212 protein-coding genes, 7 tRNA genes, 1 pseudogene and 1 riboswitch (1 of these 221 only partly in view) are annotated in these 228,303 nt (G+C 71.9%); of the genes and pseudogenes, 171 read left to right on the forward strand and 49 right to left on the reverse strand.

Annotation, left to right across the window (positions count from 1 at the left end; genetic code table 11):
* Positions 1-16: 16 nt before the first annotated feature.
* The 3 genes and pseudogenes from DN051_RS30425 to prcA form a co-directional block, all read left to right on the forward strand.
* Positions 17-214, forward strand: a pseudogene (locus DN051_RS30425) (endonuclease domain-containing protein); the annotation flags it as partial.
* Positions 166-1,011 carry a proteasome subunit beta gene (prcB, locus tag DN051_RS30430; RefSeq protein ID WP_053762367.1) on the forward strand — a complete coding sequence of 282 codons (846 nt, stop codon included), beginning with the start codon at positions 166-168 and terminating at the stop codon, positions 1,009-1,011. The pseudogene DN051_RS30425 and the gene prcB, both read left to right, overlap by 49 nt.
* 60 nt (positions 1,012-1,071) lie before the next feature.
* On the forward strand, positions 1,072-1,815 hold the full coding sequence (prcA, locus tag DN051_RS30435; RefSeq protein ID WP_053762368.1) for a proteasome subunit alpha: 744 nt from the start codon (positions 1,072-1,074) through the stop codon (positions 1,813-1,815).
* Positions 1,816-1,891: 76 nt separating this feature from the next.
* On the opposite strand, the gene DN051_RS30440 is transcribed toward prcA, so the two are convergent.
* Complete coding sequence (locus DN051_RS30440; protein ID WP_420709217.1) at positions 1,892-2,965, reverse strand: LacI family DNA-binding transcriptional regulator; 1,074 nt, start codon at positions 2,963-2,965, stop codon at positions 1,892-1,894.
* 54 nt (positions 2,966-3,019) lie between these two features.
* On the opposite strand from DN051_RS30440, the gene DN051_RS30445 reads away from it, so the two are divergent.
* The 17 genes from DN051_RS30445 to DN051_RS30525 all read left to right on the forward strand — a co-directional run bounded on the left by DN051_RS30445 (position 3,020) and on the right by DN051_RS30525 (position 20,671).
* Positions 3,020-4,279, forward strand: a complete 1,260-nt coding sequence (locus DN051_RS30445) for an MFS transporter (protein ID WP_053762370.1) — start codon at positions 3,020-3,022, stop codon at positions 4,277-4,279.
* A 9-nt stretch (positions 4,280-4,288) separates the two neighbouring features.
* Positions 4,289-5,650 (forward strand): Pup--protein ligase, encoded by a 1,362-nt coding sequence (pafA, locus tag DN051_RS30450; RefSeq protein ID WP_053762371.1) that lies wholly within the window; start codon positions 4,289-4,291, stop codon positions 5,648-5,650.
* Between the two features lie 164 nt (positions 5,651-5,814).
* Positions 5,815-6,816, forward strand: a complete 1,002-nt coding sequence (locus DN051_RS30455) for an FKBP-type peptidyl-prolyl cis-trans isomerase (protein ID WP_053762372.1) — start codon at positions 5,815-5,817, stop codon at positions 6,814-6,816.
* A 102-nt stretch (positions 6,817-6,918) separates the two neighbouring features.
* Entirely contained in the window at positions 6,919-7,293 is a 375-nt protein-coding gene (locus tag DN051_RS30460; RefSeq protein ID WP_053762373.1) for an FKBP-type peptidyl-prolyl cis-trans isomerase, read from the forward strand.
* A 186-nt stretch (positions 7,294-7,479) separates the two neighbouring features.
* Positions 7,480-8,457 (forward strand): helix-turn-helix transcriptional regulator, encoded by a 978-nt coding sequence (locus DN051_RS30465; protein ID WP_053762374.1) that lies wholly within the window; start codon positions 7,480-7,482, stop codon positions 8,455-8,457.
* 17 nt (positions 8,458-8,474) lie between these two features.
* Positions 8,475-9,527: a helix-turn-helix transcriptional regulator gene (locus tag DN051_RS30470; RefSeq protein ID WP_053762375.1), complete on the forward strand. Its 1,053-nt coding sequence runs from the start codon at positions 8,475-8,477 to the stop codon at positions 9,525-9,527.
* Complete coding sequence (locus DN051_RS30475) at positions 9,524-9,820, forward strand: hypothetical protein (protein WP_053762376.1); 297 nt, start codon at positions 9,524-9,526, stop codon at positions 9,818-9,820. The genes DN051_RS30470 and DN051_RS30475 overlap by 4 nt, the downstream gene beginning before the upstream one ends.
* A gap of 54 nt (positions 9,821-9,874) precedes the next feature.
* Positions 9,875-10,069, forward strand: a complete 195-nt coding sequence (locus DN051_RS30480; RefSeq protein ID WP_053762377.1) for a hypothetical protein — start codon at positions 9,875-9,877, stop codon at positions 10,067-10,069.
* A gap of 262 nt (positions 10,070-10,331) precedes the next feature.
* A complete protein-coding gene (tatA, locus tag DN051_RS30485) occupies positions 10,332-10,619 on the forward strand; it encodes a Sec-independent protein translocase subunit TatA (protein WP_053762378.1) in 288 nt (95 codons plus the stop codon).
* Positions 10,620-10,666: 47 nt separating this feature from the next.
* Entirely contained in the window at positions 10,667-11,620 is a 954-nt protein-coding gene (gene tatC, locus DN051_RS30490) for a twin-arginine translocase subunit TatC (RefSeq protein ID WP_053762379.1), read from the forward strand.
* A 31-nt stretch (positions 11,621-11,651) separates the two neighbouring features.
* On the forward strand, positions 11,652-12,542 hold the full coding sequence (locus DN051_RS30495) for a diacylglycerol kinase (protein WP_053762380.1): 891 nt from the start codon (positions 11,652-11,654) through the stop codon (positions 12,540-12,542).
* Positions 12,543-12,582: 40 nt separating this feature from the next.
* The gene (locus tag DN051_RS30500; RefSeq protein ID WP_053762381.1) at positions 12,583-15,432 is read left to right on the forward strand and encodes a DEAD/DEAH box helicase; all 2,850 of its coding nucleotides are present in this window, start codon (positions 12,583-12,585) and stop codon (positions 15,430-15,432) included.
* Between the two features lie 685 nt (positions 15,433-16,117).
* Complete coding sequence (locus DN051_RS30505) at positions 16,118-17,758, forward strand: sensor histidine kinase (RefSeq protein WP_079001651.1); 1,641 nt, start codon at positions 16,118-16,120, stop codon at positions 17,756-17,758.
* Entirely contained in the window at positions 17,755-18,165 is a 411-nt protein-coding gene (locus DN051_RS30510; protein WP_053762383.1) for a roadblock/LC7 domain-containing protein, read from the forward strand. The genes DN051_RS30505 and DN051_RS30510 overlap by 4 nt, the downstream gene beginning before the upstream one ends.
* On the forward strand, positions 18,162-18,560 hold the full coding sequence (locus DN051_RS30515; RefSeq protein WP_053762384.1) for a DUF742 domain-containing protein: 399 nt from the start codon (positions 18,162-18,164) through the stop codon (positions 18,558-18,560). Before DN051_RS30510 ends, DN051_RS30515 begins: the two co-directional genes overlap by 4 nt.
* Complete coding sequence (locus DN051_RS30520; RefSeq protein WP_053762385.1) at positions 18,541-19,161, forward strand: GTP-binding protein; 621 nt, start codon at positions 18,541-18,543, stop codon at positions 19,159-19,161. The genes DN051_RS30515 and DN051_RS30520 overlap by 20 nt, the downstream gene beginning before the upstream one ends.
* A gap of 34 nt (positions 19,162-19,195) precedes the next feature.
* Positions 19,196-20,671: a cytochrome P450 gene (locus DN051_RS30525; RefSeq protein WP_053762386.1), complete on the forward strand. Its 1,476-nt coding sequence runs from the start codon at positions 19,196-19,198 to the stop codon at positions 20,669-20,671.
* A 2-nt stretch (positions 20,672-20,673) separates the two neighbouring features.
* On the opposite strand, the gene DN051_RS30530 is transcribed toward DN051_RS30525, so the two are convergent.
* From DN051_RS30530 to DN051_RS30540, 3 genes are all read right to left on the reverse strand, one after another.
* Entirely contained in the window at positions 20,674-21,621 is a 948-nt protein-coding gene (locus tag DN051_RS30530; RefSeq protein WP_112442513.1) for an RluA family pseudouridine synthase, read from the reverse strand.
* A 106-nt stretch (positions 21,622-21,727) separates the two neighbouring features.
* Positions 21,728-22,576 (reverse strand): siderophore-interacting protein, encoded by an 849-nt coding sequence (locus DN051_RS30535; protein ID WP_112439986.1) that lies wholly within the window; start codon positions 22,574-22,576, stop codon positions 21,728-21,730.
* Between the two features lie 105 nt (positions 22,577-22,681).
* Entirely contained in the window at positions 22,682-23,611 is a 930-nt protein-coding gene (locus tag DN051_RS30540) for a 5'-3' exonuclease (RefSeq protein ID WP_246041133.1), read from the reverse strand.
* A 193-nt stretch (positions 23,612-23,804) separates the two neighbouring features.
* Between DN051_RS30540 and DN051_RS30545 the strand changes: the two genes are divergently transcribed.
* The 4 genes from DN051_RS30545 (at position 23,805) to DN051_RS30560 (ending at position 29,245) form a co-directional block, all read left to right on the forward strand.
* Positions 23,805-24,893, forward strand: coding sequence for a quaternary amine ABC transporter ATP-binding protein (locus DN051_RS30545; protein WP_053762389.1), 1,089 nt, complete (start codon positions 23,805-23,807; stop codon positions 24,891-24,893).
* The gene (locus tag DN051_RS30550; protein ID WP_112439990.1) at positions 24,886-27,498 is read left to right on the forward strand and encodes an ABC transporter permease/substrate binding protein; all 2,613 of its coding nucleotides are present in this window, start codon (positions 24,886-24,888) and stop codon (positions 27,496-27,498) included. Before DN051_RS30545 ends, DN051_RS30550 begins: the two co-directional genes overlap by 8 nt.
* A 461-nt stretch (positions 27,499-27,959) precedes the next feature.
* Positions 27,960-28,526, forward strand: coding sequence for a helix-turn-helix domain-containing protein (locus tag DN051_RS30555; RefSeq protein ID WP_053762391.1), 567 nt, complete (start codon positions 27,960-27,962; stop codon positions 28,524-28,526).
* Positions 28,526-29,245 carry a helical backbone metal receptor gene (locus DN051_RS30560; RefSeq protein ID WP_112439992.1) on the forward strand — a complete coding sequence of 240 codons (720 nt, stop codon included), beginning with the start codon at positions 28,526-28,528 and terminating at the stop codon, positions 29,243-29,245. Before DN051_RS30555 ends, DN051_RS30560 begins: the two co-directional genes overlap by 1 nt.
* Here DN051_RS30560 and DN051_RS30565 read toward each other — a convergent pair.
* Complete coding sequence (locus DN051_RS30565) at positions 29,172-30,329, reverse strand: TDT family transporter (RefSeq protein WP_112442515.1); 1,158 nt, start codon at positions 30,327-30,329, stop codon at positions 29,172-29,174. The genes DN051_RS30560 and DN051_RS30565 overlap by 74 nt on opposite strands.
* A gap of 70 nt (positions 30,330-30,399) precedes the next feature.
* Here DN051_RS30565 and DN051_RS30570 point away from each other — a divergent pair, with 70 nt between their 5' ends.
* Positions 30,400-31,368, forward strand: coding sequence for a LysR family transcriptional regulator (locus DN051_RS30570; protein ID WP_053762393.1), 969 nt, complete (start codon positions 30,400-30,402; stop codon positions 31,366-31,368).
* Positions 31,369-31,387: 19 nt separating this feature from the next.
* On the opposite strand, the gene DN051_RS30575 is transcribed toward DN051_RS30570, so the two are convergent.
* On the reverse strand, positions 31,388-32,083 hold the full coding sequence (locus DN051_RS30575; RefSeq protein WP_053762394.1) for a gamma-glutamyl-gamma-aminobutyrate hydrolase family protein: 696 nt from the start codon (positions 32,081-32,083) through the stop codon (positions 31,388-31,390).
* 108 nt (positions 32,084-32,191) lie between these two features.
* Positions 32,192-32,953 (reverse strand): FadR/GntR family transcriptional regulator, encoded by a 762-nt coding sequence (locus tag DN051_RS30580; protein ID WP_425471682.1) that lies wholly within the window; start codon positions 32,951-32,953, stop codon positions 32,192-32,194.
* Positions 32,954-33,050: 97 nt separating this feature from the next.
* On the opposite strand from DN051_RS30580, the gene DN051_RS30585 reads away from it, so the two are divergent.
* Genes DN051_RS30585 through DN051_RS30600 form a run of 4 tightly spaced genes read left to right on the forward strand, consistent with a single transcriptional unit; the run spans position 33,051 to position 37,530 of the window.
* Positions 33,051-34,421, forward strand: coding sequence for a glutamine synthetase family protein (locus DN051_RS30585; protein WP_112439994.1), 1,371 nt, complete (start codon positions 33,051-33,053; stop codon positions 34,419-34,421).
* A gap of 8 nt (positions 34,422-34,429) precedes the next feature.
* Positions 34,430-35,803, forward strand: a complete 1,374-nt coding sequence (locus DN051_RS30590; RefSeq protein ID WP_053762396.1) for an aldehyde dehydrogenase family protein — start codon at positions 34,430-34,432, stop codon at positions 35,801-35,803.
* The gene (locus DN051_RS30595) at positions 35,800-36,582 is read left to right on the forward strand and encodes a 3-oxoacyl-ACP reductase (RefSeq protein ID WP_112439996.1); all 783 of its coding nucleotides are present in this window, start codon (positions 35,800-35,802) and stop codon (positions 36,580-36,582) included. The genes DN051_RS30590 and DN051_RS30595 overlap by 4 nt, the downstream gene beginning before the upstream one ends.
* A 27-nt stretch (positions 36,583-36,609) precedes the next feature.
* Positions 36,610-37,530: a DUF2510 domain-containing protein gene (locus DN051_RS30600; RefSeq protein ID WP_112439998.1), complete on the forward strand. Its 921-nt coding sequence runs from the start codon at positions 36,610-36,612 to the stop codon at positions 37,528-37,530.
* A gap of 58 nt (positions 37,531-37,588) precedes the next feature.
* Here the strand turns inward: DN051_RS30600 and DN051_RS30605 are convergent, their stop codons facing one another.
* A complete protein-coding gene (locus DN051_RS30605) occupies positions 37,589-38,791 on the reverse strand; it encodes an amino acid deaminase/aldolase (RefSeq protein WP_112440002.1) in 1,203 nt (400 codons plus the stop codon).
* A 1,506-nt stretch (positions 38,792-40,297) separates the two neighbouring features.
* On the opposite strand from DN051_RS30605, the gene DN051_RS30610 reads away from it, so the two are divergent.
* Both DN051_RS30610 and mycP read left to right on the forward strand, forming a co-directional pair.
* Positions 40,298-41,422 (forward strand): hypothetical protein, encoded by a 1,125-nt coding sequence (locus DN051_RS30610; protein ID WP_246040674.1) that lies wholly within the window; start codon positions 40,298-40,300, stop codon positions 41,420-41,422.
* Positions 41,419-42,615, forward strand: coding sequence for a type VII secretion-associated serine protease mycosin (mycP, locus tag DN051_RS30615; RefSeq protein ID WP_112440004.1), 1,197 nt, complete (start codon positions 41,419-41,421; stop codon positions 42,613-42,615). The genes DN051_RS30610 and mycP overlap by 4 nt, the downstream gene beginning before the upstream one ends.
* Before the next feature lie 9 nt (positions 42,616-42,624).
* On the opposite strand, the gene DN051_RS30620 is transcribed toward mycP, so the two are convergent.
* Entirely contained in the window at positions 42,625-43,608 is a 984-nt protein-coding gene (locus DN051_RS30620; protein ID WP_112440006.1) for a serine hydrolase, read from the reverse strand.
* Positions 43,609-43,759: 151 nt separating this feature from the next.
* Between DN051_RS30620 and DN051_RS30625 the strand changes: the two genes are divergently transcribed.
* Positions 43,760-44,491, forward strand: coding sequence for an SseB family protein (locus DN051_RS30625; RefSeq protein WP_112442521.1), 732 nt, complete (start codon positions 43,760-43,762; stop codon positions 44,489-44,491).
* A gap of 51 nt (positions 44,492-44,542) precedes the next feature.
* Here the strand turns inward: DN051_RS30625 and DN051_RS30630 are convergent, their stop codons facing one another.
* A complete protein-coding gene (locus tag DN051_RS30630) occupies positions 44,543-44,899 on the reverse strand; it encodes a DUF1844 domain-containing protein (RefSeq protein ID WP_053756441.1) in 357 nt (118 codons plus the stop codon).
* Between the two features lie 385 nt (positions 44,900-45,284).
* Between DN051_RS30630 and infC the strand changes: the two genes are divergently transcribed.
* The 10 genes from infC to DN051_RS30685 all read left to right on the forward strand — a co-directional run bounded on the left by infC (position 45,285) and on the right by DN051_RS30685 (position 56,439).
* A complete protein-coding gene (infC, locus tag DN051_RS30635; protein ID WP_079000290.1) occupies positions 45,285-45,944 on the forward strand; it encodes a translation initiation factor IF-3 in 660 nt (219 codons plus the stop codon).
* Positions 45,945-46,057: 113 nt separating this feature from the next.
* Complete coding sequence (rpmI, locus tag DN051_RS30640; RefSeq protein WP_004933563.1) at positions 46,058-46,252, forward strand: 50S ribosomal protein L35; 195 nt, start codon at positions 46,058-46,060, stop codon at positions 46,250-46,252.
* Between the two features lie 97 nt (positions 46,253-46,349).
* Entirely contained in the window at positions 46,350-46,733 is a 384-nt protein-coding gene (gene rplT / locus DN051_RS30645; protein WP_004002577.1) for a 50S ribosomal protein L20, read from the forward strand.
* Positions 46,734-46,846: 113 nt separating this feature from the next.
* The gene (locus tag DN051_RS30650; RefSeq protein WP_053756444.1) at positions 46,847-47,695 is read left to right on the forward strand and encodes a TrmH family RNA methyltransferase; all 849 of its coding nucleotides are present in this window, start codon (positions 46,847-46,849) and stop codon (positions 47,693-47,695) included.
* Between the two features lie 50 nt (positions 47,696-47,745).
* Positions 47,746-48,885, forward strand: coding sequence for a sensor histidine kinase (locus DN051_RS30655; RefSeq protein WP_112440008.1), 1,140 nt, complete (start codon positions 47,746-47,748; stop codon positions 48,883-48,885).
* 129 nt (positions 48,886-49,014) lie between these two features.
* Positions 49,015-50,136 carry a phenylalanine--tRNA ligase subunit alpha gene (pheS, locus tag DN051_RS30660; protein ID WP_053756438.1) on the forward strand — a complete coding sequence of 374 codons (1,122 nt, stop codon included), beginning with the start codon at positions 49,015-49,017 and terminating at the stop codon, positions 50,134-50,136.
* Positions 50,136-52,679, forward strand: a complete 2,544-nt coding sequence (pheT, locus tag DN051_RS30665; RefSeq protein ID WP_112440010.1) for a phenylalanine--tRNA ligase subunit beta — start codon at positions 50,136-50,138, stop codon at positions 52,677-52,679. Before pheS ends, pheT begins: the two co-directional genes overlap by 1 nt.
* Before the next feature lie 221 nt (positions 52,680-52,900).
* The gene (locus DN051_RS30670; protein WP_053756436.1) at positions 52,901-53,980 is read left to right on the forward strand and encodes a PP2C family protein-serine/threonine phosphatase; all 1,080 of its coding nucleotides are present in this window, start codon (positions 52,901-52,903) and stop codon (positions 53,978-53,980) included.
* A gap of 457 nt (positions 53,981-54,437) precedes the next feature.
* On the forward strand, positions 54,438-55,778 hold the full coding sequence (locus DN051_RS30680; RefSeq protein ID WP_053759752.1) for an NsdA family TPR-like regulatory protein: 1,341 nt from the start codon (positions 54,438-54,440) through the stop codon (positions 55,776-55,778).
* A gap of 115 nt (positions 55,779-55,893) precedes the next feature.
* On the forward strand, positions 55,894-56,439 hold the full coding sequence (locus tag DN051_RS30685) for an NUDIX hydrolase (protein ID WP_053759753.1): 546 nt from the start codon (positions 55,894-55,896) through the stop codon (positions 56,437-56,439).
* Here DN051_RS30685 and DN051_RS30690 read toward each other — a convergent pair.
* Together DN051_RS30690 and DN051_RS30695 are read right to left on the reverse strand one after the other, a co-directional pair.
* Positions 56,436-56,693: a hypothetical protein gene (locus tag DN051_RS30690; RefSeq protein ID WP_053759754.1), complete on the reverse strand. Its 258-nt coding sequence runs from the start codon at positions 56,691-56,693 to the stop codon at positions 56,436-56,438. The genes DN051_RS30685 and DN051_RS30690 overlap by 4 nt on opposite strands.
* A 183-nt stretch (positions 56,694-56,876) precedes the next feature.
* Complete coding sequence (locus DN051_RS30695) at positions 56,877-57,752, reverse strand: 3-hydroxybutyryl-CoA dehydrogenase (RefSeq protein WP_162624990.1); 876 nt, start codon at positions 57,750-57,752, stop codon at positions 56,877-56,879.
* Positions 57,753-57,924: 172 nt separating this feature from the next.
* On the opposite strand from DN051_RS30695, the gene DN051_RS30700 reads away from it, so the two are divergent.
* Positions 57,925-59,145 (forward strand): glycoside hydrolase family 10-like protein, encoded by a 1,221-nt coding sequence (locus DN051_RS30700; RefSeq protein ID WP_112442525.1) that lies wholly within the window; start codon positions 57,925-57,927, stop codon positions 59,143-59,145.
* 1 nt (position 59,146) lies between these two features.
* Here the strand turns inward: DN051_RS30700 and DN051_RS30705 are convergent, their stop codons facing one another.
* Positions 59,147-59,344 carry a DUF1918 domain-containing protein gene (locus DN051_RS30705; RefSeq protein WP_053759755.1) on the reverse strand — a complete coding sequence of 66 codons (198 nt, stop codon included), beginning with the start codon at positions 59,342-59,344 and terminating at the stop codon, positions 59,147-59,149.
* A gap of 98 nt (positions 59,345-59,442) precedes the next feature.
* The gene (locus DN051_RS30710) at positions 59,443-60,357 is read right to left on the reverse strand and encodes a DMT family transporter (protein WP_112440012.1); all 915 of its coding nucleotides are present in this window, start codon (positions 60,355-60,357) and stop codon (positions 59,443-59,445) included.
* On the opposite strand from DN051_RS30710, the gene DN051_RS30715 reads away from it, so the two are divergent.
* From DN051_RS30715 to DN051_RS30725, 3 genes are all read left to right on the forward strand, one after another.
* A complete protein-coding gene (locus DN051_RS30715) occupies positions 60,356-61,789 on the forward strand; it encodes an aminotransferase-like domain-containing protein (RefSeq protein WP_053759757.1) in 1,434 nt (477 codons plus the stop codon). The genes DN051_RS30710 and DN051_RS30715 overlap by 2 nt on opposite strands.
* A gap of 51 nt (positions 61,790-61,840) precedes the next feature.
* Entirely contained in the window at positions 61,841-62,260 is a 420-nt protein-coding gene (locus tag DN051_RS30720; protein WP_112440014.1) for a GNAT family N-acetyltransferase, read from the forward strand.
* Between the two features lie 96 nt (positions 62,261-62,356).
* Entirely contained in the window at positions 62,357-62,950 is a 594-nt protein-coding gene (locus DN051_RS30725; protein ID WP_053759759.1) for a histidine phosphatase family protein, read from the forward strand.
* Here the strand turns inward: DN051_RS30725 and DN051_RS30730 are convergent.
* The 3 genes from DN051_RS30730 to DN051_RS45165 form a co-directional block, all read right to left on the reverse strand.
* Entirely contained in the window at positions 62,932-63,375 is a 444-nt protein-coding gene (locus tag DN051_RS30730; protein ID WP_112442527.1) for a DUF6314 family protein, read from the reverse strand. The two genes, DN051_RS30725 and DN051_RS30730, sit on opposite strands and share 19 nt — an antisense overlap.
* A 173-nt stretch (positions 63,376-63,548) precedes the next feature.
* Positions 63,549-65,825, reverse strand: a complete 2,277-nt coding sequence (locus DN051_RS30735) for a heavy metal translocating P-type ATPase (RefSeq protein WP_112440016.1) — start codon at positions 65,823-65,825, stop codon at positions 63,549-63,551.
* A 41-nt stretch (positions 65,826-65,866) separates the two neighbouring features.
* Entirely contained in the window at positions 65,867-66,025 is a 159-nt protein-coding gene (locus DN051_RS45165) for a hypothetical protein (RefSeq protein WP_159054097.1), read from the reverse strand.
* Between the two features lie 189 nt (positions 66,026-66,214).
* Here DN051_RS45165 and argC point away from each other — a divergent pair, with 189 nt between their 5' ends.
* The 6 genes from argC (at position 66,215) to DN051_RS30765 (ending at position 72,029) form a co-directional block, all read left to right on the forward strand.
* The gene (argC, locus tag DN051_RS30740; protein ID WP_053759761.1) at positions 66,215-67,243 is read left to right on the forward strand and encodes an N-acetyl-gamma-glutamyl-phosphate reductase; all 1,029 of its coding nucleotides are present in this window, start codon (positions 66,215-66,217) and stop codon (positions 67,241-67,243) included.
* Positions 67,240-68,391 (forward strand): bifunctional glutamate N-acetyltransferase/amino-acid acetyltransferase ArgJ, encoded by a 1,152-nt coding sequence (argJ, locus tag DN051_RS30745; protein WP_112440018.1) that lies wholly within the window; start codon positions 67,240-67,242, stop codon positions 68,389-68,391. Before argC ends, argJ begins: the two co-directional genes overlap by 4 nt.
* Entirely contained in the window at positions 68,388-69,293 is a 906-nt protein-coding gene (gene argB / locus DN051_RS30750; protein WP_053759763.1) for an acetylglutamate kinase, read from the forward strand. The genes argJ and argB overlap by 4 nt, the downstream gene beginning before the upstream one ends.
* Positions 69,290-70,486 carry an acetylornithine transaminase gene (locus tag DN051_RS30755; RefSeq protein ID WP_112440020.1) on the forward strand — a complete coding sequence of 399 codons (1,197 nt, stop codon included), beginning with the start codon at positions 69,290-69,292 and terminating at the stop codon, positions 70,484-70,486. The genes argB and DN051_RS30755 overlap by 4 nt, the downstream gene beginning before the upstream one ends.
* 7 nt (positions 70,487-70,493) lie before the next feature.
* The gene (locus DN051_RS30760) at positions 70,494-71,030 is read left to right on the forward strand and encodes an arginine repressor (RefSeq protein ID WP_053759765.1); all 537 of its coding nucleotides are present in this window, start codon (positions 70,494-70,496) and stop codon (positions 71,028-71,030) included.
* Positions 71,031-71,180: 150 nt separating this feature from the next.
* On the forward strand, positions 71,181-72,029 hold the full coding sequence (locus DN051_RS30765) for a class I SAM-dependent methyltransferase (RefSeq protein WP_112440022.1): 849 nt from the start codon (positions 71,181-71,183) through the stop codon (positions 72,027-72,029).
* Between the two features lie 261 nt (positions 72,030-72,290).
* Here the strand turns inward: DN051_RS30765 and DN051_RS30770 are convergent, their stop codons facing one another.
* The 6 genes from DN051_RS30770 to DN051_RS30795 all read right to left on the reverse strand — a co-directional run bounded on the left by DN051_RS30770 (position 72,291) and on the right by DN051_RS30795 (position 78,688).
* A complete protein-coding gene (locus tag DN051_RS30770; RefSeq protein WP_053759767.1) occupies positions 72,291-73,091 on the reverse strand; it encodes an FAD:protein FMN transferase in 801 nt (266 codons plus the stop codon).
* The gene (locus DN051_RS30775; RefSeq protein ID WP_112440024.1) at positions 73,084-73,965 is read right to left on the reverse strand and encodes an FMN-binding protein; all 882 of its coding nucleotides are present in this window, start codon (positions 73,963-73,965) and stop codon (positions 73,084-73,086) included. The genes DN051_RS30770 and DN051_RS30775 overlap by 8 nt, the downstream gene beginning before the upstream one ends.
* 28 nt (positions 73,966-73,993) lie before the next feature.
* Complete coding sequence (locus DN051_RS30780) at positions 73,994-75,376, reverse strand: ferredoxin reductase family protein (RefSeq protein WP_053759769.1); 1,383 nt, start codon at positions 75,374-75,376, stop codon at positions 73,994-73,996.
* Between the two features lie 81 nt (positions 75,377-75,457).
* Positions 75,458-76,159 (reverse strand): L,D-transpeptidase family protein, encoded by a 702-nt coding sequence (locus DN051_RS30785; protein WP_053759770.1) that lies wholly within the window; start codon positions 76,157-76,159, stop codon positions 75,458-75,460.
* A 108-nt stretch (positions 76,160-76,267) separates the two neighbouring features.
* Positions 76,268-77,947 (reverse strand): peroxidase family protein, encoded by a 1,680-nt coding sequence (locus tag DN051_RS30790; protein ID WP_112440026.1) that lies wholly within the window; start codon positions 77,945-77,947, stop codon positions 76,268-76,270.
* A gap of 150 nt (positions 77,948-78,097) precedes the next feature.
* On the reverse strand, positions 78,098-78,688 hold the full coding sequence (locus DN051_RS30795) for a pyridoxamine 5'-phosphate oxidase family protein (protein ID WP_112440028.1): 591 nt from the start codon (positions 78,686-78,688) through the stop codon (positions 78,098-78,100).
* A gap of 395 nt (positions 78,689-79,083) precedes the next feature.
* On the opposite strand from DN051_RS30795, the gene DN051_RS30800 reads away from it, so the two are divergent.
* The 7 genes from DN051_RS30800 to DN051_RS30835 all read left to right on the forward strand — a co-directional run bounded on the left by DN051_RS30800 (position 79,084) and on the right by DN051_RS30835 (position 87,256).
* Complete coding sequence (locus DN051_RS30800; protein ID WP_053759772.1) at positions 79,084-80,277, forward strand: argininosuccinate synthase; 1,194 nt, start codon at positions 79,084-79,086, stop codon at positions 80,275-80,277.
* A 262-nt stretch (positions 80,278-80,539) separates the two neighbouring features.
* Positions 80,540-81,967 carry an argininosuccinate lyase gene (argH, locus tag DN051_RS30810; protein WP_053759773.1) on the forward strand — a complete coding sequence of 476 codons (1,428 nt, stop codon included), beginning with the start codon at positions 80,540-80,542 and terminating at the stop codon, positions 81,965-81,967.
* Between the two features lie 314 nt (positions 81,968-82,281).
* Positions 82,282-83,253: an aldo/keto reductase gene (locus DN051_RS30815; RefSeq protein WP_112440032.1), complete on the forward strand. Its 972-nt coding sequence runs from the start codon at positions 82,282-82,284 to the stop codon at positions 83,251-83,253.
* Positions 83,254-83,338: 85 nt separating this feature from the next.
* Positions 83,339-83,890: a TetR/AcrR family transcriptional regulator gene (locus DN051_RS30820; RefSeq protein WP_053759775.1), complete on the forward strand. Its 552-nt coding sequence runs from the start codon at positions 83,339-83,341 to the stop codon at positions 83,888-83,890.
* On the forward strand, positions 83,887-85,419 hold the full coding sequence (locus tag DN051_RS30825) for an MFS transporter (RefSeq protein ID WP_053759776.1): 1,533 nt from the start codon (positions 83,887-83,889) through the stop codon (positions 85,417-85,419). The genes DN051_RS30820 and DN051_RS30825 overlap by 4 nt, the downstream gene beginning before the upstream one ends.
* A 60-nt stretch (positions 85,420-85,479) precedes the next feature.
* Positions 85,480-86,037, forward strand: a complete 558-nt coding sequence (locus DN051_RS30830; RefSeq protein ID WP_112440034.1) for a response regulator transcription factor — start codon at positions 85,480-85,482, stop codon at positions 86,035-86,037.
* Between the two features lie 40 nt (positions 86,038-86,077).
* The gene (locus tag DN051_RS30835; RefSeq protein WP_281289036.1) at positions 86,078-87,256 is read left to right on the forward strand and encodes a sensor histidine kinase; all 1,179 of its coding nucleotides are present in this window, start codon (positions 86,078-86,080) and stop codon (positions 87,254-87,256) included.
* Between the two features lie 16 nt (positions 87,257-87,272).
* On the opposite strand, the gene DN051_RS30840 is transcribed toward DN051_RS30835, so the two are convergent.
* A complete protein-coding gene (locus tag DN051_RS30840) occupies positions 87,273-87,947 on the reverse strand; it encodes a lysophospholipid acyltransferase family protein (protein WP_053759777.1) in 675 nt (224 codons plus the stop codon).
* Positions 87,948-88,389: 442 nt separating this feature from the next.
* Between DN051_RS30840 and DN051_RS30845 the strand changes: the two genes are divergently transcribed.
* The 3 genes from DN051_RS30845 (at position 88,390) to DN051_RS30855 (ending at position 90,689) form a co-directional block, all read left to right on the forward strand.
* Entirely contained in the window at positions 88,390-89,565 is a 1,176-nt protein-coding gene (locus DN051_RS30845; RefSeq protein WP_053759778.1) for a glycerophosphodiester phosphodiesterase, read from the forward strand.
* Between the two features lie 75 nt (positions 89,566-89,640).
* The gene (locus DN051_RS30850) at positions 89,641-90,147 is read left to right on the forward strand and encodes an RNA polymerase sigma factor (RefSeq protein ID WP_053759779.1); all 507 of its coding nucleotides are present in this window, start codon (positions 89,641-89,643) and stop codon (positions 90,145-90,147) included.
* Positions 90,148-90,191: 44 nt separating this feature from the next.
* Positions 90,192-90,689 (forward strand): GNAT family N-acetyltransferase, encoded by a 498-nt coding sequence (locus tag DN051_RS30855; protein WP_112440038.1) that lies wholly within the window; start codon positions 90,192-90,194, stop codon positions 90,687-90,689.
* A 52-nt stretch (positions 90,690-90,741) separates the two neighbouring features.
* Here the strand turns inward: DN051_RS30855 and DN051_RS30860 are convergent, their stop codons facing one another.
* The gene (locus DN051_RS30860; protein WP_053759781.1) at positions 90,742-91,176 is read right to left on the reverse strand and encodes a hypothetical protein; all 435 of its coding nucleotides are present in this window, start codon (positions 91,174-91,176) and stop codon (positions 90,742-90,744) included.
* Entirely contained in the window at positions 91,157-91,516 is a 360-nt protein-coding gene (locus tag DN051_RS30865; RefSeq protein WP_053759782.1) for a hypothetical protein, read from the reverse strand. The genes DN051_RS30860 and DN051_RS30865 overlap by 20 nt, the downstream gene beginning before the upstream one ends.
* A 69-nt stretch (positions 91,517-91,585) precedes the next feature.
* Here DN051_RS30865 and DN051_RS30870 point away from each other — a divergent pair, with 69 nt between their 5' ends.
* From DN051_RS30870 to DN051_RS30915, 10 genes are all read left to right on the forward strand, one after another.
* The gene (locus DN051_RS30870; RefSeq protein WP_053759783.1) at positions 91,586-92,236 is read left to right on the forward strand and encodes an HAD family hydrolase; all 651 of its coding nucleotides are present in this window, start codon (positions 91,586-91,588) and stop codon (positions 92,234-92,236) included.
* Positions 92,237-92,612: 376 nt separating this feature from the next.
* Complete coding sequence (locus DN051_RS30875) at positions 92,613-93,656, forward strand: methionine ABC transporter ATP-binding protein (protein ID WP_053759784.1); 1,044 nt, start codon at positions 92,613-92,615, stop codon at positions 93,654-93,656.
* Entirely contained in the window at positions 93,653-94,390 is a 738-nt protein-coding gene (locus DN051_RS30880) for a methionine ABC transporter permease (RefSeq protein ID WP_162624991.1), read from the forward strand. The genes DN051_RS30875 and DN051_RS30880 overlap by 4 nt, the downstream gene beginning before the upstream one ends.
* Before the next feature lie 65 nt (positions 94,391-94,455).
* Positions 94,456-95,283 (forward strand): MetQ/NlpA family ABC transporter substrate-binding protein, encoded by an 828-nt coding sequence (locus tag DN051_RS30885; RefSeq protein WP_053759786.1) that lies wholly within the window; start codon positions 94,456-94,458, stop codon positions 95,281-95,283.
* Positions 95,284-95,292: 9 nt separating this feature from the next.
* Positions 95,293-96,123 (forward strand): MetQ/NlpA family ABC transporter substrate-binding protein, encoded by an 831-nt coding sequence (locus tag DN051_RS30890; protein ID WP_053759787.1) that lies wholly within the window; start codon positions 95,293-95,295, stop codon positions 96,121-96,123.
* A gap of 127 nt (positions 96,124-96,250) precedes the next feature.
* Positions 96,251-96,886 carry a GNAT family N-acetyltransferase gene (locus DN051_RS30895; RefSeq protein WP_053759788.1) on the forward strand — a complete coding sequence of 212 codons (636 nt, stop codon included), beginning with the start codon at positions 96,251-96,253 and terminating at the stop codon, positions 96,884-96,886.
* A 114-nt stretch (positions 96,887-97,000) separates the two neighbouring features.
* Positions 97,001-98,212 (forward strand): precorrin-6y C5,15-methyltransferase (decarboxylating) subunit CbiE, encoded by a 1,212-nt coding sequence (cbiE, locus tag DN051_RS30900; RefSeq protein WP_053759789.1) that lies wholly within the window; start codon positions 97,001-97,003, stop codon positions 98,210-98,212.
* 345 nt (positions 98,213-98,557) lie between these two features.
* Positions 98,558-102,337: a nicotinate-nucleotide--dimethylbenzimidazole phosphoribosyltransferase gene (gene cobT, locus DN051_RS30905; RefSeq protein ID WP_112440040.1), complete on the forward strand. Its 3,780-nt coding sequence runs from the start codon at positions 98,558-98,560 to the stop codon at positions 102,335-102,337.
* Between the two features lie 143 nt (positions 102,338-102,480).
* On the forward strand, positions 102,481-103,713 hold the full coding sequence (gene cobA / locus DN051_RS30910) for a uroporphyrinogen-III C-methyltransferase (protein WP_053759791.1): 1,233 nt from the start codon (positions 102,481-102,483) through the stop codon (positions 103,711-103,713).
* A gap of 64 nt (positions 103,714-103,777) precedes the next feature.
* Positions 103,778-104,596, forward strand: coding sequence for a TrmH family RNA methyltransferase (locus DN051_RS30915; protein ID WP_053759792.1), 819 nt, complete (start codon positions 103,778-103,780; stop codon positions 104,594-104,596).
* Positions 104,597-104,600: 4 nt separating this feature from the next.
* Here the strand turns inward: DN051_RS30915 and DN051_RS30920 are convergent, their stop codons facing one another.
* Positions 104,601-106,055 carry a serine/threonine-protein kinase gene (locus DN051_RS30920; protein WP_246041135.1) on the reverse strand — a complete coding sequence of 485 codons (1,455 nt, stop codon included), beginning with the start codon at positions 106,053-106,055 and terminating at the stop codon, positions 104,601-104,603.
* A 705-nt stretch (positions 106,056-106,760) separates the two neighbouring features.
* Between DN051_RS30920 and DN051_RS30925 the strand changes: the two genes are divergently transcribed.
* From DN051_RS30925 to DN051_RS30935, 3 genes are all read left to right on the forward strand, one after another.
* Positions 106,761-106,967 carry a hypothetical protein gene (locus DN051_RS30925; protein ID WP_053759794.1) on the forward strand — a complete coding sequence of 69 codons (207 nt, stop codon included), beginning with the start codon at positions 106,761-106,763 and terminating at the stop codon, positions 106,965-106,967.
* Between the two features lie 336 nt (positions 106,968-107,303).
* The gene (locus DN051_RS30930) at positions 107,304-108,239 is read left to right on the forward strand and encodes a phosphotransferase family protein (RefSeq protein ID WP_053759795.1); all 936 of its coding nucleotides are present in this window, start codon (positions 107,304-107,306) and stop codon (positions 108,237-108,239) included.
* A gap of 80 nt (positions 108,240-108,319) precedes the next feature.
* Positions 108,320-108,601: a TFIIB-type zinc ribbon-containing protein gene (locus DN051_RS30935; protein WP_053759796.1), complete on the forward strand. Its 282-nt coding sequence runs from the start codon at positions 108,320-108,322 to the stop codon at positions 108,599-108,601.
* Between the two features lie 61 nt (positions 108,602-108,662).
* Here DN051_RS30935 and DN051_RS30940 read toward each other — a convergent pair.
* From DN051_RS30940 to DN051_RS30960, 5 genes are all read right to left on the reverse strand, one after another.
* Positions 108,663-108,734, reverse strand: a tRNA-Val gene (locus tag DN051_RS30940).
* Positions 108,735-108,777: 43 nt separating this feature from the next.
* A tRNA-Val gene (locus DN051_RS30945) sits at positions 108,778-108,849 on the reverse strand.
* Between the two features lie 35 nt (positions 108,850-108,884).
* Positions 108,885-108,956: transfer RNA gene (locus tag DN051_RS30950), tRNA-Val, on the reverse strand.
* A gap of 1 nt (position 108,957) precedes the next feature.
* Positions 108,958-109,031: transfer RNA gene (locus tag DN051_RS30955), tRNA-Cys, on the reverse strand.
* Between the two features lie 39 nt (positions 109,032-109,070).
* Positions 109,071-109,143 (reverse strand) — tRNA-Gly (locus DN051_RS30960).
* 178 nt (positions 109,144-109,321) lie between these two features.
* Here DN051_RS30960 and DN051_RS30965 point away from each other — a divergent pair.
* The 3 genes from DN051_RS30965 to DN051_RS30975 all read left to right on the forward strand — a co-directional run bounded on the left by DN051_RS30965 (position 109,322) and on the right by DN051_RS30975 (position 112,070).
* Positions 109,322-110,368: a chorismate-binding protein gene (locus DN051_RS30965; RefSeq protein ID WP_112440042.1), complete on the forward strand. Its 1,047-nt coding sequence runs from the start codon at positions 109,322-109,324 to the stop codon at positions 110,366-110,368.
* Entirely contained in the window at positions 110,365-111,186 is an 822-nt protein-coding gene (locus tag DN051_RS30970; RefSeq protein ID WP_053759798.1) for an aminotransferase class IV, read from the forward strand. Before DN051_RS30965 ends, DN051_RS30970 begins: the two co-directional genes overlap by 4 nt.
* A gap of 62 nt (positions 111,187-111,248) precedes the next feature.
* Positions 111,249-112,070 (forward strand): GNAT family N-acetyltransferase, encoded by an 822-nt coding sequence (locus DN051_RS30975; RefSeq protein ID WP_053759799.1) that lies wholly within the window; start codon positions 111,249-111,251, stop codon positions 112,068-112,070.
* A gap of 13 nt (positions 112,071-112,083) precedes the next feature.
* Here the strand turns inward: DN051_RS30975 and DN051_RS30980 are convergent, their stop codons facing one another.
* Entirely contained in the window at positions 112,084-112,602 is a 519-nt protein-coding gene (locus DN051_RS30980; protein WP_112440044.1) for a DsbA family protein, read from the reverse strand.
* 209 nt (positions 112,603-112,811) lie between these two features.
* Between DN051_RS30980 and DN051_RS30985 the strand changes: the two genes are divergently transcribed.
* Together DN051_RS30985 and DN051_RS45940 are read left to right on the forward strand one after the other, a co-directional pair.
* Positions 112,812-113,255, forward strand: a complete 444-nt coding sequence (locus tag DN051_RS30985; protein ID WP_053759945.1) for a hypothetical protein — start codon at positions 112,812-112,814, stop codon at positions 113,253-113,255.
* A gap of 165 nt (positions 113,256-113,420) precedes the next feature.
* Positions 113,421-113,573, forward strand: a complete 153-nt coding sequence (locus tag DN051_RS45940; RefSeq protein ID WP_199314715.1) for a hypothetical protein — start codon at positions 113,421-113,423, stop codon at positions 113,571-113,573.
* Between the two features lie 112 nt (positions 113,574-113,685).
* Here DN051_RS45940 and DN051_RS30990 read toward each other — a convergent pair whose 3' ends face one another.
* Entirely contained in the window at positions 113,686-114,246 is a 561-nt protein-coding gene (locus DN051_RS30990; RefSeq protein WP_053759801.1) for a CGNR zinc finger domain-containing protein, read from the reverse strand.
* Positions 114,247-115,109: 863 nt separating this feature from the next.
* A complete protein-coding gene (locus DN051_RS30995; RefSeq protein WP_004002642.1) occupies positions 115,110-115,523 on the reverse strand; it encodes an SsgA family sporulation/cell division regulator in 414 nt (137 codons plus the stop codon).
* 191 nt (positions 115,524-115,714) lie between these two features.
* Here DN051_RS30995 and DN051_RS31000 point away from each other — a divergent pair, with 191 nt between their 5' ends.
* From DN051_RS31000 to DN051_RS31035, 8 genes are all read left to right on the forward strand, one after another.
* Complete coding sequence (locus tag DN051_RS31000) at positions 115,715-116,167, forward strand: TIGR02611 family protein (protein ID WP_053759802.1); 453 nt, start codon at positions 115,715-115,717, stop codon at positions 116,165-116,167.
* Positions 116,168-116,264: 97 nt separating this feature from the next.
* Positions 116,265-116,336 (forward strand) — tRNA-Val (locus DN051_RS31005).
* Between the two features lie 465 nt (positions 116,337-116,801).
* On the forward strand, positions 116,802-118,106 hold the full coding sequence (locus tag DN051_RS31010) for an ABC transporter substrate-binding protein (protein ID WP_425471683.1): 1,305 nt from the start codon (positions 116,802-116,804) through the stop codon (positions 118,104-118,106).
* On the forward strand, positions 118,106-119,077 hold the full coding sequence (locus tag DN051_RS31015; protein ID WP_053759804.1) for a carbohydrate ABC transporter permease: 972 nt from the start codon (positions 118,106-118,108) through the stop codon (positions 119,075-119,077). Before DN051_RS31010 ends, DN051_RS31015 begins: the two co-directional genes overlap by 1 nt.
* Positions 119,074-119,949 carry a carbohydrate ABC transporter permease gene (locus DN051_RS31020; RefSeq protein WP_053759805.1) on the forward strand — a complete coding sequence of 292 codons (876 nt, stop codon included), beginning with the start codon at positions 119,074-119,076 and terminating at the stop codon, positions 119,947-119,949. Before DN051_RS31015 ends, DN051_RS31020 begins: the two co-directional genes overlap by 4 nt.
* Before the next feature lie 7 nt (positions 119,950-119,956).
* Positions 119,957-120,547: a hypothetical protein gene (locus DN051_RS31025; RefSeq protein WP_053759806.1), complete on the forward strand. Its 591-nt coding sequence runs from the start codon at positions 119,957-119,959 to the stop codon at positions 120,545-120,547.
* A gap of 199 nt (positions 120,548-120,746) precedes the next feature.
* Positions 120,747-121,193 (forward strand): SRPBCC family protein, encoded by a 447-nt coding sequence (locus tag DN051_RS31030; RefSeq protein WP_053759807.1) that lies wholly within the window; start codon positions 120,747-120,749, stop codon positions 121,191-121,193.
* Between the two features lie 39 nt (positions 121,194-121,232).
* Positions 121,233-121,304: transfer RNA gene (locus tag DN051_RS31035), tRNA-Val, on the forward strand.
* Positions 121,305-121,350: 46 nt separating this feature from the next.
* On the opposite strand, the gene DN051_RS31040 is transcribed toward DN051_RS31035, so the two are convergent.
* Positions 121,351-122,076: a 3'-5' exonuclease gene (locus tag DN051_RS31040; RefSeq protein ID WP_053759808.1), complete on the reverse strand. Its 726-nt coding sequence runs from the start codon at positions 122,074-122,076 to the stop codon at positions 121,351-121,353.
* 170 nt (positions 122,077-122,246) lie between these two features.
* On the opposite strand from DN051_RS31040, the gene DN051_RS31045 reads away from it, so the two are divergent.
* From DN051_RS31045 to thrS, 3 genes are all read left to right on the forward strand, one after another.
* Positions 122,247-122,813 (forward strand): DUF4365 domain-containing protein, encoded by a 567-nt coding sequence (locus DN051_RS31045; RefSeq protein ID WP_053759809.1) that lies wholly within the window; start codon positions 122,247-122,249, stop codon positions 122,811-122,813.
* Entirely contained in the window at positions 122,810-124,024 is a 1,215-nt protein-coding gene (locus DN051_RS31050) for a hypothetical protein (protein ID WP_112440046.1), read from the forward strand. The genes DN051_RS31045 and DN051_RS31050 overlap by 4 nt, the downstream gene beginning before the upstream one ends.
* A 90-nt stretch (positions 124,025-124,114) precedes the next feature.
* Positions 124,115-126,091, forward strand: coding sequence for a threonine--tRNA ligase (gene thrS, locus DN051_RS31055; RefSeq protein ID WP_053759811.1), 1,977 nt, complete (start codon positions 124,115-124,117; stop codon positions 126,089-126,091).
* Between the two features lie 35 nt (positions 126,092-126,126).
* Here thrS and DN051_RS31060 read toward each other — a convergent pair whose 3' ends face one another.
* The gene (locus DN051_RS31060; RefSeq protein ID WP_112440048.1) at positions 126,127-126,786 is read right to left on the reverse strand and encodes a potassium channel family protein; all 660 of its coding nucleotides are present in this window, start codon (positions 126,784-126,786) and stop codon (positions 126,127-126,129) included.
* A 67-nt stretch (positions 126,787-126,853) separates the two neighbouring features.
* Between DN051_RS31060 and DN051_RS31065 the strand changes: the two genes are divergently transcribed.
* Complete coding sequence (locus DN051_RS31065; protein ID WP_053759813.1) at positions 126,854-127,414, forward strand: HIT family protein; 561 nt, start codon at positions 126,854-126,856, stop codon at positions 127,412-127,414.
* A gap of 41 nt (positions 127,415-127,455) precedes the next feature.
* Here the strand turns inward: DN051_RS31065 and DN051_RS31070 are convergent, their stop codons facing one another.
* Together DN051_RS31070 and DN051_RS31075 are read right to left on the reverse strand one after the other, a co-directional pair.
* The gene (locus DN051_RS31070; RefSeq protein WP_112440049.1) at positions 127,456-129,117 is read right to left on the reverse strand and encodes a hypothetical protein; all 1,662 of its coding nucleotides are present in this window, start codon (positions 129,115-129,117) and stop codon (positions 127,456-127,458) included.
* A gap of 266 nt (positions 129,118-129,383) precedes the next feature.
* A complete protein-coding gene (locus tag DN051_RS31075) occupies positions 129,384-131,579 on the reverse strand; it encodes an elongation factor G-like protein EF-G2 (protein ID WP_053759815.1) in 2,196 nt (731 codons plus the stop codon).
* Positions 131,580-131,800: 221 nt separating this feature from the next.
* Here DN051_RS31075 and pgsA point away from each other — a divergent pair, with 221 nt between their 5' ends.
* The 17 genes from pgsA (at position 131,801) to relA (ending at position 148,787) form a co-directional block, all read left to right on the forward strand.
* Positions 131,801-132,598: a phosphatidylinositol phosphate synthase gene (gene pgsA / locus DN051_RS31080; protein WP_381282254.1), complete on the forward strand. Its 798-nt coding sequence runs from the start codon at positions 131,801-131,803 to the stop codon at positions 132,596-132,598.
* The gene (locus DN051_RS31085) at positions 132,595-133,533 is read left to right on the forward strand and encodes a phosphatidylinositol mannoside acyltransferase (RefSeq protein ID WP_053759817.1); all 939 of its coding nucleotides are present in this window, start codon (positions 132,595-132,597) and stop codon (positions 133,531-133,533) included. Before pgsA ends, DN051_RS31085 begins: the two co-directional genes overlap by 4 nt.
* A complete protein-coding gene (locus DN051_RS31090; RefSeq protein WP_053759818.1) occupies positions 133,530-134,690 on the forward strand; it encodes a glycosyltransferase family 4 protein in 1,161 nt (386 codons plus the stop codon). The genes DN051_RS31085 and DN051_RS31090 overlap by 4 nt, the downstream gene beginning before the upstream one ends.
* A gap of 217 nt (positions 134,691-134,907) precedes the next feature.
* Positions 134,908-135,273: a hypothetical protein gene (locus DN051_RS31095; RefSeq protein ID WP_079001034.1), complete on the forward strand. Its 366-nt coding sequence runs from the start codon at positions 134,908-134,910 to the stop codon at positions 135,271-135,273.
* Between the two features lie 320 nt (positions 135,274-135,593).
* Complete coding sequence (locus DN051_RS31100) at positions 135,594-136,283, forward strand: hypothetical protein (RefSeq protein ID WP_053759819.1); 690 nt, start codon at positions 135,594-135,596, stop codon at positions 136,281-136,283.
* Positions 136,284-136,412: 129 nt separating this feature from the next.
* A complete protein-coding gene (locus tag DN051_RS31105) occupies positions 136,413-136,955 on the forward strand; it encodes a LemA family protein (protein WP_053759946.1) in 543 nt (180 codons plus the stop codon).
* Positions 136,956-137,069: 114 nt separating this feature from the next.
* A complete protein-coding gene (gene pdxS, locus DN051_RS31110; protein WP_053759820.1) occupies positions 137,070-137,984 on the forward strand; it encodes a pyridoxal 5'-phosphate synthase lyase subunit PdxS in 915 nt (304 codons plus the stop codon).
* A gap of 20 nt (positions 137,985-138,004) precedes the next feature.
* The gene (gene pdxT / locus DN051_RS31115) at positions 138,005-138,610 is read left to right on the forward strand and encodes a pyridoxal 5'-phosphate synthase glutaminase subunit PdxT (protein WP_053759821.1); all 606 of its coding nucleotides are present in this window, start codon (positions 138,005-138,007) and stop codon (positions 138,608-138,610) included.
* Positions 138,611-138,659: 49 nt separating this feature from the next.
* Positions 138,660-139,412 (forward strand): YebC/PmpR family DNA-binding transcriptional regulator, encoded by a 753-nt coding sequence (locus tag DN051_RS31120; protein WP_053759822.1) that lies wholly within the window; start codon positions 138,660-138,662, stop codon positions 139,410-139,412.
* Between the two features lie 103 nt (positions 139,413-139,515).
* Complete coding sequence (ruvC, locus tag DN051_RS31125) at positions 139,516-140,046, forward strand: crossover junction endodeoxyribonuclease RuvC (RefSeq protein ID WP_053759823.1); 531 nt, start codon at positions 139,516-139,518, stop codon at positions 140,044-140,046.
* On the forward strand, positions 140,043-140,648 hold the full coding sequence (gene ruvA / locus DN051_RS31130) for a Holliday junction branch migration protein RuvA (RefSeq protein WP_053759824.1): 606 nt from the start codon (positions 140,043-140,045) through the stop codon (positions 140,646-140,648). Before ruvC ends, ruvA begins: the two co-directional genes overlap by 4 nt.
* Positions 140,649-140,776: 128 nt before the next feature.
* A complete protein-coding gene (gene ruvB, locus DN051_RS31135) occupies positions 140,777-141,847 on the forward strand; it encodes a Holliday junction branch migration DNA helicase RuvB (protein ID WP_053759825.1) in 1,071 nt (356 codons plus the stop codon).
* Between the two features lie 210 nt (positions 141,848-142,057).
* Positions 142,058-142,492 (forward strand): preprotein translocase subunit YajC, encoded by a 435-nt coding sequence (gene yajC / locus DN051_RS31140; RefSeq protein WP_053759947.1) that lies wholly within the window; start codon positions 142,058-142,060, stop codon positions 142,490-142,492.
* Between the two features lie 133 nt (positions 142,493-142,625).
* On the forward strand, positions 142,626-144,383 hold the full coding sequence (secD, locus tag DN051_RS31145; RefSeq protein ID WP_053759826.1) for a protein translocase subunit SecD: 1,758 nt from the start codon (positions 142,626-142,628) through the stop codon (positions 144,381-144,383).
* A gap of 1 nt (position 144,384) precedes the next feature.
* Positions 144,385-145,482, forward strand: a complete 1,098-nt coding sequence (secF, locus tag DN051_RS31150; protein ID WP_053759827.1) for a protein translocase subunit SecF — start codon at positions 144,385-144,387, stop codon at positions 145,480-145,482.
* On the forward strand, positions 145,479-146,018 hold the full coding sequence (locus DN051_RS31155; RefSeq protein WP_053759828.1) for an adenine phosphoribosyltransferase: 540 nt from the start codon (positions 145,479-145,481) through the stop codon (positions 146,016-146,018). The genes secF and DN051_RS31155 overlap by 4 nt, the downstream gene beginning before the upstream one ends.
* Before the next feature lie 240 nt (positions 146,019-146,258).
* Positions 146,259-148,787, forward strand: a complete 2,529-nt coding sequence (relA, locus tag DN051_RS31160; RefSeq protein ID WP_053759829.1) for a GTP pyrophosphokinase — start codon at positions 146,259-146,261, stop codon at positions 148,785-148,787.
* Between the two features lie 75 nt (positions 148,788-148,862).
* On the opposite strand, the gene DN051_RS31165 is transcribed toward relA, so the two are convergent.
* Positions 148,863-150,092 carry a DUF349 domain-containing protein gene (locus DN051_RS31165; RefSeq protein WP_053759830.1) on the reverse strand — a complete coding sequence of 410 codons (1,230 nt, stop codon included), beginning with the start codon at positions 150,090-150,092 and terminating at the stop codon, positions 148,863-148,865.
* Between the two features lie 135 nt (positions 150,093-150,227).
* Entirely contained in the window at positions 150,228-151,043 is an 816-nt protein-coding gene (locus DN051_RS31170) for a peptidylprolyl isomerase (protein WP_053759831.1), read from the reverse strand.
* Positions 151,044-151,222: 179 nt separating this feature from the next.
* Between DN051_RS31170 and DN051_RS31175 the strand changes: the two genes are divergently transcribed.
* The 18 genes from DN051_RS31175 (at position 151,223) to nusB (ending at position 170,340) form a co-directional block, all read left to right on the forward strand.
* Positions 151,223-151,942 (forward strand): MBL fold metallo-hydrolase, encoded by a 720-nt coding sequence (locus DN051_RS31175; RefSeq protein WP_053759832.1) that lies wholly within the window; start codon positions 151,223-151,225, stop codon positions 151,940-151,942.
* Between the two features lie 11 nt (positions 151,943-151,953).
* Complete coding sequence (gene hisS / locus DN051_RS31180; RefSeq protein WP_053759833.1) at positions 151,954-153,216, forward strand: histidine--tRNA ligase; 1,263 nt, start codon at positions 151,954-151,956, stop codon at positions 153,214-153,216.
* 174 nt (positions 153,217-153,390) lie between these two features.
* On the forward strand, positions 153,391-154,047 hold the full coding sequence (locus DN051_RS31185) for a vitamin K epoxide reductase family protein (RefSeq protein WP_053759834.1): 657 nt from the start codon (positions 153,391-153,393) through the stop codon (positions 154,045-154,047).
* A gap of 47 nt (positions 154,048-154,094) precedes the next feature.
* Positions 154,095-155,450: a replication-associated recombination protein A gene (locus tag DN051_RS31190; protein ID WP_053759835.1), complete on the forward strand. Its 1,356-nt coding sequence runs from the start codon at positions 154,095-154,097 to the stop codon at positions 155,448-155,450.
* 341 nt (positions 155,451-155,791) lie between these two features.
* Positions 155,792-156,406: a 30S ribosomal protein S4 gene (gene rpsD / locus DN051_RS31195; RefSeq protein WP_015661793.1), complete on the forward strand. Its 615-nt coding sequence runs from the start codon at positions 155,792-155,794 to the stop codon at positions 156,404-156,406.
* Between the two features lie 501 nt (positions 156,407-156,907).
* Entirely contained in the window at positions 156,908-157,354 is a 447-nt protein-coding gene (locus tag DN051_RS31200; RefSeq protein WP_234388833.1) for a DUF948 domain-containing protein, read from the forward strand.
* 7 nt (positions 157,355-157,361) lie between these two features.
* Positions 157,362-157,712, forward strand: coding sequence for a hypothetical protein (locus DN051_RS31205; RefSeq protein ID WP_053759837.1), 351 nt, complete (start codon positions 157,362-157,364; stop codon positions 157,710-157,712).
* On the forward strand, positions 157,712-160,384 hold the full coding sequence (alaS, locus tag DN051_RS31210; protein WP_112440053.1) for an alanine--tRNA ligase: 2,673 nt from the start codon (positions 157,712-157,714) through the stop codon (positions 160,382-160,384). The genes DN051_RS31205 and alaS overlap by 1 nt, the downstream gene beginning before the upstream one ends.
* Positions 160,384-160,848: a Holliday junction resolvase RuvX gene (gene ruvX / locus DN051_RS31215; RefSeq protein ID WP_053759839.1), complete on the forward strand. Its 465-nt coding sequence runs from the start codon at positions 160,384-160,386 to the stop codon at positions 160,846-160,848. The genes alaS and ruvX overlap by 1 nt, the downstream gene beginning before the upstream one ends.
* Positions 160,849-160,970: 122 nt before the next feature.
* The gene (mltG, locus tag DN051_RS31220) at positions 160,971-162,731 is read left to right on the forward strand and encodes an endolytic transglycosylase MltG (protein WP_112440055.1); all 1,761 of its coding nucleotides are present in this window, start codon (positions 160,971-160,973) and stop codon (positions 162,729-162,731) included.
* Positions 162,712-163,551 carry a shikimate dehydrogenase gene (locus tag DN051_RS31225; RefSeq protein WP_112440057.1) on the forward strand — a complete coding sequence of 280 codons (840 nt, stop codon included), beginning with the start codon at positions 162,712-162,714 and terminating at the stop codon, positions 163,549-163,551. Before mltG ends, DN051_RS31225 begins: the two co-directional genes overlap by 20 nt.
* Positions 163,552-163,922: 371 nt before the next feature.
* A complete protein-coding gene (gene aroC / locus DN051_RS31230) occupies positions 163,923-165,107 on the forward strand; it encodes a chorismate synthase (RefSeq protein WP_053759842.1) in 1,185 nt (394 codons plus the stop codon).
* Positions 165,104-165,619, forward strand: a complete 516-nt coding sequence (locus DN051_RS31235; protein ID WP_079001042.1) for a shikimate kinase — start codon at positions 165,104-165,106, stop codon at positions 165,617-165,619. Before aroC ends, DN051_RS31235 begins: the two co-directional genes overlap by 4 nt.
* Entirely contained in the window at positions 165,616-166,707 is a 1,092-nt protein-coding gene (gene aroB, locus DN051_RS31240; protein ID WP_053759844.1) for a 3-dehydroquinate synthase, read from the forward strand. Before DN051_RS31235 ends, aroB begins: the two co-directional genes overlap by 4 nt.
* A 193-nt stretch (positions 166,708-166,900) precedes the next feature.
* The gene (locus DN051_RS31245; protein WP_079001044.1) at positions 166,901-167,794 is read left to right on the forward strand and encodes a Pro-rich N-terminal domain-containing protein; all 894 of its coding nucleotides are present in this window, start codon (positions 166,901-166,903) and stop codon (positions 167,792-167,794) included.
* 386 nt (positions 167,795-168,180) lie between these two features.
* A complete protein-coding gene (locus tag DN051_RS31250; RefSeq protein ID WP_053759846.1) occupies positions 168,181-169,287 on the forward strand; it encodes an aminopeptidase P family protein in 1,107 nt (368 codons plus the stop codon).
* 46 nt (positions 169,288-169,333) lie between these two features.
* Complete coding sequence (gene efp / locus DN051_RS31255) at positions 169,334-169,900, forward strand: elongation factor P (RefSeq protein ID WP_053759847.1); 567 nt, start codon at positions 169,334-169,336, stop codon at positions 169,898-169,900.
* A gap of 2 nt (positions 169,901-169,902) precedes the next feature.
* Positions 169,903-170,340, forward strand: a complete 438-nt coding sequence (gene nusB, locus DN051_RS31260) for a transcription antitermination factor NusB (protein ID WP_053759848.1) — start codon at positions 169,903-169,905, stop codon at positions 170,338-170,340.
* 179 nt (positions 170,341-170,519) lie between these two features.
* Here the strand turns inward: nusB and bldD are convergent, their stop codons facing one another.
* Positions 170,520-171,020: a transcriptional regulator BldD gene (bldD, locus tag DN051_RS31265; protein WP_007829306.1), complete on the reverse strand. Its 501-nt coding sequence runs from the start codon at positions 171,018-171,020 to the stop codon at positions 170,520-170,522.
* A 276-nt stretch (positions 171,021-171,296) separates the two neighbouring features.
* On the opposite strand from bldD, the gene pyrR reads away from it, so the two are divergent.
* From pyrR to DN051_RS31335, 14 genes are all read left to right on the forward strand, one after another.
* Positions 171,297-171,869: a bifunctional pyr operon transcriptional regulator/uracil phosphoribosyltransferase PyrR gene (gene pyrR, locus DN051_RS31270; protein ID WP_112440059.1), complete on the forward strand. Its 573-nt coding sequence runs from the start codon at positions 171,297-171,299 to the stop codon at positions 171,867-171,869.
* Between the two features lie 96 nt (positions 171,870-171,965).
* Positions 171,966-172,943 (forward strand): aspartate carbamoyltransferase catalytic subunit, encoded by a 978-nt coding sequence (locus DN051_RS31275; protein WP_053759850.1) that lies wholly within the window; start codon positions 171,966-171,968, stop codon positions 172,941-172,943.
* Between the two features lie 5 nt (positions 172,944-172,948).
* On the forward strand, positions 172,949-174,235 hold the full coding sequence (locus DN051_RS31280; RefSeq protein WP_053759851.1) for a dihydroorotase: 1,287 nt from the start codon (positions 172,949-172,951) through the stop codon (positions 174,233-174,235).
* On the forward strand, positions 174,232-174,801 hold the full coding sequence (locus tag DN051_RS31285; protein ID WP_112440061.1) for a PH-like domain-containing protein: 570 nt from the start codon (positions 174,232-174,234) through the stop codon (positions 174,799-174,801). The genes DN051_RS31280 and DN051_RS31285 overlap by 4 nt, the downstream gene beginning before the upstream one ends.
* Entirely contained in the window at positions 174,798-175,955 is a 1,158-nt protein-coding gene (gene carA, locus DN051_RS31290) for a glutamine-hydrolyzing carbamoyl-phosphate synthase small subunit (RefSeq protein WP_053759853.1), read from the forward strand. Before DN051_RS31285 ends, carA begins: the two co-directional genes overlap by 4 nt.
* On the forward strand, positions 175,948-179,256 hold the full coding sequence (carB, locus tag DN051_RS31295) for a carbamoyl-phosphate synthase large subunit (RefSeq protein WP_053759854.1): 3,309 nt from the start codon (positions 175,948-175,950) through the stop codon (positions 179,254-179,256). Before carA ends, carB begins: the two co-directional genes overlap by 8 nt.
* Positions 179,257-179,312: 56 nt before the next feature.
* Complete coding sequence (locus DN051_RS31300) at positions 179,313-180,419, forward strand: quinone-dependent dihydroorotate dehydrogenase (protein WP_112440063.1); 1,107 nt, start codon at positions 179,313-179,315, stop codon at positions 180,417-180,419.
* Complete coding sequence (gene pyrF / locus DN051_RS31305; protein ID WP_053759856.1) at positions 180,416-181,261, forward strand: orotidine-5'-phosphate decarboxylase; 846 nt, start codon at positions 180,416-180,418, stop codon at positions 181,259-181,261. The genes DN051_RS31300 and pyrF overlap by 4 nt, the downstream gene beginning before the upstream one ends.
* A gap of 256 nt (positions 181,262-181,517) precedes the next feature.
* Complete coding sequence (locus DN051_RS31310) at positions 181,518-181,841, forward strand: integration host factor (RefSeq protein WP_003977346.1); 324 nt, start codon at positions 181,518-181,520, stop codon at positions 181,839-181,841.
* A gap of 59 nt (positions 181,842-181,900) precedes the next feature.
* Positions 181,901-182,458 (forward strand): guanylate kinase, encoded by a 558-nt coding sequence (gmk, locus tag DN051_RS31315; protein ID WP_053759857.1) that lies wholly within the window; start codon positions 181,901-181,903, stop codon positions 182,456-182,458.
* A 38-nt stretch (positions 182,459-182,496) separates the two neighbouring features.
* Positions 182,497-182,769 (forward strand): DNA-directed RNA polymerase subunit omega, encoded by a 273-nt coding sequence (gene rpoZ, locus DN051_RS31320; RefSeq protein ID WP_003988945.1) that lies wholly within the window; start codon positions 182,497-182,499, stop codon positions 182,767-182,769.
* Positions 182,770-182,873: 104 nt separating this feature from the next.
* Positions 182,874-184,076, forward strand: coding sequence for a bifunctional phosphopantothenoylcysteine decarboxylase/phosphopantothenate--cysteine ligase CoaBC (coaBC, locus tag DN051_RS31325; RefSeq protein WP_053759858.1), 1,203 nt, complete (start codon positions 182,874-182,876; stop codon positions 184,074-184,076).
* A 238-nt stretch (positions 184,077-184,314) separates the two neighbouring features.
* Positions 184,315-185,523 (forward strand): methionine adenosyltransferase, encoded by a 1,209-nt coding sequence (gene metK / locus DN051_RS31330; protein ID WP_053759859.1) that lies wholly within the window; start codon positions 184,315-184,317, stop codon positions 185,521-185,523.
* 174 nt (positions 185,524-185,697) lie between these two features.
* A complete protein-coding gene (locus tag DN051_RS31335; RefSeq protein WP_112440065.1) occupies positions 185,698-187,854 on the forward strand; it encodes a primosomal protein N' in 2,157 nt (718 codons plus the stop codon).
* Positions 187,855-188,080: 226 nt separating this feature from the next.
* Here DN051_RS31335 and DN051_RS31340 read toward each other — a convergent pair whose 3' ends face one another.
* On the reverse strand, positions 188,081-188,623 hold the full coding sequence (locus DN051_RS31340) for a hypothetical protein (RefSeq protein WP_053759948.1): 543 nt from the start codon (positions 188,621-188,623) through the stop codon (positions 188,081-188,083).
* A 265-nt stretch (positions 188,624-188,888) separates the two neighbouring features.
* On the opposite strand from DN051_RS31340, the gene fmt reads away from it, so the two are divergent.
* The 13 genes from fmt to DN051_RS31405 all read left to right on the forward strand — a co-directional run bounded on the left by fmt (position 188,889) and on the right by DN051_RS31405 (position 202,945).
* Positions 188,889-189,821, forward strand: a complete 933-nt coding sequence (gene fmt, locus DN051_RS31345; protein WP_053759861.1) for a methionyl-tRNA formyltransferase — start codon at positions 188,889-188,891, stop codon at positions 189,819-189,821.
* A gap of 68 nt (positions 189,822-189,889) precedes the next feature.
* A complete protein-coding gene (locus DN051_RS31350; RefSeq protein ID WP_053759862.1) occupies positions 189,890-191,308 on the forward strand; it encodes an RsmB/NOP family class I SAM-dependent RNA methyltransferase in 1,419 nt (472 codons plus the stop codon).
* A gap of 250 nt (positions 191,309-191,558) precedes the next feature.
* The gene (gene rpe, locus DN051_RS31355; protein ID WP_053759949.1) at positions 191,559-192,245 is read left to right on the forward strand and encodes a ribulose-phosphate 3-epimerase; all 687 of its coding nucleotides are present in this window, start codon (positions 191,559-191,561) and stop codon (positions 192,243-192,245) included.
* A gap of 89 nt (positions 192,246-192,334) precedes the next feature.
* Positions 192,335-193,378 carry a sugar-binding transcriptional regulator gene (locus tag DN051_RS31360; protein ID WP_079001046.1) on the forward strand — a complete coding sequence of 348 codons (1,044 nt, stop codon included), beginning with the start codon at positions 192,335-192,337 and terminating at the stop codon, positions 193,376-193,378.
* A gap of 40 nt (positions 193,379-193,418) precedes the next feature.
* Positions 193,419-193,790, forward strand: a complete 372-nt coding sequence (locus tag DN051_RS31365) for a guanyl-specific ribonuclease (protein WP_112440067.1) — start codon at positions 193,419-193,421, stop codon at positions 193,788-193,790.
* Complete coding sequence (locus tag DN051_RS31370) at positions 193,787-194,101, forward strand: barstar family protein (RefSeq protein WP_053759865.1); 315 nt, start codon at positions 193,787-193,789, stop codon at positions 194,099-194,101. The genes DN051_RS31365 and DN051_RS31370 overlap by 4 nt, the downstream gene beginning before the upstream one ends.
* A 131-nt stretch (positions 194,102-194,232) precedes the next feature.
* Positions 194,233-195,675, forward strand: a complete 1,443-nt coding sequence (locus tag DN051_RS31375) for a GuaB1 family IMP dehydrogenase-related protein (RefSeq protein WP_053759950.1) — start codon at positions 194,233-194,235, stop codon at positions 195,673-195,675.
* Between the two features lie 210 nt (positions 195,676-195,885).
* A complete protein-coding gene (locus tag DN051_RS31380) occupies positions 195,886-196,338 on the forward strand; it encodes an Lrp/AsnC family transcriptional regulator (protein ID WP_053759866.1) in 453 nt (150 codons plus the stop codon).
* 93 nt (positions 196,339-196,431) lie between these two features.
* On the forward strand, positions 196,432-197,583 hold the full coding sequence (locus DN051_RS31385; RefSeq protein WP_053759867.1) for an MFS transporter: 1,152 nt from the start codon (positions 196,432-196,434) through the stop codon (positions 197,581-197,583).
* 140 nt (positions 197,584-197,723) lie between these two features.
* Positions 197,724-199,727, forward strand: a complete 2,004-nt coding sequence (locus DN051_RS31390; RefSeq protein WP_112440069.1) for a sensor histidine kinase — start codon at positions 197,724-197,726, stop codon at positions 199,725-199,727.
* Positions 199,728-199,734: 7 nt separating this feature from the next.
* Positions 199,735-200,115 carry a DUF742 domain-containing protein gene (locus DN051_RS31395; protein WP_246040675.1) on the forward strand — a complete coding sequence of 127 codons (381 nt, stop codon included), beginning with the start codon at positions 199,735-199,737 and terminating at the stop codon, positions 200,113-200,115.
* 288 nt (positions 200,116-200,403) lie between these two features.
* Positions 200,404-201,192 carry a carbon-nitrogen hydrolase family protein gene (locus tag DN051_RS31400; RefSeq protein ID WP_053759868.1) on the forward strand — a complete coding sequence of 263 codons (789 nt, stop codon included), beginning with the start codon at positions 200,404-200,406 and terminating at the stop codon, positions 201,190-201,192.
* 40 nt (positions 201,193-201,232) lie between these two features.
* Positions 201,233-202,945: a flavin monoamine oxidase family protein gene (locus DN051_RS31405; RefSeq protein WP_053759869.1), complete on the forward strand. Its 1,713-nt coding sequence runs from the start codon at positions 201,233-201,235 to the stop codon at positions 202,943-202,945.
* Positions 202,946-202,981: 36 nt separating this feature from the next.
* Here the strand turns inward: DN051_RS31405 and DN051_RS31410 are convergent, their stop codons facing one another.
* Positions 202,982-203,668: a DUF5995 family protein gene (locus DN051_RS31410; protein ID WP_053759870.1), complete on the reverse strand. Its 687-nt coding sequence runs from the start codon at positions 203,666-203,668 to the stop codon at positions 202,982-202,984.
* A 103-nt stretch (positions 203,669-203,771) separates the two neighbouring features.
* Between DN051_RS31410 and DN051_RS31415 the strand changes: the two genes are divergently transcribed.
* Positions 203,772-204,974 (forward strand): glycoside hydrolase family 6 protein, encoded by a 1,203-nt coding sequence (locus DN051_RS31415; protein WP_420709189.1) that lies wholly within the window; start codon positions 203,772-203,774, stop codon positions 204,972-204,974.
* On the opposite strand, the gene DN051_RS31420 is transcribed toward DN051_RS31415, so the two are convergent.
* A complete protein-coding gene (locus tag DN051_RS31420; RefSeq protein ID WP_112440074.1) occupies positions 204,956-206,347 on the reverse strand; it encodes a uracil-xanthine permease family protein in 1,392 nt (463 codons plus the stop codon). The two genes, DN051_RS31415 and DN051_RS31420, sit on opposite strands and share 19 nt — an antisense overlap.
* Before the next feature lie 167 nt (positions 206,348-206,514).
* Entirely contained in the window at positions 206,515-207,726 is a 1,212-nt protein-coding gene (locus DN051_RS31425; RefSeq protein WP_053759873.1) for an MFS transporter, read from the reverse strand.
* A gap of 131 nt (positions 207,727-207,857) precedes the next feature.
* Here DN051_RS31425 and DN051_RS31430 point away from each other — a divergent pair, with 131 nt between their 5' ends.
* From DN051_RS31430 to DN051_RS31480, 10 genes are all read left to right on the forward strand, one after another.
* Complete coding sequence (locus DN051_RS31430) at positions 207,858-209,090, forward strand: ROK family transcriptional regulator (RefSeq protein WP_053759874.1); 1,233 nt, start codon at positions 207,858-207,860, stop codon at positions 209,088-209,090.
* An 821-nt stretch (positions 209,091-209,911) separates the two neighbouring features.
* Positions 209,912-210,042: riboswitch (FMN riboswitch) on the forward strand.
* 146 nt (positions 210,043-210,188) lie between these two features.
* The gene (locus DN051_RS31440) at positions 210,189-210,791 is read left to right on the forward strand and encodes a riboflavin synthase (protein ID WP_053759876.1); all 603 of its coding nucleotides are present in this window, start codon (positions 210,189-210,191) and stop codon (positions 210,789-210,791) included.
* Positions 210,788-211,429 (forward strand): nicotinamide mononucleotide transporter family protein, encoded by a 642-nt coding sequence (locus DN051_RS31445; RefSeq protein ID WP_053759877.1) that lies wholly within the window; start codon positions 210,788-210,790, stop codon positions 211,427-211,429. Before DN051_RS31440 ends, DN051_RS31445 begins: the two co-directional genes overlap by 4 nt.
* Positions 211,426-212,796 carry a bifunctional 3,4-dihydroxy-2-butanone-4-phosphate synthase/GTP cyclohydrolase II gene (locus tag DN051_RS31450; RefSeq protein ID WP_053759878.1) on the forward strand — a complete coding sequence of 457 codons (1,371 nt, stop codon included), beginning with the start codon at positions 211,426-211,428 and terminating at the stop codon, positions 212,794-212,796. Before DN051_RS31445 ends, DN051_RS31450 begins: the two co-directional genes overlap by 4 nt.
* A 25-nt stretch (positions 212,797-212,821) precedes the next feature.
* Entirely contained in the window at positions 212,822-213,307 is a 486-nt protein-coding gene (gene ribH / locus DN051_RS31455; protein WP_053759879.1) for a 6,7-dimethyl-8-ribityllumazine synthase, read from the forward strand.
* A gap of 34 nt (positions 213,308-213,341) precedes the next feature.
* Positions 213,342-213,614 carry a phosphoribosyl-ATP diphosphatase gene (locus DN051_RS31460; protein WP_053759952.1) on the forward strand — a complete coding sequence of 91 codons (273 nt, stop codon included), beginning with the start codon at positions 213,342-213,344 and terminating at the stop codon, positions 213,612-213,614.
* Positions 213,615-213,661: 47 nt separating this feature from the next.
* Positions 213,662-214,510: an ATP phosphoribosyltransferase gene (gene hisG, locus DN051_RS31465; RefSeq protein ID WP_053759880.1), complete on the forward strand. Its 849-nt coding sequence runs from the start codon at positions 213,662-213,664 to the stop codon at positions 214,508-214,510.
* 12 nt (positions 214,511-214,522) lie between these two features.
* Positions 214,523-214,993 carry a PH domain-containing protein gene (locus DN051_RS31470; RefSeq protein WP_053759881.1) on the forward strand — a complete coding sequence of 157 codons (471 nt, stop codon included), beginning with the start codon at positions 214,523-214,525 and terminating at the stop codon, positions 214,991-214,993.
* A gap of 220 nt (positions 214,994-215,213) precedes the next feature.
* Positions 215,214-216,566 carry a hemolysin family protein gene (locus DN051_RS31475; RefSeq protein WP_053759882.1) on the forward strand — a complete coding sequence of 451 codons (1,353 nt, stop codon included), beginning with the start codon at positions 215,214-215,216 and terminating at the stop codon, positions 216,564-216,566.
* Positions 216,563-217,633 (forward strand): hemolysin family protein, encoded by a 1,071-nt coding sequence (locus DN051_RS31480; RefSeq protein WP_053759883.1) that lies wholly within the window; start codon positions 216,563-216,565, stop codon positions 217,631-217,633. Before DN051_RS31475 ends, DN051_RS31480 begins: the two co-directional genes overlap by 4 nt.
* Before the next feature lie 86 nt (positions 217,634-217,719).
* On the opposite strand, the gene DN051_RS31485 is transcribed toward DN051_RS31480, so the two are convergent.
* Together DN051_RS31485 and DN051_RS31490 are read right to left on the reverse strand one after the other, a co-directional pair.
* The gene (locus DN051_RS31485; protein WP_053759884.1) at positions 217,720-219,582 is read right to left on the reverse strand and encodes an AAA family ATPase; all 1,863 of its coding nucleotides are present in this window, start codon (positions 219,580-219,582) and stop codon (positions 217,720-217,722) included.
* 468 nt (positions 219,583-220,050) lie between these two features.
* Positions 220,051-220,680 carry a uridine kinase family protein gene (locus tag DN051_RS31490; protein ID WP_246040676.1) on the reverse strand — a complete coding sequence of 210 codons (630 nt, stop codon included), beginning with the start codon at positions 220,678-220,680 and terminating at the stop codon, positions 220,051-220,053.
* Between the two features lie 182 nt (positions 220,681-220,862).
* Between DN051_RS31490 and DN051_RS31495 the strand changes: the two genes are divergently transcribed.
* From DN051_RS31495 to DN051_RS31505, 3 genes are all read left to right on the forward strand, one after another.
* A complete protein-coding gene (locus DN051_RS31495) occupies positions 220,863-222,248 on the forward strand; it encodes a peptidase C39 family protein (protein WP_112440078.1) in 1,386 nt (461 codons plus the stop codon).
* A 150-nt stretch (positions 222,249-222,398) separates the two neighbouring features.
* Positions 222,399-222,539 (forward strand): SCO1431 family membrane protein, encoded by a 141-nt coding sequence (locus DN051_RS31500; protein ID WP_107093961.1) that lies wholly within the window; start codon positions 222,399-222,401, stop codon positions 222,537-222,539.
* 66 nt (positions 222,540-222,605) lie between these two features.
* Entirely contained in the window at positions 222,606-223,265 is a 660-nt protein-coding gene (locus DN051_RS31505; protein WP_112440081.1) for a TetR/AcrR family transcriptional regulator, read from the forward strand.
* Between the two features lie 249 nt (positions 223,266-223,514).
* Here DN051_RS31505 and DN051_RS31510 read toward each other — a convergent pair whose 3' ends face one another.
* On the reverse strand, positions 223,515-224,750 hold the full coding sequence (locus DN051_RS31510; protein ID WP_053759887.1) for a glycoside hydrolase family 18 protein: 1,236 nt from the start codon (positions 224,748-224,750) through the stop codon (positions 223,515-223,517).
* A gap of 327 nt (positions 224,751-225,077) precedes the next feature.
* On the opposite strand from DN051_RS31510, the gene DN051_RS31515 reads away from it, so the two are divergent.
* From DN051_RS31515 to DN051_RS31530, 3 genes are all read left to right on the forward strand, one after another.
* On the forward strand, positions 225,078-226,250 hold the full coding sequence (locus DN051_RS31515; protein WP_053759888.1) for an acyl-CoA dehydrogenase family protein: 1,173 nt from the start codon (positions 225,078-225,080) through the stop codon (positions 226,248-226,250).
* A gap of 363 nt (positions 226,251-226,613) precedes the next feature.
* Complete coding sequence (locus DN051_RS31525) at positions 226,614-227,735, forward strand: Rv3169 family protein (protein ID WP_112440085.1); 1,122 nt, start codon at positions 226,614-226,616, stop codon at positions 227,733-227,735.
* Positions 227,736-227,748: 13 nt separating this feature from the next.
* On the forward strand, positions 227,749-228,303 hold the 5' portion of the coding sequence (locus DN051_RS31530; RefSeq protein WP_053759890.1) for a phosphotransferase family protein. It continues 540 nt past the right edge of the window; only the first 555 of its 1,095 coding nucleotides appear in the window; it begins with the start codon at positions 227,749-227,751; its stop codon lies beyond the right edge, outside the window.

The raw sequence follows: 228,303 nt of genomic DNA on the forward strand, positions 1-228,303 counted from the left end.
GCCTCTGCCGCACGGTCTCTCGGCCGTACCTGCACATGTGGATCACTGCCACGAGGCGGGTAGGGTCCGAGACGTACGCTGCTTCAGCTGCAACGCGGCACTGGGGCAGTTCAGGGATCGGCCCGACGCCACAAGGCGGGCTGCCGCACTTCTGGAAGGAATCGCGTGGAAGCCAACACTCGTAGCACCGGGCGTCTACCAGCTGCCTTCCTGACGCCTGGGTCCTCCTCGTTCATGGACTTCCTGTCCGAGCACCAGCCGGAGCTGCTGCCCGGCAAGCGGCAACTGCCGCCCACCCAGGGTGTGATCGAGGCACCGCACGGCACGACCATCGTCGCCGTCACCTTCCCGGGCGGCGTCGTGCTGGCCGGCGACCGGCGGGCGACCATGGGCAACATCATCGCGCAGCGGGACATCGAGAAGGTCTTCCCGGCGGACGAGTACTCGGCCGTCGGCATCGCCGGCACCGCGGGTCTGGCCGTGGAGATGGTCAAGCTCTTCCAGCTGGAACTGGAGCACTTCGAGAAGGTCGAGGGCGCCCAGCTGTCCCTGGAGGGCAAGGCGAACCGCCTGTCGACCATGATCCGGTCCAATCTGGGCATGGCGATGCAGGGCCTGGCCGTGGTCCCGCTGTTCGCCGGCTTCGACGTCGACCGCGGCAAGGGCCGGATCTTCTCCTACGACGTGACGGGCGGCCGCTCCGAGGAGCAGGGCTACGCGGCCACCGGCTCCGGCTCGATCTTCGCGCGCGGCGCCATGAAGAAGCTCTTCCGCGAGGATCTCACCGAGGACCAGGCCACGACCCTCGTGGTGCAGGCGCTGTACGACGCGGCAGACGACGACTCGGCGACCGGTGGTCCCGATGTCGCCCGCCGGATCTACCCGATCGTCACCGTGATCACCGAGGACGGCTTCCGCCGGCTCACCGAGGACGAGGCCTCGCAGATCGCCCGCTCGGTGCTGGAGCGGCGTCTGGAGCAGCCCGACGGCCCGCGGGCCGCGCTGCTGTAACCGGCGGCAGTGTTGTTTGAAGGTGATCCAGTGACTTCGACAGAAAGGGACGGATAACCGGTGTCGACGCCGTTCTATGTCTCACCCCAGCAGGCCATGGCCGACCGGGCGGAGTACGCCCGCAAGGGCATCGCCCGGGGCCGCAGCCTGGTCGTGCTCCAGTACGTCGACGGCATCGTGTTCGTCGGCGAGAACCCGTCCCGCGCGCTGCACAAGTTCAGCGAGATCTACGACCGGATCGGCTTCGCCGCCGCCGGCAAGTACAACGAGTACGAGAACCTCCGCATCGGCGGCGTCCGCTACGCCGACCTGCGCGGTTACACCTACGACCGGGACGACGTGACGGCCCGCGGCCTGGCCAACGTCTACGCCCAGACGCTGGGCACGATCTTCTCCAGCGCGGCCGAGAAGCCCTACGAGGTGGAACTGGTCGTCGCGGAGGTCGGCGAGACGCCCGACGGGGACCAGATCTACCGGCTGCCGCACGACGGCTCCATCGTGGACGAGCACGGCTCGGTCGCGGTCGGTGGCAACGCCGAGCAGATCAGCAGCTACCTGGACCAGCGCCACCAGGACGGCATGACCCTGGCCGAGGCGCTCAGCCTGGCCGTGCAGGCGCTGTCCCGCGACACCAACGGCACACAGCGGGAGATCCCCGCCGAGCGCCTCGAAGTGGCCGTACTGGACCGTACGCGCCCGCAGCAGCGCAAGTTCAAGCGGATCGTCGGCCGGCAGCTCGCGCGTCTGCTGGAGGCCGACGGGGCGTCGTCCGCCACGGAGGCGGAGGACGCCGAGGAGGAGTAGTCCTCCGCGTCCCTGATTCCCGATCCCTGAACACCCGCAGATGCCCCGGTCGGCGACGGCCGGGGCATCGGTCGTCTCAGGGGGCGGCGGGGGGAGCGGTGGACCCGCGTACGACCAGTTCCACGGGGATGTCCCCGGCCTGCGGCGTGCCGCCCTCAAGGACCGCCAGCAGGGCCCGCATGCCCCGCTCACCGAACAGCTCGGCGTCCAGCCGCACCGTGGTCAGCTCCGGATCGATCGCGGTGGCCAGGGCGAGATCGTCGATGCCGGTGACCGAGACGTCGTCGGGGACGCGCAGTCCGAGGCGCCGTACGGCCTTGTAGGCGCCTGCCGCCAGCTTGTCGTCGTCGCAGACGACGGCGGTGACGCGGTGGCGGCCGAGGGCCGCCTCGGCGGCGGCCAGGGCCCCGTCGATGGAGATGGGCGCGCGGGCCGAGTGCAGGGTCGTGCCGGGGACCGTGCGCAGGCGGGCGGCGAGTTCCCGGGCGCGGACCTCGAAGGTCCAGGAGGCGATGTCGGCACCCAGATGCAGGAACCGGCGGTGGCCGAGGCCCAGCAGATGGTCGGCCACCTGGCGGACACCGTCGGCGATGTCGAGATTGACGGTGGCGGCGCCCAGACTGCCCTCCGGGTCGCTGTCGAGCATCACCAGCGGCAGCTGGTCGCCGCGGATGGCGGTGAGGGCGTCCGCGGCCATCGAGGAGGCGATGACGCCGTCCAGCGCGGCCTGGGCGGACGCGAAGGGGTCCCGGACGGCCCCGATGCCCTCGGGGGAGGGGTACAGCACGACGCCGAAGCCGTGCTCGGCGGCGACGCGGGTGGCGCCGGTGTAGACGCCCGCGAAGAACTCCGTGGTCAGCGCCGGGACGACCAGCAGCACGGTGCGGGTGTGGCCGAGGCGCAGATTGCGGGCGGCCAGGTTGGGCCGGTACCCGAGGTCCCGGGCGGCCTGCCGGACCCGTTCGGCGGTGGCCGCCGACACCCGGCCGCGCCATTTGTCGCCCAGCACCAGGGACACGGCGGCCTGGGAGACGCCGGCGCTCCGGGCGACGTCCCGGCTCGTGGGACGGATGCCGGCTCGTGACACCTGGCCTGCTCCTTCGTCGGGACGTCGTCCTGGCCGTGACCTGGACGGGTGAACTGCGCACATGGTACGTATGACTGAGGAAGTTATACGTAAAACCCTGGCGGGAAGGGCGGGAACATGGCCGCGGGATACCTGGAGATCCTCAGGGCGAGGCACGCCACCCGGCTGCTGGTCGGCACGCTCGTGGGGCGCCTGCCGAACGCCACCGCCGCGATCGCGATCGTGCTGTTCGTCCGCGCGGAGGGCGGCTCCTACAGCCTCGCCGGAGCGCTGGCGGCCGTGTACGGCGTCGCCAACGCGGTGGGCCAGCCCCTGCTCGGCAGGCTGGTGGACCTGCACGGACAGCCGCGCGTCCAACTGCCCGCCGCGCTCCTGTCGGCCCTCGCGATGGCCGCCTTCACCGTCAGCGGCACCGACGCGCTGACGCCGTCGTACGTGGCCGTGGCTGCGGCCGGACTCTTCACCCCGCCCCTGGAGGGCGGCCTGCGCGCCCTGTGGACGTCCGTGCTGCGCAAGGAGGAGCAGGTGCACCGGGCGTACGCCATGGACGCGGTGGCCCAGGAGGTGATGTTCACCGTCGGCCCGTTGCTGGTGACCCTGTGCACGTCGCTGTGGTCCGCCCAGGTCGCCCTGCTCGCGCTGAACGCCCTCGGCGTCCTCGGCGCCCTCTCCGTGGTCGTCTCGCCGCCCTCGCGCGCCTGGCGGTCGGCGCCGCGCGAGGCGCACTGGCTCGGCGCGCTGCGCTCGCCCGGCCTCCTGGCGCTGCTGGCCGCGTTCCTCTTCGTCGGCGTGGCGCTCGGCTCCATCGCGGTCGCCGCCGTGTCGTACGCGGACGACCACGGCGGCGACGCGGTGTACGGCTGGCTCATGGCGGGCGTGGGATTCGGCGCGCTCGTCGGCGGCAGCCTGTACGGGGCGCGGCAGTGGAGCGGCGTACCCGAACGGCGACTGCGTGTGCTCGTCGCCCTTCTGGCGGTGTGTTACCTGCCGCTCGTGCTGATGCCCGGCCCGGTCGCCATGACGGCGCTCAGCGCGCTCGCCGGCGTCTTCCTGGCCCCCGCCATCGCCTGCGCCTTCGTCATCGTCGACCGGCACGCGCCGCGGGGCACCGTCACCGAGGCGTTCTCCTGGCTGGTGACCACGTTCACGGTGGGCGCGTCGGTCGGAACCGGTGTCGCCGGACCCGTGGTGGAGTGGGGCGGGGCGCTGTGGGGCTTCGCCGTACCGGGTGCCGCGGGAGCCGTGTCGCTGCTGGTTCTGCTGGCCACCGGGCGGGTACTCGCAGTTCCCGCCAGGACGGCGGTCGTTGCGGCCTCAATGGAAAATGATCCAAATCGTGCCGTCGAACCCCGTTTCAGTTCAGGGGATCGGGCGTAATGTTCAGTCATGGACCGCCGCATTTTCGGGCTGGAGAACGAGTACGGCGTCACGTGCACGTTCAGGGGACAGCGCCGTCTGTCGCCTGACGAGGTGGCGCGGTACCTCTTCCGCCGTGTCGTGTCATGGGGCCGCAGCAGCAATGTCTTTCTGCGGAACGGCGCCCGCCTCTACCTCGACGTGGGCTCGCATCCGGAATACGCGACACCCGAATGTGACAACGTGATCGAACTGGTCACCCACGACAAGGCCGGCGAGCGCATTCTCGAAGGTCTCCTCGTGGATGCGGAACGACGCCTGCACGAGGAGGGAATCGCGGGCGACGTCTACCTTTTCAAGAACAACACCGACTCCGCCGGCAACTCCTACGGATGCCACGAGAACTATCTGGTGGCCCGGCACGGGGAGTTCTCCCGGCTCGCGGACATCCTCATCCCCTTCCTGGTCACCCGGCAGCTGCTGTGCGGCGCCGGCAAGGTGCTCCAGACCCCGCGCGGCGCTGTGTACTGCGTCAGCCAGCGCGCCGAGCACATCTGGGAGGGCGTCTCGTCCGCCACGACGCGCTCCCGGCCCATCATCAACACCCGCGACGAACCCCACGCCGACGCCGAGCGCTACCGGCGGCTGCACGTCATCGTCGGCGACTCGAACATGTCCGAGACGACGATGCTGCTCAAGGTCGGCGCCACGGACCTGGTGCTGCGCATGATCGAGGCGGGCACCGTGATGCGCGACCTGACCCTGGAGAACCCCATCCGGGCGATCCGCGAGGTCAGCCACGACATCACCGGCCGCCGCAAGGTGCGCCTGGCCAGCGGCCGGGAGGCGTCGGCGCTGGAGGTGCAGCGGGAGTACTTCGAGAAGGCCGTGGACTTCTGCGAGCGGCGTGGCATCCGCACCGGCGTGGTCGAGCAGGTGCTGGAGCTGTGGGGCCGCACCCTGGACGCCATCGAGAACGAGGACCTCGACCGGATCGACACCGAGATCGACTGGGTCATGAAGTACAAGCTCATCGAGCGGTACCGGGCCAAGCACAACATGACCATGTCGCACCCGCGGGTCGCGCAGATAGACCTCGCCTACCACGACATCCACCGGCGTCGTGGCCTGTACTACCTCCTGGAGAAGAAGGGCCAAGCCACCCGGATCTGCAACGACTTGAAGATCTTCGAGGGCAAGTCCGTCCCGCCGCAGACCACTCGGGCCAGGCTGCGTGGCGACTTCATCCGGCGCGCGCAGGAGCAGCGCCGGGACTTCACCGTCGACTGGGTCCACCTCAAGCTCAACGACCAGGCACAGCGCACGGTGTTGTGCAAGGACCCGTTCCGATCGGTGGACGACCGGGTGGAGAAGCTCATCGCCGGTATGTGAGCGACGCGCACGGCCCGATTCCCCCGCACGGGTTCGCCCGACCGCGGAACGGGGGTCGGCCGGAACGCCACACGGGCGCCGTACGTTATCCGTACGGCGCCCTTCTCACGCCGTAGAGTTGCGCGCACGCCATCAACAAGATCGACGATTACGAGGCCCCCACCGTGCGCCGACGCTCCCTGCTCATCGCCGTCCCCGCTGGACTGGTCACGCTCGCCGCATGCGGCGACGACGGGTCCGCCTCGAGCGAGGCCACCACCAGTCCGTCGCCCTCGGCTCCCGAGACGTCGGGCGCGCCCGCGCCGAAGATCGTCGACGGACCGCTGCCGGCCATCACCGCGGGGACGAAGTTCGACGAGAAGCCCACCGTGGCCAAGGGCACCGGCGAGCCGTCGAAGGACCTCGCGGTGAAGACGGTCATCGCGGGCGGCGGCCAGACCGTCGCGGAGAACGACTACATCCAGGCGAACTACCTGGGCCAGATCTGGTCCACCGCCAAGGTGTTCGACAACTCCTACGACCGCGGCACGCCGCTGGTCATCCAGCTCGCCCCGGGCAGCATCATCGACGGCTGGCGCTACGCGCTGAGCGGCAAGAAGGCCGGCAGCCGCGTCCAGATGGCCGTCCCGCCCACCTGGGGCTACGGCGAGCAGGGCAACGCGCAGGCGGGCATCAAGGGCACCGACACGCTGGTCTTCGTGGTCGACATCCAGGCCAGCTTCAATTCGCGCAGCTCCGCCAAGGGCACGCAGGTCGATCAGGCCGACGCCGACCTGCCGCAGGTGGGCACCAACACCGACGGCAAGGCGCCGGCCATCGAGGTCCCCAAGGCCGACCCGCCGACCAAGCTCGTGGCCGAGTACGTCCTGGAGGGTGACGGAGCGGAGGTCGCCGCCGAGGACAGCCTGCTCGTGCAGTACCGCGGCGTGCTCTGGGACACGGGCAAGGAGTTCGACTCGACGTATTCCCGCAACGCGCTGGCCTCGTTCTCGCTCCAGCAGGTCGTCAAGGGCTGGGCCCAGGGCCTGACCGGCAAGAAGGTCGGCAGCCGGGTCCTGATCGTCATCCCGCCGGACCTGGGCTACGGCGACAACCCGCCCAGCGGCAGCGGCATCAAGAAGGACTCCACACTGGTCTTCTCCGTGGACATCCTGGCCAAGATGTGAGCGAGCCCATGATCGCGTCGGGCCCGCCCGGCGAGGCGTGATCGCCGATGGGATGCAAGACTGTCCGAGTTGCCTTGTCGTACATCAGCAGGAGCCAGTGAAGTGAGCATCGAGAAGCCCGAGATCGACTTCCCCGGTGGCGAGCCCCCGAAGGACCTCGAGATCAAGGACATCTGGGAGGGTGACGGGCCGGAGGCCAAGGCGGGCGACACCGTCTCCGTCCACTACGTGGGCGTGGCCTTCTCCACCGGTGAGGAGTTCGACGCCTCCTGGAACCGCGGCACGCCGCTCCAGTTCCAGCTCGGCATCGGCCAGGTCATCCCCGGATGGGACAAGGGCGTGCAGGGCATGAAGGTCGGCGGGCGCCGCCAGCTGATCATCCCCGCGCACCTCGCCTACGGCGACCGTGGCGCCGGTGGCGGCCGGATCGCCCCGGGCGAGACGCTGATCTTCGTCTGCGACCTGGTCGCGGTCTGAGCGGCGTACCCGCACCGGCGGACGCGGGCGCTGGTCGCCGTGGCGCCATCGTGCCTCGTTCGCGCTGATCCGATCGGATCCGATCAACGAGGGCCCATGCCTGTTCGGGCATGGGCCCTCGGCTTTTGCCCCGACACCGCGGAGCGGTACGGTCATCCGTCAGAAGCACCATAGGGAAGGGCGTCGATGGCCATTGCCAAGGCCGAGCGGCTGATGAACCTGGCGCTGTGTCTGCTGGGGACGAGGCGGCCGCTCAGCAAGCGCGAGCTTCGCGATTCCATCGAGGCGTACGTCGAGGCCGTGAAGCCGGAGAAGGGCGCGGCCGGGTCCGACGACTCCTTCAACCGGATGTTCGAGCGCGACAAGGACGACCTGCGCGAGCTGGGCCTGGTCATCGAGACCGTGGAGAACATCGACGGCGAGGTCGGCTACCTGGCCCGCCGCGACAGCAACCGGCTCCCGCCGATCACCCTCGACGCCGAGGAGGCCGCGGCCCTCGGGCTGGCCGCCAAGGTCTGGCAGCAGGCCAGGCTCGCGGGGGCGGCGAGCGGCGCCCTGCAGAAGCTGCGCGCGGCCGGACTCCCCGAGGACGTCGACCCGTACGAGGCCCACGGTGCCCTGGAGCCGCGCATCCCGGTGCACGAGGCCGCGTTCGAGCCCCTGATGCTGGCCTGCCGCGACCGCCGGCCCGTGGTCTTCGAGTACCGCAAGGCGACCGCCGCCCACCCCGAGACCCGGCACGTCGAGCCATGGGCGCTGGAGTGCTGGCGGGGGCACTGGTACCTGGCGGGCTGGGACCGCGACCGCGCGGCGGAGCGGGTCTTCCGGCTGTCGCGGATCACCGGCAGGGTGCGCGCCCGCACCGGGCGGTTCGGCGCCGAGGTCCCCGACGTCGTCACGGTCCGCGAGACCGTCGCGAGCTGGGCGGGCGAGACCGCCGACCGCAGCGCCCTGATCCGGCTGCGCTCGGGCGCGGGCTACCCGTTGCGGGCCCGTGCCGCTTCCGTACGGGAAGGCGAGGACGGCTGGGACGAGTTGGAGATCCCGTACGGGCACGGGCTGGACGCCTGGCTGGTGGAGTTCGGGCCCGACGTGGTGGTCCTGGAACCCGCCGAGCTGCGGGCCGACGTGGTGGACCGGCTGCGTGCCGTGGCCAAGGGTTGAGGGGGCGGAAGAAGACAGTGGCTGGCAAACCCGCACGGCCGGCGAACGCCATCGACCAGACCCGGCGGATGCTCTCCCTGGTCACCTACCTCAGGGAGCGGCCCGGCGCCCGGATCGAGGACGTCGCCCGCGCCTTCGGCATCACCGAGGACGAGCTGGTCTCGGACCTCGATCTGCTGCCCATGTGCGGCACGAGCTTCCGCGGCGGCGACCTGCTCGACATCGACACCGACGGCGAGCGCATCTGGTGGCACAACCCTGCCGCCCTCGGCGCGGAGGCGGCCGAGCCGCTGCGGCTCGCCGCCGACGAGGCCACCGCCCTGCTGGTGGCCGCGCGTGCCGTGGCCACCCTGCCCGGCCTGCGCGAGAGCGACCGGCAGGCGCTGCTGCGCGCCACCGCCAAGGTGGAGGCCGCCGCCGGTGAGGCGGCCGGCGCCAGCTCCCGGCTGTCGGTCACCTTCGAATCGGAGGGCGGCGTCTTCGCGGACGTCGACCGGGCGATCTCGGAGCGCCGCCGGCTGTGGATCAGGTACTACTCGCCGGCCCGTGACGAGGTCACCGAGCGCGAGGTCGACCCGATCCGCCTGGTCAGCGTCGGCCACACCTATCTCGAGGGCTGGTGCTACCGCTCCGAGGCGCGCCGCACCTTCCGGCTCGACCGGGTCGCCGAGATCCGGATCCTCGACGAGCCGTCCGCTCCGCCCGAGATCGAGCTGCGGGACCTGTCCGAGGGGCTCGTGCAGCCCGCGGCGGAGGACCCGGAGGTCGTCGTCGAGGTCGGTCCCGCCGGACGCTGGGTCGCCGAGTACTACCCGCACGACAGCGCCGATGAGCTTCCGGACGGCGGGCTGCGTATCACCCTGCGGACCCCCGACCCCGCGTCGCTGCGCCGACTGGCGCTGCGCCTCGGGCACGACGGGCGGATCGTCGCCCCCCAGGAGCTGGCCGACAGCGCCCGGCAGGCGGCCCGCGACGCCCTGGCGGCGTACGACGGGATCGAGGTGACGGCTCCGCGCGAGGGGCGGGACCGGGCGGACGACGGGCAGTACGACAGGCAGGAGCAGGGATGACCGTGACCGAGTCGGCGTCGTCAGGTGCGGGCATGTCGGTGGCGTCCGCGTTCGCCGGGATGAGAAGCGTGGCGCCGGTGGTGTTCAAGGCCGGCTGCCCGGACTGCCGGAGCCGTTTCGAACTCGCCGCCGGCGCCCTGCTGCTCGCCATCGGTGCCAGCAGCCGCACCACCTTCTACTCCTTCACCTGCCCCGAGTGCGGCGCGTCCGTGCGCAAGCCGGCCGGTGATCGCGTCGTCGAACTGCTCATCGGGGGCGGCGTCAGGACCCTCCGGCTGCATTCGACGGTCTGAGACGCGAGGACGCCGCCCGTACTTCCGCCGGGCGGACGGTCTAGGCTCGGCGTCATGTTCTGGCCGATGTTCGCGGTAGCCGTGGGTTTCCTGGGTCTCGCCGTTCTGGGCGTGCTCGCCGTCCGGGTCTTCGTGGAGGCGCGGCGCCTGGGCAGCCAGGTGTCGGAGTCCGCACGCCGGATCAGCCGCGCCGCGGAGGACCTCGAGCGCGCCGCGGTCAGCACGGCCCGGTCCGCGGACGCGCTCTGAGCGGTTCTGCGCGGTCCTGTGAGCACTGCGTTTGATGTGCTGTGGGCCCCTTCGCCCTGTCAACTTGCCGGGCACGGCAGGTACGCTGCTGGTCGCGGCCCGGAAAACGAGGCTCGGACCGTGGACCGGGAGTACGCACAGGGATTGCCCTCCGTTCACCCCTGAGCGCTACGATCGCTGGCAGCACCATCGATCGGACACATGTCCGACCGGTCGGACAGGTTCCACCCACCCACCCGCCTCGGTGAGAAGGTAAAGAGATATGTTCGGAAGGCTCGGACCCACCGAGATCATTCTCATCCTCGTCGTCATCATCCTGCTGTTCGGCGCGAAGAAGCTTCCGGACATGGCGCGCTCCCTCGGCAAGTCCGCGCGCATCCTCAAGAGCGAGGCGAAGGCGATGAAGGAGGACGGCAAGTCCTCCGCCCCGGCGGACCCGCCGAAGGCCGACGACGACCAGCAGCCCGCTCAGCGCATCATCCAGGCCGCACCCGGCGACGTGACCAGCTCCCGCCCGGTCTCCGAGCCGACGGACACGACCAAGCGCTGACGCAGGGCCGGTGACCTCCGGCCCGCCGCACGAGATGGGAACGTGGGTTGCTGAAGTCTGCCCGCAAGCAGGAGAAGGATCCCGAGGGGCGGATGCCCCTCGCGGAGCACCTCCGTGAGCTCCGCAACCGGCTCGCGAAGGCCTTGCTGGCGATCATCCTCGTTACGGTCGTCGCCGCTTTCTTCTACAACGACATCATCAACTTCTTCACCGAGCCGATCCTCGACTCGGTGGGTTGCTCGCAGTCCTTCGAGGAACTCGCGCGGTCCGCAGGCGACAAGGCGGAGCCGTGCGCGCAGATCACCATCAACGGTCTGCTCACCCCCTTCACACTCGCGCTGAAGGTGTCCCTGATGGCCGGTGTCGTGCTGGCCTCCCCGGTCTGGCTCTACCAGCTGTGGGCCTTCGTGGCGCCGGGTCTGCACCGGCACGAGAAGAAGTACGCCTACGCGTTCGTCGCCACCGGCTTCCCGCTGTTCCTCTGCGGTGCCTACTTCGCCTACGCGGTGCTGCCGACCACGGCGAACGTCCTGATCGAGTTCACACCGTTCGGCGTCGACAACCTGCTGCCGCTGGACGATCTGCTCGACCTCGTGACCCGCATGGTCATCGTCTTCGGCCTCTCCTTCGAGCTGCCCCTGCTGCTGGTGATGCTCAACTTCACCGGTGCCATCTCCGGCAAGCGGATGCTCGGCTGGTGGCGCGGCATGATCATGGGCATCACGGTCTTCGCGGCCGTCGCCACGCCCAGCACGGACCCGCTGACCATGATGGCGCTGGCCGGGCCGATCTGGATCCTGTACTTCACCGCCGTGGCCGTCGCGCTGGCCAACGACCGGCGCAGGCGCCGCCGCGAGGCGCTGGAGCCCGACGACGACGAGGCCTCCGACCTCGATCTGACCCCCGAGCAGGTCGGCGAGGTCGAGACCGTGAGCGCGCACCGCGCCCTGCCCGAGCAGTCGAGCAAGGACCGGGTCAACGGTTATGACGACGTGACCTGAACATCGGCGAGCACCTCGTAGGGTCACTCCCGTGACCAGCGAGATCACTCTCTTCGTCAACCCCACCGCGGGCCGCGGCCGGGGCGCCCGAGCGGCGCGGCCGGCCGCTTCCGCGTTGCGGGCGGCAGGATTCCAGGTGCGTACGGTCATGGGGGAGAACCCCGAGGACGCACTCGCCCGCGCCCGCGCCGCCGTCGCGGACGGCACCGGCGCCCTGGTCGCCGTCGGCGGCGACGGCATGGTGAACCTCGCCCTGCACGCCGTCGCGGGCACGGACACCCCGCTCGGCCTCGTCCCGGCCGGCACCGGGAACGACTTCGCCCGTGCCCTCGGACTGCCGATACGCGACCCGGACGCCGCGGGCCGGGTGGTCGCCGAAGGCCTCAGGGAGGACCGCATCAGGGCGATCGACCTCGGCCGGGTCGGCGACCGGTGGTTCGGCACGGTCCTGGCCTCCGGCTTCGACTCCCGGGTCAACGACCGCGGCAACCGCATGAGGTGGCCGTCCGGCCGCCTCAAGTACGACGTGGCGATGATCGCCGAACTGGCCGCCTTCCGGCCGTTCCCGTACCGGATCACGCTGGACGACGGCGCCGTCACGGAGATCGAGGCGACCCTGGTGGCGGTCGGCAACGGACCGTCCTACGGCGGCGGGATGCGGATCTGCCCCGGCGCCGATCCCGGCGACGGGCTGTTCGACGTCACGGTGGTCGGCGACTGCAGCCGTACGACGCTGCTGCGGGTCTTTCCGACGGTGTACCGGGGCGGGCACGTCGGCCATCCCAAGGTCTCCGTGCACCGCGCCTCGCAGGTCGAGCTCATGGCGGAGGGGATCACCGGCTACGCGGACGGGGAACCGCTCGGCCCGCTGCCGCTGACCGCCCGGTGCATACCCGGCGCCGTCCGGGTCGTGGTCCCCTGAGCTGCGGCTATCACCGCATTCGCCGGGCCGGATCCGGATAATGATCGTCCTGTTGTCGGTGCCGCCCGGTACGCTCGAAAGCACGATGACAGAGGACCTCTCACCGGCCGAGCGGTACGCGGCGTCACGTCGGCGTGCCGTCGAGCAGGCCACCGCGCTCGCCTCCTTCCGCGAGATGTACGACTTCGGCCTGGACCCGTTCCAGATCGAGGCCTGCCAGGCACTCGAATCCGGCAAGGGCGTACTGGTGGCCGCGCCCACCGGCTCGGGCAAGACGATCGTCGGCGAGTTCGCCGTCCACCTCGCCCTCCAGGAGGGCAAGAAGTGCTTCTACACGACGCCCATCAAGGCGTTGTCGAACCAGAAGTACGCCGATCTGTGCCGTCGTTACGGCAGTGACCGGGTCGGTCTGCTCACCGGCGACAACAGTGTCAACTCCGACGCGCCGGTGGTCGTGATGACCACCGAGGTCCTGCGGAACATGCTGTACGCCGGTTCGCAGACCCTCCTCGGCCTCGGGTACGTGGTCATGGACGAGGTGCACTACCTGTCCGACCGCTTCCGCGGCGCGGTGTGGGAAGAGGTGATCATCCACCTGCCGGAGTCGGTGACGCTGGTGTCGCTGTCCGCGACCGTGTCGAACGCCGAGGAGTTCGGCGACTGGCTCGACACCGTCCGCGGCGACACCGAGGTGATCGTCTCCGAGCACCGCCCGGTGCCGCTGTTCCAGCACGTGCTCGCCGGGCGCCGGATGTACGACCTGTTCGAGGAGGGCGAGGGCAACAAGAAGGCCGTCAATCCCGACCTCACGCGCATGGCGCGCATGGAGGCGACCCGCCCGTCGTACCAGGACCGCAGACGGGGCCGCGCAATGCGCGAGGCCGACCGCGAGCGGGAGCGGCGGCAGCGGTCGCGGGTGTGGACGCCGAGCCGGCCCGAGGTGATCGAGCGGCTCGACTCCGAGGGGCTGCTCCCCGCGATCACGTTCATCTTCAGCCGGGCCGCCTGCGAGGCGGCCGTCCAGCAGTGCCTGTACGCGGGCCTGCGGCTGAACGACGACGAGGCGCGGGCGAAGGTGCGCGCCCTGGTGGAGGAGCGCACGGCGTCCATTCCCACCGAGGACCTGCACGTCCTCGGCTACTACGAGTGGCTGGAGGGCCTGGAGCGCGGTATAGCCGCTCACCACGCGGGCATGCTGCCGACCTTCAAGGAGGTCGTCGAGGAACTGTTCGTCAGGGGACTGGTCAAGGCGGTCTTCGCGACCGAGACGCTGGCGCTCGGCATCAACATGCCGGCCCGGTCGGTGGTGCTGGAGAAGCTCGTCAAGTGGAACGGCGAGCAGCACGCCGACATCACCCCCGGCGAGTACACGCAGCTGACGGGGCGTGCCGGACGCCGCGGCATCGATGTCGAGGGCCACGCCGTGGTGCTGTGGCAGCGGGGGATGAGCCCCGAGCACCTGGCGGGCCTGGCCGGCACGCGCACCTATCCGCTGCGGTCCAGCTTCAAGCCGTCGTACAACATGGCGGTCAACCTCGTCGAGCAGTTCGGCCGGCACCGCTCGCGCGAGCTGCTGGAGACCTCCTTCGCACAGTTCCAGGCCGACAAGTCGGTGGTCGGGATCTCGCGGCAGGTGCAGCGCAACGAGGAGGGGCTGGAGGGCTACAGGGCATCCATGACCTGCCACCTCGGCGACTTCGACGAGTACGCGCGACTGCGGCGGGAGCTGAAGGACCGGGAGACCGAGCTGGCCCGGCAGGGCGCGTCCCAGCGGCGGGCCGAGGCCGCCGTGGCGCTGGAGAAGCTCAAGCCCGGCGACGTCATCCACGTGCCGACCGGGAAGTACGCGGGGCTGGCGCTCGTGCTGGACCCGGGACTGCCGGCCGGCCGCTCCAACGGGCACCGCGGATTCGAGTACCACGACGGTCCGCGCCCGCTGGTGCTCACCGCCGAGCGGCAGGTCAAGCGGCTCGCGTCGATCGACTTCCCGGTGCCGGTCGAGGCGCTGGAGCGGATGCGGATCCCCAAGTCGTTCAACCCCCGCTCGCCGCAGTCCCGCCGGGACCTGGCGTCCGCACTGCGTACCAAGGCCGGGCACATTCCGCCGGAGCGGCAGCGCAAGAAGCGGTCGCAGGCCGCCGACGACCGGGAGATCGCCCGGCTGCGCGCCGCGCTGCGGGCGCACCCCTGTCACGGGTGCGACGACCGCGAGGACCACGCGCGGTGGGCCGAGCGGTACCACCGGCTGCTGCGGGACACCTCGCAGCTGGAGCGGCGCATCGAAGGGCGGACGAACACCATCGCGCGCACCTTCGACCGGATCGTGGCGCTGCTGACCGAACTCGACTACCTGCGGGACGACCAGGTGACCGAGCACGGCAAGCGGCTGGCCCGGCTCTACGGCGAGCTGGACCTGCTGGCGAGCGAGTGCCTGCGGGCCGGAGTCTGGGAGGGCCTGGAGCCCGCCGAACTGGCCGCGTGCGTCTCGGCGCTGGTGTACGAGGCGCGGGTCGGCGACGACGCGATGGCGCCGAAGCTGCCGTCGGGCCGGGCCAAGGCGGCGCTCGGCGAGATGGTGCGGATCTGGGGGCGGCTCGACGCCATGGAGGAGGAGTTCCGGATCACCCAGACCGAGGGCGTCGGCCAGCGCGAGCCCGATCTCGGCTTCGCCTGGGCCGCGTACATGTGGGCCGGTGGCAAGGGGCTCGACGAGGTGCTGCGCGAGGCGGAGATGCCGGCCGGCGACTTCGTACGGTGGTGCAAGCAGGTGATCGACGTGCTGGGCCAGATCCAGGGCGCCGCGCCCCCGGAGTCGACGGTGGGCAAGAGCGCGCGCAAGGCGGTCGACGGGCTGCTGCGGGGGGTCGTGGCCTACTCGTCGGTGGGCTGACGGTCCACTGGGCGCGGGGTCCGTGCGGGGGGCGGGTGTGGCGCCCCCGCTGGTCGATGGCCTTTTGCGTACTTGCGCCCGCGGCCTGCGGGCGGGCGGCGTTCGCCCACCTGCGCTCGGAGGGTCGGGGTGGCGTTCGCTCACCTGCGCCCCGAGGGCGGGCTGCCGCCCGTGCCCCCGCCCCCCGCGTCGAGCGGCCCCGTGCCCCGCGTCGAGCGGCCCCGTGCCCCGTGCCCCGCGAACGTCAGGCTGTCCTCGCCGCCGTTCGACGGCGCGCGGGGACGGTTCGTCGGTTGCTTCCTCGTCCGAGCCGAACGCCCCTGATTTTCAAGGGAGTTGAGTCGCGCGGGTGACGCCGCTCAGGGTGTCGCCGGGGTGCGGTGGGTGCTTCTTCACCCGTGCCGGTGATGCCCTTTCGTATACCCGTTCGCCATCACGCTCCGTGTTCGAACATTATCCGAGCGTGCAAATGGGGCCGAGGGTACTCCGGTCCCCAGCCCCATTTCAGGTGCTTGCCGAATATGACACGGCGATGATCCGGTCGGACTAAGCTCGCCCGCAGCGCACCGAGTTGCGGTGTATTCGTGCGCTTGTTCCCAAACATCCAGATGATCCCGACATCTCTGATGACATACCCCCCTGCAAGCTCGCCCCACACCCAGCCGATCCATTTCAGAGGGCCCACATGGTGAGTGTTCAATCCCCACCCGGACGCCGTGAACTTCCCTACGCGCGCGTGCTGTTGCTGCCGGCGATACTGATGGCCGCGGCGACCGGCGCGGCCGTCGCCCTCGTGGCGCAGCCGGCCCGGACCGCGGTCGGTCTGTGCGGCGGCATCGCCACCGTTCTGGTGATCGCCACCGCGGCCGAGGCGGTGCGCCGCGGCCGAGCGCTGCGGGACCTGCGAGCCGAACACGCCCGGCACACCGGTTACCTGGAGCGGCGCATCGCCGCCCACGACGCCCAGATCAACCGGGTCACCGACGAACACCTGCCGGCCGCGCTGCGCCGGCTGCGCTACGGCAACTCGCCGCCGGAGGTGCTGCGCCAACTCGGCGAGGAGAACCCCGACTTCAAGGCCCTTCCCGAAGCGCAGCAGCAGCTGATCAAGATGGTGCTGCGGATCGTCGACCACGAGGAAGCCCTCCGCGACTCCTCCGAGCGCTCCTTCGTCAGCGTCGCCCGGCGCGTCCAGGCGATCGTCCACCAGCAGGCCAAGGAACTCCGGGAGATGGAGGAGGACCACGGCCGCAACCCCGAGGTCTTCGACGACCTGCTGCGCATCGACCACGGCAACGCGCTGATCGGCCGCCTCGCCGACTCCGTCTCGGTCCTCGGCGGCGGTCGCCCCGGCCGCCAGTGGCCCCGGCCCGTCGCCCTCTACAGCGTGCTGCGCGGCGCGATGTCCCGGATCCTGGAGTACCGCCGGATCAATCTCGCCTCCATCGCCAAGGTCAACATCCGCGGGACCGCGGTCGAGCCGGTCATCCACGCCGCCGCCGAACTCCTCGACAACGCCACCCGCTACTCGCCGCCCAACACCAAGGTGCACGTCACCGCGACCGAGGTGCAGACCGGCGTCGCCATCGAGATCGAGGACGCCGGCGTCAGCCTCAGCGAGGAGGCCCGCAAGCGGGCCGAGGGCATGCTGGAGCGCGCCAAGGCCGGCGTCGACCTCCAGGACATCGGTGACAGCCCGCGCCTGGGACTCGCCGTCGTGGGCCGGCTCTGCTCGGCGCACAACATGCAGGTCTCGCTGCGCGCCTCCGCGTACGGCGGCGTCCGCGCCATCCTCGTCGTACCGAGCGAGATGCTGACCAGCGAGCCCGGCGTCGGCCTCGCCCACGGCATCGGCGCCACCGCCGTGCCGCAGACCACGCCCGGCACGCTGGAGGGCCCCAAGCGCACCCCCAAGAAGCGCCGCCCCACCAGCCCCCGCATCCCCGCCACGGTCTCCATGGAGGACGAGGTCCCCGAGGTCACCGAGTGGACCGCGCAGGGTCTGCCGCAGCGCCGCAGCCGGATGAAGGTCCCGCTGGACCAGCGGCTCGCCGAGCAGGCGGCGATCGAGAAGGCGGCCCGGGAGGGCGACGAGAAGGCACTGCGCTGGATGCAGCCCCGTCCCGAAGCCGCGCCCGAGCCGACCAAGCCGAAGAAGCAGGACCGCGAACCAGGACTGGGCTTCGAAGCCTTCTGGGAGGGCCTGAAGGAGGCCACCCCGCCGGGCGTGCACCCCACCGCGTTCACCCGTGACCCGGCCGCATTCACCCATCTGATCAAGGACCCGGCCCGTACCGAGGCCGACGACGAGGGGAACCTCAAGTGATTCAGCAGCGAGGGAACTTCGACTGGATGCTCAAGGAGCTGGACGACGGGGTCCCGGGCATCGAGATGATCGTGGTGCTCTCCGCCGACGGACTGCGCATCGCCCGGCACGGCGGGGACCCCGACGCCGCCGACCGGGTCGCCGCCGCCTGCGCCGGACTCCAGAGCCTGACGAGCGCCGTCGCCCAGGAGATCCCGGACAGCGACGGCGAGATGAAGCTGGTGGTCGTCGAGATCGACGGCGGCTACTTCTATCTGATGGCCGCGGGCGCCAACGCCTACCTCGCGGTGCTCGCCGACGTCCGGTGCGAACCGGGCCACATGAGCGCCCGCATGCGTGACCTCGTCGTGCGGATCGGTGCCCATCTGACCAGTCCGCCCAGGCGCAACGGGCGGCAGACCGTATGACTCCTCCGCAACGCCAGAGGCGTTACCCCACCCAGCAGGAACCGCCACCGCAACCCGTCAAGCAGGGCGAGGGCCACAACCCCGAGCGGCTCTACACCATCACGGGCGAGGACGGCGCGCGGGTTCCGCTGGATCTGGTGACGTTGATCGTGGCGAACGCCGACCCGCCCCTTTCCGCGACACCGGAGCAGGCGGCGCTGCTCCGGCTCTGTTCGGCCCCCCTGTCCGTGGCCGAACTCTCGGCCTATCTGAACCTGCCGTTCAGCGTGGTGACCGTCCTGCTCACCGAGCTGCTGACGGCCGAGCTGGTGCAGGCACGCGCCCCGATCGTCCGTCAGGCGGTGCCCGACCGTTCCCTCCTCGAAGCGGTGATGCATGGACTTCAAAAGCTCTGACACCATCCCGGGCCCCCGTGCGGAGGATCACCTCCCGCACACGGCCCAGGCCGCGGTGAAGATCGTGATCGTCGGCGGATTCGGTGTCGGAAAGACGACCATGGTCGGCTCGGTCAGCGAGATCCGGCCGCTGACCACCGAGGAGACCATGACCCAGGCCGGCATCGGGGTCGACGACAACTACGGCTCCGAGTCCAAGACCGCCACCACGGTGGCGATGGACTTCGGCCGCATCAGCATCACGGACCAGCTGGTGCTGTACCTGTTCGGCACTCCCGGCCAGGAGCGTTTCTGGTTCCTGTGGAACGGGCTGTTCGAGGGGGCCCTCGGCGCGGTCGTCCTGGTCGACACCCGGCGTCTGGAGGTCAGCTTCGACGTCATGGGACGGCTGGAGGAGCGCGGGGTGCCGTTCGTGGTCGCTCTCAACTCCTTCCCGGACGCGCCCCGTTACCCCCTGGAGGACCTGCGGGCCGCACTCGACCTGCCCGAGGCCATCCCCATCGTCGAGTGCGACGTGCGCCGTCGGGCCTCCAGCCGGGACGTCCTGATGACCCTGATGCGCTTCCTGCACTCCATCGCCCTGACGGGCAAGCTCGCCTGACCCCGACCCCCACAGTTTCCGAAAGCGACCCGCTGTGACGCCTGAATCCCCTTCCCCGGCCCGTACGGACGACGACCTCACTCTCGGCGCCCCGCCGCCCGGATGCCCCGCGCACGGCCGTGGCCCCGGCGGACTGCACCGGCTGCACCAGGTCGAGGACCTCGGCGACCTGTACGAGGAACTCCGCGACGAGTACGGCCACGTGGCGCCCGTGCTGCTGCACGACGACGTGCCGATGTGGGTGGTGCTCGGACACTCCGAGAACCTCCAGATGGTGCGCACACCCTCGCTGTTCACCCGGGACAGCCGTGTCTGGAGTCCGCTCCAGGACGGTGCGGTCAAACCCGACCACCCGTTGATGCCGCACATCGCCTGGCAGCCGATCTGCTCGCACGCCGAGGGCGAGGAGCACCTGCGGCTGCGCGGCGCCGTCACCGGCGCCATGTCGACCATCGACCACCGGGGCGTCCGCCGCCACATCAACCGCTACACCCAGCGCCTGGTCAACGAGTTCTGCGAGCAGGGCGAGGCGGACCTCGTGAGTCAGTTCGCCGAGCATCTGCCGATGGCGGTGATGTGCGAGATCCTCGGGATGCCCGACGAGTACGACGAGCGGCTCGTGCAGGCCGCGCGCGACGCGCTCAAGGGCACCGAGACGGCGATCGCCAGCCACACCTATGTGATGGACGCCCTCGGCCGGCTCACCGCCCGGCGCCGCGCCCACCCCGAGGAGGACTTCACCAGCCACCTCATCACCCACCCCGCCCGGCTCAGCGACGACGAGGTCAGGGAGCACCTGCGTCTGGTGCTGTTCGCCGCGTACGAGGCGACCGTCAACCTCCTGTCCAACGCGCTGCGCATGGTGCTCACCGATCCCCGGTTCCGGGCCCAGCTCAACGGCGGCCAGATGACGGTGCCCGAGGCGGTCGAGCAGTCCCTGTGGGACGAGCCGCCGTTCAGCACCGTCCTCGGCTACTTCGCCAAGCAGGAGACCGAGCTGGGCGGTCAGCGCATCCGCAAGGGCGACGGACTGCTGTTCGCCCCGGCCCCGGGCAACATCGACCCGCGGGTGCGTCCCGACCTGGCGGCCAGCATGCAGGGCAACCGCTCGCACCTCGCCTTCGGCGGCGGCCCGCACGAGTGCCCCGGTCAGGACATCGGCCGGGCGATCGCCGACGTCGGCGTCGACGCGCTGCTGATGCGGTTGCCGGACGTGGAGCTCGACTGCCCCGAGGAGGAGCTGGAGTGGCGGGAGTCGATCGCCTCCCGCCATCTCGTGGAGCTCCCGGTGCGGTTCATGCCGAAGCCGCCGCAGGACATCATGGATCCGCCGAGCCCCCGGCCGAGCCCGCGGCAGCACACCGGCTGGCAGGTCGGCACGCCCGAGGCGCGGCCGGTGCCGGCCGAGCCGGATCAGCGGCCCGCCGAGCCGGTCGCGCCGGCACCGGAGCCGGCGCCGCGCAGGCCCGGTGCCTGGCAGCGGTTCCTGCGCTGGTGGCGGGGATACTGACGTCAGTCCGAGGCCCGGCTCGGACGGCCGGACCAGGCCGTCAGGGTCCGCTCACTGCAAAAGCGCCGGGCGTCCCCCGTGACCGGGTCGGTGAACTCCAGCTCCCGCGCGAGCAGTTGCAGCGGGTGCCGGAAGTCACCGGCCGGCACGGGGTCGGTCACCACCGGGTAGAGCGGATCGCCGAGGATCGGCACGCCCAGCGCGCTCATGTGCACCCGTAGCTGATGGGTCTGCCCGGTGCCGGGCACGAGCCGGTACCGGCCGAGGTCCGCACGGCGCTCGATCAGCTCGACGCGGCTCTCCGCGTTCGGCTCGCCGTCGACCTCGCGGGCGGTCAGTGTCCCGCGCTCCTTGACGATCCGGCTGCGCACCGTCCGGGGCAGGGCGAGCGCCGGGTCGTACGGGGCGATCGCCTCGTACTCCTTGCGCACCCGCCGGTCCCGGAACAGCGTCTGGTAGGCACCGCGTTCGTGCGGCCGTACGGTGAACAGCACCAGCCCGGCCGTGAGCCGGTCCAGCCGGTGTGCGGCGCCGAGTTCGGGGATGCCGAATTCGCGTCGGAGGCGGGCGAGCGCCGTCTCGGTGACATGGCTGCCGCGCGGGGTGGTGGCGAGGAAGTGCGGCTTGTCGACGACGACGATGTGCTCGTCGCGGTGCACCACCAGCAGCGGGAACGGCACCGGCACCTCCGGCGCGAGTTCGCGGTGGAACCACACGTACATCCCCGGCACGTACGCGGCCTGAGGCGCCACCGCCGCCCCGTCCGCCCCGACGACCAGTCCCGCCGCGACCATCCGGTCGACGACCCCGGCGCCCGCCCCGGAGAGCCGTTCCACCAGGTACTCGCGGACCGTGGCCCAGGGGCCCTCGGCGGGCAGCCGCACCCGCACGGGGTCCACCCCGTCGCGCTGCGGCAGCGGGGAGGGCGGGATCGGGGTCTTGCGTCTCATCGCCTGCAAGCGTACGAGGCGGTTTACGTCGGCGGGAAACCGCTGGTCGGGGAAGGCCGAAGCGGCGGCACCCGGCACGGGTGCCGCCGCTTCGCGCCGATTGTGGTCACGCGGCGGCCGCGTCGCCGCTCTCCTGCTCCGCCTCGATCCGGGCGTTCCACTCCCGCTTCGAGGCCTGCCAGCCGTCCTCGTTGTGGCCGAGCCGCCAGTAGCCGGAGATCGACAGGTCCTCGCGCGGGATGCCGTGGTCGACCCGCAGGAGCCGGCGAAGTTCCTTCACACAGGCCGCCTCGCCGTGCACGAACGCCTGCGCACGGCCCGCGGGGAACTCCAGCGCCCGGACCGCCTCGACGAGCGCCTCGCCCACCGGACGGTCGCCGCGGTGCAGCCAGACGACCTCCACGTCGGAGTCGAACTTCTGCTCCTCCTCGGGGCCGGAGATCTCCACGAAGGCGCGGACCTCCGCACCGTCGGGGAGCGACTCCAGGGATGCCGCGATGGCGGGCAGCGCGCTCTCGTCGCCGGCCAGCAGATGCCAGTCCGCGTCGGCCCGGGGGGCGTAGGCCCCGCCCGGGCCCATGAAGTGGATGATCTCGCCCGGCCGGGCGCGCATCGCCCAGGGTCCGGCCAGCCCCTGATCGCCGTGGAGCACGAAGTCCAGTGTCAGCTCGCGCAGTCGGGGGTCCCAGGCGCGCACCGTGTACGTCCGGGTGACCGGCCACTGCTCGCGCGGGAACTCGTCCCGGACGCGCTGCATGTCGAAGGGCTCGGGGTAGGTGACGCCGTGGGCGGGGAACACGAGCTTCACATAGTGATCCGTGCAGGTGTCCGCCACGAAATCGGCGAGACCGGAGCCGCCCAGGACCACACGCTGCATGTGCGGAGTGAGGCGTTCGGTGCGCAGGACCTCAGCGTGGTGAGCCCTCCGCTGCTGCCGCGCCGGACGTTCTGCCATGACCGTCTCCCTGTTCCCGCGAGCTTAGGCTTACCTAACTTAGCACCTCCCTCCGGGGAAACACCTCTCCCTCGACGAGTTTATGGGCCTGAGTTGCCAGAATCGTCACGATTCAAGCGTGGTCAGCAGGCGTTGCAGCGACCCGCCCAGTCCCCAGCGCTGCGCCAGCTCCGTCAGCGCCGACGGATCGCGCGGGGCGCGCGGCAGCGATGTGTCGACGTCGGGCAGCGGCACGTCCTGGGCCACCCGGACGACGGTCGGCGCCACCGCGAGATACGGCTGCGCCTCGGTCAGCCGCTTGCGCTGGGTCGGGGTGAGCCGGGCCGTCCGGTCGTCTACGGTGGCCAGGATCCCCGCCAGGTCGCCGAACTCGGCCAGCAGCTTGGCGGCCGTCTTCTCGCCGATGCCCGGCACGCCGGGGAGCCCGTCGGAGGGGTCACCGCGCAGCAGGGCCAGATCCGCGTACCCGCTGCCGTCGACGCCGTACTTCTCGCGCAGCACCGACTCGTCCGTGAGCTGAAGGGTGCCCACGCCCTTGAGCGGGTACAGCACGCGCACGCCGCGGGCGTCGTCCACCAGTTGGTACAGGTCACGGTCGCCGGTGACGATGTCGACCGGGCCGGTCGACCGGGCGGTGAAGGTGCCGATGACGTCGTCCGCCTCGTACCCCGCGACACCGACGCGCGCGATGCCCACCGCGTCCAGCACCGACTCGATGACCGGCACCTGCGGTGACAGCGTGTCCGGCACGACCTCCTCGTCCGGGGCGGCCTCGTGCTCCTCGGCGACACGGTGTGCCTTGTACGACGGGATCAGGTCGACCCGCCACTGCGGCCGCCAGTCGGCGTCCATGCAGGCGACGAGGTGGTCGGGCCGGTGGTCCCGGACGAGTCGGTCGATGAATTCCAGCAGGCCGCGCACGGCGTTCACCGGTGTGCCGTCCGGGGCCTTCACGGACTCGGGGACGCCGAAGTAGGCGCGGAAGTAGAGCGAGGCGGTGTCGAGGAGCATCAGTCGTCCGGTCACGCCTCGCATCATGCCGTACGCCTCCGACAGTCACCCGGAGGCGATCCGGCGGCGGCGGCGCGGGGCCCGTCTGTGAGCTGGGCCACTTGTGAGTTTGTGCGCGGGAAGCCAGGGCAGGCGCGGCTTCGGAGCGACGCCGGTCGCACCGTGAACAGCCGGCCGGCGCATCGCTCCATCCCAGCCTTCGAGACAAGAGGTACGTGTGTCAGCCAGGCTTGAGGCCGAGCATCTGTACAAGGTGTTCGGCAGACGACCGGACGAGGCAGTGGACAGGCTCCGCGGCGGGGCGGACAGGGAGGAGCTGCGGGCCGACGGCACCACCGCGGCGGTGATCGACGCCTCCTTCACCGTGGAGCCGGGCGAGATCTTCGTTGTCATGGGCCTGTCCGGATCCGGCAAGTCCACGCTGCTGCGCATGCTCAACGGGCTGCTGGAGCCGACCGCGGGAACGGTCGGCTTCGACGGCCAGGACCTGACGGCGCTCTCCGACCGGGAGCTGCGCGAGGTCCGCGCCAAGAAGATCAGCATGGTCTTCCAGCACTTCGCGCTGTTCCCGCACCGCAGCGTCCTGGAGAACGCCGCCTACGGCCTCGCCGTGCAGGGCGTGCCCCGCGCCGAGCGCGAGCGCCGCGCCACCGAGGCGCTGGCGCTGTGCGGTCTGGCCGGCTGGGAGAAGTCCTGGCCCGACGAGCTGTCCGGCGGTATGCAGCAGCGCGTCGGCCTCGCCCGTGCCCTGGCCACGGACGCCGACCTGCTGCTGATGGACGAGTCCTTCAGCGCCCTCGACCCGCTGATCCGCCGCGACATGCAGGACCAGCTGCTCGAACTCCAGCGGAGCCTGAAGAAGACGATCGTCTTCATCACCCACGACCTGAACGAGGCCATGCGGCTGGGCGACCGGATCGCCGTGATGCGCGACGGCCGGATCGTGCAGACCGGCAGCGCCGAGGACATCCTGCTGCGCCCCGCCAACGACTACGTCGCCTCCTTCATCCAGGACGTCGACCGCTCCCGCGTCCTGACGGCGGGCGCCGTCATGGACCGCGAGGTGCGCGGCGACGAGGCGGACTGCGCCTGCGAGACCGCCACGCCCGACACGCCGTTCCACGACCTGTGCGCCCTCAGCGCCCGCCTCCCGCACCCGGTCGCGGTGCTCGACGCCGAACGCGAACTGGTCGGGGTCGTGCCCCGGCAGCGGCTCGTGGGGTTCCTCGGCGAGGAGACGGGCACGCCGCAGCCGTGCGACTCCCCGCGCGACAAGGGCGGAGAGAAGGTGACCGCCCGTGCCTAGGATCGAGCTCGGCAACTGGGTCAACGACGTCGTCGACTGGCTCACCCGGCACATGGGCTGGCTGTTCGACTTCTTCCAGACCGTCTTCGTCGGCATCTACGACGGCATCAACGCCGTCCTCCAGGCGCCCGAACCGTTGCTGCTGGCGGGCATCCTCGCGGTGATCGCGTTCTGGCTGCGCGGTGCGACCGCCGGTGTCCTCGCCTTCGCCGGCTTCGCGTTCATCGACTCCCTCGGACTGTGGGAGAACGCGATGGTGACCCTGGCGCTGGTCCTCGTCGCCACCTTCGTGGCGCTGGTGATCTCGGTCCCGGTCGGCATCTGGGCCGCCCGCTCCGCCCGGGTCAGCGCGCTGGTGCGTCCCGTGCTGGACTTCATGCAGACGCTGCCCGCGATGATCTACCTCATCCCGGCGATCCTGTTCTTCGGCACCGGCGCCCCCGCGGGCATCGTCGCCACTCTGATCTTCGCGCTCGCGCCCGGTGTGCGCCTGACCGAGCTGGGCATCCGGCAGGTCGACAAGGAGCTGGTGGAGGCCGCCGACGCGTTCGGCACCACGCCCCGCGACACCCTGCTGAGGGTCCAGCTGCCGCTAGCCCTGCCCACCGTGATGGCCGGCGTCAACCAGGTCATCATGCTCGGCCTGTCGATGGCCGCCATCGCCGGCATGGTCGGCACCGGCGGCCTCGGCGGTGACGTCAACGAGGCGATCGGCCAGCTGAACGTAGGCCTCGGCTCCGAGGCCGGTGTCGCGATCGTGATCCTCGCGATCTACCTCGACCGGATGACCAGCGCCCTCGGCACGCAGGTCTCGCCGCTCGGCCGGCGCGCCGCCGCCAAGGCGCGGGCCGCCGAGGGCCTGCGGATTTGGACCTACCGTCCCCGGCCCACCGTCGCGGTGATCGGCGTGGTCGTGCTCGCGCTCGTCGCGGGCGGCATGGGAATGTTCGGCGGCGGCCAGGAGTCCGATACGGTCGCCGACAGCCGCAACGTCGGCCAGGGCAAGAAGGTCAGCATCGGCTACATCCCCTGGGACGAGGGCGTCGCCTCCACCTTCCTGTGGAAGGAGATCCTGGAGCGGCGCGGATTCGAGGTGGAGGCCAAGCAGTTCGAGGCCGGACCGCTGTACACCTCGCTCGCCCAGGGCGACATCGACTTCCAGACGGACGCCTGGCTGCCCACCACCCACGCCGACTACTGGAAGAAGTACGGCGAGCGGCTGGACGACCTCGGCGCCTGGTACGACAAGACGTCCCTGGAGCTGACCGTCCCGAGCTACATGAAGGACATCGACTCCCTGGCCGACCTCAAGGGCCGTGCCGACGAGTTCGGCGGCAGGATCACGGGCATCGAGTCCGGCGCGGGGATGATGGCCCTCCTCAAGAACAAGGTCCTCGAGGAGTACGGCCTGGAGGGCGAGTACGAGGTCGTCGACAGCTCCACGCCCGCGATGCTGGCCGAGCTCAAGCGCGCCTACGCCGACCGGAAGCCCATCGTGGTCACCCTGTGGTCGCCGCACTGGGCGTACAGCGACTACGACCTGAAGAAGCTCGAGGACCCCGAGGGCGCCTGGGGCCAGGGCGACGGCGTGCACACGCTGTCCCGCAAGGGCTTCGCGGACGACAACCCGGTCGTCGGCAAGTGGCTGAAGGACTTCAGGATGAGCGAGAAGCAGCTCACCGGTCTGGAGGCCGAGATCAACAAGGCGGGCAAGGGCGAGCAGCAGGACGCCGCCCGCGCCTGGCTGGAGCAGAACCCGGGCCTCGTGGACGAGCTCGCCCCGATCGAGGGCTCCGGCACCGCTCCCGCCGAGGCGAAGCGCCCGCTGGACGTGGCCTGGTTCCCCTGGGACGAGGACATCGCCGTCACCTACCTGTGGAAGAACGTGCTGGAGCGGCGCGGCTACCGGCTGAACCTGAAGCAGATGGACGTCGGCCCGGTCTACACCGGACTGGCCTCCGGCGACCTCGACCTCAACTTCGACGCCTGGCTGCCGCACGCCCAGAAGAACTACTGGGACCAGCACAAGGACAAGCTCAACGACCTGGGCACCTGGTACGAGCCGACCTCACTGGAGATCGCCGTCCCGTCCTACGTCAAGGGCGTCGACTCGCTGGCGGACCTCAAGGGCAAGGCCGACCTGTTCGACGGCAGGATCATCGGCATCGAACCCGGCACCGGCGAGATGAACCTCCTGAAGACGAAGGTCCTGCCCGGGTACGGCCTGGACGGCGAGTACGAGGTCGTCGACGGCTCCACCCCGGCCATGCTGGCCGAGCTGAAGCGCGCGTACGCGAAGAAGGAGCCGATCGCCGTCACGCTGTGGACGCCGCACTGGGCCTACAGCGAGTACGAGCTGACCAAGCTGAAGGACCCGCGGAAGCACTTCGGCGAGGGCAACACCATCCGCACCATCTCCAGCGAGAAGTTCCCCGAGCAGTACCCGCGGCTGACGAAGTGGATCAAGGACTTCAGGATGAGCGAGGACGAGCTCGGCAGCCTGGAGCAGGAGATCAAGGACCGCGGGCAGGGCCGGGAGGAGGAGGCGGTCGCCGCCTGGCTGGAGGAGCACCCCGACCTGGTGGGCCGTATGACGCCCGGGTGACCGCGTCCCCCTGACGGGCGCTCCCGGCCGACCTGACCGGCCGGGTGCGCCCTGCCCGAGGGGTGGGCTTCTCCGCACTTCCCATCTGTGCGGTGAGGCCCACCCCTCGTGGTGTGTCCGGCACCCGCCGACGGGCACGAGAAGGATCCGGCCAACCACGCAGAGCTACGCCATGCCCGGAGCCTCGGCCGGCCGACGGGCCCGTACTGGCGGGCTTGGCGAGAAGACCAGGCGTGCCGTGTGAGTTGATGGGAACAGGACACCCGGGGAACGAGGGCCGTACGGTCCGGATCGGTGGCGGAAACTGGCGGGTCGTGGGCCACGCGGTGTGACAGCGATGTGACGGGCGCATGAAACGGTTTGCCGAACATGCGTAGGGTGCAGAGAACTCATCAGAACGAAGTGCGCCCGCCCGGCGGCGCACGAGGAGCGTGCGGCGAGCGAAGGAGGGAGCCGGAGCGATGGGCGACCACAAGGAGCAGCCCCTCCGGGTGGGCGCGGCCGTGCGGCGGCGGCGTCGCGCGCTGGAGCTCACCCTTGCCGTCGTGGCCGAACGCAGCGGCCTGTCGGTTCCCTTCCTGAGCCAGGTGGAGAACGACCGGGCCCGCCCCAGCCAGAGCTCCCTGGAGAAGGTCGCCGACGCCCTGCGCACCACCGCCGTCGAGCTCCTCGCCGCCGCCGACCCGGCGTGCAGTGTCGACGTGGTGCGGTGCGAGACCACCGACCTCACGCCCGAACCGCAGATGCGCTCCCTGGTGCGAGGGCACCACCAGATGCACGCGTCGGAGTTCACCGGCGACCATGACGCGGGCCGTGAATTCCAGTACCGCAACGACCAGTTGATGTACGTCGCGGACGGCGCGGTGGAGATAGAGGCGGAGGGCCGCGCCTACCGCCTGGGCCGCGGCGACACGCTGTACCTCACCGGGGGAGTGCGCCACCGCTGGCGGGCCGCCGAGCCGGAGACGCGGGTACTCGTCGTCGCCGTCGCGGAGCACATCGAGGCCGTGCAGGACCGGCCCCGGTAGTGCGGGTCGTCTCGCTGGTGCCGTCGCTCACCGAGGCGGTGGCGGTCTCGGCGCCCGGCGCCCTGGTCGGCGCCACGGACTGGTGCACCCGTCCGGCGGATCTGGACGTCGTCAGAATCGGCGGCACCAAGAACCCGCGGATCGAGCGGATCCTGGCACTCGGCCCCGACCTGGTGATCGCCAACGAGGAGGAGAACCGCGCCCCCGACGTGGACGCCCTGCGCGCGGCCGGTGCCGAGGTGCTGGTGACCGAGGTGCGCGACGTTCCGCAGGCCTTCCGCGAACTGGCACGGGTGCTGGAGGCCTGCGGGGTCGGCACCCGGCCGGCGTGGCTGACGGAGGCGGAGGCGGCCTGGTCCCGGCTCCCGGCCGCGCGCTCCCGCGCCACGGCCGTCGTACCGATCTGGCGCAGGCCGTGGATGGTGCTGGGCCGCGACACCTTCGCGGGCGACGTGCTGTCCCGGCTCGGCGTCGACCATCTGTACGCGGGCCACCCGGACCGCTATCCCCGCATCCCGGTGGACGACCTGCGGGCGGCCGCCCCGGATCTGGTGGTGCTGCCGGACGAGCCCTACCGGTTCACCGCCGACGACGGTCCGGAGGCCTTCCCCGGGCTGCCGTGCGCACTCGTCAGCGGGCGGTACCTCACCTGGTACGGGCCGTCCCTGGCGGCGGCGCCACGGGTGCTGGGCGAGGCGCTGCGAGCAGCGCTCCGCTGAGCAGACCGCGAGCCGTGTGCAGGGCCGCGGTGGCCCAGGCGGCGACCAGCACCCCGTACAGACCGGCCGCGAGCCAGTCGAGCGCGACGAGCCCGGTGTGCCGGCCCAGCGCCGCCGCGCCCGTCACACAGGTGCCGACCGGGAAGGTGAACGACCACCAGGTCATCGCGAAGCCCATCCCGTGCCGGCGGGCACGCACCACCTGCGCCGTCGCCAGGCAGAACCACAGCAGCGCGAAGGCCGTCACGGGCAGCCCGTACAGGACGGCGAGCACCCCGAGGCCCTGGCTCCGCGGCGCCTGCAGGACGCCCGGGGCGACATCGGCGAAGTTGCCGGCCGCCGTCGTCGACTGGCCCAGCGGGCCCAGCACCAGGAACAGCGTCGGGGTCAGCGCCAGGGGCAGCGGCCCGCCGGTGACCAGCCGGGCGAAGACGATCGGCAGCATGACGAGCGTGGCCACGAGACTGAGCCCGAACAGCGCCAGGCACAGGACGAGCAGGGCCTGCTGCGCCCGCCCGGGCGGCAGGTGCGGCACCAGGAGCGGCCCGAGCGCGGCGGAGACCATCGGCGCGACGACCGGCAGCAGCCACACCGGAGTGGCCTGCTCCGGCCGCACGCGATGGCGTACGGCCATCAGATACGGGACGGCGGCGGAAGCCGTCAGCGCCGTCGCCGTGCCGGCGGTGAACAGCACCGCGCCGAGCGCCACCGCCGTCCCGGTCCCGATCCAGTCACGCCCCACGGTGAGCGCCCCGCCGCCCACCGACGTCAGGGCCATCGCCAGGCATCCGTAGAACGGTGCCGCCGCCGGGTCGAGGAGGTGGGCGCGGGCCTGGTCGCGATGGTGCGTCCAGTGCAGGGCGCGCGCGGTGAGCAGGACCGCGAGCAGGACGAGGGAGAGGGCCCACACGGCGGTGCAGACGGTGCGCAGTCCCGGGAGGTGCCCGGGGAGAGCGACGCCCGCGACGGCGACGGCGGCGGTGCCCATGACCGAGGCGTACCAGTTGGGTCCGAGGTGACGGACGGCGGCGGCACGCACTCGGTGCGGGACGGGCCCGGAGAGGGGCTGGACGGCGGTGACCATGACCTCACGGTCCCGGCGGACGCCCGCCGCCACCAGGGGCGTCGTCTCTATCGGGGCATAAGGTGGGGTTATGAGCAGCACGCGGGAGCAGGACAACGGGATGCCGTCCGCGGCGGCGGTGTCGCTGGCGCACCGGGTGCCGGACCTGGGCGCGCTGGAACTGCTGCTGGCCGTCGCCCGGCTGGGGAGTCTCGGCGCGGCGGCCCGGGAAACGGGGATCAGCCAGCCCGCGGCGAGCAGCAGGATCCGCTCCATGGAACGGCAGTTGGGCGTCGCGCTGGTGGACCGCTCACCGCGCGGCTCACAGCTCACGGACGCCGGCGCGCTGGTCACCGACTGGGCGCGCCGGATCGTCGAGGCGGCGGCGGCCTTCGACGCGGGGGCGCAGGCGCTGCGCGACCGGCGGGATTCACGGCTGCGGGTCGCGGCGAGCATGACGATCGCCGAGTACCTGCTGCCGGGCTGGCTGCTGGCGCTGCGCGCGCAGCGCCCGGACACCGCCGTCTCCCTGCTCGCCGGCAATTCGGCGGCGGTGGCGCAGCAGCTGCTGTCCGACGAGGCCGACCTGGGTTTCGTGGAAGGGCTGACGGTGCCGAGCGGACTGGATTCGGTCGTGGTCGCCCACGACCACCTCGTCGTGGTGACCGCGCCCGGCCACGGCTGGGCCCGCCGGCGCCGTCCGCTGTCGGCGGCGGAGCTGGCGCAGACCCCGCTGGTCCTGCGTGAGAAGGGCTCCGGCACCCGGCAGGTCCTGGACGCGGCGCTCGGCGGACTGGCCCCGCCGCTGATCGAGCTGTCGTCCACGACGGCCGTGAAGGCCTCGGCGGTCGGCGGCGCCGGCCCGGCGGTGCTGAGCGAACTGGCGGTGGGGGAGGAGCTGGCCACGCGGCGCCTGGTGAGCGTCCCGGTGGACGGGGTACGGCTGCGCCGCGAGCTGCGCGCGGTCTGGCGCACGGGTCACCGCCCCGCCGGCCCGGCACGCGAACTCCTCGGCCTGACCCGCACGAGGCCCGCCGACGGAGGCGGCCGCCGCACCTGACGCGCGCGGCGGCCGAAGGTCACGCGGCCGTCGCCGCGGCCCGCACCAGGGCCTCCATCACCCGCAGGTCCCCGCCCGTCTCCGGGTGCCACTGCACACCGAGCACCCAGCCGTCGGCCGCCGGGAGCTCGATCGCCTCCACGGTGCCGTCCGCGGCGTGGGCCGACGGGATCACGCCCCGGCCGAGCCGGTCCACGGCCTGATGGTGGTACGTCGGTACGGTCGCCTTCTCCGGGACGATCCCGGCGTACCGCGTGCCCGGCACGGGCTCGACCGGGTGACTGCCGAAGACCCCGGCCACCTCGGCGTGCCCGTCGACGTGCTGGACGAGGGTGCCGCCCAGCGCGACGTTCAGCAGCTGCATGCCGCGGCAGATCCCCAGCAGCGGCTTGCGCGCGGCCAGCGCGGCCCCGATCAGGGCCAGTTCCCACGCGTCCCGCTCCGGGGCGGGCGGACCGGTCCGCGGGTCGCGCGGCGCTCCGTAGCGCTCCGGCTCGACGTCGGGTCCGCCCGCGATCACCAGGCCGTCGAGCGGTGCCAGTACCGCGGCCGCCCGTTCCGGGTCGTCCGGCGGCAGCAGCGCGGCCAGCCCGCCCGCCCGCTGCACCAGCCGCGGGTACCCGACGGGCAGGAGCACCGCGTCCAGCTCCCACACCCCCCAGCGCACACCGGTCTCCAGGTACGTGCTCACACCGATCAGCGGCCTGCCGGCCATGCGTCCTCCCGCTGCGTTCTCCGACTCACCGGTCCGGCCGGCTCCATCGGCTTCAAATGGCTTCAATGGGTCGATCCCAAACCTTTGTACGACCGCGGCCACCGCCCCTCAGGTCAGGAACCCGCGCAGCAGTGCCGCCGTCCCCGCGCAGTGCTCGCGCATGATCTCCCGCGCGCCGTCCGCGTCCCCGTCGAGCACCGCCTCCACCAGCACGGCGTGCTGGTGCTGCGAGTGCTCCAGGTTGCGGACCAGGAGCGGGATGCAGTCGAGCAGGTCGTTCACCTTCGCCCGCACCGCCGCGTACTGCCCGGTCAGCGAGGGCGAGCCGGACAGTTCGGCGAGCGTGAGGTGGAGCAGTGTGTCCAGCCGCCGGTAGTCGCCGAGCGGCGCGTCCCGGGTCCGGGCCAGCGCCTCGCGCAGCCGCTCCGCCCGCGCGCCGCGCAGCCCGTGCTCGGCGCACAGGCCGGCCGCGCCCACCTCCAGCACCTCGCGGAAGCGCAGCACGTCCTCGATGTCGACCGCGGCGACCCGCCGCCGCAGCTCACCCTCCCCGGTCGCGTCCGTACGGGGCAGGACGAACGTTCCGCCGTACCGCCCGCGCCGCGACTCGACGAGCCCCTGGTCCTGGAGGACCTTCAGCACCTCGCGCAGCGTCACCCGGCTGATCCCGAGCCGCTCGGCCAGCCCGCGCTCCGCCGGCAGCCGCCCGCCACCGGGCACCAGACCGAGCCGTACGACCTGGAGGATCTGCTCCAGCGCCTCCTCGAAGCCGTTGCCGGTCCGCACCGGGCGCAGGACCGGCGTCAGCGGGTCGTCCGCGCCGTCGACCGTCAGCGGGTCGTCCGTGCCGTCGACCGGATCCAGCGACATACGGCCGCGCCCCCTTCCCAAGCAATGGTTCTCAGCAATACCTTATGGCCCTCGGCCCCGCCGAGACAGCGCGCAGACGCCCGAAGGAGGCCCTCCCGTGGCAGACCGCACATCCCCGCTCGGTGTCGAGGAGCTGCACACCCTCGTCGCGGGCGGCGAGATCGACACCGTCGTCCTGGCCTTCCCCGACATGCAGGGCCGCCTCCAGGGCAAGCGGTTCGCCGCGCGCTTCTTCCTGGACGAGGTGCTGGAGCACGGCACCGAGGGCTGCAACTACCTCCTGGCCGTCGACACCGAGATGAACACCGTCGACGGCTACGAGATGTCCTCCTGGGACCGCGGCTACGGCGACTTCGCCATGCGCCCCGACCTGAGCACCCTGCGCCGCGTGCCCTGGAACGAGGGCACCGCCATGGTCATCGCCGACCTCGCCTGGGAGGACGGCTCCCCGGTGGCCGCCGCGCCCCGGCAGATCCTGCGCCGCCAGCTGGAACGCCTGGCGGACCTCGGACTGACCGCCCAGGTCGGCACCGAGCTGGAGTTCATCGTCTTCAAGGACACCTACGAACAGGCCTGGGACGCCGGCTACCGCGGTCTCACCCCGGCGACCCAGTACAACATCGACTACTCGGTCCTCGGCACCGGCCGCATCGAACCACTGCTGCGCCGGATCAGGAACGAGATGGCGGACGCCGGCATGACCGTCGAGTCCGCCAAGGGCGAGTGCAACCCCGGCCAGCACGAGATCGCCTTCCGCTACGACGAGGCCCTGGTCACCTGCGACCAGCACGCCGTCTACAAGACCGGCGCCAAGGAGATCGCCGCCCAGGAGGGCGTGTCCCTCACCTTCATGGCGAAGTACAACGAGCGCGAGGGCAACTCCTGCCACATCCATCTGTCGCTGGCCGACGACCGAGGCACCAACGTCATGGCCGGATCACCCGGCGACCCGGGCGGCATGTCGCCGACCATGCGCCACTTCCTCGCCGGACAGCTCGCCGCGCTGCGGGACTTCTCCCTCCTCTACGCCCCGCACATCAACTCCTACAAGCGCTTCCAGCCCGGCTCCTTCGCCCCGACCGCCGTCGCCTGGGGCCGCGACAACCGCACCTGCGCGCTGCGGGTCGTCGGCCACGGCCGCTCCCTGCGCTTCGAGAACCGGCTGCCCGGCGGTGACGTCAACCCGCACCTCGCGGTGGCGGGCATGGTGGCCGCGGGCCTGCACGGGGTCGAGCAGCGGCTGGAGCTGCCCGAACCCTGCCCCGGCAACGCCTACGCGGCCGACTACGCACACGTCCCCCGCACCCTGCGCGAAGCCGCCGAGCTGTGGGAGAACAGCGCGATCGCCAAGGCCGCGTTCGGCGACGAGGTCGTCGCGCACTACCGCAACATGGCCCGCGTCGAGCTGGACGCCTTCGACGCCGCGGTCACCGACTGGGAGCTGCGCCGCTCCTTCGAACGCATGTGAGGACCCACTTGTCGTACGAACTCCAGGTGCTGAACCCGGCGACCGAGGAGGTCGTCGCCACCGTCCCCGGCGCCACCGCGGCGGACGTCGACGCGGCGGTCGCCCGCGCCACCCGGGCACAGGCGCACTGGGCCGCCCTCGCGCCCGGCGACCGCGCCCGGCTGCTGCGCCGCTTCGCGGCCACCGTCGACGGACACCTCGAAGAACTGGCCCGGCTGGAGGTCCGCGAGGCGGGGCACACCATCGGCAACGCCCGCTGGGAGGCGGGCAACGTCCGCGATCTGCTCGACTACGCGGCCGGCGGGGTCGAAAGGCTCACCGGACGTCAGATCCCGGTCGCGGGCGGCCTCGACGTGACGATCCTCGAACCCCTCGGCGTCGTCGGCGTGATCGCGCCGTGGAACTTCCCGATGCCGATCGCCGCCTGGGGCACGGCTCCGGCCCTCGCGGCCGGCAACGCGGTCCTCCTCAAGCCCGCCGAGACGACCCCGCTCACCGCGCTCCGCCTGGCCGGACTCGCCCTGGAGGCGGGCCTGCCCGAGGGACTGTTCCAGGTACTGCCCGGACACGGCACCGTCGCCGGCGACGCCCTCGTCGGGCACCCGGGCGTGGCGAAGATCGTCTTCACCGGGTCCGCGACCGTGGGCAGACAGGTCATGGCCAAGGGGTCGGCACTCCTCAAGCGCGTCACCCTCGAACTCGGCGGCAAGAGCCCCAACATCGTCTTCGCCGACGCCGACCTGGAAACCGCCGCGGCCGCCGCGCCCATGTCCTTCCTCGACAACTCCGGCCAGGACTGCTGCGCCCGCACCCGCATCCTCGTCCAGCGCTCCGTCCACGACCGCTTCCTGGAACTGCTCGCCCCGGCGATCGAGGCGGTCACCGTCGGAGACCCGGGCGACGAGAAGAGCCAGATGGGCCCGCTCATCTCCGCCACCCAGCTCCGACGCGTCCGCTCCTACGTCCCCGAGGGAGCCGACGGCATCCGCGGCAAGGCCCCCGAGGGCCCCGGCTTCTGGTTCCCGCCCACCGTGCTGACCGGTGTCGACCCCGGCGCGCGCGTGGCCGTCGAGGAGGTCTTCGGGCCCGTCGCCGTCGTGCTGCCCTTCGACGACGAGGCCGACGCGGTCCGCCTGGCCAACGCCACCGACTACGGCCTGTCCGGCTCCATCTGGACCCGCGACGTCGGCCGCGCCCTGCGCGTCTCACAGGCGGTGCGGGCCGGCAACCTGTCCGTCAACTCCCACTCCAGCGTGCGCTACTGGACCCCGTTCGGCGGCTACAAGCAGTCCGGCATCGGCCGTGAACTCGGCCCGGACGCACTGACCGCCTTCACCGAGACCAAGAACGTCTTCATCAGCACGGAGGGCCCCGCACAGTGACCGAAGACATCATCTGCCGGCGGCTCGTCGGCCGCACCGCCGTCGTCACCGGAGCCGGCAGCGGCATCGGCCTCGCCACCACCCGCCGGCTCGCCTCCGAGGGCGCCCACGTCGTCTGCGGCGACGTCGACGACGAGCGCGGCAAAGCGGCCGCCGACGAGGTCGGCGGCATCTTCGTGAAGGTCGACGTCACCGATCCCGAGCAGGTCGAGGCGCTGTTCAGGGCGGCCCACGACACCTACGGCAGCGTCGACGTCGCCTTCAACAACGCCGGCATCTCCCCGCCCGACGACGACTCCATTTTGGAGACCGGTCTGGAGGCCTGGAAGCGCGTCCAGGAGGTCAACCTCACCTCCGTCTACCTCTGCTGCAAGGCCGCCATCCCCTACATGCGCCGCCAGGGCCGCGGATCCATCATCAACACCGCCTCCTTCGTCGCCCGCATGGGCGCGGCCACCTCGCAGATCTCGTACACCGCGTCCAAGGGCGGGGTGCTCGCGATGTCCCGCGAACTCGGCGTGCAGTTCGCCCGCGAGGGCATCCGCGTGAACGCCCTGTGCCCGGGGCCGGTCGACACCCCGCTGCTCCGGGAGCTGTTCGCCAAGGACCCCGAGCGCGCAGCGCGCCGGCTCGTGCACATCCCGCTCGGCCGGTTCGCCCGGGCCGAGGAGATCGCCGCCGCGGTCGCGTTCCTGGCCAGCGACGACTCCTCGTTCGTCAACGCCACCGACTTCCTGGTGGACGGCGGGATCTCCGGGGCGTACGTCACGCCGCTGTAGAAGTCGGCCTACAGTGCCGGGATGAGCATGTCGCCCCCACCCGGCTGGTACCGCGACCCGTCGGCCCCGCACCTCGAACGCCGGTGGGACGGCACGGCCTGGACCGAGCACCGCCGCTCGCCCGAGGCGCCGGGGCAGCCGGTCGCGGGGCGGCCGCCGGCCGCGGGCGGAGCGTCCCGGCGCAACCGGGCCGTAGCCCTCGGCGCCGCCGGAGCGGTCCTGGTCGCCGCCGTCGTCATGGGAGCGGTCGTCCTGCGCGGCGGTGACGAGGACACCGGCGGCAGCGGGGCGGAGGCCGGCCCGGGACCCGCCACCGCCTCGATCGGCACCACGCACTCGCCGTCGCCGTCCTCGCCCGCCGCAAAACCGCCCGCCGGGGATCCGGACGCCGTCACCGACGAACTCAACGGCATCACCCTGCCGTTGCTCGACGGCTGGGTCCCCCCGGAGAACGTCACCACGGACAACGTCATGATGACCACGGACGGCACCTACGACTGCCCCGGCGACGGCGGCTTCTGCCGCCACGGCATGGTCATCTCGCGCACGGTCACCGTCAACGACGAGACGTCCCCCGAGCTCCTGGCCGAGGCGGACATCGAGGACGCGGCCGACGAGGCCTACGACCGCGACGTCGTCGGCCGCCGCCCCTACGGCGGCATCGAGTCCCACCGGCTCGTCGCCTCCGGCCCGGTCGCGGTCGCGGGCCGTGCCGGGTACTTCGTGCGCTGGCGGGTGACCACCGCCGAAGGCCCCGGCGGGTACGTGCAGTCCCTCGCCTTCCAGTCCAGCGCCGGCACCGAGTCACCCGTCATCGTGCGCTATGTCTTCGACGCGGGCGAGGACGGCCCGCCGCTGGCCGACATGGACCGCATCACCAAGGGGATCCGGCCGGTCGGCGACACGGACGGCGGCGGTGTGGGCAGCAGCATCGGCCCGTCGAGCTGACCACCGGCGGACCGAGCCGCCCTCCGCGCCCCCGGAGGCACGGACGGCCCTCCGCTCCCTACAGGAACGTACGGCCTTCTCCCCGGTAGGTCGGGACCGTCGCCGTCACCCGGTCGCCCTCGACCAGGGACAGCGCGTCGAACCGCTCGCACAGCTCACCGGCCTTGGCGTGCCGGAACCACACCTTGTCGCCGATCAGCAGATCGTCCGCGGGAGAGCCCAGCAGCGGCGTCTGCACCTCGCCGGGCCCCTCCTGCGGGTCGTAGCGCAGCCCCTCGGGCAGGCAGGGCACCGGCAGGCGGTCCGCCCCGGCGGCACCGGACGCCGGGTAACCGCCACCCAGCACCGTCACCACCCCCACCCCGGGCCGGCGCACGACCGGCAGGGCGAACAGCGCCGACGGGCGGCCGCTGAAGGACGTGTAGTTGTCGAACAGCCGCGGCACGTACAGCCCCGACCCGGCACCGATCTCGGTGACCACGTCCTCCGCCGCGGTGTGCTGCACGCTGCCCGTGCCACCGCCGTTGACGAACTCCAGACCCGGCACCACGGCCCGCACCGCGCGCACCACCGCGGCGCGCCGTTCGGCGAGCTCCCGGCGCGCGGCGGACTGCATCAGCCGGACGGCGCGCGACCGCACCGGACGCCCGGCGACCGAGTCCCCGACACCGGCGATGTGGCCCTCGTACGCCATGATCCCCACGACCTCGAACCCCGGCCGACGGGCCACCGCCCGCGCCATGTCGGCGACCTGGGCGGGGGAGTGCAGCGGCGAACGACGGGCCCCGACGCGCACCCGTCCGCCGAGCAGCTTCAGCGAGGTGTCCAACTCCAGGCAGACCCGCACGACTTCGCGACCGCCGGCCCTGGACTCGTCGATCAGGGCCAGCTGGGCGGGGTCGTCGATCATCACCGTGACGGCGGCGGCCAGTTTGGGATCGCCGGTCAGTTCGGCGAACCCGGCGCGGTCGGCCGAGGGGTAGGCGAGCAGGACGTCCTCGAACCCGGACCGGGCCAGCCACAGCGACTCGGCCAGCGTGAAGGACATGACGCCCGTGAAACCGTCCTTGGCCAGCACCCGTTCGAGCAGGGCACGGCAGCGGACGGACTTGCTGGCGACGCGGATCGGCTTCCCGCCCGCCCGCCGGACCAGATCGTCCGCGTTGGCGTCGAAGGCGTCCAGGTCCACGATCGCGAGAGGGGCGTCGAGATGGGCGGTGGCCCGGTCGTAACGGGCCCGGTCGGCGGCGCGCGCAGTCATGACGGCAGCCTGCCAGACCCGATTACCGCAGGGTAGGGGGATGTTCCGGGCAGATGCCCCGGGCTCGTGGACTGGTTCCCGCCGGACCGCGGCCAACCCGTAGAGTGACGCGCACGCACGGAGGCACCACTCCGCGCGCCGCCCGCGCCGGGATGCCGGCGGGCGGCTGCGGGTATGCGTGCGACTGGACGAGGGGTCCGCATACGGCAACGGGCCCGCAGACGACGAAGCGGGGGGCGGATGAGCACGGACGCGCGGCACGCCCCGGTTCCGCCCCGTCCGCCCACGCCGCCCCGCCCGCCTCGTGCGCCGGACCCCGCGGACGCCCGCGCCGACGCCGGCCGTGACGAGCCGGACCGCCCGTCGCCTCCCGCCGACCCGGCGACCTCACCGACGCCCGCGGCCGAGCCGGACGGGCCCGCGGTACCGGAGCAGGGACGAGCGGACGACCCGCCCACCCGCTACCCGGCGTTCCGCACCCCGCCCTCCGCGGGCGCCCGGCGGACCGCCCCCTTCACCCCGCCCCCGCCCCCCGCCTCGGCCCGCTTCCCGGACGCACCGCCGACGACCGGCCGCACCTCCGACACGACGCCTCCCCAAGCCCCACCACGCCCCGCCGACGCTCCGCCCTCGCTCGCCCGCCCCGGAGGTGTGTCGGGTCCAGCTCCCGCGGGCGCGCCACCACGCCCGGCCGAGGGTCCGACGGTGCCGGCCGGCCTCGGGGATGCGTCGGGTTCCGCGCCCGCGGGCGCGCCACCACGCCCCGCCGACGGTCCGACGGTGCCCGCCCGCCCCGGAGGCGCGGCGGGTCGCGCGGTGCCGGGCCAGGTACCGCCGCGTCCGGGCAGTCGCCCGGGTGCTCCCGCACGCCCTGAAGGGCCGGCGGGTTCGGCGGTCGCCGAGGGCCTTCCGCCGAGGCCCGACGGCCGACCGAACGTGCCGGCCCGCCCCGGTGGACCGGTGGGGCCGGCCGTTTCCGCGGATGTGCCGCCTCGTCCGGGCGGCCGATCGAGCGCGCCCGCATGTCCTGTGGGACCGGTGGGGCCGGCCGTTTCCGCGGATGTGCCACCTCGTCCGGGCGGCCGACCGAGCGCGCCCGCACGTCCTGTTGGACCGGTGGGGCCGGCCGTTTCCGGGGATGTGCCGCCTCGTCCGGGCGGCGGACCGGGCAGGCCCGCCCGCCGCGAGAGTCCGGCGGCGGAGACCGCCGCACCCACCGACACGCCGCGGCGCCCAGGCAGCCGTCCGGCACCGCCCGCGCCCCCCGGCACCCGGCCGTCCCCGCCTTCGCGCCCGGCGCCCCCGTGGGACCCGGACGGGCCGAGCGGCATGCCGCCTCGGTCGGCGGGTGGGCCCGGTGAGGCGCCCGGAGCGGGCAGCCCTCCGCCCGCTCCGACCCGCCCTCCCACCGGGCCCGCACGGCCCGCGATCGCCCCGGCGCGCCCCGCGGACCCGCCCGCGCGCCCCGCGTTCCCGTCGGAGCCCGGTGGGCCGGGTGGCCGGGCCGTGCCGCCTCGGCCGACGGTGGCGCCTTCCGAGGCGTCGTCCGAGACGACGCGGCGTCTGCGCCGCGTCCCGGCCGACCAGGCTCCCGCACCGGCCCCCGAAGGCTTCCGGCACACGCCGGCCGCCCCCGCCGAACCCGGACGGCATCCGTCGGTGCCGTACACGGGCCGGCCCACCGAGCCCGGGCAGCGGTACGAGGCCGCGCCGACCGGACCCGCACACCGCCCCGCCCCGGCGGAGCACCCCACCTCCCTGTCCCCGAACCCCGCGTTGTCGTGGAACGCCGCTCCGCCCGCGCCCCAGCGCCCCGTCGTCACCCTCGGCGAGCCCGAGGGCTACGACGAGCACGTGCGGGCGCGGCCGATCGGCGCGCGGGTGCGCGGCCGGACCGTCGCGGCCACCGCCTGCGTGGTTCTCGGGCTGGGTCTCATCGGGGGCGCCGCGACGGGGAGTTGGCTGATCGGCGACTCGGGCGAGACCGGAGCGCGGGGAGCCTTCGCGACCGCCGGAAGCCTGTGGCACAGCGTTCCGGTCGACCAGTTGTTCCCGCCCACCGTGCGGGGCGACGGCGCCGGCCCCGGAGGCGCCGACCGGGTCTGGACCCGTATCGCCGTCGCGCCCGACAGCGGCTGCGCGGACGCCTTCGACCCGCTGCTGCGCAAGGCCCTCGCCCCGGTCGGCTGCCGGCGCCTGCTGCGCGCCACCTACACCGACGCCACCCGCAGCCACGTCACCACCGTCGGCCTGCTGTTCACCAAGGCGGACGCCACCGGAATGCGCTCCCTGGAGGCCCGCTTCGAGGACGAGGCGCTCGGGCGCCGTCCCGATCTGATGCCGCGCCCGTACGCGGCGAAGGGCACCCTCGCCGCCGGCTTCGGCGACGAGCAGCGCGCCTCGTGGACCGTCTCCGTCCTCACCGACGCCCCCGTCGTCGTCTACGCCGTCTCCGGCTGGGCCGACGCACGCGTCGTCGACGACCCCCAGTCCGCCGCGGAGGCCATGCGCTCCGGCGTCACCACCGCCGTCGGCCAGGCCGGCCTCGGCCACGAGGCGAAGGGCCTCGCCGACCGGGTGGAGCGCGGCCTGCGCAAGTCCGTCACCTCGTCCTCGGAGCGGCCCTCATGAAGCCCGCCGCGGCCGTCAGGCCGTCCGCCGCGACCCGGAGCGCGGGACTGCTGGCCGTCCTCGTCGCCGCGTCCGTCGCGCTGCTCCCGCCCACCGCCGCGCACGCCGACGGCATACGGGCCCAGCAGTGGGCCCTGGAGGCGATGCACACCACGGAGGCCTGGCAGACCACCAAGGGCGAGGGCATCACCGTCGCGGTCCTGGACACCGGCGTCGACGCCGACCACCCCGACCTGTCGGGCAACGTGCTGCCCGGCAAGGACATGGTGGGCTTCGGCGCGACGCAGGACGACCCCCCGTGGGCCCGGCACGGCACCGCGATGGCGGGGATCATCGCGGGTCACGGCCATGGTCCCGGCGGCGCCGACGGCGTCCTCGGCATCGCCCCCGAGGCGAAGATCCTGCCCGTCCGGGTGATCCTGGAGGACGGCGACCCGGCCCGCGCCAAGGCCCGCAAGAGCCGCGGCAACGCCCTGGCCGAGGGCATCCGCTGGGCCGCCGACCACGGCGCCGACGTGATCAACCTGTCCCTCGGCGACGACTCCGCCTCCGCGCACCCCGAGCCGGTCGAGGACGAGGCCGTCCAGTACGCCCTGAAGAAAGGCGCCGTCGTCGTCGCCTCGGCCGGGAACGGCGGCGAGAAGGGCGACCGCGTCTCCTACCCGGCCGCCTACCCGGGTGTCATCGCCGCGACCGCCGTCGACCGCTACGGCACCCGCGCCTCCTTCTCCACCCGCCGCTGGTACGCCACGGTCAGCGCCCCCGGGGTGGACGTCGTCATCGCCGACCCCGACCGCAGGTACTACGAGGGCTGGGGCACCAGCGCCGCCGCGGCCTTCGTCTCCGGCGCCGTCGCCCTGGTCAAGGCCGCCCACCCGGGCCTGACCCCGGCGCAGATCAAGCGGCTCCTCGAGGACACCGCCCGCAACGCCCCGGCCGACGGCCGCGACGACTCGCGCGGCTTCGGCTTCATCGACCCGGCCGCCGCCATCGAGGAGGCCGCGCGTCTGAAGCCGCAGGACCTGCACTCCGCGGCGTACGGCGAGAAGTACTTCGGTTCCGGCCCGGACACCGGCGGTTCCGACGACGGCGCCACGGACCTGGCCGCCCCGCTCGCGGGCGGCGCCGGCGTCGTGCTGCTGGTCACCGCGGTCGTCCTGTGGCGCGGCCGCCGCATCCACCGCCCGTTCTAGTGCCGCGGTTCAGGACGCCCCGGCGGAGGCCGACGCCCGAGCCGTGGCGTCCCCGGTGAACACCGACACCGCCGCCCGCGCCGCCGCCTCCACCAGCGTCACCCCCGCCTCCTTCGTCGCGTTGCCCTGCGACAGCGCCGCGACCAGGTAGTCGCGACCGTCGACCGTCACGCGTCCGATGCTGTTGATGTCCCACAGCCCGGTGGCGCTGCGCGGCAGCCAGCCGTTCTTCAGCGCCCACCCGGTGCCGTCCGCCACCGCCGAGACACCCCACCGCTGACCGGCGGCGATCCCCTTCATCAGCCCCTTGAGGTACGTCCGAGAGGCGGTGTCCAGCACCGAGTCGTCCCCGAACACCTGCCCGAGCAACCGCAACTGGTCGGCGGCGGTCGTCTGCGTCAGCCCCCACAGCGTGCCGTCGCCCCCGGAGGTCCCCGTCAGTCCGAACCGCTCGTTGGCGGAGTCGAGCCCCGCGGCCCGTCCCACGGCCTCCCACAGGGCCGACGCCGAGTCGTTGTCGCTGTGCTCGATCATCGCGGTGGCGTACGCCCGCTCGGCCGCCGTGAGACGCCGCCCCGCGTCCTGGGCCTGGAGCAGCAGCGCCGCCAGGATGTCGACCTTGACGATGCTCGCCGTGTCGAACGTGCCGTCCCCGTAGGCGGCGGACCGGCCGGAGTCCATGTCGAGCACGGCCACCGACACGTCCGCGCCGTCCGCCACGCCCACCGTCCTCATCGCCGCGGCGAGCAGCGCGTCGTGGTCCTCCTTCGTGGGCGGGGCCACAGGTTCCAACGATGCCTCCCCGCTCGCGGGGGCCGTCCCCCGGTGCGACGCCGATGCCGTGGGTGCCGACGATACGGCCCGCCCCCCGGAGTGCGCCTGCGCCTGTACGTACACGGTCCCGGTCGCGGCAGCGCCCAGCACGAGGAGGCCGGCGACGGCGGCAAGGCGGGCGGTGCGGCGGCAGGGCGGGCGGGTACTGGCGGGCTGCATGCCCGCGATACTGCGGGCGCCACCTGTGCGGCCAGTTATCGGCGGGTTAGATCTGTGTCAGCGAAGGCTGAGAAACGGGTGAACCGTGTCACGGCGGTGTTTCCGCCACCCGCACGAGCCCGCCCGCGACCCCGCTATAGGGTCGGTGACCGTGGCGAACAAGAACATCCCCGACTCCGGCTTCTCCGACGACGACGGCTCCGCCGATCCCCGGCTGGGCGCGGCGCTCGCCGCCTGGGCCGAGGACCGCACCGCTGTGGGACCTGTGCTGGCGGCGCTCGACGGCGCCCGGCTGCTGGTCCCCGTCGTGGCCGTGCTCGGCGAGGTCGGGGAGGACGAGAACGGGCTGCGCCGCGAGAAGACCAGCGACATGGCCGTACCGACGCTGAAGGCCGGCGGCCGCACCGCCCTGCCGGCCTTCACGTCCACCGACTCGCTGGCCCGCTGGGACCCGGCCGCCCGGCCGGTCGCCGTGCCCCTGCACCAGGCACTCCGGGCGGCCGCCCACGAGCAGGCGGACACGATCGTGCTGGACCTGGCCGGTCCGGTGCCGTTCGAACTGACCGGGGCCGCCCTGCGGGCACTCGCCGAGGGCCGTACGAGCGCGGACCCGCTGGCCGACCCCGCCGTCGTCGCCGCCGTGCGCGCGGCGGTCGCCGCCGAGCCGGGCGTGGTCAGCGCCCACCTCGGACCGGGGCGGGCGGACGGCACGCTGGCCCTCGTCCCGGACCCGGCCGCCGACCCGGCCGCGACCGCGCGCGCCGTGGCCGAGCGCATGGCCGCCGACGAGACACTGAGGGCCCGCCTGGTGCGCGGCCTCGACCTGGCACTGCTGCCGGCCGGGACGACACCACCGGGCGAGCCCCTGTACGTACGCGGATGAGCCGGAGCCGGCACCGCGACAGGCGGTGTCGGCCCCGAAGCGCCTGGGGTACTAGCGGTACACCGGGCCCGTGTACTTCTCGCCCGGCCCCTGGCCCGGCTCGTCCGCGACCACGGAGGCCTCGCGGAACGCCAGTTGGAGCGACTTCAGGCCGTCCCGCAGCGGCGCCGCGTGGAACGAGCTGATCTCGGTGGTGCTCGCGTCGAGCAGGCCGGCCAGGGCGTGCACCAGCTTGCGGGCCTCGTCCAGGTCCTTGTGCCGGTCGCCGTCCTCCGTCAGGCCGAGCTTGACGGCGGCGGCGCTCATCAGGTTGACGGCGACCGTGACGATCACCTCTACCGCGGGGACCTCGGCGATGTCCCGGGTCATGGCGTCGAAGTCGGGTGTGTCAGGAGGGGTCTCACTCATGCCGCACACCATAGGTGCACGTCGGGGTCGTGCCCCAGTTGCCCTCGGTTAGCCGTTCCCGGCCCGAGCTGGTAATCTCGTGTATCGACCGGTCGGACCCGTATGCCTGGCGGCCCACGAGCCCGACCTACAAGTGGAGGCTTTCGAACTCCCACCTGACCGCCCCCCGGGCGGCGGGTCACCGGTCAGGCGGTCCCGTCCATCCGACGGCATCCGCCCGAATGTGCGCCCCGCGGTCACCGCGGCGGTCGCTCCGGTAGTTCGAGGAGCCCCCGCCTGTGATCGTCCGGGGCATTTTTTCTGCTTCGGCGCGGTTAGGTCTAACGATCAGAGACGTTACGCGGCTGTCCGCCAGACCGTCGCGTGGTGCTACCGAGGAGGATCCATCAGCGCCGAGCCCCGCATCAACGACCGGATTCGCGTTCCCGAGGTGCGACTTGTCGGTCCCAGTGGCGAGCAGGTCGGCATTGTGCCGCTCGCGAAGGCACTGGAGCTTGCGCAGGAGTACGACCTGGACCTGGTCGAGGTCGCGGCGAACGCCCGTCCGCCCGTCTGCAAGCTCATGGACTACGGGAAGTTCAAGTACGAGTCGGCCATGAAGGCCCGTGAGGCGCGCAAGAACCAGGCGCACACGGTCATCAAGGAGATGAAGCTCCGGCCGAAGATCGACCCGCACGACTATGACACCAAAAAGGGTCACGTCGTCCGGTTCCTCAAGCAGGGCGACAAGGTCAAGATCACGATCATGTTCCGTGGTCGCGAGCAGTCCCGGCCCGAACTGGGCTACCGACTGCTGCAGCGTCTGGCGGAGGACGTCCAGGACCTCGGTTTCGTCGAGTCGAACCCGAAGCAGGACGGCCGCAACATGATCATGGTCCTCGGTCCGCACAAGAAGAAGACCGAGGCGATGGCCGAGGCCCGCCAGGCGCAGGAGGCCCGCAAGGCCGAAGCGAAGGCCAACCCCGGCAAGTCGCAGAACGCGGCCGAAGCCGGCGGGGACGCCGAGATCGCGGAGGCTCCTGCCGAGGCAGCCGCCGAGGCGTGACCCCCCGGGGGCGCAAGCCCTCGAGGATCCAACCGAAACAAGAGCGACGCTCCACCGTGCCCGGTTTTCGCGACCGGGCACCGGAGCGCCACCGACGAGGAGAGAACGGCGCTATGCCGAAGAACAAGTCGCACAGCGGTGCCAGCAAGCGCTTCAAGGTCACCGGCTCCGGCAAGGTGCTCCGTGAGCGCGCCGGCAAGCGCCACCTGCTCGAGCACAAGTCGTCCCGCGTGACGCGTCGCCTCACCGGCAACGCCGAGATGGCCCCGGGCGACGCCGCGAAGATCAAGAAGCTTCTCGGCAAGTGACGTACGGGCGCCACTGAGCGTCGTACGTCTGGACCGGGACCCCATCGATTCCGGGCCGTGTGAAGACAACCACGGCCCCGCTACAAGGAGTTAACAAGTGGCACGCGTCAAGCGGGCAGTCAACGCCCACAAGAAGCGCCGGGCGATCCTCGAGCAGGCCTCCGGCTACCGCGGTCAGCGTTCGCGGCTGTACCGCAAGGCCAAGGAGCAGGTCACCCACTCGCTGGTCTACAACTACAACGACCGCAAGAAGCGCAAGGGTGACTTCCGCCAGCTGTGGATCCAGCGCATCAACGCCGCTGCCCGCGCGAACGGCATCACGTACAACCGCTTCATCCAGGGTCTGAAGGCCGCGAACGTCGAGGTCGACCGCAAGATCCTGGCCGAGCTGGCCGTCAACGACGCCGGTGCGTTCGCCGCGCTCGTCGAGGTCGCCCAGAAGGCGCTGCCGAGCGACGTCAACGCGCCGAAGGCCGCGTGACGCCGGCTCCCGGCCGACGTGACTGAAGGACCCGCAGGCCGTCACGGTCTGCGGGTCCTGCTGTGTCCGCAACCGCGGAGAGCCAGACCCGGAACGTACCGAAGGTGAACACGATGCCCCCCGCCCAGCCCGAGCTGATCTCCCCCCGCTCGCCCCGTGTGTCGGCCGCGCGGCGGCTGGCCCGGCGGAACTTCCGGGGCAAGGAGCGGCTGTTCCTCGCGGAGGGGCCGCAGGCCGTACGGGAGGCCGGGGCGCAGCCGGACGTCCTCGTCGAGCTGTTCGCCACCGTCGAGGCCGCGGACCGCTACGCCGACATCATCGGCCGCGCCCGGGACACCGGAGCCAGTGTCCACCTCGCCTCCGACGAGGTCATCGCCGACATCTCCACGACCGTGACCCCGCAGGGACTCGTCGGCGTCTGCCGGTTCCTCGACACGCCGTTCGAAGAGATCCTCGCCGCCCGGCCGCGGCTCGTCGCGGTCCTCGCGCACGTCCGCGATCCCGGCAACGCCGGCACCGTCCTGCGGTGCGCCGACGCCGCCGGAGCCGATGCCGTGGTGCTCACCGACGCCTCCGTGGACCTGTACAACCCGAAAGCAGTGCGGGCCTCCGTGGGCTCGCTGTTCCATCTGCCGGTCGCCGTGGGCGTGCCCGTCGAGCGGGCCGTGGCCGGGCTGAAGGACGCCGGGGTGCGGATCCTCGCCGCCGACGGGGCCGGCGAGCACGACCTCGACGAGGAGCTGGACAAGGGCACCATGGGCGGCGCGACCGCATGGGTCTTCGGCAACGAGGCCTGGGGTCTGCCGACGGAGACCCGGGCCCTCGCGGACGCCGTCGTACGGGTTCCGATCCACGGACAGGCCGAGAGCCTGAACCTCGCCACCGCCGCGGCCGTATGTCTCTACGCGTCGGCCCGTGCACAGCGCGCCTCCGGAGGCTGCCGCACAGTCACCGACAGCTAGTAGGGTGGCCAGCTCGGGGCCCTGCGCCGTCTGAGAGGTGGGGTACGGGGATGAGTATCGGCACGAGCAGCGCACCGGGAGCACGCCGGACGCGGCGATCACTCGCGTCCCGGCCGCCCGTCGAGTGCGCCGAGCTCGGCGTCGACTCCGACGATCTGCCCGACGGGCTCGTCGTCGCGGACGAGCACGGGCACGTGATCTGCTTCAACGCCGCCGCCGAACGCATCACCGCGATCCCCGCCGCCGAGGCACTCGGCCGGCGCCTGGAGAAGGCCCTGCCGTTAGAGGACCTGGAGGGCCGCCGCTGGTGGCAGCTGACCGACCCGTACGGCGGGCTGGCGATCCGGGTCCGCCAGCCCGAGCGCAACCTGCTGCTGCCCGGCGGCCGTGAGGTCCTCGTGTCGGCCCGCTACCTGCGCGCCGAGCCCACCGGCCCCGTCCGCCGCGTCGTGGTCTCGCTGCGCGACACCGAGGCCCGACGCCGCACCGAGCGCAGCCACGCCGAGCTGATCGCCACCGTCGCCCACGAGCTGCGCTCACCGCTGACATCCGTCAAGGGGTTCACCGCGACCCTGCTGGCCAAGTGGGAGCGGTTCACCGACGACCAGAAGCGGCTGATGCTGGAGACGGTCGACGCCGACGCGGACCGGGTCACCCGCCTCATCGCCGAGCTCCTCGACATCTCCCGGATCGACTCCGGACGGCTGGAGGTGCGCCGCCAGCCCGTCGACATCGGCGCGGCCGTCGGCCGGCACATCCAGGCGTACGTCGCCGCGGGGCTGGACGCCGACCGGTTCCTGCTCCGTGTCGAGCAGCCGCTGCCCACGTTGTGGGCCGACCCCGACAAGGTCGACCAGGTGCTGAGCAACCTCATCGAAAATGCCGTGCGCCACGGTGAGGGAACCGTCACCATCGACATCACACCGTCGGCGTCCCCCCGCGAGGGCGAGGACGCCGGCACGTCGGTCACGGTGAGCGACGAGGGCACCGGCATCCCGGAGGAATCCATGAACCGCGTCTTCACCCGCTTCTGGCGGGGCAGCAGACGCGGCGGCACGGGCCTTGGGCTGTACATCGTCAAGGGCATCGTCGAGGCCCACGGCGGCACCATCACGGTCGGCCGCGCCACCGGCGGCGGCGCCGAGTTCCGATTTACGTTGCCCGTGAGCGCACCGGCGTATCTCGCCTGAGCGGCCCACGGGCGCATTCGGACACCTCCACCCCGTTAGACTCGGCCTTTGGCACCTTTGTGTCCCGCGGACGGCCCACAGAGTCGGTGACGGGGACCTCCAGCCAGCCAATCGGAAGCACGGGAAGAGATGTCGGCACCGAATAAGTCGTACGACCCTGTCGAGGTCGAGGCGTTGAAACCGGAAGAGATCGAGCGCATGCGGGACGGGGCGCTCGCCGCCTTCGCCGCCGCGGACTCCCTCGACGCGCTCCAGGAGGCCAAGGTCGCCCACACCGGCGGTGCCTCCCCGCTGGCCCTCGCCAACCGCGAGATCGGCGCCCTGCCCCCGCACGCCAAGGCCGACGCCGGCAAGCGCGTCGGCCAGGCCCGCGGCGCGGTGAACAAGGCCCTCGCCGCCCGCCAGGGCGAGCTGGAGGCCGAGCGCGACGCACGCGTGCTGGTCGAGGAGGGGGTCGACGTCACGCTGCCGTACGACCGCGTGCCGGCCGGTGCCCGCCACCCGCTCACCACCCTGTCGGAGCGCATCGAGGACGTCTTCGTGGCCATGGGCTACGAGGTCGCCGAGGGCCCCCAGGCCGAGGCCGAGTGGTTCAACTTCGACGCGCTGAACATCGGCCCGGACCACCCGGCCCGCGGCGAGGCCGACACCTTCTTCGTCGAGGGCCCGGACGGCTCCGGCGACTCGGGCGTGGTGCTGCGCACCCACACCTCGCCGGTGCAGATCCGCTCCCTGCTCGAGCGCGAGCTGCCGGTCTACGTGATCTGCCCCGGCCGCGTCTACCGCACCGACGAGCTGGACGCGACCCACACCCCGGTCTTCCACCAGGTCGAGCTGCTCGCCGTCGACGAGGGCCTGACCATGGCCGACCTCAAGGGCACCCTGGACCACATGGTGCAGTCGCTGTTCGGCGAGGGCATGAAGACCCGGCTCAGGCCGAACTTCTTCCCGTTCACCGAGCCGTCCGCCGAGATGGACATGGTGTGCTACGTCTGCCGCGGCGAGTCCGTCGGCAACCCCGACCGGCCCTGCCGCACCTGCTCCAGCGAGGGCTGGATCGAGCTCGGCGGCTGCGGCATGGTCAACCCGCGGGTGCTCACCGCCTGCGGCGTCGACCCGGAGAAGTACAGCGGATTCGCCTTCGGGTTCGGCATCGAGCGGATGCTGATGTTCCGCCACAACGTCGAGGACATGCGAGACATGGTCGAGGGTGACGTCCGGTTCACCCGGCCGTTCGGGATGGAGATCTGATGCGGGTCCCGCTTTCTTGGCTGCGGGAGTACGTCGACCTGCCGGAGACGGAGACCGGTCGTGACGTGCAGGCCAAGCTCATTTCGGCCGGTCTGGAGGTCGAGACCGTCGAGCATCTCGGCGACGGACTCAAGGGCCCCCTGGTCGTCGGCCGGGTGCTGACCATCGAGGAACTGGACGGCTTCAAGAAGCCGATCCGCTTCTGCACCGTCGACGTCGGCACCGCCAACGGCACCGGTGAGCCCCAGGAGATCGTCTGCGGCGCCCGCAACTTCGCCGTCGGCGACAAGGTCGTCGTGGTGCTGCCCGGCGCCGTGCTGCCCGGCGGCTTCGCGATCTCCGCGCGCAAGACCTACGGGCGCAACTCGCACGGCATGATCTGCTCCAGCGACGAGCTGGGCATGGGCGACGACGGCACCAAGGGCATCATCGTGCTGCCGCCCGAGACCGAGGTCGGCAAGGACGCGATCGAGCTGCTCGAACTGATCGACGAGGTGCTCGACATCGCCGTCACCGCCAACCGCGGCGACTGCCTGTCCATCCGCGGCGTCGCCCGCGAGACCGCCGTCGCCTACGGCCTGCCGCTGCGCGACCCGGCCCTGCTGGACGTACCGGCGCCCAACGCGTACGGCTACCCGGTCAAGGTCTCCGAGCCGCTCGGCTGCGACCGCTTCACCGCCCGCACGGTCAGCGGTCTGCGCCCCGAGGCCCGCTCCCCGATCTGGCTGCGGCGCCGGCTCCAGAAGGTCGGCATGCGCCCGATCTCGCTCGCCGTCGACGTCACCAACTACGTGATGATGGAGCTCGGCCAGCCGCTGCACGCCTACGACCGTCACCTGGTCCAGGGCACGATCGGTGTGCGCCGGGCCGAGGAGGGCGAGAAGCTCGTCACCCTCGACGGCGTCGAGCGCCGTCTGCACGCCGAGGACCTGGTCATCACCGACGAGCGCGGTCCGATCGGGCTCGCCGGTGTCATGGGCGGCGCCAACACCGAGATCGCCGACCACGTCCAGCCCGAGGACGGCATGGACACCGCCGCGCAGGCCGAGGCCGGCACCACGGACGTGGTGATCGAGGCGGCGCACTTCGACGCCGTCTCCATCGCGCGCACGGCCCGCCGCCACAAGCTGTCCTCCGAGGCGTCCCGGCGCTTCGAGCGGGGCGTGGACCCGGAGGCCGCCTCGGCCGCCGCCCAGCGCACCGTCGACCTGCTCGTCCTGCTCGCGGGCGGCACCGCCGAGGCGGGCGTCACCGAGGTCATCACCCCGTCCGCGCCGCACACCGTCACGGTCGCCGCCGACCACCCGGACAAGGTCGCGGGCGTCGAGTACGGCCGTGAGACCGTCGTGCGCCGCCTTCAGCAGATCGGCTGCGACGTCTACGGCCAGGACGAGCTGATCGTCACCGTGCCGTCCTGGCGGCCCGACCTCCTGGAGCGGAACGACCTCGCCGAAGAGGTCATCCGCCTGGAGGGCTACGAGAACCTGCCCTCCACGCTGCCCAAGCCCCCCTCGGGCCGCGGCCTGACCCACCGGCAGCGACTGCACCGCCGGGTCGGCCGGGCCCTGGCCGGCGCCGGCTACGTGGAGGCGCCGAACTACCCGTTCGTCAGCGAGCAGGTCTTCGACCAGCTCGGCCTCGACGCCGCCGACCCCGCCCGCCGTGTCGTGAAGCTGGTCAACCCGCTCAACGACGAGGAGCCGGCGCTGCGCACGTCGCTGCTGCCGGGCCTGCTCGGCGCGCTGCGCCGCAACGACGGCCGCGGCAGCCACGATCTCGCGCTGTTCGAGACCGGACTGGTCTTCCTGCCGCGCGAGGAGTCGCGGGCCGCCGGCCACCTGCCGGTGGACCGGCGTCCCACCGACGAGGAGATCGCGTCGCTGAACGCCGTGCTGCCCGAGCAGCCGCGCCATGTTGCCGTCGTCATGACGGGCGCGCGCGAACAGGCCGGCTGGTGGGGCAAGGGCCGGCCCGCCGACTGGGCCGACGCCGTGGAGGCGGCCCGTGCGGTCGCCCGTGAGGCGGGTGCCGAGCTGCTCGTCCGCAAGGGGCAGTACGGGCCGTGGCACCCGGGCCGCTGCGCCGAGCTGGTGGTCGTCGCCGACGGCACCGAGCGGGTCGTCGGCCACGCCGGCGAGCTGCACCCCCGGGTCGTGAAGGCGTTCGGTCTGCCCGCCCGCACCTGTGCGACCGAGCTGAACCTGGACGCGGTGGAGGAGGCCGGCCACGGCACCCCGCAGGCACCGGGCATCTCCACCTTCCCGGTCGCCACGCAGGACGTCGCGCTCGTCGTGGAGGAGACCGTGCCGCACGCGGACGTCGAGGCCGCCCTGCGTGAGGGCGCCGGCGAACTGCTGGAGTCCATCCGGCTGTTCGACGTCTACGAGAACGCGGAGCAGCTCGGCCGCGGGCGGAAGTCGCTGGCGTACGCGCTGCGGTTCCGGGCCGGGGACCGCACGCTCACCGTCGACGAGGCGTCCGCCGCGCGCGACGCCGCGGTGGCCCTCGCCGCCGAGCGCACGGGCGCCGAGCTGCGCAGCTAGCACGGCCGCGGGGGGCTGCGCGCCCACCACTCGGCCGCGGGATCTCCGCGGCCGAGGCGCGCGGCCCCCCGCGCCGTGGTCGGCAGGGGTGGGCAGCTCACTCGTTCGGGTGGGACTTCCCGATGATCCTCGCCGCCCGGGTCGTGCGGTCGACAGAATCGGACCGGCCTTTCGAGGCCCGTCCGTCTGCGCTGTCACGGCCTACTTGGGGGGCCTTCGACATGATCCGCATCAGGTCCGGGGCTGCCCGTCGCACACGGTCCCGGAGGACGTCCCGCCGGGTGCTCGCCCTGGGTCCGCCCACCCTGTGGGGGGCCGTGGCGATCACGTACAAACTGTCCTGCCCGATGGCCCAGCAGACCGGGTGGGGTGCGCGGATCGTCACCAGTGCCGTGTTCTTCGCCGTCGGTACCGGGCTCGTCCTGCATGTGAGGCGGACACTGCTGCGTGAGCTGAGGCAGGCCCGCCGGGTCGCGGGCGCCGCCCAGAGCGCGCTGCTGCGCCCGCTGCCCCCGCGCGTCGACGGACTGAACCTGGCCGCCGCCCAGCTCTCCGCCGACCGCTGCGCCTCCGTGGGCGGCGATCTGTACGAGGTGATCGCCACCGAACACGGTGTGCGGGTGGTGATGGGCGACGTCCGCGGGCACGGGATCGCCGCCATCGGGACCGTCGCCGCCGTCCTCGGCAGTTTCCGCGAGGCGGTGCACGACGAGCCCGAACTCGGCGCCGTGGCACGCCGACTGGAGCGTGCGCTCGCCCGGCATCTGCGCGAGCGGACCCGCGCCGGGCCGCCCTCCGGATTCGAGGCCGACCCCGACGGGTTCGCCGCCGAGGAGTTCGTGACCGTCCTGCTGCTGGAGATCCGGCGCGAGGGCGAGGTGCGCGCGCTCAACTGCGGGCACCCCTGGCCGTACCGGCTGCTCGGCACCCGGGTCGAGCCGCTCGCCCGCACCGATCCCCTCCCGCCGCTCGGCTCGTTCCCGCTGCCGGCCGATCTGCCCGTCGTGCGCTGCGGCGAACTGCGCCCCGGGGAGACGCTGTTCCTCTACACGGACGGCGCGGAGGACGCCCGTGACGCCGATGGCCGGTTCTTTCCGCTGCCGCAGGCGCTCAGCGAGGCCGTGCGGGAGGGCGCCGCCACGCCGCAGTCCGTCCTGGGTGCCGTCTTCACCCGCCTGCTGCGGCACGCGGCGGGCAGCCCCACCGACGACGTGGCCTTCCTGGTGGTGCGCAACGAACGCCACCCCAGAAGGGCTTCGGGGCCCCGCGGACCCGCACGCGCGGCCGGCACGCGCCCCTAGTGCCGCGGCAGGCAACGTTCGCCCCGTCGCGACGCCCGGCACGTACTCTCGCCGCACCGGCCGAAAGTCCAAGTACGTCCAGTACGAGGACTTCCGGCCGGCACACCGAGAGCACGCACCGGACGCCGCTCCTTGACGGGCGAACGTTGCCTGCCACGGCACCAGGGCGTACGCCGGACGGCGGGCCGGCCCTCGCTCCTGCTCCGGCGTCGGCCCGCCGTCCGCCCCGCCACGGAGTGTCGGGCAGGCGGCGTGGCGGACGGCGCGGATGAGGGCCGCCGCACTTTACGAGGGGGAGCCGGCGGCCCGGCCGGCCTCTTGCGAGGCATTTCAGTCAACCGGTCGGGAACTCTCCGCGACAGTGCGCGCACAGCGCGGATTCGCGCACTCCGTTCACACCCCGTGTGAAGGCGGATTCACTACGCTGTCGGCACCGAGCCACCTGGGGGGCCATCCCATGCAGCCCAACACTCTGCTCGACGCGATCCTGGACGAGGCGGGGATATCGCATGCCGGGCTGGCGGCACATGTGAACCAGGCCGGGCGGGCACGCGGACTCGCGCTGCGCTACGAGCACACCGCCGTGGCGCGCTGGCTGAAGGGCCAGCGACCGCGGGGCCAGGTGCCCGACCTGATCTGCGAGGTGCTTGCCGCGCGTCTGCACCGGCCGGTCACGCTGGACGACATCGGACTCGGCGTATCGGGGGAGCAGGCCGGCACCCACGGCACCTCCCTGTCCGGTTTCGTCGAACGCGCCACGGCCCTGTGGCGTTCCGACGAGCAGCAGCGCCCGCACGTCCTCGGCGCTCCCGCCGTCACCGGAACGCCCGCCGTGATGCCCGTGTGGGAGTGGGAGAACCCGCCCGAGGACGTGGACGTCTCCCGCGGCGGCCGGCACCGGGTCACCCCGGCCGACATCGAGATGCTGCGCTCGGCCCGCACGCACTACGAGCAGATGTACCGCAAGGCGGGCGGGGTGGCGACGCGCACCCGGATCGTCGGCTTCCTCAACTCCGAGGCGGCGCCGCTGCTGCGCGGCAGCTACACCGACGCCACCGGCCGCCAGCTGCACCGCGCCACCGGCGGACTGGTAGCCGTCGCCGGCATCTGCGCCTACGACTCCGACGCGCACGGCCTCGCCCAGCGCTACTTCCATCAGGCGCTGCGCCTGGCCAAGGCGAGCGGTGACCGTGGACTGGGCGCCTATGTGATCGCGCTGCTCGTCAACCAGTCGCTGTTCATGCGGGAGTACCGCCAGGCCGTCGCCTTCGCGGAGGCCGCGTTGCGTACCGCGGGCAAGCACATCACACCGGCCCTGGCGTCCGATCTGTACGCGATGCAGGCCAAGGCGTACGCCCATCTCGGCGACGGCACGAGCGCCCTGTCGTGCATCCGGCGGGCCGAGTCGGCCGCCGAACGCATCCGGCGCGGGTACGAGCCCGACGAGACCGGCTACGTCCAGCCCGGCCTCGTCAACGTCCAGGTCGCGGAGGCCCTGCTCAGCCTCGGTGAACTGGCGGCCGCCGGAGAGCACGCCGCGGCCGCGGTGGACACCCCGGCGCACGACCGGGGACGAGTGCACCGGCTCGCCATGCTCAGCACCGTCGAACTGCGCCAGGGCAACGCCGAGAAGGCGGTGGCGACCGCGGTGGAGATGGCCGAGCAGGCCCGCGGAATGGAGTCCCAGCGGCTGCGCGACAGACTCCGGGCGGTACGCGAGCATCTGGCGCGCAGCGGCGGCACGGGCACGGCCGAGGCCGCCGAACTCATCGACGGAGCACTGCGCGTACCGCTGTGACCACCTCCGACGGCCACTGCGCCTGCCGCCGCTGTGCGAGCTGCTCGGCATGCGCCTGCTGTCGGACCGCTCCTGCTGCGATATTGCCACTTACTCGGCGGAAGGTGGCAGAACCGTGCAGTGGACGAAACAGAGCGAACAGACTGTGTATGAAAACCGCTGGTTCAGCGTCAATCTCGCGGATGTCGAGTTGCCGGACGGACGGCATCTCGACCACTTCCTGATACGGCTGCGGCCCGTTGCCGTGGCCACCGTGGTGAACGAGGCCAATGAGGTCCTCCTCCTGTGGCGCCACCGCTTCATCACCGACAGCTGGGGATGGGAACTCGCGGCGGGCGTCGTCGAGGACGGCGAGGACATCGCCGTGGCGGCCGCCCGGGAACTGGAGGAGGAGACGGGCTGGCGGCCGGGACCCCTGCGCCACCTCATGAGCGTGGAACCGTCCAACGGACTCACCGACGCCCGGCACCACATCTACTGGGCGGACGAGGGTGAGTACATCGGGCACCCCGTGGACGACTTCGAGTCGGACCGCAGGGAATGGGTCCCCCTCAAGCTCGTCCCCGATCTGGTCGCCCGCGGCGAGGTCCCGGCCGCCAACATGGCGGCCGCGCTGCTGTTACTGCACCACCTCAGGCTCGGTCAGGACACCGTGGGCTAACGCGCCAGCGCCTGCCAGACCGCCACGACCAGGGCGCCCACGGCGGTGAGCGCCGCGACCGAGGCCAGCGGCCAGCGGGCGTGTTCCAGGGTGGTCAGCCGGGTGCTCAGATCGTCCAGTTCCTTGGCGGTCTCCTCGGTGCGGTGGGCGAGCAGTGCCAGCCCGCCCTCGACGCGGGCGTAGGCCACATCGAGCCGGCGTCGTAACTCTGCGAGCTCTCCTCGGGCGACGGAATGCTCGGGATCGGCGGTCACGGACCGCTCCTTTCCGTAGTCGTCTCACGTCCCTTGCATGCGCATGATGAGTGAACTCGCCTGGTGGGCGTGTGGGGAGAGTGTGCGACAGGCATATGCGGGCCCACTGCGCACACGGTGTGTGAATGCCGCGGGCCCGGCACCTGTTCCGGTGCCGGGCCCGCGGGGCGTCACGTTGTGTGATCAGCCGTAGGTGTAGAAGCCGGAGCCGCTCTTGCGGCCGAGGCGGCCCGCGTCGACCATGCGCTGGAGCAGCGGGGGAGCGGCGTACAGCGGCTCCTTGTACTCGTCGTACATGCTCTGCGCCACCGAGGCGACCGTGTCCAGGCCGATCAGGTCGGACAGCTTCAGCGGGCCCATCGGGTGGGCGCAGCCCATCTCCATGCCGTTGTCGATGTCCTCGCGGCTCGCGATACCCGACTCGAACATCCGGATCGCGGAGAGGAGGTAGGGGATCAGCAGCGCGTTGACGACGAAACCGGAGCGGTCCTGGGCGCGGATCGCGTGCTTGCCGAGCGCCTTCTCGGCGAACAGCTGGGCACGGCTCAGCGTGCCCTCGGAGGTGGTCAGCGCCGGGATCAGCTCCACGAGCTGCTGGACCGGCGCCGGGTTGAAGAAGTGGATGCCGATGACCTGGTCCGGCCGCGCGGTGGCGACGGCCAGCCGCACCAGCGGGATGGAGGAGGTGTTGGAGGCCAGGATCGCGTCGGGGCGGGTCACCACCTGGTCGAGCACCTGGAAGATCTCGGTCTTGACCTGCTCGTTCTCGACGACGGCCTCGATCACCAGATCCCGGTCGGCGAACTCGCCGAGGTCGGTGGTGAAGGTCAGCCGCGCCAGGGTGGTCTCCCGCTCCTCCTCGGAGATCTTCCCCCGTTCAGCGGCCTTGCTCAGCGAGTTGAACAGCCGTGTGCGGCCGATCTCCAAGGCCTCGCCGGTGGTCTCCGCGACCTTCACCTCCAGCCCGGAGCGGGCGCACACCTCGGCGATGCCTGCTCCCATCTGGCCGCAGCCCACCACTCCGACGCGCGCAATATCACCCGAGAAGCCGGTCACCATCGTCCCCTTCGCTGAGCCCTACGCAGACGGCAGGTCCACCGGGTTACGGCGCCTGCTCCGTTCGTGCACGTTACCCGTAAGTATCGATGATCGATCGTCGGGGTGGGGGCATCCTTGGCCGCGGAGACGATCCGTGACGGTGCGGATCCGCAGCGTATGGGGTGGTTCCTTCATGGCACGGCTGTCACGTCGGGCGTTCACGCTGGCCGCACTGTCCACCCTCGTGGCGGGTAGGGAAGCGGGCGCGGCACCTCTGTTGCCGCGCGCGGCCGCACAGATGCGGGGCATGTGGCTGGCGACCGTGACCAACCGCGACTGGCCGTCCCGGACCGGGCTGACGGCGGCGCAGCAGCGCGCCGAACTGATCGCCCAGCTGGACACGGCCGTGCGCCGCCGCCTCAACACGGTGATCTTCCAGGTGCGGCCGATGGCCGACGCGCTGTGGCCCTCGCCGTACGAGCCGTGGTCGGAGTACCTCACCGGCACCCAGGGCCGGCATCCCGGCTGGGACCCGCTCGGCACGGCCGTCACCGAGGCGCACGCGCGGGGGCTGGAGCTGCACGCCTGGTTCAACCCGCTGCGGGTGGCGATCCACACCGACCCCAAGAAGCTGGTCGCCTCGCATCCGGCCCGGAAGTACCCCGGCTGGGTGGTGGCGCACGGCGGCAGGCTCTACTACAACCCCGGCGTGCCCGACGTGCGCGCCTTCGTTCAGAAGGCGATGCTCGACGCGGTGGCCAGGTATCCGGTGGACGCGGTTCACTTCGACGACTACTTCTACCCGTACCCGATCGCGGGCCAGACCTTCGACGACGACGACGCGTACGACGCCTACGGCGGCGCGTTCCCGAACAGAGCGGACTGGCGGCGCGACAACATCGACCGGCTGGTGCGCGACACGGCGGCCGGCATCAAGGCCGTCCGGCCCGGCACCCGGTTCGGGATCAGCCCGTTCGGGGTCTGGCGCAACGCCGAGACCGATCCGCGCGGCTCCGACACCAGGGCCCTGCAGACCTACGACGATCTCTACGCGGACACCCGCAAGTGGGTGCGGGAGAACTGGATCGACTACGTGTGCCCGCAGTTGTACTGGCACATCGGCAACGCCGCGGCCGACTACGCCAAACTGGTGCCCTGGTGGGCGCAGACGGTGAAGGGGACCCGCACGCAGCTCTACGTGGGCGAGGCGCTCTACCGGGCCGGTGCCGCCGGGCAGCCCGCGGCCTTGCAGAACGTGGCCGAGCTGTCCCGGCACCTGACGCTGGCCCGCGCCCACCCCGAGGTCCGCGGGCATGTCTTCTTCGCCGCCACCGAGGTGGCGAAGGACGCCAAGGGCGCGATGGCGCGGGTCGTCGCCGACCACTACCAGCAGTCGGCGATGCCCCCGCGCTGAATCACCGTCCGGAGGTTTCCCTGTGCCGGATCTCGGTGTCGGGGCCGGGTGAGCACACGCCTTCGTGCCCGTCCTGGAAGCGGACGCGGTACGGGGGGTTGCCCTCGCGGCCCATCACTTCGACGATCTCGCCGACCTTGTCGTGTTGGCCGACCACCCTGCCGTGCTGAACAAGCTGGTCGCCCACGCTTGCGTGCATCTGGGGCCTCCTCACCATGTCACGGACAGCGGAAGCGGCGGTCCCTGGCCTTTTGAGTCTACGGCGGTCAGGACCCGTCGGTACCGGCTCGTGCGGCCTCAGCTCCGCGCCCGTTGCGTGACGGCGATGCAGACCAGCACGGCCGCGGCCGTCACCGGAGCGGCCACTGTCACGTGTTCGCCCAGCAACAGCACCGACCACACCAGTGTGAGCAGCGGTTGGGCCAACTGCAACTGGCTGGCCCGGGGGATGCCGATGGCGGCCATGCCCCGGTACCAGACCACCAGGCCGAGGAACTGCGAGCCCGCGGCGACCCAGATCACCCCGGCGACGCTGTGCGCGGTGAGCCGGACGGGCTCGTGCGCCAGGGCCACCGCGGCGGCCGGCACGGTCAGCGGCAGGCAGAGCACCAGTGCCCAGCCGATCACCTGCCAGCCCGGCATGATCCGGGCCAGCCGCCCGCCCTCGGTGTAGCCGGCCGCGCACACCAGCAGCGCGGCGAACAGGTACAGATCGGCGCTGGACAGCGCGCCGCCGCTCTGCTGCACCGTGAACACCAGCACCGCCGCCGCGCCGACCAGTGCCGCGGCCCAGAAGGTGCGCGAGGGACGGGCGCCGACGCGCAGCGCGGACATCACGGCGGTGGTCAGCGGCAGCAGGCCGACCACGACCGCGGCGTGCGCGGTGGTGGAGGTCCGCAGGGCGAGCGTGGTCAGCAGCGGGAAGCCGACGACGACACCGGCGGCGACCACCGCGAGGCCGGCCCAGTGGGACCGGGCCGGCGGCGCGACGCGCAGGAGCAGCAGACAGGCTCCCGCGAGGAACGCCGCGAGCACGCTGCGCACGGCGACCAGCGACCAGGGGCCGAAGCCCTCCAGGCCCCAGGCGGTGGCGGGGAAGGTGAGGGAGAAGGCGGTGACGCCGAGGGCGGCCTGCACGGTGCCCGAGGGGGACCTCGGTGTACCGCTGACCGCTATCGCGGTCGGGGCGATAGCGCTACTCTGTGCTCTCATGCAAGAGCGTAGCAGTGTCGGTGAACTGGCGAACCAGCTGCGGAGCGAGCTGAACCACTACTCTCCGGGTGGAAAGCTCCCGTCGAGCCGGGTGCTCGTCGAACGGTTCCGGGTGAGCCCGGTGACCGTCTCCCGGGCGCTCGCGCAACTGGCGGCCGAAGGGCTCGTCGTGACCCGGCCGGGCGCCGGTGCCTTCCGGGCCCGGCCCCGGGCCGGCGGCGCGGCCCAGGGCGACACCTCCTGGCAGGAGGTCGCCCTCAGCGCGGACGCGTCCACCGAGGTCGTACCGCGCTCGGTGGACGCCTCCGGCGTGCTCGTCTCGCTGGCCGCTCCGCCGCCCGGCGTGATCGAGTTCAACGGCGGCTATCTGCACCCCTCCCTCCAGCCGGAGCGGGCGATGGCCGCCGCGCTCTCCCGGGCCGGGCGCCGTCCCGGGGCCTGGGGGCGACCGCCGATGGAGGGGCTGCCGGAGCTGCGCGAGTGGTTCGCCCGCAGCATCGGCGACACCGTGGGCCCGGCCGACGTGCTGGTCAGCGCGGGCGGGCAGACCGCGCTGACCACCGCGCTGCGCGCGCTCGCCCCGCCCGGCGCCCCCGTCCTGGTCGAGTCGCCCACCTACCCGGGCATGCTGGCCATCGCCCGAGCGGCGGGGCTGCGACCGCTGCCGGTGCCCGTCGACGCGGACGGTGTGCGGCCCGCGCTGCTCGCCGACGCGTTCCGGGCGAGCGGCGCCCGCGTCTTCGTCTGCCAGCCGCTGTTCCAGAACCCCACCGGCGCCGTCCTCGCCCCCGAACGGCGCGGGGAGGTGCTGCGCATCGCACGGGAGGCCGGTGCCTTCGTCGTCGAGGACGACTTCGTACGGCGGCTGGTGCACGCGGACGCGCCGCCGCTGCCGCGTCCCCTGGCCGCCGAGGATCCAGACGGCGTCGTCGTGCACGTCGGTTCGCTGACCAAGGCGACCTCGCCCAGCTTCCGGGTGAGCGCCCTGGCCGCGCGGGGCCCGGTCCTGGAACGGCTGCGCGCCATCCAGGTCGTCGACACCTTCTTCGTGCCCCGGCCGCTCCAGGAGGCCGCGCTGGAACTGGTCGGTTCGCCCGCCTGGCCGCGCCACCTGCGGACCGTCGCGGCCGAGCTGAAGGTCCGCCGGGACGCGATGACGTCCGCGCTGCGCCTGCGGCTGCCCGAACTCGCGCTGCCGCACGTCCCGTCGGGCGGCTACCACCTGTGGCTGCGGCTGCCGGACGGGACCGACGAGTCGGCGTTCACCGCCGCCGCCCTGCGCGCCGGAGTCGCGATCGCACCGGGCCGCCCGTACTTCAGTGCCGAACCCCCGGCGGGCCACGTCCGGTTGAGCTTCGCCGCGGTGGCGGGCACCGGCGAGATCACGGAGGGGGTGCGGCGGCTGCGGGCGGCCTGCGACGAGCTGCTGTGACCACGGCGAAAATCCCTCGACGCCGGCCCCGGCGCCTGCGATTCTCCCGGCATGACCGAGGGCTACGAGATCTCCGACGACCCCGACCGCATCGGCGCCGGGCGGGTGCACCGGTGGCTGTCGACCGACGCGTACTGGGCGGTCGGACGCTCCCGTGAGAAGCAGGACCGCGCCATCGCCGGCTCGGTCAACTTCGGCGTGTACGACGCGGTGTCGGGCGAGCAGGTGGCGTACGCCCGGATCGTGACCGACCACGCCACGTTCGCCTGGCTGTGCGATGTGTACGTCGATCCGTCGGTGCGGGGCAAGGGGATCGGCACGGCGCTGGCCGAAGCAGTACGGGAGCGGATGCGGCTGTACGGGGTGCGGCGTGTGCTGCTGGCCACGCACGATGCGCACACGGTGTACGAGAAGGCCGGATTCGCCCCGCTCGAACGGCCCGACCAGTGGATGGCGCTCCTCTTCGAGTGAGGCGTTTGGCGGCAGTTGTCCGGCTGATCCTGACCTTCCAGTAAGGTTTCGCCAATACCTCTTGACCTGCGCACTCTCCCGGCACACGATCCCCACATGGCAGTTCGGGTCACATTCGTCGCCGCGGCGCGCGGTTCCTCGCTGCTCGGCGAGCGGTTCGAGGACGACCGGCCGCTGGACCAGGCGGGCTGGGACGAGGTGCAGCGCGTCGCCCACGGCCTCGTGCCGCTCGCGGCGGCCGAGCTGCGCTACTGCTCGCCCACGCCGCGCAGTCGCGCGACCGGCGACGCCCTCGGCTACGCCCCGCTGGTGCAACTCGCGCTGCGGGACTGCGACATGGGCCGGTGGCGGGGGCTGACCCTCGGTGAGGCGATGGCGCGCGAGCCGGACGCCGTGGACGCCTGGCTGGCCGACCCGCGCTCCCTGCCGCACGGCGGTGAGTCGCTGCTGACCTTCATCGGCCGGGTCGGCAGCTGGCTCGACACCCGGCCGGGCGAGGACGGCGGCCGGATCGTCGCCGTGGCCGAGCCCTCCGTGATCCGCGCCGCCCTGGTGTACGCCCTGAAGGCTCCGCCCGCGACGTACTGGAACCTCGACGTCCGCCCGCTGTCGACCACCACCGTCACCGGTCACGCCGGCCGCTGGAATCTGCGCTTCGACGCGGGCGCGGCTCAGTCCACCCTGATGTAGTCGGTGGTCAGCACCAGATCCTTCGCCGGGCCGCGGACCCGCCAGACGGTCCGCCAGTGGCCCCGGTCGCGGACGGTGAACTCGCCCCGGTAGAGGTCGGCCGAGCAAGGATGGTCGGCGACGTGCCGTCCGTTCGCCAGGTCCAGGTCGTGGAACGGGCGGCCGTCCGCGAACCGCACGTCCGCCGCGGAGGGCACCGGCCCCGGCAGGAAGCGCAGGGTGCGCTCGGCCGGCCGGGGCACGCCCCGCCAGACGAACGTGCCGCTCTCCTCGTGCAGCAGCCCGCCACCGTCCAGCGGGCCGAAGACGGTCGTGCCGGTGAATTCCCCGTGGTCGCCGCTCGCCAGATCCCGCACGTCACGTCCGACCCGCCAGTGCCCGGCCAGATGTGCCAGCACATCCCGTACCGGCCAGAACTCACCCATCCCGTCCCGCTCTCCGTCCCGCCCGTCGCCGGCGACGATCCCTGGCGCCGCCTCGCCCTTCCCATCCTGCCGTTCCCGGTGCCGGCCGGGGCACGCCGTGGCGAACAGCTCACCATGCCGGCCGCCCGCCTCCACGGCGGGGACACACCGTGGAGCCGGGCGGCCGGCTCGGACTATTTGAAGGAGCGCAGTCGCAGGCTGTTGGTGACGACGAAGACGGACGAGAACGCCATCGCCGCACCCGCGATCATCGGGTTCAGCAGGCCGGCCGCGGCCAGGGGCAGGGCGGCGACGTTGTAGCCGAAAGCCCAGAACAGATTGCCCTTGATGGTGGACAGCGTCCTGCGGGAGAGCCGGATGGCGTCCGCCGCCACGCGCAGGTCGCCGCGGACGAGGGTCAGATCACCGGCCTCGATGGCGGCGTCGGTGCCGGTGCCCATGGCCAGGCCGAGGTCCGCGGTGGCCAGGGCGGCCGCGTCGTTGACGCCGTCGCCGATCATCGCGACCGAACGGCCCTCGGCCCTGAGCCGCTCGACGACCGCCACCTTGTCCTCGGGCAGCACCTCCGCGATCACCTCGTCGATCCCGACGGCCCGTGCCACGGACTCGGCGACCAGCCGGTTGTCGCCGGTCAGCAGGACCGGGTGCAGCCCCAGCGCGCGCAGTTCGGCGACGGCCCGGGCACTGGTGTCCTTGATCGCGTCGGCCACCGTGAGGACACCGCGCGCCCGGCCGTCCCAGGCCACGGCCACCGCGGTACGCCCCTCGGTCTCCGCCGCGGCCTTGGCCCCGGCCAGCTCCGGCGGCAGCTCGACGGCCCACTCGCCGAGCAGCTTCTCGCGTCCCACCAGCACCGCGTGCCCGTCCACGACGCCCTGGACGCCGAGGCCGGCGACGCTCTCGAAGTTCTCCGGTACGGGCAGGCCGCCGACCCGTTCGATCGCCCCGGCGGCGATCGCCCGGGCGACGGGGTGCTCGGAGGCGTGCTCCAGCGCGCCGGCCAGGCGCAGCAGTTCGGTCTCGTCGACGCCCTCGGCGACGTACACGTCCTGGAGCGTCATCCGGCCCGTGGTGACGGTCCCCGTCTTGTCCAGGACGACGGTGTCGACCCGGCGGGTGGACTCCAGGACCTCGGGTCCCTTGATCAGGATGCCGAGCTGCGCCCCGCGTCCGGTGCCGACCATGAGCGCCGTCGGGGTGGCGAGTCCCAGCGCGCACGGGCAGGCGATGATCAGGACGGCCACGGCCGCGGTGAAGGCGGCGGTCGCGTCGCCGGTGGCACCGAGCCAGGCGCCGAGCGTGCCCGCGGCGATCAGCAGGACGATCGGCACGAAGATCCCGGAGATCCGGTCGGCGAGACGCTGCACGGCGGCCTTGCCGTTCTGCGCGTCCTCCACCAGCCGGGCCATCCGGGCGAGCTGGGTGTCCGCGCCGACTCGGGTCGCCTCGACGACGAGCCGGCCCCCGGCGTTCACGGTGGCACCGGTGACGGCGTCCCCGACGGTCACGTCGGCCGGCACCGATTCGCCGGTGAGCATGGCGGCGTCGACGGCCGAGACGCCCTCGACCACGGTGCCGTCGGTGGCGATCTTCTCACCGGGCCGCACGACGAAGCGGTCGCCGACCGCCAGCTGCCCGACCGGGATCCGCACCTCTTGTCCCGCGCGCAGCACGGCGACGTCCTTGGCGCCCAGCTCCAGCAGCGCGCGCATCGCCGCGCCCGCCCGGCGCTTGGACTTCGCCTCCAGGTAGCGCCCGGCGAGGATGAAGACGGTGACGCCGGCCGCGGCTTCCAGGTAGATGGCGGAGGAGCCGTCGGCGCGGGAGACGGTGAACTCGAAGCCGTGCCGCATCCCCGGCATGCCGGCGTGTCCGAAGAACAGCGCCCACAGCGACCAGCCGAGCGCGGCGAGCGTGCCGATGGACACCAGCGTGTCCATCGTCGCGGCACCGTGCCGGGCGTTGACGAGCGCCGCCCGGTGGAACGGCAGGGCGCCCCAGACGACGACGGGGGCGGCCAGGGTCAGCGAGAGCCACTGCCAGTTGTCGAACTGGAGGGTCGGCACCATCGCCATCAGCACCACGGGCACGGACAGGGCGAGGGAGACGAGCAGCCGCTGCCGCAGGGAGAGCGGTTCGCCGTCCGCCGCGGCGGGGGTCTCGGTGCCGGGCGTGGTGCCGGTGTCGGGGGGAGGCGGCTCCTCGGCGGTGTAGCCGGTCTTCTCCACGGTGGATATGAGGTCGGCGACCTCGACGCCCGCCGGATAGGAGATCTTCGCCTTCTCCGTGGCGTAGTTGACCGTCGCCGTGACGCCGTCCATCCGGTTGAGCTTCTTCTCGACGCGGGCGGCGCAGGAGGCGCAGGTCATGCCGCCGATGGAGAGCTCCACCCGGGAGGTGGGCACCGGCACCGTGCCGGGCGGCGCCTTCTCGGGAGCCGTGCTGGTCATTGCGTATCTCCTGGGGGAGGCCGGGGCGCGCAGCGTCCGTATCAGCGGAGCGACGCGTCCCGGCGCGGAAGTGAATGCGCGGTGTCGTCGCGCGGCGGGTCCCGGCGGGAGCGTCGGACGCGGCCCGCGGTCTCCCGGCCGGCCTCGGCGACGGCACCGCGGGCGGTGTCCCGGGTGCCGGAGTTCGCCTCGACGGTCATGGTGGTTTCCTCGGGTCGTGTATGTGTGGCCGGTCAGCGGAGGGCTCGGGTTCCCCGGGCTCCCCGTCCACACCACACACTATACCCCTAGGGGGTATGGGGTACACCCGGATGGCGTCCGGCGGCCCGCGGAGCGTTGCATAAACGTGCAGCGAAACGTATAGTCATGCCATCCAGGAGGAGGGTTCCATGACGGTACGCGCGGCCGTGGCCGGAGCGAGCGGATACGCGGGCGGAGAGCTGCTGCGTCTGCTCCTGACGCACCCCGAGGTCGAGATCGGCGCCCTGACCGGCGACTCCAACGCCGGCCGGCGGCTCGGCGCACTTCAGCCGCATCTGCTGCCGCTGGCCGACCGTGTGCTGAGCGAGACCACCGCCGATGTGCTCGCCGCTCACGACGTCGTCTTCCTCGCCCTGCCGCACGGCCGGTCCGCGGCCGTCGCCGAGCAGCTCGGCCCCGACGTCCTGGTGGTCGACATGGGCGCCGACTTCCGGCTGAAGGACGCGGCCGACTGGGAGCGGTTCTACGGCTCCCCGCACGCCGGGACCTGGCCCTACGGCCTCCCCGAACTGCCGGGCGCCCGCGCCGCGCTGGAGGGGTCCAAGCGCATCGCGGTGCCCGGTTGCTACCCGACCGCCGTCTCCCTCGCCCTGTACCCGGCGTACGCCGCGGGGCTGGCCGGGACCGAGGCCGTGATCGTCGCCGCGTCCGGCACCTCCGGCGCCGGCAGGACGCCGAAGCCGCATCTGCTCGGCTCCGAGGTCATGGGCTCCATGTCGCCCTACGGCGTGGGCGGCGTCCACCGGCACACGCCCGAGATGATCCAGAACCTCAGCGCGGCGGCGGGCGAGCCCGTCACGGTGTCGTTCACGCCGACCCTCGCCCCGATGCCGCGCGGGATCCTCGCCACCTGCAGCGCCACGGCCCGCGAGGGCGTCACCGCCGAGTCCCTGCGCGCCGCCTACGAGAAGGCCTTCGCCGACGAGCCGTTCGTCCACCTCCTGCCCGAGGGGCAGTGGCCCGCCACGGCGTCCGTCCACGGTTCGAACGCCGTTCAGGTGCAGGTCACACATGACGCCGCCGCGAACCGCATCATCGCGATCAGCGCCATCGACAACCTGACCAAGGGCACCGCGGGCGGTGCCGTACAGAGCATGAACCTCGCCCTCGGACTGCCCGAGGAGCTGGGACTTTCCACGATCGGAGTCGCACCGTGAGTGTCACCGCTGCCCAGGGCTTCACCGCCTCCGGCATCGCAGCAGGCATCAAGGAGAACGGGAACCCGGACCTGGCCCTCGTGGTCAACACCGGGCCCCGCCGCGCCGCCGCGGGCGTCTTCACCTCCAACCGGGTCAAGGCCGCACCGGTCCTGTGGTCCGAGCAGGTCCTCAAGAGCGGGCAGATCTCCGCGGTCGTCCTGAACTCCGGCGGTGCCAACGCCTGCACCGGACCGAAGGGGTTCCAGGACACCCACGCCACCGCCGAGAGGGCCGCCGAGGTGCTCGGCCTCGGCGCCGCCGACGTCGCGGTCTGCTCGACGGGCCTGATCGGTGTGCTCCTGCCGATGGACAAGCTGCTCCCGGGCGTCGCCACGGCCGCCGACCAGCTCTCCGAGCACGGCGGCGAGAAGGCCGCCATCGCCATCAAGACCACCGACACCGTCCACAAGACGTCCGTCGTGACCAAGGACGGCTGGACCGTCGGCGGCATGGCCAAGGGCGCCGGCATGCTGGCCCCCGGCCTCGCCACCATGCTGGTCGTCCTCACCACCGACGCCGACCTCGACAGCGACGTACTGGACCGGGCCCTGCGCGCCGCCACCCGGACCACCTTCGACCGCGTCGACTCCGACGGCTGCATGTCGACCAACGACACCGTGCTGCTGATGGCCTCCGGCGCGTCCGGCGTCAGCCCGGACCACGCCGAGTTCGCCGAGGCGGTGCGCAGCGTGTGCGACGACCTCGGGCAGCAGCTGATCCGGGACGCCGAGGGCGCCAGCAAGGACATCAAGGTCGAGGTGATCAACGCCGCGACCGAGGACGACGCCGTCGAGGTGGGCCGCTCCATCGCCCGCAACAACCTCCTCAAGTGCGCCATCCACGGCGAGGACCCCAACTGGGGCCGGGTGCTCTCCGCGATCGGCACGACCTCGGCCGCCTTCGAGCCGGACCGGCTCAACGTCGCCATCAACGGCGTCTGGGTGTGCAAGAACGGCGGCGTCGGCGAGGACCGCGACCAGGTCGACATGCGCTTCCGCGAGGTGCACATCCTCGCCGACCTCGCGGCCGGCGAGCGGACCGCCACCATCTGGACGAACGACCTCACCGCCGACTACGTCCACGAGAACAGCGCGTACTCCTCATGACCACCAGGAAGCACACCGCCCTGCCCAAGGCGCAGACCCTCATCGAGGCGCTGCCCTGGCTGACCCGGCACCGCGGCAAGACCGTCGTCATCAAGTTCGGCGGCAACGCCATGGTGGACGAGGACCTGAAGGCAGCCTTCGCCCAGGACGTCGTCTTCCTGCACCACGCGGGCCTCAAGCCCGTCGTCGTGCACGGCGGCGGTCCCCAGATCAGCAAGGCCCTCGACCGGCACGGCATCGTCAGCGAGTTCAAGGCGGGCCTGCGCGTCACCACCGAGGAGGCCATGGACGTGGTCCGCATGGTGCTGGCCGGACAGGTCCAGCGCGAGCTCGTCGGGCTGCTCAACCGGCACGGACCGCTCGCCGTCGGCCTCACCGGCGAGGACGCGCACACCATCACCGCCACCAAGCACCAGCCCCGGATCGACGGCGAGTTGATCGACATCGGGCGGGTGGGCGAGGTCACCGCGATCGACACGGGCGCGATCGAGGCACTGCTCGCCGACGGCCGCATCCCGGTCGTCTCCTCGATCGCCCGCTCCGAGGACGACGGACATGTCTACAACGTCAATGCTGATACGGCGGCTGCGGCACTCGCTGCTGCGCTGGGCGCCGAAACCCTCATGGTCCTCACGGACGTCGAGGGCCTCTACGAGGACTGGCCCCGCTCGGACGAGGTGATCAGCCGCCTCACCGCCTCCCAACTGGAAAAACTGCTGCCGGAGTTGTCCTCCGGCATGGTGCCGAAGATGGAGGGCTGCCTGCACGCCGTACGCAACGGCGTGACCACCGCCCGCGTCATCGACGGCCGGGTCCAGCACTCGATCCTGCTGGAGATCTTCACCGACGAGGGCATCGGCACGATGGTCGTGCCCGACGAGCACGAGGGGGAGCCGTCATGAGCAACCAGGAACTCACCGCGCGGTGGCAGGGCGCGCTCATGAACAACTACGGCACCCCGAGGCTCGCGCTGGTCCGCGGAGAGGGCACCAGACTGTGGGACGCCGACGGCACGGAGTACCTCGACTTCGTCGGCGGCATCGCGGTCAACGCGCTGGGCCACGCCCACCCGGCGGTCGTGACGGCGGTCGGCGAACAGATCGCCTCGCTGGGCCACGTCTCCAACCTCTTCATCGCCGAACCGCCCGTCGCCCTCGCCGAACGGCTGCTCCAGCACTTCGGCCGGGACGGCAAGGTCTACTTCTGCAACTCCGGCGCCGAGGCCAACGAGGGCGCCTTCAAGATCGGCCGGCTCACCGGGCGGACCCACATGGTGGCCACCGAGGGCGGCTTCCACGGCCGCACCATGGGCGCCCTCGCGCTCACCGGCCAGCCCGCCAAGCAGGAGCCCTTCCGGCCGCTGCCCGGCGACGTCACCCACGTCCCGTACGGCGACGCGCAGGCACTGGCCGCCGCGGTCACCGAGGACACGGCCCTGGTCGTCATCGAACCCGTCCAGGGGGAGAACGGCGTCGTGGTCCCGCCCCCCGGCTATCTCAAGGCGGCGCGGGCGATCACCGCCGCGACCGGCTCCCTGCTGGTCCTCGACGAGGTGCAGACCGGCATCGGCCGTACCGGGCACTGGTTCGAGTACCAGGCGCACGAGGGCGTACTGCCCGATGTCGTCACACTCGCCAAGGGGCTCGGCGGCGGGCTGCCGCTCGGCGCCACCGTCGCCTTCGGCCGCGCCGCCGACCTGCTGCAGCCCGGACACCACGGCACGACCTTCGGCGGCAATCCCGTCGCCTGCGCCGCCGGACTCGCCGTCCTCGACGTCATCGCGAACGAGGGCCTGCTGGACAACGTCAAGCGGCAGAGCGAGCGGCTGCGGGACGGAATCGAGTCCCTGGGACACCCGCTGGTCGCCCATGTCCGGGGTGCGGGCCTGCTCCTGGGTATCGTGCTCAGCAAGCCGCTCGCGCCGCAGGCGCAGCAGGCGGCCCAGGACGCCGGTTTCCTGGTGAACGCGCCCGCCCCCGATGTCGTACGGCTCATGCCGCCGCTGAACCTCGGCGACGACGAAGTGGAGGCGCTTCTCCAGGCGTTGCCCGGCATCCTCGACGCAGCGCACGGGGACGGACTAGCCGGAGAATGAGACGACGATGAGTCACGCGCAGGACCACGGACACGCAGGGCCTGCCGTGCCGCAGACCCGCACCGCACGCCACCGCCGGATCGTGGACATCCTCAACCGGCAGCCGGTGCGCTCCCAGAGCCAGTTGGCGAAGCTCCTCGCGGACGACGGGCTGACCGTCACCCAGGCGACGCTCTCCCGGGACCTGGACGAGCTCAACGCGGTGAAGATCCGCAACACCGACGGCGACCTCATCTACGCCGTGCCCAGCGAGGGCGGCTTCCGCACTCCCCGGGCACCGCTCGGGGAGTCGGCCAAGGAGGAGCGGATGCGGCGCCTCTCGCAGGAACTGCTGATCTCCGCGGAGGCCTCCGCGAACCTCGTGGTCCTGCGCACCCCGCCGGGCGCCGCCCAGTTCCTGGCCTCGGCCATCGACCAGGCCGAACTGCACGACATCCTGGGCACGATCGCCGGCGACGACACCGTGCTGCTGATCAGCCGGCAGCCGGACGGCGGGCAGGCGCTCGCCGCGCACCTGCTGCGACTGGCCCAGAACGGTCACTGAGCCCGCTCCCCGGCCGTACGGCGCCCCGCCCGGCCGCCCGCGGCGCCGTCCGGATCGCCCGGTTCCTCGACCTCGGGTCGCCGTGACCTGGCACCGTACGACCACCGGTATTTCCGGGGTGAGGGACAGGGCGAGGGAAGGGAGACGGCCATGGACGCCGCGCGCGGGGCGGACGACGGACAGAAGGCGCTGTGGAACGGGGTCGCCGGACGCAACTGGGTCGCCACGCAGGACCTGATCGACCAGGTGTACAAGCCGCTCGAAACGCTGGTCGCCGAAGCGGCCGGGCCCGGCTCACGGGTGCTCGACGTCGGCTGCGGCACGGGCGCCACGACGGTCGCGGCGGCTCGGCGGGCGGGCGCGGGCGGAGACTGCGTGGGGGTCGACATCGCGGAGCCGATGATCGCCGCCGCCCGGGCGCGCGCGGAGCGGGAGGGCGTACCGGCGCGGTTCGTCCGGGCCGACGCCGCGACCCACGCCTTCGAACCGGACTCCTTCGACCTGGTCGTCTCGCGCTTCGGCGTCATGTTCTTCGACGACTTCGCCGGGGCGTTCGCCAATCTGCGCCGCGCGGCGCGGCCGGGTGCCCGGCTCCGGCTGGTCGTCTGGCGCGGCCCCGACGACAACCCCTTCATGACCACGGCCGAACGGGCCGCGGCCCCGCTGCTGCCGGACCTGCCGCGCCGCGAGCCGGACGCGCCGGGCCAGTTCGCCTTCGCCCGGGCGGAGCGTATCCGCGGCGTGTTGGAGGACGGCGGCTGGACCGGCGTCGACACGGAGCCCGTCGACGTCGAGTGCGTGATGCCCGCGAAGGATCTGGAGCGCTACGTCACCCTGCTCGGCCCGGTCGGCCGGGTCCTGCCCGGCGTGGACGAGCGGACCCGGGCGCGGGTCGTCGAGGCACTCCTCGCCGCCTTCGCGCCCTACGTGCACGACACGGAGGTCCGCTTCACGGCCGCGTGCTGGCTGGTCGGCGCCACGGCGGGCGGAACGACGTGACTGTGCTCGGCCCGGGAGGGCGGGCGGCGTAGAGGGGTGGCGGGACGCGGACGGACGGCCGGTCCGCCCGTGCCCGGCTGAGGCGGGCGGCCGGGCGCCCCGTGCGGCTCGCTCACCGCCGGTGCGCCCGTGCTCAGCCCGGCCCGGCCAGTGAGCCCGTGCTCAGTCCGGCCGACCGGTGCGCCCGTGCTCAGCCCACCCGGCCGGTAGCCCGTGCTCAGCCGGCCGGCGAGCCGTGCTCAGCCGGCCGGCGAGCCGTCCTCAGCCCAACCGGGCCGCCAGTCCGCCCGTGCAGCGGACCTCGTCGCCCGCTGTGATCAGCAGGGCCTCCACGTCGGGCAGCGACTCCAGCCACGCCAGGCCCTCCCGTGAGCCCATCGCGAACGCGGCGGTGGCCCAGCAGTCCGCCCAGGTCAGCCGGGGCGCCACCACCGTCACGGCGACGAGGTCGGTGACCGCGGACTTGCCCGTGCGCGGGTCGACGATGTGGGTACCGCGCTCTGCGGTGCCGGACGTGGCCACGGCCAGTTCGTCCAGCCCGGCGGCGGAGATCACGGCCGCCAGCCCGCCGGGCCGCAACGGGTCCGACACACCCACCCGCCACGGCCGGTGCGGTCCGGGGACGCCGAGCAGCTGGACGTCACCGCCGCCGTTGACGCTCACCCCCGTCACCCCGGCCGCCGCCAGCCGCCGCGCTGCCCGTTCGACGGCCCAGCCCTTGACGATGCCGGTCGGATCGAGGCGGCCCTGGTAGGACATGCTGAACCAGCCGTCGCTGGTCCGCTCCGCCTCGGCGCCGAGTTCCAGGACCCGCGCGACGTCGGGATCGCACTCCTCGACGGTCAGTTCGCCGCGCGCCAGCCGCGAGATCTCACTGCTGTCGCGGTACGTGCTGAACACCTCGTCGACCCGGTGCAGACCGGCGACCGCCTCGTCCAGGGCCGTGCGGACCGTGCCGGGATCCCCGCCGCGGACGTCGAAGGAGAAGACGGTCCCCATCGCCTCCTCCACCCGGCGCACCGCGGCGGGCGCCTGTGCGGGCTCGGTCACCGGCTCAGCCACCGGCCTGGTCCAGGGCGGACTGGAGGGACTGCTTGTAGCCGCCGCTGGTGTAGGTGGCGCCGGAGACGGCGTCGATGTCGGCGCTGCCGGCGGCCACCGCCGCCTTGTTGAGCCGGGGCACGGCGTCGGCGGTGATGTCGGTGCTGCGTCCGCCGCTGGGCGCCTGGACCGCCTCGGCCCGGGTGATCTTCCCGCCCTGGACGGTGACGCGGACCTGGACAGGGCCGTACTCGGTCTGCGCGACAGCGCCGGTGAGCGTACGGGCCTCGGCGGCGCCGGCGTCCTGCCCCGCCTCCCCGCCGGAGCCCTGCCCCGCCTCCCCGCCGGAGCCCTGCTCGCCGGCGTTCCCGGCACCCTGCCCCGCGCCGCCGGAGCCCTGGTCCCCGGCACTGCCGGAGCCCCCTCCCGCGCCGCCGCCCGCCCGGATCCGGTCCAGGGCGGACTGGAGGGACTGCTTGTAGCCGCCGCTGGTGTAGGTGGCGCCGGAGACGGCGTCGATGTCGGCGCTGCCGGCGGCCACCGTCGCCTCGTTGAGCTGCGGTACGGCGTCGGCGGTGATCTCGGTGCTGCGTCCGCCGCTGGGCGCCTGGACCGCCTCGGCCCGGGTGATCTTGCCGTTGCTCACGGTCAGCCGCACCTGCACCGGCCCGTACTGGGTCTGTGCGACGTCGCCGTCGACGATGCCGTTGGCCGCGTCCCGGGCGCCGCCCTGCGGGGACTGTCCGGCCCCGGCCGTCTGCCCCGGCGCGGCACCGCCCACCGCGGCCGCGGAGCCGGGGTCGGAGGCCGGTTTGAGCGTCAGCAGCAGCACGATGCCGGACACGGTGGCGGCGGTGACGAGCACGGCACGCCGAACGGGGTGGTTCTTCTTCATGGTTGCCGTTCTCCTGACGACCCGTCGCTCACATCTCGAACGACTCGTGATGGATACGGCGGGCGGGAACCCCCGCGCCGCGCAGTGCTTCGTACACCGACTGCGCGAAGCCGGGCGGCCCGCACAGGAACACGTCGTGGCGCTCGATGTCCGGGATCTTCCGGCACAAGGACTCCGCGGAGATGTCGGGGCGCGCGCCGCCCGGACTGTTGACCGCGTACATCAGCCGGGCGCCCCGCTCGTCGGCGATGGCGGCCAGCTCGTCCCACAGGGCCAGGTCCTGGGTGCTGTTGGCCCGGTAGAGCAGGGTGAGGTCACCGGACGCACCGGGCAGCGTCTCGAACAGCGCCCGCATCGGGGTGATGCCCACGCCGCCCGCCACCAGCAGCACCTTGCCGCGGCTGCGCCGGGACGCGGTGAGGGCGCCGTACGGCCCCTCCGCCCAGACCCGGGTGCCCGGCACCAGCTCGCGCAGCCGGCTGCTGTGGTCGCCGATCGCCTTGACCGTGATCCGCAGCATCTCGGGGCGGGGCGCCGCCGACAGCGAGTAGGGATGCGAGCTGAACCGCATGCCCGGCGCCAGGAACCGCCAGCGGAAGAACTGCCCGGCCTCCGCGCCCATCCGGTGCAGCTTGCGCCCGCGGATCAGCACCGACACGATCCCCGGCGTCTCCTCGATGACCGCCTCGACCCGCATCCGGTGCTTCATGTTCAGCCGGATCGGAGTGAGGATCCGGAACCAGATCACGAGCGCGGTGACCGTGCCGTACAGCCCGTACCAGAAGGTCTTCGCGGCGGGCTCGACGGCGAAGTCGTTGCCGGTGCTGATCTGGTGCCAGAACGTCAGGAACACCGCCGCGTACGTCATCAGGTGCACGTGGTACCAGGTGTCGTACGGCAGCCTGCGCCGGATGCCGCCGATCGAGACCAGGCCGATCAGCAGCAGCAGACCGGTGCCGATCGCGGCCTTGCCCATGTCCGGCAGCTGGGTGACGGAGTCGACCGTCTGCCGGACGATGTCGCCGAGGCCCTTTCCGGCCTGGAGGGCGTAGCCCCACATGATGAGGAAGACGTGGGCGAGGACCAGGCTGAGGGTGTACCGGCCGGTCATCGCGTGCCAGCGCGCCACGCGGTCGGAGCCCACCCGGCGCTCCAGCGCCGGCACCCGGGCCATCTGCAGCACCACGAGCGCCATCAGGTACCCGGCGAGCAGCCCGGTGATCCGGCCCGCGTTGACGATCCCGCTGGTGGTGTCGGCGATGGACGGGGTGTTGGCCCACCACAGCCACAGCACACCGGCGGCACCGGCCCACACGGCGATCAGCAGCAGGGTGGCGGGGGAGCGACGCGGGCGGATGCGGCGCATCGTCTGACGCCGGGCGGCACGGCCGCCTGCGAGCGTGGTGGTCACGATTCCTCCGGGGACGGGGGCAACGGATGTGTCGTAGTCCCTTGGCCCAGAGATACGTGCCGGGGCGGCCGTGTGTTCAGGTCAGTAGCGAGTGATCGCGGTGTCCCCGCTCTCGGTCCCCACGGCGATGTGCGGCCGGCTGCCGGGCTCGGCCCAGCGCAGCACGTCCCGCATGGCGTCGGCCGGTACGGACACACAACCGGCGGTCGGGCCAGCCCCGTTGACGTGCAGGAAGATACCGGCGCCGCGCCCGCGCACCGGTGCGCGGTAGTTGTAGCCGATCACCAGGGCATGGGCGTACCGGCTGCCGTAGGTGACCAGGTGCTCGGCCTCCGTCGCGCGGCAGTCGGCGGCGCGGGGTTCGCTCCAGCGGTTGTAGGAGCGGGAGTCGACGTCCTGGCACCACCAGGATTCCTGCCGCACGGGGCGGTACGCGTAGGTCGTCCCGGGCGGTGCCGCCTCGATGCCGAAGGCGTACGGCAGGTCGTACAGCCCGGTCGGTGTCGTGTTCGTGCCCTGCTTGCGTGCGGTGCCCTCGACGAGGCCGGCCGCCCCGAAGCGGGCGGGCGCCGACCCGGCCGGCACCCAGTGGCCGTCGCGCCGGTCCCACCAGGTGAGTGTGCCCGTCGTCGAACCGGTCCCCGGTGCCACGGCCGTGATCAGCTGGCTGCCGCCGCCGGTGTCGGCCATGCGGTCGGGCAGCGGGACCGACCCGGCCGGAGCGAGTCCGAGCAGGCAGGCGGAGGTGAGGACGGAGACGACGGCGACGACACCAGGACGCATGCCTGCGAAGCTAACGGGCGGCGGGAGCGGCGGCAGTCCGGGTGAGCCATTGGGGCAAGGCGGTTCGCCCGGTCCGCGCACCGCTCCGCGCCGCGGGACACCGCCCGCTCACGTTCCGAGCGGGTTGAGCAGGTCGGCGCTCCCCTCGAACGCGTACAGCAGCAGATCGGTCATCTCGAAGACGCCCTTGCTCCTGCGGTCCTCCACGGGGCTGAGGAAGGGACGCCAGAAGGGGTCACGGACGATGGAGTGGCGGCTGCCCTCGATCGCGCGGTGGAACACCTCGGCGACGATGCGCCCGCCGACGCCGGTGAGCCGGCCGCCGCCGTTCACCTCGGCCTCGCGCAGGACGTAGAACCACAGCGGGCAGTGGTCGACGAGCCTGCGGCGCAGTCCGTCGCTCAGCAGGGCCCCGTCGCGGTCGTCGAAGTCCGAGGCGAGCAGGGGCTTGACGTCGAGGTGACGGGCCATCTGCTGACCGGTCGCCAGCCGCATCATGTTGGCCCGGGTGAGGTTGCGGAAGGCCAGGTTCAGCTCGATGGCGTCGGCGGGCGGCTGGCCGCGGCCGCCGAACGAACCCAGGGGCAGCTCGGCCAGCGGATTGACCAGCAGGGTGTCGATGCGCTTGGCGATGTTGAACTGCGCGTCGGGCACCCCGAGGTCGTCCCGGCCCGCCGTCCGGAAGTCGAACAGCCGCCGGAAGTCGGCGATCCAGTTGGTGGGCAGGCGTTCGAACTCACCGGCCTCGGGATCCGCCGGATCGGCCGGCGGCGGGGAGAGGATGCCGCTGGTGCCGGTGAAGCGGAACAGCTGGGCCAGGGTGCCCGCGCCGTTGTCGAAGATCCGGTTCCAGTTGTAGGCGCCGCGGATCATGCTGTGGCCCAGCCGGTAGGCGGCCACGGAGAACTCGACCGGCATCGTGGGGCGGTCCTGCTCCCGCGGGGTCGGCTCGAAGTACCGGCGGCCCTTGGCGAACACCTCGGCGAGGATCGCCTCGTCCACGATCCGGGGCAGGAAGTCGTGGCGCAGCATCCACTGGTAGTGCTTGACGACCGCCTCGCGCGCCGACTCGAACAGGACGGCGCTGGAGACGCCCTTGTCGGCGAGCTCCCCGGCGAACCGGTTGTGGAAGCGGATGAAGGCGCAGTGGATCTGGGCGACGATCAGGTTCTCGTCGTTGCGCGGGTCCGGGATCAGCGGCCGGCGGCGCTCCGACTTCAGCGAACCGGCGCCCGTCCGGGGCAGGTCGAAGCCGTTGAGCGGCAGACCGGTGATCGCGTCCGAGCCGGGCAGGCCCTGGGTGATGCCGGTCCGCAGCCGGATTCCGTCGTCCTCGTAGTACCGGCGGTCGAAGCGGTGGTCCGGTCCGAGGCCGTAGAGGGAGTCGAGGTCCAGGGCGGGTGAGCGGCCCTGGAGGAGCTGGCCGACGGTGATGTCGTCCTCCAGCTGCGCGGACGTGGCGTCCAGGGTGAGGTCGTGGTCCACGAACTGGCCGAGGTAGGTGAAGCCGGCCGGGACCGCGGGATTGTTCGAGTCCGGCTGCGGGCGGCCGGCCTGCGTCATCGCACGGGCGAGTTCGGCGCGGGCTGCCTTGTCGAGCAGGTGGCCCTCCTTGGCCTGCGGCCCCAGCCGGGAGAAACGGAAGGTGCGCAGATCGGCGACGGTCGACGGCGCCAGCGGCCGGGCCGGGCGGTCGTCGCCGGGGTCGGCGAGGATGCCCTCGCCGACCACGTGGAACGAGGTGCGGACATGGCGTTTGCGCTGTGGTTCTCGTGCCGGTCGGAACATGATTCCCCCATCTGTTCCTGATCCGTTGCTGTCGAGTGGTGCTCGGGTGCGCCCAGGCTAGGAGTCCTCGACGGCGGACGGGGGAATTCCGTCAAATCTCCCAAGTGGTACCTGACGGTGTACAGTCACTAAACGCGATCAAATCGGGCGTCATCGCCGCGGGGTGGGAGGCAGCGGAAGCGGCAGACCCGGCAGTCCGTCCAGGCTGGTGGCGATGTGTTCCTTCCGGGCGAAGTACGCGTCGAGCGAGGCGTCGTCCTCCCGCGCGAAGCGCTTGGCGTGCAGATCGCGGTCCCCCTCGTACGACATGTGAGGTACGGCGAATCCGCAGGAGTCCCGGACGGTGTCGGCCGTCACGACGATGATCGCGCGCAGGCCGTGCGGTTCCGGGTCGACGCCCGGGAAGTGGCCGAGCAGCTCACCGAAGCGCGGGTCGTCGCGGAACACCGGCTCGCCTCGGCCGTGCACCCGGACGATGTTCGGCGGGCCCTGGAAGGCGCACCACATCAGGGTGATCCGGCCGTTCTCGCGCAGGTGCGCGACCGTCTCGGCGTTGGAGCCCGCGAAGTCCAGATAGGCCACCGTGCGCTCGTCGAGCACGACGAAGGAGCCGGTGATGCCCTTGGGGGAGAGGTTCACCGTGCCGTCGCCGGACAGCGGCGCGGTCGCGGTGAAGAAGAGGGGCTGCGCCTCGATGAACGCACGGAGTCTGCCGTCTATTCGCTCATATGTGTGTCCCATGCCGGCGATTCTCGCGGAAGGTCCCCGCGCCGCCCGGGTGTTTCGGACAGGTCCCGCCCGCGGGTGGTCCGCCGTGGCCGCCCCGGCCGGCGCTGCATCGGGGCGGCCACGGCACCTGTCACGTCACCGGAGTGAGCGTGCAGGCGGCCAGGGCGTCGAGGCCCTGGGGCCCGGTGGCCCGGGGTCGGGGGCGGGTGCCGTGCCGGATCCCGGGCCGGTGTTCGCAGGGAGGTACGGGAAAGCGGTTTCGAATGTTCAAGGCGCCGCCGCACGGTGTCGCGGAGGCGCCGGGGGGCGCGGCCGCCCGGAGTGTCGCCGGTCGTGTCTGCATTGACGAATCATGCAGACTGCTGCATACTCATGCATGTCAGCGAATGCAGTGTGAGGAGAAACCCGTGACCGAGCGCGTCGTACTCGCCTACTCGGGCGGCCTGGACACCTCCGTCGCCATCGGCTGGATCGCCGAGGAGACGGGCGCCGAGGTCATCGCCGTTGCCGTGGACGTCGGCCAGGGCGGCGAGGACCTGGACGTCATCCGCAAGCGCGCGCTCGCCTGCGGTGCCGTCGAGGCCGAGGTCGCCGACGCCAAGGACGAGTTCGCCGAGGAGTACTGCCTCCCGGCGATCAAGGCCAACGCCCTCTACATGGACCGCTACCCGCTGGTCTCCGCCCTCTCCCGGCCGACGATCGTCAAGCACCTGGTGGCCGCCGCCAAGAAGCACGGCGCCACCACCGTCGCCCACGGCTGCACCGGCAAGGGCAACGACCAGGTCCGCTTCGAGGCCGGCATCGTCGCCCTCGCCCCCGACCTGAAGTGCATCGCCCCGGTCCGCGACTACGCCATGACCCGCGACAAGGCCATCGCGTTCTGCGAGGAGAAGAACCTCCCGATCGCGACCACCAAGAAGTCCCCGTACTCCATCGACCAGAACGTCTTCGGCCGCGCCGTGGAGACCGGCTTCCTCGAGGACATCTGGAACGCCCCGATCGAGGACATCTACGAGTACACCCAGAACCCGGCCGCCGCGCGCGAGCCCGACGAGGTGATCGTCACCTTCAAGGCGGGCGTCCCGGTCGCCATCGACGGCAAGCCCGTCACCGTCCTCCAGGCGATCCAGCAGCTCAACGAGCGCGCCGGCGCCCAGGGCATCGGCCGGATCGACATGGTCGAGGACCGCCTGGTCGGCATCAAGTCCCGCGAGGTGTACGAGGCCCCCGGCGCGATCGCCCTGATCACCGCCCACCAGGAGCTGGAGAACGTCACCGTCGAGCGCGAACTCGCCCGCTACAAGCGGCAGGTCGAGCAGCGCTGGGGCGAGCTGGTCTACGACGGCCTGTGGTTCTCCCCGCTCAAGCGCGCCCTGGACGGCTTCATCGACGAGGCCAACCAGCACGTCAGCGGCGACGTCCGGATGACCCTGCACGGCGGCCGCGCGGTCGTCACCGGCCGGCGCTCGCAGGAGTCGCTGTACGACTTCAACCTCGCGACGTACGACACGGGCGACACCTTCGACCAGTCCGCCGCCAAGGGCTTCATCGACATCTACAGCCTGTCCTCGAAGATCGCCGCCAAGCGCGACCTGGCCTGAGCCGCCCGGCACCTCGGACGCACTAGTGCCGCGGCAGGCAACGTTTGCCCGTCAAGGAGCGGCGTTCGGTGCGTGCTCTCGGCGTGCCGGCCGGAAGTCCTTGTACTGGACGTACTCGGGCTTTCGGCCGGTGCGGCGAGAGGGCGTGCCGGGCGTCGCGACGGGGCGAACGTTGCCTGCCGCGGCACTAGCCTGACAGCCGCCTCCTCGACCTCCGGCCGGGGAGGCGGTCGCACATCGACAGCCTTGAGGAGCAACGCAAGTGAGCAGCAACAGCGGTGACGTACGGCTCTGGGGCGGCCGTTTCGCGGACGGTCCCGCCGAAGCCCTGGCGAAGCTGTCCGCGTCCGTCCACTTCGACTGGCGGCTCGCGCCCTACGACATCGCCGGTTCGCGGGCGCACGCGCGCGTCCTGCGCAAGGCCGGGCTGCTCACGGACGACGAGCTGACCCGCATGCTGGCCGGACTGGACCGGCTCGAGGCGGACGTCGCCTCCGGCGCGTTCGTCGGCACCGTCGCCGACGAGGACGTGCACACGGCCCTGGAGCGCGGCCTGCTGGAGCGCCTCGGCCCCGACCTCGGCGGCAAGCTGCGCGCGGGCCGGTCGCGCAACGACCAGGTGGCGACCCTCTTCCGGATGTACCTGCGGGACCACGCCCGCACCGTCGGCGGGCTGATCGCCGATCTCCAGGAGGCGCTGGTCGGACTCGCCGAGGCCCACCCGGACGTCGCCATGCCCGGCCGCACCCACCTCCAGCACGCCCAGCCGGTGCTCTTCGCCCACCACGTCCTCGCCCATGTCCAGTCCCTGTCGCGGGACGCCGAGCGGCTGCGCCAGTGGGACGAGCGCACGGCCGTGTCGCCGTACGGCTCCGGGGCCCTGGCGGGCTCCTCTCTCGGCCTGGACCCGGAGGCGGTCGCGAAGGACCTCGGCTTCGAGCGCGGCAGCGCCGGCAACTCCATCGACGGCACGGCCTCCCGGGACTTCGTCGCCGAGTTCGCCTTCATCACCGCGATGATCGGGGTGAACATCTCCCGGATCGCCGAGGAGGTCATCATCTGGAACACGAAGGAGTTCTCCTTCGTGACGCTGCACGACGCCTTCTCGACCGGCTCGTCGATCATGCCGCAGAAGAAGAACCCGGACATCGCCGAGCTGGCCCGCGGCAAGAGCGGCCGGCTGATCGGCAACCTGACCGGTCTGATGGCGACCCTCAAGGCACTGCCGCTCGCCTACAACCGCGACCTCCAGGAGGACAAGGAGCCGGTCTTCGACTCCATCGACCAGCTGGAGGTCCTGCTCCCGGCCTTCACCGGCATGATGGCCACGCTCACTGTGCACCGCGAGCGCATGGAGGAGCTGGCCCCGGCCGGCTTCTCGCTCGCCACCGACATCGCCGAGTGGCTGGTCCGGCAGGGCGTGCCGTTCCGTGTCGCCCACGAGGTCGCCGGCGAGTGCGTCAAGGCCGCAGAGGCCGAGGGCAAGGAACTGGACGAGCTGACCGACGAGCAGTTCGCGAAGATCTCCGCGCATCTGACCCCGGAGGTGCGCACCGTCCTCGACGTCCCGGGCGCCCTCGCCTCCCGCAACGGCCGCGGCGGCACGGCCCCCGACGCGGTCGCGGTGCAGCTCGCCGAGGTCAAGGCGGACCTGTCCGGCCAGCGCGCGTGGGTGAACGCCCGCGGGTGACGCACGGCAGATGCGGGCCGGGTCCGGGGTCGGCGGGTATGTGGCCGGCCCGGGTCCCGGCCCGGACCCCGGTTCTGCGGGTAGGGCGAAGCGGCGCCCGGCGCCCGGCAGGCACGCACGACGGTGCACAGCCCTCGCGGCGCGAGGCGGGTCCGATCCCGCGATGGTGAGGCGGTGCGGCGGTCCGGCAGTCCCACGGTGCGGTTGCCGGGCGGGGCCGACAGAGCCTGCCCGTCTCATGTTCGCGGCGTGATCGGCCGACAGGCCCTACGTTGGTCGCAAAGCCGCAAGGAGCCCACCGAACGGAGCCCTCGATGCCCTTCGCCCGACTGGCCTCGGCGACCACTCCCACCTGCCACATCGGACTGGGCCTCGCCGCCGTCGGCCGCCCCGGTTACATCAACCTCGGCCGTGAGCACGACCTGCCCGCCGACCGCACCGTCGAGGCGCTGCGCGCCCGCACCCATGAGCTCCTGGATGCCGCCTACGCCCAGGGCGTGCGCTATTTCGACGCCGCCCGTTCCTACGGCCGCTCCGAGGAGTTCCTCGCCGACTGGCTGAAGGCCCGCCCCGGCATCGACGACGTCGTCGTCGGCAGCAAATGGGGCTACACCTACACCGCCGAGTGGACCACGGACGCCGAGCACCACGAGATCAAGGACCACGGCGCCGCCACCTTCGAGCGGCAGCGCGCCGAGAGCGTCGCACTGCTCGGTGACCGCCTCGACCTGTACCAGATCCATTCGGTGACGCCGGACAGCACCGTCCTGACGGACAAGGACCTGCACGCCCGGCTGGCCGAGCTGGCCGGTGAGGGCGTCACCGTGGGCTTCTCCACCAGCGGCCCGGCCCAGGCGGACGCCGTCCGGGCCGCGCTCGCCGTGACCGTCGACGGCACGCCCCTCTTCCGTACCGTCCAGTCCACCTACAACGCACTGGAGACCTCCGCGGGTCCCGCCCTCGCCGAGGCGCACGACGCGGGCCTCACGGTGATCGTCAAGGAGGGGATGGCCAACGGCCGCCTCGCCGAGCCGAACGCCCCGGACGCGCTGCGGGCCGTCGCGCGGGAGGTCTCCCTCGGCTGCGACGCCGTCGCCCTCGCCCTCGTGCTGCGGCAGCCCTGGGCCGGTGTCGTCCTCTCCGGCGCCGCGACCGTCCCCCAGCTCGCCTCCAACCTGCACGCGGCGGCGGTCGACCTGACCGACGACCAGCTGGCCCGGCTGGCCGCGCTCGTGGAGGAACCACAGGCGTACTGGGAGCGGCGCGCGCAGCTGCCCTGGCACTGAGCCACGACCCCGCGGGACCCCGACCGCGTGAGTCACGCATGCACAACATGAGACATCAATGTCTCACATGCGCTATGGTCGTCGCATGGCTGTCGATCGAGAGCACGTGCTGCGCAGCGCCGCGGCCCTGCTGACCCGCAAATCCACCGCGACGATGGACGAGGTGGCCAAGGCCGCCGGGATCAGCCGTGCCACGCTGCACCGCCAGTTCGCCGGCCGGGACGCCCTCGTGCGCGCGCTGGAGGCGCTGGGCCTCGCCGAGTGCGAGGCGGCGCTGGAGACGGCCCGCCTCGACGAGGGCGGCGCGGCGGACGCGCTGCGCCGGCTCGTACGCGCGATCGAGCCGTCGGCGGGACTGCTGGCCTTCCTCTACAGCGAGAACCAGCTGTTCGAGGACGGCGCGATGCACGAGGGCTGGACGCGGATCGACGCCCGGTTCGCCGCCCTCTTCCGGCGCGGCCAGGACAACGGCGAGTTCCGTATCGACCTCACCCCGGCCTGGCTCACCGAGGCGCTCTACGGCCTGATGGCCGCCGGCGCCTGGGCCGTGCAGGACGGCAAGGTCGCCGCCAACGACTACCAGACCATGATCGTCGAGCTGCTGCTCGGCGGCGCACTACGGAGAGAGGAAACATGACCAGCACCCTGCAGCCGGTGAACACGACCGAGGCGGTGAAGCGTCCGGGCCGCTGGCTCGCGCTGTCCGTCCTCGTGCTCGCCGTGCTGCTGGTGGCCGTCGACGCGACCGTCCTCGGCCTCGCGACCCCGTACATCAGTGAAGACCTCGGGCCCTCCGGCACCCAGCTGCTGTGGATCGGCGACGTCTACTCCTTCGTCATCGCCGGTCTGCTCGTCTCCATGGGCAGCCTCGGCGACCGCATCGGACGCAAGCGCATCCTGCTCGTCGGCGCCACCGCCTTCGGCGCGGTCTCGGTGTTCAACGCCTACGCGACGACGCCGGAGCTGATGATCCTGGCCAGGGCGCTGCTCGGCGTCGCCGGCGCCACGCTCATGCCGGCCACGCTCGCGCTGATCCGCAACCTCTTCCACGACCCGCGCGAGCGCAGCCTCGCCATCGGCATCTGGGGCGCCACCGCCTCGGCCGGCACGGCCGTCGGGCCGATCGTCGGCGGCTTCCTGCTGGAGCACTTCTGGTGGGGCTCCGTCTTCCTGATCAACCTGCCCGTGATGGCGGTTCTCGTCCTGGTGGGCGCCAGGTTCCTGCCGGAGTCGCGCAACCCCGGCCCCGGCCCCTGGGACCTGCACAGCGTCGTACTGTCGCTGGTCGGCATGATCGGCGTCGTCTACGCGGTCAAGGAGATCGCCGCGCACGGCTTCGCGCCGCCGCCCCTCGCCGCGGGTCTGGTGGGCCTCGCCGCGCTCCACTGGTTCGTCCGGCGCCAGCTCACCCTGCCCGCCCCGCTGCTGGACATGCGGCTGTTCGGCCACCGAGGCTTCAGCGGCGCGGTCCTGGCCGACCTGCTGACCATCCTGGGCCTGTCCGGACTGGTGTTCTTCCTCTCGCAGTACCTGCAACTCGTCCAGGGCAGACGGCCGCTGGAGGCGGGCCTCGCCGAACTGCCCGCCGCGATCGGCGCGGTGGTGGCCGGCCTGATCGCCGGCCGGGCCGCCCGGCGCTTCTCGGTGCGCTCCGTGGTCTCCGGCGGACTGGCCGCGGTGGGCCTCGCGCTGGCCTCGCTGACCCTGCTCGGGCAGCACACCGGCTACCCGCTGCTCGGGGCCGCACTGCTGGTCGTCGGGGTCGGCGCCGGGTTCTCGTTCACCGTGACCGCGGACGTCATCCTCGCCTCCGTACCGAAGGAACAGGCGGGCTCCGCGTCCGCCGTTTCCGAGACGGCCTACGAACTCGGCGCCGCCCTCGGCATCGCGGTGCTCGGCTCGATCGTCACCGGCTTCTACAACGGCTTCACCGCTCCGCCGGGCACCCCCGACAGCGCGCACGAGTCGCTGGGCGGAGCCGTGGAGGCCGCCGCCCGGATGCCCGCGGACAGCTCCGCGGCCCTGCTGGACGCGGCCCGCCAGGCCTTCGTCGACGGGCTCGCGCTCGCGGCGGGCGTGGGAGCGGCGGTGCTGCTCGCGGCGGCCGTCGCGGCCTGGTTCCTGCTGCGCGGACAGCGGTTGGAGGACGGGGCCGAGCACCCGTAGCCGCACGCCGGTTCTTCAAGCCCGTTCTCGGCTTCGCCTGATGGTCTGGCTCCGTACCCGATGTCGTACCCCACGGCTGATTACGACCTGGTGCTGCTCGACCTCAACCTGCCCGACGGCGACGGGTTCGCCGTCTGCCGTGCCGTGCGGGCCTCGCCGGGCGGGCCGCGCATCCTGATGCTGACCGCGCGCGACCGGCTCGCGGACCGGGTGCGGGGCCTGGACGAGGGCGCCGACGACTACCTGGTCGAGCCGTTCGCCCGGCCCGAACTCCTCGCCCGTATCCGGGCGCTGCTGCGCCGCGAGGACGGCGGCACCGCGGTCGTCGCGGTCGGCGAGCTGCGGCTGGACACCGCCCGCTTCGAGGAGTTCCGCGGCGAACGCCGCCTGCTGCTCACCCCGAAGGAGTTCGGCGTCCTGCACTGTCTGATGACCCGCCCCGGCCGGGCCGTGCCCGCCGAGGAACTGCTGGAACAGGTCTGGGACGAGCACGCCGACCCGTTCACCAACACCGTCCGCGTCACCGTCGGCTCACCGCGCCGCAAGGTGACCGGTGAGGACGAGCCGCTCATCGAGACCGTCATACGCCAGGGCTACCGGCTCAAGGAGACACCGTGAGGCGGCCGTCCCTGCGGCCGGGACGCCCCCGCCCGCCTTCGTGCACACCATCCGCTTCCGCCTGACCGTCCTGTACTCGGATCTCCTCTTCGTCCTCACCGCGCTGGTCCTCGGCGCGACCTACCTCGCCGTCGAGCGCAGCGGCGAGGCCCACCGGGTCAGCGACCAGTTCCGGGCGAAGAAGTACGTCAACGACGTCCACATGGGTGAGATCGACGTCGTGAAGCTCCAGGAGGTCGAGGCGGCCGTCAACCACGAGACGCTCGCCAACCTGCGCCACTTCTCCTTCGCCGTGCTCGGCGTCCTCGCGGTGGCCAGCCCGGCCATCGGCTGGATCCTCTCCGGCCGCGCCCTGCGCCCCGTGCGCGCCATCTCCCGCACCGCCGCGGACATCCAGGCCACCGACCTGTCCCAGCGCATCCGTCTGACCGGGCCCAAGGACGAGCTGCGCGAGTTCGCCGACACCGTCGATTCCATGCTCGACCGGCTCGACGAGGCCTTCCGCGCCCAGCGCCGGCTCATCGACGACGCCTCGCACGAGCTGCGCAGCCCGCTCGCGATCATCCGCGCCGACCTGGACGCCGTACTGACCGCCGAGGAGTCCGACGAGGCGGACCGGCGCACGGCCGCGCGCAGCGTGGACCGGGCCACCACCCGGATGACCCGGCTGGTGGAGGACCTGCTCGCCACCGCCCGGCGCAACGCGCCCGCCCTCGCGGACACCGACGTCGACCTGGCGGTCGTGGCCGGTGAGGCCTGCGAGGAGTTCGCCCCGCCCGCCGCGGAGCGCGGACTCGTCCTGCAGCGCCGTCTGTCGTCCGGTCACACGGTGATCGGCGACCACGACGCGCTGCGCCGCGCGGTCGGCAACCTGCTGTCCAACGCCGTCCGACTGGCCCCGCCCGGCACCGGCATCACGGTCGCCGCCGGCCGCGCGGAGGGCTGGGTGTGGGCGGCCGTACGGGACCGGGGCCCGGGCATCGACGACGACCGGGCCCGGGTCTTCGACCGGTTCTGGCGGGCGAAGGGCAGCGGCGGCGGCCGGGACCGCCATGCCGGACTGGGCCTGGCCATCGTCCGCCAGATAATGGAGTCGCACGGCGGCCAGGTCCGGCTGTTCTCCCGCGTCGGCGCGGGCTCGACCTTCGTCCTGTGGTTCCCCGGGCCCGGCGCCGGACACGCCGAGGGCGGGCCACCGCAGGAGCAGCCCGCCGTATGAGCCCCGCCGTCAGGACCTACGCCGCTTCCTTCGCCTTCGTGGCGTACATGTCCACGTACTCCTGCCCGGACAGCCGCATCACCTCGGTCATCACCGAGTCCGTCACCGCGCGCAGGACGTAGCGGTCGCGGTCCATGCCCTCGTACCGGGAGAACTCCATCACCTCGCCGAAGCGCACCGTGACCCGGCTCGGCCGGGGCATGCCCGCGCCGCCGGGCTGGATCTTGTCGGTGCCGATCATGGCGAACGGGACGACGGGCGCGCCGGTCATCAGGGTGAGCCGGGCGATGCCGGTGCGGCCGCGGTACAGACGGCCGTCGGGGGAGCGGGTGCCCTCCGGGTAGATGCCGAAGACCCTGCCCTCCTCCAGGATGCGGCGGCCGGTCATCAGCGCCGCCACCCCGCCCTTGCCGCCGTCGCGGTCGACCGGGATCATGCCGACGCCGGTGAAGAACCAGGCCATCAGCCGGCCCTTGAGGCCCCTGCCGGTGACGTACTCGTCCTTGCCGATGAAGAACACCTGCCGGTCGCACACCAGCGGCAGGATCATCGAGTCGATGAAGGTGACGTGGTTGCCGGCCAGGATGACCGGACCCTCGCCGGGAATGTGCTCCACGCCTTCCACCCGGGGGCGGAACATCAGGCGCATGATCGGGCCGAGCACTGCCTTGATGAGCGTGAAGCGGGACAACGGACCCTCCGGTGTCAAGTGATGGGTGAGGGATTCGGTATGAGTCTGGGCAGGTGAGGACGATACTCGCGGCTGCGGGGCCGGCGCACATCGGGGACGCCGGGTTCACCGAGGTATTACGCACTGTTGACGTACGTTTACCTGCGGTGGCGCGCCGCGGTCCGCCCCTCGGCCGACCGTGACGATGTGACGCACATCGCGACGGGACCCTACAGGCCGGGTGCCCCGCGATCCGGGCGCCAAGCCGACGGCATGTCAGATCCGCGCCCGGGATACGGCTCCCGTACGACATCCACAGTCATCCACTCGTTCGATCCGACGCCTCCCGACCGTCACATCCACCCCCCTACGATCGGCGCGCACACCCGGCAGCGGTGCCGGAGGGGCGCACCGGTGGCGCAGTGCGACACAACAGCCCGGGTCGACGGCAGGGAGGCCGCTGATGGGACAGCAGGAGTCGAACGAGCAGGCGCGGGACGGCGCACGCGGTACGGGACGTCGCGCGCTGCTCGGCGCCGCCGTGCTGGGCGCGGGCGGAGCGGTCCTCGGACTGTCCGGCACGGCGCGGGCCGACGCCCGCCACGCAGGCCACGGGATCAAGAGCCTGCCCGTGCCGACGATCGTCGGTCACCGCGGTGCCAGCGGCTACCGCCCGGAGCACACCCTCGGCTCCTACCAGCTGGCCCTCGACATGGGCGCCGACATCGTCGAGGCCGGTGACCTGGTGCCCACCAAGGACGGTCACCTCGTCTGCCGCCACGAGCCGGAGATCGGCGGCACCACGGACGTCGCCGACCACCCCGAGTTCGCCGGCCGCAGGACCACCAAGCTCCTCGACGGGGTCTCCACCACCGGCTGGTTCACCGAGGACTTCACGCTCGCCGAGCTGAAGACCCTGCGCGCGACCGAGCGCATCCCGGCCAACCGGCCGCACAACACCCTCTACGACGGCCGCTGGGAGATCCCCACCTTCGAAGAGGTGCTCCGGTGGCAGGAGGAGCAGACCCGCAAGCGCGGCAAGCAGGTGTGGATCTACCCCGAGCTCAAGCACCCCACCTACTTCCGCAAGCTGGGCCTCGGCCTGGAGGAGCGGGTCGCCAAGGTGCTGCGCAAGTACGGCCGCAACAAGTGGAACTCCCCGGTCATCCTCCAGTCCTTCGAGCCCACCAGCATCCAGCGCCTGAACAAGCTGGTCGACAACCCCCTCGTCGTCCTGCTGTCCGGCGCGAGCACCCGCCCCTGGGACTTCGTCGAGACCGGTGACCCGCGCACCGTCGCCGACCTGGTCAAGCCGGCCGGGCTGCGCGAGATCGCCTCGTACGCGCAGGGCATCGGCCCCACCCTGGACCTGGTGATCCCCAAGGACGCGGCCGGCAACCTGACCCGGCCGACGACGCTCGTCGCCGACGCGCACAAGGTCGGCCTGATCCTGCACCCCTACACGCTGCGCAACGAGAACCCCTTCCTGCCGGCGAACTTCCGCAAGGGCACGGACGCGGACGCCTACGGCGACGTGTTCGGCGCCTACAAGGCGTACTTCGCGACCGGCATCGACGGTGTCTTCACCGACCAGCCGGACACGGGCCTGCTGGCCCGCGCGGACTTCGTCAACGGCTGAGGCGCGGAACACCCTTCCCGGTGACAGCCGGCCGCCCGGGCAACCCGCCGCCCGGGCGGCCGCGTCGTGCCGCACATGACGCACGACCTGCTCACCGCACTGCGCCCGCTGCTCGCCGCCGAGGCCCGGGCGGAGGCGCCCGCCGCCGGCGCCGAACCCGGCGACCTCGAACAGGCGGTCTGGCTCCGGCTCCTGGAGCGCCTCGACGCGGAGGGCCCGCCGCGCCACCCCGAGCGCTGGCTGCGCCGGGCGGTCCGCACCGAGGCACGCCGCACCCGCCGTACGTCCGGGCGCGAGCGGCCGTACGAGGGCGACCCGGCCGATGACGGCGACCGCGGCCCCGAACAGCTGGCCCTCGCCTCCGCCCGCCGCCGCGACCTGCGTGCCGCGGTGCGCAGGCTGCCCGGCCGCTGCCCCCGTCTGTTGGAGGCATTGCTGTCCCCGAGGGACCTCACGTACCGGGAGATCGCGGGGGAGTTGGGTATCTCACAGGGCAGTCTCGGGCCGGAACGTTCCAGATGTCTGGGATGTCTGCGTCGATTGCTTGCCGCGGAGGTTGCGGCTCCCGGAGCACGGGGATAGGAGAGAGGGACTACAGGCAACAGGTGAGCGGGAGGCGTGCACACATGGGCATGAGCGTGATCATCTCCGAAGCGACCGACCAGGACGCGGAGCAGATCTTCAAGCTGCAATACCTGTGCTTCCAGAGCGAGGCCGCGCTGTACGGCAACTACCGCATCGACCCGCTCGTCCAGAGCCTGGACTCCGTCCGCCAGGAACTCGCCACCGACTGCGTCTTCGTCGCCCGGCTCGGCGACGAGGTGGTCGGCTCCGTGCGCGGCACCGTCACCGAGGACGGCTCGGCCTCCATCAGCCGCCTGTGCGTGCACCCCCGCCTCCAGGGGCACGGCATCGGCGCCCGTCTCCTGCGGGCCGCGGAGTCGGCGCTCGCCGAACAGCGCGGCGCCAAGAAGTTCGTCCTGCACACCGGCCACCGCAGCGAGAACAACCTGCGGCTGTACCGCCGGGTGGGATATCAGACGGTGGGCACCTCGCAGGGCACGGACGGCGTCCCGATGATCGTCCTGGAGAAGCAGGCGGGCGCGTACGCGGCGACGGCCTAGCCCCGAACCCGGAAGGGGCGCGGCCGGCCGCGCCCCACGGTCCCCGGGGTCGTCAAACCCTCGGTTCCCGACGCGACTTCCGCAGCCAGTACAGCGCGGAGACGGGCAGCAGCGCCGGGATGAACAGATAGCCCATGCCGAAGTCGGACCACACGGTCGCGTCGGGGAAGGCGGACGGCTCGACCAGGGTCCACGTCCCGACGACCAGGACGCCCGCGAGCTCCGCCGCGCAGCAGACCACCGCGGCCCTGCGCGCCGTCTCCCCGCCCCGCACCAGCGAGTACGTGATGAACCCGTAGACGACGCCGGCGACGGCCGAGAGGCTGTACGCGAGCGGCGCCCGGTCGAACTCGGTCGCGATCTGGTACACCGACCGCGACACCGCCCCGACGACCATCACGCCGTACAGCCACACCAGCAGCACACCGGGCCCGCTGATCAGCCGGGTCCGGGCCGTGGACGTCACCTCAGCCTCTCCAGATGTCATAGAGCCGCACCTCCAGAACGGCGAGCACCACACCGCCGGCGGCGACCGTCACCGATCCCCACCGGGTCCGCTCCGCCAGCGACATGAATCCGGCGGCGGGGATACACGCGAACGCGCCCAGCAGATAGGCGACGAAGATCGTCGTCCCCTGCTGCGGCTCCTCGCCCCGCGCCAGTTGCACGACCCCGACGACCAGCTGGACCAGCGCCAGCACCGACACCACGGCCATCCCGATGAAGTGCCAGTCCTTCGTCGGCTGGTCACGGTGGGCGGCCCAGCCGCACCACGCGGCGAGCAGCAGCGCGGCGACCCCGGTCGCCAGCGTCAGGCCATCAAGCATGCAGCGACCCTATTACGGGCCAAAAGGCCTGATGCGGTCGCCCCCGGGGAGCACCGTAGGGTCGAGGACATGAAGATCCGCGCTGAAGCCCTCCTGTTCGACAACGACGGCACCCTCGTCTCCTCGCTCGACTCCGTGAACCGGTGCTGGACCCGGTGGGCCGGCGAGTACGGCCTCACGGCGGACGACTTCGCGCGGATCCGGCTGCACGGTCGCACGGCCGCCGAGATAGCCGCCGACCTGCTGCCCGCCGACATCGTGCCGCAGGCCGTGGCGCGGATCGAGCTGCTGGAGGTGGAGGACGTCGCCGACGGCGGCGTGCGCCTGCTGCCCGGCACCCGGGCGTTCCTCGACTCGCTGCCCGCCGACCGCTGGGCCGTGGTCACCTCCGCCACCCGGCGGCTGGCCGAGGCCCGCCTCGACGCGGTCGGCATCCTCCCCAAGACACTGATCGCCGCGGACGACGTCACCCGCGGCAAGCCCGACCCCGAGCCCTATCTGCTCGCGGCGCGCGCACTGGGCGTCGACCCGGCCCGCTGCGTGGTCTTCGAGGACGCGCCCGCGGGTCTGGAGGCGGGCCGGGCCGCCGGTATGACCACCGTGGCGTTGGCCACAACCCACCGGGCCTCCGAGCTCGACGCCGACCTGGTGGTGCCGGACCTGTCCGCCCTGTCCGCGCTGGTCACCGGCGGGGAAGTGGAGATCACCGGCCGCGGCTGACGAGTGGTCACCGCTGTCCACGAACCGTCCACTATCCGGACAGCGGTGACCGGTCAGGACCATAGGTCTGCTTTACTGATCGCATGACCACGACGAGCAGCCGCATTCTTGCGACCGAGGCGACGATGACGCCCGGTGCTCGCTGTATGTGTCGAATGTGCGCCTGCTAGAGGGCCCCCGCACCACACAGAGCCTCGCGCCCCGAAGCGAGACCGCTCACGTCTGCCCGTACGTGTCCGTACGCGACTGAGCCCGCCCCCGCGCACACCTCTCCCCGGTTCCTTCGCCACAGCGAGAGCCGTGCCGCGTTCCCGACCGAATGCACCCGTGCCCGGCGCCCTGCTGCGCCCTGCACTCGACAGTGACGGAATCCCCAGTGATCACGACATCGGGCCTGACGAAAATCTACCGGGCCAACCGTTCGCGCGGCCGTGAGGTCACCGCCCTGGACGGCGTCGACCTGCACGTCCGCGAAGGCGAGGTGTACGGCGTCATCGGCCAGTCCGGCGCCGGCAAGTCGTCGCTCATCCGCTGCGTCAACCTCCTGGAGCGCCCCACCTCCGGCACGGTCACCGTCGCCGGCCAGGACCTCACCGCACTGGCCGGCCGCGGCCCGCGCGCCGGCCGGGAGCTGCGCCGGGCGCGCAGCCGCATCGGGATGGTCTTCCAGCACTTCAACCTGCTGTCGACCCGGACCGTGCAGGAGAACGTCGAGCTGCCGCTGGAGATCCTCGGAAAGTCGGGGAAGGAACGTTCCCGCAAGGCGCTCGAACTGCTCGACCTGGTCGGTCTCGCCGACAAGGCGAAGTCCTACCCCGCCCAGCTGTCCGGCGGCCAGAAGCAGCGCGTCGGCATCGCCCGCGCCCTGGCCGGCGACCCGAAGGTGCTGCTGTCCGACGAGGCCACCAGCGCCCTCGACCCGGAGACCACCCGCTCCATCCTCCAGCTGCTGCGCGACCTGAACCGGCAACTGGGACTGACCGTCCTGCTCATCACCCACGAGATGGACGTCGTCAAAAGCATCTGCGACTCGGCCGCCCTGATGGACCGGGGCCGCATCGTCGAGTCCGGCACGGTCAGCGAACTCCTCGCCACCCCGGGCTCGCAGCTGGCCTCCGCGCTGTTCCCGGTGGGCGGCCGGGCCTCGGCCGACGACCGCACCGTCCTCGACGTCACCTTCCACGGCGAGGCCGCCACCCAGCCCGTCATCTCCCAGCTGTCCCGTACCTACAACATCGACATATCGATCCTGGGCGCGGCCATCGACACCGTCGGCGGCCTCCAGGTCGGCCGGATGCGCATCGAACTGCCCGGCCGCTACGAGGACAACGTCGTGCCGATCGGCTTCCTGCGCGAACAGGGCCTCCAGATCGACGTCCTGGGCACCGAGCCCGCACTGGTCAAGGAAGGTGCCAAGTGACCTGGTCCGAGATGCAGCCCCTGCTCGAGCAGGCCTGTACCGAAACGCTGATCATGGTCGGCTGGTCCACCCTGATCGCCGTCGTCCTCGGTCTGCCGATCGGCGTCCTGCTGGTCCTCACCGACAAGGGCGGCCTGCTGCAGAACAGCGCGGTGAACAAGGTCACCGGGCAGATCGTGAACATCGGCCGCTCGATGCCGTTCATCATCCTGATGGTCGCGCTGATGAGCTTCACGCGCTGGGTCACCGGCACCACCATCGGCAGCGCGGCCGCGATCGTGCCGCTCGCCATCGGCGGCATCCCGTTCTTCGCCCGCCTGGTCGAGACGGCCGTCCGCGAGGTGGACCACGGTCTCGTGGAGGCCGTCCAGTCGATGGGCGGCAACACCTGGACCATCGTGCGCAAGGTGCTGGTGCCGGAGGCGCTGCCCTCCCTGATCGCCAGCACCACCACCACCGTCATCGCCCTCATCGGCTACTCCGCGATGGCGGGCACCGTCGGCGGCGGCGGTCTCGGCGACCTCGCCGTCCGGTACGGCTACCAGCGCTTCGAGACCGGGCTGATGTGGATCACCGTGGGGATCCTCGCCGTGGTGATCTCCCTGATCCAGTTCGCCGGCGACTACTCGGCCCGCTCCCTGCACCGCCGCGGCGCCCGCTCCGGCCCCGGCCCCAGGCTCCGCCTGCTCAAGGCCGCGAAGCCCGCGACCGCGGACGTCGACAAGGTCGCCTGAACCCCCCCAGAACTCCCCGTACACCCAGGACGGGGTCGCTCCACCCTTAAGGAAAGGCACTTTTCGTGCGTAACACCGCCAAGTTCACCGCCGCCGCCCTCGCCGTCGGAGCCCTGACCCTCGGGCTCACCGCCTGCGGCTCCTCCGACAGCGGCTCCGACTCCGCCGACGGCCCGCTGATCGTCGCCGCGAGCCCGACCCCGCACGCCGAGATCCTCACCTTCGTCAAGGACAACCTGGCGAAGGACGCGGGCCTCGACCTGGAGGTCAAGGAGTTCACCGACTACGTCACGCCGAACACGGCGACGGAGGACGGATCGGTCGGCGCCAACTACTTCCAGAACCAGCCGTACCTCGACGACTTCAACAAGAAGAACGGCACCCACATCGTGCCCGTCGTCACGGTCCACCTGGAGCCGCTCGGCCTCTACTCCCACAAGTTCAAGAGCGCCGACGACCTCAAGAGCGGTGCCACCATCGCCGTCCCGAACGACACGGTCAACGAGGCGCGGGCGCTGAAGCTGCTCGCCGACAACGGCCTGATCACCCTCAAGGACGGCGTGGGCAACGAAGCGACCCCCGCGGACATCACCGAGAACCCGAAGAACTTCAAGTTCAAGGAGCTGGAGGCGGCCCAGACGCCGCGCTCCCTGGACGACGTGGACGCCGCGGTCGTCAACGGCAACTACGCCATCGAGGCCGACCTCGAGCCCGCCTCCGACGCACTCGTCCTGGAGTCCGCCGATGACAACCCCTACGGCAACTTCCTCGCCGTCAAGGAGGGCAACGAGGACGACCCGCGCGTCGAGAAGCTCGCCGAACTCCTGACCTCTCCCGAGGTCAAGAAGTTCATCGAGGACGAGTACGACGGCTCCGTCATCCCCTCCTTCTGAGGACCCGGGATGCGAAAGAACCTCGTTTCCTCCGCGGCCGCCGCACTCGCCCTCGGCCTGGCACTGACCGCCTGCGGTTCGGGTTCCGACTCCGGTGCGGGCGGCGGTGACGACACCCTGGTCGTCGGCGCCACGCCCGTACCGGCCGGCGAGGTCCTGGCCTACGTCAAGGACAACCTGGCCGCCGACGCGGGCCTGACCCTGGAGATCAAGGAGTTCACGGACTACGTCCTGCCGAACACCGCGCTCCAGGAGGGCTCGCTCGACGCGAACCTCTACCAGAACGAGCCCTACCTCGACGACTTCAACGAGGCCAAGGGCACCGACCTGGTCCCCGTCGTCAAGGCCTATCTGCCGCCCATGGGCGTCTACTCGAAGCGGGTCGCCGACGTCGCCGACCTCGCCGACGGCGCCACCGTCGCCGTGCCCAACGACACCACCAACGAGGGCCGCGCCCTCAAGCTCCTCGCCGCCGAGGGCATCATCACGCTCAAGGACGGCGCGGGCGCGGACGCCTCACCGGCGGACGTCGCCGAGAACCCGAGGAACCTCAGGTTCAAGGAGCTGGAACCCGCCCAGCTCCCGCGCTCGCTCGACGACGTGGACGCCGCCGTCATCAACAACAACTTCGCCCAGGACGCGGGCCTGAACCCGGCGAAGGACGCCGTCCTCCTCGAGTCGGCCGAGAACAACCCGTACGCCAACCTCCTGGCCGTCAAACGCGGCAACGAGGACGACCCGCGGGTCGAGAAGCTCGCCGACCTGCTCACCTCCGCGGATGTGCGCAAGTTCATCGAGGACAAGTACCAGGGTTCGGTCCTGCCGGTCACCGCCGGCTGATCCGCGCACCGCACCACGGGGACGACCGCCGGTCCGGAGTCGACCCCGTGGTGCGGTTCGGTGCTTCCATGCTGCATGCTGGGCAGTTCAGCAGGCCCTGACGGTTCGAAGGCTACGGAGCGGCGTCATGACGAGCACCTTCCCCAACATCTCCATCAGCACGGAGCGGTTGGTGCTGCGCCCCTTCGACGAGGACGACGTCCCCGCGCTGGCCGAGATGATGAACGACGAGCAGGTCGTCGCCTGGACCGACGTACGCCTGCCCTTCACCGAGGACGCGGCACGCGCCTGGATCACCGAGTACGCGCCCGCCGAGCGCGCCTCCGGCCGCGGCCTCGCCTTCGCCGTCACCGAGTTCCTCACCCAGCGCCTGGTCGGTGTCATCCGGCTGCTGCGCACCAACTGGCACGTGCGCTCCACCGAGCTGTCGTACGTCGTCGCCCCCTGGGCACGCGGTGAGGGCTACGCCTCCGAGGCCGCGCTCGCCACCGCGCAGTGGCTGTTCGGCGGCCAGAAGTTCGAGCGCATCGAACTGCGCACCGCCGCCGACAACACCGCTTCGCAACAGGTCGCCCAGAAGATCGGCTGCATCAGCGAGGGCGTCCTGCGCGGCGCCTGCATAGCCCGCACCCGCACCGACGACGGCCGCTGGATCGAGGTGCGCACCGACTACATCGTCTGGAGCCTGCTGCCCGAGGACCTGGAGGGCGCGGGCGAGCCGTCGGGCGACAGCGGTTTCACGACGTACTCGGACTGGAACTGACGCCACGGGCGACCGCGCCCCGATGTCCTCCGGCAGCACCGGGTACGCTCACGGAGCCCGCCCGCAGGCGGGCCGCCCGCGACGACCTGCACAAACCCCTGGAGACTGACGACGATGGCCGATCGGGTCACGGTGATCGGCTGGGACGGCTCTCCGCTGACCGCCGCGGCACGCGCCGCCCTGGGCGCCGCCACCCTGGTGGCCGGTGCCGCCCACCACCTCGCGCTCCCCGAGGTGCCGCACGGCGCCGAGCGCATCCGCCTCGGCAGTGTCGCCCTCGCCGCCCGCCGCATCGCCGGGCAGCGCGGCAGCGCGGTGGTGATCGCCGACGGCGACCCCGGCTTCTTCGGCGTCGTCCGCACACTGCGGGATCCCGAGTTCGGCCTGGAGGTCGAAGTCGTCCCCGCCGTCTCCTCGGTGGCCGCGGCCTTCGCACGGGCCGGAATGCCCTGGGACGACGCACAGGTGGTCGTCGCCCACCGCCGCACCCTGCGACGCGCGGTGAATGTGTGCCGCGCCCACACCAAGGTGGCCGTCCTCACCTCGCCCGGTGCCGGCCCGGCCGAACTCGGCCTGCTCCTGGACGGAATCCACCGCACCTTCGTGATCTGCGAGGAACTCGGCACCGACCGCGAGCGGGTCACCGTCGTCACCTCCGACAAGGCCGCGGACCACACCTGGCGCGACCCGAACGTCGTCATCGTCATCGGCGGCCCGGCCGGCGCGGGCGACGGCGGCGGCTGGATCGCCGGCCGCGACCCGGCCGCCGGCCCCCGCGGCTGGACCCTGCCCGCGGAGGCGTACGAGGGCCGGCTCGGCGAGGGCGAGACCCAGCCGCTGCGCGCGGCCCAACTCGCCCGCCTCGGCCCCCGCGTCGGCGACCTCGTGTGGGACATCGGCTGCGGCAGCGGGGCCTTCGCCACCGAGGCCGCCCGGGCCGGCGCCGCCGTCATCGCCGTCGACCGGGAACTCGACGCCTGCGCCCGCACCGACGCCGTCGCGCGCCGCTTCGGCCTCCAGCTCCAGATCGTCCACGGCAACGCCCCGCACGTCCTGGAGAACCTGCCCGAACCGGACGTCGTCAGGGTCGGCGCCGGAGGTGCTGCCGTGGTCTCCGCGGTCGCCGACCGCCGCCCGCAGCGCATCGTGGCGCACGCCGCCACCCGCGACGCCGCCGAACTCGTCGGCCGCAACCTCACCGAGCACGGCTACGAGGTCGAGTGCGCCCTCCTGCAGTCCATGGAACTCGACACACGGGCCTGGACGGAGAAGGAGCGGAGCGTCGCATTCCTGCTCAGCGGGGTCCTGCCCGACCGCTCCCCGTGATCGGTTTGTCGTACCGCGCGCGGTAGGCTGGCCGACTGTTGCACCGCATTCGGACGCCCGGCACCTCGTCGGTCAATGTCCGGAAAACCCGCTTCTTTTGGGGCGAGTGTGGTACGGCGGAACCGGAAAGAGCGCAACGTGGCGCAGTCCACACACGGGACGTCGCGGATCAAGCTGACGTGACGGAGGGACGACCGCGACAATGCCACTGAATGGCTTTGTCGCCTTTTCCGGCGGGTCGTTCGTGCCGCTCGGCACGCACGCTCGTTCTTCACTACGGGCGGTCGGTGCGCCGTTCCGGGTGAGCTGGTCGTAGGAGCATCAACCGATGGGCGAGGGGTACGCATGACCGACACCGGCCAGGTCCCGGGCGAGGGGCTGCCGGAGAACGCAGGCATGGTGGAGCAGCCGGGCGTCGTCGCGCCCGACGCGTACACCTACCTCTCCGAAGCTCCCGCCGAGGACGAAGACCTGCTGCTGCCAGGTGCCCAGGGCGCGTGGGGCAACGAAGTGGCCCCGCCCGCCCCCGAGCCGGTCGTCGAGGCCGTCCACCAACCCGACGCCCACGAGATGTCCGGCCGCGACAGCGGCTCGGTCGACCTCGGCGGGGTACGGCTGCCCGAACCGGCCCCGGCCGCGCCCTCGGCGCCGCGTCGCCCGCTGCACCTCGGTCCCCCCATTCCCGACGCCTCCGCGAGCCCGGTCCGCTCCCTCGCCGACCGCGGCCCCGCGGGCGCGCCGGTCCGGCCGACCGGTCCGCAGACCGCCGGTCCCGAGTACCTCGACGTGCCGCGCTCGCGCGAGATGCCCCCGCAGGGCGCCGTGCCGTGGAACGGGCAGCCGCCGGTCGGAGCCGGGGTGACCCCTGGTGAAACGGTTGTTCCCCCCATGTACCAGCAGCCCGAGCCGGTGGGAGCCGCGCAGGCCGCGGTGGGCCGGCTCGCGGCGGAGGCCGGGGCGTCCGGCCACGGCGAGGCGTACGCCGCGCAGGTCTGGCCGCCGGGTGCGCCGTCCCCGGACGCGAGCACGACGGACACGCCGGCCATGGCGTCCGCCGGACCGGTCGACGGTGCCGGTGAGCCCGCGGCGATGCCGACGGCCGTCCCGGTGCCCGGGGCTGAGACGGCCTCAGGTTCCGGTCCCGACGCCGAGGTGGTGGCCGGTCCCGAGCAGACCGCCGGAGCGAGCGGCGGTCCCGTCGAGTCCGCCGGGGCGCCGTCCGCCGACGGCCCGGAGCCCGTTCCCGCCCAGGCGGCGACGCCGGACGACCGGACGCCGGTGGCGGTGCCCATCGCCGATGCCGTGCCCGGCGTGATGGCGCCGGACGCCGGCGCCGCAGCCGTACAGCCCGCCGATGCCGCAGCGCCGGCCGCCGAGGCAGCCGGCTTCGAGGCCCCTCGGACGCAGCAGCCCGGACCCGCCCCCGTCGAGGCTCCCGCAGCGGCGGACGCGGCCACCCCCGCCCCGGAAGCGATCCAGGCGCAGGGGGCCGTGGCGCCCGAGGCGCCCCACGCCGCCGCGCCCGACGCGGCGCAGGCACCCGCGGCCGCCGTGTCCGACCCGGCGCAGGGCCCCGCACCGGCCGTCACGGAGCCGCCGCACGCCCCCGAGTCCGGCCAGCCCGAAGCCCTCCCGGTGTCCGGCCCGCAGCTCCAGGCGGTGGACGCCGCCCCCGCCGACGCCGTACCGGTCGGGCCGGCGGACGTCCACGCGGTTCCCGCCGCGGACCCCACCGCCCCACCGCAGTCCCCCCAGCAACCGGACACCGAGCACACCATGCCCCCCGCGCACGACACGCACCAGGACGCCGTGGGCGTCGACGTCCCGGAGGTGAGCGGCCACGCCGTGGCCGAGCCGTCCGGTCCCGTCCCCGACCCCGCCGGACCGAGCCCGGACACGGCGCCCGACGCGCAGGCACCGGCCGTCGCACCGGCTACGGACCCGGCCGAACAGGCGGCCGACGCGGTCGCGGCCACGCCCGTCCCGGAGCCGCAGCCCGCCGAGGCGCCCGCCCCGTCCGCCGGGCCCCCCGCCGAGGACGAGGGCGTCCCGGCGGACGCCGGACAGCCGCAGGGCGTACCCGCGGACGCCGTTCCGGCGCAGCCTCTGCCGGACCAGTCCATGGGCCGGTTCGTGCCGGTCGACGGTTCGGTGCCGACCACCCCGCACCTCGCGCCGACTCCGCCGCACCCCGTCGTGCTGCCCTCGCAGGAGCAAGGACCGCAGACAGCGCCGGTCCCCGACCCGGTGCCCCTGGTCCCCGCCCCCCGGGAGGCCGACACCGAGCCCGCGCCCGAACTCCTGGTGGAACAGCGCGCGGAGGACCTGGACACCCGGGCCGCCGACCAGGACGCCGTCGCCGCCGAGGTGTACGAGGCGCGCCGCTCCACCGGCCCGGCCGCGCCCGCCTACGACGAGGCCGAGCGCGCCGCCGTGCTGAAGGTCATGCGCGAACGCCGCGACATCCGCAACGGCTTCCGCAGCGACCCGATCCCGCACGAGGTGCTCCTGCGGGTGCTGGAGGCCGCCCACACCGCTCCCTCCGTCGGCCATTCGCAGCCCTGGGACTTCGTGGTCATCCGCTCCGCGGAGACCCGGCGCGCCATGCTCGACCTCGCCCTGCGCCAGCGCGACGCCTACGCCAAGTCGCTGCCCAAGGGACGGGCCAAGCAGTTCAAGGAACTGAAGATCGAGGCCATCCTCGACACCCCGGTGAACATCGTCGTCACCGCCGACCCGACCCGGGGCGGTCGGCACACCCTCGGCCGCCACACCCAGCCGCAGATGGCGCCGTACTCGTCCGCCCTCGCGGTCGAGAACCTCTGGCTCGCCGCCCGCGCCGAGGGCCTCGGGGTGGGCTGGGTCAGCTTCTTCGACGAGCGCGAGATGGTCCGTGTCCTCGGGCTGCCCGAGCACCTGGAGGTCGTCGCCTACCTGTGCGTGGGGTACGTCGACGAGTTCCCGGACGAGCCCGAGCTGATGCAGGCGGGCTGGTCCAAGCGCCGTCCGCTGTCCTGGGTCGTGCACGAGGAGACGTACGGCCGCCGCGCCCTGCCCGGCGAGGAGCCGCACGACCTGCTCGGCGAGACCGTCGCGCAGATCCGCCCGCTGGACGCCAAGGCGCTCGGCGAGGCGTGGGAGCGGCAGAAGCGCATGACCAAGCCGGCCGGCGCGCTCGGCATGCTGGAGATCATCTCCGCGCAGTTGTCGGGACTGTCCCGGCAGTGCCCGCCGCCGATCCCGGAGCCCGCGGCCGTCGCGATCTTCGCCGGTGACCACGGCGTGCACGCCCAGGGCGTCACCCCCTGGCCGCAGGAGGTCACCGCGCAGATGGTGGCCAACTTCCTCGGCGGGGGAGCGGTCTGCAACGCCTTCGCGAGCCAGGTGGGCGCCGAGGTGTGCATCGTCGACGTGGGCGTCGCCGCGGACCTCCCGGCCACCCCGGGTCTGCTGCCGCGCAAGGTCCGCCCGGGCACGGGCGACATGACGACCGGCCCGGCGATGACCCGCGAGGAGGCCCGGCAGGCCATCGAGGTGGGCATCGAGACCGCCCGCGACCTGGTGGCGGCCGGCAACAAGGCCCTGCTCACCGGGGAGATGGGCATCGCCAACACGACGGCGTCGGCGGCCCTGATCTCGGTGTTCACCGACACCGACCCGGCCGAGGTGACCGGCCGCGGCACCGGCATCAACGACGAGACCCTGGCCCGCAAGACCGAGGTCGTGCGCCGCGCCGTCGAGCTCCACCAGCCCGACCCGGCCGACCCCATCGGGGTGCTCGCCGCGATCGGCGGACTCGAACACGCCGCCATGGTCGGCCTGCTCCTCGGCGGTGCCTCCCTGCGCACCCCGGTGATCCTGGACGGTGTCAGCGCCGGCGCCGCGGCCCTGGTCGCCCGCGCCATCGCGCCCGAGGTGCTGGCCGCCTGCATCGCGGGCCACCGCAGTGCCGAGCCCGGTCACGTGGCCGCGCTGAACAAGCTGGGCCTGCGCCCGCTGGTCGACCTCGACCTGCGCCTGGGCGAGGGCACGGGCGCGCTGCTGGCCCTGCCGATGGTCCAGAGCACGGCGCGGGCGATGCACGAGGTGGCGACGTTCGACTCGGCCGGCGTCACCGAGAAGTAGCGCCCGGACCGAGGCGGGGGCGGGCGGACTTCGCGCCCGCCCCCGCCTCGGCCGTACGCTGAACGCACTCTAAAATCCGCACGTCAGGGCTGCTCCAGCGCCGTAGCGCCCATCGCACCGCCAGCACGAGGAGCCGCACCCTCATGGCCGAACACCCCGCCTATCCCGTAGGCCTCCGCCTGACCGGCCGCCGCGTGGTCGTCCTCGGCGGCGGCCAGGTCGCGCAGCGCCGCCTGCCCGCGCTCATCGCGGCCGGCGCGGACGTCCTCCTCGTGTCGCCGGAGGCCACGCCCTCGGTCGAGGCCATGGCGGAGTCCGGCGAGATCGCGTGGGAGAGGCGCCGGTACGAGGACGGAGACCTGGCGGAGGCCTGGTACGCCCTGATCGCCACCAGCGACCACGCGGCGAACACCCGCGCCTCCGCCGAGGCCGAGCGGCGCCGTGTCTGGTGCGTGCGCTCCGACGACGCCGACGCGGCCACCGCCTGGACACCGGCGACGGGCCGCAGCGAAGGCGTCACCGTCGCCGTCCTGACCACCGACGCGCGCGGTCGCGACCCCCGTCACACCGCCGCGATCCGCGACGCCGTCGTCGAGGGCCTGCGCGACGGCACGCTCGTCGCCCCCCACCACCGCACCCGCACCCCGGGCGTCGCCCTGGTCGGCGGCGGGCCCGGCGACCCGGACCTGATCACGGTCCGCGGCCGGCGGCTGCTCGCCGAGGCCGACGTGGTGATCGCCGACCGCCTCGGACCGCGCGATCTGCTCGCCGAACTCCCGCCGCACGTCGAGGTGATCGACGCGGCGAAGATCCCGTACGGCCGCTTCATGGCGCAGGAGGCGATCAACAACGCCCTGATCGAGCACGCCAAGCAGGGCAAGTCCGTGGTACGCCTCAAGGGCGGCGACCCGTTCGTCTTCGGCCGCGGCATGGAGGAGGCCCAGGCGCTCGCCGAGGCCGGCGTGCCGTGCACCGTCGTCCCCGGCATCTCCAGCTCGATCTCGGTACCGGGCGCGGCCGGCATCCCGGTCACCCACCGCGGCGTCGCACACGAGTTCACCGTCGTCAGCGGCCACGTGGCCCCGGACGACGAGCGCTCCCTGGTCGACTGGCCGGCGCTCGCCCGCCTCACCGGCACGCTGGTGATCCTGATGGGCGTCGACAAGATCGGGAAGATCGCCGACACCCTGATCGCGCACGGCAGGCCGGCCGGCACCCCGGTGGCCCTGGTCCAGGAGGGGACGACGGCCGCCCAGCGCCGCGTGGACGCGACCCTGGCGACGGTCGCCGAGACGGTGCGTACGCAGGAGGTCAGGCCCCCGGCCGTGATCGTCGTCGGCGCGGTCGTGGGGGTCGGTCCGCACCCGAATGAGTAACCGCGGGTAACCCAACCCGTTCCGAGCCGTTGGCAGCACTCCCAGGACAAGGCAGTATCACCCTGTGGCCGATCTCATCACCGTCGAGGATCCCGACGACCCGCGCCTGCACGACTACACGGGCCTGACCGACGTGGAGCTGCGCCGCAAGCGCGAACCCGCCGAAGGCCTGTTCATCGCCGAGGGGGAGAAGGTCATCCGCCGCGCGAAGGACGCCGGCTACGAGATGCGGTCGATGCTGCTGTCGGCCAAGTGGGTCGACGTCATGCGCGACGTCATCGACGAACTCCCCGCCCCCGTCTACGCGGTCAGCCCCGAACTCGCCGAACAGGTCACCGGGTACCACGTGCACCGCGGCGCGCTCGCCTCCATGCAGCGCAAGCCGCTGCCCACGGCCGCGGAACTCCTGCGGACCACCCGCCGCGTCGTGATCATGGAGTCGGTCAACGACCACACCAACATCGGCGCCATCTTCCGCTCGGCCGCCGCGCTCGGCATGGACGCGGTCCTGCTCTCCCCGGACTGCGCCGACCCGCTCTACCGCCGCAGCGTCAAGGTCTCGATGGGCGCGGTCTTCTCCGTGCCGTACGCCCGGCTGGACACCTGGCCGAAGGGCCTGGAGTCGGTGCGGGAGGCCGGCTTCACGCTCCTCGCGCTCACCCCGGACGAGAAGGCGAGAAGCCTGGACGAGGCGGCCCCGCACCGGATGGACCGGGTGGCCCTGATGCTCGGCGCCGAGGGTGACGGCCTGTCGACCCAGGCCCTGGTCGCCGCCGACGAATGGGTCCGCATCCCGATGTCCCACGGCGTCGACTCGCTCAACGTGGGTGCGGCGGCCGCCGTCGCCTTCTACGCGGTGGCGACGGGCCGCCCCCGCCCGTAGGCCACTACGGCGTCGTGGGCGCCGGCGCCGCGTCGTACCGCTCGGACACCATCGGCTCGTCGAGCTGCGGGTGGTCGGGACCGGTGCTCTCCCGCTGCTCGGGCGCACCGCCCGGCGCGCCGCCGAGCCCCCGGGCCGGACCCTGGCAGCCCTGCACCACACCGATGCCGAGCGCCACGAACAGCGTCACCACCACGAACACGAACAGCCGCTGGCGCAGCAGCCGCGGATTGGCCGGCCGCCGCCCCGCCGGGGTGTTCCGCGGTCCCGGACGCCCGGCACCGCCGCGCGGCGCGGGCCGGTTCGGACCGCCGGAGCGCGTACCGCGCGAGGCCGGGGTGTTCCTCGGCGTCGGCGTGGACCCCGTACCGGACCGGGCCGACGACGCGCCGCCACCCCGCGGAGCCGTACCGCCGGCCCGCGACGGACCACCATGACGGGAGGGCGCAGCGCTCCGCCCCGACGCGGGACCGCGGGTCGCGCCCGTCGTCCGGCCCGTCGACGCCCCCGGCGTGCCCTGCGGTCCGGGCCGGCGGCGCTGAGGGCGGTCCGGATAGGTGTCGGCGAGCCTGCCGGTGGACCGGTCCGCCTCACCGGAGCGCGGCGCGGGCGGACGCCCGTCGAGGACGCCCTGCGCCTCACGGGCCGCGATCTCCTTCAGTCGCAGCGACAGTTCGAGGGTGCTGGGCCGCTCCTCGGGGTCCTTCGCCAGACAGGCCCGTACGAGCGGGGCGAGCGCGTCGGGCACCCCGTGCAGCTGCGGTTCCTCGTGGACGACGCGGTAGAGCATCACCTCGGAACTGCCGTGTCCGAAGGGGGAGTCGCCGGTCGACGCGTACGCCAGGGTGGCGCCGAGCGAGAACACGTCCGTGGCGGGGGTGACGGCGGCGCCGCGGACCTGCTCCGGGGCGAGGAAGCCGGGCGAGCCGACGGCGGTGCCGACATGCGTGAGGGTGGACGCCCCGGTCGACCAGGCGATGCCGAAGTCGATGATCCGCGGGCCCTTGGGGGAGAGCAGGATGTTGGACGGCTTCAGGTCCCGGTGCACCACACCGGCCTCGTGCACGGCGACGAGCCCCTCCGACAGGGCGGCCCCGACGGCGGCGACGTCCGCCGCGAGCAGCGCTCCTCCCTCGGCCACCTTGTCGTGCAGCGACGGCCCCGGCACGTACTGCGTGGCGAACCACGGACGGTCCGCGTCCAGGTCGGCCGCCACCAGGCGCGCCGTGCAACCGCCCCGGATCCGCCGAGCGGCGGACACCTCGCGCGCGAACCGCGACCGGAACTCCTGATCCTCCGCCAGGTCCGGCCGGATCACCTTCAGCGCGACCCGCTGCCCTTTCCGGTCGGAGCCCAGGTAGACAACGCCCATCCCACCCGCGCCGAGACGCCTGTGGAGCCTGAACGAGCCGACGACGCGCGGGTCCTCGCGCCTCAGGCGCATCATCGCCATGTTCATCCCCGCTGCCCGGTCCGTGTGACGTGGCACAGCTTACGTTTCCGTGGCCGCCTGCGCGCAGAGGCCGCGCCCTCTCGGCCCGGTCGATTGTTAGTGCCGGGCAGGAGATTTGAGGGACGGTCAGGGAGCTTTCGCCCAGGGCCCCTTCGCCGGCACCCCCTTTTCAACCCCCCGCGGGCGAAAGGGGATTGGACGCCTGCGGGCCGACCTCGCCGAACCGACGGGGGACACGGGGTACGGGACGCCGGCGCACCGGCCGGTGGGGGTCCGAACGGTCAGGCGGGCGGGGACGACGGTACGCCGAGACGTCGACGAGTGAGCGAAGTCACCCGGTGAGGCCCCTTTCCCCTGGTCCGCCGCAACGGGGTCGAGCGGCGCGGACCGCACGGCACACCCCGGTCACCCGCACCGGAAAAAGGGACCGGGCGCCCCGCGGGGGCAACCGGGAGATACCCACACACTCGGGGGCACCCCCTCCGGGTGGTCCCCGAGACCCAGGACCGCGTCTCCACCCAGGGGAGTACTCCCCGGGTGACGGCTCATCCTCCGGGAGGCCCGGCAATCGGTACGAGGGCATGACGTCCACCGGACGGCCGCCGCCTAGATTTGAGGTCAAGCGGCGGGTGCAGCACTCGTCCCCCGAGGTCAGACACCCGCCGCTGCCAAGGACAACCGAGGCAACCAAGAACGGTCAGGAGAGGGACCATGGCCCACACGGCTTCGCGGACAGCGGTCCGCGCGCAGGGACGCAGGGCGTACGCCGCCTTCCGCCCCCGCCGTACGGGCCGTCGCCACCCGCTGGTGGCGACGGCGATGGCCCTTCCCCTGGCGGTCCTGCTCCTCGTCGTCTTCGACGGCTGGGAGACAGTGGCCACACAGGCGTCGTCCGTGGGAGTGATGCTGGGGCGCTGAGCGGCGACCCCAGGCCCGGAAGAGCGGTCCGGGCGGGAACATCAACCCATAACCCCGTGGGGACGGGGGTGCGGCGGACGGCACAGATGCCGGCGCAGCTGGGGAGCTGCGCCGGCATTGCTCTTGCCCGAAAGGCGGCGGGCGCCCCCGACGCGCCGGCGACCGGCCGCGCGCCGGACCGATCCCGGCCCCCAACCACCCGGCGCCTGCCCGGGCAGGCCCCCAACCACCCGGCGCCTGCCCGGGCCGGCCTTCGCGCCGGCACCGGCGGCCCCGAACCCCACCGACCCCGCACGTACGCTCTCTCGGAGCGCCCGATCCCACCGAGGGAGTACCGTGACGACCCCGCTCCTGGCCGACCTGGCCGCCGAGGCCAGAAACGCGGCCCACCCGCAGAGCGACCCCTGTGCCTGCGGCGTGGTCGTCACCCTCGCCGACCGCGCCGACGCCACCGTCGTCCGGCACGCCGCCACCGTCGCCAAGGCACACACTCCCGGCACCGATCCGGCCGAACTCCGCGCCCGTCTCGATACGGCCGCGCGTGTCCCCGGCGTGCTGCTGCCCCCGCTCACCCCTACACCCGTCCTTGTGCACGGCCGCCTCGTCACCCTCTGGCCGTACGGCACCCCCGTGGACCCCGACGCGCCGGACGAGGCCCCGTGGGAGGCGGCCGCCGGCCTCCTCGCCCGACTGCACCGCACCACGCCACCGGTGCCGCTGCCCCCCATGCGCGGCCCCGAGAAGGCGGCCCGGGCGATCACCCGGCTCCACGCGGCCGGCCCGCACCCCGCCGCCCGCGCGGTCACGCGCGCGTGGGCGACACTGCCCGCCTGGGCCCGCGCCGAGGCACCCCCGCCGGACGCCACGTCGCTGTGCCACGGCGATCTCCACCTCGGCCAGCTGGTCCGCCATCCCGCACCCGCCGGCCCCTGGCTGCTCATCGATGTCGACGACCTCGGGCTGGGCCCCGCGGCCTGGGACCTGGCCCGGCCGGCCGCCTGGTACGCCTGCGGACTGCTGCCGCCCGACGAGTGGACCCGCTTCCTCACCGCCTACCGGGCGGCCGGCGGCCCCGCCGTCCCGGCGGACGGCGACTGCTGGCCCGCCCTCGACGTCCCGGCGCGCGCTCTGACGGTGCAGACCGCCGCACGAGCCGTCGCCAAGGCCGCCGCGGCCGGCCGCCCGTTGGACGAGGTCGAGCAGTGCCTGGTCGACGCCTGTGCCCGAATGGGAACCATCCCCGCGCAGTTGCCCCGGAACTTCGCGAAGTAGGGTGCAACCGACCCCGGCCGGACAGAGTCTGTCCTGGCGATACGTGAAGCAGGACCGAGCAGCGAGGAGTTGAGGCGAGCATGCAGTGTCCGAAGTGCCACGCGCCGATGCACACCTACAACCGCAACGGCGTCCAGATCGAGCAGTGCTCGAACTGCCGAGGGATATTCCTCGACTACGGCGAGCTGGAGGCCCTCACCCGCCTCGAGTCCCAGTGGACCCAGCCGGCCCCGCCCCCGCCCGGCGCGCAGCCCTACCCCGCCCCGTCCGCTCCCGCGTGGGGCGCTCCGCACGGCGGCCACCACGGACACCACGGCCAGCACCGGAACAAGAGCTTCGGGCGCATGCTGTTCTCGTCCTGACCCGGCCAGGACACGACGACGGAGCCCCCGGCCGTACGCGACGGCCGGGGGCTCCGGTGTGTGGACGATACTGGGATTGAACCAGTGACCTCTTCCGTGTCAGGGAAGCGCTCTCCCGCTGAGCTAATCGTCCTCGGGACCACGACCACTCCATGGAGCGGATCATGGGCACTGCGTGCGCGATACTGGGATTGAACCAGTGACCTCTTCCGTGTCAGGGAAGCGCTCTCCCGCTGAGCTAATCGCGCGGAGATCCTTGCGGATCGAGGTCCTTGCGGACCAGTGGACGATACTGGGATTGAACCAGTGACCTCTTCCGTGTCAGGGAAGCGCTCTCCCGCTGAGCTAATCGTCCTTGGAGGTGGAGACGGGATTTGAACCCGTGTAGACGGCTTTGCAGGCCGTTGCCTCGCCTCTCGGCCACTCCACCAGGAGTGTAGGGGACCACGAGGATCCCCGTATTCCTTCGAGCGGACGACGAGGCTCGAACTCGCGACCTCAACCTTGGCAAGGTTGCGCTCTACCAACTGAGCTACGTCCGCCTGTCGTTTCGGTCGGCTTGCGCGTCCCGGCGACGTGTTGAACTCTAGCGGATTCCCGGGCCAGTACAAAAACGCGTTTGCGCAGCGTGCTGCCCTGCGTCTGCCCGCGGACCTGGCCGGACCACCTGGAAGGACACGGCCGGGCCACCCGCGGGACACCCGCCATAGACTCGACAACGTGCTCGATCTCTCTCCCCTCGCCCGCTTCGGCGACCGTGTCGCCACCGGCCTGCTCGACGTCACGAGCGACCCGGCGGCCCTGGACTCGGCCGGTTTCTGGGCCGTCGTCGCGGACTTCGAGGGCGCTCTGACCTGCGCACGCTTCGCGGACGTACACGAGGAGCCGGTGCCCGTCCCGGTGCCGGGGCAGTGGCGCGGACCCGCTGTCGACGACTGGACGTCGTCCCTCGACCACGGCGCGTACACGGCCGCGGTGCGCCGCATCAGGGAACACATCGCCGCCGGCGAGGTCTACCAGGCGAACCTGTGCCGGGTGCTGTCCGCGCCGGTCGCGCCGGACGCCGACGTGGACGCCCTCACCGCACTGCTGGCGCGCGGCAACCCGGCACCGTACGGCGGGACGGTCCGGCTGCCCGGACACGGTGTGGAGGTCGCAACCGCCTCGCCGGAACTGTTCCTGCGGCGTGTCGGCCGCACCGTCGAGTCGGGGCCCATCAAGGGCACCGGGCGCACCGAGGCGGACCTCCTGGAGAAGGACCACGCCGAGAACGTGATGATCGTCGACCTGGTCCGCAACGACCTCGGGCGGGTCTGCGAGGGCGGCAGTGTGACCGTGCCCGACCTGTGTGCCGTGGAGAAGCACCCCGGGCTGGTCCACCTCGTCTCCACCGTCCGCGGCGAGCTGCGCGAGGACGCCGGCTGGCCGGAACTGCTCGGCGCGGCCTTCCCGCCCGGCTCGGTCACCGGCGCGCCCAAGTCGAGCGCCCTGCGCATCATCGACGCCCTGGAGACGGCACCCCGGGGTCCGTACTGCGGCGGCGTCGGCTGGGTGGACGCCGACCGGGGGACGGGCGAGCTGGCGGTCGGCATCCGCACCTTCTGGATCGACCGGGAGCACGCCGAGCTGCGCTTCGGCACGGGTGCGGGCATCACCTGGGGGTCGGACCCGGAGGGGGAGTGGCGGGAGACCGAGCTCAAGGCGGCCCGGCTGCTCGCGATAGCGTCGGGGGAGTACGAGGTGAGTGGAGAGGGACTGACGACGTGAAGATCTGGCTCGACGGCGGTTTGCAGGACATCGAATCCGCCCGCGTCTCCGTCTTCGACCACGGGCTGACCGTGGGCGACGGCATCTTCGAGACCGTGAAGACGGTCGACGGCTCGCCGTTCGCGCTCACCCGGCACCTGGACCGGCTGACCCGCTCCGCGCGCGGACTGGGGCTGCCCGACCCGGACCTGGACGAGGTCCGCCGCGGCTGCGCCGCCGTCCTGGAGGCCAACCCCGCGGCGCTCGGCCGGCTGCGCATCACCTACACCGGCGGCCACGGCCCGCTCGGCTCCGACCGCGGCGACCGCGGGCCGACCCTGGTCGTCGCTCTCGGGGAGACGGCGCGCCGCCCCGACTCCACCGCCGTGATCACCGTCCCCTGGACCCGCAACGAACGCGGCGCGGTGACCGGTCTGAAGACGACCTCGTACGCCGAGAACGTCGTCGCACTGGCCCGCGCGCACGAACAGGGCGCGTCGGAGGCGCTGTTCGCCAACACCGTCGGGCAGCTCTGCGAGGGCACCGGCTCGAACGTCTTCGTCGTCCTCGACGGAGAGATCCACACCCCGCCGATCGCCTCCGGCTGCCTGGCGGGCATCACGCGCGCGTTGACCGTCGAGTGGACCGGCGCCAGGGAGACCGACCTGCCGCTGGACGTGCTGGAACGGGCGGACGAGGTGTTCCTCACCTCCACGCTCCGCGACGTCCAGGCCGTTCACCGGGTCGACGCCCGCGAACTGCCGGGCGCCCCGGGTCCGGTGACGGCCAAGGCCATGCGGATCTTCCAGGAGCGGTCCGGGGACGACCTCGATCCCTGACCGCCCCGGGCGGCGCCGAAATTCGGCTGACCGATGCTGCCACGGCGGGTAGAACTCCTCTGATGACCACCACCCTGCGGCCCACCGAGCCGCTTCAGCGCGGGGCGGCCGGGGCACTGTCCCGCCACTACCACGTGTGCGTGAACAGCCGTCCCGTCGGCCGGATACACCTCGCCACCCACCCCCTCTTCGGGCCCCGGGTCGCCCGGATCCGCGACCTGTACATCGAGGAAGCGGACCGCGGGCGCGGCCGGGGCACCGTGGCCGCGCTGGCCGCCGAGGAGGTGGCGCGGGGCTGGGGGTGCGGCCGCATCGAGATCACCGTGCCCGCCGGCACCGCCGCGCTGCGGCTCGTGACCGCGCTCGGCTACGTCGAGCGCAACCGCGGCATGGAGAAACCCCTCGGCCGCACGGCGCCCGAACTGCCCGCGGGCACCCGGGGCCGGCCCATGACCGCGACCGAGTACGGCCCGTGGCTGGAGTACGCCAAGGGCGAGTACGCCCGGAGCTGGATCGGCCGCGGTGTGCCCGAGGACGAGGCGCGGGCCAAGTCGGAGCGGGACCACGCGGACCTGCTCCCGCACGGCCCGGAGACCGAGAACGTTCTGATCAGCGTGCTGGAGCACGACGACGTCCGGGTCGGCACCCTGTGGCTCGCGCTGACCGAGGACCAGGCGTACGTCTACGACGTCGAGGCCGACGAGCGCTTCCGGGGCCGCGGTCACGGCCGCGCGCTGATGCTGCTGGCCGAGCGGCAGGCGATCGGCGCCGGCAAGAAGGCCCTGCGCCTGAACGTCTTCGCGGGCAACACACCGGCCGAGCGACTGTACGAGTCACTCGGGTACGTGCCGGTCAGCCACTCCCTCTACAAGGGCCTGCTCTGAGCCCGGCCGGGACTCATCCCCGGTCGGCGAGCAGCCGGTCCGCGATCTCCTCGATGCGCTCGCGCAGCCCCTCCTGGCTCTTGCCGCCGTCGAGGCGCTGCCCGTCGATGACATAGGTCGGGGTGCCGGTCACGCCGATCGCCTTGCCCTCGGCCTGATCGGCGTCCACGATCAGGATGTGCCGGCCGTCGATCAGCGCCGTGTCGAACTCCTCGGAGTCCAGACCGAGTTCACGGGCCACCTCGACGAGGAAGCCCTCGCCGCCCCGGTCCAGCTCCTCCACCCGGGCCAGCACCGCCTCGACGTACGGCCAGCCCTGCCCCTGCTCGATGGCCTCCTCGGCGGCCTGCGCGGCGGCGAAGGCGTGCTTGTGCTTCTCCAGGGGGAATTGCCGCAGCCGCAGCTCCAGCCGGTCGCCGTAGCGGGCGCGCAGGGAGCGGATGTCGTCCAGGGCACCACGGCAGTCCGAGCACTGGAGTTCACACCAGATGTCGAGGACGGGCACGGGCCGGGCGGGGGAGGCGTCGTTCATGCCGCCCAGTCTCCCAGCAGCCCGGCGACCGGCCCAATCGGGATACCCGGAGCGGCGCCCGCGACCTTGCGACCGGACCGGGACTTGCGGAGGAGCCGACCCGGAGATCTCCCTGATGTCAGCCGGGACGATGGCCCGCGGGGGTGCGGGGGGTGCAGGATGGAAGGGGCAAAAGCGCCTTGCCCGACCGAGCCCGCATGGAGGACCGGATGATTGCCGAAACCGTCTGTTCCGCCGTCGCCGCGGCCGGCCTGGGCATCGCCGCCGTGACGGCGTTCCGCAAGCGTTTCCTCACGGCTGCCCGGATCGCCGCCTACGCCCTCGTCCCCCTCGGTCTGGTGATGACCGGATTCGTGGAGTGGGCCGCCGACACCGCGTTCAGCCCTGTGGCCTGGGCCGGCTTCGGAGTGCTCGGCGGTGCCTGGCTGCTGTTCGCCGGGACGCGCGCGATCGAGCGCCGCCGCGGCAGGCGCAAGGGGGCCACCGCCGCCCAGCCGGACGTGGTGGCACCGCAGGCCTCGGCGCCCTCCCTGGGTGCGGCCAAGCGGGGCACGGACCCGACCCGGTCCAAGCCCTCCACGGGATCACGGGCCGGTGATTCAGGGGACGACTTCAGCGACATCGAGGCCATCCTGAAGAAGCACGGCATATGAGCCTGGCCGTAGCCGGCCGGCACGAACAAGGGGATCGCGACCGGTCGCCGGCCGTGCGGTCTGCGACACTCTTCGTGCACAAGATCACGGGATTCGGCGAACTCCCGGAGTTTCCGTGCGTGTTGATCGCGTAGTGGCCCCTCGCTGCGCCATCATCGCGACGAGATGCTGGACACGAAACAGAGCGATGCCGCGCCACCTCAGGACGAGCCGCGCGGGTGCCTCTTCGCCCTTTCCCAGCCACCGCTGATGATCTTCCTTGCGGTGATCGGGTGTCTGCTGCTCATGGCTGCGTTGCACGACCTGCTGCTGCTCTGAGCCGTACGCGCGGTCCCCGGCGCCACCCGCCGGGCACCGCGTCGACACCGGTGTCCGCCCGAGCCGCGATCGACGGCTCACGCGTCCTCCTGCCGTACGACTCGGCCCCTGGTCAGCCGGCCGCTTCCTTGCGCCGGGCTCGGTACGCGGCGACGTGCAAGCGGTTTCCACAGGTGCGGCTGTCGCAGTAGCGACGGGAGCGGTTGCGGGAGAGATCGACGAAGGCGTGTCGGCAGTCCGGAGCCTCGCAGCGCCGCAGCCGCTCGCGCTCCCCGGCGACCACGAAGAAGGCCAGCGCCATCCCGCAGTCCGCCGCCAGATGATCGGCGACCGAGGCGCCCGGGGCGAAGTAGTGGACATGCCAGTCGTAGCCGTCGTGGTCCGTCAGCCGGGGTGTGGTGCCGGCCGCGGCCACCAGATCGTTGATCATTCCGGCCGCGATCCGGCCGTCCTGCGCCGCGAAGATCGCGGCGAACCGGCTCCGGATCTTGCGCACCGCCGCGAGGTCGAACTCGGAGAGGACTCCGACATCGCTGATCTTGTGGCCGCGCACGAAGTCCGCGAGAGCCGCGACGTCCGGCAGCCCGTCCGGAGTCGTGTCGTCCTCCGGGGCGGTGTTCACCAGATCGACCACAGTGTCGAGCGCGCACCGGGTGTCGTGGGTGATCAGCACGTTTCGCTCCCTGGCCTGGGGGTCGGGCGAGCGCCCGCCGATGCTGGCCGATGGTAGTGGCTCGCGGAACCGCGCCCACTGCCGCGGGCCGACCGAATCCACCTGCCCTTAGAACGCCGACCCGCCATCCTGCGGTTCCCGAGCGGGTGCGGATGGTGACGGCGGGTGCGTGGAGGGACGGAGTTCGCCCTCCCCGGTCACATCCGACGCAGGAGCCGTCACCGTCGGTCGAGGGGTGGCGGTTCGCGTGTCCTGTGCCGCGGAGGGGGTGATGCCGAGCCGCGGCGCCACGGCCGGGCGGCGGGTGCAGCCGTGGGCGTCACGGCCACGGGGCGGCGGAACGGGTGAGGGCAGTCAGCGGCGTGTGACGGTCTGTGACGATCCCGCGTGCTGTTATGTGCCGGTTCGTGGCGGTGCGTGGCGGCGGGAGGCGGGCACGAGGGGCGGCGGTGGGTGCCGGGGGCGCAGCGGCGGGGCCGCCGCGCGGGTGCGAGCACCGCCCGCGAAGGGGCAGCCCACCACGCGCGTGCAGGCATGGCCGTACGGGCCCCACGCGGGTGCGGTCGTGGACTTGCGCGCCCTCACACGGGTGTGGTTGCACGCCTCGACGCGGGTGCCGGCGTGGACAGCGCAGCCCACCCCACGGCGGCTCCGTCGGTCCGTGGCCCACCGGTGGCCCACCGGAACCGCGCCCCACCACGCGGCGGGGAGCGCCGTCCCGGCCCCGGTGCCCCGCGCCGGAAACGGGCGCACCGACACCGCCCCCTGGTGTCACGGCGGCGGTGTCGGTGTGTGCCGTATGCGGTTGTGGCCCGAGCCGTCTCCCCGAGTGGACGGCGCCGGGCAGCTCAGTGGGGCTTCGCCTAGCTTTCCGCCAGGATGTGCGAGAGCTCCTGATCCAGATCGAAATGCCGGTGCTCGGTGCCGGGTGGCACGGCGGCGTCGGTTCGCTTCAGAAACGACTCCAGGGCCCGCGCCGGGGCCTCGAGCAACGCCTCCCCCTCCGGGGAGCTCAGGGCGATGCAGACAACGCCCTGACCATGACTGCGCGACGGCCAGACACGGACGTCGCCGGTGCCGGTGGGACGGTGAAGCCCCTCGGCGAGGAGGTCGCGGGCGAACACCCACTCGACGGTCTCCTCGGCTCCGGTGTGGAAGGTGGCGTGCACGGCGTAGGGGTCGGCCGTGTCGTACCGCAGGCCTGCGGGGACAGGCAGGGAGGACTCGCTCGACACAACGAGGCGCAGGTGCAGCTCGCAGCTGACCGTGGTGTTCATAAGCGCCAGGGCCTTTCGCTCAGTGTGCGCTCGGGGATTCGCACGTCGGCGAAATCGACATGCCACCTACGGTGCCGTTGTAAACCCCTCTGAGTGTTTTGCGTGTGTTTACGTAACTCTTCCGGCCGAGAACCTGTTCGCCAGATGCGCCCATTTCGGTGACTGGATTCGGTCCGGTAGGGTTTGGCCGTATGAACACGGGGAGTGACAAGCCTGGCGAGGTAGCCGTGGCGATGAACCACACGACGACGGGCGGCGAGCCGGCCGAGCGCGCGCTCGGTTCCCGGGCACCGGAATTCATCAAGGCGCGGCGCCTGCTGCATGTGAGCTGGCAGGTCGGCGTCTTCCTGGTGGGTCTGGCGGTGGTGGCCACCGGCATCGTGATGCTGCCTCTGCCGGGGCCGGGCTGGGTCGTGATCTTCGGCGGCATGGCGATCTGGGCGACCGAGTTCGTCTGGGCGCAGTTGGTTCTGCGCTGGACCAAGCGCAAGGTCACCGAGGCGGCCCAGCGGGCCCTCGATCCCAAGGTGCGGCGCCGCAACATCATCCTGACGTCGATCGGGCTCGTGATCGTGGGCGCGCTTCTCGCCGTGTACCTGTGGAAGTTCGGCCTCGTGATGCCGTGGAAGATCGAGAACCAGTGATCCACCGGCCCGCGAACGGCCCGCGGGAAGGGCGATCGGACCCGCTGACAGCGGTCACGGGCACCCCCTGACATGGGGTAATGTTCTTCCTGCGTCCGGGCGATTAGCTCAGTGGGAGAGCGCTTCGTTCACACCGAAGAGGTCACTGGTTCGAACCCAGTATCGCCCACCCGGCACGGCGGCCCACCTGCGAGACAGCAGGTGGGCCGCCGTCGTGTGCGGCCAGGTTCGCCGTCGCGGCGGTGCTGACCACGGCCACGTGCACGCCCGCTCTCGGGGGCGCCGGAACCCTCCGTCCCGGAGTCCCGGCCGCCCTCCTGAGGCCCCGGAGCCCTGGCCGCCCTCCTGGAGTCCCGAGCCCCGGCCGCCCTCCCGAGGGTCCATGTCCCCTCCGGCGGATTTCAGCCTCACGCCACATCCGTACGGCACCCCGCCCACCACCCGATCGGCCGAACGTGACCACCCCACCTGCGGAGTCGGCTCGTCCGTCCGGTCGACGGGTGCGCGGGCCCGGTGGATCACCGGATCGCGTGCCGAGAAATTCCTGTCCGAATCATTGACGCACCCCCGACCCCTCCGTACGTTGTGCCGGAAAGCGCTTACTTGAATCGATTCATGAACCATTGGCGAATTCATGAGGAGGGGCCTGGCCGTGGGCAGCGGAAATGTCGAGAGGCGCACGATCCTGAAAGCGGCCGGGGCCTCCGCGGCCGCGCTCGGGCTGGCCGCGACGACGGGTTGCGGTGGTGACGGAGGTGCGTCGGCCGACGGGACGGTGACGATCCGTTACGCGTGGTGGGGTGCCGAGGAGCGGACCAAGCGCATCAACCGGACCATCGCGCTCTTCGAGAAGAAGTACCCGAAGATCAAGGTCGAGACGGACTTCCAGGATTATGTCGCCTTTTGGGAGAAGTTCCAGACGCAGGCGGCCGGTGGAAATCCGCCGGATGTATTCCAGAACTCCGTCGCCTTTCTCCGCAAGTACGACAAGCGTGGCGTGCTGCTCGACCTCAAGTCCCAGGTGGACGCCGGGAATCTGAGCATGGACAACTTCCGTGCGGGCGTCGAGAAGGTCGGCCAGGTGGACGGCAAGCAGCTCGGCATTCCCGTCGGCTCCAACACGATGTCACTCGTCATCGACGAGAAAGTCTTCGAAAAGGCCGGTGTCGAGCCGGCGCAAGGCTGGACCTGGGACGACTACTTCGCCGCCCTGGAGAAGATCCGCGACACGCAGAAGGTCGCCGGCGACACCGGCTACTTCGGGATCATGTACCTGTACGACCTCCGGCTGCGGCAGAACGGCAAGGCGTTCTTCACCGACGACGGACTCGGCTTCGACGAGGCCGATCTGACGGAGTGGTGGACCGACGCCTACAACCGCGTCAAGGCGGGGATCGTCACCGACCCCAAGAAGGTCGAGCAGATCAAGCCGAAGTCGGCGCTGGCCTCCGGTGACGGGGCGTCGGAGTTCACCTGGGACAACTTCACGGTGCGGTACACCACGGAGGGCGACAGCACCTACGGGCTCGCGCCGATCCCGACCACCGACGGCAAGCAGACCGGCCAGTACCTCTCGTCGCTGATGCTGAGTGCCTCCGCGCGGACCGAGCACCCCGAGGAGGTCGCGCAGTTCATCGACTTCATGGTGCACGACCCCGAGGTCGGCAAGATCATGGGCTACGACCGCGGAATCCTCGCCACCAGCGAGCAGTTCGACGCCTACCAGCCGGCCGACGCTCCGCAGAAGGCCATCGCGCAGTACGAGAAGGACGTCGCCGAGGCAGGGGTGCTCGGCGCCATCACTCCGCACCCGGCGGGCGCCGACACCGTGGAGGCGGCCTTCCTGCGCATCGCGGGCGACATGGCCCTGGGCAAGACCAAGGTCTCCGACGCGGTGAAGCAGTTCTTCTCCGAGGCCGAGACCGCCCTCGCGGCCTGATGGGAACGGCAGTGACGACGATCGTCAACGACTCCCCGCCGCTCGTGCCGGAGAAGCGTCCCGCTTCCGCGGCCGGGGCCGGGCGGCGGGGCCGCCGGGAGAACGCCGCCGGCTATCTGTTCATGTCGCCGTGGATCGCCGGCTTCCTGCTGCTGACGGCGGGGCCGATGGTCGCCTCGCTGTATTTCGCGTTCACGGACTACAACCTCTTCACCTCACCCGAGTGGGTCGGCTTCGACAACTTCACGAAGATGCTGGACGACCCCCGCTGGCAGAAGTCGGTGGAGGTGACGGCGAAGTACGTGGTCATCGGCACACCGCTGAAGCTGCTGCTGGCGCTGGGGGTGGCTCTGCTGCTCGCGCAGAGCCGCCGCGGGCAGGGGTTCTACCGGGCCGCGTTCTACGCGCCGTCGCTGATCGGGGCGAGCGTGTCGGTGGGCTTCGTATGGCGTGCGCTGTTCTCCGACGACGCGATCGTGGACCGTACCCAGTCGTTGTTCGGGACGGATGTCGGCGGCTGGGTCGGAGACGCGGACTGGATCCTCTACTGCCTGGTCGCGCTGACCGTCTGGCAGTTCGGGGCGCCCATGGTCATCTTCCTGGCCGGGCTCAAGCAGGTGCCGAGGGAGCTGTACGAGGCGGCCGCGGTGGACGGCGCGGGGCCGCTGCGGCGGTTCTGGAACATCACGCTGCCGATGATCTCCCCGGTGCTGTTCTTCAACGTGCTGCTGGAGACCATCCACTCGTTCCAGATCTTCGGATCGGCGTACGTCGTCTCCAACAGCAGCTGCGGACCGGCGGACGCCACCCTCGTCTACACCTGCTACCTGTACCAGAAGGGCTTCAAGGAGGCCCAGATGGGCTTCGCCTCCGCGATGGCCTGGATGCTGCTGCTGGCCGTCGCGCTCGTGACGGCGGTCCTCTTCTGGTCCCAGAAGCGATGGGTGCACTACGAGGAGGCCGCCCGATGAGCACGACCTCGCCCGTCACCAAGGCGCCCGGCCCCGGCCGCGGGCACGCCGCCTCCCTCGTCTGGCACGCCGGCGCCCTGCTGGTCCTCGCCGTGGTGCTGTACCCGGTCGTCTGGGTCGTCGGGGCCTCGTTCAAGCCCAGCCGCGAGATCATCGCCGGCCTGGACCTGTTCCCGACGAGCCCCATCCTCGACAACTTCAGGGGCCTCGCCGACGGCATCGCCGACATCTCCATCGCGACCTTCTTCCAGAACTCCCTGTTCTACGCCCTCGGGTCGGTCGCGGGCATCCTCGTCTCCTGCTCGCTGACCGCCTACGCCTTCGCCCGGATCAGGTTCGCCGGGCGCAACCTGATGTTCTCCGTGATGATCGGCACCCTGCTGCTGCCGTATCACGTGCTGCTGATCCCGCAGTACGTGATGTTCCAGAAGATGGAACTGATCAACACCTATGTGCCGCTGCTGGTCGGCAAGTTCCTGGCCACCGAGGCGTTCTTCGTCTTCCTCATGGTGCAGTTCATGCGCAACCTGCCGAGGGAACTCGACGAGGCCGCCCGGATCGACGGCTGCGGACACCTGCGGATCTACTGGTCCATCGTGCTGCCGCTGTGCAGGCCCGCGCTGATCACCAGCGCGATCTTCACCTTCATCAACGCCTGGAACGACTTCATGGGCCCGCTGATCTACCTCAACGAGCCCGGCAAGTACACCGTCTCCCTCGGCATGATGATGTTCCGCGACCAGGAAGGCGTCGCCAACTACGGCGGCATGATCGCCATGTCCCTGGTCGCCCTGCTCCCCGTGCTCCTCTTCTTCCTCGCCTTCCAGCGCCATCTGATCGACGGCATGGCGACCTCGGGTCTGAAGGGGTGACGCGGTGATGGCCGAGGCACGGGTCAAGGCCCGCCGCGAGTCCCCGTTCGCCGAGCGGTTCGCGGTGTTCGCCGAGTGCCTGCTCACCGGTGTCTGGATCGCGGTGGCCTCGCTGGGAGTCGTCACGTATCCGGCGGCGTTCGCGGCAGGCGCCCGGCATCTGCGCAGGCGCGCGGCGCACCGGGGCGGCGGATGGCGCGAGTTCGCCGCCGACTTCCTGGCCGCGGCGCGCAGAGGCTGGCTGGTCGGGGCGGCCGGCTGGGCCGCGCTGGTCGCCGTATGGGTGGACGTCCAGGCCGCGCGGGCGGGGATTCCGGGCGGTCCGCTCGTCGGGGCCGTCGGGCTGACCGCGCTGATCGGCGCCTGTGTCGCGGGACTGCGCGCCGCCGCGTCCTGGACGCCCGACGCCCGCTGGCGCGCGCTGCTCGCGGGCGCGGGACGGCGGACGGTCCGTGATCCCGCCGGTTCCTTCCTGATCGTCGGCGGGCTGTTCGTCGTCGCCTGCTCCGGATGGTTCGTCCCGCCGCTGGCGGTTCCCGTGCTGGGGGCCGTCGCGGCGGCGGCCGTCGCCGTGGAGGAGCGGTACCGGCACCGCTGACGATGCGTCAGGCCGGTGCCGCGGCAGTTCCCGCGCGGCGGCGGATGCCGTCCTGGGCCGTACGGCAAGAGCGCCGCCGCACGGGCGGCGGCGCTCGATCAGGAGTGTGGTGCACGTCACCCGCGCCGCCATGAGTACGCGTACTCAGAAAGTACTCGGATCCGGTGCGGGAATGTCCCCGTATGGGCAGACTCCGTACATGGACTGGACTCATTACCGGTTCCGCACCCTGTGGTCCCTGCCCGCCCCGCCGGCCACCGTCTACCAGGTGCTGGAACGGCCCGAGGACTACCCTCGCTGGTGGCCGCAGGTGCGCGAGGTTCACCGCGTTGACGACACGACCGGGCTGATCCGGATCCGGTCGCTGCTTCCCTACGACATGACCTTCACCGTGCGCGAGGCGAGCCGTGATCCGGCCGCCGGCGTCCTGGAGGTCCGGATGTCCGGTGACATCGAGGGACGCGCCCGCTGGACGGTCGCGCCCGCGGAGCGCGGCTGCCGCGTCCGCTACGACCAGGTGGTCGACGTGCGCAAGCCGTTGCTCAGGCGGTTCGCCGTGCCGGGCCGGCCGGTCTTCCGGCTCAACCACCGGCTGATGATGCGTTCCGGACGACGCGGACTGCGCGCGTACCTGGCAGCGGTTTGAAGGAAACCCGCCGACACCTGTATTGTTCAGTGCGTTCCCGGGCGATTAGCTCAGTGGGAGAGCGCTTCGTTCACACCGAAGAGGTCACTGGTTCGAACCCAGTATCGCCCACCGGGAAAAGCCGGTCCGCCACAGCGGGCCGGCTTTTTTGTGCCGCTCATGCCGCCGCCGGCAGATCCGGGCGCAGCGGCCACGCCGGGTCCACCGCCTCCTCGCTGCCGCTGCGGGCGAACCACGCCTGGAGACCACGCGCCTGTGCCGCGTGCCACACCGCCTGGAGCGGGTGCAGTTCGGCCGGTGTCAGGCGCGCCAGCCGCGACGGGAAACGGCGCCCTATGGCCCGGATGACCTCCAGCGAGGCCAGCGCGTCGGCCGACGCCTCGTGCGCGCCCTCCAGAGTGACGCCGTAGTGCTCGCACAGATCGGTCAGCGTGCGGCGGCCCTTGCGGTAGCGGTCCAGGTGTTTGTCCAGGACGCGCGGATCGAGCACCAGCAGCGGCACCGTCTCGAACCAGTGGCCCAGCGACGAGGCCCGGTGCCGCCGCAGTTCGCGATCGAGCAGCGTCAGGTCGAACGGCGCGTTCATCACCACCAGTGGGCGGCCCGCCGCCGCCTGTTCGGCCAGCCCCACGGCTATCTCCTGCATCACCGGCGCCGGCCAGCGGCCGTGGCGGGCCAGATGATCCTCCGTCAGCCCGTGCACCGCGGTCGCCGCGGCGGGCACGGGCACACCCGGGTTGACCAGCCAGTGACTCACCCGGGGCCGCGCGCCGGGTGCGTCCTGGACGACGAGGGCGGCCGACACGATCCGGTCGGTCTCGACGTCCACGCCTGTCGTCTCCGTGTCGAATGCCGCCAGAGGGCCCTCGTACCAGCACGTCATACGCACACAACTCCTCGTTCACCCACGGCAGCTGACGCACCGTCTTCTGCCCGTTTGGTGATACCCGGGCTGTTTGCGCCGTACGCCGGGGGGAGACAACAGAAGTACGGGTCCGCGCAGTTCAGCGACCCGGCACGGGGACATCACTTTGCTTGGAAGGCTGCTCGGTCATGGCGATAGCGCAGCCCGAGCGGGGCGGGCTGCTGCCCGAACGCACGGGCCCTCATCGCGGTTCCCTCGCCACCACCGCCTGCATGGAGACACTGCAGGTGGGCTATCTGCACGCGGTCGCCGCCGCCGCGGGCTGCTCCCTCTCCCAGCCCTTTCCGGACAACGGGATCGACTGGCACGTCAGCCACAGCGCGCCCGGCCACACGGTCGACGACGAGGTCACCATCAAGGTGCAGCTCAAGGCCACCTACCAGATCGCGCCCAACCCGCCGGGGCGCTCCTTCTCCTTCACCCTCGACAACGACCATCTGAGAAAGCTCGCCCGCACCCCCGTCTCGGTGCACAAGATCCTCGTCGTGATGCTCGTCCCGCGGTCGCAGGACGACTGGCTGCGCGCCAGCCACGACCGGCTCGACCTCAGACACTGCTGCTACTGGATCAACCTGGCCGGACACGCCGTCTCCGGCCGGCACCGGACCAACGTCCGCATACCGACCTCACGGATCTTCGACGACCGGGCGCTGTGCGAGATCATGACGCGGGTCGGGACGGGAGGCAGACCATGACGCATCGCCCGCTCGACGAGGCGGCCGGGCCCGTCAGGCCGCACCCACAGGGCACATGGCACGAGCCGCCCGAGCCCGGCCAGGTCGACCCGGCCGTGCTCGGCGCCCTGCTGCGCAGGCACGGCTGGCAGCGGCGCGGCGGCGCCGCCGGACGCTACGGCCGCTGGACGCCGCCCGGCCCCGCCGGCCACACCACCAGCCTGCTCGTGCCGGAGAGCCGCGCCTTCCCCGACAGCGACGACCTGCTCGGGGAGGCGCTGATCGCGCTGTCCCGCAGCGCGTCGCCCTCCGCGCGCGAGGTACTGGTCGGGCTCACCGTGCGCAGCGACGAGATCCGCTGGTGGCGGGACGTGCCCACGGGACCGGGCGGGGCGGCGTCCTGGTCCGTCGAGGAACAGCTGCGCACCGCCGCCCGCCAGATGCTGCTCGCCGGTGCCCTCGCCACACGCGCGCGTGCCGGCTACTACGGCACCCGCCACCGGCGCTCGGCCGGCGCGATGCTGGAAAGCGTCCTGGTCGGCGCCGCGACCGGCGGCCGCCGCCTCACCGCCTTCGTGCCCCTCGGCACGGGCCGCCCGCTCGCCGTACGCCTCCACCAGGCGCTCTACGCGGCCCGTGAGGCCATCGACTACCAGCGGGCCACCGGCGGCATGGACGCCTTCGACGCCGCCGTGGAGGCGGGGGTCAGCCGTGAGCTCACCGAGGCGCTGGTCACCCTGGTCCGGGGGACGGAGGGCGCCCGCGTCGCCGTCGAGTGGGCGCCGGGCGCCGAAGCCCCCGTGGGCGGTGCCGCGCCCGGCGAGGCGGTCGAGTTCTCCCCGGGCGACCTGCCGGTGCTGCGCGAGGCCGGGGCCCGCTATCTGCGCACGGAGCCGTCCGTACCGGTGCGGGTCACCGGCGAGGTGATCCGTATGCGCCGGTCGGAGCGGCGCGGCGAGGGCACCGTCCGGCTGCGGGTGCTCGCCGGTGCGGAGATCCCGCACGTCCGGCTGACCCTGGACGAGGAGGACTACCGCATCGCGGGCCAGGCCCACCTCGTCGGGCTGCCGGTGCGGGTGCACGGGCGGCTGGAGAGCCGCGGCGGTTTCCGCAGGCTGACCGGCGCGTCTGGTGTTGTACCGGTGCAGGTGGACGAGGCGGAACGGGACCGGCTGATGAAGTCGCTGCAGGAGAATCTCGACTTCTTCGAGGAGGCGTGCAGCGGGGACTGATTTCGCGGAGGTGGGCCCCGGGTCGGTACGATCCCCTATTGCGCGCGCTCTCGGTACGGCGCCGCATCCACCTTCAGTCAGGAGAGACCGGTGTCAGACGTCCGTGTGATCATCCAACGCGATTCCGAGCGGGAAGAGCGCACGGTGACGACGGGCACGACGGCCGCCGACCTCTTCGCGGGCGAGCGTTCGATCATCGCCGCGCGCGTGGGCGGCGAGCTGAAGGACCTGTCGTACGTGCTCTCCGACGGGGAGGAGGTCGAGGGCGTCGAGATCTCCTCCGAGGACGGTCTGAACATCCTGCGCCACTCCACCGCCCACGTCATGGCGCAGGCCGTGCAGGAGATCTTCCCCGAGGCCAAGCTGGGCATCGGCCCGCCGGTCAAGGACGGCTTCTACTACGACTTCGACGTCGAAAAGCCGTTCACGCCCGAGGATCTCAAGGCCATCGAGAAGAAGATGCAGGAGATCCAGAAGCGCGGTCAGCGCTTCTCCCGCCGTGTCGTCACCGACGAGGCCGCCCGCGAGGAGCTGGCCGGCGAGCCGTACAAGCTGGAGCTGATCGGCCTCAAGGGCTCCGCCTCGCACGACGACGGCGCGGACGTCGAGGTCGGCGCCGGCGAGCTGACGATCTACGACAACCTGGACGCCAAGACCGGCGAGCTGTGCTGGAAGGACCTCTGCCGCGGTCCCCACCTGCCCACCACCCGGCTCATCCCGGCGTTCAAGCTGATGCGCAACGCCGCTGCGTACTGGCGCGGCAGCGAGAAGAACCCGATGCTCCAGCGCATCTACGGCACCGCCTGGCCGTCCAAGGACGAGCTGAAGGCGTACCTGGACTTCCTCGCCGAGGCCGAGAAGCGCGACCACCGCAAGCTGGGCAGCGAGCTCGACCTGTTCTCCGTCCCGGAGCAGATCGGCTCCGGCCTCGCCGTCTTCCACCCCAAGGGCGGCGTCGTCCGCCGGGTCATGGAGGACTACTCGCGGCGCCGCCACGAGGAGGAGGGCTACGAGTTCGTCTACACCCCGCACGCCACGAAGGGGAAGCTGTTCGAGACCTCGGGCCACCTGGACTGGTACGCCGACGGCATGTACCCGCCCATGCAGCTCGACGAGGGCGTGGACTACTACCTCAAGCCCATGAACTGCCCGATGCACAACCTGATCTTCGACGCGCGCGGCCGGTCCTACCGCGAACTGCCGCTGCGCCTGTTCGAGTTCGGGACGGTGTACCGGTACGAGAAGTCCGGCGTCGTGCACGGCCTGACCCGGGCGCGCGGCTTCACCCAGGACGACGCGCACATCTACTGCACCCGTGAGCAGATGTCCGAGGAACTGGACAAGACGCTCACCTTCGTCCTCGGTCTGCTGCGCGACTACGGCCTGACCGACTTCTACCTCGAGCTTTCCACCAAGGACCCGGAGAAGTTCGTCGGCTCGGACGAGGCCTGGGACGAGGCCACCGAGACGCTGCGCCAGGTCGCCGAGAAGCAGGGCCTGCCGCTGGTGCCCGACCCGGGCGGCGCCGCCTTCTACGGCCCGAAGATCTCCGTGCAGACCAAGGACGCCATCGGCCGCACCTGGCAGATGTCGACCATCCAGCTCGACTTCAACCTGCCGGAGCGCTTCGACCTGGAGTACACCGCCGCCGACGGCACCAAGCAGCGCCCGGTCATGATCCACCGCGCCCTGTTCGGCTCCATCGAGCGGTTCTTCGCGGTGCTCCTGGAGCACTACGCCGGCGCCTTCCCGGCCTGGCTCGCCCCGGTCCAGGCGATCGGCATCCCGATCGGCGACGCCCACGTCGACCACCTGGAGAAGTTCGCCGCCGCGGCCAGGAAGAAGAGCCTGCGCGTCGAGGTCGACTCCTCCTCGGACCGTATGCAGAAGAAGATCCGCAACGCCCAGAAGCAGAAGGTGCCCTTCATGGTCATCGCGGGCGACGAGGACCTGTCCAACAACGCCGTCTCCTTCCGCTACCGCGACGGCTCGCAGGAGAACGGCATCCCGTTCGACGAGGCCATCGAGAAGATCGCCAAGGTGGTCGAGGAGCGGACCCAGGTCTGATCAGGCGTCCACCGTCACGACGGCCCCCGGGAGGATCACCTTCCCGGGGGCCTTTCGTCGCCCTCGCGGGCGAAGGTCTGCATGAGCCAGGACGAGAACGATCCCGTGACCGCGCCGAGCAGGGCCAGCCCGCCGGCCATCATGGCGGTCGCGATCACCCGGCCGAGCGTGGTCACCGGGACGATGTCGCCGTAACCGACCGTGCTCAGCGTGGAGCAGGCCCACCACACCGCGTCCCCGAAGGTGTGCATCGTGGAGCCCGGCGCATCGCGTTCCTGCTGGTAGACGGCGAGAGCGCCGGAGAAGCCGAGCAGCAGGGTCGACAGCCCGGCGTAGGCGATCACGCGCGCGTACAGCGAGAGGCGGGGCTGCCCGCGCCCGTGCTGGACGGCGTCGTACAGCGGCACGATGCGCAGCGGGCGCAGCAGCGGCAGGACGACCACGACCGTGTGCAGCACATGCGTGGTGGCGTAGCGGAGGAAACGCTGCCCGCTGAGGCGCCAGCGCACCGTGTAGTCCAGGGCGAACGTCACCCACAGGGCCAGCAGCACGAACGCGCACAGGTCGCGCCAGCCGGACGGCAGGCCGACGGCCAGGACGCGGGTGGCGTAGGCGGCCAGGAAGAGCAGCGACGCGAGGAAGAGGGGGATCTCGGTGCGCTGCTCCCAGCGGGCCGCGGTGCTGTCGTCGTCCACCGGCCCAGCTTGACCGGTGACGGGCTTCCCGCCGCCCCGGCGACACGCCCCGAACGGGCGAAGCCATATGCTGCACTGCATGACGAGTGAGCCGGAGCAGCAGATCGGAGTGGGGACGCAGGACGCGTTCCAGCGCCTGTGGACGCCCCACCGGATGGCCTACATCCAGGGCGAGAACAAGCCCACCGGTCCGGGGGCCGACGACGGCTGTCCCTTCTGCTCCATCCCGGCCAAGTCCGACGAGGACGGATTGGTCGTCCGGCGCGGTGAACAGGTGTACGCCGTGCTGAACCTGTACCCGTACAACGGCGGCCACCTCATGGTCGTGCCGTACCGGCACGTCGCCGACTACACGGATCTGACCGAGCCCGAGACGGTCGAGCTGGCGGCGCTGACCAAGCAGGCGATGACGGCGCTGCGCACCGCGTCCGGGGCGCAGGGCTTCAACATCGGCATGAACCAGGGATCGGTGGCGGGGGCGGGGATCGCCGCCCACCTCCACCAGCACATCGTGCCCCGCTGGGGCGGTGACACCAACTTCATGCCCGTGGTCGGGCACACGCGTGTGCTGCCGCAGTTGCTGGCCGACACGCGCAAGATGCTGGCGGAGGCCTGGCAGAAGGCGTGAGCGGTGCGGCGTCCCCGCCGCACCGCCCCGCGAGTGCGGGCCTACGCGTCGTACAGGTCGGCCTTGCGCGGTGACGCGTCCTGCACGGACGTGCTGAGGAACGCGGAGCGGGTGCCGAACTTCTCCGTGTCCACGCCGTTCTCCGTCAGCACCCGGATCGCCGCCGAGTGCACCACCCGCAGCACCGGTGTCGCCGCGCGCAGGGCGTCGTCCGCCATGAAGCGGTGGCGCCAGGGCTTGTCGGCCCAGGCATGCCGCAGACCGAACGGCTCGGGCAGCGCGAGGGTGCCGCCGAGCCAGTTCAGCAGCGGGGGATACCAGGTCAGCGGCGCCCGCGCCGCCAGCCGCACCACCTCGTCGGTGTCGACCAGCGGCAGCTTCACCGTCCGGTTCTCCCAGCGCTTCAGCGACTTCTGCACCGACTTCTCCTTCGCCTCCGGCTTGGAGGTGAACAAGGAGTGCACGGGCCCGAGCGCGTGGCCCGTGACCTCGATGCGCAGTGTCTCGTACAGCACGGTCACCGTGATCAGCATGGTGATGACCAACTGCCCGTCCCACAGCGTCCACTGCACGCCCAGGTAGTGCCGGTCACCGCTGCCGAACTGCTGCTTGTTGCAGATGTCCTGTATCGCGTGCGACTTGACCTGGTACGCCTCGACGTCGGTGCCCTCCGGGCGGGACACCGCGCCCGCGTTCTCCCCGATCGGCGAGACGATCCAATGGCGTATCGACGGCTTGGGGAAACCGCCGGTGTTCAGCGGGCCGCGCTCCAGCATGCGCAACTGGTCGTGAATGGAGCGGATGACGTCCCAGCTGCGGAAGGGATGGATCTCCCGGTCGGCGTCGGCCGGCTTCAGATCCTCGGCGAGCTGCCAGCTGCCCCAGCGGGTGCCCATGCCGAGTATGCCCTTGGGGCCCGCGTAGAAGACGGAGTTCGACTGCTGCTCCGCGCTGAGCCGGGCCAGGGACTGGCGCAGCTGCTCGGCAGCGGTCTCGCCGGGGCTGCTGGGCACCGCCTCGGGCACCTTCGCGCCGACGCTGCTGCCCGACAGCAGACTGTCCCAGCGCTCCCGCAGGTCCTTCGCGGTGCGCTCGCAGATCTGCCTCGCCCAGAACCAGCCGATCACCGGCAGGACCACCGACCCGCGCGCGTACCACGCCCAGAAGCCCGTGAAGGGCATCCGGAGCAGGAAGATCACGGCGAGCGCGCCCACCGCGACGAGCAGCGTGGTCGCGAGCGTCGAGGCCCGCTTGTCCTCGCGCTTGGCGATGGTGGAGCGCAGCGTGAACACCAGCAGCCACACCAGCAGCCCCGGCAGGAACAGCAGCCCGCACACGACCATCACGATGCTGAGCAGGTTGTCGCGCTCGCGGCGGATGCGGTTGGCGGCCAGGCAGTGCTCGACGACCGCCTGCGGCTCGGTGCCGAAGGACTGGATGAGCGGCTTGCGGCCGGAGCCGAGCATGCGGTCGACCACGGCGCGGGAGAAGGCCTCACCGAGATTCGGCCGGAAGATCTTCGCCCACTTCTGGCCGGCGTTCACCTTCGACTGGTGCCACTCGCTGTTGGCCTTGAGTATCTCCTCGACCTCGTTGTCCCGATAGGCCGCCGAGGCCAGCGCGAACGTCGCCGTCTGCCCCTCGTCGCCCGTGCGCGGTACCTGCGGCCCGAAGATGTCCGCGTAACCGCTGTCAACGGTCATTCCCGCCCCCGATCGCCGCCACTGTCGCTCCTGCGGCCTTCCCGACTTCCGTGCTGCGCACACCTGTTGATCAGGTCATCAGCGTATCCGCAGGCACCGACATGCGAGGGCTCGGGGCAAAAGCCGTCCGGCGGCACACGGGGCGACGCCGCGCACGGTCCGCCACGGAGACTGCCGCGCAAGCCACTTGCGCGCTCCTGCGCACCGAACACGCGCCGCCCCGCGCCTGTTGCGCGCTCTCGGGCGGGCGGGACTCTCGAAACGCGCTAGGCCTCCTGCTCCTGCTTCCGCAGTCGCTCGGCGACCTGCGACGGCATCGGTTCGTGCCGGGCGTAGCGACGGTTGAAGCGCGCCGTGCCGTGCGACAGCGAGCGCAGGTCGACGGCGTACCGGCCGATCTCGATCTCCGGTACGTCCGCGCGGATCAGGGTGCGTCCGCCGCCGGCCTGCTCGGTGCCCAGCACCCGGCCGCGCCGTCCGGACAGGTCGCTCATCACCGCGCCCACGAAGTCGTCGCCCACCAGGACGCTGACCTCGGCGACCGGTTCCAGGAGATGGATCCTCGCGTCGGCCGCGGCCTCCCGCAGCGCGAGCGCGCCGGCCGTCTGGAAGGCCGCGTCGGAGGAGTCCACGGAGTGCGCCTTGCCGTCGAGCAGCGTCACGCGGACGTCGACGAGCGGATGGCCCGCGGCGACTCCCTTCGCGGCCTGCGCGCGTATGCCCTTCTCCACCGACGGGATGAACTGGCGCGGTACGGCGCCGCCGACGACCTTGTCGACGAACTCGATCCCGGAACCGCCCGGCAGCGGCTCCACCTCGATCTCGCAGATCGCGTACTGCCCGTGCCCGCCGGACTGCTTCACGTGCCGGCCGCGTCCGCCGGAGCGGTCCGCGAAGGTCTCCCGCAGGGACACCTTGTGGGGCACGACGTCGACCTGGACGCCGTACCGGCTGCGCAGCCGTTCCAGGGCGACGTCGGCGTGCGCCTCGCCCAGGCACCAGAGCACCACCTGATGGGTGTTCTGGTTCTGTTCGAGCCGCATCGTCGGGTCCTCGGCGACCAGCCGGGCCAGGCCCTGCGAGAGCTTGTCCTCGTCCGGCTTGCTGTGCGCCTGGATGGCCAGCGGGAGCAGCGGGTCGGGCATGTCCCAGGGCTCCATCAGGAGCGGGTCGTCCTTGGCCGACAGGGTGTCGCCGGTCTCCGCGCGGTTCAGTTTCGCGACGCACGCGAGGTCGCCCGCGACGCAGTGCGACACGGGGCGCTGCTGTTTGCCGAACGGCGTGGACAGGGCGCCGACACGTTCGTCGACGTCGTGGTCCTCGTGACCCCGGTCCGTCAGCCCGTGCCCCGAGACGTGCACGGTCTCGTCCGGGCGCAGCGTCCCGGAGAAGACCCGCACCAGGGAGACCCGGCCGACGTACGGGTCGGACGAGGTCCGTACGACCTCGGCGACCAGCGGTCCGTCCGGATCGCAGGTCTCCAGCCGGCGTGGCTTGCCGTCGACCGTGGTGACGCTGGGCGCCGGATGCTCCAGCGGGGTCGGGAAGCCACGGGTGATCAGTTCCAGCACCTCGACCGTGCCGATGCCCTGCCGGGCGCCGTCGGTCGCCGGGGCGGCCGCGAGGACCGGGTGGAACGTGCCGCGCGCCACGGCCCGCTCCAGGTCCTCCACCAGCGTCGTGAAGTCGACCTGCTCACCGGCGAGATACCGGTCCATGAGGGTCTCGTCCTCGCTCTCGGCGATGATCCCCTCGATCAGCCGGTTGCGGGCCTCGTCGATCAGGGGCAGCTCGTCCTCGCCCGGGTCGGACTCCTTGCGCTCACCGGAGGCGTAGTCGATCAGCTTGCGGGAGAGCAGGCCGGTCAGTCCGGTCACCGGCGCGTGCCCGTCCGGGCCCTGCGCGCCGTGCAGCGGCAGGTACAGCGGCAGCACCGCGTCCGGGTCGTCCGCCCCGAAGGCCTCCGCGCAGACCCGGGTCATCTCGTCGAAGTCCGCGCGGGCGGCCTCCAGGTGTGTGACGACGATGGCCCGCGGCATACCGACGGCCGCGCACTCCTCCCACACCATGCGGGTCGAGCCGTCCACGCCGTCCGACGCCGAGACGACGAAAAGGGCCGCGTCCGCCGCTCGCAGACCGGCCCGCAGTTCCCCGACGAAGTCGGCGTATCCAGGAGTGTCGAGAAGGTTGATCTTGATGCCGTCCCATTCCACCGGCACCAGGGAGAGCTGCACCGAACGCTGCTGCCGGTGCTCGATGTCGTCGTAGTCGGAGACGGTGCCGCCGTCCTCCACCCGGCCCGCCCGGTTCACCGCCCCCGCGGTCAGCGCGAGAGCTTCCACCAACGTCGTCTTGCCCGATCCGGAGTGGCCGACCAGCACCACATTCCGCACGGACGTGGGATGGTCGGCCGCCACTGCCCTGCCGGCGGCTCCGGGGTGTGCATTCGCCTTGTCGCCCATGGCCTTGCCTCCCGTGCACGGTGAGGTGTGTGGGCACGGACGTGCGGAACCCGCGTGCGAGGCGGCTCCTGCGACGCCCGCGATCCTTCGAGCTTTCCACTCTCGTCACGGTGCGTCCATACAAAGGACGCGAACCCGCCGTACACCGGTGGTTGCGGGCCGTCGACCGGATCTCCGCTCGACGGGCCTCCGGGCGTCACCCACGCGCACGCGTGGCTACGATGGGCCAGCCGGTACGGCCAGCAGGGGCCGCCCGGCGACAGCGACCCATCGGGAAGGCCATGCTGAACAAGTACGCGCGTGCATTCTTCACGCGTGTCCTCACACCGTTCGCCGCGTTTCTCATCCGCCGGGGCGTGAGTCCCGACACGGTCACGCTGATCGGCACGGCGGGTGTGATGGCGGGCGCACTGGCCTTCTACCCCCGGGGCGAGTTCTTCTGGGGCACGGTCGTGATCACACTGTTCGTGTTCTCGGACCTCGTCGACGGCAACATGGCCCGCCAGCTGGGCCGCACCAGCCGCTGGGGCGCGTTCCTGGACTCCACCCTGGACCGGGTGGCCGACGGCGCGATCTTCGGCGGCTTCGCCCTGTGGTACGCGGGCGGCGGCGACGATCTCGCCCTGTGCGCCGTGGCGATCTTCTGCCTGGCCAGCGGCCAGGTGGTGTCGTACACCAAGGCCCGCGGCGAGTCGATCGGTCTGCCCGTCGCGGTCAACGGACTGGTCGAACGCGCCGAGCGGCTCGTGATCTCGCTGGTCGCGGCCGGTCTCGCCGGACTGCACGCCTTCGGCGTCCCGGGCATCGAGATCCTGCTGCCGATCGCGCTGTGGATCGTCGCCGTGGGCAGCCTGATCACCCTGATCCAGCGGGTCGTCACGGTCCGCCGGGAGTCCGCGGAGGCGGAGGCCGCCGCAGGGCAGCATCCGGACGGCCCGCAGAACCCGGGGGCCGCCGGGAACGCGAAGGGCGGCAGAAGCGCGCAGAATGCCTCTCAGGGGAGGGAGGCGGCGAAGTGAGCGCTCAGGAGCGGTTGACGGACGTGCTGTACGGCCTCGGCTGGAGCACGGTCAAGCGGCTTCCCGAGCCCATGGCGGTACGGCTCGGCACCACCGTGGCCGACCTGGCCTGGAAACGGCGCGGCAAGGGTGTCCTGCGGCTGGAGAGCAACTACGCGCGCGTGGTGCCGGACGCGACCCCCGAGCGCCTCGCGGAACTGTCCCGCGCGGGCATGCGCTCCTACCTGCGCTACTGGATGGAGTCCTTCCGGCTCCCGGCCTGGAGCGCCGAACGCGTCGAGAACGGCTTCGAACCCAAGGACCTGCACCATCTGACGGACGGCCTCGCGACCGGCAGGGGCGTCGTTCTCGCGCTGCCGCACCTGGCCAACTGGGACCTGGCCGGCGCCTGGGTCACCACGAAGCTCCGGACCCCGTTCACCACGGTCGCCGAGCGTCTCAAGCCGGAGTCGCTGTACGACCGCTTCGTCGCCTACCGCGAGGGCCTCGGCATGGAGGTCCTGCCGCACAGCGGCGGCACCGCCTTCGGCACCCTGGCCCGGCGGCTGCGCGACGGCGGCCTGGTCTGCCTGGTCGCCGACCGCGACCTGTCCGCCTCCGGGGTCGAGGTCGACTTCTTCGGCGACACCGCGCGCATGCCGGCCGGCCCGGCGCTGCTGGCCCAGCAGACCGGAGCCCTGCTGCTGCCGGTGACGCTCTGGTACGACGACTCACCCGTCATGCGGGGCCGCCTGCACCCCCCGATCGAGGTGCCCGAGTCAGGCAACCGGGCCGAGAAGACGTCTGTGATGACACAGGCGCTGGCAGACGCCTTCGCCTCGGGCATCGCCGACCATCCGGAGGACTGGCACATGCTTCAGCGCCTGTGGCTGAAGGACCTCGACCCCGCCAAGGGTCCCGGGGCCCCGGCAGCCCCCGAGAAGGGCACCGCGTGAGGATCGGCATCGTCTGTCCGTACTCCTGGGACGTGCCGGGCGGCGTCCAGTTCCACATCCGTGATCTCGCCGAGTACTTCATCCGCCTCGGGCACGAGGTCTCCGTCCTCGCGCCCGCCGACGACGACACCCCGCTTCCGCCCTACGTCGTCTCCGCCGGCCGCGCGGTCCCGGTGCCGTACAACGGCTCGGTGGCCCGGCTGAACTTCGGGTTCCTGTCGGCGGCCCGGGTGCGGCGCTGGCTGCACGACGGCGAGTTCGACGTGATCCACATCCACGAACCCACCTCGCCGTCGCTGGGCCTGCTGGCCTGCTGGGCGGCGCAGGGTCCGATCGTCGCCACCTTCCACACGTCCAACCCGCGCTCGCGCGCGATGATCGCCGCCTACTCGATCCTCCAGGCCGCGCTGGAGAAGATCAGCGCCCGGATCGCGGTGAGCGAGTACGCCCGCCGCACCCTGGTGGAGCACCTGGGCGGGGACGCGGTGGTCATCCCCAACGGGGTCGACGTGGACTTCTTCGCCGAGGCGGAGCCGAACCCCGAGTGGCAGGGCGACACCATCGGCTTCGTCGGCCGTATCGACGAGCCCCGCAAGGGCCTGCCGGTGCTGATGAAGGCGCTGCCCGCGATCCTGGCCGAGCGGCCGCAGACGCGACTGCTGGTGGCCGGCCGGGGCGACGAGAAGGAAGCGGTGGAGTCCCTCCCGGCGCCGCTGCGCTCCCGGGTGGAGTTCCTCGGCATGGTGAGCGACGAGGACAAGGCCCGTTTCCTGCGCAGCGTCGACCTGTACGTGGCCCCCAACACCGGCGGCGAGAGCTTCGGGATCATCCTGGTCGAGGCGATGTCGGCGGGCGCACCGGTGCTCGCGTCCGACCTGGACGCCTTCGCGCAGGTCCTGGACCAGGGGGCGGCGGGCGAACTGTTCGCCAACGAGGACGCGGACGCGCTGGCCGCGGCTGCGCTGCGCCTTCTCGCGGACCCGCGGCGCCGCGCGGAACTGCGCGAGCGCGGCAGCGCCCACGTCCGCCGCTTCGACTGGTCGACGGTCGGCGCGGACATCCTGTCCGTCTACGAGACGGTGACGGCCGGCGCGGCGGCGGTGGCCGCGGACGACCGCTCGGGCTTGCGGGCGCGCTTCGGCCTGGCCCGGGACTGAGCCCCGTCCCGAGCGGAACGGACCGACGGCCGCCGTCGGTGTGGCTTTGCATGGAATCGGCCTGAATTCCTGCCTTGCCTCCCCGGCGGGGCGAGGGGCCCGGAATGCAAAGAGGATTTTGCTTGCCAATATCCCCGCTCGCGGCCAAGATCTTCAACTGCAACGTTCGGTGCGCAGTCGAGCCGCTGATGGGATGTAATAAATGAAGATGCGAGTTGTGTCCGTTTCCCTGGTCGTCGCCGCCGCCACCCTGGGTCTCGCGACTCCGGCTTCGGCGTGCAGCCACGGGATGAATCTCTACTACAACTCGAACCAGGCCGGTTCCAGCCGCTGCTACGAGGCTCCGACGTCCAACTTCGCCGGGGACGTTTTCACCACATCGGGCGCGGGCCAGGGCCAGCTGGTGAAGAACAATGCCGCGTCGGCCCGCAATTACCGCACGTACGCGAACGACACCTGGCCCACCGCTCGGATCTTCTTCAACTCCAACTGGGGCGGCGTCTACGACGAGGTGCAGGCGAACAGCAGCCGCAACCTTTCCAACACGTACAACGAGAACGCGTCCTACTTCTGGGTCCTCTGATCAGGGTCACCGCGCCCCGCTGATCGAATGCCTCATTTCCGACTCCGCTCGCCGTGGGTGAGCGGAGTCGGAATTTTCGGACAGAGTAGGACACGAAGAAGGACATGCTTCGCCATCTCGCCGATGGACGGCGAATTTCGGTCACGGCCGCCGTGGGCGGCGTGATACTGCTCGTTTCCGGTTGTGCCGGGAATTCCCCGGCGCCGGACGACGGACGGGGCGCAGGAAAGGCGCCGGTTCTCCGGTCCAGTGCCGATCTGAGACTTCCCATTCAGGATTACCTTTTCTCGGACGCGGAGCTCGGAACGGTCAAACAGGCCATGCGCACCCTGGCGCAGGAGTGCATGCGCCGCTTCAAGGTGTCCCACGAGTTCGCCCCGCCTGCGGCCCCCCTCGGTCCGCGCAGCCTGATGGACCGCCGGTACGGCCTGACGGATCAGCGTCTGGCCGGCGCCTTCGGGTACCACCTCGGCGAACGCGACCCGCGCACCCACCCCGTCGCCGAACCCTCGCCACCCGTGGGCAAGGCGCTGACCGTGCTTTCGGGGAGCGGAGGCTCCGAGAAGGTCAACGGCATGCGGGTCCCGGCGCGGGGCTGCGCGGGCGAGGCGGAGCGGAAGATAGCGGGCTCCGGCGGGCTCGGCCCGGTCGATCTGGCCCAGGACCTCAACGGCAAGAGCTTCCACGACACGAGGGCGGACCGTCGTGTGGCCGAGGTGTTCGGCGCATGGTCGGGGTGCATGGAGGACAAGGGGTTCTCCTACCCCGATCCGCTGGCCGCGATGAACGACCGTCGATTCCAGGGGAAGCGGCCCGTGCCGGAGGAGATACGGGTGGCGGTCGCCGATGTGGACTGCAAGGCCCGGACGGATGTCGTGGGGGTCTGGTTCAAGGTGGAGACCGCGTACCAGAAGTCGCTGATCGCGAAGCACCGCAAGGCGCTGAACGCGGCGCTCGCGCAGAAGAACAGGCAGCTCGCGGCGGCCCGTGCGGTCGACTCCGGCGGATGACCCACGCACGTCGGCGAGGTGCATCGGGCCCCCGCCGGGTCCACCGGGGCCGGGGTGAGGGCCCGGACCGCCCGGCCGGAGACGGCTCCGCGCCCGGCCGTCCCGGCGCCCGGCGGTAGCCTGCGGGCCGTGACCGCAACCTTGATCTGGATCCTCGCCGGCGTCGTTCTCATCGGCCTCTACCTGAGCTGGACCGCCGGCCGCCTCGACCGGCTGCACACGCGTATCGACGCGGCCCGCGCCGCACTCGACGCGCAGTTGCTGCGCCGTGCCTCGGTGACCCAGGAACTGGCCACGTCCGGCGTGCTCGACCCGGCGGCCTCGATCGTGCTGTACGAGGCGGCGCACGCCGCCCGGCAGGCCGAGGAGGACCAGCGCGAGGTCGCCGAGAGCGAGCTGAGCCAGGCGCTGCGCGCCGTGTTCGGGGACGCCGGTCAGCTCGAGGAGGTGCGCGCGGCCCCCGGCGGCGAGGAGGCCGCCCGGGAACTGACGGCGGCGGTGCGGCGCGTGCCGATGGCCCGCCGCTTCCACAACGACGCGGTACGCGCCGCACGCGCCCTGCGCCGCCACCGCAAGGTCCGCTGGTTCCGGCTGGCCGGGCACGCCCCGTTCCCCATGGCCTTCGAGATGGACGACGAGCCGCCCACGGCTCTCGCGGACCGGTCCGGCTGACCGGCCCGGGGGGAAAACGATCCACCGCCTCCTCATTGGCCCTTGCTGTGGACTGCATCGGTCACGTTTGCTCGGTCGAGCAAGAAACCCTCTTTTCACCGAGTGAGGTCACCCGTGTCCACCACGCTCCCCAACCCCGCCCAGACCCCCGAGACCGGCACCGCCCGCGTGAAGCGCGGCATGGCCGAGCAGCTCAAGGGCGGTGTGATCATGGACGTCGTCACGCCGGAGCAGGCGAAGATCGCCGAGGACGCGGGCGCCGTCGCCGTCATGGCCCTGGAGCGGGTTCCCGCCGACATCCGCAAGGACGGCGGCGTGGCCCGGATGTCCGACCCGGACATGATCGAGGGCATCATCGAGGCCGTCTCCATCCCCGTCATGGCCAAGTCGCGGATCGGCCACTTCGTCGAGGCGCAGGTCCTGCAGTCGCTCGGTGTGGACTACATCGACGAGTCCGAGGTCCTCACCCCGGCCGACGAGGTCAACCACTCCGACAAGTGGGCCTTCACCACGCCGTTCGTCTGCGGCGCCACCAACCTGGGCGAGGCCCTGCGCCGGATCGCCGAGGGCGCGGCCATGATCCGTTCCAAGGGCGAGGCCGGCACCGGCAACGTCGTCGAGGCCGTGCGCCACCTGCGCCAGATCAAGAACGAGATCGCCCGTCTGCGCGGCTACGACAACAACGAGCTGTACGCCGCCGCCAAGGAGCTGCGCGCCCCCTACGAGCTGGTCAAGGAGGTCGCCGAGCTCGGCAAGCTCCCGGTCGTGCTGTTCTCCGCCGGCGGTGTCGCCACCCCCGCCGACGCCGCGCTGATGCGCCAGCTCGGCGCCGAGGGCGTCTTCGTCGGCTCCGGCATCTTCAAGTCCGGCGACCCGGCCAAGCGCGCCGCCGCCATCGTGAAGGCCACCACCTTCTACGACGACCCGAAGATCATCGCCGACGCGTCCCGCAACCTCGGCGAGGCCATGGTCGGCATCAACTGCGACACCCTCCCCGAGACCGAGCGCTACGCGAACCGCGGCTGGTAGTCACCTCAGGTAATCACCCCATGAACACTCCTGTCATTGGCGTCCTGGCACTCCAGGGCGACGTACGGGAGCACCTCATCGCCCTGGCCGCGGCGGACGCCGTGGCCAGGCCGGTGCGGCGCCCCGAGGAACTCGCCGAGGTCGACGGCCTCGTCGTACCGGGCGGCGAGTCCACCACCATCTCCAAGCTGGCCGTTCTGTTCGGCGTGATGGAGCCCCTGCGCACGCGCGTGCGGGAGGGCCTGCCCGTCTACGGCACCTGCGCCGGCATGATCATGCTCGCCGACAAGATCCTCGATCCGCGCTCGGGCCAGGAGACCGTCGGCGGCATCGACATGATCGTGCGCCGCAACGCCTTCGGGCGTCAGAACGAGTCCTTCGAGGCGGCGGTCGACGTACGCGGCATCGACGGCGATCCTGTAGAGGGCGTCTTCATCCGCGCCCCCTGGGTCGAGTCCGTCGGCGCCGGGGCCGAGGTGCTCGCCGAGCACGACGGCCACATCGTCGCGGTCCGCCAGGGCAACGCGCTGGCCACGTCGTTCCATCCGGAGCTGACCGGCGACCACCGCGTGCACGGCCTCTTCGTGGAAATGGTGCGCGCGAACCGGACAGCCGAGTCCTTGTAGGATCTCTGGCGTTCGTTCAGTAGATGGGTTACGCGAAGGAGACAGGCAGATGTCCGGCCACTCTAAATGGGCTACGACGAAGCACAAGAAGGCCGTGATCGATGCCAAGCGCGGCAAGCTCTTCGCGAAGCTGATCAAGAACATCGAGGTCGCGGCCCGCATGGGCGGTGTCGACCTGGAGGGCAACCCGACCCTCTACGACGCCGTGCAGAAGGCCAAGAAGCAGTCGGTTCCCAACAAGAACATCGACTCGGCGATCAAGCGCGGCGGCGGCCTCGAGGCCGGCGGCGCCGACTACGAGACGATCATGTACGAGGGTTACGGCCCCAACGGTGTCGCGGTGCTCATCGAGTGCCTCACCGACAACCGCAACCGTGCCGCCTCCGACGTCCGCGTCGCCATGACCCGCAACGGCGGGAACATGGCCGACCCCGGCTCGGTGTCGTACCTGTTCAACCGCAAGGGCGTCGTCATCGTCCCCAAGGGTGAGCTGACCGAGGACGACGTGCTCGGCGCCGTCCTGGACGCCGGTGCCGAGGAGGTCAACGACCTCGGTGAGTCCTTCGAGGTGCTCAGCGAGGCCACCGACCTGGTCGCGGTCCGCACCGCCCTCCAGGAGGCCGGCATCGACTACGACTCCGCCGATTCCAACTTCGTCCCGACCATGCAGGTCGAGCTGGACGAGGAGGGCGCCAAGAAGATCTTCAAGCTGATCGACGCCCTCGAGGACAGCGACGACGTGCAGAACGTCTTCGCCAACTTCGACGTCAGCGACGAGATCATGGAGAAGGTCGACGCGTAACGCCGCCGAGCCCTCCACCCACGCCCCTGCCTTCATGTCGGCCCACCGCGTTGTCGGTGGCACCCGATAGCCTGCACAAACAGGCGATCGAAGGGAGGGGCGCGTGCGCGTACTGGGGGTGGACCCGGGACTGACCCGGTGCGGTGTCGGTGTCGTCGAGGGCGTGCCCGGACGGACGCTGACGATGCTCGGCGTCGGTGTCGTGCGCACGCCGGCCGACGCGGAACTGGGCGACCGTCTGGTCGCGATCGAGCGCGGCATCGAGCAGTGGCTCGACGAGCACGACCCCGAGTTCGTCACCGTGGAGCGCGTCTTCAGCCAGCACAACGTCCGCACCGTGATGGGCACCGCCCAGGCCAGCGCCGTCGCCATGCTGTGCGCCGCCCGCCGCGGCATCCCCGTCACCCTGCACACCCCCAGCGAGGTGAAGGCCGCCGTCACCGGCTCGGGCCGCGCCGACAAGGCCCAGGTCGGCGCCATGGTCACCCGGCTGCTGCGGCTGGACGCGCCCCCCAAGCCGGCCGACGCCGCCGACGCCCTCGCACTCGCCATCTGCCACATCTGGCGCGCACCCGCGCAGAACCGACTCCAGCAGGCCGTCGCCCTGCACGCATCGAAAGGCCGAACGGCATGATCGCCTTCGTCAGCGGCAGTGTCGCCGCCCTCGCCCCGGACGCCGCGGTGATCGAGGTCGGCGGCGTGGGCATGGCCGTCCAGTGCACGCCCAACACGCTGTCGACGCTCCGCGTCGGCCGGCCCGCCAAGCTCGCCACCTCCCTCGTCGTCCGTGAGGACTCCCTCACGCTGTACGGCTTCGCGGACGACGACGAGCGCCAGGTGTTCGAACTGCTCCAGACCGCCAGCGGCGTCGGCCCCCGCCTCGCCCAGGCGATGCTCGCCGTGCACACCCCCGACGCCCTGCGCCGGGCGGTCTCCACCGGCGACGAGAAGGCGCTCGTCGCGGTGCCAGGCATCGGCAAGAAGGGCGCGCAGAAACTGCTGCTGGAACTGAAGGACCGCCTGGGCGAGCCGCTCGGGGCCCCCGCGGTCGGCGCGCCGGTCACCGGTGGCTGGCGGGACCAGCTGCACGCCGCTCTCATCGGTCTGGGCTACGCGACCCGAGAGGCCGACGACGCCGTCGCCGCGGTCGCCCCGCAGGCCGAGGCGGAGGGCGGCACACCGCAGGTCGGCCGACTGCTGAAGGCCGCCCTCCAGACGCTCAACAGAACCCGCTGACGGCGGGGCGCCGCACGGCCCGCGAGGGAAACGGCCAGAATCCGCCCCCTCGCGCGGTCGGCAGGCGCCCGCAGGAGGGCACCCCACCCGCGTACGCCCCATCCGACCGCAACCCCGAGGCACACTCCATGAACTGGGACGACACGACCGACACCCCCGCCCCCGAGCGGCTCGTCGGTGCGTCCGCCGACCGTGAGGACCAGGCCGTCGAGGCCGCGCTGCGCCCGAAGGACCTGGGCGAGTTCATCGGCCAGGAGAAGGTCCGCGAACAGCTCGACCTCGTCCTGCGCGCCGCACGCGCGCGGGGCGCCACCGCCGACCACGTGCTGCTCTCCGGCGCCCCCGGCCTCGGCAAGACCACCCTCTCCATGATCATCGCGGCCGAGATGGGCGCCCCGATCCGCATCACCTCGGGGCCCGCCATCCAGCACGCCGGCGACCTCGCGGCGATCCTGTCCTCCCTCCAGGAGGGCGAGGTCCTCTTCCTCGACGAGATCCACCGCATGTCCCGGCCTGCCGAGGAGATGCTCTACATGGCGATGGAGGACTTCCGGGTCGACGTCATCGTCGGCAAGGGCCCCGGGGCCACCGCCATCCCGCTCGAACTGCCCCCGTTCACCCTGGTCGGCGCCACCACGCGCGCGGGCCTGCTGCCGCCCCCGCTGCGCGACCGCTTCGGCTTCACCGCGCACATGGAGTTCTACGAGCCGGCCGAGCTGGAGCGCGTCATCCACCGCTCAGCGAACCTGCTCGATGTGGAGATCGACGGCGACGGCGCCGCCGAGATCGCCGGCCGCTCGCGCGGCACGCCCCGCATCGCCAACCGCCTGCTGCGCCGCGTCCGCGACTACGCCCAGGTCAAGGCGGACGGTTTCATCACCGAGGAGATCGCCGGGGCGGCCCTCGCCGTGTACGAGGTCGACACCCGCGGGCTCGACCGGCTCGACCGCGCCGTGCTGGAGGCGTTGCTCAAGCTGTTCGGCGGCGGTCCGGTGGGCCTGTCCACGCTCGCGGTCGCGGTGGGGGAGGAGCGCGAGACCGTCGAGGAGGTCGCCGAACCCTTCCTCGTGAGAGAGGGGCTGCTGGCCCGCACACCCCGTGGCCGGGTGGCCACTCCGGCCGCGTGGGCGCATCTCGGCCTGGCCCCGCCCCGCACGGGAACCGGGGGAAACGGACAACAGGACCTGTTCGGGGCGTGACGGCGAGGGCATTGGCCGGACCAGGAACCCCGGTGCCATGCTGAGCGTTGTTCCATGCGCGCGGACTCGCTTAGACTCCGCCGATGCCGCTGTTCTCGGCGGCTGACATCCCCCATCGATCAGGCCGCCCACCTGCGCGGTCGTGCGAAGGAAAATCGTCCCGTGAATAGCCTCGTGACCCTCCTCCCGTTCATCGTGCTCATCGGGGCCATGTTCCTGATGACCCGCTCGGCCAAGAAGAAGCAGCAGCAGGCCGTCGACATGCGGAACCAGATGCAGCCCGGTTCCGGCGTCCGGACCATCGGGGGCATGTACGCGACGGTCAAGGAGGTCAACGAGGACACGGTCCTCCTCGACGCCGGCCCGGGCGTCGACCTCCTCTTCGCCAAGAACTCGATCGGTGCCGTCCTCTCCGACGACGAGTACAACCGCATCGTCCACGGCATCGAGCACGACCTGAAGTCCGACTCCGTCCCCGACGACGCCTCCTCCCTCACCGAGACCGACGAGGCCGCCGCTGCCGCCGCCTCCGACGACAAGCCGGTCGACCTCGGCAAGAAGGACGCGGACGACGAGCCGTCCGAGGGCGCCGCGAAGACGGACGACGAGCCGAAGAAGACCGAAGGCGACTCCGACGCGAAGTAGTCGAGTCCCCGACGTGCGTGGGCCCGCTCCCGCGCATCCGGGGCACACGCATACCGCGCGGGATCCCGACACCATGTCATGGCCGCCCGTCCGTTGACCCGGCGCGCGGCGGCCCGAGAGGGAGTACGAGAAGGTGGCAGCACCTAAAAAGGGCCGGAGCGCGAGCGCCCAGAGCAAGCCGGGGCGCTCGCTGGCCCTGATCCTGATCGCCATCGTGGCGCTCACCGGCGGCATGTTCGCCTCCGGGCACGACACTCCGCGTCTCGGCATCGACCTGGCCGGCGGTACGAGCATCACGCTCCGGGCTGTCCCGGAGGACGGCAACGAGGCCGCGATCAACAAGACGAACATGGACACCGCGGTCGAGATCATGGAGCGCCGTGTCAACGGTCTCGGTGTCTCCGAGGCGGAGGTCCAGACCCAGGGCGATCGCAACATCATCGTCAACATTCCCAAGGGCACGAACTCCAAGCAGGCCCGGGAACAGGTCGGCACCACCGCCAAGCTCTACTTCCGCCCGGTCCTGACCACCGAGCCCACCGGCGGCAACCCCGCACCGAGCCCCAGCCCCTCGACGGGCGCCTCGGAGAAGGCCGGCGACCCGGCGGCGAGCCCGTCCGCGTCCGACCCCGCGAGCCCGAGCTCGACTCCCTCGCCCTCCGCGACCACGCAGGGTCGCGCGGTCACCGACGCGCTGAAGGCCGACCCCACGCCGTCCGCGAGCGGCTCCACCGCGCCCAGCCCCTCCGCCTCGCAGAGCGAGGGCGCCGCGGCCGGCGACGCCGACAGCAAGCTCCAGGAGCAGTACGCGAAGCTGGACTGCAGCAAGGCCTCGGTGCGCGCCACCACGGGTGAGGGCTCCAAGCCCGACGAGCCCACGCTCGGCTGCGGTGAGGTCCAGGGCGTCTGGTACAAGTACATCCTCGGCCCGGCCGCCGTCGACGGCACCGAGGTCGACGACGCCCAGGCTGTCTACGACACCCAGAGCGGCGCCGGCTGGAAGGTCCAGATGGACTTCACCTCCGCCGGTGCCAAGAAGTTCGCCGACATCACCGGCAAACTCGCGCAGAACCAGTCCCCGCAGAACCAGTTCGGCATCGTCCTGGACGGCGAGGTCGTCTCCAGCCCGTACGTCAGCCAGTCCATCACCGGCGGCAACGCCGAGATCTCCGGCAGCTTCACGCAGGAGGAGGCCGAGAGCCTCGGCAACATGCTGTCCTACGGCGCCCTGCCGCTGACCTTCAAGGAGGACAGCGTCACCACGGTGACCGCGGCCCTCGGCGGCGAGCAGCTGGAAGCCGGTCTCATCGCGGGCGCCATCGGCCTCGCCCTGGTCGTGCTCTACCTGGTGGTCTACTACCGCGGTCTGTCGCTCATCGCGATCGCCTCGCTGCTGGTCTCCGCGGCCCTCACCTACGTGCTCATGGCCCTGCTGGGACCGGCCATCGGCTTCGCGCTGAACCTGCCGGCCGTCTGCGGTGCGATCGTCGCCATCGGCATCACGGCGGACTCGTTCATCGTGTACTTCGAACGCGTCCGGGACGAGATCCGCGAAGGCCGCTCGCTGCGCCCCGCGGTCGAGCGGGCCTGGCCGCGCGCCCGGCGCACCATCCTGGTCTCCGACTTCGTGTCGTTCCTGGCTGCCGCGGTCCTGTTCATCGTCACCGTCGGCAAGGTCCAGGGCTTCGCGTTCACGCTCGGCCTGACCACCGTGCTCGACGTCGTGGTGGTCTTCCTGTTCACCAAGCCGCTGCTGACGATCCTCGCCCGCCGGAAGTTCTTCGCCAACGGCCACCCGTGGTCCGGCCTCGACCCGAAGCGACTCGGTGCCCGGCCGCCCCTGCGCCGTACCCGTCGCCCCGCCGCCCCCGTCGACCCGAAGGAGGCGTGAGATGTCAAAGCTCGGCAACCTCGGCGCCCGACTGCACCGCGGCGAGGTCAGTTACGACTTCGTCGGCAACCGTAAGATCTGGTACGGCATCTCGATCCTGATCACCATCACGGCCATCGTCGGCCTGGCGGTGCGCGGCCTGAACATGGGCATCGAGTTCCAGGGCGGTGCCGTCTTCACCACCCCGAAGACGAGCGTCTCGGTCGCCCAGGCCGAGGAGTTCGCGGAGGGCGCGTCCGGCCACGACGCCATCGTCCAGGAACTCGGCAACGGCAGCCTGCGCATCCAGATCGCCGGTATCGACACCGAGCGGTCGGACCGGATCAAGGACGCCCTCGCCGAGGACATGAACGTCGACGCGGAGCGGATCAACGCCGAACTCGTCGGCCCCAGCTGGGGCGACCAGATCGCCAACAAGGCGTGGCAAGGTCTGGGGATCTTCCTGATCCTCGTGGTGATCTATCTGGCGATCGCGTTCGAGTGGCGTATGGCGATCGCCGCGTTCGTCGCCCTGATCCACGACATCACCATCACCGTCGGCATCTACGCCCTGGTGGGCTTCGAGGTCACACCAGGCACGGTGATCGGTCTGCTGACCATCCTCGGTTATTCGCTCTACGACACGGTGGTCGTCTTCGACAGCCTCAAGGAGCAGACGAAGGACATCACCAAACAGACCCGCTGGACCTACAGCGACATCGCGAACCGCTCGATCAACAGCACCCTGGTCCGGTCGATCAACACCACGGTGGTCGCGCTGCTGCCGGTGGCGGGCCTGCTGTTCATCGGTGGCGGTGTCCTCGGCGCCGGCATGCTGAACGACATCTCGCTGTCGCTGTTCGTCGGTCTCGCGGCCGGCGCGTACTCCTCGATCTTCATCGCCACGCCGCTCGTCGCCGACCTCAAGGAGCTCGAGCCGCAGATGAAGGCGCTCAAGAAGCGCGTTCTCGCGAAGCGGGCGCAGGCCGCGGCGAAGGGCGAGCCGCTGGACGCCGAGGGCGACGACGAGTCGTTCGCCGACGGTCCGGAGGACGCGGCACCGGCGGTCGTCGGTCCGCGCAGCCGGGGCCGTGGCCGGCCGTCGGGGAAGCGCCCATGACCGACATCGAGGAGCTGCTGCTCAGCCGTATCCGCGATGTGGCGGACTACCCGGAGCCGGGGGTGATGTTCAAGGACATCACCCCGCTCCTGGCGGACCCGGCGGCGTTCACCGCGCTCACCGGTGCCCTCGCCGACGTTGCCGCGCGCACCGGCGCCACCAAGGTCGTCGGCCTGGAGGCCCGCGGCTTCATCCTGGGCGCCCCCGTCGCCCTGCGGGCCGGCCTCGGCTTCATCCCGGTCCGCAAGGCGGGCAAGCTCCCCGGAGCCACCCTCCGCCAGGCGTACGACCTGGAGTACGGCACCGCGGAGATCGAGGTGCACGCCGAGGACCTGACCGACGGCGACCGGGTCCTGGTCGTCGATGACGTCCTGGCCACCGGCGGCACCGCCGAGGCCTCCCTCGAGCTGATCCGCCGGGCCGGTGCCGGGGTCGCGGGCGTCGCGGTCCTGATGGAGCTGGCGTTCCTCAACGGCCGTGTCCGTCTGGAACCGGCACTCGCCGGCGCTCCGCTGGAGGCGCTGCTCACGGTCTGAGAAGCGGCGCGGACCGGGCTTCGGACCCCGGTCCGGGACACCGTTCCGCAAGATCGCGGAAAGACGTACGCCACTCGTACGACACCGCCGAGGCGGGCCCGGAGGAATCCGGTGCCCGCCTCGGTTGTTCTTCAGGGACGGCCCTCACATCGGCCTGAAGGCGATCCCGGACCCCGGGATCGCTACCATGGGGTCTCCGGAGCCTGACCGGGGGACCCGGATCGCGCACGAGGAGCCCTCTTGCCAGACGAGGCCCAGCACCTGACCGCCGCCAAGCCCGAGCGCGCCTCGGAGCCCGCGGCCAAGCCCGCGCAGACGGCGAAGAACGACACCCGCGGGCCGGGTCAGCACGCCCAGGCAGCACCCGTCGACAAGACCGCGGAGCAGGCGCGCACCAAGCCGGCACCCGCCGAGCGCCCGGCCACGCCCGCGATCCGCCCCGCCGCTACGCCGCAGACGCCCCGCTCCGGGTCGTCCAACCGCGTCCGGGCCCGCCTGGCCCGCCTCGGCGTCCAGCGCGCCAACCCGTACAACCCGGTCCTGGAGCCACTGCTGCGGATAGTCCGCAGCAACGACGCCAAGATCGAGACGTCGACGCTGCGGCAGATCGAGAAGGCCTACCAGGTCGCCGAGCGCTGGCATCGCGGCCAGAAGCGCAAGAGCGGCGACCCGTACATCACGCACCCGCTGGCCGTCACCACGATCCTCGCCGAGCTGGGCATGGATCCGGCCACCCTGATGGCGGGGCTGCTGCACGACACGGTCGAGGACACCGAGTACGGCCTGGACCAGCTTCGTCGCGACTTCGGTGACACCGTCGCGCTCCTCGTCGACGGCGTCACCAAGCTGGACAAGGTCAAGTTCGGCGAGGCGGCGCAGGCCGAGACCGTGCGCAAGATGGTCGTGGCCATGGCCAAGGACCCCCGGGTGCTGGTCATCAAGCTCGCCGACCGGCTCCACAACATGCGCACCATGCGCTACCTCAAGCGCGAGAAGCAGGAGAAGAAGGCACGCGAGACGCTGGAGATCTACGCGCCGCTGGCCCACCGCCTGGGCATGAACACCATCAAGTGGGAGCTGGAGGACCTCGCCTTCGCGATCCTCTACCCCAAGATGTACGACGAGATCGTGCGTCTGGTGGCCGAGCGGGCGCCCAAGCGCGACGAGTACCTGGCCGTGGTGACCGACGAGGTGCAGCAGGACCTGCGCGCCGCCCGTATCAAGGCCACGGTCACCGGCCGTCCGAAGCACTACTACAGCGTCTACCAGAAGATGATCGTCCGCGGTCGCGACTTCGCGGAGATCTACGACCTGGTGGGCATCCGCGTCCTCGTGGACACCGTCCGCGACTGCTACGCGGCCCTCGGCACGGTGCACGCGCGATGGAACCCGGTCCCCGGCCGGTTCAAGGACTACATCGCGATGCCCAAGTTCAACATGTACCAGTCGCTGCACACGACGGTCATCGGGCCCAACGGCAAGCCGGTCGAGCTGCAGATCCGCACCTTCGACATGCACCGCCGCGCCGAGTACGGCATCGCCGCGCACTGGAAGTACAAGCAGGAGGCCGTCGCCGGTGCCTCCAAGGTGCGCACCGACGTGCCGAAGGCCGGCAAGGGCAAGGACGACCACCTCAACGACATGGCGTGGCTGCGCCAGCTCCTCGACTGGCAGAAGGAGACCGAGGACCCCGGCGAGTTCCTGGAGTCGCTGCGCTTCGACCTCTCGCGCAACGAGGTCTTCGTCTTCACCCCGAAGGGCGACGTCATAGCGCTGCCGGCCGGGGCCACCCCGGTGGACTTCGCGTACGCCGTCCACACCGAGGTCGGGCACCGCACCATAGGAGCGCGGGTCAACGGCCGCCTCGTACCGCTGGAGTCCACCCTGGACAACGGCGACCTGGTGGAGGTCTTCACCTCCAAGGCGGCCGGCGCGGGCCCCTCCCGCGACTGGCTGGGCTTCGTGAAGTCGCCGCGGGCCCGGAACAAGATCCGGGCGTGGTTCTCCAAGGAGCGCCGGGACGAGGCGATCGAGCAGGGCAAGGACGCCATCGTCCGGGCGATGCGCAAGCAGAACCTGCCGATCCAGCGGATCCTCACCGGTGACTCGCTGGTCACCCTCGCCCACGAGATGCGCTACCCCGACATCTCCGCGCTCTACGCGGCGATCGGCGAGGGCCATGTCTCCGCGCAGAACGTCGTGCAGAAGCTCGTCCAGGCCTTCGGCGGCGAGGAGGCGGCCACCGAGGAGATCGACGAGAGCGTCCCGCCCGCCCGCGGCCGCGGCCGCAAGCGCCGTACCAGCGCCGACCCGGGCGTCGTCGTCAAGGGTGTCGAGGACGTGTGGGTCAAGCTGGCCCGGTGCTGTACGCCGGTGCCCGGCGACCCGATCATCGGCTTCGTCACGCGCGGTAGTGGCGTATCGGTTCACCGCAGCGACTGTGTGAACGTGGAGTCACTGTCCCGGGAGCCCGAGCGCATCCTCGAGGTCGAGTGGGCGCCCACGCAGTCCTCGGTCTTCCTGGTGGCCATCCAGGTCGAGGCGCTGGACCGGTCGCGGCTGCTCTCGGACGTCACCCGGGTCCTGTCCGATCAGCACGTCAACATCCTGTCGGCGGCGGTCCAGACCTCCCGCGACCGCGTCGCCACCTCGCGCTTCACCTTCGAGATGGGCGACCCCAAGCACCTCGGCCATGTACTGAAGGCCGTCAGGGGCGTCGAGGGCGTCTACGACGTGTACCGGGTGACGTCGGCCCGCAGCAGGGCGTAGAGGCGCACACACACACGCGGAGGGGCTCCCGTACCGAGTACGGGAGCCCCTCCGCGTGTCCTGCGGAAACCGGCGTCAGCCGCCGAACTCCTGGAGGCCCTTCAGCGCCTGGTCCAGCAGCGCCTGGCGGCCGTCCAGCTCCTTCTCCAGCTTGTCGGCCTTGGCGTTGTTGCCCTGGGCGCGCGCCTGCTCGATCTGGCCCCTGAGCTTGTCCACGGCGGCCTGGAGCTGGCCCGTCAGCCCCTCGGCACGCGCGCGTGCCTCCGGGTTGGTGCGGCGCCACTCGGCCTCCTCGGCCTCCTGGATCGCCCGCTCCACCGCGTGCATCCGGCCCTCGACCCGCGGCCGCGCGTCGCGCGGCACATGGCCGATGGCCTCCCACCGCTCGTTGATGGTGCGGAACGCGGCCCGCGCCGCCTTCAGCTCCGTCACCGGGAGGATCTTCTCGGCCTCGCCGGCCAGCTCCTCCTTGAGCTTGAGGTTCTCCGCCTGTTCCGCGTCGCGCTCGGCGAAGACCGAACTGCGGGCGGCGAAGAAGACGTCCTGGGCGCCGCGGAAGCGGTTCCACAGATCGTCCTCGTGCTCGCGCTGGGCGCGGCCCGCCGCCTTCCACTCGGTCATCAGGTCGCGGTAGCGCGCGGCCGTCGGACCCCAGTCCGTCGACGCCGACAGCCCTTCCGCCTCGGCGACCAGCCGCTCCTTGGTCCGGCGGGCCTCCTCCCGCTGCGCGTCCAGCTGCGCGAAGTGCGCCTTGCGGCGCTTGGAGAACGCCGACCGCGCGTGCGAGAACCGGTGCCAGAGCTCGTCGTCCGACTTGCGGTCGAGTCGCGGCAGCCCCTTCCAGGTGTCCACCAGCGACCGCAGCCGCTCACCGGCCGCCCGCCACTGGTCCGAGGCCGCCAGCTCCTCCGCCTCGGCGACCAGGGCCTCCTTGGCGTGCCGCGCCTCGTCCGTCTGCCGGGCGCGCTGCACCTTCCGCTGCTCCCGGCGCGCCTCGACGCTCTCGACGAGCTTGTCGAGCCGGGCCCGCAGCGAGTCCAGATCGCCCACCGCGTGATGCGCCTCGACCTGCTCCCGCAGATGGTCGATCGCCACCTGGGCGTCCTTCGCCGACAGGTCCGTCGTCTGCACCCGCTTCTCGAGGAGGCCGATCTCGACAACCAGGCCCTCGTACTTGCGCTCGAAGTAGGCCAGCGCCTCGTCGGGCGAGCCGGCCTGCCAGGAGCCGACGACCTGCTCGCCGTCGGCCGTACGCACGTACACGGTCCCCGTCTCGTCGACGCGGCCCCACGGGTCGCTGCTCACAGCGCCTCCTCCACATGATGCCTGCGGGGGGCTGTGGCTCCCCCGGGCATCGTCCACAGTTTCGTCACCGCCAACATAGGCGACCGGCGGGTGGCCTGTCCGCATCCCGCGCGACCGAAATTTCGCAGTTGGCGGTCAGGATTTCGCGACGGTCGCCTTGTTGATCACGACGGTCGCGTTCGGTGCCCCGTCACCGGCGCCCGTGCTCTCACCGGCCGCGGCGATCTTCTTCAGCACGGCCATGCCCGACTCGGAGACGGTACCGAACGGTGTGTAGTTGGGCGGGAGCTGACTGTCCTGGTAGACCAGGAAGAACTGGCTGCCGCCGGTGCCCGGCTGGCCCGTGTTCGCCATCGCCAGCGTGCCCGCCGGGTAGATGTTGTCCTTGAGGCTCTTGTCCTTCAGATTCTCGTCCGGAATCGTGTAGCCCGGGCCGCCGGTGCCGGTGCCCGTCGGGTCACCGCACTGGAGCACATAGATTCCGTTGGTGGTCAGCCGGTGGCACTTGGTGTGGTCCAAGTAGCCCTTGCCGGCGAGGAAGTTGAACGAGTTGACGGTGCGCGGCGCCGCCGACGCCTTCAGCTCGACGTCTATGTCGCCGCACGTCGTCGCGAGCTTCATCGTGTAGGCGGCCGACTTGTCGATCGACACCGCCGGCTCCTTCTTCCAGGTCTGCGACTTGACCTTGCCCGCGGCCGGCTTCTCGCACGGGTCCGGCGCCTTGGACGGCGACGGGCTCTCGGTGACCTCCGCACCCGCGTTCGTCTTGTCGTCCTCCTCGAGGACGCCGGTCGTGTACAGCGCGAGGCTGCCGATCAGGACCACGCCGAGCGCCGACGCGATCGCGGCGTTGCGCGTGCGCGACTTGCGCCGGGCTTCGGTGCGCCGCTGCTGCTGCCGCAAGAACTTCTCCCGGGCGAGCTGACGCCGCCGCTGTTCCTGGCTGACCACCGGGTGTACTCCTCATGCGTCTAGAAAGGCGACCGGTACGCGTGCGTCCTGTGAGTCGACCGCCTGCGTGTGCCCCGTACCGTATATGGGTTCGCTGAGGATTCGGCAGCGCCGGTAGGCTCTGACGTCAGGCGCAGCCGCTGTCGACCCCGCCCGTACCGACACAACGAAGGACGATCGTGCTCATTGCCGGGTTCCCCGCCGGGGCCTGGGGGACGAACTGTTATCTCGTCGCCCCCGCCGCCGGTGAGGAGTGCGTGATCATCGACCCCGGCCATCAGGCCGCCGCAGGAGTCGAGGAAGCGGTCCGAAAGCATCGGCTCAAGCCCGTTGCCGTCGTCCTCACCCACGGCCACATCGACCATGTGGCCTCGGTCGTCCCGGTGTGCGGTGCGCACGGCGTACCGGCCTGGATCCACCCCGAGGACCGGTACATGATGAGCGACCCCGAGAAGGCCCTCGGCCGTTCGATCGGGATGCCGCTGATGGGCGAGCTGACCGTGGGGGAGCCGGACGACGTCAGGGAACTGGCCGACGGCGCGCGGCTGGAACTGGCGGGGCTGGAGTTCTCCGTCGCGCACGCGCCCGGCCATACCAAGGGGTCGGTGACCTTCCGGATGCCGGAGACCCGCGACGGATCCGACATCCCGCCGGTCCTCTTCTCCGGGGATCTGCTGTTCGCCGGCTCCATCGGACGCACCGACCTGCCCGGCGGTGACATGGCCGAGATGCTCGACTCGCTGGCCCGCGTGTGCCTGCCGCTCGACGACTCGACCGTGGTGCTGTCCGGCCACGGCCCCCAGACCACCATCGGCCAGGAGCGTGCCACCAACCCGTATCTGCGGCAGGTGGCCGACGGCCAGGGAGCCCCCCAGCAGGCTCCCCGACGAGGAATGTGACGAGAACCCCCGTGAGCACCTTCAAGGCCCCCAAGGGCACGTACGACCTGATCCCGCCGGACAGCGCCAAGTACCTGGCGGTCCGCGAGGCGATCGCCGCCCCCCTGCGCAACTCCGGGTACGGCTACATCGAGACGCCCGGCTTCGAGAACGTCGAGCTGTTCGCACGCGGCGTCGGTGAGTCCACCGACATCGTGACCAAGGAGATGTACGCCTTCGAGACCAAGGGCGGCGACCGGCTCGCGCTGCGCCCCGAGGGAACGGCGTCCGTGCTCCGCGCCGCCCTGGAGGCCAACCTGCACAAGGCGGGCAACCTTCCGGTCAAACTCTGGTACTCGGGCTCGTACTACCGCTACGAGCGCCCGCAGAAGGGCCGCTACCGCCACTTCTCGCAGGTCGGCGCCGAGGCGATCGGCGCGGAGGACCCCGCGCTGGACGCCGAGCTGATCATCCTCGCCGACCAGGCGTACCGCTCGCTGGGCCTGAGCAACTTCCGCATCCTGCTCAACAGCCTGGGCGACCAGGAGTGCCGTCCGGTGTACCGGACCGCGCTCCAGGACTTCCTGCGCGGCCTGGACCTGGACGAGGACACCCTGCGCCGCGCCGAGATCAACCCGCTGCGGGTCCTCGACGACAAGCGCCAGGACGTCCAGAAGCAGCTCACCGACGCCCCGCTGCTGCGCGACTACCTCTGCGACGCCTGCAAGGCGTACCACGAGGAGGTGCGCGAGCTGATCTCCGCCGCGGGCGTCTCTTTCGAGGACGACCCGAGGCTGGTGCGCGGCCTGGACTACTACACGCGGACCACCTTCGAGTTCGTCCACGACGGACTGGGATCGCAGTCCGCGGTGGGCGGCGGCGGCCGCTACGACGGCCTGTCCGAGATGATCGGCGGCCCCGCGCTTCCCTCGGTGGGCTGGGCCCTCGGCGTCGACCGCACCGTCCTCGCCCTGGAGGCGGAGGGTGTCGAGCTGCAACTGCCCGCCGCCACCTCCGTGTTCGCCGTCCCGCTCGGCGAGGAGGCCCGCCGGGTGCTGTTCGCCAAGGTCACCGAGTTGCGCAAGGTCGGCATCGCCGCCGACTTCTCCTACGGTGCCAAGGGCCTCAAGGGCGCCATGAAGAACGCCAACCGCAGCGGCGCCCGCTACACGATCGTCGCCGGTGAACGCGATCTCGCCGAGGGCGTCGTCCAGCTCAAGGACATGGGGTCCGGCGAGCAGACGGCGGTCGGCGTCAACGAGATCGTGGCCGAACTGGAGGCCCGGCTCGGCTGATCCGTACGCGCGTGCGCCGGGTGTCCGACCAGGGCGTCCGGCGCCCGCGCGGATGACCGGAATCGAGCGGTCGGCCATATGTCCTTATGCACAGCCAACGGTGATGAGCCGGGCGCGTGCGGCAGAATGTCCCTTGCCGGAAGCAGCCCCCCTCGAAGTGACGGAATCGGCGTGATGAGCAAGACGACAGTCAGGGACGTCTCCACCGAGCCCGAGCCGCAGCACGGCGCAGCCCAGGCGCGGACCGTCACCAGCAGCCGGGCCTTCGCCCTGCTGCTGGTGATCACGGGCGCCGCGGGCCTGCTCGCGGCATGGGTCATCACGATCGACAAGTTCAAGATCCTCGAGGCCGAGGCCGACGGCAAGACGTTCGTCCCGAGCTGCAGCCTGAACCCGATCGTCTCCTGCGGCAGCGTCATGAGCAGCGACCAGGCCTCCGTCTTCGGGTTCCCCAACCCGATGCTCGGCCTCGTCACCTACGGCATCGTGATCTGCGTCGGCATGAGCCTGCTCGCCCGCGCGAGCTTCCCGCGCTGGTACTGGCTGACCTTCAACGCCGGCACCCTCTTCGGCGTCGTCTTCTGCACCTGGCTGATGTTCCAGTCCCTGTACCGGATCAACGCGCTGTGCCTGTGGTGCTCGCTGGCCTGGGTCGCCACCATCGTCATGTTCTGGTACGTGACCTCGTTCAACGTCCGCAACGACCTCCTGCCGGCCCCCGGCGCGGTCAAGCGCTTCCTCGACGAGTTCACCTGGGTGCTGCCGGTCACGCACGTCGGGATCATCGTGATGCTGGTGCTGACCCGCTGGGGCAGCCAGCTCTGGGCCTGACCCCGGGGCCCGGCGGCGTTGTCAGTGCCGTGATTTAGGGTTTCAGCGTGGAGCCCGACCTGTTCACCGCAGCCGCCGAAGAACGCCAGGAGAAAGACCCGACCAGCAGCCCTCTGGCCGTGCGGATGCGCCCGCGCACCCTCGACGAGGTCGTGGGCCAGCAGCACCTGCTCAAGCCGGGCTCGCCCCTGCGCCGTCTGGTCGGCGAGGGCGCCGGAGGACCGGCAGGCCCGTCCTCGGTGATCCTGTGGGGCCCGCCCGGCACCGGCAAGACGACCCTGGCGTACGTCGTCTCCAAGGCCACGAACAAGCGCTTCGTGGAGCTGTCCGCGATCACCGCCGGAGTCAAGGAGGTCCGCGCGGTCATCGACGGCGCCCGCCGCGCCACCGGTGGCTTCGGCAAGGACACCGTCCTCTTCCTCGACGAGATCCATCGCTTCAGCAAGGCCCAGCAGGACTCCCTGCTGCCGGCCGTCGAGAACCGCTGGGTGACGCTGATCGCCGCCACGACGGAGAACCCGTACTTCTCGGTCATCTCGCCGCTGCTCTCCCGCTCCCTGCTGCTGACCCTCGAACCGCTGACGGACGACGACCTGCGCGGTCTGATCCGACGCGCCCTCACCGACGAGCGCGGTCTGCGCGGCGCCGTCACCCTCCCCGAGGACACCGAGGACCACCTGCTGCGGATCGCCGGCGGCGACGCCCGCCGCGCCCTGACCGCCCTGGAGGCCGCCGCCGGCGCGGCGCTCGACAAGGGTGAGAGCGAGATCGCTCTCACCACGCTCGAGGAGACCGTCGACCGCGCCGCCGTGAAGTACGACCGCGACGGCGACCAGCACTACGACGTGGCCAGCGCCTTGATCAAGTCGATCCGCGGTTCGGACGTCGACGCGGCCCTGCACTATCTGGCCCGGATGATCGAAGCCGGTGAGGACCCCCGGTTCATCGCCCGTCGCCTGATGATCTCCGCCAGCGAGGACATCGGCCTCGCCGACCCGAACGCCCTGCCGATCGCGGTCGCCGCCGCGCAGGCCGTCGCCATGATCGGCTTCCCGGAGGCCGCCCTCACCCTCAGCCACGCCACCATCGCCCTGGCCCTCGCCCCGAAGTCCAACGCCGCGACGACGGCGATCGGCGCCGCCCTCGACGACGTCCGCAAGGGACTGGCCGGCCCGGTCCCGCCGCATCTGCGCGACGGGCACTACAAGGGCGCCGCCAAGCTGGGCCACGCCCAGGGGTACGTGTATCCCCACGACCTGCCCGAGGGCATCGCGAGCCAGCAGTACGCGCCGGACGCGATCAAGGACCGGGAGTACTACACCCCCACCCGGCACGGCGGCGAGGCGAGATACGCGGACGCGGTGGAGTGGACCAGGAAACACCTCGGTCGCAAGCGGTCCTGAGCACCCTGTAAACTCCCTCGAAGCGCTGCGTCCCGCGCCCGGCGCCCCGAAAGGGGAGTCGGCACCACCAGAACGGGACATGCAGCCGGAGCACCCGGCCCTCGGGCAGGGGACTCCAGGAGCGTCGCGCACCGTCGAACGGTGTCGCGGGCAGCCCACCACCATCCGGGGTCCCGGAAACGGTCGGTGGGCCACTCGCGTGCTGCACGTATGTGCCCAGACCAGGGAGCGGCTGCCCGGCAGGTCCGTCAGGACCCGCGGGGTTTCCCCGGCTGCGGATTGCGACCTCCCCTAACCCTGGTGAAGCCGTATTCGCATCAGAAACATGAGGTGTTTGGTTCATGGCGAACCAGTCCCGCCCCAAGGTCAAGAAGTCGCGTGCCCTCGGCATCGCGCTGACCCCGAAGGCCGTCAAGTACTTCGAGGCCCGTCCCTACCCGCCGGGTGAGCACGGCCGCGGCCGCAAGCAGAACTCGGACTACAAGGTCCGTCTGCTGGAGAAGCAGCGTCTGCGCGCGCAGTACGACGTGTCCGAGCGTCAGCTCGTCCGCGCCTACGAGCGTGCCTCCAAGGTGCAGGGCAAGACCGGTGAGGCCCTGATCATCGAGCTGGAGCGTCGTCTCGACGCGCTGGTCCTGCGTTCGGGCATCGCCCGCACGATCTACCAGGCCCGCCAGATGGTCGTGCACGGCCACATCGAGGTCAACGGCCAGAAGGTCGACAAGCCGTCCTTCCGCGTCCGCCCGGACGACGTCGTGATGGTCCGCGAGCGCAGCCGTGAGAAGACGCTGTTCTCGATCGCCCGTGAGGGTGGCTTCGCCCCCGAGGGCGAGACCCCGCGCTACCTCCAGGTGAACCTCAAGGCCCTGGCGTTCCGCCTGGACCGCGAGCCGAACCGCAAGGAGATCCCGGTGATCTGCGACGAGCAGCTCGTCGTCGAGTACTACGCCCGTTGATCCGGGCGTAGGACTTCCTGCGCACAGCCCGTCGCCTCCACGCCCTTCAGGGCCGCCGGGGCGGCGGGCTTTCGCATGCCCGCACCGTCGATGCGCCGGGCCGACGCCCCCGGCCGCCCCGCCCCGCCGTCGCAGACGCCTATGCCCACCCCCGTGCGCCCCGGTCGTAAGCCCCCGGCAGTCCCGGCGCGGCGCCGCCGCGCCGCCGCGCGAGGCCGATGCGCCCCCGATGCACGAACCCGCCGCACCGCAGCGTCCGTTGGCGTCCGGCCGCCCCGCCGCCCCCAGGGCGGAACCGCCCGCCGCCCGCCACCGGGCGGGCACACGCCGAGATGCGGCGGCGGGCACGGAACGTGCCGATCCGCGTTCGGTCCGTACAATCGCCCTCGGCAAGTCCGCCCCGCGCCCCCTCTAATCCGGTACGGAGTCCGAGCCGCGGCGCGATAGGCTCGGTGCACGACTTTTTCGATGTTCAGGCACGTTTCAGGGAGCGGGTGCGCAGTGTCCGGAGGAGAGGTGGCCGGGATCCTGGTGGCCGTCTTCTGGGCGATCCTGGTCTCCTTCCTCGCGGTGGCACTCGTGAGGCTGGCCCAGACGCTCAAGGCGACCACCAAGCTCGTGGCGGACGTGACCGACCAGGCCGTCCCGCTGCTGGCCGACGCCTCCGCGGCGGTGCGCTCCGCGCAGACCCAGATCGACCGGGTCGACTCGATCGCCTCGGACGTGCAGGAGGTCACCTCGAACGCCTCCGCGCTGTCGACCACCGTCGCCTCCACCTTCGGCGGCCCGCTGGTCAAGGTCGCCGCCTTCGGCTACGGCGTGCGCCGCGCCCTCGGCGGCCGCCGGGACGACGTGCCCGCCGAGGAGCCCCGGCGTACGGTGATCGTGGGCCGTACCGTGCCGGCCGCGCGGTGGGGCAGGCGGAACAACCGCGGAAAGAAGGACTGACCCAGAGATGTTCCGCCGTACGTTCTGGTTCACCACGGGTGTCGCCGCCGGGGTCTGGGCCACCACCAAGGTCAACCGCAAGCTGAAGCAGCTCACCCCCGAGAGCCTCGCCCACAAGGCCGCGAACAAGGCGATCGAGACCGGCGGGCGGCTCAAGGACCGCGCGCTGGTGTTCGCCCTCGACGTCCGCGACAACATGGCACAGCGGGAGGCCGAACTCGGCGACGCGCTCGGCCTGAACGCGCCCGTCGACGGTGAACTCCCCGCACCACGGCGGTACGCCGCCATCGAGAACCGCAACAACCCGACGTACGTCGAGAGGCCGACGTACTCGCACAACCGGAATGAGGACCACTGATGGAGTCGGCTGAGATCCGCCGCCGCTGGCTGAGCTTCTTCGAGGAGCGCGGGCACACCGTCGTCCCTTCGGCGTCGCTCATCGCGGACGACCCGACTCTGCTTCTCGTCCCGGCCGGCATGGTGCCGTTCAAGCCCTACTTCCTGGGCGAGGTCAAGCCGCCCTACAGCCGCGCCACGAGCGTGCAGAAGTGCGTGCGCACACCCGACATCGAAGAGGTCGGCAAGACCACGCGCCACGGCACGTTCTTCCAGATGTGCGGCAACTTCTCCTTCGGCGACTACTTCAAGGAAGGCGCCATCAAGTACGCCTGGGAGCTGCTCACCGCGCCCCAGGGCAAGGGCGGTTACGGCCTGGACCCGGACCGTCTGTGGATCACCGTCTACCTGGAGGACGACGAGGCCGAGCGCATCTGGCGCGACGTCGTCGGCGTCCCGGCCGAGCGCATCCAGCGCCTCGGCAAGAAGGACAACTACTGGTCCATGGGCGTCCCCGGCCCCTGCGGCCCGTGCTCCGAGATCAACTACGACCGCGGTCCGGAGTTCGGCGAGGAGGGCGGCCCGGCCGTCAACGACGAGCGCTACGTGGAGATCTGGAACCTGGTCTTCATGCAGTACGAGCGCGGGGAGGGCACCGGCAAGGAGGACTTCGAGATCCTCGGCGAGCTGCCCAGCAAGAACATCGACACCGGCCTCGGCCTGGAGCGTCTCGCCATGATTCTGCAGGGCGTGCAGAACATGTACGAGATCGACACCTCCATGGCCGTCATCAAGAAGGCCACCGAGCTGACCGGCGTGGCCTACGGCGACGCCCACGGCTCCGACGTCTCCCTGCGCGTGGTGACCGACCACATGCGCACCTCGGTGATGCTCATCGGCGACGGTGTCACCCCCGGCAACGAGGGCCGCGGCTACGTCCTGCGCCGCATCATGCGCCGCGCCATCCGCAACATGCGCCTCCTCGGTGCCACCGGCCCGGTCGTCAAGGAACTGATCGACACGGTCATCGAGATGATGGGGCAGCAGTACCCCGAGCTGGTCACCGACCGCGAGCGGATCGAGAAGGTCGCCGTCGCCGAGGAGAACGCCTTCCTCAAGACGCTGAAGGCCGGCACCAACATCCTCGACACCGCGGTGACCGAGACCAAGGCCTCCGGCGGCACCGTGCTGGCCGGCGACAAGGCCTTCCTGCTCCACGACACCTGGGGCTTCCCGATCGACCTCACCCTGGAGATGGCCGCCGAGCAGGGGCTCTCCGTGGACGAGGACGGCTTCCGCCGTCTGATGAAGGAGCAGCGGGAGCGCGCCAAGGCCGACGCCCTGGCCAAGAAGACCGGCCACGCCGACCTCGGCGCCTACCGCGAGATCGCCGACAGCGCCGGTGAGACCGAGTTCATCGGCTACACCGACACCGAGGGCGAGTCGACGATCGTCGGCATCCTCGTCGACGGTGTCTCCTCGCCCGCCGCCACCGAGGGCGACGAGGTCGAGATCGTCCTCGACCGCACCCCGTTCTACGCCGAGGGCGGTGGCCAGATCGGCGACACCGGCCGTATCAAGGTCGACACCGGCGCCGTCATCGAGGTCCGCGACTGCCAGAAGCCGGTCCCCGGGGTGTACGTGCACAAGGGTGTCGTCCAGGTCGGCGAGGTCACCGTCGGTGCCAAGGCGCAGGCCCTGATCGACGGCCGCCGCCGCACGGCCATCGCCCGCGCCCACTCGGCCACCCACCTCACCCACCAGGCTCTGCGTGACGCCCTCGGCCCGACGGCCGCCCAGGCCGGTTCCGAGAACCAGCCCGGACGTTTCCGCTTCGACTTCGGCTCGCCGTCCGCCGTGCCCACGGCCGTGATGACCGATGTCGAGCAGAAGATCAACGAGGTGCTCGCCCGCGACCTCGACGTCACCGCCGAGATCATGGGCATCGACGACGCCAGGAAGCAGGGCGCCATCGCCGAGTTCGGCGAGAAGTACGGCGACCGCGTCCGTGTGGTGACCATCGGCGACTTCTCCAAGGAGCTGTGCGGCGGCACGCACGTGCACAACACCGCCCAGCTCGGCCTGGTGAAGCTGCTCGGCGAGTCGTCGATCGGTTCCGGTGTACGCCGTATCGAGGCCCTCGTCGGCGTGGACGCCTACAACTTCCTCGCCCGTGAGCACACGGTGGTCAACCAGCTCACCGAGCTGCTCAAGGGCCGCCCGGAGGAGCTGCCGGAGAAGGTCTCCACCATGCTCGGCAAGCTGAAGGACGCCGAGAAGGAGATCGAGAAGTTCCGCGCGGAGAAGGTCCTCCAGGCCGCCGCCGGTCTCGCCGAGTCCGCCAAGGACGTCCGCGGCGTGGCCCTGGTGACCGGCCAGGTCCCGGACGGCACCACCGCCGACGACCTGCGCAAGCTGGTCCTCGACGTGCGCGGCCGCATCCAGGGCGGGCGGGCCGCCGTGGTGGCGCTGTTCACCACGATGGGCGGCAAGCCGCTGACGGTGATCGCCACCAACGAGGCCGCCCGCGAGCGCGGTCTGAAGGCCGGTGACCTGGTCCGCACGGCCGCCAAGACCCTCGGCGGCGGCGGTGGCGGCAAGCCGGACGTGGCCCAGGGCGGCGGCCAGAACCCGGCGGCCATCGGCGAGGCCGTGGACGCCGTCGAGCGGCTCGTGGCGGAAACGGCCAAGTGATGCGCACAGGACGTCGGCTCGCGATCGACGTCGGGGACGCCCGGATCGGGGTCGCCTCGTGCGACCCCGACGGGATCCTCGCCACCCCGGTGGAGACGGTGCCGGGACGCGATGTCCAGGCGGCGCACCGCCGGCTGAAGCAGCTCGTCGAGGAGTACGAACCGATCGAGGTCGTCGTCGGGCTTCCGCGGTCCCTCAAGGGGGGCGAGGGCCCGGCCGCGGCCAAGGTCCGCGGCTTCGCCCTGGAACTCGCGAAGAACATCGTTCCGGTGCAGGTCCGGCTGGTGGACGAGCGGATGACGACGGTGACGGCGAGTCAGGGTCTGCGCGCCTCCGGCGTGAAATCCAGGAAGGGCCGTTCGGTCATCGACCAGGCGGCCGCTGTGATCATCCTCCAGCAGGCACTCGAATCCGAACGGGTGTCAGGTAAAGCTCCGGGCGAGGGCGTCGAAGTGGTCATCTGATCGCGATACGGTAACGTTCCGCGCGATGCGTCGGTGTTCGAACAGCCGCCGCACAGCAAGAGGCGGCACGGACGCCGGCCCCACACGGCGGGTGACCGCCGCCTCGCGGCTCTAGGGGATCGATGACTGAGTATGGCCGGGGCCCAGGCTCCGAACCGTGGCATCCCGAGGACCCCTTGTACGGGGACGGCGGATGGGGTGGACAGCATGCCCACCAGGGCGGCCAGGCCCCCTACGGCGGCCAGCCGCAGCAGTATCCGGAGCAGCCGCAGGCGCAGCAGCAGGCGCAGTACGGCGACTGGGGCGACGGCGGGCAGGCCGGTTACGGCCATGCCCAGCAGCAGTACGACCAGTACCAGCAGTACGGCCAGCAATACGGTCAGCAACAATACGCCGACCCGAGCCACCAGCAGTACGCCGGGCCCGCGCAGCAGCAGTCGTACGATCCCCAGCAGCAGCAGCAGCAGTACGGCGACGGCGGCTGGGCCACCGGCGGGCAGCACCAGGTCTCGTACGCCCCCGACCCGGCGGACCCCTACGCCCAGCAGACGGCTGCCTATGGCGGGCAGCAGCCGGATTTCTACGGCACACCGGACGCCTATCCGCCGCCCCAGCCGCCCGGCCGGCGGCGCGCCGAACCGGAACCGGAGCCCGACTGGGATCCCGGACCCGACCAGGGCGAGCACGCGTTCTTCGCAGGTGGGAACGACGATGACGCGGACGACGACGACACCGACGAGGCGGCGGGCCGACGCGGACGCGGTGACCGGCGGGGCCGCGGCGGCAAGGGCACCAAGGACAAGAAGAGCCGCAGCGGCTGCGCCTGTCTGGTGGTCGCCCTGGTCTTCGGCGGCGGCCTGGCCGGTGTGTCCTACTTCGGGTACCAGTTCTACCAGGATCGTTTCGGCGCCGCCCCGGACTTCGCGGGGGACGGTTCCAGCGTGCAGGTGACCGTCGAGATCCCCAAGGGTGCGAGCGGAGCCGAGATCGGCCGCCGGCTGAAGGACGCGGGCGTCGTCAAGAGCGTCGACGCCTTCGTGGCCGCCCAGTCGCAGAACCCCGACGGCGAGGCGATCCAGGCGGGCGCCTACCTCCTCAAGAAGGAGATGTCCGCCGCGAGCGCCGTCAAGCTGATGCTCGACCCCAAGAGCCAGAACAACGTGGTCGTTCCCCCCGGGCAGCGCAACGTGAAGGTGTATGCCGCCATCGACGAGCGCCTGGGTCTCGAAGAGGGCACCACCGAGGATGTCGCCGAGAAGAAGTACAAGAGCTTCGGCCTGCCGAAGTGGGCGAACAACAACAAGGAGATCAAGGACCCGCTGGAGGGCTTCCTGTTCCCGGGCACCTATCCCGCCGCCAAGGGCATGAAGCCCGAGTCGGTGCTGCGGGAGATGGTCTCGCGGGCCAACGCGGCCTACGACGAGTACGACCTCGAGGCGAAGGCCAAGGCGTTCGACCTGGAGAACCCGCTGGAGCTGATCACGGTCGCCAGCCTCGTCCAGGCCGAGGGCAAGACGGAGGACGACTTCCGCAAGATGGCGGAGGTGATCTACAACCGCCTCAAGCCCACGAACACGGAGACCAACCAGCTGCTCCAGTTCGACTCGACCTTCAACTACCTCAAGGGCCAGAGCAACATCCACATCACCGAGTCGGAGATCAAGGGGAACTTCGACCCCTACAACACGTACACCAACAAGGGTCTGCCGCCCGGTCCCATCGGCAACCCGGGTGCGGATGCGCTGAAGGCGATGATGAACCCGACCGACGACGGCTGGCTCTACTTCGTGGCGACCGACGGCGTGCACAGGACGGAATTCGCCACGAATCACGACGACTTCCTGGAACTCAAGGAAAAGTTCGATGCCAACACGGGCAACTGAGCCCCGCCGGGCAGCGGTGCTCGGCTCGCCCATCGCCCACTCCCTGTCCCCGGTGCTGCACCGGGCCGCGTACCACGAGCTCGGGCTCGACGGCTGGTCCTACGACCGGTTCGAGGTCGACGAGGCGGCCCTGCCCGGCTTCCTGTCGGGCCTCGGGCCGGAGTGGGCGGGCCTGTCGCTGACCATGCCGCTCAAACGGGCCGTGATACCGCTGCTCGACGGGATCAGCGAGACCGCGGCCTCCGTCGAGGCGGTCAACACGGTCGTGTTCACCGAGGACGGTCGCCGCGCCGGCGACAACACCGACATCCCCGGCATGGTCGCCGCCCTGCGTGAGCACGGCATCGAGCAGGTGGACACCGCGGCGATCCTCGGCGCCGGCGCCACCGCCTCCTCCGCGCTGGCCGCGCTGAGCCGGATCTGCACCGGCGAAGTCGTGGTGTACGCGCGCAGCGCGGCCCGCGCCGCCGAGATGCGGGAGTGGGGCGAGCGGCTCGACGTCGAGGTGCGGATCGCGGACTGGGCCGACGCCGCGGAGGCGCTGCGCCGTCCGCTGGTCGTCGCGACCACCCCGGCCGGTACCACCGACGCGCTCGCCGCCGCGGTGCCGGAGCGGCCGGCGACCCTGTTCGACGTGCTCTACGAACCCTGGCCCACCAGCCTCGCGGCCCGCTGGTCCGCCTACGGCGGGGCCGTCGTCGGCGGACTCGACCTGCTGGTGCACCAGGCGGTCCTCCAGGTGGAGCAGATGACCGGCCGAAGCCCCGCGCCCCTGGACGCGATGCGCAAGGCCGGGGAGCACGCGCTCGCCGGACACTAGTGCCGCGGCACCAGGCCCCGCCGCGGCCCGCCGGGGGCCGGAGCGGAATCGGGGGAGCGGCTCCGTGACGGCGGGCACACGGGCGGCGTCCCGCCGCAGCCGGATGCGCCGGTCGGTGCCGGGATTCCCGCCGGACCGGGGCGGAACCGCGCCCCGCGGCAGCGCGCGCGGGACCGCTCCGAGCGCCCCTTGTGTGGCCGAGACCTGGTCGTTTCCCGTCCGTCAGGTGGACCGGCGGACGGTCCCGCGGCCGGGACGTGGGAGGATCGGAGGTGGCGGGCCAGGGCCGCGCACCCCGGTCGCGCCGTCGCGGGACGCGTGGACGCGCGTGCCGCAGGGCAGTACCGGGGCGCGAGCATTGAGGAGCACCGTTGAGCAGGTTGCGCTGGCTGACCGCGGGGGAGTCCCACGGTCCCGCACTCGTCGCGACGCTGGAGGGCCTTCCCGCCGGCGTGCCGATCACCACGGAGATGGTGGCGGACCACCTGGCTCGCCGGCGGCTCGGTTACGGCCGCGGTGCGCGGATGAAGTTCGAGCGGGACGAGGTCACCTTCCTCGGCGGCGTCCGGCACGGCCTCACCCTGGGCTCGCCCGTCGCGATCATGGTCGGCAACACCGAGTGGCCCAAGTGGGAACAGGTCATGGCGGCCGACCCCGTCGACCCCGACGTGCTCGCGGGCCTCGCCCGCAACGCGCCGCTGACCCGTCCCCGCCCCGGTCACGCCGACCTGGCCGGCATGCAGAAGTACGGCTTCGACGAGGCGCGCCCGGTTCTGGAGCGGGCCTCGGCGCGGGAGACGGCCGCGCGCGTGGCACTCGGCGCGGTCGCGCGGTCGTACCTGAAGGAGACCGCCGGCATCGAGATCGTCAGCCACGTGGTGGAACTCGCCTCGGCCAAGGCGCCGTACGGTGTGTACCCGACGCCCGCGGACGTGGAGAAGCTCGACGCGGACCCGGTGCGCTGCCTGGACGCGGACGCCTCGAAGGCGATGGTCGCGGAGATCGACCAGGCCCACAAGGACGGTGACACGCTCGGCGGCGTCGTGGAGGTGCTGGCGTACGACGTGCCCGTCGGCCTCGGTTCGCATGTGCACTGGGACCGCCGGCTGGACTCCCGTCTCGCCGCCGCCCTGATGGGCATCCAGGCGATCAAGGGTGTGGAGGTCGGGGACGGCTTCGAGCTGGCGCGTGTGCCCGGTTCGAAGGCGCACGACGAGATCGTCACCACCGACGAGGGCATCCGGCGCGCCACGGGCCGCTCCGGTGGCACCGAGGGCGGGCTGTCGACCGGTGAGCTGCTGCGTGTACGCGCCGCGATGAAGCCGATCGCGACCGTCCCGCGGGCACTGAAGACCGTCGACGTCGTCACCGGCGAGGCCACGGCCGCGCACCACCAGCGCTCCGACGTGTGCGCCGTGCCCGCGGCCGGCATCGTCGCGGAGGCGATGGTGGCGCTGGTGCTGGCGGACGCGGTGGCGGAGAAGTTCGGCGGCGACAGCGTGCCCGAGACCCGCCGCAACGTCCGGTCGTACCTCGACCACCTGGCGATCCGGTGAGTGCGCCGTCGGTCGTTCTGGTCGGACCGATGGGGGTAGGGAAGTCCACCGTGGGCCGGCTGCTCGCCGAGCGGCTCCAGGTCGGCTTCCGGGACACAGACGAGGACATCGTCGCCGAACAGGGCCGCACCATCGCCGACATCTTCGTCGAGGACGGCGAAGAGGTCTTCCGGGCCGCCGAGAAGCAGGCGGTGGGCCGGGCGCTGGCCGAGCACACCGGTGTGCTGGCACTCGGCGGCGGCGCCGTCCTCGACGCCGGCACCCGTGAGCTGCTCGCCCGGCACCAGGTCGTCTACCTGTCGATGGACGTCGAGGAGGCGGCCCGGCGCACCGGCCTGAACGCCGCCCGGCCGCTGCTGGCCATCAACCCGCGCAAGCAGTGGCGGGAGCTGATGGAGGCCCGTCGGCACCTCTACGAGGAGGTGGCCCGCTCGATCGTCGCCACCGACGACCGTACGCCCGAAGAGGTCACCCAAGAGGTGCTGGACGCCCTGGAGTTGAAGGAAGCATGAGCGAGTCAGTGACGCGGATCCAGGTCGGCGGCACCGCGGGCAGCGAGCCCTACGAGGTCCTGGTCGGCCGTCAGCTGCTCGGTGAGCTGGGCGGGCTGATCGGCGACAAGGCCAAGCGGGTCGCGGTCATCCACCCCGAGGCGCTCGCCGAGACCGGTGAGGCGCTGCGGGGCGACCTGGCCGAGCAGGGCTTCGAGGCCGTCGCCATCCAGGTGCCCAACGCGGAGGAGGCCAAGACCGCCGAGGTCGCCGCCTACTGCTGGAAGGCGCTCGGCCAGTCCGGTTTCACCCGCACCGACGTCGTCGTGGGCGTCGGCGGCGGGGCCACCACGGACCTGGCCGGCTTCGTGGCGGCGACCTGGCTGCGCGGTGTGCGCTGGATCGCCGTCCCGACGACCGTCCTCGCCATGGTGGACGCGGCCGTCGGCGGCAAGACGGGGATCAACACCGCCGAGGGCAAGAACCTGGTCGGAGCCTTCCACCCGCCCGCCGGTGTGCTCTGCGACCTCGCGGCACTGGACTCCCTGCCGGTCAACGACTACGTCTCCGGGCTCGCCGAGATCATCAAGGCCGGCTTCATCGCCGACCCGGCGATCCTGGAACTGATCGAGTCCGACCCGCGGGCCGCCCGCACCCCGGCCGGGCCGCACACCGCCGAACTCATCGAGCGGTCCATCCGGGTCAAGGCCGAGGTCGTCTCCTCCGACCTGAAGGAGTCGGGCCTGCGGGAGATCCTCAACTACGGCCACACCCTCGGCCACGCCATCGAGAAGAACGAGCGCTACAAGTGGCGGCACGGCGCCGCGGTCGCCGTCGGCATGCACTTCGCCGCCGAACTCGGCCGTCTCGCGGGCCGGTTGGACGACGCCACCGCCGACCGGCACCGCACCATCCTGGAAGCGGTCGGACTCCCGCTGACCTACCGTTACGACCAGTGGCCCAAGCTGCTCCAGAACATGAAGGTCGACAAGAAGTCCCGCGGCGACCTGCTGCGCTTCATCGTCCTGGACGGCCTGGCCAAGCCCACCGTCCTGGAGGGCCCCGACCCGGCCGTGCTCCTCGCCGCCTACGGCGAAGTGGGCGAGTAGGTCCGAGGGTTCCCTTCCGTCGTATTCGCCTTTCCACGACGGGCACTTCGGGCCTTCCCCGGCCGTTCACCAAACATCGGTCGGGGAAGGTACCGTTCGGGTGGGTGTCCCCCCGGCCGTTCGGGGCATGGGGGAGAGCGGGGTTCGCCCCGCTGCCAGCGTCAATTGCCTGTACGAGACGGAGTGGCACCGGATGCAGCACGCAGTGGGGTCTCCGCTGCCGCCGCCCCATCAGCCGGGGCACGGACCGGCCGCCGGCTGGCCGCCGGCCGCACAACACCCGGGTTCCCACCACCCGGGCCCGCACCAGGGGTCCGCGCCCGGGCCGCAGGGGCCGGTCCCCGCGCCCCCGCCGCCACCCGGTTTCACCGGCGCGCCGCCCTCGCCCCCCGTCCCGCCGCCCGCCGTGGCGCAGCAGGTCCCGATGGGCCCGCCCGTGCCCGACACCACCGGCCATGTGCCGCTGCCGCCCGGCGGGCCCGTGGCCGTGCCCAGCACGCCGCAGGCCCCGATGGCTCCGGACCCGGGCGCCACGACGCTCGCCGTGCTGCTGATCGGCCCCGCCGGGGCCGGCAAGACGAGCGTCGCCAAGTACTGGGCGGACCACCGCCGCGTCCCCACGGCGCACATCAGCCTCGACGACGTGCGCGAATGGGTCCGCTCCGGATTCGCCGACCCTCAGTCGGGGTGGAACGACCACTCCGAGGCGCAGTACCGCCTGGCCCGCCGCACCTGCGGATTCGCCGCGCGCAACTTCCTGGCCAACGGGATCTCCTGCATCCTCGACGACGCCGTGTTCCCCGACCGCCCGGTCGTCGGCCTCGGCGGGTGGAAGCGCCATGTCGGTCCCGGCCTGCTCCCCGTCGTGCTCCTGCCCGGGCTCGACATCGTCCTCGAACGCAACGCCGAGCGCAGGGGCAACCGCCGGCTCAGCGACGAGGAGGTCGCCCGCATCCACGGCCGTATGGCCGGGTGGTACGGCTCAGGCCTCCCGATCATCGACAACTCCCAGCTCGACGTCCCCGGCACGGCCCGCGTGCTGGACGAGGTCCTGGCCCGGTCGATAGCGAGCCCGCCGAAGTGGTAGCAGCCGCCGCCTCGCCTGCGGCGGTCGATCCGCCGGCGCTGTCCGGGCCGCCTGCCGCGCCCGGGGCCCCGCGGGCCTGACCGGTCTTCCCGACGTGTGGGCACGGGGTGCCCAGCCGGATCGGGGCGCCACCGGTCCAGCCCTTCTGCTCGGGCCACCGGATTCGCCTCTCCTGCTCCGGCCACCGGTTCTTCCCCCTGCTGGGGCCACCCGACCTGCCCTCTGATCGGGCCACCGATCCGGTGCCCCGAAGGAGCGGCAGGCGTCACTGCCGTCGCGGCACACTCGATGGCGGGCCCCGAATCGGCGAAGGCGGTGTCGCGCGGCGGACGCCCACTCGGACCTCCCGACCGGCGGTATGCGCCGAGCGCTCGTACGCTCGGCTCATGTCAGAGGTGTACGCGGCTCGCCGGACCCGGCTACGGGAGCGCTGCAACGCGGGCGGCAGCGAAGCGGCGCTGATCTCCCGGCCCGCCAACGTGCGCTACCTCGCGGGCGCGGCACCGCGGGGTGCCGTCCTGCTCCTGGGCAAGCGCGAGGACCTGCTGGTGTGTATCGGCCCGCCGGACGACAAAGTGACCGAGGGCCGTCCCGACGACGCGCTGCGCATCCACACCCTGCCCGGCCCGGGCGGTGATGCCGCCGTCGCCGCCGCGGGCCTCGCCGCCACCCGGGGCGCCGATTCGCTGGCCGTCGAGGAACACCACCTCACCGTCGCCCGCCACCGGGCCATGCGCTCGGTCGGCTCCCGGCTGCGGCTGGCCGACGTCGGCGGCGCGGTCGAGCAGCTCAGGGTGGTGAAGGACGAGGAGGAGATCTCCTGTCTGCGCATCGGCGCGGAGATCGCCGACCAGGCCCTCGGCGAACTGCTCGAATCCATCCTCGTCGGCCGGACCGAACGCCACCTGGCCCTCGAACTGGAGCGCCGTCTCGTCGACCACGGCGCCGACGGCCCGGCCTTCGCCACGTCCGTCGCCACCGGGCCGAACTCCGGCCGACGCGGGCACCGCCCCACCGACCGCCGCGTGGAGGAGGGCGACTTCCTCTCCGTATGCCTGGGGGCCACCTATCGCGGCTACCGCTGCGAGATCGGCCGCACCTTCGTGATCGGCACCTCGCCGGCCGAGTGGCAGATCGAGCTCTACGACCTCGTCTTCGCCGCCCAGCGGGCCGGCCGCGAGATGCTGGCGCCCGGCTCCGCCTACCGCGACGTGGACCGTGCCACGCGTCAGGTACTGGACTCCGCGGGGTACGCGGGAAGCCTGCCGCCCCTGACGGGACACGGGGTCGGACTGGAAATCGACGAGGACCCTCAGCTCGCCCCCGCGGCCATGGGTAAACTGGACGCTTGCGTGCCGGTCACCGTCGAACCGGGGGTCCACCTCCCGGGCCGGGGCGGCGTCCGGATCGATGACACGCTCGTCGTACGCCCCGAGGCGGACGGCGGACCCGAGCTACTCACCATCACGACCAAGGAGCTCCTCGCGCTGTAGCGCGTGCCTCCTGGTCGTCCACGTCAGTCCAGGAGATTCCGCAACCGTGGCTTCCACGAACGACCTCAAGAACGGCATGGTGCTCAAGCTCGACGGCGGCCAGCTCTGGTCAGTCGTCGAGTTCCAGCACGTCAAGCCCGGCAAGGGCCCGGCCTTCGTGCGCACCAAGCTCAAGAACGTGCTCTCCGGCAAGGTCGTCGACAAGACCTTCAACGCCGGCGTCAAGGTCGAGACGGCCACCGTCGACAAGCGCGACATGCAGTTCTCGTACATGGACGGCGACTACTTCGTCTTCATGGACATGGAGACCTACGACCAGCTGCACATCGAGCGCAAGGTCGTCGGCGACGCCGCCAACTTCCTGATCGAGGGCTTCGAGGCGAACGTCGCCCAGCACGAGGGCGAGGTGCTCTTCGTCGAGCTTCCGGCCGCCGTCGAGCTGACCATCGCCGAGACCGAGCCGGGCGTCCAGGGCGACCGCTCCACCGGTGGCACCAAGCCCGCCACCCTGGAGACCGGCCACCAGATCCAGGTCCCGCTCTTCATCACCACCGGTGAGAAGATCAAGGTCGACACCCGCACGAGCGACTACCTCGGCCGGGTGAACAGCTAACCGTGGCTGCCCGCAACACGGCCCGCAAACGCGCCTTCCAGATCCTCTTCGAGGGCGACCAGCGCGGGGTCGACGTCCTGACGGTCCTCGCGGACTGGATCCGGCACTCCCGGACCGACACCCGGCAGCCGCCGGTGAGCGAGTACACGATGCAGCTGGTCGAGGGGTACGCCGAGCACGAGACCCGGATCGACGAGCTGATCGCGCAGTACTCCGTCGGCTGGACGCTCGACCGGATGCCGGTCGTCGACCGCAACATCCTGCGGCTGGGAGCCTACGAGCTGATCTGGGTCGACGAGACCCCGGACGCCGTCGTGCTCGACGAGATGGTGCAGCTGGCGAAGGAGTTCTCCACGGACGAGTCGCCCTCGTTCGTGAACGGCCTGCTGGGCCGTCTCAAGGAGCTCAAGCCCTCGCTGCGCCGCGTCGAAGAGGACTGAGCCTCCGAACCCGAACGCCGGAGGGCCGCAGCGCACGCTGCGGCCCTCCGGCGTCTTTGTGCTCCCCGAGGCCCGTGGGGACCCATGGGGCGCGAGAGGCGCGCAGAAAGCCGCCGGGGTGGCCGGAACCATCAGTTCCGGCCACCCCGGCGGCACGTTTCTGCTCAAGCGCCGAGCGTTCAGCCCTCCTCGTGGGCGACCGCGCGACGCGCGTCCGCGTCCAGGACACCCCAGCTGATCAGCTGCTCGGTGAGGACCGAGGGCGACTGGTCGTAGATGACGGCGAGGGTGCGCAGGTCGTCCTGGCGGATCGAGAGCACCTTGCCGTTGTAGTCGCCGCGCTGGGACTGGATCGTCGCCGCGTAGCGCTGGAGGGGGCCCGCCTTCTCGGCCGGCACCGTGGCCAGCCGCTCCAGGTCCAGGACCAGCTTCGGCGGCGGCTCGGCGGCACCGCCCGGCGTGGTGCCCGGGAGGAGTTCCTGCACGGGTACGCCGTAGAAATCGGCCAATTCGGCGAGGCGCTGCACGGTCACGGCACGGTCGCCGCGCTCGTACGAACCGACCACGACCGCCTTCCAGCGTCCCTGGGACTTCTCCTCGACACCGTGGAGGGAAAGGCCCTGCTGGGTGCGGATGGCCCGGAGCTTGGCCCCGAGCTGTTTGGCGTATTCGCTGGACATATGGCTCCCCGGACACTGTGTCGACGCGGCTCTGAGTGGTTCCACGCCGCGCGGCTGGTAACTCACTGTGAGGTTACGCAGCGTTACTCTCCTGCGTCAAGCCGAATGGTCCGCACCGACTCTTCCGTGGTATCGAGGCCCGATTGGGCCGATCGGGTGATCCGTGGCACTCAGGGGGGTGATCGGGGCGCACTTCGCGGCCTGCTACGGTGGATGGCGCAATCCCGACGTCCTTTAAGGTCCGTCCCGTGAGGCGGAGAAGGAGGTCCGTTTCGTATGGACACCCAAGCGTCCGATGCGCGGCCCGTGCTCGAAGGGCCCGACATCGCGCGGGTACTGACCCGCATCGCCCACGAGATCGTCGAGCGCGCCAAGGGCGCCGACGACGTGGTGCTCCTCGGCATTCCGACCCGAGGGGTCTTCCTCGCTCAGCGGCTGGCCGCCAAGCTCGAGGAGATCACCGAGCGCAAGACGCCGTGCGGTTCGCTGGACATCACCATGTACCGCGACGACCTGCGCATGCACCCGCCGCGTGCGCTGGCCCGCACCGACATCCCCGGTGACGGCCTCGACGGCAAGCTCGTCGTGCTCGTCGACGACGTCCTGTTCTCCGGCCGCACCATCCGCGCCGCCCTCGACGCCCTGAACGACATCGGTCGTCCGCGCGCCGTGCAACTCGCGGTCCTCGTCGACCGCGGCCACCGCGAACTGCCCATCCGCGCCGACTACGTCGGCAAGAACCTCCCCACGTCGCTGCGGGAGACGGTCAAGGTCCAGCTCGCCGAGGAGGACGGTCGCGACACCGTGCTGCTCGGCGTCAAGCGGACCGCGCCGGGCGAGCAGCCGTAGCGCACCTCGGACGCACCACACCCCCGTACGTCCGTCCCGCGCGCTTCCGCCTGCCCGGAATCTCCCGAATCTGAACTGCCTTACGGAGCCTGAAAGATGCAGCGTCATCTCATCTCGGCCGCCGACCTAACCCGCGACGACGCCGTCCTGATCCTCGACACCGCCGAGGAGATGTCCCGGGTCGCAGACCGGCCGATCAAGAAGTTGCCGACCCTGCGCGGCCGCACCGTGGTGAACCTCTTCTTCGAGGACTCCACCCGCACCCGGATCTCCTTCGAGGCCGCCGAGAAGCGGCTGTCGGCGGACGTCATCAACTTCTCCGCCAAGGGGTCGAGCGTGTCCAAGGGCGAGTCCCTGAAGGACACCGCCCAGACCCTGGAAGCCATGGGCGTCGACGCCGTCGTCATCCGGCACGGCGCCTCCGGTGCGCCGTACCGGCTGGCCAATTCCGGCTGGATCGACGCCGCCGTCATCAACGCCGGTGACGGCACCCACCAGCACCCGACGCAGGCCCTGCTGGACGCCTTCACGATGCGCCGCCGGCTCATCGGCCGGGACGCCGGACTGGGCCAGGACCTGGCCGGACGCCGGGTCACCGTCGTCGGCGACGTCCTGCACAGCCGGGTCGCCCGCTCCAACGTCGATCTGCTGCACACGCTCGGCGCCGAGGTCACCCTGGTCGCCCCGCCGACCCTGGTGCCGGTCGGTGTCGCGTCCTGGCCCTGCGAGGTGTCCTACGACCTCGACGCGGTGCTGCCCAAGTCCGACGCGGTGATGATGCTGCGCGTGCAGCGCGAGCGCATGAACGCCGCGTTCTTCCCGACCGAGCGGGAGTACTCGCGGCGCTACGGCCTCGACGGCGACCGCATGGCGAAGATGCCCGAGCACGCCATCGTGATGCACCCCGGGCCGATGGTCCGCGGCATGGAGATCACCGCCGAGGTCGCCGACTCCGGGCGCTGCACCGCGATCGAGCAGGTCGCCAACGGGGTCTCGATCCGGATGGCCGTCCTCTATCTGCTGCTCGGTGGCAACGAGCCCGCCGCCAGCCACACCCGTACCGAGGAGAAGTAAGACAGATGAGCAAGATCCTTATCCGTGGTGCGAAGGTGCTCGGCGGCGAGCCGCAGGACGTGCTGATCGACGGCGAGACCGTGGCCGCCGTGGGCACCGGTCTCGACGCGGAGGGCGCCGAGGTCGTCGAGGCCGACGGCAAGGTGCTGCTGCCCGGACTCGTCGACCTGCACACCCACCTGCGCGAGCCGGGCCGCGAGGACTCCGAGACCGTGCTGACCGGTACCCGCGCCGCGGCGTCCGGCGGTTTCACCGCCGTCTTCGCGATGGCCAACACCTTCCCGGTGGCCGACACGGCGGGCGTGGTCGAGCAGGTCTGGCGGCTGGGGCAGGAGCACGGCTACTGCGACGTGCAGCCGATCGGCGCCGTCACCGTCGGCCTGGAGGGCGGCAAGCTCGCCGAACTGGGCGCCATGCACGAGTCGGCGGCCGGTGTCACCGTGTTCTCGGACGACGGCAAGTGCGTGCACGACGCCGTGATCATGCGCCGGGCCCTGGAGTACGTGAAGGCCTTCGGCGGCGTCGTCGCCCAGCACGCGCAGGAGCCCCGGCTGACCGAGGGCGCCGAGATGAACGAGGGTGTGGTCTCCGCCGAACTCGGGCTCGGCGGCTGGCCCGCCGTCGCCGAGGAGTCGATCATCGCCCGGGACGTGCTGCTCGCCGAGCACGTCGGCTCCCGGGTGCACATCTGCCACCTGTCGACCGCCGGCTCCGTCGAGATCGTGCGCTGGGCCAAGTCCCGCGGCATCCAGGTCACCGCCGAGGTGACCCCGCACCACCTCCTGCTCACCGACGAACTGGTCCGGACGTACGACCCGGTCTACAAGGTGAACCCGCCGCTGCGCACCGAGCGGGACGTCCTCGCCCTGCGCGAGGCGCTCGCCGACGGCACGATCGACATCGTCGCCACCGACCACGCGCCGCACCCGCACGAGGACAAGGACTGCGAGTGGGCCGCCGCGGCCATGGGCATGGTCGGCCTGGAGACCGCGCTGTCGGTGGTCCAGGAGACGATGGTCGAAACCGGACTGCTCGACTGGGCCGGTGTCGCGGACCGCATGTCGTTCACGCCGGCGCGGATCGGACGGGCCACGGGCCATGGACGCCCCGTCTCGGCAGGTGAGCCCGCCAACCTGACGCTGGTGGACACGGCATACCGTGGGTCCGTGGACCCCGCGGGCTTCGCCTCGCGCAGCCGCAACACCCCCTACGAGGGTCGTGAGCTGCCGGGCCGTGTCACGCACACCTGGCTCCGGGGCAAGGCCACGCTCGTCGACGGGAAGCTCACGTGACACCTCTGTACCTCTTGGCCGCCGACCAGAAGTCGGCGGAAGTGACCGACTGGGCCGCCCGGGTCGGCTGGGTCATCGGCCTCGCCCTGTTCGTCGCGCTCGTCTACTGGCTGATGCGCGAGGGCTGGAAGTGGCGCGGCACGCTCCAGGGCGACCTGCTGGAGCCCGCCGCCGCGCCCGACGACGCGGGACCGGCGAGACTGACCCTGAGCGGGCGCTACCACGGCTCCACCACCGCCGGTCAGTGGCTGGACCGCATCGTGGCGCACGGCCTGGGCACCCGCAGCCGGGCCGAGCTCACGCTGACGGACGCGGGCCTCGTCGTCGTACGCCCCGGGGCGAGCGACTTCTTCGTCCCCGTCGCAGATCTGCGAGAGGCCCGGCTCGACAAGGGCATCGCCGGCAAGGTCCTCACCGAGGGCGGGCTGCTGGTCGTGACCTGGGCGCTGGGCGACCGGCTGATCGACTCCGGGTTCCGCTCCGACCACGCGGCCGAGCACAACGAATGGGTCGACGTCGTCAACACCATGATCAACGCAACCACCACGGAAGGCGCCGAACGATGACGACCTCCATCCAGGCAAACGCTTCACAGAGGCGGAAGGCGCCGCCCGCCGTCCTCGTCCTGGAGGACGGCCGGATCTTCCGCGGCCGTGCCTACGGGGCCGTCGGGGCCACCTTCGGCGAGGCGGTGTTCTCCACCGGCATGACCGGCTACCAGGAGACCCTGACCGACCCCTCCTACCACCGCCAGGTCGTCGTGATGACGGCCCCGCACGTCGGCAACACCGGCGTCAACGACGAGGACCCGGAGTCCAAGCGGATCTGGGTCGCCGGCTACGTGGTCCGCGACCCCGCGCGCGTGCCCTCGAACTGGCGCTCCCGGCGGTCGCTGGACGACGAGCTGCGCCGGCAGGGCGTCGTCGGCATCTCCGGCATCGACACCCGCGCCCTGACGCGTCATCTGCGCGAGCGCGGCGCCATGCGCGTCGGCATCTTCTCCGGCAACGCGCTGCCCGACGAGGGCACCATGCTGGCCGAGGTGCGCCAGGCCCCGGAGATGAAGGGCGCCGACCTGTCGGCGGAGGTCGCCACCACCGAGGCGTACGTCGTCCCCGCGATCGGTGAGAAGCGGTTCACCGTGGCCGCGGTCGACCTCGGCATCAAGGGCATGACCCCGCACCGGATGGCCGAGCGCGGCATCGAGGTGCACGTGCTCCCGGCGACGGCGACCGCCGAGGACGTCTACGCCGTGAACCCGGACGGTGTGTTCTTCTCCAACGGACCGGGCGACCCGTCCACCGCCGACCACCCGGTCTCCGTGATGCGGGCGGTGCTGGACCGTGGCACCCCGCTGTTCGGCATCTGCTTCGGCAACCAGATCCTCGGGCGTGCGCTCGGGTTCGGCACCTACAAGCTGAAGTACGGGCACCGCGGCATCAACCAGCCGGTGCAGGACCGCACGACCGGCAAGGTCGAGGTCACCGCGCACAACCACGGCTTCGCCGTCGACGCCCCGCTCGACGAGGTCTCCGACACCCCCTACGGCCGCGCCGAGGTCTCCCACGTCTGTCTCAACGACGACGTGGTGGAGGGCCTGCGGCTGCTCGACAAGCCGGCCTTCAGCGTCCAGTACCACCCCGAAGCGGCAGCGGGCCCGCATGACGCCGCCTACCTGTTCGACCGCTTCGTCTCCCTGATGGAGGGCCAGCGTGCCTAAGCGCACCGATATCCAGTCCGTCCTGGTCATCGGCTCCGGCCCGATCGTCATCGGGCAGGCCGCCGAGTTCGACTACTCCGGCACCCAGGCGTGCCGTGTCCTGAAGTCCGAGGGCCTCCGGGTCGTCCTGGTGAACTCCAACCCGGCGACGATCATGACCGACCCGGAGATCGCCGACGCCACCTACGTCGAGCCGATCACGCCCGAGTTCGTCGAGAAGATCATCGCCCGGGAGCGGCCCGACGCCCTGCTGCCGACGCTCGGCGGTCAGACCGCCCTGAACGCGGCGATCGCCCTGCACGAGAACGGGACGCTGGAGAAGTACGGCGTCGAGCTGATCGGCGCCAACGTCGAGGCGATCCACAAGGGTGAGGACCGCGACCAGTTCAAGCTGGTCGTCGAGGCCGTGCGCGGCAAGATCGGGCACGGCGAGAGCGCCCGCTCGGTCATCTGCCACTCCATGGACGACGTGATCGGGGGCGTCGAGGAACTCGGCGGCTACCCGGTCGTCGTCCGCCCCTCCTTCACCATGGGCGGCGCCGGCTCCGGCTTCGCGCACGACGAGGAGGAACTGCGCCGTATCGCCGGCCAGGGCCTCACCCTCTCGCCGACCACCGAGGTGCTCCTGGAGGAGTCCATCCTCGGCTGGAAGGAGTACGAGCTGGAGCTGATGCGCGACAAGCACGACAACGTCGTGGTCGTCTGCTCCATCGAGAACTTCGACCCGATGGGCGTGCACACCGGTGACTCGATCACCGTCGCCCCGGCGATGACGCTCACCGACCGCGAGTACCAGATCCTGCGCGACATCGGCATCGCCGTCATCCGCGAGGTCGGGGTCGACACCGGCGGCTGCAACATCCAGTTCGCGGTGAACCCCGAGGACGGCCGGGTCATCGTCATCGAGATGAACCCGCGTGTGTCGCGTTCGTCGGCGCTGGCCTCCAAGGCGACCGGCTTCCCGATCGCCAAGATCGCCGCCAAGCTCGCCGTCGGCTACACCCTCGACGAGATCCCCAACGACATCACCCAGGAGACCCCGGCCTCCTTCGAGCCGACCCTGGACTACGTGGTCGTCAAGGCTCCGCGGTTCGCCTTCGAGAAGTTCCCGAGCGCCGACTCCACCCTGACGACCACCATGAAGTCGGTCGGCGAGGCGATGGCCATCGGGCGCAACTTCACCGAGGCGTTCCAGAAGGCGCTGCGCTCGCTGGAGAAGAAGGGCAGCCAGTTCACGTTCGTGGGCGAGCCCGGCGACAAGACCGCCCTGCTCGCGGAGGCCGTACGGCCCACCGACGGGCGGATCAACAGCGTCATGCAGGCCATCCGGGCCGGCGCGACGCCCGAGGAGGTCTTCGACGCGACGAAGATCGACCCGTGGTTCGTCGACCAGCTGTTCCTGATCAAGGAGATCGCCGACGAGCTGGCCGAGGCGCCCGAGCTGACCCCGGACCTGCTCGCCGAGGCCAAGCGGCACGGCTTCTCCGACCACCAGATCGGCGAGATCCGCGGCCTGCGCGAGGACGTCGTCCGCGAGGTGCGGCACGCGCTCGGCGTGCGCCCGGTCTACAAGACGGTCGACACCTGCGCCGCCGAGTTCGCGGCCCGCACCCCGTACTTCTACTCGTCCTACGACGAGGAGACCGAGGTCGCCACCCGCGAGAAGCCGGCCGTCATCATCCTGGGCTCCGGCCCCAACCGCATCGGCCAGGGCATCGAGTTCGACTACTCCTGCGTCCACGCGTCCTTCGCGCTGTCCGCCGCCGGGTACGAGACCGTGATGGTCAACTGCAACCCGGAGACCGTCTCCACGGACTACGACACCTCCGACCGGCTGTACTTCGAGCCGCTGACGCTGGAGGACGTGCTGGAGATCGTCCACGCCGAGCAGCAGGCGGGCCCGATCGCCGGTGTCGTGGTGCAGCTGGGCGGTCAGACGCCGCTGGGCCTGGCCCAGGCGCTCAAGGACAACGGCGTGCCGATCGTCGGCACCCCCCCGGAGGCGATCCACGCCGCCGAGGACCGCGGCGCCTTCGGGCAGGTCCTCCAGGAGGCCGGACTCCCGGCCCCCAAGCACGGCACCGCCACCACGTTCGCCGAGGCCAAGGCCATCGCCGACGAGATCGGCTACCCGGTCCTGGTCCGGCCCTCCTACGTCCTCGGCGGGCGCGGCATGGAGATCGTGTACGACGAGACCCGGCTGTCCTCCTACATCGCCGAGTCCACCGAGATCGGCCCGTCCCGTCCGGTGCTGGTCGACCGGTTCCTCGACGACGCGATCGAGATCGACGTCGACGCGCTCTACGACGGCCGGGAGCTGTACCTCGGCGGCGTCATGGAGCACATCGAGGAGGCCGGCATCCACTCCGGCGACTCGGCCTGCGCCCTGCCGCCCATCACCCTCGGCGGCTTCGACATCAAGCGGCTGCGCGCCTCGACCGCGGCGATCGCCGAGGGCGTCGGCGTCCGCGGTCTGATCAACATCCAGTTCGCGATGGCCGGGGACATCCTCTACGTCCTGGAGGCCAACCCGCGCGCCTCGCGCACCGTCCCCTTCACCTCGAAGGCGACCGCGGTGCCGCTGGCCAAGGCCGCAGCGCGCATCTCGCTGGGCGCGACCATCGCCGAGCTGCGCGCCGAGGGCCTGCTGCCCGGCCAGGGCGACGGCGGTGAGCTGCCGCTGGACGCGCCGATCTCGGTCAAGGAGGCCGTGATGCCGTGGTCCCGGTTCCGGGACATCCACGGCCGCGGCGTGGACACCATCCTCGGCCCGGAGATGCGCTCCACGGGCGAGGTCATGGGCATCGACTCCGTCTTCGGCACGGCGTACGCGAAGTCGCAGGCCGGCGCCTACGGCCCGCTGCCCACCAAGGGCCGCGCCTTCATCTCGGTCGCCAACCGCGACAAGCGCTCGATGATCTTCCCGGCGCGCGAGCTGGTCGCGCACGGCTTCGAGCTGCTCGCCACGGCCGGCACCGCCGAGGTGCTCAAGCGCAACGGCATCCACGCGACGGTCGTGCGCAAGCAGTCCGAGGGCACCGGCCCCGACGGTGAGCGCACCATCGTCCAGCTCATCCACGACGGCGAGGTCGACCTCATCGTCAACACGCCCTACGGCACCGGTGGCCGCCTCGACGGCTACGACATCCGCACCGCGGCCGTGGCGCGCTCCGTGCCGTGTCTGACGACGGTCCAGGCGCTCGCCGCCGCGGTGCAGGGCATCGACGCGCTCAACCACGGCGACGTGGGCGTGCGATCACTCCAGGAACACGCGGAATTCCTGACCGCGGCCCGCGACTAGCAGCCCTGAGGGGGACACCGGAAACGGTGTCCCCCTCTTCATGAGGACACCGAGACATGTACAAGCTTTTCTTCCGCCTGGTATTCCGACGGATGGATCCCGAGCGGGCCCACCATCTCGCGTTCCGGTGGATCCGCCTCGCCGCCCGCGTCCCCGTCCTGCGCACGTTCCTCGCCGCCCTGCTCGCTCCCCGGTACGAGGAGCTGCGCACGGAGGCCTTCGGGCTGCGCATGCACGGCCCCTTCGGGCTCGCGGCCGGCTTCGACAAGAACGCGGTCGCGATCGACGGCATGGCGATGCTCGGCTTCGACCACGTCGAGATCGGCACGGTCACGGGGGAGCCCCAGCCCGGCAACCCGAAGAAGCGGCTGTTCCGGCTGGTGGCGGACCGGGCGCTGATCAACCGCATGGGATTCAACAACGAGGGCTCGCTGGCCGTGGCGGCCCGGCTGGCCGCCCGCAGGCCGGTCCTCAGGACCGTCCTGGGCGTGAACATCGGCAAGACCAAGGTCGTCCCGGAAGACGAGGCCGTCGGCGACTACGTGAAGTCGACCGAGCGGCTGGCGCCGCACGCCGACTACCTGGTGGTGAACGTCTCGTCGCCCAACACACCGGGGCTGCGCAACCTGCAGGCCGTGGAGCATCTGCGTCCGCTGCTGAGCGCCGTGCGCGAGGCCGCGGACCGGACCGTCACCGGCCGCCGCGTACCGCTGCTGGTGAAGATCGCGCCGGACCTCGCCGACGAGGACATCGACGCCGTCGCCGACCTGGCAGTGGAGCTCGGCCTCGACGGGATCATCGCCACGAACACCACCATCGCGCGCGCGGAACTCGGTCTGAGGTCCGACCCCGCGCTGGTCCAGGAGGTCGGCGGCCTGTCCGGCGCGCCGCTGAAGGCGCGCTCCCTCGAGGTGCTGCGCCGTCTCTACGCGCGCGTGGGCGACCGCATCACCCTGATCGGCGTGGGCGGCGTGGAGAACGCCGAGGACGCCTGGCAGCGCATTCTGGCCGGAGCCACCCTGGTCCAGGGCTACAGCGCCTTCATCTACGAGGGCCCGTTCTGGGGCCGCGCGATCCACAAGGGGCTCGCCGCACGCCTGCGCACGAGCCCGTACGCCACGCTCGCCGACGCGATCGGTGCCGATGTGAGGAAGTCAGGATGACCGTGCTCGAACCCTTCGGTGCCCGACTGCGCCGTGCCATGGACGAGCGGGGCCCGCTGTGCGTCGGCATCGACCCGCACGCGTCGCTGCTCGCCGAGTGGGGCCTGGACGACGACATCGCCGGGCTGGAGAGGTTCAGCCGCACCGTCGTCGAGGCGGTCGCCGACCGGGTGGCCGTCCTCAAGCCGCAGAGCGCCTTCTTCGAGCGCTTCGGGTCCCGCGGCGTGGCCGTCCTGGAGCGGACGGTCGAGGAGGCGCGGGCCGCCGGCGCGCTGGTCGTCATGGACGCCAAGCGCGGCGACATCGGCTCCACCATGGCCGCGTACGCCGAGGCGTTCCTGCGCAAGGACGCCCCGCTGTTCTCGGACGCGCTGACCGTCTCCCCGTACCTCGGCTACGGGTCGCTCGCACCGGCCGTCGAGCTGGCCCGCGAGAGCGGCGCCGGCCTGTTCGTGCTGGCGCTGACCTCCAACCCCGAGGGCGGCGAGGTCCAGCACGCGGTCCGCGGCGACGGGCGGGACGTCGCGGCGACGATGCTCGCGCACCTGGCCGCGGAGAACGCGGGGGAGCGGCCGCTGGGGTCCTTCGGCGCGGTCGTCGGTGCCACGCTCGGCGACCTGTCGTCGTACGACCTGGACATCAACGGCCCGCTGCTCGCCCCGGGCATCGGCGCCCAGGGCGCCACTCCGGCCGATCTGCCCGGGGTCTTCGGGCCCGTGGCGCGCAATGTCGTCCCGAACGTCAGCCGGGGTGTGCTGCGGCACGGTCCGGACGCCGGGGCGCTGCGCTCGGCCGCGGACCGTTTCGCGGAGGAGATCCGCGCCGCCCTGGCGTCGGCCTGACACCTCCGACCAGCATCTCCGAGCGCGCTTGAGGCTGGATACATCCTCAAATCCAGGGCAGTATGTCTGAAATATCCGGTCCTGACAGAGGCTGACCAGGACTTTTCCGCTGTTCTCGCTGACTCCGGCGGACTTGACCGCTAGTCTCCGACGAGAGTCGCTGGGCAAGCGTGTTGCTCGTGGCTCCCCAGGTGTGGGGCGACTAGGTTCCTCACCGGTCCGTATCCGACAGTTCGACATCCGAGGTGACGTAGGCGTGGCTCTTCCGCCCCTTACCCCCGAACAGCGCGCAGCCGCGCTCGAAAAGGCCGCCGCGGCTCGCCGGGAGCGGGCCGAGGTCAAGAATCGACTCAAGCACTCCGGCGCCTCCCTTCACGAGGTCATCAAGCAGGGCCAGGAGAACGACGTCATCGGCAAGATGAAGGTCTCCGCCCTTCTCGAGTCCCTGCCGGGCGTGGGCAAGGTCCGCGCCAAGCAGATCATGGAGCGACTCGGTATCTCCGAGAGCCGCCGCGTGCGTGGCCTCGGTTCCAACCAGATCGCCTCCCTCGAGCGTGAGTTCGGCAGCACGGGTTCCTGACCCCCTCCGGGCTCCGGGACTGGTCCCGGGCACCCCGGAATTGCTGGAATAATCGCTGCATGAGTGAACGTCCGCGGCTGACCGTGCTCTCCGGACCCTCCGGGGTCGGCAAGAGCACGGTCGTCGCTCATATGCGCAAGGAACACCCCGAGGTCTGGCTCTCGGTGTCGGCGACGACCCGCAAGCCGCGCCCCGGCGAGCAGCACGGAGTCCACTACTTCTTCGTCACCGACGAGGAGATGGACAAGCTGATCGCCAACGGCGAGCTGCTGGAATGGGCCGAGTTCGCCGGCAACCGCTACGGCACCCCGCGCGGGGCCGTACTGGAGCGGTTGGAGGCGGGCGAGCCCGTCCTGCTGGAGATCGACCTCCAGGGCGCGCGGCAGGTGCGCGAGTCCATGCCCGAGGCCCAGCTGGTGTTTCTGGCTCCTCCCTCCTGGGAGGAGCTGGTGCGCAGACTGACCGGCCGGGGCACCGAACCGCCCGCGGTGATCGAGCGCCGGCTGGCCGCCGCGAAGATCGAACTGGCCGCCGAGCCGGAGTTCGACGTGACCCTGGTCAACACCTCCGTCGAGGATGTGGCGCGCGAGCTGCTAGCCTTGATGGACGTTGTGTGATCACGACTGAATCTTTTCCATCCATCGGAAGGTAGAGCGTGTCCTCTTCCATCTCCGCGCCCGAGGGCATCATCAACCCGCCGATCGACGAGCTCCTCGAGGCCACCGACTCGAAGTACAGCCTCGTGATCTACGCGGCCAAGCGGGCTCGCCAGATCAACGCGTACTACTCGCAGCTCGGCGAGGGTCTCCTCGAATACGTCGGTCCGCTCGTCGACACCCACGTGCACGAGAAGCCCCTCTCGATCGCCCTGCGCGAGATCAACGCGGGTCTGCTGACCTCCGAGGCCGTCGAGGGCCCGGCGCAGTAGCGTTTCCTGCTCGAAGCAGTCATTTCCACAGGCCCGGCAGTCGCACTGCCGGGCCTGTGGTGTGTCATGGGGATGTACGTATTTCCGAGTGCCGGGGAGGGACCGTGGACAAGCCGAGGGTCGTTCTGGGGGTGAGCGGCGGCATCGCCGCGTACAAGGCCTGTGAGCTGCTGCGAAGGTTCACCGAGTCGGGACACGACGTCCGTGTCGTGCCCACCGCCTCCGCGCTGCACTTCGTCGGCGCCGCGACCTGGTCCGCCCTCTCCGGCAACCCCGTCTCGACGGAGGTCTGGGACGACGTCCACGAGGTCCCCCATGTGCGGATCGGCCAGCACGCCGACCTGGTGGTGGTCGCCCCGGCCACGGCCGACACCCTCGCCCGGGCCGCCCACGGCCTGGCCGACGACCTGCTGACGAACACCCTGCTCACCGCCCGCTGCCCGGTGGTCTTCGCTCCCGCGATGCACACCGAGATGTGGGAGCACCCGGCCACCCAGGAGAACGTGGCGACGCTGCGCCGGCGCGGCGCGGTCGTGATCGAGCCCGCCGTCGGCCGCCTCACCGGCGTCGACACCGGAAAGGGCCGGCTGCCCGACCCGGGAGAGATCTTCGAGGTCTGCCGCCGCGTGCTGGCCCGCGGTGTCACCGAACCCGACCTCGTGGGCCGGCACGTCGTGGTCAGCGCCGGCGGCACCCGCGAGCCGCTGGACCCGGTCCGCTTCCTCGGCAACCGCTCCTCGGGCAAGCAGGGCTACGCCCTCGCCCGTACGGCCGCAGCGCGGGGCGCCCGGGTCACGCTCGTCGCGGCCAACACCGGCCTGCCGGACCCGGCGGGCGTGGACGTGGTCCAGGTCGGCACGGCCGTTCAACTGCGGGAGGCGGTGCTGAAGGCGGCCCCGGACGCCGACGCGGTCGTGATGGCCGCGGCGGTCGCCGACTTCCGCCCCGACACCTATGCCACCGGGAAGATCAAGAAGAAGGACGGTCAGGAACCGGACCCCATCGTGCTGGTGCGCAATCCGGACATTCTTGCTGAGATCTCGGCCGACCGAGCGCGCCCCGGACAGGTGATAGTCGGTTTCGCCGCCGAGACCGACGACGTCGTCGCGAACGGCCGGGAGAAGCTGCGGCGCAAGGGCTGCGACCTCCTCGTGGTGAACGAGGTGGGGGAGCGCAAGACGTTCGGCTCGGAGGAGAACGAGGCCCTGGTCCTGGGCGCCGACGGCACCGAGACCCCCGTTCCGCACGGCCCGAAGGAGGCGCTGGCCGAAACGGTGTGGGACCTGGTGGTGGAACGCCTGGGGTGAATGTTCCGGGTGCGCCGACGCGCCCCAGGACCCGTACATTCACGGTGTGGCGACCCTGGCCAATGCCGCCGCGCATTGGGCAGAATGCCCGTGCCGCAGGTCACAGCGCTCCCGAGAGGCGAGACAGTGACCCGGCGGCAAAGCGCGACCGATAAACTGTTCTCGGACGATGCCAGGCGCAGCCCCCGGCCCGTCCACCAATGATCAGCCAGCAGCCGCTGCAACCCCAGGGAGCGTTGTGTCCCGTCGCCTGTTCACCTCGGAGTCCGTGACCGAAGGTCACCCCGACAAGATCGCTGACCAGATCAGCGACACCATTCTCGACGCGCTTCTGCGCGAGGACCCGACCTCCCGGGTCGCCGTCGAAACCCTGATCACCACCGGTCTGGTGCACGTGGCCGGCGAGGTCACGACCAAGGCCTACGCGCCGATCCCGCAGCTGGTCCGGGAGAAGATCCTCGACATCGGCTACGACTCGTCGAAGAAGGGCTTCGACGGCGCGTCCTGCGGTGTCTCGGTCTCGATCGGCGCGCAGTCCCCGGACATCGCGCAGGGTGTGGACACGGCGTACGAGTCGCGCGTCGAGGGCGACGAGGACGAGCTCGACCGGCAGGGCGCCGGTGACCAGGGCCTGATGTTCGGCTACGCCTCGGACGAGACGCCGACCCTGATGCCGCTGCCGATCTTCCTGGCGCACCGGCTGTCGAAGCGCCTGTCCGACGTGCGCAAGAACGGCACCATCCCCTACCTCCGCCCCGACGGCAAGACCCAGGTCACCATCGAGTACGACGGCGACAAGGCGGTCCGCCTCGACACCGTGGTGGTCTCCTCGCAGCACGCGAGCGACATCGACCTGGACTCCCTCCTCGCCCCCGACATCCGCGAGTTCGTGGTCGAGCCGGAGCTCAAGGCGCTCCTCGACGACGGCATCAAGCTGGACACCGAGGGCTACCGCCTGCTGGTCAACCCCACCGGCCGTTTCGAGATCGGCGGCCCGATGGGTGACGCCGGTCTCACCGGCCGCAAGATCATCATCGACACGTACGGCGGCATGGCCCGCCACGGCGGCGGCGCCTTCTCCGGCAAGGACCCGTCCAAGGTGGACCGCTCGGCCGCGTACGCGATGCGCTGGGTCGCGAAGAACGTGGTCGCCGCGGGCCTGGCCTCCCGCTGCGAGGTGCAGGTCGCGTACGCCATCGGCAAGGCCGAGCCCGTGGGCCTGTTCGTCGAGACCTTCGGCACGCACAAGGTCGAGACCGAGAAGATCGAGAAGGCGATCGAAGAGGTCTTCGACCTCCGCCCGGCCGCCATCATCCGCGACCTCGACCTGCTCCGTCCGATCTACGCCCAGACCGCCGCGTACGGTCACTTCGGCCGTGAGCTGCCCGACTTCACCTGGGAGCGCACGGACCGCGTGGACGCGCTGCGCGCCGCCGCGGGGCTGTAACCCGCCCGGTTCCGACCGAGGCCCGGCGTCCCCCAGGGGCGCCGGGCCTCGGTGCGTCCGGCTGCGCGGACCGAGCCGGACCACCCGCGACCGCCGGTCCCCGCAGGCCCGTCCGTGACGGGATCGGTCCCGGGCCGGCGCCGATTGTCGGTGCGGTTTGGTAAGAATGCAGGCGTGAGCAGCGAGAACGATCGGGGGGACAGCGGCGCGGAGGGCGCGCTGCCCGAGCAGCTCGCGTTCATCCGGGAGACCGTGCGCCGGTCCAAGGCGCCCCGGGCCAAACCGCGGACGTGGCGCGGCGCCGCGCTGGCCAAGGACCTGCCCGTCGCGCGGGTGCTCGTCGACAAGGGCGTGCTCCATCTCGACCGCTACTTCGACTACGCGGTCCCCGAGGAACTGGACGCCGACGCGCAGCCCGGGGTGCGGGTGCGGGTGAGGTTCGGCGCCGGACGGCACCGGGTCCGGGACGGGCGTCGCGAGGGCGGCGGCCTGATCGACGGCTTCCTCGTCGAGCGCCGCGCCGAATCCGACTACGCGGGGCCGCTCGCCGCCCTCGCCCAGGTCGTCTCGCCGGAACCGGTGCTCGGCGAGGAACTGCTGAGGCTGGCCCGGTCCGTCGCCGACCGGTACGCCGGGAGCCTCGCCGACGTGCTGCAGCTCGCCGTGCCGCCGCGCAGCGCACGGGCCGAGCAGCGCCCCTCTCCCGAGCCGCTGCCCCCTCCCGCGGTGCCGGAAGCGGGCTCCTGGACGCGCTACGAACAAGGGGCCGCCTTCCTGGAGGCACTGGCCTCCGGCGGCGCGCCGCGCGCCGTGTGGAACGCCCTGCCCGGACCCGAATGGAGCACGGAGCTGGCCAGAGCGGTCGCGGCGACCCTCGCGTCGGGGCGCGGCGCCCTGGTCGTCGTACCGGACGGGCGGGCCGCCGCACGGGTCGACGCCGCGCTGACGTCTGTGCTGGGCGAGGGGCGGCACGCGCTGCTGACCGCCGAGGCCGGGCCGGAGAAGCGCTACCGGGAGTGGCTCGCCGTGCGGCGCGGGTCCGTGCGGGCCGTCGTCGGGACCCGCGCCGCGATGTTCGCGCCGGTGCGGGATCTGGGCCTGGTCGTCATCTGGGACGACGGCGACGACAGCCACAGCGAGCAGCACGCCCCGCAGCCGCATGCCCGGGAGGTGCTGCTGCTGCGCGCCGCCCAGGACAAGTGCGCGTTCCTGCTGGGGAGCTGGAGCTGCACGGTGGAGGCCGCGCAGCTGGTGGAGAGCGGCTGGGCGCGACCGCTCGTCGCGCCGCGTCCCCAGGTGCGCGAGACGGCCCCGCTGGTACGGACGGTGGGGGACCAGGACCTGGCACGCGACGAGGCCGCCCGCGCCGCCCGGCTGCCGACCGTCGCCTGGCAGGTCGTCCGCGACGGGCTGCGCGACGGACCGGTGCTCGTGCAGGTGCCCCGCCGGGGATACGTACCCCGGATGGCCTGTGCGAACTGCCGGGCCCCGGCCCGGTGCCGGCACTGCGCGGGGCCGGTCGAGGCGCAGGACGCCGGGGCGCTGCGCTGCGGATGGTGCGGCCGTGAGGAGAGCTCCTGGCACTGCCCGGACTGCGGGTCGTTCCGGCTGCGGGCGCAGGTCGTGGGGGCCCGGCGCACCGCCGAGGAGCTGGGGCGGGCGTTCCCTGCCGTACCGGTGCGGACGTCCGGGCGTGAGCATGTGCTGGACACCGTGCCGGGGGCACCCGCGCTGGTGGTGAGCACACCGGGGGCCGAACCGGTGGCCGAGAACGGGTATGCCGCCGCGCTGCTTCTCGACGGCTGGGCCATGCTCGGCCGGCCCGATCTGCACGCTGCGGAGGACGCGTTGCGGCGCTGGATCGCGGCCGCCGCACTGGTACGGCCGCAGCGGGAGGGCGGCACCGTGGTCGTCGCCGCGGAGCCGACGCTGCGGCCCGTGCAGGCGCTGGTGCGCTGGGATCCCGTCGGGCATGCGGTGCGTGAGCTGGCCGAGCGGGCCGAACTGGGATTTCCGCCGGTGTCGCGGATGGCGGCCGTGTCGGGGACGGTCGAGGCGCTCGCGGAGTTCCTGGGGACCGTCGAACTGCCGCCGGAGGCCGAGGTGCTGGGGCCCGTGCCGTTGCCGGTCACGCCCGCCGCGGCGGCGGGCCGGCCGCGGCGGCCGGGAGCGCCGCCGCCCGGAGAGCAGTGGGAGCGGGCGCTGGTCCGCGTGCCGCCGGGCCGCGGGGCGGCGCTGGCGGCCGCTCTGAAATCGGCTCAGGCGGCTCGGATGGCCCGGGGGAGCGGTCAGCCGGTGCGGGTGCGCATCGATCCGCCCGACATCGGGTGAGCGGCCCGCGCCCCACCCGTTGTGTGCACGGAGGACGCCGTGCACCGTCGTGCCGCCCCCCGGTACACGGCTGCCCTCCCGGACATGGCCGGGAGGGCGGATGGTTCAGCCGCGGAGGTGCAGCAGTTGTACCTCGGCCGACGGGCTTCAGCCGTGTGCTTCAGCGCTGCGGATCGGCCGTGTGGATCAGCCAGGTGCCTCGGGCAGGTGGTTCAGCCGTGGCGGTTCAGCCGTTGCGCGGGCCGGGGAAGGCCGTCGGCCTGACCTCCTCGCGCAGCGCCGGGCTGCCCGCGGTCGGCTGGGTCGGCATGGAGCGGGCCGCGGGGACCGTCGGCACCGTGGACATGCCGCTGCCGACGTTGACGGCGCGGGTGCCCGACGTGTCCGTGCTCCGCTCGGCCTCGGCGGCCGCCTGGGCGGCGGCGCGGCGCGATCCGTAACGGCGGTGGACCGCCTGCTTGGTGACGCCGAGTGCGGAGCCCACCGCGTCCCACGAGAAGCCGAGCGAACGGTCGAAGTCGACCGCGGCCGTGACCAGGGTCTCGACACTGTCCCGCAGCTCCTGGGCGAGCCGGACCGTGGGGGCGGGGGCGCGTCCGTAGACGACGAAGCCCGTGGAGGGGCCGGAGCGGCGCGGGCGGTAGACGTTGCCCAGCTGGGCGGTGAGCGTGCGCAGTGCGTCCACCTGCCGGCGGACCCGCTCGATGTCCCGCACCAGCAAGTGCAGGCTGGCCCGAGCCTGGGCGTCGTGGGTTGCGTGGTCGGCCATGAACAAGCCTCTCGAACCGGCGTTGAGGAGAAAGGGTCGGGCCGGCTGCGCGGCCCGTGTGGTCAACTCTTTCTTGACCAACGCGATTTCCCTCCGCTGGTCACGGTGTGGGGGCGTAAGGGCATATGCGTACGCCGTCACCGCCAGGTGCGCGCGGTGGTCCTGCTGCGGCTGTCCGGCCCCTGGTGTGCGGGTATTCACCGGGTCGCGCCATAGACTTGTGCGTCGCCCGCAAGCCACCCAGCCGAGAGGCCCGTGCCCGCTCATGAAGCTCGTCTTCGCCGGTACCCCCGAGGTCGCCGTTCCCGCTCTGGACGCTCTGCTCGCCGCCGGGCGGCACGAGGTGGCCGCCGTCGTCACGCGGCCGGACGCGCCGGCCGGACGGGGGCGCAGGCTGGTCGCCTCGCCCGTGGCCGAGCGGGCGGAGGAGGCGGGCATCGAGGTGCTGAAGCCGGTGCGGCCGCGGGACCCGGAGTTCCTGGAGCGTCTGCGGGAGATCGCCCCGGACTGCTGCCCCGTCGTGGCCTACGGCGCCCTGCTGCCCCGTGTCGCGCTCGACGTCCCCGCCCGGGGCTGGGTCAACCTGCACTTCTCGCTGCTGCCCGCGTGGCGCGGGGCGGCGCCCGTGCAGCACGCCGTCATGGCGGGCGACGAGATCACCGGTGCGTCCACCTTCCTGATCGAGGAAGGACTGGACTCCGGTCCCGTGTACGGGACGGTGACCGAGACGATCCGGCCCACGGACACCAGCGGCGACCTGCTGACCCGGCTGGCCTTCGCCGGCGCCGGGCTGCTCGCCGCGACCATGGACGGCATCGAGGACGGCGCCCTGAAGGCCGTACCGCAGCCCGCGGACGGTGTCACCCTCGCCCCGAAGATCACCGTCGAGGACGCCCGGATCGACTGGGCGGCGCCCGCGCTGCGGGTCGACCGGGTGGTGCGCGGATGCACCCCCGCGCCCGGCGCGTGGACCGCCTTCCGGGGCGAGCGGCTCAAGCTGATCCAGGTGGTTCCGGTGCCCGACCGGACGGACCTCGCACCCGGTCGGCTCGCGGTCGGCAAGAACAACGTCCACGTCGGCACCGGTTCCTACGCGGTCGAGCTGCTGTGGGTGCAGGCCCAGGGCAAGAAGCCGATGCGCGCGGCGGACTGGGCGCGCGGTGTGCGCATCGCGGACGGGGAGACGCTCGGGGCCTGAGAGCTCCGCGACAGCCCTTCGACGTAGGCTGGGTGCACACCGTGAACAGAAATCCGGAGCACCTTTACGTGAGCGACACCTCCCGTCGGCCCCGCAAGCCGGGCAAGCCCTACCGTCGGCCCAAGAAGGACCCCGTGCGCATCCTGGCCTTCGACGCGCTCAGGGCCGTCGACGAGCGGGACGCGTACGCCAACCTGGTGCTGCCGCCGTTGCTGCGCAAGGCGCGGGAGGGCGGCGACTTCGACGGGCGGGACGCGGCGCTCGCGACCGAGCTGGTGTACGGGACGCTGCGGCGGCAGGGGACGTACGACGCCGTCATCGCCAGTTGCGTCGACCGGCCGCTCAGGGAGGTCGACCCGCCCGTGCTGGACGTCCTGAGCCTCGGCGCGCACCAGTTGCTGGGCACGCGCATCCCGTCGCACGCGGCGGTCTCCGCCACCGTTGAGCTGGCCCGGGTCGTGCTCGGCGACGGCCGGGCCAAGTTCGTCAACGCGGTGCTGCGCAAGGTGGCCCAGCACGACCTCGACGGCTGGCTGGAGCGGGTTGCCCCGCCCTACGACGAGGACCCCGAGGAGCATCTGGCCGTCGTGCATTCGCACCCGCGCTGGGTCGTCTCCGCCCTGTGGGACTCGCTGGGCGGCGGCCGGGCCGGGATCGAGGAACTGCTGGCGGCCGACAACGAACGACCCGAGGTGACGTTGGTCGCCCGGCCCGGCCGGGCCACGACGGACGAGCTGCTGCGTGAGGACGCCGCGCTGCCGGGGCGCTGGTCGCCGTACGCCGTGCGACTCACCGAGGGCGGCGAGCCCGGTGCCGTGCAGGCCGTCCGGGAGGGCCGGGCGGGTGTGCAGGACGAGGGCAGCCAGCTCGTCGCGCTGGCCCTGGCCGCGGCGCCCGTCGAGGGACCCGACGAGAAGTGGCTGGACGGCTGCGCCGGCCCCGGCGGCAAGGCCGCGCTGCTCGGCGCCCTCGCCGCCGAGCGGGGGGCCTTGCTGCTCGCCTCCGAGAAGCAGCCGCACCGGGCCGGCCTCGTCGCCAAGGCCCTGGACGGCGCTCCGGGAGCCCACCAGGTCATCGCGGCCGACGGCACCCGGCCGGCGTGGCGGCCCGGCACCTTCGACCGCGTTCTGATGGACGTGCCGTGCACCGGGCTGGGCGCGCTGCGCCGGCGTCCCGAGGCGCGCTGGCGGCGCCGGCCCGAGGACCTCGACGGCTTCGCCCCGCTGCAGCGCGGGCTGCTGCTGACCGCTCTGGAGTCCGTGCGCGTCGGCGGTGTGGTCGGCTACGCGACCTGCTCGCCGCACCTCGCCGAGACCCGGGCCGTGGTCGCCGACGTGCTCAAGCAGTTCCCGGGGACCGAGCTCGTCGACGCCCGTCCGCTGCTGCCGGGCGTGCCGGACCTGGGCGACGGCCCCGACGTACAGCTGTGGCCGCATCTGCACGGGACGGACGCGATGTATCTGGCGGTCATCCGCAGAACCGGCTGACGCCCGGTTCCCGGTCCGTCGGACCGCTCGGACGCTCATCCGCGGTGCACGGTCGCCGGAGTCCGGACGGGTCCGAAGGGCCCGGACACCGCCGGGGTCCGGGCGGACCCGGCGGGCCCCGGCGTCCAGGTGGCGCCGGGTGGCCGGCGGGCCGTCCGACCTGCCCGACGGGCACGCGCGGAACGCCCGATGAACGTCCGTGGTACGGACCGGGGCGAACATCCGTGCCCGGGCATGGCAGGCTTGGGTCATGGCCGTGCAGATCAACCCCAGCATCCTGTCCGCCGACTTCGCGCGTCTCGCCGACGAGGCGAAGGCGGTGGAAGGGGCCGACTGGCTCCACGTAGACGTCATGGACAACCATTTCGTCCCGAACCTCACGCTCGGTGTACCGATCGTGGAGTCTCTGGCCCGCGCGACGGACACGCCGCTGGACTGCCACCTGATGATCGAGGCCCCCGATCGGTGGGCGCCGCAGTACGTGGAGGCGGGTGCTTCGTCGGTCACGTTCCATGTCGAGGCCGCGGCCGCTCCCGTGCGGCTGGCCCGCGAGATCCGGGCCAAGGGCGCGCGTGCCTCCATGGCGCTCAAGCCGGCGACTCCGATCGAGCCGTACGAGGATCTGCTCCCCGAGCTCGACATGCTGCTGATCATGACGGTCGAGCCGGGCTTCGGCGGCCAGGCGTTTCTGGACATCATGCTTCCCAAGATCCGCCGCACCCGTGAGCTGATCAGCAAGCACGGCCTCGAGCTGTGGCTCCAGGTCGACGGCGGAGTGTCGGACAGCACCATCGAGCGGTGCGCGGAGGCGGGCGCCGACGTCTTCGTCGCGGGTTCCGCCGTGTACGGCGCCGCCGACCCGGCCGCCGCGGTCCGTGGCCTGCGGGCCAAGGCGCAGGCCGCGGCGGAGCAGGCGACATGGACCTGCGACCACTGAGCCACGGTTACGTGAACGGCGCCCGTCGGGCACCGATCAGGGCTGATCAAGCGCGCCGAATCTGCAAGGATGAACGGCGAATCCAGAGTGTGAACAGCAGTGAGGAGAGCGCCGTGTCGGGTATGTCGGCGGGCCGGTCAGCCATGCGGATGGGACCCGCTGAGCTGGTGCAGGCGGCGGCCATGGCCCGCCGCTTCTACCTCGAGGGCAAGTCCAAGATCCAGATCGCCGAGGAGTTCGGCGTCAGCCGCTTCAAGGTGGCCCGGGTCCTGGAGACCGCCCTCGAACGGGATCTCGTACGGATCGAGATCCGAGTCCCGGCCGAGCTGGACGCCGAGCGCTCGGACGCGCTGCGCGCCCGGTACGGCCTCAGGCACGCCGTCGTGGTCGAGTCGCCGGCCGAGGCCGAGGAGACCACCGACCCGGAGAATCTGGGCGAGGTGGCCGCCGACCTGCTCGGCGAACTCGTCAACGAGGGCGACGTCCTGGGCCTGGCCTGGGGACGGTCGACCATCCACATGGCGGCCGCCCTCGACCGGCTCCCGCCGTGCACGGTGGTCCAGCTGACCGGTGTGTACGACGCGGGGACCGCCGAGCGCGGCTCGGTGGAGGCGGTGCGACGGGCGGCCCAGGTCTCCGGCGGCGACGCCCATCCCATCTACGCGCCGATGCTGCTGCCCGACGCGGCCACCGCGGCCGCGCTGCGCCACCAGACCGGGATCGCGCGGGCCTTCGAGTACTTCGACAAGGTCACGGTCGCCTGTGTCTCCATCGGCTCCTGGGAGCCGGGCATCTCGACGGTGCACGACATGCTCAGCGACGAGGAGCGTTCCCACTACGCCTCGCTCGGTGTGGCGGCGGAGATGTCCGCGCACCTCTTCGACTCCGACGGCCGCCGGGTCGGCCGGGACCTCGGCGAGCGGTGCATCACGGTCAAGGCCGACCAGCTCCGCCGTATCCCCGAGGTCGTCGCGATCGCCGGCGGTCAGCGCAAGGCGGCCGCGATCGACGCCGTCCTGCGGTCGGGTCTCGTCACGAGCCTGGTCACGGACACGTCGGCGGCCGACTACCTGATGACGGCCGGCCCCGCGCCGCGGCCCGCGCTGAACCGGGCGGACCCGGACGGACCCTGAGGGAGAGCCGGAAGGGGACGGCCGTGGCAGCATCGGCGGCATGGTGCTGCGGTTCGTCCTCCGGGCGCTGGCCGGCGTCCTGGCCGTACTGCTCGCGGGTTGCGCACAGGCGCCGACGACGGTCGGGGCCGACGGCCTGCCGACGGTCCGGGCCGCCGACCTGCCCGCCGAGGCGCGCGAGACCCTTGAGCTCATCGACAGGGGAGGCCCGTTCCCGTACGACCGGGACGGCACGGTCTTCGGAAACTTCGAACGGCTGCTGCCGCGGCGGGAACGCGGCTACTACCGCGAGTACACGGTCGAGACCCCCGGCTCACCCGACCGCGGAGCCCGGCGGATCGTCACCGGCCGGGGCGGCGAGGTCTACTACACCGACGATCACTACGAGTCGTTCAGGGCGGTGCTGAGATGACGGAGATCGTGGTCACCCTCGACCTCGAAGGTGTCATGGACAAGGCAGGTCTGATGGACCGCTGCGCCAGAACGCTGGCTCTGCCCGACTGGTTCGGCCGCAACTGGGACGCGCTGGTGGACAGCCTCTCCGACCACACCCTCTGGCCCGAGGGCGCCGTGGAGCGCGGGCTGCTGGTGGTCGTCCGCGACTGGCGGCCGTACGCGACGGCCCGGCCCGACGAGTGGCGGATCGCCGAGGAGGTCTTCGCCGAAGCGGTGGAACGGACCCCGTCGCTCACCGTGAGCCTCGCTCTCGGAGGAACCTCCTAAAGGATCTCTGACCTGCCTGGACGAAACGACCGGGCATCGCATTCCGGTCGTCATGGGAGAATGAAGTACGTGCTCTTCCCCCGGGCTGACCTGTCCGGGGGCCACCTCTGATCGACCGGGATGTGCAGCACGTGCGTTTCCTCAACGACATCCAGCCCTCGTACGACCTGACGTACGACGACGTCTTCATGGTGCCGAGCCGGAGCGCCGTCGGCTCCCGTCAGGGTGTGGACCTCAGCTCCCCGGACGGTACGGGCACCACGATTCCCCTGGTCGTCGCCAACATGACCGCCATCGCCGGCCGGCGCATGGCCGAGACCGTGGCCCGCCGGGGTGGTCTCGTGGTCATCCCGCAGGACATCCCGAACGAGGTCGTCACCGAGGTCGTCACCTGGGTCAAGGGCCGTCACCTGGTCCTGGACACCCCCATCGTCCTGGCCCCGCACCAGACCGTCGCCGACGCGCTGTCCCTGCTCCCGAAGCGCGCGCACAACGCCGGCGTGGTCGTCGACGACGAGCAGCGCCCCATCGGCGTCGTCACCGACCAGGACCTCAGCGGCGTCGACCGCTTCACCCAGCTCGAAATGGTCATGTCCAAGGACCTGCTGCTGCTGGACGCCGACATCGACCCGCGCGAGGCCTTCAACACGCTCGACCACCACAACCGGCGCTACGCCCCGGCCGTCGACCCGGAGGGCCGGCTGGCCGGCATCCTGACCCGCACGGGCGCCCTGCGCGCCACGCTCTACACGCCGGCCACGGACGCCGGCGGACGGCTGCGGGTCGCCGCCGCCGTGGGCATCAACGGCGACGTCGCGGGCAAGGCCGAGGAACTGCTCGCCGCGGGCGTCGACACGCTCGTGATCGACACCGCGCACGGCCACCAGGAGTCGATGATCAGCGCCATCAAGCTGGTGCGCGACCTCGACCCCCGGGTGCCGATCGTCGCGGGCAACATCGTCTCCGCGGAGGGTGTGCGCGATCTGATCGAGGCCGGCGCCGACATCATCAAGGTCGGTGTGGGCCCGGGCGCGATGTGCACCACCCGCATGATGACCGGGGTCGGCCGGCCGCAGTTCTCCGCCGTGCTGGAGTGCGCGGCCGAGGCGAGGAAGTACGGCAAGCACGTCTGGGCCGACGGCGGTGTCCGCCACCCGCGCGACGTGGCGATGGCGCTGGCCGCGGGCGCGTCCAACGTGATGGTCGGGTCCTGGTTCGCCGGCACCTACGAGTCGCCCGGCGACCTCCAGCAGGACGCGGGCGGCCGCTTCTACAAGGAGTCGTTCGGCATGGCCTCCGCCCGCGCGGTGGCCAACCGCACCTCGGAGGAGTCGGCGTACGACCGCGCCCGCAAGGCCCTGTTCGAGGAGGGCATCTCGACGTCCCGCATGTTCCTGGACCCGGCCCGCCCCGGCGTCGAGGACCTGATCGACTCGATCATCGCGGGCGTCCGCTCCTCCTGCACCTACGCCGGTGCCGCGTCCCTCGAGGAGTTCGCCGAGAAGGCCGTCGTCGGCATCCAGAGCGCCGCCGGCTACGCCGAGGGCAAGCCGCTGCACGCCAGCTGGAGCTGACCCGACGGCAGCCGCGCGCGGCCCCCGCCCTCCCGTCGACCGGGACGGCGGGGGCCGTGCGTGTGCCCGGCACCCGCGACATGTTGCGCCCCGACACCGTGACCTGGGTCGTCGTCGGGTTCCGGACGGCCGCCGGTCTCGTGTTCTACTTCCCTTACGGCCACCGCCGGTCCCGTCTCGCCACATCTGAAGCGAAGTGAACCACCCGCAGTGCTGAACGATCTCGACGAACGCATCGTGCACGCCCTCGCCGAGGACGCCCGCCGCTCCTACGCGGACATCGGACAACTCGTCGGCCTGTCCGCGCCCGCCGTCAAACGGCGGGTGGACCGGCTGCGGGCCACCGGCGCCATCACGGGCTTCACCGTACGGGTCGACCCGTCGGCGCTCGGCTGGGAGACCGAGGGCTTCGTCGAGATCCACTGCCGGCCCAACACCTCACCGGAGACCATCCAACGAGGTCTGGAGCGCTATCAGGAGGTGGTGGCGGCGTCCACCGTCACCGGCGACGCGGACGCGATCGCCCAGGTCTTCGCCTCCGACATGCGGCACTTCGAGCGGGTCCTGGAGCGGATCGCGGGGGAGCCGTTCGTGGAGCGGACCAAGTCCGTGCTGGTGCTCTCGCCCCTGCTGCGCCGGTTCTCGTCCGGGTCTCCGACGTAAAACGGGTGGGCCGGGGCAGGGGCCCCGCGTAGCATCGCCGGTATGACCTGGCGACATTGATTCCCCGTCGAGGCCGCGCCCGACACCCGCCGGGTGACGCGGCCGCTCTACGCCTACGCGTTCCTGGACGACTTCGTCCTGCTCTACCCGGTGTACGCGCTGCTGTTCAGCGACGCCGGGCTGTCGGTCTGGCAGATCTCCTCCCTGTTCGCGCTGTGGTCGCTCACCGGGGTGCTCCTGGAGGTCCCCTCCGGCGCGCTGGCGGACGCCGTGTCGCGCCGGCTGCTGCTGTGGACCGGACCGCTGCTGACCGCCGCGGGCTTCGCCCTGTGGGTGCTCGCCCCCTCGTACGCCGCGTTCGCGCTCGGCTTCGTCCTGTGGGGCGCGGGCGGCGCACTCGGCTCCGGCGCCCTGGAGGCGCTGGTCCACGAGGAGTTGGACCGACTGGGCGCGGCGGAGAGCTACGCCCGGGTGATGGGCCGCGCCCGCGCGGCGGGCCTGGTCGCCGTGATGGCCGCGATGGGGCTGGCCGGACCGGTGTTCGCGGCCGGGGGCCATCCGGCCGTGGGCGCGGCGAGCGTGCTGGCCTGCCTGCTCTGCGCGGCGGCGGCGACACGGTTCCCCGAACACCGGGCCGCGGTGAGCGGCGGCGCGGGCTGGGCCGGCACACTGCGCGCCGGGCTCGCGGACGTGCGCGCCGACCGGTCCGTGCGGGGCGTGCTCCTGCTGGTCGCCGCCGTGGGTTCCGTATGGGGCGCCCTCGACGAGTACACACCGCTGCTGGTGCGGGAAACCGGTGTGCCGGCCGCGGTGGCCCCCTATGTGCTCCTGCTGATCTGGGCGGGCGCGACCGTCGGAAGTCTGCTCGCCGGTCCGGGCGAACGGCTCGGCCGGGCCGGATTCGCCGGCCTGCTCGCGGGCTCCGGACTCGCGCTGGCCGTCGGGGCCTCGGCCGGGACCCCGGCCGGTCTCGGGCTGGTGGCGGTCGCCTTCGGCGGGTTCCAGCTCGCCGGGGTGCTGGCCGACGCGCGGCTCCAGCGACGTATCGACGACACCGGGCGGGCGACCCTGACCTCGGTCGCGGGCCTGGGCACCGAGACGGCCACGATCGCCGTGTTCGGCGGCTACTCCGCCGTCGCCTCGGCGAGCGCGCACGGGACGGCCTTCGCGGTGTTCGCGCTGCCGTATCTGGTGACCGCGCTGGTCGTGGCGTTCGGCGGAGTGGCGCGCCGGCGCCCGCGGTGAGGTGCGGGCCGTGCCGAGACGGCCATTGCGGTCCTCGGGCGGCATCCCGTAGGTTGTGCCGCGGCTTGCTACCGGTGGGTAGTACCGGTGGGTAACCGTTTGCTCCAGCCATACGACCGTCCTGTCGCCCTGGGGAGACCATGCGCTGGCCCATCGGCCGTCCCACCACCGTGCGAGCGCGGATCGTGGCGCTCGCGGTCGCGCCGGTGATCGCCCTGCTGGCGCTGTGGAGCTTCGCGATGTGGTCCGTCACCGGCGAACTGCGCGCGCTGGTACGGGTCCAGGGGGTCTACGAGGACTTCGGCACCCCCGTGGACACCGCCGTCGGGCAGATCCAGATCGAACGGCGGCTGTCGGCCGCCTACCTGGGCGCCGGACACCGCACGGACACCGCCGTGGACCTCCTGGAGCAGCAGCGCCGCACCGACCGCGCCGTGGGCGCCATGCGCGACGCGATCCGCGACGGTGACCGCGACCGGCTCTCCGGCCGGCAGCGGCAGGTGCTGGACGCGGTGGCCGAATCCTCCGGGGCGCTGGAGAGCCTGCGCCGGCGCGTGCTGTCGCGGGACATCACCTGGGACCGCGCGGTCGACGAGTTCGGCGCGCTGGTGGAGCCGGGCTTCGACGTCCAGTCCTCGCTCACCTCCCGCCAGGCCGGGCAGTTGGCGCGGGAGGCGCAGGTCGTGACCGAGCTGGTCCGGGTGCGGGAGTTCGTCTCACGCGAGGACGCGCTGGTCGCCGGGGCGCGCGCCGCGGGTACCCTGACCGACCGGCAGTACGACACGCTCACCGCGACCGTCGAGCACCGGCGGGTGTTCGAGCGGACCTACGTGCCCGATCTGCCGGCCGACTCACGGGCGCTGTTCGAGGAGTTCCGGCGCGGCGACCTGTACCGGGAGCTGACCGCGAGCGAGGACGCGCTGCTGCGGGCCGGCGCGGACGGCGCGGGCGAGGCCGTGGCGGCGGGCTCCTGGCGCACCACCACCGACCGGGCGGTCGAGCGCTACATGCTGCTGTGCACCGAGTCGGCGGTGAACGCCGCCGAGCGCGCCCGGGCGTTCGCCCACCGGGAGCTGGCCAGGGCGGTCGCCGTCGGAGTGCTCGGCCTGGTGGCGGTGGGCCTCTCGCTGTGGCAGGCGCTGCGCGGAGCCCGGCGCATCTCACGCCGGCTGGAGGCGCTGCGGGACGCCGCCGACGTGCTCACGGCACGCCAACTGCCGGATGTGATGGCGCGGTTGAGCGCCGGGGAGGAGGTGGACGCCGCCGTCGAGGCGCTGCCCCTGACCGGCGCGGAGGCGGTCACCGACGAGATCGGGCAGGTCGGCCGCTCCTTCGACGCCGCGCGGCGCGCGGCCGTCGAGGCAGCCGTCCGGCAGGCCGCGCTGCGGCGCGGAATGGACGCCGTACTGCTGAACATCGCGCGCCGCAACCAGGCACTCGTGCACCGGCAGTTGAAGCTCGTCGACACGCTGGAGCGGCGGACCCAGGATCCGGACGTCCTGGAGGAGCTGTTCCGGATCGACCACCTGACCACCCGGATGCGCCGGCACGCGGAGGGGCTGATCATCCTCTCCGGTGCGGCCCCCGGCCGCAGATGGCGCAGGCCCGTCCCGGTCGCCGACGTCGTCTCCTCCGCGGTGAGCGAGATCGAGGACTACGCGCGCGTGGAGGTGCCCCCGATGGAGCGGCTGGGGGTCGCCGCGGACGCCGTCGCCGATGTCGCGCACCTGGTCGCCGAGTTGGTCGAGAACGCGACCATGTTCTCGCCGCCGCACACCCGGGTCACCATGCGCACGGGACGCGCGGCCCGCGGCGGCTTCGTCCTGGAGGTCGACGACCGCGGTCTCGGCCTGTCCGCCGAGCAGCTGGACCTGGCCCGCCGCACCCTGACCCGCCCGGACGACTTCGACCCCACCCGGCACGAGCGGCTCGGGCTGTACGTCGTGGGCAGGCTCGCCGCCCGGCACGGCATCCAGGTCACGCTGAGCGGATCGCCCTACGGCGGCACGACGGCGGCGGTGCTGCTGCCGAAGGGGGTGCTCGCGCCGCTCGACGCCGAGACGGATGGCGCGACGGACCACGGGGCGGACGAGGAAGCGGACGAGGCCGCCGTCCGGTCGGCCGCCGGCACCGACGACCCCTGAGCCGGCCGTGAGCGACGAGCACTGGTACGAGGACGAGACCGGGCCCATGGTGCGGCCCTACATGGTGACGCGCGGCCGCACCCGGCCCTCCGGCCGCCACACCATCGACCTGTTGTCGCAGGTCACCGCGGTGGCGCAGGACGACGGGCGGCCGGGATCCGATCACTCCCGCGCCGCGCTGCTCGCCCTGGTGCGCCGCGGCCCCCGGCCCGTCGTCGAGCTCGCCGCCGACGCTGACCTGCCGCTGACCGTCGTACGGGTGCTGCTCGGCGATCTGGCCGAGGCCGGACTGGTGCGCGTCGACCCGCCCCGGTGGGCCGCCACGGACGACCCGGCCACCGACCCGGAGATCCTGCGGGAGATCGCTGCGCGCCTGCGCGAGCTCTGACGACGCGGGCGACGGCACCACGAGCCGACCCGGGCGCCGCTCGGCCGGGCCCTCGCTCGGCCGGGCCCCGGTCCCGCTCAGCCCGCGCGCTCCCGTTCCCCTCAGCTTGCCCGCCGGGCCCGTGGCGGCGCCGTGCCGTGAACCGGCGTGCAACGAATCGCCGCGCCGGCCCGCCCCGACGCAACGATCCGCCCACCGGCGCGCAACGGCTTCTTCTTGTCCGGCGGTACCCCCCGCCCGTACCGTCTACGTGGCCCCCACAACCATTCCGCCCGGTGAGGATCACGCATGCGCACCGCCCTGCTCCAGAGCTCCGGCCGCCCCGGCTCCGCCGTCGAGAACCTGAAGGTCCTCGACGAGGCCGCGGGCCGCGCCGCCGCGGCCGGTGCCGGGCTGCTCGTCGCGCCGGAGATGTTCCTGACCGGCTACGCGATCGGTGACGACGTCGCCCGGCTCGCGGAGCCCGCCGACGGCGACGCCGCCGACGCGGTGGCCGACATCGCCACCCGGCACCGCGTGGCGATCGCCTACGGATACCCGGAGCGCGGCCCGCACGCGGTGCACAACTCCGCCCAGCTCATCTCCGCCGACGGCACCCGCCTGGCCAACTACCGCAAGACCCATCTCTTCGGCTGCTTCGAGCGCGACCACTTCGCACCGGGTGACCAGCAGGTCGTCCAGGCCGAGCTGGACGGTCTGCGGGTCGGCCTGATGATCTGCTACGACGTGGAGTTCCCGGAGAACGTGCGCGCGCACGCCCTGGCCGGCACCGACCTGCTGCTGGTGCCGACCGCGCAGATGCACCCGTTCCAGTTCGTCGCGGAGAGCCTCGTCCCGGTGCGGGCCTTCGAGAGCCAGATGTACATCGCGTACGTCAACCGCACCGGACCGGAGGGCGAGTTCGAGTTCGTCGGGCTGTCCGCCCTGGCCGGCCCCGACGGGGTCGCCCGCGCCCGCGCCGGGCGCGGTGAGGAACTGGTCCTCGCCGATGTCGACCCCGCCTTCCTGGCCGCGTCCCGCGCGGCCAACCCGTACCTGGAGGACCGCCGCCCCGGCCTCTACGGGTCCCTCGTCTGAGCCCCACCCCCGGTTCCATCGCGCAAGGAGTCCGTACCCCATGACGTCCACGGTGCCCAACGCCGTCGAGCACACCGACGAGCAGCAGCCGCCGATCACCATGTTCGGCCCGGACTTCCCGTACGCCTACGACGACTACCTCGCCCACGCGGCGGGCATCGGCCAGATACCCGCCACCGAGCACGGCGCCGAGGTCGCGGTCATCGGCGGCGGCCTGTCGGGCATCGTGGCCGCGTACGAGCTGATGAAGATGGGCCTGAAGCCCGTCGTCTACGAGGCGGACCGGATCGGCGGACGGCTGCGCACCGTCGGCTTCGAGGGCTGCGACCCGTCACTGACGGCCGAGATGGGCGCGATGCGCTTCCCGCCGTCCTCCACCGCCCTCCAGCACTACATCGACCTGGTGGGCCTGGAGACCCGGCCCTTCCCGAACCCCCTGGCCGAGGCCACGCCCTCGACCGTCGTCGACCTGAAGGGGGAGTCGCACTACGCCGAGACGATCGACGACCTGCCGCAGGTCTACCGCGACGTCGCCGCCGCCTGGAACAAGTGCCTGGAGGAGGGCGCCGACTTCTCCGACATGAACCGGGCGATGCGCGAGCGCGACGTCCCGCGCATCCGTGAGATCTGGGCGAAGCTCGTCGAGAAGCTCGACAACCAGACCTTCTACGGGTTCCTCTGCGACTCCGAGGCCTTCAAGTCCTTCCGGCACCGCGAGATCTTCGGCCAGGTCGGCTTCGGCACCGGCGGCTGGGACACCGACTTCCCCAACTCCATCCTGGAGATCCTGCGGGTCGTCTACACCGAGGCCGACGACCACCACCGCGGCATCGTCGGCGGCTCCCAGCAGCTGCCGCAGCGCCTGTGGGAGCGCGCGCCGGGGAAGATCGTGCACTGGCCGTACGGCACGTCGCTGGCCACGCTGCACGAGGGTGGCGAGCCCCGCCCGGCCGTGACCCGTCTGAACCGCACCGCGGGCAACCGGATCACGGTCACCGACGCGGCCGGCGACATCCGCACCTACCGGGCCGCGATCTTCACCGCCCAGTCCTGGATGCTGCTGTCGAAGATCGCCTGCGACGACTCGCTGTTCCCGATCGACCACTGGACGGCGATCGAGCGGACCCACTACATGGAGTCCAGCAAGCTCTTCGTGCCCGTGGACCGGCCGTTCTGGCTGGACGAGGCCGTCGACGACAACGGGAACCCCACCGGTCGCGACGTGATGTCGATGACGCTCACCGACCGCATGACCCGCGGGACCTACCTCCTCGACGACGGCCCGGACAAGCCCGCCGTGATCTGCCTGTCGTACACCTGGTGCGACGACAGCCTGAAGTGGCTGCCGCTGTCCGCGAACGAGCGGATGGAGGTGATGCTGAAGTCGCTCGGCGAGATCTATCCGAAGGCCGACATCAGGAAGCACATCATCGGCAGCCCGGTGACGGTCTCCTGGGAGAACGAGCCCTACTTCATGGGCGCGTTCAAGGCCAACCTGCCCGGCCACTACCGCTACCAGCGGCGCCTGTTCACCCACTTCATGCAGGACCGGCTGCCCGAGGACAAGCGGGGCATCTTCCTCGCCGGTGACGACATCTCCTGGACGGCCGGCTGGGCCGAGGGCGCCGTCCAGACCGCGCTGAACGCGGTCTGGGGCGTCATGCACCACTTCGGCGGGGAGACCGACCGGTCCAACCCCGGCCCCGGCGACGTCTACGACGAGATCGCGCCGGTGGAGCTGCCGGAGGACTGACCGGGCGAGCCGCGGTCGGGCAGGTGGTCCGGGAGGTCAGTCGGGCAGCGGGGTGAGCATCATCCGGCCCGCGAAGCCGACCGCCGCGTCGAGGCGGTCGGTGAACTCCTCGGCCACCTCCGGGAGGCGGCGCAGCGCCCACAGCGCACGCGCCGCGGCCCAGGTGGCGTCGCGGGCGCGGTCCAGACTCCAGGAGCCGAGCAGATGGGTCAGCGGGTCGGCGATCTGGAGCAGGTCGGGACCCGGCATCAGATCTTCGCGGACCCGCTCCTCCAGCGTCACGAGGAGGTCGCCCACGCGGTCGAACTCGTCCTCCAGCTCGGCCGGTTCGCAGTCCAGCGTACGACAGGCGTCCACCACGGCGAGCGCGAGATCGTGGCCGATGTGCGCGTTGATGCCCGCGAGCGCGAACTGCAACGGGCGTACGCCGGGATGGCGGCGGAACTGGAGCAGCGGCCGCCAGCAGGCCGGTGGGCGGCGCCCCTGCGCCGCCGCGTCGACCGCCGCGAGATAGCGTTCCGCGAACCGTACGTCCAGCGTGATCGCGGCCCGCGCGTCCGCGAACCGCCCGCTGTCGATGTGCCGGTCGACGGCCTCGGTGACGGCCAGGTAGACGCGGTTGAACACCGCGACCCCGTCCCTCGCGGGCAGGGCCGCGTCCAGCGCCCGCATCCGGGCGACCACGCCGTCGACGGGAGTGGCGAACTGCTCCAACTGCGTCATGGGGGCAGCGTCCCAGTCCTAGGCTTGCACGGGTGCCGGCGGGCCCGACGCTTCCCCAGAACGGGGGAACGCGCCGCCGCACCGGGGAGGGGGACCGAGCACCGTGTCAGGCTTACGTGCCAGGCGCCTGGCCGCCCGCCGGGCCGAGCGCAGACGGGCCGCCCGGCGCAACGCCATGCTCGCGGCGGCCTGTGCCGTGGTCGCGGCCGGCACCGTGAGCGGCATGCTGACCGCATTCGACGACGGCGCCGGCGCGGACCGCGCGGGCGGGTCCGGGGCCGGCGCCTCGACACGGTCGGAACCGCTGCCCGTCGTGCCGTCCCGGTCCCCGTCGCCCTCGGTGACACCCTCCCCGGCGGACACCGCCTCGGCCGCCGCCTCCAGGAAGGTGACCGCCACGGCCGCCTCCGGCACCGGGACCCGGCGGCAGGCGGCCGTCCCGGGCACCCGCCTCTACCGCCACCCGCAGTCCCAGGTCCTCGACTGGGTCCGGGCCCATCCCGGCGACCCGCGCCGGGCGGTCATCGAGTCCCGCATCGCGGGCCGGCCGGCCTCGGTGTGGTTCGCCGACTTCACGCCCGCGACCATCACCTCGCGGGTCGCCGCCGTCACCTCGGGTGCCGCCGCGCAGGACCGGGTGCCGGTCCTGGTGGCGTACGCGGTCCCGAACCGCGACTGCGGCGGCCACTCCCAGGGCGGGGCGCCGGACCTGGCCGCCTACGACGCCTGGATCGACCGGTTCGCGGCGGGCCTCGGCTCCGGGGAGGTCATCGTCGTCCTGGAGCCCGACTCGGTCGCCCAGGCCGGCTGCCTGTCAGCGGCGGACCGCGCCGACCGGTTCGCCTCCCTGGCCCGGGCCGGCCGCGTCCTGAAGGCCGCCAACCCCAGGGCACGGGTCTACTACGACGCCGGCCACTCGGGCTGGAACCCGGCCGCCAGGCAGGCGGAACTGCTGAAACAGGCCGGTGCCGCCTCGCCCGACTCCTCCGACGGCATCTTCAGCAACGTCTCCAACTTCCACCGCACCGCCGACGAGATCGCCTACGACCGCCGGGTGCTCGACGCCCTGGGCGGCCCCGAAGGGCTGGGCGCGGTGATCGACACCAGCCGCAACGGCAACGGCGCCCCGGCCGACGGAGAGTGGTGCGACCCGGCGGGACGAAAAATCGGGCAGGCCCCGACGCCGGCCACCGGCCAGGCGCGGATCGACGCCTATCTGTGGGTGAAGCTGCCGGGCGAGTCGGACGGCTGCAAGGGCGCGCCGGGCACCTTCGCACCGGACTACGCCTACGACTTGGCGCGCTGATCCCCCTCGTCGTAGCGGGACGTGCCCTCGTCCAGCAGCGGTGCCTGCGTCTTGAGGTGGGCGGGGGCGAAGGCCCGCAGCGCGTGGTAGCCGGTGATGACGACGAGCGTGCCGAGCGCGATGCCGCTGAGCGAGAAGTTGTCGCCGAACTCCAGGCTGACGTTGCCGACGCCGATGATGATGCCCGCCGCGGCCGGTACCAGGTTGAGCGGATTGCGCAGGTCCACCTCGGCGTTGATCCAGATCTGCGCGCCGAGCAGGCCGATCATGCCGTAGAGGATCACGGTGATGCCGCCCAGCACGCCGCCGGGGATCGCCGCGACCACCGCGCCGAACTTCGGGCACACACCGAACAGCAGGGCGAAGCCGGCGGCGGCCCAGTAGGCGGCCGTCGAGTACACCCGGGTCGCCGCCATCACTCCGATGTTCTCGGAGTACGTGGTGTTGGGCGGGCCGCCGACCGCGGTGGACAGCATCGAGCCGACGCCGTCGGCCGAGATCGCCGTGCCGAGCTTGTCGTCGAGCGGGTCGCCGGTCATCTCGCCGACCGCCTTGACGTGGCCGGCGTTCTCCGCGACCAGCGCGATGACCACCGGCAGCGCGACCAGGATCGCCGACCACTCGAAGGACGGGCCGTGGAAGGTCGGCAACCCGATCCAGTCGGCGTCGGCGACCCCCGACAGGTCCAGGCGCCAGTGGTCGGTCACCTTGCCGCTCGCGTCCACGGAGTGGATCCGGCCGAAGACCCGGTCGAGGACCCAGGAGATGCCGTAGCCGAAGACGAGGCCGAGGAAGATCGCCACGCGGGACCAGAAACCACGCAGACAGACGACGGCCAGACCGGTGAACAGCATGACAAGCAGGGCGGTCCACTGGTCCTGCGGCCAGTACGTGGACGCGGTGACCGGAGCGAGGTTGAAGCCGATCAGCATCACGACCGCGCCGGTGACGATCGGCGGCATCGTCGCGTGGATGATCCGCGCCCCGAACCGCTGCACCGCCAGACCGACGAGGAACAGCGCGACGCCGACGACGAAGACCGCGCCGGTCACCGTGGCGCTCGTACCGCCCTGCGCGCGGATCACGGCGGCGACGCCCACGAAGGACAGGGAGCAGCCGAGGTAGCTCGGCACCCGGCCGCGGGTGGCGAGCAGGAACACGATCGTGGCGACGCCCGACATCATGATGGCGAGGTTGGGGTCCAGGCCCATCAGGACCGGCGCCACGAACGAGGCTCCGAACATCGCGACCACATGCTGTGCACCGAGTCCGGCCGTGCGCGGCCAGGACAGCCGCTCGTCGGGCCGGACCACCGCGCCCGGTGCCGGGGTGCGTCCGTCGCCGTGCAGTTTCCAGCGGACGCCGAGATCCATGGGGTGTCGCTTTCGTCGTACGTGCAGTCCGGACCATTGTCATGGCAGGCCAGGGGTGCTTCGGCCACCCGAGCGTCCGGTGGGGGAGAGGCGACGTACGGGCACGGCACGCCCCTGCTCGTCCGGGTCGGCGCCGGGACGCTCCGCCCGGCGCCGTGCGGAGCGTGTCAGGCCCGCGGGTCGGGGACCGCCGCGCTCGCCTGACCGACCTTCGGGTGCTGCCGGCCGCTCGAGCGCAGGACGCCCGCGAAGACCGCGAGCCCGCACGCCAGGGCCGTCACCAGGCCGAACGACACGACCAGGCTGGTCGCCTGCGCCAGCGAGCCGATGGCGCTCGGCGCGATCAGGCCCGAGGTGTAGGTGATGGTCGCGACGCCCGCGATGGCCTGGCTCGGGTTCGGTCCGCTGCGGCCCGCCGCCGCGAAGCACAGCGGTACGACCACCGCGATGCCGAGGCCCATCAGCGCGAAGCCGGTCATCGCCGCCGCCGGGTGGTCCGCGACGACGATCAGCAGCCCGCCCAGGGCGGCGAGCACGCCGCTCCAGCGGACCGTGCGCACCGCGCCGAAGCGGTCCACCACCCGGTCGCCGGCGAACCGGGCCAGCGCCATCGTGAGTGTGAATCCGGTGGTGCAGGCGGCGGCGAGAGCCGCCGAACTGCCGAGCTCGTCCTCCAGGTAGACGGCCGACCAGTCCAGGCTCGCCCCCTCGGCGAACACGGCGCAGAACCCGATCGCGCCGATCAGCACCGCCGACTTCGGCGGCAGCGCGAACCGGGGCGGCGGCTCCTCGTCCTCGGTCGGCTGGAGGTCCAGCACCCAGTGGCAGGCCACGAGGCCCAGTACGGTCAGGACGGCGGCCGCCAGGGCGTGGTGCAGCCGGGCGTCCGTCTCCAGGTGCGCCGCCAGGGTGCCGCCGGCCGAACCGACCAGGGCACCCACGCTCCACCAGCCGTGCAGGCCCGACATGATCGACCGGCTGAGGCGGTTCTCCACCTCCACACCGAGCGCGTTCATCGCGACGTCCGCCATGCCCGCGGTGGCGCCGTAGACGAACAGGGCCGTGCAGAGCGCCGGCAGACCGGGAGCGAGGGACGGCAGGGTCAGCGACAGCGTCCACAGGGCGATCAGTCCGCGCAGCGCCGTACGGGCGCCGAAGCGGTGGCTGATCCGGCCCGCGAGTGGCATCGCGAGCGACGCCCCGAGCGCCGGGAAGGCCAGCGCGAGTCCCAACTGGCCCGCGCTCACCGAGGCGTGGTCCTGGATCCACGGCACACGGGTCGCGAACGAACCGGTGACGGCGCCGTGCACGGCGAACACGGCGGCCACCGCGTACCGGGCGTGTTTCACCTCGCGGTGCTCGCGGACCACGTCACTCATTGTTCCCGCCCCTTGTCATGTCGCTGCGTCACCATGGTCGGCGGTAAACTATCAGGAACCCTGCCTGATAGATAGGGGACCCTCGGCGGCCCGTCCCCGACGCGGCCCCGCCGATCTGGAAGGATCCCGGCATGCCCGCATCCCCCAGCACCGCCCGGGCCATCAACGACCGGCTCGCCCTGCGACTGCTCCAGCAGGAGGGCTCGTTGACGGCCGGACAGTTGAAGCAGCTGACCGGGCTGTCCCGGCCGACCATCGCCGACCTGGTGGAGCGCCTCACCGCCTCCGGGCTGATCGCCGTGGTCGGGGAGGCCGGGGAGCAGCGGCGCGGGCCGAACGCGAAGCTGTACGGGATCGTCGCCGACCGGGCCCATCTGGCCGCGCTGGACGTGCGCACCGAGGGCGTCTCCGTGGTCGTCTCCGACCTGCTCGGCAAGGCGCTCGCCGAGGCGTCCGTGCCGATCGGCGGCGACACCGGGACCGGACCCGCGGTGGAGCAGGCGGTCGCCCTCGTCGAACGTACGGCGAAGGAGGCGGGGGCCGACCGGCTGCACACCGTCGGCATCGGCGCGCCCGGCCTGATCGACCCGGCCACCGGCGAACTCCGCGACTCCTCCGGCCTGCCCGCGTGGCACCGCCGCCTCGTCGCCGCCCTCCAGGAACGGCTGCCCGAGGCCCGGGTCATCGTCGAGAACGAGACCAACCTCGCCGCGCTGGCCGAGCAGCGGGACGGGGCGGCGAGGGACCGGGAAACCTTCGTGCTGCTGTGGCTCGGCCACGGCACCGGCGCCGCCGTCGTCCTCGACGGCGCGCTGCGCCGCGGCGCCTCCGGCGGTACCGGCGAGATCGGCTTCCTCCCGGTACCGGGCACGGAGGGCCTGCCGTCGGCCACCGACTGCGAAGGCGGTTTCCACTCACTGGCCGGGTCGGCGGCGATCGCCGGGCTGGCGCTGGAGTACGGGGTGCCCCTCGCCGCCCGGGGACCCGAACCGATGGCGGCGGGCCTGGTGCGCGCGGCGGTCGAGACGGTGCAGGCCGGCCCCGGTGGCGCGCGCCCGGACCGGCCCGGCGCACCCGGCGACCGGGCCGACCGGTTCCTCGATGTCCTCGCCGATCGCCTGGCCATCGGCGCCGCCTCTGTCGTCGCTGTCCTCGACCCCGGATGCGTGGTGCTCGGCGGTGAGATCGGGCAGGCCGGCGGTGCCGTGCTCGCCGGTCGCGTGGGGGAGCGGCTGAGACGGATGTCGCCCCTGGTGACGGAGGTGCGGGCGGGGGTGCTGGGCGGTGGCGCGGTGCTGCGCGGGGCGTTGCTGACCGCGCGGGACCACGCCCAGGACGAACTGTTCGCACCCCCTGAGCGCTAGGGCCTGTCGTCGAATTCCCGTCTGCCCCGTGACGCCCGGCACGCTCCCCCAGTGCCTGAAGGGCGTGGGAGGTGCCCCCGCTCGCCGCAGCGGGCGAAAGCCCGAGTTCGTCCAGTTCGAGGACTTCCGCCCGGCACTCTCCCAGCCTCCGGCCGGGGGACCCCCGGAGCACGCACCGGACGCCGCGGGGCCGCCCTTCGGGCAACGACAGCAAGGTGACGACAGGCCCTGGAGCGTGTCGTCGGCGCACGGCTGGGAGGCCCGGCGGCGGGCAAGGGCCGTCGTCACCGCCGCCGGGCCGGTCTCACGGGGTCTGCGGGTGCCCCGTTCCGGACGGACCCCACTCGCCGGTGGCGCCGGGCTCCCGGCCCCTCGTCCACCACTCGGCCTTCCACGAGTGCCCGCGACGGGCCACCCTGCTCCTCCTCCCGCCGTGCTCCGCCGTCACGGTCCGGGCCGGAGCCGTGCACTGCCCGGTGCCGTCGGACGCGGTCGGCGTCACCGTCACCACCGAAGTCCTCGGACCGGCCCGGTCCTTGGCGTCGCCCGGCGCCGAATCGTCGTGGCCGGACCGGAACTCCGTGCCGCCGGGCAGGGGGACAGCATCGTCAGTTCCTCTCCGCGGAAGTTGCGCAGACCATAAAGAGGACTAGACCAGCACGTCAATAGGTATGGACCAATTTCAACCGGGCGTGTCGGTAAGGGAGTTGGGGTCGTTCCGGAGTGTCCGAGAAGTCCAGCGGAACGGCCTGTGAGCCACTCCACACCCCTCGCCCGCATGGACGTCGATCAGGCGTGGCAGACTGGCCGTGTACCAGAAGCAGCGCACTCCGGGGTCGGTGAAAGTCCGAACCGGCGGTTACAGTCCGCGACCCGGTCGCCTCCAGCGGCCGGTTGACCAGGTGAAATTCCTGGACCGACGGTTAAAGTCCGGATGGGAGGCAGTGCGCGGCGGGCGGGCATTCGTGCGCGCCGCCGTAGGTGCTCGTCCAGGGTGACGGGTGCCGTCCGGCGTCGCCCCCGGTGTCGCCGTCCGTTCATTCTGTCGTCATCGACAGCCCCGGAGTCCGTGCCCGAAGAGGCAGGAGGACCCGGGAAGTGTTCACCGGAATCGTCGAAGAGCTGGGCGAAGTCACGGCCGTCGAGAACCTCGGCGACGCCTCACGTTTCCGGCTGCGCGGCCCCGTAGTCACCGAGGACGCGAAGCACGGCGACTCGATCGCCGTCAACGGTGTGTGTCTCACGGTCGTCGAGCACGAGGGCGACGAGTTCACGGCCGACGTCATGGCCGAGACCCTCGACCGCTCCAGCCTCGGCGCCCTCACCGTCGGCTCCCGCGTCAACCTCGAACGCCCCACCGCCGTCGGCGCCCGCCTCGGCGGGCACATCGTGCAGGGACACGTCGACGGCACCGGCTCCGTACTGGCGCGCACGCCGTCCGAGCACTGGGAGATCGTGAAGATCTCCCTCCCCGACCACCTCGCGCGCTACGTCGTCGAGAAGGGCTCCATCACCGTCGACGGCATCAGCCTCACCGTCGTCGAGGCCGGCCCCGACCACTTCAGCGTCAGCCTCATCCCCACCACCCTCGCGCTGACCACCCTCGGTCTGAAGCAGCCCGGCGACCCGGTCAACCTCGAGGTCGACATCATCGCCAAGTACGTCGAGCGGCTCCTCGGCTCACCCGGAGCGGCGCGGTGAGCCGGCTCGACTCCGAGGCCTTCGTCCTGTTCGGCCAGCACATCATCTGGTCGGACATGGTCGGCAACATCCTCGGGCTGATCGCGCTCGCCCTCGGGTGGTGGCGCTCCGTGTGGACCTGGCCGGTGCAGTTCCTGTCCGGCGTCATCCTCTTCACCGCCTTCTACGGCCACCTCGCCGGCAGCGCCGGCAAACAGGTCGTCGTCATGGCCGTCGCGCTGTACGGCTGGTGGCAGTGGAACCGCGGCAGCGGCCGGGCCGAGGACGGCCGCATATCCGTCCGCTTCGCCACCTGGCGCGAGCGTGCGGCGATGATCGCCGCCGCGGCCGCCGGCACGGTCGCGGTGGCCCTGATCTTCAAGGCCTACCCGTCGCTGTCCTGGGACCCCTGGCCGGACGCCTACATCTTCGTCGGCACGATCGTCGCCATGTACGCCCAGGCGCGCGGCATGGTCGAGTTCTGGTTCGCCTGGCTGCTCGTCGACCTGGTCGGCGTGCCGCTCAACTTCGCCAACGGCTACGCCTTCTCCGGCTTCGTCTACGTCATCTACGGCGCACTCGTCCTGTGGGGCATGCGCGACTGGTGGCTGCGCTCCCGCAAGGACGCGCGGCCCGTCCTGGAAGGAGCGCCGGCATGAGCGCCCGCCCGTCTGCCACCACCACCCTCAACGAGGCCGTCCCGGAGCCGGGCTCCTGGGAGGACCACCACCGCGCCACTCCCGCGACCCCGGCGCTCTACGGCACCGAGGACCTCGACGACCTCAGCCTCGACCCGGTCGAGCAGGCCGTCGCCGACATCGCGGCCGGACGCCCGGTCGTGGTCGTCGACGACGAGGACCGGGAGAACGAGGGCGACCTCGTCATCGCCGCCGAGAAGGCGACCCCCGAGATCGTCGCCTTCATGATGAGCGAGTGCCGCGGCCTGATCTGCGCCCCGATGGAGGGCGACGAACTCGACCGGCTGCGTCTGCCGCAGATGGTCGAGGACAACACCGAGTCGATGAAGACCGCCTTCACCGTCTCCGTGGACGCCTCCCCGGCGCACGGCGTGACCACCGGCATCTCCGCGTCCGACCGCGCGACCACGCTGCAACTGCTCGCCGGCGGCACGGCCGAGCCCGGCGACCTGGTCCGCCCCGGCCACATCTTCCCGCTGCGCGCCAGGCCCGGCGGCGTGCTCGTCCGCAACGGCCACACCGAGGCCGCCGTCGACCTCGCCCGGCTCGCCGGTCTGCGCCCGGCCGGCGCGATCGTCGAGATCGCCGGTGAGGACGGCCGCATGCTGCGCCTGCCCGAGCTGATCCCGTTCGCCCGCAAGCACGGCCTGACGATCATCTCCATCGCGGACCTGATCGCCTACCGCCGCACCAGCGAGCCCACCGTCCGCCGCGAGGCCCGGACGCAGCTGCCCACCGCCCACGGCACGTTCACGGCGTACGGCTACCGGTCCACCCTCGACGGCGTCGAGCACATCGCGCTCGTCCACGGCGACCTCGGTGACGGCGAGGACGTCCTCGTCCGCGTCCACTCCGAATGCCTCACCGGGGACGTCTTCCACTCGTTGCGCTGCGACTGCGGCCCCCAGCTGGAGACCGCTCTGGAGCGCGTCCACGCCGAGGGCCGGGGCGTCGTGGTCTATCTGCGCGGACACGAGGGCCGCGGGATCGGCCTGCTGTCCAAGCTCCGCGCCTACGAGCTCCAGGAGCGCGGGCGCGACACCCTCGACGCCAACCTGGAACTCGGCCTGCCCGCCGACGCCCGGGACTACGCCGCCGGCGCGCAGATCCTGACCGATCTCGGGGTGCGCAGCGTGCGTCTGATGACCAACAACCCCGACAAGACCGACGCCCTCCTGCGGCACGGACTCCAGGTCACCGACCGCGAGCCCATGCCCGTGCAGGCGGGCGAACACAACCTCCGTTACCTGCGCACCAAGCGGGACCGGATGGGGCACGACCTGCCCTGGCTGGACACGACCACCGTGTCCGCCTGCGGCAACCAGTGAGAACACACCGAGGAGACAAGAGAACGTGAGCGGCAAGGGCGCACCGGAACTGTCCGTACGCAACGTCGGGGACCTGCGGGTCGCCGTCATCGCGGCACAGTGGCACGAGAAGGTGATGGACGGACTGGTGGACGGCGCGCTGCGCGCCCTGCACGACCTGGGCATCGACGAGCCGACCCTGCTGCGGGTCCCCGGCAGCTGGGAGCTGCCGGTCGTCGCCAAGGCCCTCGCGGGCCGCGGCTACGACGCGATCGTCGCCCTCGGCGTCGTCATCCGCGGCGGCACCCCGCACTTCGAGTACGTGTGCCAGGGCGTCACCCAAGGCCTGACCCAGGTCTCGGTCGACACCGGCGTCCCCGTCGGTTTCGGCCTGCTGACCTGCGACACCGAGGAGCAGGCCCTGGACCGGGCCGGCCTGGAGGGTTCCAACGAGGACAAGGGGCACGAGGCGGTGACGGCGGCGGTGGTGACGGCGGCCGCGCTCCGCTCAGTATCCGAACCGTGGCGTTAGGCCCGGCGGCCGAACGCGTAAAGTGGGCGCCACCATGTCCAAGAAGACGTTCGAGGAGCTGTTCACCGAGCTCCAGCAGAAGGCCGCCCACGCAGACCCCGCCACTTCCCGTACCGCGGAGCTGGTCGAGAAGGGGGTCCATGCGATCGGCAAGAAGGTCGTCGAGGAGGCCGCCGAGGTCTGGATGGCCGCCGAGTACGAGGGCAAGGAGGCGGCCGCCGAGGAGATCTCGCAGCTGCTGTACCACGTCCAGGTGATGATGGTCGCCCGCGGGATCTCCCTCGACGACGTCTACGCCCACCTCTGAAGCCCCACCACCCCCACGCACGTCCCAGAGCAAAGGAAGCCGACCTCATGCTGCGCATCGCCGTCCCCAACAAGGGTTCCCTGTCCGGCCCTGCGGCGGACATGCTGCATGAGGCCGGCTACCAGCAGCGCCGCGAGTCCAAGGAACTGCGGATCGTCGACCCGGAGAACGAGGTCGAGTTCTTCTACCTCCGCCCCCGCGACATCGCGATCTACGTCGCCTCCGGCCGGCTCGACGTCGGCATCACCGGACGCGACCTGCTGATCGACTCCGGAGCCAAGGCCGAGGAGATCCTGCCGCTCGGCTTCGCCCGCTCCACCTTCCGCTACGCCACCAAGCCCGGCACCGCGGACGGCGTGGACGGTCTCAAGGGCCTGACGGTCGCCACCTCCTACGAGGGCATCGTCGCCCGGCACCTCTCGGACAGCGGTATCGACGCCGCCGTCGTCCACCTCGACGGTGCCGTGGAGACCGCCATCGAGCTCGGTGTCGCCGAGGTCATCGCGGACGTCGTCGAGACCGGTACCTCGCTGCGCAACGCGGGCCTGGAGGTCATCGGCGAGCCGATCATGAAGTCCGAGGCGATCGTGATCCGCCGGGTCGGCGCCGACGCGGAGGAGCCCAAGGTGCAGCAGTTCCTGCGCCGGCTCCAGGGCGTCCTGGTGGCCCGGACGTACGTGATGATGGACTACGACTGCCGGGTCGAGCAGCTGGAGAAGGCCGTCGCGCTCACGCCGGGCCTGGAGTCCCCGACCATCTCGCCGCTGCACAACGAGGGCTGGGTCGCCGTGCGCGCCATGGTGCCCGCCAAGGACGCCCAGCGGATCATGGACGACCTGTACGCCATCGGCGCGCGGGCCATCCTGACCACCGCCATCCACGCCTGCCGTCTCTGAGGGGCCCCAGCCATGCCGGATCAGACCTCTCTTCCCGAACTGCCCGTGACCTTCCGCCCGGTGCGCACCCGTGCCGTGCTGCTCACCGCGGCCGCCGCGATCTTCGTGGCGGTGTCGGCGGTGGCGCTGCTGCTGGACAAGCTCGGCCCGGGCGAGCGGCTCAGCTTCGTCCTGACGGCCGTACTGCTGTCGGGCGGGGTGCTCGTGCTCGCCCGGCCCAAGGTCGTGGCCGACGAGTCCGGCGTCACCGTCGTCAACTTCGCCGGCACCCGCCGTCTGGAGTGGGCGGAGATCATCCAGGTGAACCTCCGAGTCGGTGATCCCTGGGCCTTCCTGGACCTCAGCGACGGCACCAGCCTGGCCGCGATCGGTATCCAGCCGGGTATCGGGAAACAGCAGGCCATCGCGGACGCGGGCGCGCTGCGCGCGCTCGTGGAGGCGCGGGCCGGGCACGTCGCCCGCGGCTCCGGCGCGAAATCCTGACGAACATCACGGTTGACATCGGGGCATTCACCCTGCCGTTGACACGGCAGTCGTGATTAATCTGTTGGCGGAGGCGTTCTCGATGCGCCTCCGCCCCTGTTGTGCCGGACGGTGCGCGGGGGTTCCTGCTACCCGAGGAGTGACTCCCTCCGGCGATGGACGGATCGTCCTGTAGTACCTGCGCCGCCCCCTGCCGACACAGCGCACGGGCGGCGGCATCATGAACATCCCCCTGCTGCTCCTGGCAGCCGCCTTCCTGCTCATCCTCGCCAACGGTTTCTTCGTGGCCGCGGAGTTCGGCCTGGTGACGGTCGACCGCCCGGACGCCGAGCAGGCGGCCGCCGACGGCGACCGGCGCGCGCACCGGGTCGTCGAATCCCTCAAGGAGCTGTCCTTCCAGCTCTCCGGCACCCAGCTCGGCATCACCATCACCTCCCTCGTCGTCGGCATGCTCGCCGAACCGGCGCTGGCCCGGTTGCTGGACGGACCGTTCACGGCCGTCGGGATACCCGAGGGTGCGGTGCCCGGCGTGTCCGTCGTGGTCGGCATGCTGCTGGCCTCGGCCGTGCAGATGGTGGTCGGCGAACTCGTCCCCAAGAACTGGGCCGTGTCCCGTCCGCTCCAGGTCGCGCGTTTCGTGGCCGGCCCGCAGCACGCCTTCGCACGGCTGTTCAGGCCGGTGATCGCCGCCCTGAACGCGGTCGCCAACCGCCTGGTCCGGGCACTGGGCGTGGAGCCGGCCGAGGAGCTGGCCTCCGCGCGCACCCCCGGCGAGCTGGTCTCCCTGGCCCGGCACTCCGCCCGGGCCGGCGCCCTGGAGCAGGACACGGCGGACCTCTTCGTACGGACGCTGTCCCTCGGGGAGCTGACCGCGCAGCACGTCATGACGCCGCGCGTGAAGGTGAGCGCGTTGCAGTCCTCGGCGACCGCCGAGGACGTGGTCAATCTGACGCGCGCCACCGGTCTGTCCCGCTTCCCGGTCTACCGGGAGAAGATCGACGAGGTGATCGGGATGGTCCACCTCAAGGACGCCCTCGCCGTGTCCGCCGCCGCCCGGCTGCGCACCCCCGTGAGCCGGATCGCCCGGCCGCCGCTGCTCGTCCCGGAGACGCTGCCGGTCCGGCCGCTGCTCGTCCGGCTGCGCAGCGAGCAGCCGATAGCGGTCGTCGTCGACGAGTACGGCGGCACGGCCGGGGTGGTCACGCTGGAGGACATCGTCGAGGAACTGGTCGGCGAGGTGCGGGACGAGCACGACGACCTGCTGGCCGATCAGCCCGAACTCGCCCCCGCCCCGGCCGAGGACGGCCGCCTCGCCTGGGACGCCGACGGCAGCTGCCGGGTCGACGTCCTGCGGCGCATCGGGCTGGACGCGCCCGACGGCCCGTACGAGACCGTCGCGGGCCTCGTCGCGGACCTGCTGGGCCGGATCCCGGCGGTCGGCGACCGGGCCGAGCTGCCCGGCTGGCGGCTGGCCGTGCGGCAGGTCGGGCACTACCGGGCCGAGCGGGTGCGGCTGGTCCGCACGGTCCCGGCCGCGGAGGCCGCCGCGCCCGTCATGGAGGCCGTGCGATGAGCGTGCTCCAACTCCTGCTCGCCGCGCTGCTCGTGCTGGCCAACGGATTCTTCGTCGGCGCCGAGTTCGCACTGGTGTCCGTGCGCCGCAGCCAGATCGAACCGCTCGGCACCGCCCGGGCCCGGCAGGTGCTGTACGGACTGGAGCGGCTGCCCCAGATGATGGCCGCGGCGCAGTTCGGCATCACCGTCTGCTCGCTGACCCTCGGCGCGGTCGCCGAACCGACGGTGGCGCACCTGCTGGAACCGTTCTTCGAGTGGATCCGTCTGCCGCAGGCGGTCGTCCACCCGCTGGGGTACGTGATCGCCCTCGCCACGGTGGTCTTCTTCCACCTCGTCATCGGCGAGATGGTGCCGAAGAACCTGGCCATGGCGGCTCCGGAGAAGGCGGCGCTGTGGCTCGGGCCGGGTCTGGTCGCCTTCGCGCGTCTGTGCCGTCCGATCACCGTCGCCCTCGGCGCCTGCGCCCGCGCCGTCCTCAGGCTGTTCCGTGTGGAGCCCAGGGACGAGGTGGAGGCGGTCTTCACCAGCGAGCAGCTCAACCGTCTCGTGGAGGACGCCGGCCAGGCCGGTCTGCTCGACCCGGAGGAGGCCGAGCACCTGGAGGACGCCCTGGAGCTCGGCTCGCGACCGGTCACCGACGTGCTCCTGCGGCATGAGTCGCTGGTGACGGTGAACCCGTCGGTCACCCCGGGCCGGATCGTCGGGCTGACCGCACGCACCGGTTACTCCCGTTTCCCGGTGGCCGCGGACAACGGCGCCTTCATGGGCTATCTGCACGTGAAGGACGTGCTCGACCTGGAGGACTCCGAACGCGCGGTGCCGCAGCATCTGTGGCGGCCGATGCCGACGCTGCGGCCCGAGCTTCCGCTGGACGACGCGCTGACGGTGATGCGCCGTGCCGCCACCCACCTCGCGCAGGTGACGGACGCGTCGGGCCGGGTGCTGGGTCTGGTGGCGCTGGAGGACGTACTGGAGCTGCTGGTCGGCGAGGTGCGGGATCCGGCGCACCGGGAGATGCCGGAGCCGCGGACCAGCGGGACGCCGACGGAGGTACTGGCCGGCTGAGCGGTGGCCTCGACCGGTGCGGGCGGCGTCGCGCGTCCGCACCGGTCGGGGCACCGCCGCGCCGCCCCGGCGGACGGCGGGGGCGCTCACATGGGCGACGGATCCTGCGGGCCCCGGCCGGACAGGACCTCGCCGTAGGCCTGCATCAGGTCCGGAAGGCGCAGTGTCGCGAGGTCGTCCCGGGACAGCGCACCCGGATACGCGGACAACCGCAGATCCCGGTAGGCGCAGCTCTTCTCGTAGAGCGTGCGCAGGAACCGCCCGTTGCCCAGCTCGTCGATCCACCCCTGGTCGACGACGTGGCCGGCGATCGACCGCAGTTCGTCCAGGGACTCCTCGTCCCACGCGTCGCCGTTCTCCGCGGCCAGCACCTCACCGATCGAGGTGAGTTCGAGGGGGCGGTACGACGGGAAGTCGACGCGGGTGGTGAATCGGGAGGACAGGCCCGGGTTGGCCGCGAGGAGGCGGTCCATCCCTTCCGGATAGCCTGCCAGGATCACCACGAGGTGGTCGCGGTTGTCCTCGGCGCGCTTGAGCAGCACCTGGAGCGCCTCGTCGCCGTAGGCGTCGCCCTTGCCGTACCCCGAGTTGGACAGCGAGTAGGCCTCGTCGACGAAGAGGACCCCGCCGAGGGCGGAGTCGATCAGTTCGTTGGCCTTCACCGCGGTCTGGCCCAGGTATTCGCCGACCAGGTCGGCCCGCTGCGCCTCCACGAGATGGTCACCGCCGAGCAGGCCGAGGGCGTAGAAGACCCGGCCCAGGATGCGGGCGACGGTGGTCTTGCCGGTGCCGGAGGGCCCGGAGAAGACGAAATGGCGCTTGGGCGGCTGCACCGGCAGCCCTTGACCGGCCCGCAACCTGGCCATGTTCAACTGGGCGGACAGCGCCTTGACCTGTCGTTTCACCGGCTCCAGGCCCACCATGCGCTCGAGCTCGGCGAGTGCCTCCTCGAGTAAGGCCGGGTCGGTCGGGCCCGCGGGCAGCGACGACGAGGGCACGGTGGTCTTCTCCCGCACCGTCGGGTCGACGACGGAGGGCACGGGACCGGTCGGCGGCGGGCCGGGCTCGGAGAGCCTCAGGTCGCGCACGTCGGTGCCGTAGAGCGGGTCGAGTCCGTCGGGCCCGTCGATGCCGTCCCCGGGCCCGGTGAGCGTGATCGCGGCGAGGCCGGTGGCGTCGTCGTACCCGTCCCCCTCGGCGATCGCCGCGAGCCGGGCCGAGGTGTCCATGAACGCGGGGTCGACGCGGTGCACCGCGCGGTACAGCGGGAGCGCGGCGGCCGAGCGGCCGGTGCCCTCGTGGGCCCGGGCCAGCCAGTAGCGCAGTTCCTTGCGCTGCGGCTGCTCGCTGCGGCAGCGCATCAGGGCGGCCGACAGCAGCGGTTCCGCCTGTCCGTACATCTCCAGCCGGACCCGGGCCATGCCGCCGAACAGACCCGCCTCGATACCGAGCAGGGGATCGTTGATCAGCGAGTCGGTGTGCCGTACCAGCTGCTCCCAGTCCTTGACGAGGTAGGCGCGGCAGGCGTGCAGGAAGCGGACGTGGGGATCGGTGTCGACCGGCGGCAGGCCCGCCAGGGCGCGATCCAGCTCCGGGACGTGCCGGCCGTCCAGCCAGTGCGAGGCGTGCGCGAGCAGCAGGTCGCGCGGGTTCTCCAGCACCGGCTGCACCCACCAGCCCAGCCAGTACCAGGAGTTGAGGGCCCGGCGGTGGCGGCTGCGCTGCTCCCCGAAGCGCTCACGGTGGCGGAACATCCGCAGCAGCGCGGTCGTCGTGTCCACGCGCAGCGCGTGCAGTCCGAGCCAGCCGTCGGCCATCCCGGGATCGAGCCGCACCGCGGTCCGGAACTCCTCCTCCGCCTGCGGATACGCGCCCATGGTGTAGGCATCCACGCCTCGCAGCCAGGCGAGGTCGGCCGGGGCCTCGGGGCCCTGCGTGCCGAAGTCCATCACGTCCCCCCACAAACCGTGCCCCCGCTGGTTCGCCGCCGGGTGTCGCCCGCCGACCCACTCGGTCCAACCGTCGTGCCGCGGACCGGAGTTGCAACGGTGCGCGGAGCAGCCGTCCGCAGGTCGCACCGAGGGCATCGTACCCGCGGGTCGGTGCCGGTCGAAGGGTGCCGCACGGGCCGTTCGGCGAGGTGGGAGCAGACGGGGCGCACACGCGCATGGTGACCGAGGGTGAGCGGATCGCGCCCCGGAGCGCCCGAAAGGGGTGAAGAGAGCAGAACGAAGCCCCCGATCACGGGGGAACAACCGGGGGCTTCGCGTCTGACGGCGGCCTCGTCGGGCCGCACATTGAGAACGTAAGTCCTGTACGGCCCCCCGGTCAAGCGGAGTTGGGGCAGTCGGCCGAGTTCCGACGCAAGGGTCTTCACAACTTCAGCACATTGCCGACGGTCCGTCACCGTGTGTGACCTACTGGTCCGGACCAGGGTGCCCGGAGGGTCCCCGGAGCACCTCGTACCCCTCCTGTACCTGCCGCACCAAGAGGTCGGCGAACGGCCGGGAGGGGTCCTCGGCGAAATGCCGCCGCTCCGCCTCGACCCACCCGGCCCAGAACTCCCGCTGCTCCTCCCCGTCCCGCAACTGCCCGCGCGCCCATGACTCCTCATGAGGCACCTCCAGCCACAGCAGGTGCGCCAGATGGGGGCGCAGGGCGCGGCGGCCCGCGCCGACCCCCTCGATCAGGACCACCGGAGCGGGCGGCAGCGCGCGCGGCGGCCCGAAGCGCCGGGCCCGCCAGTCGTAGGGCGCGTAGCGCGCGGTCGCGCCGCGGCCGAGCGGTTCGATCACCTGGGGCAGCAGTCGGCCGGTCCAGGCGAACAGTTCGCCGTGGCTCGCGATGTCGTCCAGGTGCAGCACCGGCGCACCGCCGAGCGCCTCGGCCAGCCGCCCGGCGAGGGTGGTCTTCCCGGAGCCCGCGTGTCCGTCGACACCGATCAGACGGACCGGGCCGCAGGACGCGGGCAGCTCGCGCAGGGTGCGCGCGAGGTCGGGCAGCGGGGGGCGGGACGCGGGGCGCGGGGCGGGGCGAGGGGACGGCACGCCTCCATCATCGCCTGCGCTCCGGCATGCTCCGATCCAGGTCATGCCAGTGGTCTCGACCAATATTGGTGAGCGCGGCATGCATCGAAGTGCTGGCAGTACCGCCCTCCCGCGGCCATAGTTGGCGCACGCAAGCGTGCACCGGACCCGCCTCCGACCCGGACCCTGGGAGTCTTCCGCCCATGAGCAGAGCCGAACAGCCGTCCCGCAGAACCCTGCTGACCGCCGCGGTCGTGGCCGCGGTGGCGGGCAGTGCCGGTCCCGCGGTGGCCGCCCCGCGGGCCCACGCCGACGACCCGGCGCCGGCCCGCGGCGCGGTCCCCGCCGGGGCCCCGGCCCGCCCCGTGGACAACCGCACCTGGATCACGTACGCCGACTGGCGCGCCGGCACCGCCAAGGGCACCCGGGCCGTCGCCGGTGTCCGTCCCGGTGTGGTGATCGCCGCCCCGGCAGGCACCGTCGCCTACGCCGACCCCCACACCGGCCGGACGTCGACGTGGGAGTACGCGACCTGGACCTCCCCGGTCCACCGGCTCACGGTCCCCTCCACCGAGGCGATCCCCTCGTGGAACGCGCACACCCCGGCCGGCACCTGGATCCAGGTCGAACTGCGCGGCACCTACTCCGACGGCACGGACACGCCCTGGTACGTGATGGGCCGCTGGGCGGCGGGCGACCAGGACATCCTGCGGACCTCCGTCGACGACCAGAGCGACGGCAGGAGCAGCATCTGGACGGACACCTTCGCCGTCGACGACCCCGCCTCGGGGCTGCGCCTGACGTCCTACCGGCTGCGGCTGACGCTGTACCGCAAGCCGGGCACGAAGCTCACCCCGACCGTGTGGCGGCTCGGCGCCATGGGCTCGGACGTGCCCGACCGCTTCACCGTCCCCGCCTCCACGCCCGGGGTCGCCGGGGAGCTGCTGGTCCCGAGGTTCTCGCAGGAGATCCACAAGGGCCAGTACCCCGAGTACGACAACGGTGGCGAGGCCTGGTGCAGCCCCACCTCCTCCCAGATGATCGTCGAGTACTGGGGCGGCCGGCTCACCGCGGAGCAGCTGGCCTGGGTCGATCCGACCTACGCCGATCCGCAGGTGTGCCACGCGGCCCGGTCCACGTACGACCACCAGTACGCGGGCTGCGGCAACTGGCCCTTCAACGCGGCTTACGCGGCCACCTTCAAGGGGCTGCAGGGCGTGGTCACCCGGCTCGGTTCGCTCACCGACCTGGAGACGCTGATCGCGGCCGGCATCCCGGCCATAACGTCCCAGTCGTTCCTCGCCTCGGAGCTGACCGGAGCGGGCTACGGCACCTCCGGCCACCTGATGACCGTGATCGGCTTCACGGCCGACGGCGACGTGATCGCCAACGACCCCGCCTCGCCGAGCAACGAGGCGGTGCGGCGCGTCTACAAGCGGCGCGAGTGGGAGAACATCTGGCTCCGGACCAAGCGGTACAACGCCTCCGGCAACGTGGCTTCCGGCACCGGCGGCGTCTGCTACCTGTACTTCCCGGCGCAGCCGACCGCGCGCCAGCGCAAGGCGCTCGCGGCGGTGGGGGTGCGCTGAACCGCTCCTCGAAGGCCCCCGGAGCGCTCCGGGGGCCTTCGGCTGTGACCAACGTCTCCGCCGCAAAAGCCGCCGGAAGTGGCAAGGTGGACAGATCGGTGGGGAGCCGTCGGGGAGGGTCCTCTGCAGGCACGACATCAGTGAGACGACATGACCGCACAATCAGCCACTGCCGTCCGCGTACGCACCGGCGGCCCCCGCGAGGACGGCCCGAAGATCGTCGAGCACGTCATGGGCTGGACCCTGGTCGTTGTGCTCGCCATGCTCGTGACCCAGCTCGGACTGCTGTGAGCTGACCCCGGGAGCGGACCTGCCATACTGCGGATGTCCCGCCGCCCGTTGGAACCAGGGTCGAAATTGAATATCAGTCAACAGCGCGACGCGTCCCGTCCCCGGGCGCGTGGCACCGAGCGTTCGCTGGCGCGCCGCGCCGAGCTCATCGCCATCGGTCGGAAGTTGTTCGCCGACACGTCGTACGACGCGCTCTCGATGGACGACATCGCCCGGCAGGCCCATGTCGCCAAGGGGCTGATCTACTACTACTTCCAGTCCAAGCGCGGCTACTACCTGGCCATCGTCCAGGACTCGGTCAACGACCTGGTCACCTTCGCGGCCGGCGGACTCGAACTCCCGCCGGTGGAGCGGGTCCACCGCACCATCGACGGCTATCTGCGCTACGCCGAGCACAACCACGCGGCGTACCGCACGATCGTCAGCGGCGGCGTCGGCTTCGACACCGAGGTGCAGGCCATCCGCGACGGCGTGCGCGAGGCGATCGTGCTGACCATCGCCGAAGGGGCCTACGGCGACCGGGAGATCGCCCCGGTCGCGCGGATGGGACTGCTGGGCTGGGTCTGCGGGGTCGAGGGTGCCGCCCTCGACTGGATCGACCGTCCCGAGCTCTCCCGCGACACGATGCGCGAACTGCTGGTGAGGACCCTCGGCGGCACGATGCGCGCGATCGAGGAACTCGACTCCGGCTACCCGGCTCCCGAGCCCGCCCGGCGCGACGCGTGAGCGAGGGGCGGAAGTCCGTGGACCCCCGCCCCGAGTCACCGTGCCCGAAAGCTAGTGCCGTGGCAGGCAACGTTCGCCCCGTCGCGACGCCCGGCACGCTCCCCCACTGCCTGAAAGGCGTGGGAGGTGCCCCCACTCGCCGCACCGGCCGAGAGCCCGAGTACATCCAGTACGAGGACTCACGGCCGGCGCGCCGAGATCACGCACCGGACGCCGCTCCTCGACCGGCAAACGTCGCCTGACGCGGCACTAGTTGATCGCCTTGATCAGCTCACCGCTCGCGGTGTCGCCGCTCAGCTCCCAGAAGAACGTGCCGCCCAGGCCCTGCTGGTTCTTGTAGGTCATCTTGGTCGCGATGGTGGCGGGTGTGTCGTAGCTCCACCAGTTGCTGCCGCACTTGGCGTACGCGGTGCCGCCCACCGTGCCGGTGGCCGGGCACTTCGACTTGAGCACCTTGTAGTCGTCGATGCCCTGCTCGTAGGTGCCCGCCGCCGGGCCCGTGGCCGTGCCGCCGGGCGCGGACTGGGTGACGCCGGTCCAGCCGCGTCCGTAGAAGCCGATGCCGAGCAGCAGCTTGCCGGCGGGAATCCCCAGGCCCTTGAGCTTGGCGATGGTCGCCGAGCTGTGGAAGCCCGCCTTCGGGATGCCCGAGTAGGAGGTCAGCGGCGAGTGCGGGGCGGTGGGGCCGGTGGCGTCCCAGGCGCCGAAGAAGTCGTACGTCATCGGGTTGTACCAGTCGACGTACTGCGCGGCGCCGGCGTAGTCCGCCGCGTCGATCTTGCCGCCCGGGCTCGCGTCGGCGGGGATGGCCGCGGTGACCAGGTTGCCGGAGCCGAACTCGGCCCGTACGGCGGCCATCAGGTTCTTGTACGCGGCCCGGCCGCTGGTGTCGCACGTGGCACCGCAGGCATTGGGGTACTCCCAGTCGATGTCGATGCCGTCGAAGACGTCGGCCCACCGGGAGTTCTCGACCAGGTCGTAGCAGGACCGGGCGAACGCGGCGGGGTTGCGGGCGGCCTCGCCGAAGCCGCCCGACCAGGTCCAGCCGCCGAACGACCACAGGACCTTCAGGCCCGGGTTGCGCTGCTTCAGCTTGCGCAGCTGGTTGAAGTTGCCGCGCAGGGGCTGGTCCCAGGTGTCCGCGACGCCGTCCACCGACTCGGCGGCGGTGTAGGCCCGGTCGGTCGCCGCGTAGGCGTCGCCCATCGCGCACCTGCCGCCGGTGACGTTGCCGAAGGCGTAGTTGATGTGGGTGAGCCTGGCCGCGGAGCCGGACGTCTGGATGTTCTTGACGTGGTACTTCCGGTCGTAGGTGCCCCATTCGGTGAAGTAGCCGACGACCTTGGAGCCGGCCGCCCGCTCGGCCGCCGGGGCGGCGGCGGTGGCGCTGCCGGCACCGGCGAGGAGTCCGGCGCCGAGGACGGCCGAACACAGCGCGGCGACGAGCGCCCGGAACCGGACGCGGGGGCGGTGGGGAGTTCGCATCGGGATGTCTCCTCGTGGGGGAGAGGGTGACGTGCGCCGATTGGCATGAACGCGATGAGGCGTTGATCCGTCAGGTTAGGAGGACTAGACCAGTTGGGTCAATGGTGCGGACCAATCCGGGGTGTTCGGGGTTTCCTGAAGTAAGCGGTCGTTAACCGGTGACTCGGTGCCGCCGATCGGGCATACTCACAGCGCAAGGCCGCTGGTCAGCAGCTATCCGTGACCCGGAAGCGGGACCATCGGCCGGGCACCCGTAAGACCCGGCGGAGCCGCCCCACCCTCGGCGCACGTCCGCCGCAGCGCCCCGAAAGGGAGGAGAGCGTCGCCATGCCCGACCGCGCCCCGCAGCCGGTGGACCGTCAACTGCCCACGGACGAGGCCCGGGATCTGATCTCGCTCGTCCGCGACATCGCGCAGCGCGAGATCGCCCCGCACGCGGCCGAGGAGGAGGACGCCGGACGCTTCCCGCGCGAGGTCTTCACCCTGCTCTCCGAGTCCGGCCTGCTCGGACTGCCCTACGACCCCGAGTACGGCGGCGGGGACCAGCCGTACGAGGTCTACCTCCAGGTCCTGGAGGAACTCGCCGCGGCCCGGCTGACCGTCGGCCTCGGCGTCAGCGTCCACACCCTCGCCGCCTACGCCCTCGCCACCCACGGCACGAAGGAACAGCAGGTCGAGCATCTGCCCGCGATGCTGGGCGGCGGCCTGCTCGGCGCCTACTGCCTCTCCGAGCCCTCCTCCGGCTCCGACGCCGCCTCGCTGCGCACGAAGGCGGTCCGCGACGGCGACGACTGGGTGATCACGGGCACCAAGGCCTGGATCACGCACGGCGGGGTCGCCGACTTCTACACGGTGATGGCCCGCACCGGTGAGGAGGGCGCCCGCGGCATCACCGCCTTCCTGGTGCCCGGGGACGCCGAGGGGCTGAGCGCGGCGGCACCCGAGAAGAAGATGGGCATGAAGGGCTCGCCCACCGCCCAGGTCCACCTGGACGGGGTGCGGGTCCCGGACGCCCGGCGCGTCGGGGACGAGGGGCAGGGCTTCGGTATCGCGCTGGCCGCCCTCGACTCCGGGCGGCTCGGCATCGCGGCCTGCGCGATCGGGCTCGCCCAGGCGGCCCTCGACGAGGCGGTCGACTACGCGGCCGGGCGCCGGCAGTTCGGTCGGCCCATCGCCGACTTCCAGGGCCTGCGCTTCATGCTCGCCGACATGGCCACCCAGATCGAGGCCGGCCGCGCCCTGTACCTGGCCGCCGCGCGGCTGCGCGACGCCGGCCGGCCGTTCGCCAAGCAGGCCGCCATGGCGAAGCTGCACTGCACCGACACGGCGATGAGGGTCACCACCGACGCCGTCCAGGTCCTCGGTGGCTACGGCTACACGTCGGATTTCCCTGCCGAGCGCTATATGCGCGAGGCCAAGGTCCTCCAGATCGTCGAAGGCACCAACCAGATCCAGCGGATGGTCATCGCACGTCATCTCGCGGGTCCGGAGACGCGCTGAACTGACCCGGCCTGACCAGGGGCGCCGCGAGCCGGATCCACTCCGGGTCGTGGCGCCCCGGCACGGTCCGGCCGCGCGTGCTCCAGGCGTGCATCAGGTCCCGGTAGATGGGCGGGTCCGGGACCTGCGGGGCGGGCGGTCCGGGAAGCCGAGGAAGCGATTCTGCCGGCACGGGTACGAACGCTGGGAGCTGACGCCCGGTCGCGGTGTAGGTGGGGGTCATGCCTGGGCAACGCGGGCACGCGGGGCCAGGTCACCGCCCGCCGGAATCGAGCGTGAGTTCACGGCCGGCCCGGTCCGGCCCCTGGTCGCCGACGCAGACCTGACGTACCGTCAACTGCACTGCGTCCAGGGAGGTTTGCCGTGCCCGACGACCGTCCGGTGCCGCTCGACGACTACCCCGTGCATCAGGTGCCCCTGTCGATGAAGCACGTCGCCACCGGGGACCGGAACGCCTACGACCGCAGCATCTTCCACGTCTTCGACCACCACGGACGCGCGCTGCTGATCACCGGGCTCGGTGTCTACCCCAACGTCGGCGTGATGGACGCCTATGCGACCCTGCGCGTCGGTGACACCCTGCACGCGGTGCGCGCCTCCGACGCCCTCGGCGAGGACCGTATGCGGCTCGCGGTCGGTCCGCTGCGCACCCATGTCGAACGGCCGCTGCGGGACTTCCTGCTGCGCTGCGAGGCCGATCCGCGCGACCCCGACGGCCTGTCGTACGAGATCCACTGGTCGGCCGACTTCCCGGCCCTGTGGGAGCCGCACCACCAGCAGCGGCGCGGTGCCCGGCTCACACTGGAGGGGAAACGGTTCGTGCAGGCGGGGCGGTGCGTCGGCTGGATCAGGGTCGGCGGCGAGGAGATCCGCCTGCGGCCGGGGGAGTGGACCGGCACCCGCGACCGCAGTTGGGGCGTGCGGCCCCTGCCGGGGGAGGACGGCGGGCGGTTCGCCGAGGAGCACCCGACCGAGGGCTTCCACTGGATCTGGTGCCCGGTCCGCTTCGACGACCGGTTCCTGATGGTGATCGTGCAGGAGGACGCGGACGGCCACCGCTCGCTGAACGACGCGACCCTGGTCCGGCCCGGCCGGCGCGACCGGCAGCTCGGCTGGCCCCGGGCGGAGATCGGCTACCGCACCGGCACCCGCCACCCGGAACGCGCCCTGATCCACCTCGGCGACCCGCGCAAGCCGCTGGAACTCGACGTGGAGGTCCTGACCTCCACCCCGCTCGCCGTCGGCGCGGGCTACCCGCCCGCCGACGACTGGCAGCACGGCACCTGGCAGGGCCCCGCCTGGATCGACCGCCGCGCCTACGACCTGTCCGACCTGTCCGCGCACCCCCGGGCCGCGTACGGCGTCACCGACCACGCGGCCCGCTTCCGGCTGGACGGCGAGACCGGCCACGGCATCTTCGAGCACGGCTCGTTCGGGCGCCACGACCCGAGCGGCTTCACCGGCTTCGAGTCGGTCGCACCGTAGGAAGGCGGCAGCCATGACCACACCGCGGCGCCCCCGCACCACGACCCGGGATCCCGAGGAGCTCGCCGGACGGCTCACCGCCTGGCTCGACGCCCGGCTGCCCGGCGCGAAGGCGGTGGGCGTCACCGTCCCCGCCTCGAACGGCATGTCCAGCGAGACCCTGATGTTCGGCATCGAGCACCCCGAACCGCCGGTGCGCTCCTGTGTGCTGCGGCTCGCCGCGGACCCGGCCGCGTACACGGTGTTCCCGGTCTACGACATGGCCCGCCAGTACCGCACCCTGCGCCTGGTGGCCGAGCACACGGACGTGCCGGTGCCCCGGGTGCTCTGGCTGGAGGAGGACCCGGCGCCGCTCGGGGCGCCCTTCTTCGTCATGGAGCGGGTCGAAGGGCGCGTGCCGCCCGACGTCATGCCCTACACCTACGAGGGCAACTGGCTGCACGCGGCGAGCGACGCGCAGCGCGACCGCCTGGAGGCGGCCACGATCGGCCTGCTGGCCCGTCTGCACGATCAAGTCCCCGTCGCCGAGGCGGAGTTCCTCGCCCCGCCCGGACCGGGTGACGCGCTG

Origin of the sequence: Streptomyces cadmiisoli (assembly GCF_003261055.1) — a bacterium.
Classification (GTDB): domain Bacteria; phylum Actinomycetota; class Actinomycetes; order Streptomycetales; family Streptomycetaceae; genus Streptomyces; species Streptomyces cadmiisoli.

What these genes read in the sequence shown, in the direction of transcription:
- DN051_RS30440 (WP_420709217.1), bottom strand. Translation starts at nt 2,965, where the DNA reads ATGTGCGCAGTTCACCCGTCCAGGTCACGGCCAGGACGACGTCCCGAC.
- DN051_RS30445 (WP_053762370.1), top strand. Translation starts at nt 3,020, where the DNA reads ATGGCCGCGGGATACCTGGAGATCCTCAGGGCGAGGCACGCCACCCGG.
- pafA (WP_053762371.1), top strand. Translation starts at nt 4,289, where the DNA reads ATGGACCGCCGCATTTTCGGGCTGGAGAACGAGTACGGCGTCACGTGC.
- DN051_RS30465 (WP_053762374.1), top strand. Translation starts at nt 7,480, where the DNA reads ATGGCCATTGCCAAGGCCGAGCGGCTGATGAACCTGGCGCTGTGTCTG.
- DN051_RS30475 (WP_053762376.1), top strand. Translation starts at nt 9,524, where the DNA reads ATGACCGTGACCGAGTCGGCGTCGTCAGGTGCGGGCATGTCGGTGGCG.
- DN051_RS30480 (WP_053762377.1), top strand. Translation starts at nt 9,875, where the DNA reads ATGTTCTGGCCGATGTTCGCGGTAGCCGTGGGTTTCCTGGGTCTCGCC.
- tatA (WP_053762378.1), top strand. Translation starts at nt 10,332, where the DNA reads ATGTTCGGAAGGCTCGGACCCACCGAGATCATTCTCATCCTCGTCGTC.
- DN051_RS30500 (WP_053762381.1), top strand. Translation starts at nt 12,583, where the DNA reads ATGATCGTCCTGTTGTCGGTGCCGCCCGGTACGCTCGAAAGCACGATG.
- DN051_RS30505 (WP_079001651.1), top strand. Translation starts at nt 16,118, where the DNA reads ATGGTGAGTGTTCAATCCCCACCCGGACGCCGTGAACTTCCCTACGCG.
- DN051_RS30515 (WP_053762384.1), top strand. Translation starts at nt 18,162, where the DNA reads ATGACTCCTCCGCAACGCCAGAGGCGTTACCCCACCCAGCAGGAACCG.
- DN051_RS30520 (WP_053762385.1), top strand. Translation starts at nt 18,541, where the DNA reads ATGGACTTCAAAAGCTCTGACACCATCCCGGGCCCCCGTGCGGAGGAT.
- DN051_RS30530 (WP_112442513.1), bottom strand. Translation starts at nt 21,621, where the DNA reads ATGAGACGCAAGACCCCGATCCCGCCCTCCCCGCTGCCGCAGCGCGAC.
- DN051_RS30535 (WP_112439986.1), bottom strand. Translation starts at nt 22,576, where the DNA reads ATGGCAGAACGTCCGGCGCGGCAGCAGCGGAGGGCTCACCACGCTGAG.
- DN051_RS30540 (WP_246041133.1), bottom strand. Translation starts at nt 23,611, where the DNA reads ATGCGAGGCGTGACCGGACGACTGATGCTCCTCGACACCGCCTCGCTC.
- DN051_RS30555 (WP_053762391.1), top strand. Translation starts at nt 27,960, where the DNA reads ATGGGCGACCACAAGGAGCAGCCCCTCCGGGTGGGCGCGGCCGTGCGG.
- DN051_RS30565 (WP_112442515.1), bottom strand. Translation starts at nt 30,329, where the DNA reads ATGGTCACCGCCGTCCAGCCCCTCTCCGGGCCCGTCCCGCACCGAGTG.
- DN051_RS30570 (WP_053762393.1), top strand. Translation starts at nt 30,400, where the DNA reads ATGAGCAGCACGCGGGAGCAGGACAACGGGATGCCGTCCGCGGCGGCG.
- DN051_RS30575 (WP_053762394.1), bottom strand. Translation starts at nt 32,083, where the DNA reads ATGGCCGGCAGGCCGCTGATCGGTGTGAGCACGTACCTGGAGACCGGT.
- DN051_RS30580 (WP_425471682.1), bottom strand. Translation starts at nt 32,953, where the DNA reads ATGTCGCTGGATCCGGTCGACGGCACGGACGACCCGCTGACGGTCGAC.
- DN051_RS30600 (WP_112439998.1), top strand. Translation starts at nt 36,610, where the DNA reads ATGTCGCCCCCACCCGGCTGGTACCGCGACCCGTCGGCCCCGCACCTC.
- DN051_RS30605 (WP_112440002.1), bottom strand. Translation starts at nt 38,791, where the DNA reads ATGACTGCGCGCGCCGCCGACCGGGCCCGTTACGACCGGGCCACCGCC.
- mycP (WP_112440004.1), top strand. Translation starts at nt 41,419, where the DNA reads ATGAAGCCCGCCGCGGCCGTCAGGCCGTCCGCCGCGACCCGGAGCGCG.
- DN051_RS30620 (WP_112440006.1), bottom strand. Translation starts at nt 43,608, where the DNA reads ATGCAGCCCGCCAGTACCCGCCCGCCCTGCCGCCGCACCGCCCGCCTT.
- DN051_RS30630 (WP_053756441.1), bottom strand. Translation starts at nt 44,899, where the DNA reads ATGAGTGAGACCCCTCCTGACACACCCGACTTCGACGCCATGACCCGG.
- rpmI (WP_004933563.1), top strand. Translation starts at nt 46,058, where the DNA reads ATGCCGAAGAACAAGTCGCACAGCGGTGCCAGCAAGCGCTTCAAGGTC.
- DN051_RS30650 (WP_053756444.1), top strand. Translation starts at nt 46,847, where the DNA reads ATGCCCCCCGCCCAGCCCGAGCTGATCTCCCCCCGCTCGCCCCGTGTG.
- DN051_RS30655 (WP_112440008.1), top strand. Translation starts at nt 47,746, where the DNA reads ATGAGTATCGGCACGAGCAGCGCACCGGGAGCACGCCGGACGCGGCGA.
- pheS (WP_053756438.1), top strand. Translation starts at nt 49,015, where the DNA reads ATGTCGGCACCGAATAAGTCGTACGACCCTGTCGAGGTCGAGGCGTTG.
- pheT (WP_112440010.1), top strand. Translation starts at nt 50,136, where the DNA reads ATGCGGGTCCCGCTTTCTTGGCTGCGGGAGTACGTCGACCTGCCGGAG.
- DN051_RS30670 (WP_053756436.1), top strand. Translation starts at nt 52,901, where the DNA reads ATGATCCGCATCAGGTCCGGGGCTGCCCGTCGCACACGGTCCCGGAGG.
- DN051_RS30680 (WP_053759752.1), top strand. Translation starts at nt 54,438, where the DNA reads ATGCAGCCCAACACTCTGCTCGACGCGATCCTGGACGAGGCGGGGATA.
- DN051_RS30695 (WP_162624990.1), bottom strand. Translation starts at nt 57,752, where the DNA reads ATGGTGACCGGCTTCTCGGGTGATATTGCGCGCGTCGGAGTGGTGGGC.
- DN051_RS30700 (WP_112442525.1), top strand. Translation starts at nt 57,925, where the DNA reads ATGGCACGGCTGTCACGTCGGGCGTTCACGCTGGCCGCACTGTCCACC.
- DN051_RS30705 (WP_053759755.1), bottom strand. Translation starts at nt 59,344, where the DNA reads ATGCACGCAAGCGTGGGCGACCAGCTTGTTCAGCACGGCAGGGTGGTC.
- DN051_RS30715 (WP_053759757.1), top strand. Translation starts at nt 60,356, where the DNA reads ATGCAAGAGCGTAGCAGTGTCGGTGAACTGGCGAACCAGCTGCGGAGC.
- DN051_RS30710 (WP_112440012.1), bottom strand. Translation starts at nt 60,357, where the DNA reads ATGAGAGCACAGAGTAGCGCTATCGCCCCGACCGCGATAGCGGTCAGC.
- DN051_RS30720 (WP_112440014.1), top strand. Translation starts at nt 61,841, where the DNA reads ATGACCGAGGGCTACGAGATCTCCGACGACCCCGACCGCATCGGCGCC.
- DN051_RS30725 (WP_053759759.1), top strand. Translation starts at nt 62,357, where the DNA reads ATGGCAGTTCGGGTCACATTCGTCGCCGCGGCGCGCGGTTCCTCGCTG.
- DN051_RS30730 (WP_112442527.1), bottom strand. Translation starts at nt 63,375, where the DNA reads ATGGGTGAGTTCTGGCCGGTACGGGATGTGCTGGCACATCTGGCCGGG.
- DN051_RS30735 (WP_112440016.1), bottom strand. Translation starts at nt 65,825, where the DNA reads ATGACCAGCACGGCTCCCGAGAAGGCGCCGCCCGGCACGGTGCCGGTG.
- DN051_RS45165 (WP_159054097.1), bottom strand. Translation starts at nt 66,025, where the DNA reads ATGACCGTCGAGGCGAACTCCGGCACCCGGGACACCGCCCGCGGTGCC.
- argC (WP_053759761.1), top strand. Translation starts at nt 66,215, where the DNA reads ATGACGGTACGCGCGGCCGTGGCCGGAGCGAGCGGATACGCGGGCGGA.
- argB (WP_053759763.1), top strand. Translation starts at nt 68,388, where the DNA reads ATGACCACCAGGAAGCACACCGCCCTGCCCAAGGCGCAGACCCTCATC.
- DN051_RS30755 (WP_112440020.1), top strand. Translation starts at nt 69,290, where the DNA reads ATGAGCAACCAGGAACTCACCGCGCGGTGGCAGGGCGCGCTCATGAAC.
- DN051_RS30760 (WP_053759765.1), top strand. Translation starts at nt 70,494, where the DNA reads ATGAGTCACGCGCAGGACCACGGACACGCAGGGCCTGCCGTGCCGCAG.
- DN051_RS30765 (WP_112440022.1), top strand. Translation starts at nt 71,181, where the DNA reads ATGGACGCCGCGCGCGGGGCGGACGACGGACAGAAGGCGCTGTGGAAC.
- DN051_RS30775 (WP_112440024.1), bottom strand. Translation starts at nt 73,965, where the DNA reads ATGAAGAAGAACCACCCCGTTCGGCGTGCCGTGCTCGTCACCGCCGCC.
- DN051_RS30785 (WP_053759770.1), bottom strand. Translation starts at nt 76,159, where the DNA reads ATGCGTCCTGGTGTCGTCGCCGTCGTCTCCGTCCTCACCTCCGCCTGC.
- DN051_RS30790 (WP_112440026.1), bottom strand. Translation starts at nt 77,947, where the DNA reads ATGTTCCGACCGGCACGAGAACCACAGCGCAAACGCCATGTCCGCACC.
- DN051_RS30795 (WP_112440028.1), bottom strand. Translation starts at nt 78,688, where the DNA reads ATGGGACACACATATGAGCGAATAGACGGCAGACTCCGTGCGTTCATC.
- DN051_RS30815 (WP_112440032.1), top strand. Translation starts at nt 82,282, where the DNA reads ATGCCCTTCGCCCGACTGGCCTCGGCGACCACTCCCACCTGCCACATC.
- DN051_RS30820 (WP_053759775.1), top strand. Translation starts at nt 83,339, where the DNA reads ATGGCTGTCGATCGAGAGCACGTGCTGCGCAGCGCCGCGGCCCTGCTG.
- DN051_RS30825 (WP_053759776.1), top strand. Translation starts at nt 83,887, where the DNA reads ATGACCAGCACCCTGCAGCCGGTGAACACGACCGAGGCGGTGAAGCGT.
- DN051_RS30830 (WP_112440034.1), top strand. Translation starts at nt 85,480, where the DNA reads ATGTCGTACCCCACGGCTGATTACGACCTGGTGCTGCTCGACCTCAAC.
- DN051_RS30845 (WP_053759778.1), top strand. Translation starts at nt 88,390, where the DNA reads ATGGGACAGCAGGAGTCGAACGAGCAGGCGCGGGACGGCGCACGCGGT.
- DN051_RS30850 (WP_053759779.1), top strand. Translation starts at nt 89,641, where the DNA reads ATGACGCACGACCTGCTCACCGCACTGCGCCCGCTGCTCGCCGCCGAG.
- DN051_RS30855 (WP_112440038.1), top strand. Translation starts at nt 90,192, where the DNA reads ATGGGCATGAGCGTGATCATCTCCGAAGCGACCGACCAGGACGCGGAG.
- DN051_RS30860 (WP_053759781.1), bottom strand. Translation starts at nt 91,176, where the DNA reads ATGACATCTGGAGAGGCTGAGGTGACGTCCACGGCCCGGACCCGGCTG.
- DN051_RS30865 (WP_053759782.1), bottom strand. Translation starts at nt 91,516, where the DNA reads ATGCTTGATGGCCTGACGCTGGCGACCGGGGTCGCCGCGCTGCTGCTC.
- DN051_RS30870 (WP_053759783.1), top strand. Translation starts at nt 91,586, where the DNA reads ATGAAGATCCGCGCTGAAGCCCTCCTGTTCGACAACGACGGCACCCTC.
- DN051_RS30890 (WP_053759787.1), top strand. Translation starts at nt 95,293, where the DNA reads ATGCGAAAGAACCTCGTTTCCTCCGCGGCCGCCGCACTCGCCCTCGGC.
- DN051_RS30895 (WP_053759788.1), top strand. Translation starts at nt 96,251, where the DNA reads ATGACGAGCACCTTCCCCAACATCTCCATCAGCACGGAGCGGTTGGTG.
- cbiE (WP_053759789.1), top strand. Translation starts at nt 97,001, where the DNA reads ATGGCCGATCGGGTCACGGTGATCGGCTGGGACGGCTCTCCGCTGACC.
- cobT (WP_112440040.1), top strand. Translation starts at nt 98,558, where the DNA reads ATGACCGACACCGGCCAGGTCCCGGGCGAGGGGCTGCCGGAGAACGCA.
- cobA (WP_053759791.1), top strand. Translation starts at nt 102,481, where the DNA reads ATGGCCGAACACCCCGCCTATCCCGTAGGCCTCCGCCTGACCGGCCGC.
- DN051_RS30920 (WP_246041135.1), bottom strand. Translation starts at nt 106,055, where the DNA reads ATGAACATGGCGATGATGCGCCTGAGGCGCGAGGACCCGCGCGTCGTC.
- DN051_RS30925 (WP_053759794.1), top strand. Translation starts at nt 106,761, where the DNA reads ATGGCCCACACGGCTTCGCGGACAGCGGTCCGCGCGCAGGGACGCAGG.
- DN051_RS30935 (WP_053759796.1), top strand. Translation starts at nt 108,320, where the DNA reads ATGCAGTGTCCGAAGTGCCACGCGCCGATGCACACCTACAACCGCAAC.
- DN051_RS30975 (WP_053759799.1), top strand. Translation starts at nt 111,249, where the DNA reads ATGACCACCACCCTGCGGCCCACCGAGCCGCTTCAGCGCGGGGCGGCC.
- DN051_RS30980 (WP_112440044.1), bottom strand. Translation starts at nt 112,602, where the DNA reads ATGAACGACGCCTCCCCCGCCCGGCCCGTGCCCGTCCTCGACATCTGG.
- DN051_RS30985 (WP_053759945.1), top strand. Translation starts at nt 112,812, where the DNA reads ATGATTGCCGAAACCGTCTGTTCCGCCGTCGCCGCGGCCGGCCTGGGC.
- DN051_RS45940 (WP_199314715.1), top strand. Translation starts at nt 113,421, where the DNA reads ATGCTGGACACGAAACAGAGCGATGCCGCGCCACCTCAGGACGAGCCG.
- DN051_RS30995 (WP_004002642.1), bottom strand. Translation starts at nt 115,523, where the DNA reads ATGAACACCACGGTCAGCTGCGAGCTGCACCTGCGCCTCGTTGTGTCG.
- DN051_RS31000 (WP_053759802.1), top strand. Translation starts at nt 115,715, where the DNA reads ATGAACACGGGGAGTGACAAGCCTGGCGAGGTAGCCGTGGCGATGAAC.
- DN051_RS31010 (WP_425471683.1), top strand. Translation starts at nt 116,802, where the DNA reads ATGAGGAGGGGCCTGGCCGTGGGCAGCGGAAATGTCGAGAGGCGCACG.
- DN051_RS31015 (WP_053759804.1), top strand. Translation starts at nt 118,106, where the DNA reads ATGGGAACGGCAGTGACGACGATCGTCAACGACTCCCCGCCGCTCGTG.
- DN051_RS31020 (WP_053759805.1), top strand. Translation starts at nt 119,074, where the DNA reads ATGAGCACGACCTCGCCCGTCACCAAGGCGCCCGGCCCCGGCCGCGGG.
- DN051_RS31025 (WP_053759806.1), top strand. Translation starts at nt 119,957, where the DNA reads ATGGCCGAGGCACGGGTCAAGGCCCGCCGCGAGTCCCCGTTCGCCGAG.
- DN051_RS31030 (WP_053759807.1), top strand. Translation starts at nt 120,747, where the DNA reads ATGGACTGGACTCATTACCGGTTCCGCACCCTGTGGTCCCTGCCCGCC.
- DN051_RS31040 (WP_053759808.1), bottom strand. Translation starts at nt 122,076, where the DNA reads ATGACGTGCTGGTACGAGGGCCCTCTGGCGGCATTCGACACGGAGACG.
- DN051_RS31045 (WP_053759809.1), top strand. Translation starts at nt 122,247, where the DNA reads ATGGCGATAGCGCAGCCCGAGCGGGGCGGGCTGCTGCCCGAACGCACG.
- DN051_RS31050 (WP_112440046.1), top strand. Translation starts at nt 122,810, where the DNA reads ATGACGCATCGCCCGCTCGACGAGGCGGCCGGGCCCGTCAGGCCGCAC.
- DN051_RS31065 (WP_053759813.1), top strand. Translation starts at nt 126,854, where the DNA reads ATGCTGCACTGCATGACGAGTGAGCCGGAGCAGCAGATCGGAGTGGGG.
- DN051_RS31070 (WP_112440049.1), bottom strand. Translation starts at nt 129,117, where the DNA reads ATGACCGTTGACAGCGGTTACGCGGACATCTTCGGGCCGCAGGTACCG.
- DN051_RS31075 (WP_053759815.1), bottom strand. Translation starts at nt 131,579, where the DNA reads ATGGGCGACAAGGCGAATGCACACCCCGGAGCCGCCGGCAGGGCAGTG.
- pgsA (WP_381282254.1), top strand. Translation starts at nt 131,801, where the DNA reads ATGGGCCAGCCGGTACGGCCAGCAGGGGCCGCCCGGCGACAGCGACCC.
- DN051_RS31100 (WP_053759819.1), top strand. Translation starts at nt 135,594, where the DNA reads ATGCGCACCCTGGCGCAGGAGTGCATGCGCCGCTTCAAGGTGTCCCAC.
- pdxT (WP_053759821.1), top strand. Translation starts at nt 138,005, where the DNA reads ATGAACACTCCTGTCATTGGCGTCCTGGCACTCCAGGGCGACGTACGG.
- DN051_RS31120 (WP_053759822.1), top strand. Translation starts at nt 138,660, where the DNA reads ATGTCCGGCCACTCTAAATGGGCTACGACGAAGCACAAGAAGGCCGTG.
- ruvA (WP_053759824.1), top strand. Translation starts at nt 140,043, where the DNA reads ATGATCGCCTTCGTCAGCGGCAGTGTCGCCGCCCTCGCCCCGGACGCC.
- ruvB (WP_053759825.1), top strand. Translation starts at nt 140,777, where the DNA reads ATGAACTGGGACGACACGACCGACACCCCCGCCCCCGAGCGGCTCGTC.
- yajC (WP_053759947.1), top strand. Translation starts at nt 142,058, where the DNA reads ATGTTCCTGATGACCCGCTCGGCCAAGAAGAAGCAGCAGCAGGCCGTC.
- secF (WP_053759827.1), top strand. Translation starts at nt 144,385, where the DNA reads ATGTCAAAGCTCGGCAACCTCGGCGCCCGACTGCACCGCGGCGAGGTC.
- DN051_RS31155 (WP_053759828.1), top strand. Translation starts at nt 145,479, where the DNA reads ATGACCGACATCGAGGAGCTGCTGCTCAGCCGTATCCGCGATGTGGCG.
- DN051_RS31185 (WP_053759834.1), top strand. Translation starts at nt 153,391, where the DNA reads ATGAGCAAGACGACAGTCAGGGACGTCTCCACCGAGCCCGAGCCGCAG.
- rpsD (WP_015661793.1), top strand. Translation starts at nt 155,792, where the DNA reads ATGGCGAACCAGTCCCGCCCCAAGGTCAAGAAGTCGCGTGCCCTCGGC.
- DN051_RS31205 (WP_053759837.1), top strand. Translation starts at nt 157,362, where the DNA reads ATGTTCCGCCGTACGTTCTGGTTCACCACGGGTGTCGCCGCCGGGGTC.
- alaS (WP_112440053.1), top strand. Translation starts at nt 157,712, where the DNA reads ATGGAGTCGGCTGAGATCCGCCGCCGCTGGCTGAGCTTCTTCGAGGAG.
- ruvX (WP_053759839.1), top strand. Translation starts at nt 160,384, where the DNA reads ATGCGCACAGGACGTCGGCTCGCGATCGACGTCGGGGACGCCCGGATC.
- mltG (WP_112440055.1), top strand. Translation starts at nt 160,971, where the DNA reads ATGACTGAGTATGGCCGGGGCCCAGGCTCCGAACCGTGGCATCCCGAG.
- DN051_RS31225 (WP_112440057.1), top strand. Translation starts at nt 162,712, where the DNA reads ATGCCAACACGGGCAACTGAGCCCCGCCGGGCAGCGGTGCTCGGCTCG.
- aroB (WP_053759844.1), top strand. Translation starts at nt 165,616, where the DNA reads ATGAGCGAGTCAGTGACGCGGATCCAGGTCGGCGGCACCGCGGGCAGC.
- DN051_RS31245 (WP_079001044.1), top strand. Translation starts at nt 166,901, where the DNA reads ATGCAGCACGCAGTGGGGTCTCCGCTGCCGCCGCCCCATCAGCCGGGG.
- DN051_RS31250 (WP_053759846.1), top strand. Translation starts at nt 168,181, where the DNA reads ATGTCAGAGGTGTACGCGGCTCGCCGGACCCGGCTACGGGAGCGCTGC.
- bldD (WP_007829306.1), bottom strand. Translation starts at nt 171,020, where the DNA reads ATGTCCAGCGAATACGCCAAACAGCTCGGGGCCAAGCTCCGGGCCATC.
- pyrR (WP_112440059.1), top strand. Translation starts at nt 171,297, where the DNA reads ATGGACACCCAAGCGTCCGATGCGCGGCCCGTGCTCGAAGGGCCCGAC.
- DN051_RS31275 (WP_053759850.1), top strand. Translation starts at nt 171,966, where the DNA reads ATGCAGCGTCATCTCATCTCGGCCGCCGACCTAACCCGCGACGACGCC.
- DN051_RS31280 (WP_053759851.1), top strand. Translation starts at nt 172,949, where the DNA reads ATGAGCAAGATCCTTATCCGTGGTGCGAAGGTGCTCGGCGGCGAGCCG.
- carA (WP_053759853.1), top strand. Translation starts at nt 174,798, where the DNA reads ATGACGACCTCCATCCAGGCAAACGCTTCACAGAGGCGGAAGGCGCCG.
- DN051_RS31300 (WP_112440063.1), top strand. Translation starts at nt 179,313, where the DNA reads ATGTACAAGCTTTTCTTCCGCCTGGTATTCCGACGGATGGATCCCGAG.
- pyrF (WP_053759856.1), top strand. Translation starts at nt 180,416, where the DNA reads ATGACCGTGCTCGAACCCTTCGGTGCCCGACTGCGCCGTGCCATGGAC.
- gmk (WP_053759857.1), top strand. Translation starts at nt 181,901, where the DNA reads ATGAGTGAACGTCCGCGGCTGACCGTGCTCTCCGGACCCTCCGGGGTC.
- DN051_RS31340 (WP_053759948.1), bottom strand. Translation starts at nt 188,623, where the DNA reads ATGGCCGACCACGCAACCCACGACGCCCAGGCTCGGGCCAGCCTGCAC.
- fmt (WP_053759861.1), top strand. Translation starts at nt 188,889, where the DNA reads ATGAAGCTCGTCTTCGCCGGTACCCCCGAGGTCGCCGTTCCCGCTCTG.
- rpe (WP_053759949.1), top strand. Translation starts at nt 191,559, where the DNA reads ATGGCCGTGCAGATCAACCCCAGCATCCTGTCCGCCGACTTCGCGCGT.
- DN051_RS31365 (WP_112440067.1), top strand. Translation starts at nt 193,419, where the DNA reads ATGGTGCTGCGGTTCGTCCTCCGGGCGCTGGCCGGCGTCCTGGCCGTA.
- DN051_RS31370 (WP_053759865.1), top strand. Translation starts at nt 193,787, where the DNA reads ATGACGGAGATCGTGGTCACCCTCGACCTCGAAGGTGTCATGGACAAG.
- DN051_RS31390 (WP_112440069.1), top strand. Translation starts at nt 197,724, where the DNA reads ATGCGCTGGCCCATCGGCCGTCCCACCACCGTGCGAGCGCGGATCGTG.
- DN051_RS31400 (WP_053759868.1), top strand. Translation starts at nt 200,404, where the DNA reads ATGCGCACCGCCCTGCTCCAGAGCTCCGGCCGCCCCGGCTCCGCCGTC.
- DN051_RS31405 (WP_053759869.1), top strand. Translation starts at nt 201,233, where the DNA reads ATGACGTCCACGGTGCCCAACGCCGTCGAGCACACCGACGAGCAGCAG.
- DN051_RS31410 (WP_053759870.1), bottom strand. Translation starts at nt 203,668, where the DNA reads ATGACGCAGTTGGAGCAGTTCGCCACTCCCGTCGACGGCGTGGTCGCC.
- DN051_RS31420 (WP_112440074.1), bottom strand. Translation starts at nt 206,347, where the DNA reads ATGGATCTCGGCGTCCGCTGGAAACTGCACGGCGACGGACGCACCCCG.
- DN051_RS31425 (WP_053759873.1), bottom strand. Translation starts at nt 207,726, where the DNA reads ATGAGTGACGTGGTCCGCGAGCACCGCGAGGTGAAACACGCCCGGTAC.
- DN051_RS31430 (WP_053759874.1), top strand. Translation starts at nt 207,858, where the DNA reads ATGCCCGCATCCCCCAGCACCGCCCGGGCCATCAACGACCGGCTCGCC.
- DN051_RS31450 (WP_053759878.1), top strand. Translation starts at nt 211,426, where the DNA reads ATGAGCGCCCGCCCGTCTGCCACCACCACCCTCAACGAGGCCGTCCCG.
- DN051_RS31460 (WP_053759952.1), top strand. Translation starts at nt 213,342, where the DNA reads ATGTCCAAGAAGACGTTCGAGGAGCTGTTCACCGAGCTCCAGCAGAAG.
- hisG (WP_053759880.1), top strand. Translation starts at nt 213,662, where the DNA reads ATGCTGCGCATCGCCGTCCCCAACAAGGGTTCCCTGTCCGGCCCTGCG.
- DN051_RS31470 (WP_053759881.1), top strand. Translation starts at nt 214,523, where the DNA reads ATGCCGGATCAGACCTCTCTTCCCGAACTGCCCGTGACCTTCCGCCCG.
- DN051_RS31475 (WP_053759882.1), top strand. Translation starts at nt 215,214, where the DNA reads ATGAACATCCCCCTGCTGCTCCTGGCAGCCGCCTTCCTGCTCATCCTC.
- DN051_RS31480 (WP_053759883.1), top strand. Translation starts at nt 216,563, where the DNA reads ATGAGCGTGCTCCAACTCCTGCTCGCCGCGCTGCTCGTGCTGGCCAAC.
- DN051_RS31485 (WP_053759884.1), bottom strand. Translation starts at nt 219,582, where the DNA reads ATGGACTTCGGCACGCAGGGCCCCGAGGCCCCGGCCGACCTCGCCTGG.
- DN051_RS31495 (WP_112440078.1), top strand. Translation starts at nt 220,863, where the DNA reads ATGAGCAGAGCCGAACAGCCGTCCCGCAGAACCCTGCTGACCGCCGCG.
- DN051_RS31500 (WP_107093961.1), top strand. Translation starts at nt 222,399, where the DNA reads ATGACCGCACAATCAGCCACTGCCGTCCGCGTACGCACCGGCGGCCCC.
- DN051_RS31510 (WP_053759887.1), bottom strand. Translation starts at nt 224,750, where the DNA reads ATGCGAACTCCCCACCGCCCCCGCGTCCGGTTCCGGGCGCTCGTCGCC.
- DN051_RS31515 (WP_053759888.1), top strand. Translation starts at nt 225,078, where the DNA reads ATGCCCGACCGCGCCCCGCAGCCGGTGGACCGTCAACTGCCCACGGAC.